We start from the raw sequence: 219,418 nt of genomic DNA on the forward strand, positions 1-219,418 counted from the left end.
GGCAGTTTCCCGGGTGCTGGCGATCGATTCGAAGGGCTTCACGGCACGTGCACAGAAAATAGGCTGTGGCGGATGGGCAGATCCTGGGCAGATGGTCGCCCCCGGGCGGGAGCCGGGCCGGGGCCGGGCGTCGGGGGAACCACGAGGAATACTCTGTCGAATTTGCAGGTCTGCTTTGTGATGGAAGTATAGGTCCATCCCTCAGCCATCGGTTCGGCGCTCGCCGGGCTGCGGCGCGCGTCGCTCGGCCAGGATGCACCCGCGGGGACCCGCCGGCGAATCTTGTCGTCGTCCCGTGCGCGACCTATCTGCCGCGTGCAGCGAAGTCCTCGGGACGGATGCAGTCCCGGGCAGCGGGCCTCGGCCAGACGCCGGTCTGAGGTTTTTGCGCATCGCCGGCCAGGACTCTTACAGAGAGGGCCGGGATTGTCGCTGTGCCGGCCGCCTGCGCAGGTCTCGCCGATTGCATCTGGCGTGAAGCTCTGATTAAGGGCTTTGCGATCTTCGAACAATGGTCCGACCCGAGCGTTCAGACGCAGGCGAACGCTCGGGTCGGACCATCGGTACAGCCGGTGGATCGGTGCGGTTCCGGGGCGCGGGGATGGCGTCGGAACCTGCAGACTCAGTACGTGCCCGGCCCCGCCGGATGTCCCCGCGACACGCGAGACGTACCCAACTGAGAAAGGTCAGATGAGCGCATTCGACTACAGGAATTTCGACGACCGTCGCCAGAACTCGCAGAACGCCAAGGCCGCCCTGCTGGCCAAGTTCAAGGCACGCCCCGCGGCCGATGACCCCGAGGTGATCGCCAAGGCCAAGGCCCGCGCCGAAGTGGCCAAGGCCCGCGAGGAGCGCTCCCGCGAGCGCGAGGCCGCCCGGATCGCCGCCGAGCGCAAGGCCGCCGAGGAGAAGCGTCAGCGGGAGGAGGCGGAACTCGCCGCCCAGCTCGCGCGCGAGGCCGCCGAGCTGGCCGCCGCGCAGGAGCGCAAGTCGGCCGACCTGGCCGCCAAGAAGGCCCAGCGCGACGCGCGCTACGCGGCCCGCAAGGCGAAGGTGAAGACCAAGCGCTGAGCGCCGGCCGTCGGCTCCCCCGAGCTTCGGACGCCCACGACGCCCGCCCGCAAGGCGGGCGTCGTCGCGTCCGGGGTCCGCTTCCGCCGCCGGCAACCAACGCGCGCGACGACGCGTTGAGGGCGTCCGAACCGCGACGCGCCCGTGCGGCGCGGGCAGCCGAGGCCGCGATGCGATCCCGATCCCCGCTGGCGCCCATCGCGGCGCTCGTCCTCCTCGCCCTCCCCCTCGGCCTCGCGCCCCGGAACGCCCGCGCCCAGGGGACCGACTCGGTGATCGCCTGCGAGACTCTGATCGCCGCCCGCCGGATCGACGCGGCCTCGGGCAGCGGTGGCCCCGCCCCATCGGAGGCCGGCTGCAGGCGGATCCCGCGCGGCGCGATCGGCACCGTGGAGCAGCGGGCCCTGATCGGCGGCGCGCCCTACGAATGCCTGACCGTGTCCGGCGGGGGTCCGTGCCTCTGGATCGTGCCCTGAGGCGCGCGCCGTCGATTTTTGCCGGAGCCGGCACTCTGACCAAGCTTCACGGGTGATCGAGACGCTCTATCTCGGTCCTGAGCGAGTGAGGTCCGAACGTCCGTATGCCGAGTACCCTGGCAAGCACACGAGTATCGATCATCGCAGCGACCTGGATCGTCTCGGCCCTGGCCTGCGGGGCCGCCCGCGCCGAGCCGCCGATCCGGAGCCCGGAGGACGCGGCCTGCCGCAATGAGGCCCGCGCGAAGGTGTTCTCGGCGCCCAACCCGCAGGGTCTCGAACTGGAGGAGATCGGACGCCGCATCTACTTCGCCTGCATGGACCGCGTCGCGAAGGCGGCCGCACCGGCGGCGAGGAGCGGTGGCCGGCGCCATCGGCACCGGCGGCATTGACCCGCGGCGCGGGCGTCAGGCGTCGAGCGGCGCGCCGATCCGGGCGCGGAGCCGCAGCCGCAGGGCCTCGTTGCCGCCTTCGGCATCGAGGGCGGCCATCAGGCGGAGCAGCTGGCTGAGCGGGGTCGACCGGCTCTCGACCGCGTCGGCGATCTGCTCCGGCAGCGACTTGGCGGCCGGTACGAAGCGCGGTGCCGGGCCGGCCTGGTGAGTCTGGGGCATGCGAGGCGCTCGTCCTTCGAAGGAGTCCAGATTGGCGGGCGGGTCGCTACGCCTTTCGATCGACCGACACCAGTCCCTTTCGCGTGAATACGTAGCCGGCATCGCTCCGCGTCACCGCGCGGCAACAGCGTGGCGGGAAAGTGTGGACGACGTCGGGCCGGTCGCGGAATCCGCTTGCCGGTCTGCCGCTCAGCTGTCCGCCAGCGGCGACTGCGCGAATCGGTTGAGCAGATCCTCGGGGTCCCGGTAGATCGCCACGCAGCCGGCGCTTCTCAGGTCCGCTTCCGGGAAGCCGCCGCAGAGGAGGCCGACGGTGCGCAGCCCCGCCTTCGCGGCCGCCTCGGCATCGTAGGGGGTATCGCCGATGACGATGATCGCGTCGCGGGGCGCGCCGTCGAGCTTCTCCAGCGCGGCTTCGAAGATGTCCGGATGCGGCTTCGACCGGTCCGCGTCGTCCGAGCTGGTGGCCACATCCACGAGGTCGCCGATCTCCAGGATCTCGGTGTAGTGCTCGACCTCGGAGCGCTTCCCCGACGAGGCGAGCGCGATTGTCAGGCCGGCGGCGCGGATGTGCTCGAACAGCGGCCGGACACCGGGGAAGGGTCGGACCTCGGACAGGTAGCGACGCTTGAACAGGTCCGAGCGGTAGGCTTCGATCGTCTCGCCATCCCGCGCGACCCGCTCCTCCGACAGGAAGACCGGCATCAGCTCGTCGCCGCCCTTGCCGATCTGCCGGCGGACGTCCGCGAAGTCGGTCGTCACGCCGAAATGCGCGAAGGCCTCCACCCAGGCGCGGGCATGCAGGTCGACGCTGTCGAGCAGGGTCCCGTCGATGTCGAAGATCACCGCGCGCATCGCAGCCCCGTCGCGGAGCCCGTTGCCCGCGTCAGGGCGGACAACCGATCGGCGCCGGGCCTGTTCCGTCCGTTCGCCGCGAACGCGGCTCCCTTCGACGACGGAAGCCCGCCCCTGCGCGAGGGACGGGCTTCGGAGAAGGTCCTGGCGGCGCCGGGGCGCCGGCCGTCAGTGCATCGAGGCCGGGGTCCGGGCGGGCTTCGCCTTGGCGGCGAGGCCGGCAGTCACCGCCGCCTTGGAGGCGCGGGCGGGCTTCGGGGCGGCCGGCTTCGCGGCGGCCTTCACGGTCGCGGGCTTCACGGTCGCGGGCTTGGCGACCGCGGTCTTTGCGGCCGCAGGCTTGGCGGCGGCCTTCGACGCGGCGGGCTTCGACGCGGCGGGCTTCGACGCGGCGGGCTTCGACGCGGCGGGCTTGGCGCTGGCAGGCTTGGCGCTGGCAGGCTTGGCGGCGGTCTTCGCCGGCGCGGCCTTCGGGGCGGCCTCGGCGACCACGACCGTCGCGGCGGCAGCGAGCATCGCGTTGGCGCGCAGCTCGGCCTCGGCGCGGATCCAGTGGGCGGCGGCCTGCCCGTGGATCCGGCCCTCGTTTTCCCAGATGTAGTAGGCGCACTCGCGCACGTGGTGCTCGCTGATCAGCATGCGATCGATCTCCTGTCCGTCCCGGGACGACGATGGGAGAGCCCGGTTAAGCGTCGGTTAACCCTGCCGCCCGCGACCGGTCGCGGCGCGTCGGAGCCGTCGGAGCGGGGGCTACTCGGCGATCCCCAGCACCCGCCGCGCCTCGGTCAGCAGCACCGCGTGCCGGGCCGCGCCCGGGCCCTGATCCGGCGCCTCGCGGCCGGCCCGGGCGATCAGGTCCTGGAACCGCCGCCGGTCGAGGGCCCGGTGCCCGATGCTCGCGAGCACCGCGCCGAGGACCGTCCGGACCGCCTCAGTGCGCTCGTCGGCCATCGCGGCGGCTTCGGACGAGGCCGCGCTCGCCTGGGCCTCCGCCCGCGCGACGGTCGCCGCCTCCGCGCGGGCCTGCGCATCCGCGAGCGCCGCGGCGAGGCGCTGTCCCTCCTGCCAGGCCTGGTCGTGCTGATGCGTGCGCAGCGCCAGCAGCACCTTGAGCGAGGCCGCTTCCGCCCGCGCCGCGTCCAGCTTGGTTTGGGCCTCGCGCAGATCCTTCAGCAAGTCCTGCGCGAGGGTCTGGTCCGCGGTCACGTCCACTGCCGGCTCCTCTGGCATTCGATGGCGTTCGTCCTGTCGCGCCGCCGTCCGAATGTCCACTCTCGCGGGCCGGCGGGACGGGACGACAGGTTGAGAAAATCCGCTCGCCGGTCCACATGGACAGCGGCGCCTCGGGCGCCTGTCCCGGCCGGCCTTGAACCGGCGCAGCGGAGTGTTGCCACCATGTTCATCCAGACCGAAGCCACGCCGAACCCGGCCACCCTGAAGTTCCTGCCCGGCCGCGTCGTGCTGGCGGAATCGACCTTCGAGGCGCGGGACGCCGAGGCGGCCGCCCGGTCGCCCCTCGCCGCGGCGCTGTTCACCGTCCCGGGCGTGGCGGGCGTCTATTTCGGGCACGATTTCATCTCGGTGACCAAGGCCGAGGACGGTTCGGAATGGGCGCAGGTCAAGCCGGCGGTGCTCGGCGCGATCATGGAGCACTTCCAGTCCGGCGCGCCCGTGATGGCCGAGGGCGGCCACGGCGAGATCGAGCCGGGCGACGAGTTCTACGACGAGGCGGACCACGACACCGTCGTGACCATCAAGGACCTGCTCGAGACCCGGGTCCGGCCGGCGGTGGCCGGCGACGGCGGCGACATCACCTTCCGCGGCTACAAGGAGGGTGTGGTCTACCTGGAGATGAAGGGGGCCTGCTCGGGCTGCCCGTCCTCCACCGCGACCCTGCGGCACGGCGTGCAGAACCTGTTCCGGCACTTCCTGCCGGAGATCCGCGAGGTCCAGGCGATCTGAGGGTCGACGCCCGCGCGGCGGCGTGAGCGGCCGAGCGGCCATGCCACGCGGCCTGTTCCGCGTCCCTGAGGTTCCGCGTCACTGAGGCGGTACGCCGACCGGTCGGACCGGTCGGCGGCCGCGTTCCGGTCCCTTTACCCGCGTCGGAGCTTCGGGCCGACGCGGCGGCCCTGTCCGGGGCCGCGGGCGCGCACCGGCGCAAGCCGGCAACACTCCGCCGGTGATCGGCGCGGCGCGGTCGCCCCGACGCTGACGAGGCGGCGGCTTTGTTCTAACACTGGAGGCTCTTGGCGCCCGTCGCGGCGCGGGGAGGCAGCGGCCGGTGCGGACCGGCTTGTGGGAGTGAGCGTGCGTATTCTGGCCATCGACACAGCGCTGGACACCTGCGCCGCCTGCGTCATGGCGGAGGAGGTCGAGGCGCCCCTCGCCGCCGAGTCGCTGCCGATGGCGCGCGGCCACGCGGAGTCGCTGCTGCCGCTGATCGAGCGGGTGATCGCCCGGGTCGAGGGCGGATTTGAGGCGATCGACCGGGTCGCCGTGACGGTCGGGCCGGGCAGCTATACCGGCCTGCGGGTCGGCCTGTCGGCGGCCCGCGCCATCGGCCTCTCGACCGGCAAGCCGGTCGTCGGCGTCGGCACCCTCTCGGCGCTCCTCGCGCCGCTCCTGGCCGAGACCGTCGAGGGGACGATCGCCGCGGTGATCGACGCCCGCCACGGCGCCGTCTACGTGCAGGCGCTGGGACCGGGCGACGGCCTCGCCCCCGCGCACCTCGCCGTCGAGGCCGCGGCCGAGCAGCTGGGCGCCGGCCCGGTGGTGCTGACCGGCTCGGGCGCGCCCATGCTGGCCGCCGCGCTCGCCGCGCGCGGCGTCGCGGCGCGCGTCGCCCATGTCGGCGGTCCCGATATCGCGTCGGTGGCCTCCCTCGGTCTCGTCGCCGACCCGGCGCAGGCGCTGGCCCGCCCCCTCTACCTGCGGGGACCGGATGCCCGGCCGCAGGACCACGCGCGGATCGCACGGCGATGACGCGCCCGCTGCCCTTCTGGCCCTTCGACTGGTGGTTCGCGTGGTGGGACGCGCTGACGCCGGAGCCCTACGTCGCCCCGCTCCGCGACGCCGCGCAGGCCCCCGCCCTCGCCCGTCTCCACGCGACCGCCTTCGCGCGGCCCTGGGACGCGCACGAGTTCGAGCGCATGCTCTGCGAGCGCTCGACCCACGCGCACGCCCTCTGGCGCGCGGGCGTGCTCCAGGGTTTCGTTCTCTCGCGCCGGGCCGCCGACGAGGCCGAGATCCTGACAGTCGTGCTGTCCCCGGCGCTGCGCGGCGGCGGCCACAGCCGCAAGCTGCTCCGCGAGCACCTGGCGAGCCTCGCCCTGGACGGCGTCGCCCGGGTTCATCTGGAGGTCGACGAGGGCAACGCCCCCGCCCTGCGGCTCTACGCCCGGCACGGCTTCCGGCAGGTGGGCTCGCGCACCGGCTACTATCTCAAGGCCGACGGCAGCCGGGCGACCGCGCTGACGATGAGCGCCGACCTGTGACGCCGTGAGCCGCCTCGGCATCGCCTGGCGGGTCGCGGCCCTCGCCCTCGCCTTCGCTGTGCTGGGACCGCCCCACTGGATCGCCCTGCGGCTCCTCGGCCGCCGCGCCACCCTGGCGCCGATCCTGTTCCACCGCGTCTTCCTGCGCCTGTTCGGCGTCCGCGTCACGCAGAGCGGCACGCCGCCGGCCCCCGGCGAGGCGGCGCTGGTGCTCGCCAACCACGTCTCGTGGCTCGACATCATCGCGGTCGGCTCGCTGCGGCCGCTCTCCTTCGTGGCGAAGTCCGAGATCGCCGGCTGGCCGCTGATCGGCGCTCTCGCGGGGCTGCAGCGGACGATCTACATCGACCGGCAGCGCCGCGGCGCGACCGCCGCGGTCAGCACCGCCATGGGCCACCGCCTCGCCGAAGGTGAGCTGGTCGTCCTGTTCGCGGAGGGGACGACCGGCGACGGCACCCGGCTCCTGCCGTTCCGCTCCTCCCTCGTCGGCGCGGCCCGCGCGGCGCTCCAGGCCGAGGCCGGGCGCGGCCGGGTGCGCCTCCAGCCCCTCGCCATCGCCTATCCCCGGCGCAATGGCCTGCCGGTGACGCGCGCCGAGCGCGCGGAGATCGCGTGGTACGGCGACATGGAGCTGGTGCCGCACCTCGCGGCCTTCGTGCAGGGCGGACCCATCGACGTGCACGTGGTCTGGGGGGCGCCGATCGCCTTCGAGGCGACCACCGACCGGAAGGCCGCCACGGCGGCCGCCGAGGCCGAGGTGCGCGCGGCCCTGCGGGGCGCCGGCAGCGGCGTCGGGACCCTGCCGGCGCCGGATCCCAGGCCGGCGGCCCCGGGGATCGGCCTCCAGGGGCCGGAGATCGCGACGGTCTGACCGGTCGGCGCCGCGGGAGCCGCGATCCCCGCCCTGCTCAAGGGCTAAGGTCCTGAGCCGGCGGGGAATCCGGTCTCAGGGCTTGGATGTAGGCTCGCGCTGGACGGGTCAGATCCGCTCTCACCCGGAGAGGCGCTGTTGCGCCGGGTGAATCCGGGGATCCGCGCAAGAGTAATGTGTAGAAATCACCGCCAGAATACATGATGCAACGCATTGAGCGGTCGGAACGCCTCTGCTAGCTAGGCCGCAACCCGGAACAGACGGGACTTTGTGGAGGACGCCCGGTGCAAACCTGGAACCAGGTTTATGATCCGTTCGGGAGCCCGTGGCTCTCGACGCTCGCCGCTTCAGTGCCGGTCATCGCACTGCTCGCCATGATCGCCAGCGGGCGCGTGAAGGCCCATATCGCGGCCGTCATCGCTCTCGGCCTCGCCATGCTGGTGGCCATCGTCGGCTTCGGCATGCCGACCGATCTCGCCACCCGCGCCGCCATCCTCGGGATGGTCACGGGCTTCTTCCCGATCGGCTGGATCATCCTCAACGTGATCTTCCTCTACCGGCTGACGGTGGAGAAGGGCTGGTTCGCGATCCTGCAGCAATCGGTGGCCGGCATCACCGCCGACCGGCGGTTGCAGCTGCTCCTGGTGGCCTTCGCGTTCGGCGCCTTCTTCGAGGGCGCGGGCGGCTTCGGCACGCCGGTGGCCGTCACGGGCGCGATCCTGATCGGCCTGGGCTTCTCGCCGCTCGCCGCCTCCGGCCTGTCGCTGATCGCCAACACCGCCCCGGTGGCCTTCGGGGCGCTCGGCGCGCCGATCCAGGGCCTCGCCTCGGTCACCGGCTACCCGCCGGAGATCCTCGGCGCGATGATCGGCCGGCAGCTGCCGCTGTTCTCGCTGATCGTGCCGTTCTGGCTGATCTGGGTCTTCGCGGGCTTCCGCGGCATGATCCGGGTGTGGCCGCCGATCCTGGTCTGCGGCGCCTCCTTCGCGGTCGCGCAGTTCCTGATCTCGAACTACGTCAACCCGTGGATCGTCGATATCGGCGCCTCGCTCGCCTCGATGCTGGCCCTCGTGCTGTTCCTGAAGGTCTGGCAGCCCAAGGAGATCTGGTCGTCGCCGGCCCTGCGCGGCCACGATCCGTCGCTCGCCGTCGCCGGCCCGCGGCCCGTGGCGCTCGGCGCCGGCGTGCCCGGCACGCCCCCCGTCCATGTCGGCGCCCGCACCGCCTCGCAGGGCGAGATCCTGATGGCCTGGGTGCCGTGGATCGTCCTCTCGGTCATCGTCGCGATCTGGGGGACCGGCTGGTTCAAGGGCATCGTCAACCCGCTCTTCACCTGGAAGTACGAGGTGCCGGGCCTGCACAACGTGATCATGAAGGTGCCGCCGGTGGTGGCCAAGCCCGTCCCGGAGGGCGCGGTCTTCCTGTTCACCTACATGTCGTACACCGGCACGGGCGTGCTGATCGCGGCGATCATCTCCGGCCTGATCATGCGGTTCTCGCCGCTGCGCCTCGTCACGGCCTACTTCGAGACCATCTGGGCCCTGCGCTACTCGCTGATCACCATCGCGGCGATGCTCGCGCTCGGCGTCCTCACCCGCTACGCGGGCGTCGACGCCACGCTCGGCCTCGCCTTCGCGGGCACCGGCATCCTCTACCCGTTCTTCGGGACGCTGCTCGGCTGGCTCGGCGTGGCGCTCACGGGTTCGGACACGGCCTCGAACGTGCTGTTCGGCGGCCTCCAGAGGATCACCTCCGAGCAGCTCGGCCTCTCGGGCGTGCTGATGGCTGCCGCGAACTCGTCGGGCGGCGTGATGGGCAAGATGGTCGACGCCCAGTCGATCGTCGTCGCCTCCACGGCGACCGGCTATTTCGGTCAGGAAGGCAAGATCCTGCGCTTCGTGTTCTGGCACTCGATCGCGCTCGCCTGCCTCGTCGGCCTGTTCGTGATGCTGCAGGCCTACGTGCCGTTCTTCCAGCAGATGGTCATCGACCTGCCCGCCGCGGCACCGGCGGCCCACTGAGGCGGACCGGGGAGCGCCCCTCCCCGGGAGCCGCGCGCCGGACCGGGCGCCAGACTATGCGCCAAGCCATGCGCCGGCCGCCTGCGGGCGGCCGGTCGCGTCTCGAGGGCGCCGCGACGGGGCGCGCGAAGCGTGCTACAGGCCTCCCGCCGGCCCCGTCCCCGCGGGCCCGGCGCGGAGTGGGGCGGATCGGTTCGGGACGGCGCGCGTTGAAGAAGGCTTTCGTCAAATCCTACGGTTGCCAGATGAACGCCTACGACGCGGCCCGCATGGCCGACGTCCTCGGCGCCGAGGGCTACACGGCGACCGACACGGTCGAGGACGCGGACGTCGTCGTCCTCAACACCTGCCACATCCGCGAGAAGGCCGCCGAGAAGGTCTATTCCGAACTCGGCCGCCTGCGCGTGCTCAAGGGTGAGCGGAAGGCGCAGGGCCTCGACACGCGCATCGTGGTCGCGGGCTGCGTCGCCCAGGCCGAGGGCGCCGAGATCCAGGCGCGCCAGCCCGCCGTCGACGTGGTCGTCGGCCCGCAGAGCTATCACCGGCTGCCGGACCTGCTGGCGCGCTCCCGCGAGCGCCGCGTCGTCGACACCGAGTTCCCGGTCGAGGACAAGTTCGACCACCTGCCCCGCCGGCGGACCCTCGGGGCGTCGGCCTTCCTGACCGTGCAGGAGGGCTGCGACAAGTTCTGCGCCTTCTGCGTGGTCCCCTACACGCGGGGCGCGGAGGTCTCGCGCTCCGTGGCGGCGGTGCTCGCCGAGGCCGAGAAGCTCGCCGACGGGGGCGTGCGCGAGATCACGCTCATCGGCCAGAACGTCAACGCCTATCACGGCGACGGCCCCGACGGCGCGCCCGCGGGCCTCGCCGATCTGGTGCGCGCAGTGGCGAAAATCCCCGGCATCGCGCGGATCCGCTACACGACGAGCCACCCGAACGATTTCGACGACGCCCTGATCCGGGCCCACGCGGAGGTGCCGGCGCTGATGCCCTACCTGCACCTGCCGGTGCAGTCGGGCTCCGACCGGATCCTCGCCGCGATGAACCGCAAGCACACCGGCGACGCGTACCGCCGGCTGATCGAGCGGATCCGGGCCGCCCGGCCCGACATCGCCCTCTCGTCCGACTTCATCGTCGGCTTCCCGGGCGAGACCGACGCGGACTTCGCCGAGACCCTGCGGCTGGTGCGCGACGTCGGGTTCGAGAGCGCCTTCTCGTTCAAGTACAGCACGCGCCCCGGCACGCCGGCCGCGGACCGCACCGATCAGGTGCCGGAGGCCGTCATGGCGGCGCGGCTCGCCGAGCTGCAGGCGCTCCTCGACAGCCAGCGCCACGCCTATCAGCGGGCGGCCGCGGGCCGGGTCTTCGACGTGCTGGTGGAGAAGCGCGGGCGCCATCCCGGCCAGGTCGCGGGCAAGACGCCGCACCTGCTGGCCGTCCAGTTCGACGCCGCGCCTCACCATATCGGGCAGGTCGTGCCGGTGCGGATCACCGAGGCGGGGTCCAACAGCCTGTTCGGGGAACTCGTCTCCGAGGCTGCGGCGGCGTGAGGATCGGAGCGGTGGGGATGATGGCGAGGATGACGGCTTGAGCGCATCGGACGGTGCGGGCGCGCGCGGCGCGCTCCGGGGTCGCGGCCCGGCGGCGCGGCCGACCGGATCGGACGAGGTGGTCGAGGTGCCGCTGACCTTCGACGACAACCGCCTCGCGAGCCTCGTCTTCGGACAGTACGACCAGAACGTCGCCCATATCGAGCGCCGGCTGGAAGTCACCGCCACCGCGCTCGGGAACCACCTCGTCATCAAGGGGCCGGCCGACGCCGCCGAGACGGCGCGGCGGGTCTTCCAGAAGCTCTACGCCCGGGTTCGGACCGGCGGCAGCACGCTGACCCTCGGCGAGGTGGACGGCGCCATCCGCGAGGCCACCGCGCAGGCGACCCTGTTCCCCGCCGAGGCGATCGCCGCCGAGGCCGACAGGCCGCATTTCGAGCAGATCGCCACCCGCAAGCGCGGGGCCGTGCGCGCGCGCAACCCGGCGCAGGACGCGTACATCAAGCTCCTGCGCACCAACGAGCTGGTCTTCGCCGAGGGCCCGGCCGGGACCGGCAAGACCTGGCTGGCCGTCGGTCACGCCGTCTCGCTCCTGGAACAGGGCCACGCCGAGCGGCTGATCCTGTCCCGGCCGGCGGTCGAGGCCGGCGAGCGCCTGGGCTTCCTGCCGGGCGACATGCGCGAGAAGGTCGACCCGTACCTGCGCCCGATCTACGACGCCCTCTACGACTTCATGGAGGCCCGCCACGTCGACCGCGGCCTGCAGACCGGCACGATCGAGATCGCGCCGCTCGCCTTCATGCGCGGCCGGACCCTCACCAACGCGGTGGTGCTCCTCGACGAGGCGCAGAACACGACCTCCATGCAGATGAAGATGTTCCTCACCCGCCTGGGCGAGGGCTCGCGCATGATCATCACCGGCGATCCCAGTCAGATCGACCTGCCGCCGGGTCAGAAATCCGGCCTCGTGGAAGCGGTCAGCGTGCTGGAGGGCGTCGAGGGGATCGGACACGTGCGGTTCAAGGACGTCGACGTGGTCCGCCACGACCTCGTGCGCCGGATCGTCACCGCCTACGAGCGCGCCGCCCACGGCAGCGAGGAGGCCGACCGCAATCCGAATCCCCGCCGCCGGCCCCTGGCGTGACCATGCCCCACGAGATCGACCTCGCCGTCGAGGACGCGCGCTGGGAGACGGCGGTCGCCGACCTCGAGGCCCTCGTCACCCGCGCCGTCGAGGCCGGGCTCGCCGTGGCTCCCGAGAAGCCGGACGGACCCGTCGAGGTCAGCGTCCTGCTGACGGACGACGCCGCCGTCCGGGAGCTCAACCGGACCTGGCGCGGCAAGGACAAGCCGACCAACGTCCTGTCCTTCCCGGCCGCCCCGCAGCCGCGGCATGCCGGCACCGCCGTGCCCCTCGGCGACGTGGTCCTTGCGTACGAGACCCTGGTGCGCGAGAGTGCGGAGCAGTCGAAGCCGCTCCAGAATCACCTCGCCCACCTCCTCGTCCATGGCACCCTGCATTGTCTCGGTCAGGACCACGAGATCGGCGAGACCGAGGCCGATGCCATGGAAGCCCTCGAGGTCGCGGCACTCGCGACCCTCGGCATCCCGGATCCCTATGCCTGAGCGCGCGACGTCCGAGCGACCCCAGACCCGAGAGACATGAGCAACGATCGAAGTCGCGGCGCGGCCCTGGCCGCGCCCAGTTCCGCCGAGGGCGAATCCCAGCACCGGGAGCCCTGGTACGACCGCCTGCTCCAGGCGCTCCACCTCAAGCCGCGCGATTCCCTGCGCGAGGGTCTTGAGGAGGCGCTGGCGGAGCCGGATGCCGGCGAGAGCGGCCTCACCCCGCTCGAGCGTGTCATGCTCAAGAACGTCCTCGGCCTGCACAAGGTGCGCGTCGACGACGTGATGGTCCCCCGGGCCGACATCGTCGCCGTCTCGAACGACACGAGCCTCGGCGACCTGCTCAAGCTGTTCCGCACGGCCGGCCATTCCCGGCTGCCGGTCTACGGCGAGACCCTCGACGATCCCCGCGGCATGGTCCACATCCGCGACCTCGTCGACCACATCGCCGCCAAGGCCGAGCCGGCCCGGCGCAGCGCGCCCGCCGTCGCGAAGCCGGTCGAGGTCGCGGTCGACGGCGCGGCGGACACGCCGGCCGCCCCGCGCCCGCGCCGGCCCGCGGCGCGCCTGCCGCGCGGGCTGGACCTCGGCAAGGTCGACCTGACGACGACGCTCGCGGCGGCCCGTATCCAGCGGCCGGTCCTGTTCGTGCCGCCTTCCATGCCGGCGATCGACCTGCTGGTGCGGATGCAGGCCACCCGCACCCACATGGCGCTGGTCATCGACGAGTACGGCGGCACAGACGGGCTGATCTCCATCGAGGATCTGATCGAGGTCGTGGTCGGCGACATCGAGGACGAGCACGACGTCGCCGAGGACAAGCACGTCCAGCGGGTCGAGGGCGAGGGCGAGGTCTTCGTGGCCGACGCGCGCACGCCGCTGGCCGAGGTCTCCGAGGTGACGGGCGTCGACCTCGTCGCGGCCGTCGGCGAGATGGCCGAGGAGATCGACACGCTGGGCGGCATGATCGTGACCCTGGCGGGCCGCGTTCCCTCGCGCGGCGAGCTGATCGCCGGCCCGGGCGACCTCGAGTTCGAGGTGCTCGACGCCGATCCGCGGCGCCTGAAGCGCCTCCGGTTCCACAAGGGCGCGGCGCGGATCGGCAACGTCGTGCCGCTCGCCCTGCCCCCGCCCGCGAACGCCCCGGTCGCCGAGACGCCGCACCCGTGACGGTCGCGGCGTGACGAGCTTGGCGGACGGTTTCGCCCGGTCGCCCGCGGCGGCCGGCGCGCCGATGCGCGGGCCGGTTCCGGGTCCGATGTCCGATCCGGAGCGGGCGCGCGTGCCCGGCGCGGTGCTGGCGATCGCGCGCCTGACCGGCTGGCGCCGCCTCGGTGTGGCGTGGCTCGCGGGCGCCCTCGGGGCGCTGGCCATGCCGCCCTACGGTCTCCTGCCGGCCCTCGCGGTCTCCCTGACGGTCGCGGTCTGGCTGCAGGACGGTGCCGCCGCCGACCGGACCACCCTCCGGCGGTTCTGGCCCTGCTTCCTGATCGGCTGGGCCTGGGGCTTCGGCTACCTCACGGCCGGGCTCTGGTGGCTGGGCCAGGCCTTCCTGGTGGAGGCCGACGAGTTTCTCTGGGCTCTGCCGCTCGGCGTGATCGGACTGCCCTTCGTCCTCGGCCTGTTCTACGGCGCCGGTTTCGGCGCCGCGGGCCTGCTGTGGGGCCGCGGCGCGGCGCGGATCGCCGCCCTCGCCTTCGGGCTCGGCGCGGCGGACTGGCTGCGCGGCCACCTGTTCACGGGGTTTCCCTGGAACACCCTCGGGATGGCTCTGGCCCAGAACCTCTGGCTGATGCAGTGGGCGGCCGCGATCGGGCTCTACGGCCTGGGCATCCTGGCCGCCCTGATCTGCGCGGCGCCCGCGACGATCGCCACCGGCGCGAACCCGCGCGCCCGGTTCGGGCCGAGCGCGGCCGCCGCGATCGCGCTCGTCGGCATGGCGCTCTACGGCGCCGAGCGGCTCGGGCCGCCCGACCCGGTGGTGGCCGGTGTCCGGCTGCGGCTCGTCCAGCCCAACCTGCCCCAGGACGCCAAGTTCAGGCCCGAGAACCGGGCCGACATCGTCGACCGCTACATCGAGCTGAGCCAGCGCCCGACGGAGGCCGGCGCGCCGGAGCCGACCCACATCGTCTGGCCGGAATCCGCCTTCCCGTTCCTGATCCAGCGCGATCCCGACGCCCTGGCCAAGGTGGCGGCGGGCCTGAAGCCCGGGCAGCAGCTGATCACGGGGGCGGCCCGCGCCGAGGAGCCGCTGCCGGGCGAGCGCCTGCGCTTCTACAACGCCGTCATGGTGATCGGCCCGGACGGCCGGATCTCCGACAGCTACGACAAGGTCCACCTCGTCCCGTTCGGGGAGTACCTGCCGGGTCCCCTGGACGCCGCCCTACGGGCCGTGGGCCTGCGCCAGTTCGTGGCAGTCCCCGGCGGGTTCTCGGCCGGGTCGCTCGCCGGCCAGCGGATCCTGACGGTGCCGGGCCTGCCGCCGGTGGCCGCGACGATCTGCTACGAGGCGATCTTCCCGGGCGCGATCCTGCCGGCCGGCCACGCCGCCCCGGCGCCGCGGCCGCCAGGGCTGATCCTGAACGTCACCAACGACGCGTGGTTCGGCGATACGCCGGGGCCGCGCCAGCACCTCGCCCAGGCGCGCCTGCGCGCCGTCGAGGAGGGGCTGCCGCTCGTGCGCGACGCCAATACCGGGATCTCCGCGGTGATCGACCCGCACGGCCGCGTCGTCGCCCGCACCGCGCTCGACACCGAGACCTGGCTCGACGCCGACCTGCCCGCCCGCATCGTCGGCGGCACGCTCTACGGCCAGTTCGGCGACGCCGCCTTCGCGCTGATGCTGGCCGCCTGCCTGGGCGGGGCCGTGATCGCGCGGCGGCGGCCGTGAGTTCGGACAGGGCGACCGCGAACCGGTTCCTGCTCGGCCTCGCGCTGATGCTGGTCGCGTTCAACCTGCGCCCGGCGCTCAGCACGGTCGGCCCCCTGCTGGCGACGATCCGGGACGGCACGGGCCTCGGTGCCGGCGGCGCCGCCATCCTAACGACGCTGCCGGTCCTGTGCCTCGGCATCGCCTGCGCGCTCGCCGCCCCGCTGATCCGCCGGATCGGGCCCGACCTCGCGGTGCTCGCCGGCTCGACGATCCTCGTCGCCGGCCTGACGCTCCGCGGTCTCGGCGGCCTCGTGCCGCTCTTCGCCGGGACGGCGCTGGCGGCGATCGGGATCGGGCTCGACAACGTCCTGCTGCCGGCGCTGGTGAAGCGCGATTTCGCCGGCAACGGCGGCCTGATGACCGGCCTCTACACGATGACCCTGTGCCTCGGCGCGGCCGCGGGCGCCGGCGCGTCGGTGCCGGTGGAGCACGCCCTCGGCGGCGGCTGGCCCTCCGCCCTGGCGGTCTGGTCGCTGCCCGCGCTGGTCGCGGCCTTCGTGTGGATCCCGTTCGCCCGCCGGACCGCCTCGACGGCCGCGCCCTCGGCCGGGCGGCTGCTCCGCAACCCGCTGGCATGGTGGGTGACGGGCTTCATGGGCCTGCAATCCTCGCTCGCCTACATCCTGTTCGGCTGGCTGCCGCTGCTGCTGCAGGGCCGCGGCCTGACGCCGCTCAACGCCGGGTTGTACGCCTCGCTGGCGACGCTGGTGCAGGCGCCGGGCGCGCTGCTGGTCGCCATGCTGGCGGCCCGAGCCCGCGACCAGCGCGCCTGGATCGTCGTGATTCCCGGCCTGACCGCCGCGGCCTTCGTCGTCCTCGCCTTCGGGGCGGACTCCCTCCGGATCCCCGCCGCCTGCGCGCTGGGCTTCGGGATCGGCGGCTGCTTCGGGCTCGGCCTGACCTTGATCGTGCTGCGCGCGGCGGACGCGGCCAGCGCCGCCGGCCTCTCGGCCATGGCGCAGGGCATCGGCTACACCTGCGCCGCGCTGGGGCCGCTGGTCTTCGGTCTGGCCCACGAGGCGACCGGCGGCTGGGCCGTCCCCGGGGCCCTGTTCGTCGGCATCACCGTGGCGGCGATCCTGATCGGCCTCGCCGCCGGGCGCGACCGGAAGGTCAGCGCGGCCGAGCCCGAGCCGCGGGATGCGGCCGCTCAGCCGCTGCTCAGCCGCTGACGGTGCTCCAGCCGGCGAAGCCGGCCAGCGGTTCCTGATCGTAGCGCGCCATCAGGTCGGTCATCGCGGCCGGATCGGCGAGGCGTCCCTCCGTGGCCAGCCGTGCCAGACCCTCGAAAAAGCCCTCGCGACCGAGAGCCGGCGCGAAGCTCAGCGTGAAGCGCACCGGCCGGTCGCCGGGGTTGGCGAAGGCGTGCGCGATGCCGGGCGGGATCAGCGCGAAGTCGCCCGGGCCGAGCTCGTGGTCCGCACCGTCGACGCGGAGCGCGAGCCGGCCCGCCTCGACCGAGAACGTCTCGGTCAGCCGGGCGTGGCGGTGCAGCCCGGCACCCGGTGTCCGGGGATCCATCGCGACCCGGTAGATGCCGAGGCCGTCGGCCGTCTCGTCGCTGCGCGCCAGGTAGGTGACCCGCATGCCGCCGATGACGGCGTTCGGGCCGGGCCCGCGGTGCACGACACTCGCCATCTTCGCCCCGTCCGTTCCCCAAACGAGAACCCCGCGCGGCCGGGTGACCGCGCGGGGCTGCATCGGTGAGCGCGCGCCCGAGGCTTACTCGGCGGCGACCCGGTGGGCCTGCGAGCCGTCCGTGTAGGTCTCGGACTGCAGGCGCTTGCCCGGGGCGGCGCGGCCCGGCAGCGGCGGCAGGGCCTTGGCCTTCTCCAGATCGATCCCGGCGCCCTCGGCGACGCGGCGGCCGTAATCCTCGTCGGCGTGCCAGAAGTGCCAGACCATCCGCAGCTGGATCGGCTCCGGGCACTGCTTCATGTCGGCCACGAGGTTGGCGATCAGGTCGTCGCGCTCCCAATCCGCGAAGGAGCGGTAGCGCACGCCGGCCTGGGTGTAGTCGTCCTCGGTGCGCGAGGTCTGGTAGCGGCCGAGATTGCCCTGGACCGGCTGGTGGTAGTCCTTCGCGGGCTTCGGCGCCTCGCGCAGGCCCTCGGCCAGCGTCGACGGCTCGTAGTTGATGTGCTTGTTCGGGCCGGTGCCGTCGACCGTGTAGGCCATCTGACCGTCGCGCTGGTTCGAGTAGACCTTCACGCCGGGCTGCGGCGCGTTGATCGGCAGCTGCAGGTAGTTGGCGCCGACGCGGTAGCGCTGCGTGTCCGAGTAGGACAGCGTCCGGCCCTGGAGCATCTTGTCGTCCGAGAAGTCGATGCCGTCGACCAGCACGCCGGTCCCGAAGGCCGACTGCTCGACCTCGGCGAAGAAGTTGTCCGGCACCCGGTCGAGGACCATCCGGCCGCAGGGCAGCAGCGGGAACTGGTCGACCGGCCACAGCTTCGTGTCGTCCAGCGGGTCGAACGACAGGTGGTCGTTCGGGCCGTCCGGCATGATCTGCACGGCGAACTCCCACTCGGGGAAATTGCCGGCCTTGATGTTGTCGTACAGGTCGCGGGTCGCGTGGCCGACATCCTTGGCCTGGATCTCGGAGGCCTGCTGCGAGGTCAGGTTCCGGACGCCCTGCTTGGGGATCCAGTGGAACTTGCAGAGCACCGCCTCGCCCTGGTCGTTGACCAGCTTGTAGGTGTTGACGCCCGAGCCCTCCATCTCGCGGTAATTGGCCGGGATGCCCCAGGGCGACTTCAGGTGCGTCACCATGTGGATCGACTCGGGGTGCTGGGCCACGAAGTCGAAGAAGCGCCACGCCTCCTGGCGGTTCGTGACCGGATCCGGCTTGAACGCGTGGATCATGTCGGGGAACTTGATCGCGTCGCGGATGAAGAAGACCTTGAGGTTGTTGCCCACGAGGTCCCAGTTGCCGTCGACGGTCTTGAACTTGACCGCGAAGCCGCGCGGGTCGCGCTCCGTCTCCGGGCTCTCCTTGGCGCCGGCCACGGTGGAGAAGCGCACGAACATCGGCGTCTTGACGCCGGTCTCGTTCAGCACGCGGGCGCGGGTGTACTTGGAGGCCGGCTCGTCGCCGATCTTGCCGTAGGCCTCGAACCAGCCGTGGGCGCCGGCGCCGCGGGCGTGGACGACGCGCTCGGGGATCCGCTCGCGGTCGAAATGCGTGATCTTCTCGATGAACTGGTAGTTCTCGAGCGTGGCCGGGCCCCGCTCACCGACCGTGCGGGTGCTCTGGTTGTCGCGGACCGGGTGGCCCTGGCGGGTGGTCAGGATCGGGCGTTGATCGCTCATGCGTACCGTCTCTCCGTTCTGCGAAGGCTCTCGGTGAACAGCGGGGTCAGCCTGGAACCGTTCTGGTGAAGGGTTATGACCGCGGCATGACCCCGAGGCAAATGCATCGTCACAAAGGTTCTGATAGACGCAGCCTATGAACCTGGCCGGTCTCTCGCTCCGCGATCTCGAATACGTCGTCGCCGTCGCCGACGAGGGGCATTTCGGCCGGGCCGCCGAGCGCTGCAACGTCAGCCAGCCGACGCTGAGCGTGCAGGTCCGTAAGCTGGAAACCGCGCTCGGCCTGACTTTGTTCGAGCGGTCGAACCGGCGGATCCTGCTGACCGAAGCGGGGCAGGCCATCGTCCGGCAGGCGCGGGTCGTCCTGGCGGAGGCGCAGCGTCTGCTGGCGCTGGCCAGCGAGGGCCGCGGCTCGCCGCTCACCGGGCGTCTCGTGCTGGCGGCGATCCAGACGCTCGGTCCCTACTTCTTCCCGCTGGTGCTGCGGCCCCTGCGCGAGCAGTACCCCTTGCTGATGCTCTCGCTGTCGGAATCCCGGACGGCCGACATCGTCGAGGGCCTGCGCGACGGCCGCATCGACGCGGCCCTGGTCTCGCTGCCGCTGCCGTCCCACGGGCTCGCGGTCTCGCCGCTGTTCGTCGAGCCGTTCTGGCTCGCCTGCCCGGCCGAGCACGCCCTCGCCCGGGGCGGCGCGCTCTCCGCGACCGAGATCGCCGGCCCGGATCTGCTGCTGCTCGACGAGGGCAACTGCCTGCGCGACCAGACGATCGCGGCCTGCGGCGCCGGCTCCTCGGTCGGCCGCCACGCCACCAGCCTGGAGACGCTCCGCTCGATGGTGGCGGCCGGCGCCGGCTACACGCTGCTCCCGGCCCTGGCGGTGCCGTCGAATCCCGATCCCAGCGGCCTGACGGTCACCCGCGCCTTCGACCTCGACGGTCCCGGGCGGACCATCGCGCTGGTCTGGCGCGCGAGCGACCCGCGGGCCGCCGGGCTCGCGAGCCTGGCCGCCTTCTTCCGCGCGCACGCGCCGGCGGGCACGGCCGCCTGCCGCGACGGCGAGACCGTCGCCTGAGCCGCCGCAAACGCCCGCATTATACAGTTGTGAATAGGAAGGCGGGCCGCGACGGGTCTATCAGGACCGAGACGGCAGGGAGCGGCTCGATGCGGCGCACGATGGTCTGGGTCGCACTGGCGCTGCTGGTGCCCGCGGGGGCCCGCGCCGAGCCGAAGGACAGCTTCGCCCGGATCGACCAGATCAACCGCGCCTCTCTGGTCATGACGGTGGAGACCGGCATCGTGCCGCGGGCGCTGGGCGCGACCATCGCCCGCGCCCTCGACCGGGTCGCCGCCGACGCCGCGAAGCCGGGTGCGGAGCGGCCGGACGACTACCTGCGGATCGAGCCGCTGATCACCGCCATCGCGGGCGCCGACGCGACCCGGATGCATTCCGGGCGCAGCCGCCAGGACATCATCCCGACGGTGCTGAAGCTCGAGCAGCGCGACCGCCTCCTGAACCTCGCCAAGGCGCTCGACGAGACCCGGGCGGCCCTGCTGACCGTGGCCGAGCGCGAGGCCGACACGATCGTCCCGGCCTACACCAACGGCGTCCAGGCCCAGCCGACGACGCTCGGCCACATCTATCTGGGCTACGCGGCCGTCCTCGCCCGCGACGCGGACCGTCTCCGGGAGACCTGGGCGCGGCTGAACCTGTCGCCCCTGGGCGCGGCCGCCCTGGGAACGTCGAGCTTCCCGGTGAACCGCGAGCGGCTGGCGGCGCTGCTCGGCTTCGACGCGCCGGTGGAGAACAGCTACGATTCCGGCCAGCTCGCGCCGATGGATATGGGGATCGAGCTGACCGGGCTCGCGGCGAACCTCGCCACCACGGCCGGCAGCTTCGCGCAGGACCTCTACGCGCAGTACCACCAGACCCGGCCCTGGATCCTGCTGCGGGAGGGCGCGCTGACCGGGCCCAGCAGCATCATGCCGCAGAAGCGCAACCCCGTCGCGCTCTACAGCCTGCGCATGAAGGCCAGCGACGTCGTGGGGGCCGCGCAGGCCTTCGTCATCATGGCGCACAACGTCGATTCCGGCATGCCGGACTACAAGCGCAACCAGGCCGAGCCGCCCGGGCGGACCCTGGCCGAGGCCGCCGAGATGTGCCGGCGCTGGACCCGCGTCCTCGACGGGCTGGTCGTCGACCGGGCGCGCGCCGCCGACGAGGTCGCGGCGGACTATTCCACCACCACCGAGCTCGCCGACACGCTCCAGCGCGAGGCCGACGTTCCGTTCCGGCTCGGCCACCACTTCGCGTCCGAGCTGGTGAGCTACGGCCGCAGCCACGACCTGCGCCCGGCCGACCTGCCCTTCCCGGAGGTGCGGCGCATCTACGCCGAGGCCGCGGCGGGGTCGGGGCTGACGCCGGACCTGCCCCTCGACGAGGCCCGCTTCCGGGCGGCTCTCTCGGCCCGCGGCATGATCGACGCCGCGAAGGGCCTCGGCGGTCCGCAGCCCGCGGAGGTCCGGCGGATGCTGGGCGCCGCGCAGACGCGGCTGCGGACCGACCGCGACTGGCTCGACGCCCGCCGCACGGGCCTGGCCGACGCCCGGGCGCGGCTCGACGCCGCCTTCGCGGCCCTGACGCGCGAGCCCTGAGCCCGGCGCGGGGGCGCCGTGCCGAAACTCTGCCGTGACAGGGCCAATATTGCGGTATAGCGCGCGCCTGACGCCTGCCGGCTGAAGCGGGCCTCTCCCGATCGGTCGCCTTGCCCCCTCTCCGCACTCTCGGCCTCTGGGCCGCCCTCGCCGCCGCGTCGGCGGCCGTGTCGTACGGCCTGATGCAGGCGCAGTTCCCGGCCGCGCTGCTGCTCGGGCCGATGATCGCGGCCATCGCCTTCGGTGTCGGCGGGTCGCGCCTGCGCGTCCCGCGGGCCGCCTTCCAGGCCTCCCAGGCGGCGATCGGTTGCCTCGTCGCGCACGCCGTCACCGGGCAGATCGCCCAGACCCTGCTGGAGGACGGGCCGCTCATCGTCGCCGTCGTGCTGGTCACCGTCGCGGTCAGCGGCCTCGTCGGCTGGATCCTGACCCGCCTGCGCGTGCTTCCCGGCACCACGGCGGCCTGGGGATCTTCCCCCGGCGGCGCCTCCGCCATGGTGGCGATGGCCGAGGATTTCGGCGCCGATCCGCGCCTCGTCGCCTTCATGCAGTACGTGCGCGTCGCCGCCGTGGTGTTTTCGGCCTCGCTGGCGGCCCGCTTCCTGATGGAGACGCCGGTCGCGGGCGCGTCGGCCGGCGTCGGCGAGGTCACTGGCCCGCTCTCGCTGCTCGCGACGCTCGCGGTCGCCGTCGTGGGCGCGGGCGCGGCGCTCGCCCTGCGGGTTCCGGCGGGCGCGCAGGTCGGGCCGATGGTGCTCGGCAGCCTGCTCCACGCCACCGGGCTCGTGCGCATGGCGCTGCCGGTGCCGCTCCTCGAACTCGCCTACGCCTGCATCGGCATCTACGTGGGCCTGCGCTTCACCCGGGAGACCCTGCGCCTGACCGTCACCGCCCTGCCGGGCATCCTGGCGGCGACCTCCTCGGTCATCGCCCTCTGCGCGGCCTGGGGCTGGGGGCTGACCCTGCTGCTGCCCATCGACCTGCTGACCGCGATCCTCGCCACGAGCCCGGGCGGGCTCGACTCGGTGGCGATCATCGCGGTCGGCTCGAAGGCGGACGTCTCCTTCGTGCTCGCCGTCCAGACCCTGCGCCTGTTCGTGGTGCTGCTCACCGGCCCGCTGCTCGCCAAGTGGATCAGCCGGTCCGTGCCGGAGGCCGCCATCCGATGAACGCCCTGGTCCTCGCCTTCCTCAACTCCTGGCGCGGCCTGCGCCACGGCGCGCGCACCGAGCGGGCCGTGCGCCAGGAACTCGTGCTCCTGGCCCTGGGCATCCCGGTCGCCCTGTTCCTCGGCGCGACGCTCTGGGTGCGCGTCGCCCTGATGGTCAGCCTCCTGCTGATGCTGGCCGCGGAGTTCCTGAACACCGCCGTCGAGAAGCTCTGCGACCACGTCCATCCGGGGCATCACCCGATGATCGGCACCGTGAAGGACCTCGCCTCCGCCGGCACCTTCATGGCGCAGATGGCGGCGCTGCTCGTCTGGGTGGCGGCGCTGGTGGAACGCCTCGGCTGACCTGCCGCGCGCGGGCCGCGCTCGCATCCGCGGGCCGGAGGGTCTATCTGGCCGGCATCGCCCCGCGCATCGGCCGAGACTCCACACCGTGACGGACTACATCCGCAAGATCCTCACCGCCCGCGTCTACGACGTGGCGATCGAGAGCCCCCTCGATCCGATGCCGCGCCTGACGCAGCGGCTCGGCCGGCCGGTCCTGCTCAAGCGCGAGGATCTCCAGCCGGTCTTCTCGTTCAAGCTGCGCGGTGCCTACAACAAGATGTCGGGCCTGCAGCCCGACCAGATCGCCCGCGGCGTCGTCTGCGCCTCCGCGGGCAACCACGCGCAGGGCGTCGCGCTCGCCGCCGCCAAGCTCGGCGCGCGGGCCGTGATCGTGATGCCGCGCACCACCCCCTCCATCAAGGTCGATGCCTGCCGGGCCCGCGGGGCCGAGGTCGTGCTGCACGGCGACGCCTTCGACGAGGCGCTGGCGCAGGCCAAGATCCTCGAGGCCGAGCAGGGCCTGACCTTCCTGCATCCCTTCGACGATCCGGACGTGATCGCCGGCCAGGGCACCATCGGCAAGGAGATCCTGGAGCAGCATACCGGCCCGATCGAGGCGATCTTCGTGCCGGTGGGCGGCGGCGGGCTCGCCGCCGGGATCGCCACCTTCGTGAAGTACCTGCGGCCCGGCACCAAGGTGATCGGCGTCGAGCCCGAGGACGCCGCCTGCATGGCCGCGGCGCTCGCGGCCGACACCCGGGTCAGCCTGCCCAGCGTCGGCCTGTTCGCCGACGGCGTCGCCGTGCGGCAGGCCGGCGAGGAGACCTTCCGGCTCTGCCGCGAGCACCTCGACGAGGTCATCACCGTGGACACCGACGCCATGTGCGCCGCGGTGAAGGACATCTTCGACGACACCCGCGCGGTCTCCGAGCCGTCCGGGGCGCTGAGCCTCGCCGGTGCCAAGCTCTACGCCGAGCGCGAGGGCGGCGACGGCACGCTGATCGCCATCTCGTCGGGGGCGAACCTGAACTTCGACCGCCTACGCCACATCGCCGAGCGCGCCGAGATCGGCGAGCAGCGCGAGGTCCTGATCGGCGTGACGATCCCGGAACGTCCGGGCGCCTATCGCGCCTTCATCCAGGCGCTCGGTCCGCGCGCCGTCACCGAGTTCAACTACCGCCACGCCCCGGGCTCCGAGGCGCAGATCTTCGTGGGCATCAACGTCGGCGGCGGCAAGCGCGAGAAGCAGGGGCTGATCGGCTCGCTGCGGGAGGCCGGCTACCGCGTCCTCGACATGAGCGACAACGAGATGGCGAAGGTCCACGTCCGCTACATGGTCGGCGGCCGGGCCGTCGGCGTGGCGCACGAGCGCCTGTTCCGCTTCCAGTTCCCGGAGCGGCCGGGCGCGCTGATGAAGTTCCTGGAAGCGCTGGGCCCGGACTTCGACATCACGCTGTTCCACTACCGCAACCACGGCGCCGATTACGGCCGTGTGCTCGCCGGGATCGCGGTGCCGCCGGCCGAGCGCGCCCGGTTCGACGCCGTCATCGAGGCGCTCGGCTACCCGGCCACCGACGAGACCGAGAACCCGGCGTACCGCCTGTTCCTCGACGGCGAGGGCGCCGGGGCGCGCTGAGCACCGCGTCGGACGCGGTCAGCTCTCCGCCACGTCGACGGAGGTGACGTCCGGCATCGCCCGCAGCTTCGCCGCGATCGTCTCGAAGCTCGTCCGCGACAGGCGCACGAAGGTGATGGTGACCTCGTCGTGGTCGGGGTCGGGGCCCGGACGGACCGTGAAGGTCCGGACGCGCGAGGCGCGCTCGCCCGTCGCCGCCTGCAGGGTGTCGATCGACATGGTGCCCCGACGGGCGGTCAGCCGCAGCGTCTGGGCGCGCATCCGGTCGCGCCAGCGCTCCTCGAAGGGCTTCACGCCGGCCAGGATGCCGACGATGAGCGCGGTCGCGGCCAGCGCCGGAACGTAGAGGCCGCTGCCGATCGCCAGCCCGATCGCCGCCACGCCCCACAGGCTCGCCGCCGTGGTGAGGCCCTTCACGACCTCGCCCCGCAGCAGGATCGTCCCCGCGCCGAGGAAGCCGATGCCGGAGACCACCTGCGCGGCGATGCGGGACGGGTCGAGCACGACGTGCTCGGCGCCCAGCACGTCGGCGAAGCCGAAGGCCGAGACCAGCATGATCAGGCAGGAACCGACGCAGACCAGCATGTGGGTCCGCAGGCCGGCCGCCCAGAGCAGCCGCTCCCGCTCCAGGCCGATCACGCTGCCGAACAGGGCCGCCATCGCCAGCCGGGCCACCATCTCGCCGTTGCCGATCAGGACCGCCTCCGTGCCTCCGCCCCGTGCGGATGGCCCGGATCCTTGCGGCTTAACCGCGGGCGGATCAAGCGATCCCGAGGGCCGCCTTCTCGACCTCGTAGGCGGCCCGCACGGCGGCGGCGCCGTAGGCGCGCTCCAGCCGCCGCACGGTGAAATGCGCCCGCGCGGTCGACTGGAAGTGATTCATGAAGGCGGTGTTGACCGCCGCCCCGCCGAAGGCGCCGAGGATCGGCACCGCCTGCGCGGCGACCTTCTGGGAGACCACCAGACCGAAGCGCGCCGCGATCTGGGCGGTGAAGCGGATCAGCGCCGGCGCCGACTGGTCGAGGAGCGTCTTGCTCCCGGCGTAGCGGGCGGCCTCCGACAGCGTCTTGGCCAGGGCGGCGCGGACCGCGAAGTAGCCGCTCTCGGTGAGCGCCGAGCCCGCCTCGGTCTCGGCCATGGCCCGGCCGCCGAGGGCGAAGACCTGCACGCAGGCGAGCGCGCCCTCGGGCGTCTCCAGATTCTCCCCCTCCTCCCGGGCGATCTCGGCGATCGAGCGCAGCATCAGCGTGGTCGAGACCGGAAGCTCGACCGCCAGCGTGGCGAGGCCGAACGCGCCGCCGACCGCGCCCGAGAGCGCCGCCATCGCCTTGTGCTTGGCGTCGCCCGAGCCGAGCAGCCGCGCGAGACGGCCCTCGGCCTTCGCGGCGACGGCGCCGAACCCCTCGCCCTCGGCCGGGACGAGCTCCTTGCGCGGCAGCGTCGCCAGGGCGACCCGCAGCGCCCCCCGCATGGCCACCTCGGTGCTGCGGCTGACCGCCTCGGTGACCGGGGCCGGCAGCGATCGGCCGATGATGTCGAGGGGCGCGCCGGCCGCCGCGGAGAGCCGCGCCGCGAGGCTCGGTCGCTCCAGCACCTGCACGGCACGGCGCAGGGCGGCGAGATCCGCGTCGCTCAGCACCGTCTCTGGCGTCTCCGCCGGCAGCGTCTCGCCGGCGAGGGTGAGGTCGCTCGTGCTCATCCGTCGATCCCTGGATCTGTCCCGCTCACGCGGCCCCCGGGGCGCGCGCCGTGGTAGGAAGCTCGGGCCCCGGGATGCGGTTCCCCGGCTCCTGGGCGTCCCGCGCCGGCGCCGCGGCCTCCGCCCGCCCGCTCCGCCGCCCGACCGCCAGGCAGAGCGCCAGGACGGGGATTCCCACCAGGGAGGTCATGACGAAGAAGGCCGGATAGCCGATCGCCGCGACCACGAAGCCCGACGAGCCGGCGATCAGCTTGCCCGGCAGCGCGTAGAGCGAGGAGAACAGCGCGTACTGCGTCGCCGCGTAGGCCGGGCTGGTGAGGCTCGACATGTAGGCGATCAGCACGATCCCCGCGAAGGAGCCGCAGAAATTCTCGATGGAGATGGCCACCGTCAGGCGCCAGATCTCGGGCGCGCCGGCCGCCAGCCACGCGAAGGCGAGGTGCGAGGCGGCGGCCAGGAAGGCGCCCAGCAGCAGCGTCGGGAACAGGCCGAGCCGGGCCAGCGCCCAGCCGCCCGCGAAGCCGCCCGCGATGCCGACCCAGATGCCGTAGAGCTTGGTGACGGTGGCGATCTCCTTCAGGTCGAAGCCCAGCGTCCGGTAGAGCGGGCTCGCCATCACGCCGGACAGGAAGTCGGGCAGCCGGAACAGGGCCACGAGCAGGAGGATGCCCCAGAGCGCGCCGCCGAACCGGCCGTGCAGCTCGGTCAGCGGCTCCAGGATGGCGCGGCGCATCGACCAGAACCGGGACCGGCCGGGCGTCTCGGCTCGCGCCGCGCGCGGCGCGTCGAAGGCCGGGGCCAGCAGGGCGGCGATCATCCCGACCAGCATGAGCGCCGCCATGATCAGGTAGGCCAGCGTCCAGCCCCCCGCCGAGGCGATGAACAGCGCCCCCGCGCCGGCGGTGATCAGGCCGATGCGGTAGCCGAGGTTCGAGGTCGCCGCCAGGATGCCCTGGAAGTCGCTGCCGGCGGCGTCGATGCGCCAGCCGTCGATCACGACGTCCTGGCTGGCCGCGCAGAACGCCACCAGGAAGGCCCCGAGGCCCAGGAGCGCGAGGTTCGTCTTCGGATCCGAGAAGGCCATCAGGATCAGGCACAGGGCGACCGCGGCCTGCGTCGTCACCATCCAGGCGCGGCGGCGCCCGAGGCGGGCGCTCAGCACCGGCACGTTCAGGCGGTCGATGGCTGGCGCCCAGAGGAACTTCAGCGAGTAGGGCAGCGCCACGTAGCTGAACAGGCCGATCGCCCGCACGTCGATGTCCGAGAAGGCGAGGCGGAGCGTGAAGGTCCCCAGCACCAGGAGCAGCGGCAGGCCGGACGAGAATCCGAGGGCCAGCATGAGCACGATCCGCCGGTCCTCGACGATGTCGCGGAGCCGGAAGCGACGCGTCGCCTGTGGCTGGTTCGCCATGGCATGGAACTCCTGAGCGTTCGTGGCCTTGATCCCGCGAAATCGTGGCAGCCTTACGCCGCACCTGTTCTCGCTGGATCGTGCTGTCTTGCGCCCCAATCTTGGTAGAAGCTTGCTTAACGCGGTGTCCACGTCCCGCGGTCGGAGCGCGATGGTGGCGCCGCCGGACGAACGGGATCACCGCCTGACTGTGGAATGATGCGTTGAGTGCCCGATCCGAGACCGGTCCGCCCCTCGCGACGCTCGTCGACGCGTTCGCGTCGAGCCCGTCGCCGATGGTCATCACCGATGCCCGCGCCCCCGACAACCCGATCGCCTGGGCCAACGACGCGTTCCTGACCGCCACCGGCTACGCCGCCGACGAGATCGTCGGGCGCAACTGCCGCATGCTGCAGGGCCCGGCCACCGACCGGTCGACGGTGCAGCGCATCCGCTCGGCCGTCGAGGCCGCCGAGCCGATCTCCGTGGAGCTGCTGAACTACCGCAAGGACGGGTCGTCGTTCTGGAACGCGATGACCATCACCCCGGTGCGCGACGCGGAGGGGCTCGCCTATTTCTACGCCGCCCAGGCCGACATGACCCACGTCCACCAGATGGAAGTGGCGATGCGCGGCACCAACGACGAGCTGGAGCGCCTCGTTGCGGCCCGGACCCAGGACCTGACAGCGGCCCTGGAGCAGAAGACCGCCCTGCTGCACGAGGTCGATCACCGGGTGAAGAACAATCTTCAGGTGATCTCCTCGCTGATGCTCCTGAAGGCGCGGCGCACGCCCGAGGGCGAGGCGCGGGACGCGCTCCAGGGCATGGCGGAGCGGATCGGCGCCCTCTCGACGGCGCACCGGATGCTCTACTCCGAGGGCGACTGCACGCACTTCAACCTCGGCGACTTCGCGGCCGAGTTCCTGGCCGACATGAATGCCGGCCTCGACCCGGAGCGGCGCCGGGTGGAGGCCGATGTCGAACCGATCGCGGTGGCCGCCGCGATGGCGGCCCCCCTCGCGCTGATGATCCACGAGCTGACGGCCAACGCCCTGCGCCACGCCTTCCCGGACGAGCGGGAGGGACGCGTGTCGATCGTCGCCCGCCGCACCGATGGCGGGATGCACATGACGATCCGCGACAACGGCGTCGGCGTCGCCGCGGCGGCGCCGAACCCGGCGGGTTTCGGTCGCAATCTCGTGGAGATGGTGGTCCGGCAGATGCGCGGGACGATCGCCTGGGCGGATGCCGGTCCGGGCACGACCGTCGAGATCGACATCCCGCTCAAGCAGCTGGCTTGAGAAATCGACGTGGAGGCATCAAGCTCGTCGGCCGCGGGGCCGGAGGACGAGGAGCGTATGGGGACCGGGAACGCCGCCGCGGACGCCGCGCTCCGCATCCTCGTCGTGGAAGACGAGGCCCTGATCGCCCTCGAGCTGGAATCCCTGCTGGACGATCTCGGGCACGTCACGGTCGGCGTCGCCGGCAACGCGACGGAGGCCATCGCGCTCGGCCGGTCCACGGCGCCCGACGTCGCCCTCGTGGATATCCACCTCGTCGACGGCCCGACCGGGATCGACGTGGCTCGGGCGCTGTCGGCCGACCGGCGCACCACGGTGGTGTTCATGACCGCCAACGCCAAGCGCATCCCGGCCGATTTCGCCGGCGCGATCGGGGTGATCGCCAAGCCCTATTCCGAGCGCGTCGTGGCCAGCACCCTCGACTACGTGGCCGATCGCCGGGCCGGCCGCGACGGGCCGGCCTGCCCGGACGGGTTCTCGCCCGCGCCGACCTGAGGATCTTCGGGCCGAGCCGCCGCGGCACGGCCGCCGGGTCTCAGCCCCGCGCCGCGCGCTCGCGCTTCAGGCGGTAGAGCGCGTCGAGCGCCTCGCGCGGCGTCAGCGCGTCCGGATCGATCGCGTCGAGCAGCGCGCCCAGCGGATCCTCCCGCGGAGGCTCCGGTGGCGGCGGAGGAGCGAGCGCGGCGAACAGCGGCAGGTCGTCGATCCGGGCGCGGGCCGGGCGGCCCCGCTCGGCTTTCTCGAGGCTCTTGAGGATCGCCCCGGCCCGGGTCACGACGCTGCCCGGGAGTCCGGCGAGCCGGGCCACCTGCAGCCCGTAGCTGCGCTCGGCGACCCCCGGCACGACCTCGTGCAGGAACACGACGCCGTCCCGGTGCTCGGCCACCTTCAGCGTCGCGTTCTCGAGGCGCGCCAGCCGGTCGCCGAGGGCCGTCAGCTCGTGAAAATGCGTGGCGAACAGCGCCCGGCAGGCGTTCACCTCGTGGAGATGTTCGAGGCAGGCCCAGGCGATCGACAGGCCGTCGAAGGTCGCGGTGCCGCGGCCGATCTCGTCCAGGATCACCAGGGAGCGCCGCGTCGCCTGATTGAGGATCGCCGCCGTCTCGACCATCTCGACCATGAAGGTCGACTGCCCCCGGGCGAGGTCGTCGGCGGCGCCGACGCGGGAGAACAGCCGGTCGACCCGGCCGATCCGCGCCTCCGCGGCCGGCACGAAGGCGCCCATCTGGGCGAGCACCGCGATCAGCGCGTTCTGGCGCAGGAAGGTCGATTTGCCGCCCATGTTCGGGCCGGTGATCAGGCGGATCCGGCCGCGCGTGTCGCCGGACAGGTCGCAATCGTTGGCGATGAACGGCTCGCCGGCCCGGCGCAGGGCCGCCTCGACCACCGGGTGGCGGCCGCCGACCACGACGAAGCTGAGCGATTCGTCGACCACGGGGCGCCGCCAGTCGAGCTCGACGGCGAGTTCCGCGTGGCTCGCCGCCACGTCGAGCCCGGCCAGCGCCTCGGCCACCTCGGCGATGGGCTCGGCCCGGGCCAGCACGCGGGCCGCGAGGTCGTCGAAGACGGCGGCCTCCAGGGCCAGCGCGCGGTCGGAGGCGCCCGAGATCTTCGACTCCAGCTCGCCCAGCTCGACGCTGGTGAAGCGCATGGCGTCCACCATGGTCTGGCGGTGGACGAACTCGCTCTGCAGGCCCTTCAGGCAGGCCTCGCCGACGGATTGCGGGACCTCGATGAAGTAGCCCAGCAGGTTGTTGTGCTTGATCCGCAGGGTCCGGCAGCCGGTCTGCTCGGCGTAGCGCGCCTGCAGGGCCGCGATCACCTTGCGGGAATCCTGGCCGAGGGTCCGCGCCTCGTCGATCTCCGGGTGGTAGCCCGCGCGCACGAAGCCGCCGTCGCGCCGGCTCAGGGGCAGCTCGTCGGCGAGCGCCGCCGCCAGCGTCGCGATGAGCTCCGGGTCGGCCTCGGCCAGGTGCTCGGCCAGCCGGGCGAGATCCACCGGGAGACCGGGGATGGCGGCGAGGCGGGCGCCGAGATCCGCCGCCACCGCGAGGCCGTCGCGGATGGCCGCGAGGTCGCGGGGACCCGCACGGCCGAGCCCGGTCCGCGAGAGCGCCCGGGCGAGGTCGGGGGCCCGCGCCAGGGCGTCGCGCAGGCCGCCGCGCAGGCGCGCGTCCTCCACCAGGTACGCCACCGCCGCGTGCCGCCGGGCGATGGCGTCGAGGTGGGTGAGCGGGCCCGCGAGGTGCTCGGCGAGCAGCCGCGCCCCGTTCGCCGTCACGGTCCGGTCGATCGTCGCGAGGAGGCTCCCGGCGCGCTCCCCCGACAGGGTGCGGGTGAGTTCGAGGTTGGCCCGCGTCGCCGCGTCGATCGCCAGAGTCGCGCCGCCATCCTCGCGGGTCGGGACGGCCAGGGGCGGACGGGCCGCGAGCTGCGTCCGGGCGATGTAGAGGAGCGCCGCCCCGGCCGCCGCGATCTCGGCCCGGGTGAACTGGCCGAACCCCTCCAGGGTCGAGACGCCGTACTGCTCGCGCAGGCGCCGTTCGGCGGCGGCGGGCTCGAGCTCGGCCTGTGCCAGGGGCACGACGGCGGCGCGGCTCTCCTGCCAGAGCCGCGCGAGGGCCGGATCGGCGTGGATCGCCTCCGACAGGACGATCTCCCGCGGGTCGTGCCGGGCGATGGCACCGGACAGGTCGCCGCCCGCGACCTCGCTCAGGGAGAAGCGGCCGGTGGAGATGTCCACCGCGGCGAGGCCGTAGGCGACTGCCCCCTCCCCGGTCTTCCGGCGGCCGATCGCCAGGAGGAGGTTGGCGCGGGCCGGGTCGAGGAGCCGGTCCTCCGTGATCGTGCCGGGGGTGACGAGCCGCACGACCTCGCGGCGGACCACGGATTTGGGCCCGCGCTTCTTGGCCTCGGCCGGATCCTCGGTCTGCTCACACACCGCCACCCGGTGGCCGAGGGCGATGAGACGGTTGAGGTAGTCGTCGGACCGTTCGACCGGCACGCCGCACATCGGGATCTCGCTGCCCACGTGCTTGCCGCGCTTCGTCAGGACGATGCCGAGCGCCCGGGACGCGGTCTCCGCATCCTCGAAGAACAGCTCGTAGAAGTCGCCCATCCGGTAGAACAGGAGGCAGTCCGGATTGGCGGCCTTGATCTCGATGTACTGCGCCATCATCGGCGTCGCGCCGGCCGGGTCCAGGCCGGGCGGGGGCGTCGTGTCGGCGGTGGGGCGGACGGCGGTTCGGGCCATGCCGCGTCTTAGCAGAGCGCCGCGGGCGAATCAGGCTGCGCGAACCGACGCGGCTGGGGAGAAGGCGCCCGGACGGCGCATCGCCGGTGGATGGCGCCCGGATCCGGCGCAGCCTGTGCGGGATCCGGACGCGGGTCGGATGTCAGTAGCGCGGGCCGCCCGTGGTGTTGCCGAGCTGCTGCTGGTAGCCCGGGCGCGACGGATTGCGGGCGTTCGGGTTGCCGTGCCGCATCGTGTTCATGCGCCGCATCCGGCGCTCGTGCCGGGTCGAGTGATGACGGTGCATCCGGTGATGATGCATGCGGTGGTGGCGATGCATCGCCACGGTCTCGACCATGTCGGATCCGGCGAGGCCGGGCTGCGCGATCGCGGGCGCGGCCTGCGACGCGACAGTTCCGGCCAGAAGGCCGCCGAAGACCACACCCGCGGTCAGGAAAGAACGAAAAGACATCGTGGAGTAGCTCCGATCAGCCCTCGTGGGCCACCACCAAGTGACAAGTGCTCGTCATGTTCCGGATTCGGAGGCGAAAAATGTTGCGGGGCTCCCGGAAGGCGCACGGATTACCGCTGCGGCCGGCGCGTGCTCGAACGCGCCGGCGCCGAGACTTCCGAGATCCGTCCGTGCACTGAATAGCGTTCTGCAACTTGCCCGCGTGAACCGGCCGGCGTTCCTGCGCGGGGCCCCGGCGGCTACCGGAGGAACGCGGCGAGATCGGCGTTGACCGCTTCGGGTTCCTCGTGGGCGAGCCAGTGGCTGGCCCGCTCGTACCAGCGGAGTTGGCCAGCGTCACAGTACGCGAGGCTCGCCTCCGCTAGGCCGGGTTGCAGCGCGGTGTCCCGCCGCCCCCAGAGGATCAGCACCGGCACCCGCACCCGCGGCGGCCGCGCCCGGGGCAGCTGCACCAGGGCCCGGTACCAGTTCAGCATGCCGGTCATCGCGCCGGGCTGGAGCCACGCCGCGACGTAGTGGTCGAGATCGGCCTCCGCGAAGGCGCCCGGACGGCTGGAGGTCGTCAGCGCGCGCCGTAGGGCACGGCAGCGATCCGCCGTGAGCAGCCGCTCGGGCAGGCGCGGCAGCTGGAAGAGGCCCACGTAGGTGCTGCGCAGCCACTGGCCCGGATGGTGCCGCATGTAGGCGCCGACGACGGCCGGATGCGGCGCGTTGAGGATCGCCAGCCGGTCGATCCGCTCGGGGTGGCGGCTCGCCACCCACCAGGCGACGAGGCCGCCCCAGTCGTGGCCGACCAGCCGCACCGCGGGCGCGCCGCAGGCGTCGGCCAGCGCCAGGACGTCGCCGGCCAGCCGGTCCAGGTGGTAGGCGGCGATCCCCGCAGGCTTGTCGCTGAGGCCGTAGCCCCGCTGGTCCGGCGCGATGATCCGCAGCCCCGTCTCGGCGAGGGGCCCGATCTGGTGGCGCCAGCCGTACCAGGATTCCGGGAAGCCGTGCAGCAGGATGGTCGGCGGACCCGTCTCGGGGCCCGCCTCGGCCACGTGCAGGGCGACCTCAGGCAGGGCGATCCGGCGAAACTTCACTCCCGCGACGGTCATCCTCGCGCGCTCCGTCATGCCCGGCATCCCTCGCGGCGGGGAACGCGCGCGGCTGCCGGTCCGATCCGCTCAGAAGCCGAGCGCGGCGCCGTCGCCGGCTTCCGGGGAGAGCTGGTCGCGCAGGCGCTCCGGCGCGGTCCGCGTCCAGAGGCACAGCAGCACGAAGGCGGCGCCGTGCAGCAGGGATTGCGGCGCGGAATGGTCGGTCGCGGTGCGCCGATCTTGCGCGGAACCGGGCACGGTGCCGGTCAGGGGCGTGGCGAGCTGGGTCATGGGTTCGGTCTCCGAACGACGCGTTGCAGCGGAGATCGTCGCCGGACGCTCCGGGTTACAGGGCCATGGGCGCCGCGCGTGCGCCTGCGCACGCGGACTTCTCAGCGCACCGGGTCGAGCCAGCGCGCGAGGGTGCCGGTCGCGATGCCCGCGCGGGTTTCCCGGTAGCCCAGCTCCGCCGATTCCCGGAAGCGCGACCACGCCCGCAGGTCGATGCCGGAGAGCTGCGGCTTGAGCACCGCGGTCGCGTGGGCGGCCGCCATCAGGCTCTGCGAGTCGCTCGACACGGTGGCGGCGCGCAGCAGCAGCGGTGCCAGTCCCGGCATCGCCAGCGGCGAGCCGATCAGCTTGCGCATGAGCCGGCCGCTCCAGCCGCGCCGCGGCATGTCCTGGAACGCCCGGTCGGTCCCGACATCGACGGCCAGGACCGGCCCGCGCTCCAGCCCGGCGGCGACGTCGGCCGGAAGGTTGTTCATCATGCCGCCGTCGACCAGGACGCCCTCGTCGCAGAGCACGGGCGGCAGGAGGCCGGGGATCGCGATGCTGGCGCGCAGGGCCTTCGGCAGGTCGCCCGAGCGGTGAACCATGGTGTTGCCGGTCGTCAGGTTCGACGAGACGCAGAAGAACGGCAGCCAGAGGTCCTCGATGCGCACGCCGCCGTAGCGCGCCGCGAGGCCGGCATCGACCTTGGCGCCGCGGGTCAGCGCGTGCAGCGGCAGCGTGTAGTCGTTGATCGGGTTGCTGGTGGCGAAGAACGCCTCGATCTGCGCCTGGATCTCCGCGACGCTCCAGCCCATGGCGAGGCTCGCCGCGATGATCGCCCCCATGCTGGTCCCGCCGACGAAGTCCGGCGCGCAGGAGACCTCGTCGAGGGCCTTGAGCACCCCGAGATGGGCGAGCCCCCGCGCGCCGCCGCCGCCGAGGACGAGGCCCCGCGCCGACCCGCTGGCGAGCCGCGCGAGGCGATGCAGATCCGCGCGGTCGCCGTCCCGGACCTGGATGCGCATCGCCGCCGGCAGCGCGGCGACTTCCGGATGGAGGGCCTTCGGGCGCCGGGCCCCGGGATCCTGGCGCACGACGAGATCCATGCGGATCCAGTCGGAGCGCACCCGGTCGAGATAGGCCGCCGCGCCCGGACGCGGCGGCGCGCCGGGCTCGGCCAGGAGCAGGACGTGGTCGCCCCGCCGCTGGCTCTGCCGGCACCAGGGGCAATCGATGTCGTGCGCCGCGAAGATCGTGCGCGCGTGGTCGCCCTCGAAGGCCTGGAACCACGCCTCGTCGGCGCCCTCCGGCCAGTCGGTCAGGCAGCCGGTCTCCCCGGGCAGCAGGACGTCGAAGGCGGCGGCGAGCTGCCGCGCCACCCGCGCCGGATCCGGCCCCTCGGTCACCGCCAGGATCGTGAAGATCCGCGGCGCGTGGTGGACGGAGTAGCCGTCGTAGATCGCCCGCAGGCGGTCGGCGAGCATCCGGGCGAAGTAGAGGAGCGTGTGCGGGTGCTCGGCGATCACCGCCTCGAACGCGTCCCTGGTGAGCTGCACGAGGTGCGAATCGCGCAGTGCCATCACGGTGGCCGCCCGCGGGGCGTCCGACAGCAGGGCCATCTCCCCGAACGTCTCGGGCGGCCGCAGGCGCGCGATCCGGGTCGGCCGCCCGGCATGGTCGCGGGCCGAGACGCCGACCGCCCCGGAGACCAGCGTGTACAGGGCGTCCCCGGTATCGCCCTGCTCGAACAGAGTGCGGCCGCCCGGCACCGCCACCGGCACCATCCGGGCCCGCACGGCCGCGACCGCCGGCGCGTCGAGCCCGGCCAGGAACGGGATCTCGGGTGCGCTCACGCCGGAACCGCCGCGTCGATCGTCCCGCGCAGGCCTGCCGACGAACCCAGCCCCATCGTTCCGTTCCCATCCCCGCGTCTTTCAGACCATCATAGCGCATGGCGCGCGCCGGTACGCCCCGTGACCGCGGCCCGCATCTGAAACGCCGACGCCTTCGCGCGGCGGCGGCCATCCGCTACAGGCGGTGCAACACCGGAACCGGAGGAACGCATGTCGGGGCTTGAGCGGATCGCGATCGTGACCGGGGCCGGGACGGGTGTCGGCAAGGCCGCCGCCCTGGCGCTCGCCGGGGCCGGATGGCGCGTCGTCCTCTCCGGGCGGCGTCAGGCCCCCCTCGACGAGGTCAGCGCGCAGATCGGCCACGGGGCCCTGGCGGTCCCCACCGACGTGACCGATCCCGACTCGATCGCCGCCCTGTTCGCGCGCACCAAGGCGGAGTTCGGCCGTCTCGACCTGCTGTTCAACAATGCCGGGATCGGCGCTCCGGCGGTCCCCCTCGAGGACCTGCCCCTCGAGACTTGGCGGCAGGTGGTCGACACCAACCTCACGGCGCTGTTCCTGTGCACGCAGCACGCCTTCCGGATCATGCGCGACCAGGATCCCCGGGGCGGCCGGATCATCAACAACGGCTCGATCTCGGCCCACGCGCCCCGCCCGAACTCCATCGCCTACACGGCGACCAAGCACGCCGTCACCGGGCTGACCAAAGCGACCTCCCTCGACGGGCGGGCCTACGACATCGCCTGCGGCCAGATCGATATCGGTAACGCCGACACGCCCATGGGCGGCAAGATGAAGGCCGGCGTCCCGCAGGCGGACGGGTCCCTGCGGGCCGAAGCGGTGATGGATCCGGACCATGTCGGTCAGGCCGTGCTCTCCATGGCGAGCCTGCCGCTGGAGGCCAACGTGCAGTTCATGACCATCATGGCCACCAAGATGCCGTTCGTCGGCCGCGGCTGACACGACGCGGTTCTCGGGTCCGCGCAGCGACGCGCGCCGACTCCGCCCGACGAGACAAGGCTCGACACAGCCCACCCCCGATCCGATCGCGCCGAGCGGCCGCGGCCGCCGCACCGATCGAGCGGCCGCGCGACCCCGACCGGCTGCCTGCCCCCGGGCCGTGCGCCCCGCCGCGCCCGAACGGAGCGCGCCAGCAGGCGATCGAACCGCGCCCGAGCCCGCTCCGCACCCACCCCTGCCCGAGCCCGCGCGGCGTGCCGGCACCCTGTCCGGGCCGATTGACGGCCCGTTTCATAACTCATACAAATTCCGAGGCCGGCGAGTCCGGGGTCGCGGCCCGGTCTCTCGGAGGGGACGTCGGCGGCGCCGGACTCTCGCTGCGCCTTGCCGATCCGGCGAAGTCATCCGGGCCGGCTGGCGCGACGTCGGACGGGCCGACATCAGCTGAGGATTGTCCATAGACCCGGTCAGTCAGAGAGCAATTCGCAGTAATAAGAGCAACGCGTCGATAAAAACAAAAGTACGGACTCGCTTCAGCTCAGAACGAAGTCCAGCTGTGAACATGAGGGGGGCTTATGAACGCCAGGCAGACCGTTCTCACATACTTCCTGGGCCTGTCGCTCCTGGGAGCGTCGGCCGTGACATCGGTGCAGGCGGCCGGCGGGGATCCGATCGGGGTCGCCATGCCGACCAAGTCGTCGCAGCGCTGGATCGACGACGGCAACAACATCGTCAGGCTTCTGAAGGCCAGGGGCTACAAGCCGGACCTGCAATACGCGGACGACGACATCCCGACGCAGCTCGCCCAGATCGAGAACATGCTCACCACGGGCGCGAAGATCCTGGTGATCGCTTCCATCGACGGTACGACCCTCAGCGATGTGCTGTCGAAGGCGGGCGAGCGCGGCGTCCGGGTGATCGCCTACGACCGGCTCATCAAAGGGACGCCGCACGTCGATTACTACGCCACCTTCGACAACTACAAGGTCGGCGTTCAGCAGGCGACATCCATCGTCGACGCCCTCGGCCTGAAGGACGGGAAGGGCCCCTTCAACATCGAGTTGTTCGGCGGCTCGCCCGACGACAATAACGCATACTTTTTCTACGACGGCGCCCTGTCGGTGCTGAAGCCCTACATCGACGCGAGGAAGCTCGTGGTGCGCTCGGGCCAGTTCGGCATGGACAAGGTGTCCACCCTGCGCTGGGACGCGGCGACCGCTCAGGCGCGGATGGATAACCTGCTCTCGGCCTATTACGGCACCGCCCATCTCGACGCCGTGCTCTCGCCCTACGACGGCATCTCCACGGCGATCCTCTCGTCGGTGAAGAGCGTCGGCTACGGTTCGGGCGACGTGAAGCTGCCGGTGATCAGCGGCCAGGACGCCGAGCTGCAATCGGTCAAGTCGATCATCGCCGGAGAGCAGACGGCGACCATCTTCAAGGACACCCGGGATCTGGCCAAGGTGGCGGTGGCGATGATCGACGCCATCGAGGCCGGCCGACAGCCCGAAGTCAACGATGTGAAGACCTACAGCAACGGCAAGAAGGTCGTCCCCTCCTACCTGCTCACGCCGGTGATCGTCACCCAGGCCAACTGGAAGCAGGCCCTGGTCGATACCGGGTACTACACGCTCGACCAGCTCAAGTGATCGCAGCCGGGATGGAGCCCGGCGGCTCCGCCCGATCCCATCCCCGCGCCGCGATGGCCGGCGCGGGGGCCGAACGTGCAGTCCGAGCTGGTAGGCGCCGCATGCAGCCCGTCCTCGAAATGCGGGGAATCTCCAAGACCTTCCCCGGTGTGAAGGCTCTCGACGACGTGAATCTCACCGTCGAGCCCGCCGAGATCCTCGCCCTGGTCGGCGAGAACGGGGCCGGCAAGTCGACGCTGATGAAGGTTCTGAGCGGCGTGTATCCCCACGGGTCCTACACGGGCGACATCACCTACGAGGGCCGGCCGGGCCACTTCCGGGACATCACGGACAGCGAGCGCCTCGGCATCGTGATCATCCACCAGGAATTGGCCCTGGTGCCGTACCTGTCGATCGCCGAGAACATCTTCCTCGGCAATGAGCCGGCCCGCTTCGGCATCATCGACCAGGACCGTGTCCACGCCCGCGCCCGCGCGCTGATGGCGACGGTGGGACTCGACGAGAGCCCCGACACCCTCGTCACCCATCTCGGTGTCGGCAAGCAGCAGCTCGTGGAGATCGCCAAGGCGCTCTCCAAGGAGGTCAAGCTGCTGATCCTCGACGAGCCGACCGCGTCGTTGAGCGAGACCGACAGCGCGGCGCTGCTGCAGCTGCTGCTGCGCTTCAAGGCGCAGGGCATCGCGTCGATCCTGATCTCCCACAAGCTCAGCGAGATCGCCAAGGTGGCCGATCGGATCACGGTCCTGCGCGACGGCACCACCGTCGAGACCCTCGACTGCCGCGGCGGCCCGATCGACGAGGACCGCATCATCCGGGCGATGGTCGGCCGCACGCTGGAGAACCGCTACCCCGTCCGCACGCCGCGGATCGGCGCGGTGCTGATGGAGGTGCGCGACTGGACGGTCCATCACCCGATCCACGCCGAGCGGGCGGTGGTGCGCGACGTCGGCCTGAGCCTGCGCAGGGGCGAGATCGTCGGGATCGCGGGCCTGATGGGCTCCGGTCGGACCGAGCTCGCCATGAGCCTCTTCGGCCGGTCCTACGGGCAGGACATCCGGGGCACCGTCCGGATCGACGGTGTCGAGGTCGACGTCTCGACGATCGACCGGGCGATCGCGGCCGGCCTCGCCTACGTCACCGAGGACCGCAAGCAGCTCGGGCTGGTGCTCGGCGAGAACATGACCCTCGCGAACCTGCCGGGCATCTCCACCGCCGCGGTGATCGACGAGGCGGCCGAGCACCGGGTCGCGACCGGCTACCGCACCAAGATGCGCATCCGCTCCCTCGGGGTGACGCAGCCGACCGTGCACCTGTCGGGCGGCAATCAGCAGAAGGTCGTGCTGAGCAAGTGGCTGTTCACGCAGCCCAAGGTGCTGATCCTCGACGAGCCGACGCGCGGCATCGATGTCGGCGCCAAGTACGAGATCTACAGCATCATCAACGAGCTGGCCGAGGACGGGCGCGGCGTCCTCATGATCTCGTCCGAGATGCCGGAACTGCTCGGCCTCTGCGACCGCATCTACGTGATGAACGAGGGGCGGTTCGTGGGCGCGTTCGATCGCGGCGAGGCCAGCCAGGAAGCGATCATGCGCGCGATCATGCGCTCCAGGGGCCTGAACGGATGACCGACATCACAGCGAGCAAATCCATGAGGCCCGGCAGCGACATCATCCCGGCCGCCGCGGCCGCGACGGGGGAGGTCCGGGCCCGGCGCGGCCGCCTGCCGGTGGCGCAGCTGCGCGCCTACGGGCTCGTCGTCGCACTGGCGGTGATCACGCTGTTCTTCGAGGTCGCGACGGGCGGCGTCCTGTTCCAGCCGCTGAACCTGACCAACCTGATTCTCCAGAACAGCTACGTCGTGGTGATGGCGCTCGGGATGCTGCTGGTCATCGTGGCCGGGCACATCGACCTGTCGATCGGCTCGGTGGTCGGATTCGTGGGGGCGCTCGCAGCCCTGCTGATGGTCCGCTTCCACGTCGACCCGGTCCCGGCCGCCCTCCTGTGCCTCGCGGTGGGGGCGGCCATCGGCGGTCTGCAGGGCTACTTCGTGGCCTACCTCGCCATACCGAGCTTCATCGTCACCCTGGCCGGCATGATGGTGTTCCGCGGCCTGACGCAGGTGCTGCTCCAGGGCACCTCCGTCGGGCCGTTCCCGGAGGTGTTCCAGCTCCTCGCCAAGGGCTTCCTCGTCAATGTCGCCGGACCCTGGACCTCCGTCCTGATCGCCCTCGCGCTGGTCGCGACGCTGATCGGGCTCGGCTGGCGAAGGCGGCAGGCGCGGCTGCGGAACGGGAGCCCGGCGGACTCCGTGGCGGCGTTCATCGGCCGCAACGGCGTGACCGCCATCCTGATCCTGGCCTTCGCCTGGCAGATGAGCGCCTACCGGGGCCTGCCCAACGTGCTCCTCGTGCTGCTGGCGCTGGTGACGCTCTACGGCTTCGTGACGACGCGGACGACGATCGGGCGCCGGATCTACGCGCTGGGCGGGAACATCAAGGCCGCGCGCCTCTCTGGCATCAAGACCGAGAGGCTGACCTTCCTGACCTTCGCCAACATGGGCGCGCTGGCGGGTCTCGCCGGCATGATCTTCGTCGCGCGGCTCAACACCGCGAATTCCAAGGCCGGCGTCGGCATGGAGCTCGACGTGATCGCCGCCTGCTTCATCGGCGGCGCCTCGGCGGCGGGCGGCATCGGCAAGGTCTCGGGTGTCGTGATCGGCGCCTTCATCATCGGCATCATGAACAACGGCATGTCGATCCTGGGGATCGGCGTCGACTGGCAGCAGGTGATCAAGGGCGTCGTCCTGCTCGCCGCCGTGTGCCTCGACGTCCACAACAAGAACAACCGGCTCTGACGGGCGCCGCGCGCTCCGCGGCCCCGCGTCCGGTTCGGATCGCCCCGATCGGGACGGCGCGGGTCCGCCCCGCGGAGCGCGTCGATCCGGCGGTGTCGCGACCGCCCGTGGCGCGCCGACCGCGGACGTGGCGCGGTGCTCGCGGTGGTCGGGCCCGGCCCGGCCGCCCGAGGCGGCCGGCGGGTTTCCCCGCCCGGCGCGATCAGGTCTTGCGGGCGACCGTGAAGCGGGCGGCGTCGCGCAGGACGCGGGCGCCCTCCCCCCAGGACGACACCGCGTCCTCGCAGACGCCGACGAGGCGGTCGCACTCGGCGCGGGCGCCGTCGATGCCGAGACGGTCGACGAGCGTCGCCTTGCCGGCATCCTTGTCCTTGCCGGTGGCCTTGCCCATGGCCTCGGGCGAAGCTTCCCGGTCGAGGATGTCGTCGGCGATCTGGAAGGCCTGCCCCAGGGCGAGGCCGTAACGCAGGAGGGCGGCCCGCTGGTCCTTGTCGGCGCCGCCGACGATCGCCCCGGCCTCGACCGAGAAGGCCAGGATCGCCCCGGTCTTCATCGCCTGCATCCGCAGGGTGTCGTCCACGTCCATGTTGGCCGCGCCGAACCGGCCCTCGGCGGTGAGGTCGAGGAGCTGGCCGCCGACCATGCCGCCCAGGCCCGAGGCGCGGGCGAGGCCGAGCACGAGATCGGCGCGGACGCGCGCATCCGGCTGCCAGGCCGGGTCGGCGACGATCTCGAAGGCCAGCGTCTGCAGGGCGTCACCGACCAGGATGGCGGTGGCCTCGTCGTAGGCCTTGTGGACCGTGGGCTTGCCGCGGCGCATGTCGTCGTCGTCCATCGCCGGCAGGTCGTCGTGGACGAGGCTGTAGCAATGGACCAGCTCGACGCCGGCGCCGGCCGCCAGCGCGGCGGCCTCGGAACCGCCGAGCATCCGGGCGGTCTCGATGGCCAGGAACGGCCGGAGGCGCTTGCCGCCGCCGAGCACCGCGTGGCGCATCGCCTCCATCAGGCGCGGCGGCCGGGCGATCTCGCCGGGTCCGACCGCGGGGCCGAGGCGCTCGACCAGGAAGGTCTCGACGGTGCCGGCGACCTCCGTCAACCTGTGGGTAAAATCGGCGGCCGGCGTGACTGCCTTGACCGAACCGGTCGGTGCCTGCGTTGAGGGGGTCGGGGTCATCGGGCTTACGTCCGGTCCTGGCCTTGCGGAAACCAATCGGGTGTCAGTTGGGCGGGGACGGACTCACGGTGGACGGGGCTCGACGCAGGCGGGAGACGGCAGGTCGCGACCTTCCGCTCGCGCGCCCGCGCCGTTCCCGCCGCGTCCGCCAGGCCGTGGGAGCGCTGCTGCTGCTCCCCGCCGTCGGGTTCGTCCTCGCGCTGACGTTGGCGCTCGTCTATAGCGCGGTGATGCCGCCGTCGACCCTGATGCTGGGACGGTGGTTGACGCTTCAGCCGGTGAGCCGCGATCCGGTCCCGCTCTCCGCCATCGCGCCGGCCCTGCCCCAGGCCGTGATCGCCTCGGAGGATCAGCGCTTCTGCCTGGATCACGGCGTCGATTTCGGCGCGATCCGCGACGTGGTCGAGGACGAGGACTCGCCGAGCCGCGGCGCCTCCACGATCGCCATGCAGACGGTCAAGAACGTCTTCCTCTGGCCCGGCCGCTCCTACATCCGCAAGGCCATCGAGATCCCGCTGGCGCTGGCGCTCGACACGCTCTGGGGCAAGCGCCGCATGATGGAGATCTACCTCAACGTCGCCGAGTGGGGAGACGGGATCTACGGTGCGCAGGCCGCGAGCCGGCACTGGTTCGGCAAGGACGCGAGCCGGCTGACCCGCAACGAGGCCGCCCTCCTCGCCGCCGTCCTGCCGAACCCGATCACCCGCAGCGCCGGCCGGCCCTCTCCCGGCGTGCGCCGACGGGCCGCGCGGATCCAGGCCATGATGGGGCAGATCGACGGGCTGACGGGCTGCCTGCGGCGGTAGCAGGGGGCGGTGCGCCTCTGTAAGACGGGCCTTCCAGCGTGAGACCCGGGACCGACCCACGATGAGCGATGCCGTTTACGACCTGAGCCTGGAGCGCATCGCCCTGATCCGCCGGATGGTCGTCGCCTGGGGCGGCGCCGCGCCGGGCGCACCGACCATCCACCCCGCGGCGCCCTACGGCAGCCTGGATCGCGACGGCGACATCGCCAACGTTACCGGCGACGACGAGGGCGCCGAGGAGGAGCACCGGGCGCTGGAGGACGGCCTCGCGGTCTTCGTCCAGAACGCGCACTTGAAGCCGGGCCGGTACCAGTACCACAACGGCCTGGCGAAGCTCGACCCGAGCGCGGTCGGCGACGTCTTCCGCGACGCGGCGACCGGCGAGACACCGGACGTCATCACCTTCGCGGTGACGCCCGAGCACCTCGCCCTGATCCCGCGGCTGCATATCGGGTGGAATGCCGAGCAGGGGGTGCCGCGCGTCGATCCGGAGCGGCCCTACGGCGCGGACGGCGCCTACACGGACGCGATGAAGCGCCATCTCGCCGGCGTGCCGGGCGCGGCCGCGAACGACGACGAGGACGCGGAGACGCGGCTCGTGCGCCTCCACCGCGAGCTGCAGCCCGCGCTGCAGATCTTCCTGCGCTACGCCGATCTTGGACCCGGTGACTTCCGTCGGGCGGCCGAGCGCTGGCTGCCCGCCTGACGGCCGAGGCCGGTCGCCGCCCGCGCGGCGGCGACCGGAAGCGGGCTCAGCCCTCGCGCTTCTTCCGCTGGGCCAGCGTGCGCAGCCGCAGGGCGTTGAGCTTGATGAACCCGGCCGCGTCGCGGTGATCGTAGGCGACAGCACCCTCCTCGAAGGTCACGAGATCCTGGTCGTAGAGCGAGTGCGGGCTCTCGCGGCCGACGACGTGGACGCCGCCCTTGTAGAGCTTCAGCCGCACCGTGCCGGTGACCTTCTCCTGGCTCTTGTCGATCAGGGCCTGGATCATCTCGCGCTCCGGCGAGAACCAGAAGCCGTTGTAGATCAGCTCGGCATATTGCGGCATGAGCTGGTCCTTGAGGTGCGCGGCGCCCCGGTCCAGCGTGATCGACTCGATGGCGCGGTGCGCCGGCAGCAGGATCGTGCCGCCGGGCGTCTCGTACATGCCGCGGCTCTTCATGCCGACGAAGCGGTTCTCCACGAGGTCGAGCCGGCCGATGCCGTTGGCGCGGCCGAGCTCGTTGAGCTTGGCCAGCAGGCTCGCGGGCGACAGGTTCTCGCCGTCGATCGAGACGGCGTCGCCGCGCTCGAACCCGATCGTGATGATCGTCGGCTGGTCGGGCGCCTCCTCGGGCGAGAGCGTGCGCGAGTAGACGTAGTCCGGCACCTCGACGGCCGGATCCTCCAGCACCTTGCCCTCGGAGGAGGCGTGCAGGAGGTTGGCGTCCACCGAGAACGGGCTCTCGCCGCGCTTGTCCTTGGCGATCGGGATCTGGTGCTGCTCGGCGAAGGCGATGAGCTGCTCGCGGGAGCGCAGGTCCCACTCGCGCCAGGGCGCGATCACCGTGACGTCGGGCTTGAGCGCGTAGTAGCCGAGCTCGAACCGGACCTGGTCGTTCCCCTTGCCGGTGGCGCCGTGGCAGACCGCGTCGGCGCCGACCTTCTCGGCGATCTCGATCTGCTTCTTGGCGATCAGCGGCCGGGCGATCGAGGTGCCGAGCAGGTAGACGCCCTCGTAGACGGCGTTCGCCCGGAACATCGGGAAGACGTAGTCGCGGACGAATTCCTCGCGCAGGTCCTCGATGTAGATGTTCTCGGGCTTGATGCCGAGCAGCTCCGCCTTGCGGCGGGCGGGCTCCAGCTCCTCGCCCTGGCCGAGATCGGCCGTGAAGGTCACGACCTCGCAGCCGTAGGTGGTCTGCAGCCACTTCAGGATGATCGATGTGTCGAGGCCGCCGGAATAGGCCAGCACGACCTTCTTCACGGGGCTCTTCGCGGGGACGGACATGCGGCTTCCGGAACTGGGACGGGGCGTCTGCGGCTTATCGCGGGTGTCACCGGCCTGCAACCGGCGCGCCATCTCGCGCGTAGGCCAAATGCCGGAGGATCGGCCGCGTTTCGCCTCACGGCGGCCTTGCGGCTGTGTCAGAAACGGCGCGGGCGTTGCCAGTCGTCATCGCCGCGAGAGTGCATCGGAGAAGCGAAGTCTATGGCGCGCCAGCCAATTCTGGAGTTCTGGTACGAATTCGCCTCCACCTACTCCTACCTCGCGGCCATGCGCGTCGAGGCCGCCGCCGCCGAGGCGGACGTGGCGATCCGGTGGCGCCCCTTCCTGGTCGGGCCGCTCTTCGCCGCGCAGGGCTGGACCACCTCGCCGTTCAACCTCTACGCGGCCAAGGGCAAGAACATGTGGCGCGACGTCGAGCGCGAGGCCGCCCGCCTCGGCCTGCCGCCGGTGACGCGCCCCGCCCAGTTTCCACAGAACAGCCTCAGCGCGGTGCGGGTCGCGATCCTCGGCCAGGACCAGGCGTGGCTGGTGCCGTTCTCGAAGGCGGTCTTCACCGCGAGCTTCGCCGAGGGCCGCTCGATCGCGGAGCCGGCGGCCGTGGCGGAGATTCTCGATTCGCTCGGGCTCGACGGCACGCAGACCGTGCGGGCCGCCGCCGCCGAGACCAACAAGACCAAGCTCCGGGTCAGCGTCGAGGAGGCGCGCTCCCGCGGGATCTACGGGGCGCCGACCTTCCTGGCCGACGACGGCGAGCTGTTCTGGGGCAACGACCGGCTGGAGCAGGCCCTGGCCTGGGCGACCGGCGACCGGCCGAAGGGGCTGCGCTAGGCCGCGCCGGCCACGCGGTAGGGCGACGTTCACGCCGCTCGGCCATCAAACCGACTCGACCCCCTGGTTCTGGTCCGGCTCCGCTTCGGCGCGGCCGGAGCGGGACAGCCACGCCCCGGCCGAGTCCATGCCTGTTTCGAAGCCTGTCTCGCGACGCCTCCTCCTCGCCGCGGCCGCCGCCCTCGGGGCCGGCCTGACCGGCGCCTCCGCGCAATCCTACGGCCAGCGCGTCGCGGTCACCGGTGACGACGGGCGCGCGGTGGCGAACTCGATCCTGCCGGGCGAGATCACCGGGCAGATCCCGGGCCTGCGCGGCGTGACCTATGTCGGGCCGCGGGATGCCGGCACCACGCTCTACGAGTTCTTCGACTTCAACTGCCCGTACTGCCGGAAGGCGGCCGCCGACGTGGTCGCCCTGCACGACAGCGACCCGGAATTGCGGATCGGTCTTGTCCACAACCCGATCCTGTCGCCGCAATCGGCGCAGGCCGCCAAGGTGATGCTGGCGGTGCAGCGCAAGCTCGGCTCCGAGGCGGCGTGGCGCTTCTACCAGACGCTGCTGGGCAAGCCCGGCCGCATCGACGGGCCGGGCGCGCTCACGGCCGCGGCCGCGCTCGGGATCCCGCAGGCAGAAGTGGAGGCGATCGCCGACAGCGAGGAGGTGCGCGCGGCGCTCAAGAGCCAGATGCGGATGGCCGCGGATCTCGGCCTCTACGCGACGCCGTCCTACGTCCTCGGCAACAGCGGCATCCTCGGCCATCCGGGCGCCGGCGCCATGGCCAAGATGATCGCGAGCGTGCGGCGCTGCGACCGGCTCGCCTGCTGACGCGTTCCCCGCGTCACACTTCCGCCGTCCTGACGCGCAGCGACGCGCGCCTGCCGTGTTGCGCGCGGCCATGCTGGCATGCTAGGCGGTCGCCGCGCCACGAGGACAGTTCTCGACCTGTCCGCTGTCGGCGCGATCCCACGTCCCGAACGGTCTCGCACCGCGCTCCAGCCGGAGCGCGCGGAGCGGGCGGGCAACCAGAGAAGAGAGCGACGGGTGGCGCAGAACGGTTCCGAGGCTGGTCCCCTGGTCGCAGGCGTGGCGGGCCGGTACGCTTCCGCCCTGTTCGAACTCGCGCGCGACGAGCGCCAGGTCGACGCGGTCGCCGAGTCCCTCAATCAGTTCGACGGGCTGCTGAAGGAGAGCGCGGATCTCCGCCGCCTCGTCCGCAGCCCGGTCTTCAGCGCCGAGGAGCAGGAGGCCGCGATCGGCGCCGTGCTCGACAAGGCCGGCATCGGCGGCCTGGCCGGAAACTTCATCCGCCTCGCGGCCTCGAACCGCCGGCTCTTCGCGCTCCCCGACATGATCGACGCGTTCCGGGCCCTGGTCCAGGACTCGAAGGGCATCGTCCGGGCCCAGGTGCGCGTGGCCGAGAGGCCGTCCGACGCGGTGATCGAGGAGATCAAGGCGTCGCTGCGCGACATCGCCAAGGCCGACGTCGACGTCGACCTCGTGGTCGACCCGAGCCTGATCGGCGGCCTCGTCGTGAAGATGGGCTCGCGCATGGTCGACGCCTCTCTCAAGACCAAGCTCAACGGTATCCGCCTCGCGATGCGGGCCGCGCGGTAAGCGCCCCCATCCGAACCGAACACGCATAGACGCATCAGCGACAGAGGCCCGAGTATGGACATCCGCGCCGCCGAGATCTCCGCGATCCTGAAAGACCAGATCAAGAACTTCGGCGAAGAGGCCGAGGTCTCCGAGGTCGGGCAGGTCCTGTCCGTCGGCGACGGCATCGCCCGCGCCTACGGCCTCGACAACGTCCAGGCCGGCGAGATGGTCGAGTTCGAGTCGGGCGTGCGCGGCATGGCCCTGAACCTCGAGCAGGACAACGTCGGCATCGTGATCTTCGGCTCCGACCGCGAGATCAAGGAAGGTCAGACCGTCAAGCGCACCGGCGCCATCGTGGACGTGCCGGTCGGCAAGGGTCTCCTCGGCCGCGTCGTCGACGCCCTCGGCAACCCGATCGACGGCAAGGGCCCGATCCAGTCCACCGAGCGTCGCCGCGTCGACGTGAAGGCCCCGGGCATCATCCCGCGCAAGTCGGTGCACGAGCCGATGGCCACGGGCCTCAAGGCGATCGACGCCCTGATCCCGGTGGGCCGGGGCCAGCGCGAGCTGATCATCGGCGATCGCCAGACCGGCAAGACCGCCATCGCCCTCGACACGATCCTCAACCAGAAGCCGGGCCACACCGCCGGCGGTGACGAGAAGGCCAAGCTCTACTGCATCTACGTCGCCATCGGCCAGAAGCGCTCGACGGTGGCCCAGTTCGTGAAGGTGCTGGAGGACCAGGGCGCCCTGGAATACTCCATCGTCATCGCCGCCACCGCGTCGGACGCCGCGCCGATGCAGTTCATCGCGCCCTTCGCCGGCTGCGCCATGGGCGAGTACTTCCGCGACAACGGCATGCACGCCGTGATCGTGTACGACGACCTGTCCAAGCAGGCCGTGGCCTACCGCCAGATGTCGCTCCTGCTGCGCCGCCCGCCGGGCCGCGAGGCCTATCCGGGCGACGTGTTCTACCTCCACAGCCGCCTGCTGGAGCGCGCCGCCAAGATGGGCGACGCCGCCGGCGCCGGCTCGCTGACGGCCCTGCCGGTCATCGAGACCCAGGCCAACGACGTCTCGGCCTACATTCCGACGAACGTGATCTCGATCACCGACGGCCAGATCTTCCTCGAGACCGACCTGTTCTACCAGGGCGTGCGCCCGGCGGTGAACGTCGGCCTCTCGGTGTCGCGGGTGGGCTCCTCGGCCCAGACCAAGGCGATGAAGAAGGTCGCCGGCAAGATCAAGGGCGAGCTCGCGCAGTACCGCGAGATGGCGGCCTTCGCGCAGTTCGGCTCGGATCTCGACGCCTCGACTCAGGCGCTGCTGAACCGCGGCTCCCGCCTCACCGAGCTCCTCAAGCAGCCGCAGTTCTCGCCGCTGAAGATGGAGGAGCAGGTCGCGGTGATCTACGCCGGCGTGAACGGCTACCTGGACAAGCTCCCGGTGACCAAGGTCCGCGCCTTCGAGGACTCGCTGCTGAGCACCCTGCGCTCCAAGCACAAGGACCTGCTCGACTCGATCGCCGCCTCCAAGGACTTGTCGGACGAGAACGCCGGCAAGCTCAAGAGCGTCGTCGAGAGCGTCGCCAAGTCGATCGGCTGATGTGAGGCCCCTCCCCGCGGGGAGGGATCTCGGGTGGTGCGGGGGGATCGCGGTCCCCGCTGCACCGCCCGCACTTCCGGCTCCTTCCCGCCGAGGGAAGGAGAGGCCCATAGAACGGACCTGGACCTCACCCGATGGCGAGTTTGAAGGACCTGCGCAACCGCATCACCTCGGTGAAGGCGACGCAGAAGATCACCAAGGCCATGCAGATGGTCGCCGCCGCCAAGCTGCGCCGGGCGCAGATGGCCGCCGAGGCCGGCCGTCCCTACGCCGAGAAGATGTCCGCGGTGCTCGGCAACCTCGCCGGCAACCTCGTCGGCGGCGTCGGCGCCCCGAAGCTTCTCTCCGGCACCGGCTCGGAGCAGACGCACCTGCTGGTGGTCTGCACCGGTGACCGCGGCCTCGCCGGCGCGTTCAACTCGTCGATCGTCCGCCTCGCGGTGCGCGAATACGCTCAGAAGCTCGCCGCCGAGGGCAAGACCGTCAAGATCATGACGGTGGGCAAGAAGGGCCTCGACGCGCTGCGCCGCCAGTACCGCGACCAGATCGTCGAGAGCATGGATATCCGCGGCAACCGGCCGGTGGATTACGAGTTCGCCGCCAGCATCGCCGACAAGATCCTGACGCGCTTCGAGGCCGGCGAGTTCGACGTCGCGACCCTGTTCTACTCCGAGTTCCGCTCGGTGATCTCGCAGATCCCGACCGCCCAGCGCCTGATCCCGGCGGAGCTGCCCGCTGCCGACACGACCGCGAAGGCGGCTGCCGGCAACGCCGCCCTGGAATTCGAGCCGTCCGAGGAGGCGATCCTGGAGACCCTGCTGCCGAAGAACCTGACGGTGCAGATCTACCGGGCGCTCCTGGAGAACGCCGCCTCCGAGCAGGGCGCCCGCATGAGCGCCATGGACTCGGCCACCCGCAACGCGGGCGAGATGATCAAGAAGCAGACGCTGGTCTACAACCGGACCCGTCAGGCCATGATCACCAAGGAACTCATCGAGATCATCTCGGGCGCGGAAGCCCTCTGAGGCACCGCGACCCGACCGCACAGCTTGAAGGGTAGGTTTACCATGGCGAACACCGCACTCCCCGGCACCGGCTCCAACAAGGTCGGCAAGATCACCCAGGTCATCGGCCCCGTGGTCGACGTGCAGTTCGAGGGCCACCTGCCCGAGATCCTGAACGCCCTGGAGACCAAGAACAACGGCGCCCGCCTCGTCCTCGAGGTCGCCCAGCAGCTCGGCGAGAACACCGTCCGCTGCATCGCCATGGACACGTCGGAGGGCCTGACCCGCGGCCAGGAGTGCACCGACACCGGCGAGCCGATCAAGGTTCCCGTCGGCATGAACACCCTCGGCCGCATCATGAACGTCATCGGCGAGCCGATCGACGAGGCCGGCCCGGTCCAGGCCACCACCTACCGCGCCATCCACCAGCCGGCCCCCTCCTACGCCGAGCAGTCGACCGAGGCGCAGATCCTCGTCACCGGCATCAAGGTGGTGGACCTGCTCGCCCCCTACGCGAAGGGCGGCAAGATCGGCCTGTTCGGCGGCGCCGGCGTCGGCAAGACCGTGCTGATCATGGAGCTGATCAACAACATCGCGAAGGTGCACTCGGGCTACTCGGTCTTCGCCGGCGTGGGTGAGCGCACCCGCGAGGGCAACGACCTCTACCACGAGATGATCGAGTCCAAGGTGAACGTCGACCCGAAGGAGCACGGCTCCGCCGAGGGCTCGAAGTGCGCCCTGGTCTACGGCCAGATGAACGAGTCGCCCGGCGCCCGCTCCCGCGTCGCCCTGACCGGCCTGACCATCGCCGAGCAGTTCCGCGACGACGGTCAGGACGTGCTGTTCTTCGTCGACAACATCTTCCGCTTCACGCAGGCGGGCTCCGAGGTGTCGGCGCTCCTCGGCCGCATCCCCTCGGCGGTGGGCTACCAGCCGACCCTCGCCACCGACATGGGCGCCCTCCAGGAGCGCATCACCACCACGACCAAGGGCTCGATCACCTCGGTGCAGGCCATCTACGTGCCGGCCGACGATCTGACCGACCCGGCGCCCGCCGCCTCGTTCGCCCACCTCGACGCCACGACCGTGCTGTCGCGCTCGATCGCCGAGAAGGGCATCTACCCGGCGGTGGATCCGCTGGACTCGACCTCGCGCATGCTGTCGCCGGCGATCCTCGGCGAGGAGCACTACGACGTCGCCCGCCGCGTCCAGCAGACCCTGCAGCGCTACAAGGCGCTCCAGGACATCATCGCGATCCTGGGCATGGACGAGCTGTCCGAGGAGGATAAGCTGACCGTCGCCCGCGCCCGCAAGATCGAGCGCTTCTTCTCGCAGCCCTTCTCGGTGGCCGAGGTGTTCACCGGCTCGCCGGGCAAGCAGGTCGCCCTCGAGGACACCATCAAGGGCTTCAAAGGCCTGGTGAACGGCGACTACGACGACCTCCCGGAGGCCGCCTTCTACATGGTCGGCACCATCGAGGAGGCCCAGGAGAAGGCCAAGAAGCTCAAGGCCGCGTAAGACGACATCCCCCCTTCCCCGCGCGGGAAGGGGGCAGAGGCTGCGCGGGCGACCCTCACCGGTGCCGTCCGCGCAGCCTTTTCCGAGACGCTCCGCCCGCGCGGCGGGGCGCGCGCCGCCGATCCGGGAACACGTCAGGCCATGGCCACCTTCCACTTCGATTTCGTCGGCCCCGAGCGGACGCTGTATTCCGGCGAGGTGACCGCCGTTCAGCTGCCCGGCACCGAGGGCGAGATGACCGTGATGCCGGGCCACGCGCCCGTGCTAACCTCCCTGCGCGTCGGCGTCATCGTGATCACCGAGAGCCAGGGCAGCGGCAAGCGGATCTACGTCCGCGGCGGCTTCGCCGATATCGGGCCGACGGCCGTGACCGTGCTGGCCGAGCGCGCCGCCCCGATCGAGGAGCTGACCCACGAATCCCTCGACCGGGACATCGAGGCGATCGAGATGCAGCGCGACGCCACCGAGGATCTGCAGAAGCGCGAGGAGCTGAACGGCCAGATCGTCCAGCTCCAGGAGACCAAGGCGCTCCTCAAGCTCTGATCCCGGTCAGCGGGCGCTCTCCAGCGCCCGCGCCAGCAGGTCGGCCCGCGCGGCGGCGTCCGTCGGGCAGCCCCGCTCCAGCCAGACTTTCCGCGCCGCGGCCAGCCCACGCCCGATGCCGGGGCCTGGCGCCACCCCGGCCGCCACCAGATCCGCACCCGCCAGGGGGAAGGCCGGCGACGCCCCCTCCCCCTCCAGGGCCCGCAGGGCCGCCCGCGCCGCCTCCGTCACCGCGGGCCGCGGCTCTCCGGCCAGGATCGCCAGCGTATCGGCCAGGCACGACAGCCCGTGCCGCGCCGCCAGGGCCCGCGCCGCGACCGCGTCCAGCACCGCGCATCCGTGGAGATCGGCCAGCACCTCGGCGTAGCCGAGGAGGTGTCCGTGCTCGCTCTTCGAGAGACGCAGCCGCTCGCGCAGCCGGTCGGCGTCGTGCCGGGCGCCGACGGCGAGAGCCGCGAGGCGCTTCACCGGGGGCAGGCCCGCCCCGGCGGCGCGCGCGAGCCGCCCGAGTTCCCCGACGCCGCCGGTGATCCGCGCCAGCAGGCCGGTCGCGCTCAGCGTCGTCACCAGGGCCGGGCCGCCGGGGGCCGCCAGCAGCTTCAGGAACTCCGCGCGCACGCGCTCGCGCGAGAGCCGGTCGAGGCTGTCCCGCGCGGCCACGCAGGCAGCCAGGGCCGCGGCGTCGGGCGCGCCGGCACCGAACCGGGCATGGAAGCGGAAGAAGCGCAGGATCCGCAGGGCGTCCTCGCGGATCCGTGTCGCCGGGTCACCGATGAAGCGCACCCGCCCGGCCGCGAGGTCGGGGCGGCCGCCCACCGGGTCGTGCAGGCTCCCGTCGGCGCCGAGGGAGAGCGCGTTGACGGTGAAGTCCCGGCGCTCGGCGTCGCGCAGGAAGTCGGTGCCGAAGCGGACGACCGCGTGCCGCCCGTCGGTCTCGACGTCCTCGCGCAGAGTCGTGACCTCGATCGGCCCCTCCTCGGTCACCAGGGTGACCGTGCCGTGCTCGATGCCGGTCGGCACCGCCTTGAGGCCGTGCGCCCGCTGCGCCGCCCGCATCACCGCCTCGGGCCGGTGCGTGGTCGCCATGTCGATGTCGGCGGTCTGCGCGCCGAGGAGCGCGTCGCGGACGCAGCCGCCGACCAGCCGGGTCTCCGCGCCCGGCGCGTCCAGGGCGGCGAGGACGCGGCGCACCCCCGGGCGTTCGAGCAGCGCGCTCAGGCCCGCCGGATCGAGGGCGCGGCTCACCGGAAGCCGCCGGGCACGAGGCGGCCGTTCTCCATGTGGGTCGGCACGTAGCCCCCCTGGCGGCGTTCGGAGAACAGCCCCTCGTAGACGAGGGTGCCGATCACCACCGCCAGCCCGGCCAGGACGAGGCGGAACAGGTGGGCGTCCCAGTGGACCCGCCGCAGGGGATTGCGGCCGGACAGCAGCAGGTAGACCAGGAACAGCGCGAAGGGGACGAGGAAGAGGCCGAACTCTTCGAGGACGCGGCGGAGCATGGGGCCAGCCTAACGCGCCGGGCGCCCGGCGTCGCCCGGCCCGGCCTCCGGGTAGAGCCGTTCGCGCAGATTATTCAGGATTCCGGCGGTGACGCCCCAGATCAGCCGCTCGCCGAAGGTCAGGGCGTAGAACCAGCGCTCGCGGCCCTGCCACGCGCGGGAGCGCAGGCGGTAGCGTTCCGGGTCCAAGAGGAACGGGAGCGGCACCTCGAAGACGTCGGCCACCTCGTTCGGGTTCGGCGTCAGGACCGCGCCGGGATCGACCAAGCCGATGACCGGGGTCACGAGGAAGCCGGTGCCCGAGAGGTACGGGTCGAGATAGCCGAGCAGCCGCACCGCCTCGGGCGGCAGCCCGATCTCCTCGAAGGCCTCGCGCAGGGCCGCGTCCGCGGGCCCGGGATCGGAGGGATCGATCTTGCCCCCCGGCAGCGCCACCTGCCCGGAATGGTCGCGCAGGTTGGCGGCCCGCATCGTCAGGATCAGGGTCGGACCGTCCGCGCGCGGCACGACCGGCACGAGGACGGCGGCCCGGCGGTGCGGCGGCGGCGGGATCACGGCCGTCCCGTCCGGATCGAGGCTGTGGTCGCCCCGCGGATTGGAGGTCGGATCGTCCGGCCCGGGCGGATCCGGCGACAGGCCGGCGGCGGCGCGGGCGAGGAAATCGGCGAGCGGGTCGCTCACGCGGCGGCGACCGGCGCGATCGTGTGGAAGGCGCCGCCGGCCCACAGGCCGAGCCAGGGCTTCCCGTCGACGACGCGCTCCTCGGCGAGATCCACGAGGTCGTAGGTGAGCGCCCGGGTCACGAGCGCCCAGAGCCCGCGGCGGACATGGAGGTAGGGCTTCAGCGCCCCGTCCGGTGCCGCCTCGAAGCGAAGGGCGTGCTCGGCATCGACGCTGACCAGATCGTCGACGTTGGTCCGGAAGGAGACGCGCCGCTCCGCCCCGCTCCCGTCCACCGCCATCTCGACGGCCACGAAGGCCGCGTCGTCCACGGTGATGCCGACGCTCTCCACCGGCGTGACCAGGACGGTGCGGCCGTCCGGCTCGCGCCGCAGGATGCTGGCGAACAGCCTGACCAGCTTGTCCCGGCGGATCGGCGAGCCGTTGTGGAACCACGTCCCGTCCGCCGCGATGCGGATGTCGATGGCGCCGCAATAGGGCGGGTCCCACCGCTCCACCGGCGGCAATCCGCGCTTCGGCAACTCCCCCAGGGCCGCGCTGAGGCGGCTCAAGGTCGGGTCGGGGGCGGGATCCTCGCTCATGCCCGTGACAGATAGCGTCCCGATGCCCGCTCAGCCATGGCCGATCGGAGGATCGGCGCCGCTCCCTTGCCGGATCGCAGGGGCGGGATCCTAGGCCGGACCGGCACCCTGGGTGTTCACCGTCACGGCGTAGAGCGACTGGCTCGCTGCCATGAACAGGCGGTTGCGCTTGGGACCGCCGAAGGTGAGATTCCCGCACACTTCCGGCAGGCGGATCCGCCCGATGAGCTTGCCCCGCGGTGTCCAGACGGTGACGCCGTTGTAGCCCACGGCACGACCGGCGTTGCTCGACACCCAGAGATTGCCGTCGACGTCGGCCCGCAGGCCGTCGGGCCCGCATTTCACCCCGTCCACGACGCAGTCCGAGAACAGGCGCTTGTTCGACAGCGCCGCCCCGGTCCCGACGTCGAAGGCGTAGATCTCGCCCTTGCCGCCGGGTCCGGTATCGCCGGGCCCCTTCCCGGTGGAGCAGACGTAGAGCGTCCGGTGATCGGGCGAGAAGCACAGGCCGTTGGGGTCGGGCACCTCGTCGTCGGTGAGAACCCGGTCGACCCGCCCGGACGGGTCGATCCGGTAGACCGCGTTCGGCAGCACGCGGCGCCGCGGGCCGGTCCCGGCCGGCTGGCCGAGCCGCGGATCGAGATGGCCGTGCGGGTTGCTCGGACCGCCCGCCGCGTCGGGGAGGCCCTCGTAGAGGAGCGCGCCGTAGGGCGGATCGGAGAACCAGTACGCGCCGTCCGGGTGCTGGACCACGTCGTTGGGGGAGTTGAGCGGCTTCCCGTCGAACGAATCGGCCAGGACCGTCGCCGAGCCGTCGAGCTCGTAGCGGACGACGCGCCCGGTGGCATGCTCGCAGGTGAGCTGCCGCCCCTGGCGATCGAAGCTGTTGCCGTTGGAATTGTTGCTCGGCATGCGGAAGGTCGAGACGTGCCCGTCCTCCTCCAGCCAGCGCATCTGTCGGTTGTTCGGGATGTCGCTCCAGACGAGGTAGCGGCCGACGGCGTTCCAGGCCGGTCCCTCCGCCCAGAGGGCGCCGGTCCAGAGCCGGCGGATGGCGCTGTTCGGCACGATGTAGGGCTCGAAGGCCGGGTCGACCGTGACGATGTCCGGATCGGTGAAGTAGGTGGTCGGCGGCGCTCCCGGGCGGAAGTCGCGCGGCGGGCTCGTCACCGTGCTGGGCGGCGCGGGCTGCGCCGCCGCGTCGCCGGCCGTGACGGCGAGTGTTCCCAGGGCCGCGAGGACCGTGCGCCGGGAGGGCGGGACACGGCCGCGCTCGGCCGCGATCCCGGATGCATCGGTCCGCGACGGTCGCATACGATCCTCCCCCGCGCATCCTGCAACGGGCCGCGGCGCGCGCCGGCAGGCTAGGACACCTGTCCTGAGCTGGTCAACTGGGCCGGCGCCGCAGGATCTTCCAGACGCCGTCCGCCGAGGCGAGGAGACGGGTGCCGTCGCGGACGTCGCCGCGCATGAACACGAGGGAGCCGGTGCGCTTGACGACCTGCGGCCGGATCTCGATCCAGTCGCCGAGGCGGCCGACATCGATGAACTTCATCTCCAGCTGGATCGTCACGCAGTTGGCGCCTTCGGCGGCGCGCATCGCGGTCTCGCCGAGAGCCCGGTCGGCGAAGCTCATCAGCATGCCGCCGTGGACCACGCCGATCAGGTTGGCGTGCTTCTGATCGGCCCGGAACGCGTAGGCGCCGTCCGCGCCGCGGACGTGCAGCGGCCCGACATGGGCGATGAAGCCCTTGTCCTCCACCAGCGCCCAGCCCTCGGCGGCGGGATCGTAGGCATCCTTATCCGTAGTCATCGCGTCGGGTCCGTTCGTGTCGAGGTTTCGGTGGGCGGATGTCAGGTTCCCCGGGGCTTGGCCCGCCGGGTCGGCGCCTCGCTGAGCGGATCCTCCGGCCAGGGATGGCGCGGGTAGCGCCCGCGCATCTCGGACCGCACCGCCGCCCAGGAGCCGCGCCAGAAGCCCGGCAGGTCCCGGGTGATCTGGATCGGCCGCTGCGCCGGCGACAGCAGGTGCAAGACCAGCGGCCGGCCACCGGCCCGCGGGTGCCGGTCGAGGCCGAACAGCTCCTGCACCCGGACCGCCAGCGCCGGTTCCTCGGCCGTGTAATCCACGGGGATGCGCGAGCCGGTCGGCACCTCGACATGGGTCGGCGCCTCCGCGTCGAGCCGAGCGCGCAGGTCCCAGGGCAGCAGCGCCTGGAGAGCGTCCGCCAGATCGCCCGCCGTGACCGACGCCAGGCCGGCGCGACCCACGAGGGACGGCGCCAGCCACGTCTCCGCCGTCCGGGCCAGCGCCTGGTCCGACAGGTCGGGCCAGGCAGCGCCCTCGGCGGCGCGGAGGAAGTTCACCCGGGCTCGCCACTGCGCCAGGGCCGGCGTCCACGGAAGCCGGTCGATCCCGAGATCGGCGATGCCGCGCGCCAGAATCGCGGCGCTGTCCATGTCTGACGGCACCGGCAACGGCCGTGATCCGAGACTGACTGCGCCGAGTCGCCGGACCGCCCGCGCCCGCAGGGCGGCTGCCGGCGGATCGAAGGCGATCTCGGTGCGCGACTCGATCCGGCCGGCGAACAGCCGTTCGATCGCCTCGGCGCCGATCGCCGCCGCGGCGAGGATCCGGGCGTTCCCGGCCGATCCGGCGAGGTCGGCGATCACCAGATGGGTCTCGCGGGCGAGCGGGCTCGCCGGGTCGAGGCGCCCGGCCCGGCCGCTCGCCATCACGAACTCGCCCTCGCGGCCGCGCGCCCGGGCCACGCGGTCCGGATAGGCGAGCGCCAGGAGCGGCCCGGCGCCGGAGGGGCCGGCGTCCGGGCTCGCGGGACCTCCCGCCCCGGCGATCCGGGCCCAGCTCTCGGCGAGCCGGCGCATGTCGGCGGCGCGCCCGCCCCGGTCGCGGCGGAACCGCTCGACCCGCTCGTCGAGGTCGACCCCGTCGCCCCCGAGGCCCCGCTCCACCAGCACGGCGGCGAGGTCGGCGGCGGCCCGGGCCTGACCGGTGCCGGCCGCCACCGTCACCATCCGGGCGAGCCGCGGCGGCAGCGGCAGCGCCCGCAGCCGCGCGCCGACCGGCGTCAGGCGGCCGTCGGCGTCGAGCGCGCCCAGCTCGCTCAGCAGGGCGCGGGCCTCCGCCAGGGCGGGCGCCGGGGGCGGGTCGAGGAAGGCGAGCGCGCCGGGGTCGGTCACGCCCCAGGCGGCGCAGTCGAGGAGCAGCCCGGCGAGGTCGGCCGACAGGATCTCGGGCCGCGTGAACGGCTCCAGGGCGTTCGTGCCGGCCTCGGACCAGAGCCGCCAGCAGAGGCCGGGCTCGGTGCGTCCGGCACGGCCCCGGCGCTGGTCCACGGAAGCGCGAGAGGCGCGGGCCGTGACCAGACGGGTCAGGCCGAGGCCCGGCTCGTAGACCGGGACCCGCGCCAGCCCCGAATCGACCACGATCCGGACGCCCTCGATGGTCAGGGAGGTCTCGGCGATGCTGGTCGCGAGGACGACCTTCCGCGTGCCGGCGGATGCCGGCGCGACGGCGCGGTCCTGCTCGGCGGGCGTCAGCGCGCCGTAGAGCGGCGCGAGCTGCACGTCGGGCCCGACCGTCTCGGCCAGCAGGTCGGTGGTCCGGCGGATCTCCGCCTGTCCGGGCAGGAACACCAGGATCGAGCCCGGATCCGCCCGCAGGGCGCGCAAGGTGACCTCGGCAACCGAGTCCTCGACCCGACGGTTCGGGTCGCGCTCCACGTACCGGGTCTCCACCGGGAAGGCGCGGCCCTCGGAGGCGACCACCGGGGCGTCGCCCATCAGCCGCGCGACCCGGGCGCCGTCGAGGGTCGCCGACATGACGAGGATCCGCAGGTCCTCCCGCAGGCCGCCCTGCGCGTCGAGCGCCAGCGCGAGGCCGAGATCGGCGTCGAGGGAACGCTCGTGGAACTCGTCGAACAGGACGGCGCCGATTCCGGACAGCTCCGGATCGTCCAGGATCATCCGGGTGAAGACGCCCTCGGTGACGACCTCGATCCGCGTGCGGCCCGAGATCTTCGAGCCGAGGCGGACGCGCAGGCCGACCGTGCCGCCGACCGGCTCGCCCAGCGTCTGGGCCATCCGCGCGGCGGCGGCCCGGGCCGCGAGGCGGCGCGGCTCCAGCAGGATGATCTTGCGCCCGTCGAGCCAGGGCGCCGCCAGGAGGTCGAGGGGCACGCGGGTCGTCTTGCCGGCGCCCGGGGGCGCCACCAGGACGGCGGCGTTCCGCGCGGCGAGCGCGCGGCGCAGATCGGGGAGCGCCGCCTCGATCGGCAGCACGGGTGCGGGACCGGCCATCGCGGCCGCTGATGGCGCGGCGCGGCGTCGAGTGCAACCGGCGCGAACCCGGGTCGGCGCCGCGTCCGGCGTTCCCGTGACGCCGGGCACGATTCGACACGGGGTCCCCGTCCCGAGCCCTGGCAACCGCGCGGCGCCGCCGCGATCGTGCGGCGCGACTGCACAGATCCGACGGGAGCGAAACGATGACCCTCCGCCGCCGCGCGCCTACCCTCGCCGCCCTCTCCGTGGTCCTGCCTCTGGCGGTCACGGCGGCGCCGGCGCAGGACCGGCTGCCGACCATCCCGCGCCGGGACTACTCTCCCGAGCAGAGACAGGCGGCTGAGGCCTTCGCGCAGGCGCGCGGCAAGCCGCCCTTCGGGCCGTTCGAGCCGCTCATGTACTCGCCGGAGGTGATGACGCTCGCCCGGTCGATGGGCGACTATCTCCGCTTCAAGCCGAAGATCGGCACTACGCTCTCGGAGCTGGTGATCCTGATGACCGCCCGCCGCTGGACGCAGGACTACGAGTGGTACGTCCACGCGCCGATAGCCGAGAAGGCCGGCATCTCCGCCGACATCATCGCGGCGATCCGCGACGGCCGCCGGCCGGCCAAGATGAGCGACGACGAGACCCTCGTGTACGATTTCACCGCCGAGCTCCAGGACACGAGGCGCGTCTCCGACGCGACCTTCGCGCGCGCCGAGGCCCGGTTCGGCAAGCCCGGCGTCGTCGATCTGGCGGCGATCTCGGGCTACTACACGTTCCTGGCGATGGAGCTGAACGCGGCCCGCTACCCGATTCCCGCCGACGGCAAGCCGCTGCCGCGCATGCCCGAGTAAGCCGGCTTATCCACAGCTGCCCGGCACCGGAAACGGCGTTGTCCACAGGGTTTGGCCGGTCGAGCGCGGCCGGCCCGGCCGCCGTTGACGGAACGTTAACCCTTATGGCTTGTTCTCTTTTCGTTCCCGGACGCGACGAAGGAGAACCCGATGCTGACCCAGGTCCTGGCCCAGCGCGACGATCACGTATGCCCCGTCGAGGCGATCAGCTCCGCCTATCTCGGCTTCGCGGGCGGCGATGCCGGGATCGCCCTGCGCTGCGCGATCGCCGACGCCCTGTCCGACCTGATGGAGGCGGAGCGGCGCACGCGCGAGCGCAGCCGCCTGATCTCCCGCGGCTACGTCCGGACCGCCCCCGATCCGGAGGCCGGGCCGACAAGCTGAACCGTGGCTGCAGGCCGGCTTCAGCTTCGGTGCAGCGCGGGCGCGGCATTGTCCCTCGTGTGATCCGGGGCGCCGCAGGCGCTCCCCGCACCCACCGGAGACAGGTCATGACACGCATCGCTCTGCTCTCGGCCGCCGCGCTGATCGGCGCGGGCACCCTGGCCTCCACCGCCGCCGAGGCCCGCGGCGGCGGCGCCATCGCGGCCGGCATCATCGGCGGCCTCGCGGCCGGCGCCCTGATCGGCGCCGCGACCCAGGCCCACGCGGCGCCCAGCTACGGTTACGGCGACGCGGATTACGGCTACGCCCCGGCCCCCGTGGTCGTGCGGCCGGCCCCAGTCTACCGCGTCTACGAGGAGGAGGCGCCGGTCTACGCCACCCGCCGGACCGTGACCTACGAGCGGGTCCCGGTCGGCTACGGCCCGGCCCGCCACTGGCGCGGCGAATACGAGGGTGGCTACGGCTATCGCGGCTGGTGAGCCGGGGGTTGCGCCGGGCGCCGTGACGGGGCCCGGGCGCGTGGCTTAAGACGGTGGCGGCGCCGGCCGAATCCGGCGGTCCGCACCCACCGACGGGTCATCGACGGGTCCATGCTGGTCCACGAAGGCGAGACGCGCACCCCGGAGGCCGACAGGGCGCTCGCCCTCTCCCTCGCCGGGGTGGCCGGCGCGTTGAACACCGCCGGCTTCTACGCCGTGGGCCTCTACGCCTCGAACATGACCGGGAACGTCTCGGCCATCTCCGACCGGACCGGCACGGGTGACCTTCTGCTGGCCTTGCAGGCGGGCCTGCTCGTCATCCTGTTCGTCCTCGGCGCCGCCACCGCGACGCTGCTGATCCGCCGCCGCCGCCGCGGGCGCCGTCCGGGCGCCTACGCCTACGGAGTCTGCGCGGAGGCGATCCTCCTCGTCGCCGTCGGCCTGCTCGTGCTGCCGCTCCACGAGCCGGCACGGAGCCACGCCCTCGTGCTCGGCCTGAGCTTCGTCCTCGGTCTCCAGAACGCGGCCGTGACCAAGATCTCCGAGTCGCGGGTCCGGACCACGCACGTGACCGGCATGATCACCGATATCGGCATCGAGCTCGCGCGCTGGCTCGATCGCGGCGCGCCGGGCGCCGACCCGCTGAAGGCCCACGATCCGGTGCGGCTGCGGCTGTACCTCTCGACCGTGGGCGCCTTCCTGGCGGGCGGCGTGGTGGGGGTCGTGGCCTACCGCCTCGTCGGCGTGACGCTGCTCTTCGCGGCGGCCGCGATCCTGGCCGGTCTCGCCCTCCCCGCCCTCAGGCGGTGACGTCGAGGAGCTGACCCATCATGCGGTCGGCGGAGCGCGCCACCGCGGCGTTCAGCGCGAAGGCCGACCTCGACCCGATCAGGTCCAGCGCGGCCCCCGACAGGTCCACCTGCGCGGCCGGCGGCAGGCCCGCGTCGCCGACGGGCGCGCCGCTCGCCGCGATGGTCTCGGCGGCCTTCCCGAGCCGATCGGTGGCCCGGGTCATGCCGGTCGCGGCGGTCTGAAGGGCGTCGATCATGCCGGAATCTCCCGGGCCTGACCCTGGCAGGGAGGCGCGAAGAGCCGGTTTCGGCGATCGCTCGAATGCGACCGATCCCGCGCATTCCGGACCGCCCGGCGCTCACCCCTTCGGCGCGCACACGGTGACCGGGGAGGCGCCGCCATAGGGCCGTTCGGCGTCCGCGATCTGCTTCGCGGCGGCCTCGCAGGCCTGCCGGGTGTTGAACTCCACGGACCCGATCGCCGAGCCCGAGCCGGCCAGCATGATGATGAGCACGTAGACCACGCCATTCCCCTCCGGAGCCCCGGTCCGGCGTCGCGATGCGTGCTGGTGCGGACGGCGGGACTCGAACCCGCACGGCCTCGCGGCCGCAAGATTTTAAGTCTCGTGCGTCTACCGGTTCCGCCACGTCCGCATGCGCCCTCGGTAGCGGGGGCGGCGGGTCCGATCAAGCGGGGGGCGTCCAGCCGTACAGCCACGCGTAGCGGTCCCGCATGCCGTCCGGGCCGAGGCGGGCCATCACGGCGTTGCGCACGAACGCCACCACGCCGCCGGCGTGGTAAGTCCGGCCGTTGCTCCGCGCCGCCTTCTGAACCCGTCGCACCCGGGCGGTCCGCGCGCCCGAGAACGCCGCGAGCGCGGCCGGCACGTCGGCGTGGTCCGCGAGGGCGCGGGTCAGGATCGCGGCGTCCTCGATCGCCAGGGCCGCGCCCTGTGCGAGGTAGGGCAGCACCGGGTGGGCAGCATCGCCGATCAGCGCGAGCCGGTCGCGGGCGAGCGGGCGCGCCACGGCCCGGTCGGCGAGCGACCAGACCAGCCAGGAATCCGGCAGGCTCAGGAGGTCGCGCAGCGGCGCGGCGCAGCCGCGCAGATGCCCGCGCAGCACGGCCGGCTCGCCGAGCCGGCCCCAGCCCTCGTCGCCCACCGCTTCGGGCACGACCGCCACCACGTTGAGGAACTGCCCGTCCCGCACCGGGTAATGCACCACGTGCCGGCCGCGGCCGAGCCACAGGCCGGTGGCGGCGCCGCGCAGCGCCTGCGGGGCCGCCTCCATGGGGATCAGCGCCCGCCACGCCGCGGCCTGTCCGGGCCGGAGCGGGGCCGGATCGAGATGCGCGCGCAGGCGCGACCGCAGCCCGTCCGCGCCGACCACGAGGTCGAAGGCGGCCGGCTGGGCCCCGCTCGCGCCCTCGACGGTGAGGACGGCCTCCGAGGCCGTCCGGGACACGGCCGTGACGGTGCGGCCCATCAGCAGGCGGATCGTCGAGCGACTCCGGAGCGCGTCGAGCAGCAGCGTCTGCAGGTCGGCGCGGTGGATCACGTAGTAGGGCGCGCCGAACCGGCTCAGCGCCTGCGCGCCGAGCGCCACGCCGCCGATGCGGCGGCCGCTGTCGAGGGCGCGCACCTCGACGGCGGGCGGCTCGCTCGCCGCCCGACGCAGGGCCGCAGAGAGCCCGAGCCCGGCCAGGATCCGGCTCGCGTTGGGCGAGATCTGGATCCCGGCCCCGACCTCGCTGAAGCCGGTCCGGCGCTCGATCACCGTGACGGCGTGGCCGGCATCCGACAGAGCCAGCGCCGCCGTCAGGCCGCCGATCCCGGCCCCGACGATCCCGATCCGCAGAGATGGACTGCCAGAGGGCACGGTCGGCGGCGCCTACTCCGCCGCGACCTTGGCGTCGTCCCGCCACACACAGGCCTGCGGCTCCGCCTGATCGGCCTTCAGACCGGCCCTGTACCGGTAGAGCGTCGAGCAGTACTGGCAGATGATCTCGCTGTCGGCGCCCATGTCGAGGAACACGTGCGGGTGGTCGAACGGCGGCAGCGCGCCGATGCACATGAACTCCTTCACGCCCACGGTGATCACCGGCACGCCCGGCTCGTTGTGGAAGTGCGGTACCGCCTTGCCTGCCATCCGGCCCTCGCCTGCCCCGCGACCGACCGCGCGGCGAATCTGCCTGCGCGCACCCGGGCGTCTCGCGGCCGCTTATGCCGCCAGCCCCGCGACCGGCGCAAGCCTCGCCCGACCGGTGACCGATGCGGCTTGGACTCCCGCGCCCCGCGCCGTACATAAGGCGGAGCCCGATTGACGCCGCCGCGAAAAAAGTCCCGATCATGCAGCAGGAACAGGCCAGTGCGCAGGGTGCGCGCCGCGCCCCGGAACCGCCGATCCACGGTTCCGAGGGATTCGAGGGCATGCGCCGCGCGGGGCGGCTCACCGCCGAGGCCCTCGACCTGCTGATGGAGGCGACGCAGCCCGGCGTCACTACCGAGGAGCTCGACAAGCTCGCCTACACCTTCGCGATGGATCACGGCGCCTATCCGGCCTCGCTCCTCTACCGCGGCTATCCGAAGTCGATCTGCACCTCGATCAACCACGTGGTCTGCCACGGCATCCCCAACGACAAACCGCTGCGCGAGGGCGACATCGTCAACCTCGACATCTGCCTGATCCTCGACGGCTGGCACGGCGATTCGAGCCGGATGGCCTATGTCGGCGAGGTGCCCCGCAAGGCCCAGCGCCTGTGCGAGATCACCTACGAGGCGCTGATGCGCGGCGTCGCCGCCGTGAAGCCCGGCGGCTCGACCAACGATATCGGCCGGGCGATCCAGTCTTACGCCGAGGGCGAGCGCTGCTCGGTGGTGCGCGACTTCTGCGGCCACGGCCTCGGGCGCACCTATCACGACGCGCCCACGATCCTGCACTACGTCGAGGCCAGCTACGACGTGCCGTTCAAGCCCGGACAGTTCTTCACGATCGAGCCGATGATCAATCTCGGCCGGCCCGCCGTGAAGGTCCTGGGCGACGGCTGGACCGCCGTGACCCGCGACCGCTCGCTCTCCGCCCAGTTCGAGCACACGGTCGGCGTCACCGAGACCGGCGTCGAGATCTTCACGATCTCGCCGAAGGGGCTGCATCAGCCCGTCAACCCGGCCGCCTGACCGGCCGTGTCGCCGCGGCCGGACGACGGTGAGGCGGGGCTGTTCGCCGACAGCGCCGCCCCGTCCCCGGTCGAGAAGGAGGCGCCGCACTACCACGGCCATCGCGACCGCCTGCGGGAGAAGTTCGCAACGGCGGGGGCCGACGCGCTGCCCGATTACGAGCTGCTGGAGCTGGTCCTGTTCCGGGCGATACCCCGGCGGGACGTCAAGCCCCTCGCCAAGGCGCTGGTCGCCCGGTTCGGCAGCTTCGCCGAGGTGGTCAGCGCCGAGCCGGCGCGGCTGATGGAAGTGGAGGGCGTGAGCGCCGGGGTCGCGTCCGACCTCAAGGTGATCGAGGCCGCGGCGCGGCGGCTCGCCCGGGGCGCGATCCGGGAGCGCGCGCTCCTGGGCTCGTGGAGCGCGCTGCACGAGTACCTGCGCGCCACCATGGCGTTCGCCCCGCGCGAGGAGTTCCGCGTCCTGTTCCTCGACAAGCGCAACCACCTCATCGCCGACGAGGTGCAGGGACGCGGCACCGTCGACCACACGCCTGTCTATCCGCGCGAAGTCGCCCGCCGGGCGCTCGAATTGTCGGCCACGGCCATCATCCTGGCCCACAACCACCCGTCCGGCGACCCGGCCCCCTCCGCGGCCGACGTGGCGATGACCCGCGAGATCGTGGCGGTCCTGGCGCCGCTCAAGATCGTCGTCCACGACCACGTGATCCTCGGCCGAAACGGTCACGCCAGCCTGAAAGGCCTCAAGCTGATCTGATCCTCCGGCCGCCTTGAGCGTTATCGCCCGCGGATATAGCCATGAACGGGTGGCGCGCCTCTTGCCTCAAGAGCGGGAGCGTACGGGAGGAGCGAGATGGCGGTGACGGCCTTCGACGAGATGAACGGACTCGGCACCGGCGCCGCCGATCCGGCCGCCGTTCGCGACGCCTACGGCCAGCTCAAGGCGTGGCTGGACTCGACGCCGCCGGAGCACTTCAACACCCGCCGCAGCCAGGCCGAGCTGCTGTTCCGCCGGATCGGCATCACCTTCGCGGTCTACGGCGACAACGAATCGACCGAGCGGCTGATCCCGTTCGACATCATCCCCCGGGTGATCACCAAGCCGGAATGGGCTTTCCTGGAGCGCGGGCTGACGCAGCGGGTCACGGCCATCAACCTGTTCCTGAAGGACATCTACGGCGCCCAGGAATGCATCAAGGCCGGCATCATCCCGGCCGACCTCGTCTACCGCAACGCCCATTACCGCATGGAGATGCGGTCCTTCCGCGTGCCGCACGACCTCTACGTCCACATCGCGGGCATCGACATCGTCCGGACCGGCGAGAACGACTTCTTCGTGCTGGAGGACAACGCCCGCATCCCCTCGGGAGTCTCCTACATGCTGGAGAACCGGGAGGTGATGCTGCGCCTGTTCCCGGACCTGTTCTCGAAGCACCGGGTCGCGCCGGTGGAGAACTACCCGGACGCCCTGCTCGCCACGCTGCGCAGCCTCGCGCCGGGCTCGGCGACCCGCGACCCGACCGTCGTGCTCCTGACCCCCGGGCGCTACAATTCCGCGTTCTACGAGCACTCGTTCCTGGCCGACAAGCTCGGCGTCGAGCTGGTGGAGGCGTCCGACCTCTTCACCAAGGACGACGTCGTCTACATGCGCACCACCGAGGGGCCGCGGAAGGTCGACGTGATCTACCGCCGCCTCGACGACGACTTCCTCGACCCGCTGGTCTTCCGCCCGGATTCGGTCCTCGGCGTGCCGGGGCTGATGAACGCCTACGAGCGCGGCTCGGTGACCCTCGCCAACGCGGTCGGGACCGGCATCTCGGACGATAAGGCGGTCTACAGCTACATGCCCGAGATCGTGAAGTTCTTCACCGGCGAGGAGCCGATCCTGCACAACGTGCCGACCTACCGCTGCCGCGAGAAGGACGCCTTCGCGTACGTGATGGACAACCTGTCCGACCTGGTGGTGAAGGAGGTCAACGGCTCGGGCGGCTACGGGATGCTGGTCGGGCCGCACGCCAGCAAGCGCGAGCTCGACGACTTCGCCAAGAAGCTCAAGCACGCCCCGGACGGGTTCATCGCCCAGCCGACCCTGTCGCTCTCCACCTGCCCGACCTTCGTGGCCTCGGGCGTCGCGCCCCGCCACGTCGACCTGAGGCCCTTCGTGCTGTGCGGGGCCGACAAGATCCGCATCGTCCCGGGCGGCCTGACCCGGGTGGCGCTGAAGGAAGGCTCCCTGGTGGTCAATTCCAGCCAGGGCGGTGGCACGAAGGACACCTGGGTGCTCGACGCCTGAGGTCCAGGCCGTCCCGACGTTCCGAGGCGCGGACATTGTGGTCCGCACGACTTGGCTGAAGACCGATGCTCTCCAGGACTGCCGACAACCTCTTCTGGCTCTCGCGCTACGTCGAGCGCGCCGATTTCGTCGCCCGCATCCTCGACGCGGCGCACCGCTTCGCGTCGCTGCCGACGAGCTACGGCGGCGGCGGGAGCAACGAGTGGGAATCGGCCCTCGCCTCGGCCGGCGACCCCGACGCGTTCAAGACGCACTACAGCGCGGTCAACGCCGACACGGTCTGCGACTTCCTGGCCTTCAGCCCGCACAACCCGTCCTCGATCCGCTCCTGCATCGAGGCGGCCCGCGAGAATGCCCGCTCGGTGCGCACCGCGCTGACCACCGAGATGTGGGACGCGATCAACGGCGCGTGGCTGGAGCTGCGCAACTATTCCGGCAAGGACCTCAACCGCGACGAGTTCGGCCGCTTCCTCGACTGGGTGAAGACGGTCTCGCTCACCTTCGACGGCTCGGCCTTCCGGACGATGCTGCGCAACGACGCCTTTTGGTTCACGCGGCTCGGCACGGCGATCGAGCGGGCCGACAACACCGCCCGGATCCTCGACGTCAAGTACCAGATCCTGCTGCCGCACGACGAGACGGTGGGCGGCAGCCTCGACTACTTCCAGTGGACCACGATCCTGCGCGAAGTGTCGGCCTTCAACGCCTACCACTGGGTCTACCGGGAGAGCATCAAGCCGCTGCTGGTGGCCGACCTCCTGATGCTCAACAAGCAGATGCCGCGCTCCTTCGCGAACTGCTACGGCGTGATCGTCGAGTATCTCGACCTGATCGCCGACGCCTACGGCCGCCGGGGACCGAGCCAGCGCCTCGCGGGCAACATGCTGGCGAAGCTGGAGGGCGAGGACATCGACCGGGTCTTCGCCACGGGGCTGCACGAGTTCGTCGAGGCGTTCATCGCCGAGAACAACAGGGTGGGCGAGGCGATCGCCAAGCAGTATCTGGTCGGCTGAACGAGACGGACGGGACGGCGCATGCGCATCCGCGTGGTTCACGAGACCATCTACACCTACGAGCAGCCGGCCCGCGGGCTCGTGCAGGTCCTACGGCTGACGCCGCGGGATCATGACGGGCAGTACGTCCGCGGGTGGCGAATCGATACCACTGTCGACGGGCGGCTGACTGCCCGCGAGGACGGGTTCGGCAACGTCGTCCACTGGTTCACCCCGGACGAGCCGGCCGACGCCCTGACCATCCGGGTCACCGGCGAGGTCGATACCGACGACACGCACGGCGTCGTCCGCGGAACGGTGGAGCGCCTGCCGGACGAGTTCTACCTCCGCGACACGGACCTGTGTGCCGCCAGCCCGGAGCTGCACGCCTTCGCGGAGCGCGTTGCCGCCGAGGGCGACGGCGCCGTCCTCGGCTTGCTCCACCGGCTGATGGGGGCAGTCCACGGCGCGGTGGCCTACGAGGCCGGACCTGCGAGCAACGCGGTGCCGGCCGCCAAGGCGTTCGCGGCCGGAAGCGGCGTCTGTCAGGACCTCGCGCACGTCTTCATCGCCGCCGCGCGTCACATCGGCGTCCCGGCCCGCTACGTCGCCGGCTACCGGGCCCGGGACGACGGGCAGGCGGATGTCGAGGCGCCCCACGGGTGGGTCGAGGCCCTGGTGCCGGATCTCGGTTGGGTGGCGTTCGACCCGTGCTACGACGTGAGCCCGGCGGACAATTACATCCGCGTCGCCACCGGCCTGGACTACCTCGGGGCCGCGCCGATTCGCGGCAGCCGCACCGGCGGTGGCACCGAGACACTGGACGTGAAGCTGCGGGTCGAGCAAGGCAGGGCCGCCGCTCAATCCTGATCGTTCCGACACCGGTCCGCCGACCGCACGAGAGCCCGAAGACGATGACCTACTGCGTCGGTGTCCTGGTGGAGGAAGGGTTGGTCATGGTCGCCGATACCCGCACCAATGCGGGGCTCGACGATATCTCGACCTACCGCAAGCTCCACCATTTCAACGTTCCCGGCGAGCGGGTGATGATGCTCGCCTCCGCGGGCAACCTCTCGATCACCCAGTCGGTCCTCAGCTTGCTCCAGGAGGGTGTCCCCGGCGAGGAGGAGGGCGAGCCGCTGCAGAAACTCGTCGAGGCGCCGACCATGTTCCAGGCGGCACAGCTGATCGGCCGCGCCATCCGGCGGGTGCGCGCCATCGAGAAGGACGGGTTCGAGGCGGCCAACATCCGCTTCTCGATCTCGCTGCTGTTCGGCGGCCAGATCGGGGACGGCGAGATGCGGCTGTACCTGATCTACTCGGCGGGCAACTTCATCGAGTGCAGCACTGACGCGCCGTTCCTCCAGATCGGTGAGCACAAGTACGGCAAGCCGATCCTCGACCGGGCGGTGAAGTACACGACCGACCTCTACGACGCCCTCAAGGTGAGCCTCGTCTCGATGGACTCGACCATGCGGTCGAACCTCGGTGTTGGCCTGCCGATCGACATCGCGGTCGCCCGCCGGAACGCGCTGACGCTCGAGGTGAATCACCGGATCGAGGCCGGCGAGGGCTATTTCCACGATCTGCGCGAGCGCTGGTCGGCGGCGCTCCGCGCAGCGCACCGGGCGATCCCGCGGCCGCCCTACGGGCCTACCAGCTCCTAGTGCTGCCCCAGCATCGGCCGTTCTAGCGCGGCGCGGGCGATCGAGGGCCGCGCGGCATCGCCGGACGTCGCGCGTCCCCGGATGGCTTCGCTGTGCTCGCAGAGCCGGCGGCTGACTTTCACGGTGTGGCGGAGATCTACGTGGCGGTCCGAGCCGCCGACGTCTCCGCGGCGCCCCAGACCTTCAGGAGCGCCCGTGTCGCTTCGATGGGATCCGCGGCTCGCATCAGGCCGCCCATGATAGCGAAACCCGCCGCCCCGGCCGCGCGACAGGGCCCGACCGCCCCGGGACCGAGACCGCCGAGCGCCACCACGGGCAGGCCGGCGCCGAGGCTATCCGTGAGTCCCTCGAGACCCAGCGCCGGCCCGTAGCCGGGTTTGCTCGCGGTCGCGTAGATCGGGCTGAGGGTGACGTAATCGGCCCCGGCCTGCGCGGCGGCCGCGGCCTCGCGCGGCGCGTGGACCGAGACGCCGATCAGCGCGCTCGGACCGAGCGCCGACCGCGCCGCGGCGATCGCCTCCGGCCCCGCGCCGCCGCCGAGATGCGCGCCGTCGGCCTCCAGCGCCCGCGCCAGCGCGACGTCGCCGCCGACCGTCAGGAAGCCCCCCAGGGCCCGCACGCGCGCGGCGACGCCCGCGCCGAGGCGCCGACGCGCTTCCGGCTCCAGGTCCTTGTCGCGGAACCAGATCCAGCGCCCGCCGCCGTCGAGGACCGCCTGCACGGTCTCGGCGAGGGGCCGCGGATGCCCGTGCCGATCCGTCACCGTGAGCAGCGGCGACGGCAGCGCCCTCACGAGCCGACGAGGCCCAGCTGCGGGCTCGACGGCTCCGCCCGGCCGCGGCGGGGGATCCGCCCGGCGCGGTGCGCGTCGCGCCCGGCCTCCACGGCCCGGCCCATGGCGCGGGCCATCCGCACCGGATCGTCGGCTTTGGCGACGGCGGTGTTGATCAGGCAGGCGGAGGCGCCGAGCTCCATGGCGATCACCGCGTCCGAGGCGGTGCCGATGCCGGCATCGACCACCACCGGCACCGTCGCCCGGCGGCAGATCAGCTCGAGGTTGGCCGGGTTGGCGACACCCATCCCGGAGCCGATCAGCGAGCCCATGGGCATCACGGCGGCGCAGCCGACATCCTCCAGGCGCTGGCACACGATCGGGTCGTCGTTGCAGTAGGGCAGCACCACGAAGCCGTCGTCCACGAGATGGCGGCAGGCCTCGATCAGCTCCATCACGTCCGGGTAGAGCGTCTCGCGGTCGCCGATCACCTCGACCTTGATCCAGTTGGTGTCGAGCGCCTCGCGGGCGAGTTCGGCGGTCATGATCGCGTCCCGGGCGGTCTCGCAGCCGGCCGTGTTCGGCAGGAAGCGCTTGCCCTTCAGGATCTTGACCGTGTCCGAGCCGTGGCCCTGGAGCGAGACCCGTCGGATCGAGGCCGTGACCACGTCGGCGCCGCTCGCCGCGACGGCGTCGCGCATGATCGCCTGCGTCGGGTAGCCGGCGGTGCCGATGAACAGCCGGGACGACAGCGTCACCCCGGCGATGGTCAGGCTGTCGTCCCCGCCCTCGGGGCGCGGTGGCGTGTGACTCTGGTCCATGCTCAACCTCCCTGCATGGCGCGGACGATCTCGACGCGGTCGCCCTCCGAGACCGGGGTCTCGACCCAGTCCCGGCGGCGCAGAACCCGGCCGTTCAGCGCGATGGCGACGCCCTGCGGGCTCTCGATGCCGCTCTCTTCCGCCTCGAGGCGGAACAGGGCGTCCACCGTCTCGACCGCGCACTCGCGCGGCTCACCGTTGACGAGCAGTTTCATGCCGAGGCCCTCAGCGCTTCCGGCTGGCCGAAGCGCGCGCGGGTGAAGGGACGCGCCACCGCCGGCAGCGCGCCGCGCAGCACCAGCGCGGCGACCGCGTCGGCGGTGACCGGGGCGAGCAGGTAGCCGTTGCGGTGATGCCCGGTGGCGGCGACGAGGCCCGGGGCGATCGCGTCCAGGATCGGCGCGTCGTCGTCGGAGGTCGGACGGTAGCCGCTCCACACCGCCTCCACCTCCATCTCCTCGATGCCGGGCAGCACCCGGCGGGCACCCTCGAGCAGGGCGTAGAGGCCGCCCGCGGTGACGCCGGGCCGGAAGCCGCAATCCTCGACCGTCGCGCCCACGATGAGTTGGCCGTCGCTCTTCGGCGCCATGTGGACCTGCTCGGTCCAGACCATCCGCGCCAGGGTACCGGTGCGGGCGGTCGTGCGCAGGGCCAGGGACTGGCCCTTCAGCGGGCGGACCGGCAGGGCGAGCGCGTCGGGCAGCAGGCCGCCCTCCCCGCTCCAGGCGCCGGAGGCGAGGATGACGGTCTCCGCCGCGACGACGCGGTCGCCGGCGCGGATCCCGGTCACGCGGCCGCCCGACCAGTCCAGGGCGGTGACGGGGGTCCGCTCCACCAGGATCACGCCGGCCCGGCGGCAGGCTTCGGTGAGGGCGTCCATCACCAGACGGGGGTCGACCTGATGGTCGAGCGGGCAGTGGATGCCGGCAGTGACGGAGGGGCGCAGGCCCGGCTCGAGGCGCCGCACCTCGCTGCCCGGCAGCCAGGTCGCCTCGAGCCCCGAGCGGCGCTGCAGGTCGTAGCGGAAGCGCAGCCGTTCGACCTCGTCGCGGCCGACCGCCAGCACCAGGGTGCCGTCGGCCCGGTAGTCGATCGCGCGGCCGGACTCCGCCTCCAGGGCGTCGCGGAACTCGGGCCAGAGCCGGAGCGAGTCCAGGGCGAGCGGGAGCAGCGGGTCGGAGCCCGGCTCGTGCTCGGCCGCCGGGGCCAGCATGCCGGTGGCCGCGAGGCTCGCGCCCGCCCCGATCGTGTCCCGCTCCAGCACTGTCACGGCGCTGCCGGCCTGGGCGAGGCGCCACGCGATCGACAGCCCGATCAGCCCGGCGCCGACCACGGCGACGTCGGTCCGCGCCGGAAGGGTTTCGGGCGCGACACAGCCGTCGGGGCTGCGGCGGCGGCCGATCGGTGAGGCGGGGCGGTCGAGGGGCACGGGCATCTCCGCGAATTGCCGTCGCGGGGACCGGGCCGTCTGCTTCTGTGAGAAGCTGTGGCCTGCCTTTCGGGCGGCCGCGGTCCAATCCCTACGCCGGTATGAGCCGGATCAGGTTCGAAGGATTTCCGCGCCGCAGGTCCTGACGGACGTGCCAGCGGTTTCTCAGCCCCTTGCCGGGGATCTCCCTGGAACAGATGCAGATGTGGCCTCCCGGCCGGTGCCGGTCAACCCCGCGCCGCGTCCAGGACGGCTCTCCCGCGACAATCGGCCGATCGCGGTGACGGACTGGACACCAAGCGGAGCGGAATCCGTCCGCCGGTCGCGGCCGCGCTCGCGATCGCGCACCATCCCTTCACGGGTCTGGCATCTCATCGCCGGGATCCGGGAACTCCGCGGATCGCCGCCACTCCACGTCACGGGCGAATTCGCGTGCGCACAATCCTCTTGATCTGCATGCTCGGCTTCCTCGGTGTCACGGCACTCTTGAAGCTGCGTGACGGCGCGCGGTCGGTGCCGGTAGCACTCGCCATCGCGCCGGCGCCGGAGCCGGATCTCGCGGGCGCTGCCGTCGCCGGCGTAGCCCTCCAGGCCGGCCGCAACGGCCACTTCTTCGTCAACGCCCTCGTGGACGGCCGTTCGCTACCGATGATGGTGGATACGGGGGCGAGCGCCTGCGCGTTCTCGGAGGAGGACGCCGCGCGGATCGGGATCCAAGTCGGACCGTCCGATTTCACGCGCGTCTGGAATACCGCCAACGGGACGGTCCGCGTCGCGCCGATCCGGATCGCGATCGTGCAGATCGGATCGATCACGGTGCGGGACATCGACGCGGTCGTGATCCCGCGCGGGCTCCTGTCGACCAGCCTGTTGGGCATGTCGTTCCTGAGGCGCCTGCGCGATTTCGGCGTCTCCGGCAGCACGATGACGCTCAGGGGCTGAAACGCGCGCGATGCGTGCAGATCTCCGGGCCGCGGCAGGACGGCCGGAAGGCCGCCCGGCTTGCCTTTCGAGATCGATCAGGGGAGCCGGTCGACCGCGCACTCCGTCCTGAGCCGGTGGAGTACCCGGCACCGGTCTCGCACTTCCGGCAAATCGAATCATCTCGATTCATGTATATAGGATCCGTATTTCGTCATAAATCCGTATCCGGCACGTACTTATTTCGACGATTGACCCGTTTAATCGAGGCTTTACCCACAATATCGATCGCTTTGTCAATGCATGTCGGCGGTGCTAGATGCATCGACGGCCGCGGATGCGAGTTCTGAGCGCGCGGTGGGGCAGAGTCAGGATGAAAAATCGCGGATCGACGATCTGTTTGTCCATGATCGTGAAGGACGAGGCCCACGTTATCCGTCGGTGCCTCGATTCTGTTCGACCGCTCATCGATCACTGGGTCATCGTCGATACCGGGTCGACGGACGGAACCCAGGATATCGTCCGCGCGGCGCTCGCGGACATTCCGGGGGCGCTGGTCGAGCGACCGTGGGTCGATTTCGCCTACAATCGAAACGAGGCCCTGAAACTCGCGCGGCGTCATGCGCAGTACACCCTGATCATCGACGCTGACGATGAGCTGATCATCCCCGCGGACTTCACGATGCCGAAGCTGCGCGCGCCCGGCTATCGGTTCGAGATCATCGACGAGCACACGCGATACTGGCGCAACCAGCTCGTCAGCAACCGGGAGAACTGGCGCTACCGGGGCGTCCTGCACGAATTCCTCAGCTGCCCCGGCGTGTCGGAGACTCCGATCCTCCCCCTCGCGATGCGCCGGGGCGACGACGGCGCCCGGCACCGCGACACGACTGCGGACGCGCGGGATATCGCCGTCCTCGAGAAGGCGCTGGCGGTCGAGACAGACCCCTTCATGATCGCCCGGTACACGATGTACCTCGGGACCACCTACGATGCCGCCGGCGAGTATCGGAAGGCCCTCGCATGCTTCCTGAAGCGCGCCGATCTCGGCGGATGGGACGAGGAGATCTATTTCAACCTGCTGATGGCCGCGGTGAACGCGGAGCGCCTCGATGAGCCGGAGGACAGGGTGCTGCAGCTCTACGAGCGCGCGACCTCCGTCCGTCCGGCGCGGGCGGAAGCGCGCCACGGGGCTAGTCGGTTCTGCAGGCTCAGGAAGCGGTTCGCGGACGGGTATCGATACGCGGAGGCGGGCCTTGCGCTCGCGCTTCCGAGCGAGGGGATCTCCCTGAATCCCTGGGTCTACGAGTACGGCTTGCTCGATGAATTCGCCCTCAACGCGTACCATCTCGGCCAGTACAGCGCCTGCGGACACGCCTGCCTGAAGATCCTCGAACGGACCCACGTCCCGAGGGAGGTCGCCATACGCGCCGGCGCCCTGGCACGGGACGTGATGGCGAAGATGATCGACCCGGTCTGGGGATGCCGGCACACCCCCTACGCGATGCCGTTCGTGCCGACGTGGTGAGGCGGCCGGCGCACAGGCACGCTGCGGGCTCGCGAGCGGATGTTGGCGGCCGCCGCGCGACGTCGGGACCGGGCCGGACCGCGATCGGAGACCTGGTCAGCTGGATCTGCGCGGGCGCAGGAACTTCGGCCGGAACACCGCCATCGGCTCGTCGAAGCCGTTGAGCCGGTGCTCGCCCAGCGGGATCGGGTCGCCCCAGAGGAAGTCCACGAACGGCTTCGACATCAGCAGCGGCTCGCCGAGGGCGCGGTTCAGCTGCGCGATGCGGCTCGCGAGATTCACGTCGCGCCCGATCACCGTGAAGTCGAGGCGGGAGCCGGACCCGACATTGCCGTAGGCGGCCTCGCCGTGGTGGAGCGCGATGCCCGCGGCCACCGGCACCGGGAACTGGTGCAGGGCGTTCGCCTCGTCGAGGGCCGCCAGGGCGTGCTGCGCCGCGGTGAGCGCGCCCTTGGCCGCGCCGCCGAGGTCGTCGCCGGACTCCCGGAAGATCGCCAGCAGGCCGTCGCCGAGATACTTCAGGACCTCGCCGCCCTCCCGCTCGATCGGCGGCACGAGGCAGTCGAAGAACACGTTGAGCAGGCCCACGGCCTCCTCGGGCGTCATGTCGGCGGTGGTGCGGGTGTAGTCGCGCATGTCTGCGAACAGGATCGCCGAGCGGATCCGGGTCACCTGCCCGCGGCGGATGTCCCCGGCCAGGATCGCCCGGTGCGGCTCGTCGCCGACGTAGAGCCGGAGCACGTGGTCGAGCTGCTTGTTGAGGACGCGCATCTCCATCACGGCCGCCAGCGCCGGCATGACGAAGCGCAGGATCGCGATGTCGTCGTCCCGGAACCCTTCGGGTGCGCGGGTGGCGAAGGTGATTCCGTTCTGCGTGCCGTTCGTGAAGAACAGGGGCGCCACCACGTAGTGGGTGTAGCCGCCGGCTTTCAGGTCCGGAACGATCGCGTAGGCGTCGTCCGGGGTCTTCGACAGGTCGAGGATCAGCCACTCGCCGGTCTCGTGGACCGTGTGGAACGGGCTGTTGAGATAGGCGTCCGTCGAGCGGGCGCCGTGCGGGAACAGCCGCACGGTGGTGCCGCCGTCCCGGGTCCAGATGCGGCCGACGCCGGCATATTCCGAGTGCAGGGTGTCGATGGCCGTGGAGGCCCGGTCCACCGGCACGCCGATCGCGATCAGGCGCTCGGCGAGCCCGGCCAGCATCTCCTCGGCGTTGGGCATCCGCGCGCCCTCGCCGAGCAGCCAGTCGCGGATGCCCACGGAGGGCTGGAGCGCGCCGAAGGGCACGTCGTCAGCCTCCGAGCCGTCCGCGAAGGCCGTCGGGGATCCGGGCGTTGGCGGGCGGCGTTCGAGCATGGCGCCAGACTGGATGCCGCGCGGCACCGGGGCAACGCGGGCGACGGGGAAGCGCCGCGCGATCCGCGGCGCAGGCTCAGTTGTCCAGGAAGCTCCTCAGCTTCCGGCTGCGCGACGGGTGCTTCAGCTTCCGCAGCGCCTTCGCCTCGATCTGGCGGATGCGCTCGCGGGTCACCGAGAACTGCTGGCCGACCTCCTCGAGGGTGTGGTCGGTGTTCATGCCGATGCCGAAGCGCATGCGCAGCACGCGCTCCTCGCGGGGCGTGAGCGAGGCCAGCACGCGCGTCGTGGTCTCGCGCAGGTTCGACTGGATCGCCGCGTCGATCGGCAGGACGACGTTCTTGTCCTCGATGAAGTCGCCGAGATGGCTGTCCTCCTCGTCGCCGATCGGCGTCTCGAGGGAGATCGGCTCCTTGGCGATCTTCAGGACCTTGCGGACCTTCTCCAGCGGCATGGCCAGCTTCTCGGCCAGCTCCTCCGGGGTCGGCTCGCGGCCGATCTCGTGCAGCATCTGGCGCGAAGTGCGGACGATCTTGTTGATCGTCTCGATCATGTGCACCGGGATGCGGATCGTGCGCGCTTGGTCGGCGATCGAGCGGGTGATCGCCTGCCGGATCCACCACGTGGCGTAGGTCGAGAACTTGTAGCCGCGCCGGTACTCGAACTTGTCGACCGCCTTCATCAGGCCGATGTTGCCCTCCTGGATCAGGTCGAGGAACTGCAGGCCGCGGTTCGTGTACTTCTTGGCGATCGAGATCACGAGGCGCAGGTTCGCCTCGATCATCTCCTTCTTCGCCTGCCGGGCCTCGCGCTCGCCCTTCTGAACCATGTTGACGATGCGGCGGTACTCGCCGATCTCCAGGCCCGTCTCGGAGGCGAGGTCGAGGATCTGCGCGCGCAGCTCCGCGACCTGCTTCGAGCCGCGCTCGACCAGGTTCTTCCAACCCTTGCCGCCCAGCGTCCCGACGCGCTCCATCCAGTTCGGGTCGAGCTCGTAGCCCTGGTAGTGGCGCAGGAACTCGTCGCGGGCCACGCCGTGGCTCTCGGCGAAGCGCATCAGCCGGCCTTCGTGGCCGATCAGCTGCTTGTTGATCGAGTAGAGCTGGCCGACCAGCGCCTCGATGCGGTTGTTGTTCAGCGAGAGGGACTTCACGTCGGCGACGACGATGTCCTTCAGCTCGGCCTGCTTCTGGTCCTGAGCGGGCGTGTTCTGCTCGCCGGCGGCCTTGCGCTCGGTGCCCTCGATCTGGAACTTGCGCAGCTTGCGGTAGTTCGCGGCGATCGCGTCGAAGGTCTCGAGGACCCGCGGCTTGATCTCCGCCTCCATCGCGGCGAGCGAGACGTTGTTCTCGAGGTCGTCCTCGTCGTCGCCGCCCTCCGGGGGCGCCGGCGGCTCGCCGTCCTCGGATTCCTCGCCCTCGGCGAGCTGCGGCGCGTTCTTGCCGTCCGGGCCCGCGTAGGTCGCCTCGAGGTCGATGATGTCGCGCAGGAGGACCTTGCCCTCCACGAGCTCGTCCCGCCAGATGATGATCGCCTGGAAGGTCAGCGGGCTCTCGCAGAGACCCGCGATCATCGCCTCGCGGCCGGCCTCGATGCGCTTGGCGATCGCGATCTCGCCCTCGCGGGACAGGAGCTCCACCGAACCCATCTCGCGCAGGTACATGCGCACCGGATCGTCGGTGCGGTCGGTCGGCTCCTTGGTGGTCGTGGCGACCGCGACGGCGCGCGCCGGAGCGACCTCGGCGACCTCGCCGCCCTCCGCCTCCTCCTCCTCGCCGTCCGCGGCCTTCTCGCCGGCGGCCTCGTCGGTCTCCTCGGCCTCGACGACGTTGATGCCCATCTCGGAGAGCTGCGACAGCACGTCCTCGAGCTGGTCCGGATCGGACTGGCCCTCGGGCAGAACCTCGTTGACCTCCTCGTAGGTCACGTAGCCGCGCTTCTTGGCGAGCTTGACCATCCGCTTGACCGAAGCATCCGTCAGGTCGAGGAGCGGCCCGTCGGTCTGCTGCTCGGGGGCAGCGTCCGTCTCGTCCCGTTCCGTTGCCTTCGTCGCCATGATCAGCCTATTGTTTCGCACGCGGCGCGTTGCGGAGGCCCTGATGAGGCCGGTCCACGCCGTCGGCGCCGCTGTATGAGGTCGGCGCCGGATCGCTCCAGTCGCCGTGAGTCGTCGGTTTCCGTATGCAAGCCCGAGGCTTGACCGATTGTTAACTATGGCGGGACCGGGTCCCCCGCCACCGCCATGACACAGGCATTACACGGCCGTCGAGTCGCTCGACACCGGTGTATCGGCCTCCGCCTCGGCGGCGATGACGGTCTCCAGCCTCGCCTTCACTTCGCAGAGCCATGCCCACCCGGCATCGGTCGGATCGTCCTCAAACGCCTGCCGTGCTTCGCGAAGTTCGCTATGTAGCGCTCCTGCCTGCCGGTGCAAGATCATCGCCTGTCGGAGCGCGTCTGCGCGGTGGGCCGGATCGGCGTGCGGAGCCAGGGTCGTGCGGTCCCGCGAGCGGGCCAGGGCGAGGATTCGGTCGGCCGCCCCTGTGAGTCCGGCGCGATTGATGCGGTTCTGCAACACCTCGGGCGCCGCGTGCTCGTCCTCGGCCGCGCAAGCCAGCAGGACCGACAGCAGCGCCCGCGCGTCCGGATCCTCGAAGTCGAGTTCGGCCGCCTCCTCGCCGAACTCCGCCATCATCTCGGGATGGGCCAGCAGGGTACCGACGATGACCGCCTCGCGGACCGAAGCGGCGCCCGTGAAGCCCGCTGAGGCCGTGACCGAGGGGCTCGGACTCCCGGTGATGCGCGGCGAGACGGGCTCGCCGGGGCGGGTGAAGCGCTGCCGCCCGCGCGGCCCCGCGCGGGCGGCGCGGTTGCCGCGGGGCGACAGGCCGCGCAGGCGCTCCTCGATATCGTCGCGGTAGTAGCGCCGCACGGTCTCGTCGCGAATCGTCGCGACGGTGGTGCGCAGGGTCTGCGTCAGGCCGGCGCGGCGCTCCGGCGTGTCGACCGGTCCCGCCTCGAGGGCGCGCCGCCACAGCAGTTCCGACAGGGGGAGCGCCGCCGTCAGCACCTGGTCGATGGCCGTCGGGCCGCCCGAGCGCAGCAGGTCGTCCGGGTCCTGGCCGCCCGGCAGCAGCGCGATCCGCAGCGAGCGGCCGGGTTCGAGGAGCGGCAGCGCGATGTCGAGGGCCCGGTAGGCCGCCCGTTGGCCGGCCTTGTCGCCGTCGAAGCAGAGAATCGGCTCGTCGGCGTGGCGCCAGAGCAGGGCGAGCTGGTCCTCCGTCAGGGCGGTGCCCAGCGGCGCCACCGTCTCGGGGTGGCCGGCGAGCGTCATGGCGATGACGTCGACGTAGCCCTCGACCGCGATGATCGATCCGCGCTCGTGGGCGGCCTTGCGGGCGCCGTGCAGGTTGTAGAGCGTCCGGCCCTTGTGGAAGAGCGGCGTCTCCGGCGAGTTGAGGTACTTGGCGCGCACCTCCTTGGCGAGCGCCCGACCACCGAAGGCCACGACCCGGCCGCGGGTGTCGGTGATCGGGAACATCACCCGGTCGCGGAAATAGTCGTAGGGGACCGAGACGCCCTCCCCGGCCGCGAGCAGGCCGAGTTCGACCATCAGCGCCTTCTCGACGCCCTGCCCGGCGAGGTGGTCGCGCAGGGCGTAGCGGTCGTTCGGAGCGTAGCCGAGGCGGAAGGCCCGCTGAGTCTCGTCCCGCAATCCGCGGCGCTCGAGGTAGGCACGGGCCTCGCTGCCCTGGCCCGACCGCAGGCGCTCCTCGAACCAGCGGGCGGCCATCTCCATGACCTCGATCGCCCCGGCGCGCTTCTGCTCGCTGGCGCGGTTGTCCTCGGTGGGCGCCGGCAGGCTGACGCCGGCCTCGCCCGCCAGCCGCTCGACCGCCTCGGGGAAGCTGAGGCCTTCCGTCTCCATGAGGAAGGTGAAGATGTCGCCGTGCTTCGAGGACGAGAAGCAGTGGTAGAACTGCTTCTGGTCGTTCACGTAGAAGGACGGCGTCTTCTCGGCGTTGAACGGCGAAAGGCCGCGCCACTCGCGGCCGGCCTTCTTCAACTGCACGCGGCGGCCGACCACCGACGAGGCCGGCAGCCGGGAGCGGATCTCTTCCAGGATGTGGGGCGGATAGCGCACGGGGCCTGGGACGGGTTGCGTGAACCCGCTCCTATAGCGCGAGAGGCGTGACCGAGTCCCTCACATCCCCGGAACTCGGCGGAGGATTGCGGGGAGAGGCTCGGCCCTAGAGGGTCAGCCCTTCGCCGCCAGCGCCGCCTTCACGAGCCCGCTCGCCTTGCCGAAATCCATGCGGCCCGCGAACGTGCCCTTCAGGGCGGCGATCACCTTGCCCATGTCCTTCGGCCCGGCCGCGCCGGTCTCGAGGATCGCCGCCTCGACCGCCGCCTTCATCTCGGTCTCGTCCATCTGCTTCGGCAGGAAGCTCTCGATGATGGCGATCTCGGCGCGCTCGTTGGCGGCGAGTTCCGGGCGACCGCCCTGCTCGTAGACCGAGGCCGATTCGGTGCGCTGCTTAACCATCTTCTGGAGAAGCGACAGGATCTCTTCGTCGGAGATCGGCTCCTTGCCGTTGCCGCGAGCCTCGATGTCCCGGTCCTTGAGGGCGGCCTGGATCATCCGGATCGTGGCGAGCCTGTCCTTGTCGCCGGCCTTCATGGCCTCCTTCATCTCGGTGGTGAAACGCGCGCGCAGCATCTCGGTGACCTTCCAACGATCGAAGCGGGGGGCTGGCCTGCGGTTTGCGGGTGTTGAGCCCTGCGGGAGGCGGAGCCACATTGACCCCATCGCGGGCCGCTCGCTAAGAGCGCCGCACACGATCATGCCGCAAGCCGAGAGCGCCGAAACCCGGCGCCCGCCTTCGGCCGGACATAAGCGAGACTCAGCCCATGCTGCAAGACGCCGCCGCGCATGCCCCCGAGCCTCAGGCTCCCGAGCCCTGGGCCGAGCCCGTCGCGACGGCTCTGCTGGTGCTGGCCGACGGCACCATCCTGGAGGGCTTCGGCATCGGCCAGACCGGCGTGGCCGACGGGGAGGTCTGCTTCAACACCGCGATGACCGGCTACCAGGAGATCCTGACGGACCCGTCCTATGCCGGTCAGATCGTCACCTTCACCTTCCCGCATATCGGCAATGTCGGCACCAACGACGAGGACCTCGAGAGCCTCGAGGCGGCGCCGGCCTCGGGCGTCCGCGGCACCGTCGTCGCCTCGGCGGTGACGAACCCGTCGAACTGGCGGTCCTCGTCGCATCTCGACGGGTGGCTCAGGGCCCGCGGCATCGTCGGCATCACGGGGGTCGACACCCGGGCACTCACGGCCCGCATCCGCGACCAGGGCATGCCGAACGCGGTAATCGCCAACGATCCCGAAGGCAAGTTCGACCGCGAGGCCCTCAAGGCCCGCGCGGCGGCCCTCGCGCCCATGGAGGGGCTCGACCTCGTGCCGCCGGTGACCAGCCGCGCGTCGTCGGAGTGGTCCGAGACCGTCTGGGCACTCGGCAACGGTTACGGCAAGCGCGCACCCGGCGAGGGCCTGAAGGTCGTGGCCATCGACTACGGCGTGAAGCGCAACATCCTGCGCCTCCTCGCCCAGGCCGGCTGCGACGTCACCGTGGTGCCGGCCACCACGACGGCCGACGCGATCCTGGCGCTGAAGCCGGACGGCGTGTTCCTGTCCAACGGTCCCGGCGACCCGGCCGCCACCGGCGCCTACGCGGTCCCGGTGATTCGCAAGCTGCTGGACGAGAAGGTGCCGACCTTCGGCATCTGCCTCGGCCACCAGCTCATGGGTCTGGCCCTCGGCGGCCGGACCGTGAAGATGGGCCAGGGCCATCACGGCGCGAACCACCCGGTGAAGGACAAGACCACCGGGAAGGTCGAGATCGTGTCGATGAACCACGGCTTCGCGGTGGACCCGGGCAGCCTCCCGGAGACGGCGGTGGAGACGCACGTGTCGCTGTTCGACGGCTCGAATTGCGGCCTGACCCTCACCGACCGCCCGGCCTTCTCGGTGCAGCACCACCCGGAGGCCTCCCCCGGCCCGCGCGACAGCCACTACCTGTTCGAGCGCTTCGTGACGCTGATGCGCTCCGGCGCGCCGGAGACCGCGAAGGGCGCCTGAGACCCGGGCGCCGGCATCGGCCCGCCGTCATCGCTCCGCAGCGCGGTGACGTCCGGGGACAGATAAGCCGGCGCCGCGATCCCAATCGGGCCGCGGCGGGGCCATAAAATCCGCCAGATCGGACGGCTTAAGAGAGCCCACGACGGTCCCTGAACGGCGGCGCATCCGCGCCCGGCGACGGCGGTCCGTTGCAGGGGATTGCCGGATGACCATCGACGAGGCGCGCGACGATTTCTCCCGCCTGCACCGCAGCTTCACCTTCCATCTCGGCGTCGCCGTGGGCCTGTCCTGGCTGACCGCCCTCTACGCCGCCTTCTACGCTCCGTGGGTGCGCAACATCCGGGCCCTGATCGATCCGACCGGCGGCTTCGACCGCGTCGAGAGCACGGTGTCCTACCTGTTCGCCATGCCCGCCGTCCTCGCCCTCGCCTGGGTCTCGGTCTATTTCGGCCGTGAGGCCCTGCGCCGCGCGCAGACGCTCTCGAACGTCGCCGTCGAGTTTGCCGCCGCCGCCGTGGTGGCCTTCGGTGTGTTCTACCTCTCGATCGACCGGGCGGTCGCGGCGCTCCACGCCGGATTCTGAGGCGGGACGGGGCGGTTCGCGCCGCCCCGACGGCCGACTTACTGGATCTTCTCGAATAGCGGCTCGAACCGCTTGGCGGCCAGCTTGTTCTGCGGCACCGCCTTGGCCGCCTCCAGATTGTCGGGTCTGTCGCCGACCTGGACGAGGCCGACCATCCCCATGATGTAGTGCGGCGAGCACTTGATGCCGTAGAGGCCGGGCTTCTCGAAGGCCACGGTCTCCTCCTTGCCGACCACCGTCTTGAACGGCGCCGCGCCGTCGGGCGCCATGCCCTTGATCAGTTCGGCATTGTGGCCCTTGTCGGTCGGCACGAACCGGACCGTGTCGCCGGGCTGGATTTTCACGAAGGCCGGGTCGAAGACCATCATCCCGCCCGGGCCGCTGTTCAGGGTCTTGATGGCAACTTCCGAAGCGTTCGCGCTCACGATCGTGCCGATCAGAAGCATCGCGGACAAGGGGGTTCGGCTGATCATCTTCTATCTCGAATAATTACGATATCGATCGGCGGGATGGCCGGTCGGCCGAGTCCTACGTTCGGCTCCGAAGTGCGCCAAGAACTTCGTGCAATCGTGCGCGCGTTTATAAATACTCCACTTCGACGGACTGCCGGCGCCTCCATGCGCCGGGCGCGCGTCCAATCTGCGCGGTCGTCCCGGCCTTCCAATGCGCCCGTGGCCCGTGTAAACGCGGGGCTCAACGACATTCCCGCCACGCGCGTCCGGGAGCAGGGCCTCAGTCGAGCCGTGCCCGATCGGGCGCGCTTGGCCTGAGAAGGCCCACGATGCCCAAACGCACCGACATCTCCTCGATCCTGATCATCGGTGCGGGTCCGATCATCATCGGACAGGCCTGCGAGTTCGATTATTCCGGCACGCAGGCGTGCAAGGCGCTCCGCGAGGAGGGCTACCGCATCGTCCTGGTGAACTCGAATCCCGCGACCATCATGACCGACCCGGACATGGCGGACGCGACCTACGTCGAGCCGATCACGCCGGAGATCGTCGCCAAGATCATCGAGAAGGAGCGCCCCGACGCGATCCTGCCCACGATGGGCGGCCAGACGGCGCTCAACTGCGCCCTGTCGCTGCAGAAGATGGGCGTGCTCGCCAAGTACGGCGTGCAGATGATCGGCGCCACCGCCGAGGCCATCGACAAGGCGGAGGACCGGAGCCTGTTCCGCGACGCCATGACCAAGATCGGGCTCGACACCCCGAAATCGGCGCTCGCCAACGCCTCGGCCGCGAAGAAGGCCGACCGCCAGGCCTACCTGGCCGAGATCGCCCGGATCGAGGCGGCCAACACCGATCCGGCGGCGCGCCAGGCGGCGCTGGCGGCCTACGAGAAGAGCTGGGCGGCGGGCGAGACCGAGCGGCGCAAGCGTTACGGCGAGCACGCCCTCGGGCAGGCGCTGATCGCGCTGGCCGAGGTCGGCCTGCCGGCCATCATCCGGCCGTCCTTCACCATGGGCGGCACCGGCGGCGGCATCGCGTACAACCGCGAGGAGTTCCTCGACATCGTCGAGCGCGGCATCGACGCGTCTCCGACCAACGAGGTGCTGATCGAGGAGAGCGTGCTCGGCTGGAAAGAGTACGAGATGGAGGTCGTCCGGGACCGGAACGACAACTGCATCATCGTCTGCTCCATCGAGAACATCGACCCGATGGGCGTGCACACGGGTGATTCGATCACCGTCGCACCCGCGCTGACGCTCACCGACAAGGAGTACCAAGTGATGCGCGACGCGTCGCTGGCAGTGCTCCGCGAGATCGGCGTCGAGACCGGCGGCTCGAACGTGCAGTTCGCGATCAACCCCGAGAACGGGCGCATGATCGTGATCGAGATGAACCCGCGCGTGTCGCGCTCCTCGGCGCTCGCCTCGAAGGCCACCGGCTTCCCGATCGCCAAGGTCGCGGCCAAGCTCGCGGTCGGCTACACCCTCGACGAGATCGCCAACGACATCACCGGCGGCGCGACCCCGGCCTCGTTCGAGCCGACGATCGACTATGTCGTCACCAAGATCCCGCGCTTCGCCTTCGAGAAGTTCCCGGGCGCCGAGCCGACGCTGACCACCGCCATGAAGTCGGTGGGCGAGGCCATGGCGATCGGCCGTTGCTTCGCCGAATCGCTGCAGAAGGCCCTCCGCTCGCTGGAGACCGGCCTGACCGGCCTCGACGACATCGAGATCGAGGGGCTGGGCAAGGGCGACGACCACAACGCCATCAAGGCGGCCATCGGCACGCCGACCCCGGACCGGCTGCTCAAGGTCGCGCAGGCGCTGCGGCTCGGCGTCAGCCACGAGCAGGTCTACGCCTCCTGCAAGATCGACCCGTGGTTCCTGGAGCAGCTCCAGGCGATCATCGACCTGGAGAACCGCGTGAAGGCCCACGGCCTGCCGAAGACGGCCGGCGCCTTCCGCCAGCTCAAGGCCGCCGGCTTCTCGGATGCCCGCCTCGCGGTGCTGGCCAAGATCGACGAGGCCGCCGTCCGCGCGGCCCGGCGCGCCCTGGCGGTGCGCCCGGTCTACAAGCGGATCGACACCTGCGCGGCCGAGTTCAAGTCGCCCACCGCCTACATGTACTCGACCTACGTGGCGCCGTTCGCGGGCGCGGTGGTGGACGAGGCGCAGCCCTCGGACCGCAAGAAGGTCGTGATCCTCGGCGGCGGCCCGAACCGGATCGGTCAGGGTATCGAGTTCGACTATTGCTGCTGCCACGCCTGCTTCGCGCTGTCGGACGCGGGCTACGAGACCATTATGGTCAACTGCAACCCGGAGACGGTCTCGACCGATTACGACACCTCGGACCGGCTCTACTTCGAGCCGCTGACCGCCGAGGACGTGCTGGAGATCATCGAGACCGAGCGGCAGGCCGGCACTCTGCACGGGGTGATCGTGCAGTTCGGTGGCCAGACTCCGCTGAAGCTCGCCCGCGCCCTGGAATCCGCCGGCGTGCCGATCCTCGGCACCTCGCCCGACGCCATCGACCTCGCCGAGGACCGCGACCAGTTCAAGCGGCTCCTCGACAAGCTCGCGATGAAGCAGCCGAAGAACGGCATCGCCTACTCGGTGGAGCAGAGCCGGCTGGTCGCCGCGGATCTCGGCCTGCCCTTCGTGGTCCGCCCGAGCTACGTGCTAGGCGGCCGCGCGATGGCGATCATCCGCGACGAGACGCAGTTCGCCGACTACCTCCTCGACACGCTGCCGAGCCTGATCCCCTCCGAGGTGAAGGCCCGCTACCCGAACGACAAGACCGGCCAGATCAACACGGTGCTGGGCAAGAACCCGCTCCTGTTCGACCGCTACCTGTCGGACGCGGTCGAGGTCGACGTCGACGCGGTCTGCGACGGCAAGGACGTGTTCATCGCCGGCATCATGGAGCACATCGAGGAGGCCGGCATCCATTCGGGTGATTCGGCCTGCTCCCTGCCGCCGCGCTCGCTCTCGACCGAGATCATGGACGAGCTGGAGCGGCAGACGAAGGCCATGGCGCTGGCGCTCAACGTCGTCGGCCTGATGAACGTGCAGTACGCCATCAAGGACGGCACCATCTACGTGCTGGAGGTGAACCCCCGCGCCTCGCGCACGGTGCCGTTCGTCGCCAAGGTCATCGGCGAGCCGATCGCCAAGATCGCCGCCCGGATCATGGCGGGCGAGCCGCTCGCGACCTTCGGCCTGCGGCCGAAGACCCTGCCGCACATCGCCGTGAAGGAGGCGGTCTTCCCCTTCGCCCGCTTCCCCGGCGTCGACGTGCTGCTCGGACCGGAGATGCGCAGCACCGGCGAGGTGATCGGGCTCGACGCAAGCTTCGGCGTGGCCTTCGCCAAGAGCCAGCTCGGCTCGGGCACGCAGGTGCCGAAGGCCGGCGCCGTGTTCGTCTCGGTGCGGGATGCCGACAAGGCGCGCATCCTGCCGACCATTAAGCTCCTGTCGGACCTCGGCTTCACCATCCTGGCGACCGGCGGCACGCAGCGCTATCTGGTGGAGAACGGCGTGCCGGCGGAGCGGATCAACAAGGTTCTCGAGGGCCGGCCGCACGTGGTCGACGCGATCAAGAACGGCGGGATCCACCTCGTCCTGAACACAACCGAGGGGGCCGGCGCCCTGTCGGACTCGCGCTCGCTCCGGCGCGCGGCCCTCTTGCATAAGGTGCCGTATTACACCACTCTAGCCGGCGCGATGGCCGCGGCCGAGGGGATCAAGGCCTATCTAGAAGGCGATCTCAAGGTCCGCGCGTTGCAGGAATACTTCGCGGCCTGAACCTCAGGGTTCCGCTGACTTCATTTCATGGCCCGGGGAGAGTGCTTCACTCTCGGCCGGGCCTCTTCATTGTGGCGCGAGACGATGGCGATAGACAAGGTTCCGATCACCGTGCGCGGGCTGGCAGCCCTCGAAGAGGAGCTGAAGCACCGCCAGCAGGTGGAGCGCCAGCGCATCATCCAGGCGATCGCGGAAGCCCGCGCGCTCGGCGACCTGTCGGAGAACGCCGAGTACCACGCCGCCAAGGAGGCGCAGTCCCACAACGAGGGCCGCGTCCTCGAGCTCGAGAGCATGATCGCGCGGGCCGAAGTGATCGACGTCACGAAGCTCTCGGGCGACAGGATCAAGTTCGGGGCCACCGTGAAGCTCGTCGACGAGGACACGGAGGAGGAGAAGACCTACCAGATCGTGGGCGAACCGGAGGCCGACGTGCGCTCGGGCCGCGTCTCGATCACCTCGCCGATCGCCCGCGCGCTGATCGGCAAAGGCGTCGGCGACACGGTCGAGGTCACGACCCCCGGTGGCGGCAAGTCCTACGAGGTCGTCGCCGTCCAGTACGGCGGCTGAGCCGATGCGCCCGCATTCCTGGGGCCGGCTCGCCGGCCTGATCCTCGGTGCCGTCGCGGGATCCGCGGCGGCGAGCGACTTCCCGCCGACTCCGGTCTTCTCCGACGTCCGGGTCGACGTGCGGCCGCTCCTCGACAAGGGCGCGGGGCTGCAGGCCGAGGCGCTGGCCGGCGACCTGACCGACGCCCTGCGGAAGAACTTCGCCGGCCGGATCGGCGGACGCGGGCCGCGCCTCGTCGTGGTCGTGACGAGCCTGTCGCTGCGGCCCTATGCCGGCAGCGGCGCCCTGCGCGGCTACGGCGGCAATTTCCAGACCGACTATATGGAGGGCGAGGCGCTGCTCGTCGGGCCCAAGGGGCAGGTGCTCGGGCGCTACCCGCAGATGACCGCGACGCCGTCGAGCTACGGCGGGGCGTGGTACGATCCGCAATTCGAGCAGCGCCGGCTCGCCGCCATCGCCGACATCTACGCCCAGTGGCTCGCCCGCGACCTGCCGCGGGACTAGAAGACGGCCGCCGGCCCCGGCCGGCGGCGTGGGGCGTATCCGGTGAGGAGCATGGCAAGCATCGACGTGTCGGAGGCGCAGACCGCGCCGGTCAGCAGTCCGGACCCGCGGCGTGCGCGCCTGCCCGAACTCGCCCGCGCCCGCGCCTGGATCGTCACGGACGGCAAGGCCGGCGACGAGAACCAGTGCGTCGGCATCGCCGAGACCCTGGGCCTCGACTTCGAGATCCGGCAGGTGCCGGCTTCCGGGCCGTTCGGCTGGATGGCGCCCTGGGGACCGATCGACCCGCGCGAGGGGCCGCGCCGCCGCGCCGGCGCCCTGTCGGGTCCCTACCCCGACATCCTGATCGCCTCCGGGCGCCGGTCGGTCCCGTACCTGCGGACGGTGCGGCGCGCGACCGGCGGCCGGACGTTCACGGCCTTCCTGAAAGATCCGCGGACCGGCGCGGACAGCGCCGACTTCATCTGGGTGCCGGATTACGACGACCTGCGCGGCCCCAACGTGTTCACGACGCTGACGGCGCCCCACCTCGTCACGGCGGCGCGCCTGGCCGCGGCCCGGGCGCGGCCGGATCCCCGGCTCGCGCGCCTCGACGGCCCCCGCGTGGCGGTGCTGGTCGGCGGCGACAGCCGTCACCTGAGCTATCGCAAGACCGACATGATCCGCCTCGTGGAGGATCTGCGCGGACTGGCCGAGCAGGGCTGCCGGCTGATGGTGACGATCTCTCGCCGGACCCCGAACCCGCTGCGCGAGGCCGTCAAGGCGCTCGCCGCCGAGACCGGCGGGTTCCTCTGGGACGGCAGCGGCGACAACCCCTACGTGGCCATGCTGGCGCTCGCCGAGGCGATCGTCGTGACCTCCGACTCGGCCAACATGGTCAGCGAGGCGGTGGCCACCGGCGCGCCGGTCCTGCTGTTCGATCTGCCCCGTACCTATATCCGGCACCGTCGCATGTTCGCCGGGTTGGCGATCGCCGGAGCGCTGCGGCCGTTCACCGGTCAGTTGGCAGATCTGACGTACAAGCCGATCGACGCGACGCCGGTGATCGCCCAGGCGCTCGCCGACGCCTATGCCGCGCGCCGCGCGGCCGGACCGGCCTGAGGAGACCGAGACAGATGGCCCACACCCACGCCAAGCTCGTGATCATCGGCTCGGGACCCGCCGGCTACACGGCGGCGATCTACGCGGCCCGCGCCATGGTCGAGCCGCTGCTGATCTCCGGCTTCCAGCCGGGCGGCCAGCTCATGATCACCACGGACGTCGAGAATTACCCGGGTTTCGCCGAGGCGATCCAGGGCCCGTGGCTGATGGAGCAGATGCGACTCCAGGCCGAGCATGTCGGCACTCGGATCGTCTCGGAATACATCACGAAGGTCGACCTCAAGCAGCGGCCCTTCCGCCTCGAGGCCGATTCCGGCGAGACCTACTCGTGCGACGCCCTCGTCATCGCCACCGGCGCCCAGGCCAAGTGGCTCGGCATCCCCTCCGAGGCGGCTTTCCAGGGCGGCGGCGTCTCGGCCTGCGCGACCTGCGACGGGTTCTTCTTCCGCGGCAAGGAGGTCGTGGTGGTCGGCGGCGGCAACACCGCGGTCGAGGAGGCCCTGTACCTCGCCAACATCGCCAGCAAGGTCACGGTGGTCCATCGCCGCGACAGCTTCCGCGCCGAGCGGATCCTGCAGGAGCGCCTGTTCAAGCACCCGAACGTCGAGGTGCTCTGGCACCGCGAGATCGCCGAGATCTGCGGAGTGCAGAAGCCGGCGCCGAACGTGACCCACGTCCGTCTCAAGGATCCGCGCTCGGGCGAGATCAGCGAGGTGAAAGCCGACGGCGTGTTCGTGGCGATAGGTCACCAGCCGGCCACCGCGATCTTCGAGGGGCAGCTGCCCATGCGCCACGGCGGCTACCTCACCGTGAAGCCGGGGACGACCGAGACCGAGATCCCGGGCGTCTTCGCCGCGGGCGACGTCACGGACGACGTCTACCGCCAGGCGATCACCGCCGCCGGCATGGGCTGCATGGCGGCGCTGGAGGCGGAGAAGTTCCTGGCCAACCTCGACATCGGCGAGAGCCCCGTTCAGGCCGCCGCGGCGGAATGACGGCCGCGGCGGCTCCGCGCCCCCCGCGCGGAGCCGCCGCGCCTAGCATTTCAACAAGTTCACGCTGCTCGCGCTTGCGCAGCACCATGCACCGTGTGCATAGGAGTGCTGACTGCGCCGGGATGCACGGATTGCATGCCCGCGCGGTGCCGCGAGCGGCCATCCGCGCGCGGCACCGCGCAGTTCGCCCGGTGATCTGCCCGCCGCTTCGCGCCCACTCCACCCCGGGCGCGTCCCGCGGGCGCGCGCTGGTAGGGGTTCTCGCCTTGGACTGGGACAAGATCCGGATCTTCCTCAACGTCGCGGAGGCGGGGAGCTTCACCAAGGCGGGTGACGATATCGGGCTCAGCCAATCGGCGGTGAGCCGCCAGATCAGCGCCCTGGAGCGCGAGCTGAAGGCGCCGCTGTTCCACCGCCATGCCCGCGGCCTGCTGCTGACCGAGCAGGGCGACCTGCTGTTCCGCGCCGCGCGAGATATGAAGCTGCGCCTGGAGAATACCCGGGCCCGGCTCGTGGAGACCTCCGAGCGGCCGACCGGCGATCTCAAGGTGACCACCACGGTCGGCCTCGGCACGTCCTGGCTGTCGCAGCGTGTGGGCGAGTTCCTCGACCTCTACCCGGACGTGCGCATCGAGCTGATCCTGACCAACGAGGAGCTCGATCTGGCCATGCGCGAGGCCGACGTGGCGATTCGCATGCGGCGCCCGGCGCAGCCGGACCTGATCCAGCGGCGGCTGTTCACCGTGCACTACCACGCCTTCGCGAGCCCGGATTACGTCAAGCGCTTCGGCGAGCCCAAGACCATCGAGGAGCTCGACGACCACCGCCTCGTCTCCTTCGGCGGCAACGAGCCCTCGTACCTGCTGGCCGCCCACTGGCTCGCCGATGCCGGCCGCGAGGGTCGCGAGCGTCGCCAGGTTCACCTGACGGTGAACAATATCGGCGCCCTGCAACGCGCGATGGAGGCCGGCGCCGGCATCGGCATCCTGCCCGACTACGCGGTGGATGGCGGGCAGCAACTCGTGCAGGTGTTGCGCGAGACCGAGATGCCGAGCCTCGAGAGTTACCTCGTCTACGCCGAGGAGATGCGCTCGGTCGCCCGCGTGCAGGCGTTCCGCGACTTCCTCGTCTCGAAGGCGCAGCGCTGGACCTACTGAGCATCCGATGGTTGATTCCGCCTCCTCACGGAGACGATTCGATGCGCGCTGCTCTCTACGCTCTGATCCTCGTCGCGGGACCGACCGGCGTGATGGCGGATGACTGCGCGGAAGCTTGGTACCAGCGCAACCTGATCTACAAGCAGGCGGGCTACTGCTTCAGCACGCCGCGGGCGATCCGAACCTTCGGCAACGCCGATTGCCGGTACGACGCCATGGATCGCGTGCCGCTCTCGCGGCAGGAGCAGGCGACCGTGGCGGATCTGCAGGCCTTCGAACGGGCCCACGCCTGCCCGCGCTAGTCCGCGGGCCGTCGAGGGGGACGGCTGGGCGGCGTCGGGGCCGCGTTGTCGAAACGGGAGCCGCCCCGGCGCCGACGCGGCTCCACCGGGTCCGCCTCAGACGAACAGGCGCTCGCCTTCGAGGCCCTTGTAGAGGCCGGCGACCTGCTCGCCGTAGCCGTTGTAGATCAGCGTCGGCACCCGCTGGTCGGTGCCGAGGACGCGCTCCGTCGCCTGGCTCCAGCGCGGGTGCGGCACGGCCGGGTTGACGTTGGCCCAGAAGCCGTACTCGGAGGCCTGCAGCCCCTCCCAGAAGGTCTTCGGCCGATCGGCGGTGAACGAGATCTTCACCAACGACTTGGCCGATTTGAACCCGTATTTCCACGGCACCGCGAGGCGGATCGGTGCGCCGAACTGGTTGGGCAGCGGCTTGCCGTAGATTCCCGTCACCATGAAGGCGAGGTCGTTGCCGGCCTCCGCCAGAGTCAGGCCTTCCGTGTAGGGCCAGGGATAGAAGAAGGCCCGCTGGCCGGGCGCCATCGCCTTGTCCAGGAAGGTCTCGAAGCGGATGTACTTCGCGCCGGAGGTGGGCTTGGCGAGCGCCACGAGCTTCGCCAGCGGGAAGCCGGTCCACGGCACCGCCATCGACCACGCCTCGACGCAGCGGTGGCGGTAGAGCCGCTCCTCCAGGCCGACCTTCCGGATCAGGTCGTCGACGCCGATCTCGAACGGCTTCTCCACGAGGCCGTCGATCTTCAGCGTCCAGGGTTGCGTCTTGAGGGCGTTGGCCGCCGGCAGCACGGTCTTCGACGTGCCGAACTCGTAGAAATTGTTGTAGTCGGCGCTGAAGCGCTCCGGAGTCAGCGGGCGATCGAGCGTGTAGGCGGAGTTCTGCGGCGCCGGGTAGAGCGCCTGGTCGCCCGCGGCCGCCCAGGCGGCGCGGCCGCCCAGGAGCGAGCCGGCCGCCAGACCGGCCGCGCCGCCGATCAGGGTCCGCCGATCGAGGAAGACGGCCTCCGGCGTCGCCAGATGGTCCGGTATCTCCCAGCCGCGCCTGCGCTTGATCAACATGGCCGTCTCCTCGGATCTCCTGCGCGCACAACCCACAGATCGGCCGCGGCCGACAGGGGCACAAGCGCCGCAGCCTCACCTTTCGGCGAACGGCCCGCAGGGGTTACACCGCCCGCGAGCGGCACGGGGCCGCAGGCGCCGAGCCGCCGCGCCGGCGCCTCTCAGGCCGGCGGCGTCTCGTCGCGTAGCATCCGCCGCAGCACCTTGCCGACATTGGTCTTCGGCAGGGTCTCGTGGAGCACCACGCGGCGGGGCACTTTGTAGCCGGTGAGTTGGGTGCGCGCGTGCGCCCGCAGGACATCGATGGAGACCGCCGGGTCCTTCAGGACCACGTGGGCCACCACCATCTCGCCGGTCTCCTCGCTCGGCGCGCCGACCACCGCGCATTCGAGCACGGCCGGATGAGCCGCCAGCACATCCTCGACCTCGTTCGGATAGACGTTGAAGCCGGAGACGAGGATCATGTCCTTCATCCGGTCGACGATCCGGACCTGCCCGTCCGCCTGCAGGATCGCGACGTCGCCGGTCCGGAAGAACCCGTCCGCGGTCATCGCCCGCGCGGTCTCCTCCGGCCGGTTCCAGTAGCCGCGCATCACCTGCGGGCCGCGCACGCAGATCTCGCCCGGCTGCCCGTTCGGGAGGGAGGCACCGGAGATGTCGCGGATCGAGACTTCTGTCGACGGTAGCGGGTAGCCGATCGTGCCGGAGAAGTCGCGCATGCCCCGCGGGTTGACGCACACGACCGGCGAGGTCTCGGACAGGCCGTAGCCTTCGATGATCGTGTTGCCGGTCAGGGCCTTCCAGCGCTCGGCCACGGCGCGCTGGACGGCCGTGCCGCCGCCGACCACGAAGTCGAGGTTGGCGAAATCCACCGTTCCGATCTTCGGGTGGTTGATCAGCACGTTGAACAGGGTGTTCACGCCCATCAGGTGGGTGAAGCGCGTGCGACTCAGCGTCTTGACCATGCCGTCGCAGTCGCGCGGATTGGGGATCAGCAGGCAGGAGCCGCCGCTGCGCATGAACTGGAAGAAGCACGCGGTGAGCGCGAAGATGTGGTAGAGCGGCAGGGCCGTGACCACGCAGCGCGTGACGCTCGGATCCTTCGAGTTGAACCAGAGCTGCGACTGCTCGACATTCGCCATGATGTTGCGGTGGCTCAGCATCGCCGCCTTGGCGATGCCCGTCGTGCCCCCGGTATACTGCAGGAAGGCGAGGTCCTCCGGCTCCACCGCTGCCGAGACGCGCGGCAGCGACCGGCCCCGGCGGAGCACCGTGGCGAAGGGGATCGCGAGGCCCTCGGGCAGGCGGAACGCCGGCACCGCCTTGCGGACGTGCCGGCTCGCGAGGTTGATCACCTGCCCCTTGAGCCCGAGCCCGTCGCCCGGGCCCACGAGGACGACCCGCTCCAGAGCCACGTCCGGCAGGGCCGCGGCGATCGTGGCGCCGAAATTCTCCAGGACGATCAGGATCCGCGCGCCGGAATCGCCGATCTGCTGGGCGCATTCGCGGGGCGTGTAGAGCGGGTTGGTGTTGACCACCGTACCGCCTGCCAGGAGCACGCCGAAGATCGCCACCGCGTAGGCGGGGACGTTCGGCAGCATGATCGCCACGCGGTCGCCCTTCGCCAGCCCCTGCCCGCGCAGCCAAGCAGCGAGGTCGCGCGCCTGCTGGCCGAGCGTCGCGTAGGTCATGGTCGAGCCGAAGCACAGCATCGCCGGCCGGCCCGCGAAGGCGGTCACGCTGGTCTCGAACAGGTCGACCAGGGTCCCGAGGCCCGCGACGTCGATCTCCGCCGGGACGCCGGGCGGATAGGCGGCCAGCCAGGGCCTGTCGGAGGCCCCGTTGCCCAGCGCGCCCGGCATCGCTCCGGCGGTGGCGGCTTGAGCGCCGTGCTCCATCACGTTCGCCTGATGCATCGCGATGCCTCCCGCGGGCCCGACTCTCGGGGGCCGAGTCCCGCAACGCCTGTCGCGCCGACTCTGCGGGAACGGAGGCCGGCCCGCAAGGCAGGCGGCTCAGAGGGCTGGACGATGCCGGAGCAATGTCGCCAGCGCGGCGTGCGGCAGAGCCGCGGCGACCAGCAGGCCGGCGGCGAGTGCGGCCTCCTCCGGCCGCATCGCGCGGCGGGGCCAGGGGCCGACACCGAGGTCGCCCGCGAGTCCGATCAGGATCGCGCCGAACCACAGGGCCAGGAAGGCGAGCGCCCCGTACACGATCCGGCGCAGGCGCGGCCGCAGGGGCCGGTTGGCCGCGATCGCGAACAGGCCGAGGACGCCGCCGAACATCAGGGCGCCGACGGCTGTGCCGAGCCCGTAGGCCAGCCACAGGGGCTGGTGGGTGAGGAAGGCCATGCCGCCGGTCGCGAAGGCACCGCGCAGGACGAGGCCGCCGAAGGTCGGGTAGAGCCCGGCGGCGAGGAGCGCGGCCGCGCCCGCGAGGCCGAACACGAGCCGGCGCGGTGCGGAGGCCGGGCCCGGGCCCGTCGCCACCCGCGCGAGGTGCCCGAGCCCGTAGACCAGCGCGAACGCGAAGAGCGGGTAGCGGCCGATGAAGTAGCCGAAGATCCAGGGCTCGAGCGCCTCCGGCACGGCGTCGCGCTGGCTCAGCCCGGTCGCCGCGACGAGCGCCAGGGCGGCCAGCATGGCGAGGATCGGCCCCGCCGCCGCCAGCGGGCCGCCGGCGCGGCCCCCGGACGTCCCGGCGACCGGGCCGGCCCGGTCGAGCGCGGCGTTGGCGTGTGCGGCCATGCTGGGATCGCCCGGACAGGCGCGCGGCGTCAGGAGCGCCGCGGCCGCCTCAGCGGGCCTCGTAATGGTCGCGGATCAGCCGGTCGAGGAGGCGCACGCCCCAGCCCGCGCCCCAGCTGCGGTTGATCTCGCTGGCGTTCGACGACATCGCGACGCCGGCGATGTCGAGATGCGCCCACGGCACGTCCTCGACGTAGCGCTTGATGAACGAGGCCGCGGTGGCGGCGCCGCCGTGGCGGCCACCGGTGTTCTTCATGTCGGCGAACTTGGAATCGATCGCCTTGTCGTAGGCAGGGATCAGCGGCATCCGCCACACCTTCTCGCCGGTCGCCTCGCCGGCGGCGTGAATGTTGCCCGCCAGCGTGTCGTCGTTCGAGAACATGCCGGCGATGTCCTGACCGAGGGCCACGATGATCGCGCCGGTCAGCGTCGCGAGGTCGACGATCGCCTTGGGCTTCGTGCTGCGGATGACGTGGGTGATCACGTCGGCCAGCACCAGACGGCCCTCGGCGTCGGTGTTGATCACCTCGATGGTCTGGCCGGACATGGAGGTCAGGATGTCGGACGGGCGGTACGCGCCACCGTCCGGCATGTTCTCCACGATGCCGATGGCGCCGACCACGTTGCAGCGCGCCTTGCGGGCCGCCAGCGCGTGGAGCGCCCCGACCACGGCGGCGGCGCCGCCCATGTCGCCCTTCATGTCCTCCATGCCGCCGCCCGGCTTGATCGAGACGCCGCCGGAATCGAACACGACGCCCTTGCCGATCAGGGCGACGGGCGCCTCGGCCGCGGGGCCGCCGTTCCAGCGCATGATCACGATCCGCGGCTCCCGGGCCGAGCCCTGCGCCACCGCGAGCAGCGCGCCCATGCCGAGCTCCCGCATCCGGGCCGGCTCCAGCACCTCGATCTCGACGCCGAGCTTGGCGAGTTCCGAGGCGCGGCGGGCGAATTCCGCCGGGAAGAGCACGTTCGGCGGCTCGTTCACGAGGTCGCGGGCCAGGATCACGCCGTCCGACAGGCTCCGGGCGCCCTCGCCCTCGCGGGCGGCCGCGCCGTGATCGGCGAGCAGCAGGGTCAGCGCGGTGACGGACTTGTCGTCGGCGTCGGGCTTCTTCTTTGTCTTGTAGCGGTCGAACGCGTAGGTCCGCAGGCGCGCGCCGAGGGCGAACTCGCCGGCCTGCGCCGCCGTGACCGTCGTGCCGGGCCAGTCGAGCACGACCCGGGCGGTCCGTCCCGCCACCTTGCTCGCGGTGAAGCCGCCGAGCGCCGGCCAGTCGGTCTTGGCCCGGTCCTTCTCGGAGCCGAGACCCACGACCACGAGGCGGTCGGCACCGACGCCCGCCGGCGCCGGCAGGGACAGGGCGCTGAGCGAGCGGCCCTTGAACTTCTCCGAAGCCGCCGCGCGGGCCACGAGATCGGCCCCTGAGGCGCCCAGCGCCTCGCGGGCCGCCGACCCGAGCGACAGGTCATCGCCGACGAAGACCACGAGATCGCCGGATCCGCCGGGGCCCTGGCCGCTCTGCTCCAGGGGACCGAAACCGATCTCGATACCGTCCGCCATACCCGTCGCCCTGCCCGTTATCCCGGAGCCGTACTACGCACCCGCGCGCCACGGCGCGGGCCATCCGCCCTGTGTAGCCGCTGAGACGGAGAACGCAACGCGGCGTGACAGCCCTGGAATCGCCCCTTTTGTCGGGTCCCTGCCGCCCCGAGGGCGCGAGAGGACGAGCGGGACTGCCGGGCCGATGAGGCAGATCGAGCGCTACATCTTTCGGATCGCCCTGGGCGCCACCCTCGCCTGCCTGATCGGGCTGACGGGCACCATCTGGCTGACGCAGGCCCTGCGCGAGCTCGATCTCGTGACCGCCAAGGGCCAGACGCTGCTGGTCTTCCTCTTCGTCACGGGCCTGTCGCTGCCGACCCTCGTCGTCGTCATCGCCCCCGTGGCGCTGTTCATCGGCACGATCTACGCGCTCAACAAGTTGAACGGCGATTCCGAGTTGATCGTTATGTCGGCGGCCGGGATGCCGCCGCGCTCGCTGCTGCGGCCCTTCCTCACCCTGGCGCTGTTCGTCAGCTTCCTGGTGGGGTTCCTGGTCGTGGTGGTGATGCCCGCGAGCTTCCAGGAGCTGCGCGACGTGATCACCCGGGTGCGCGGCGACTTCATCGCGAACGTCGTCAAGGAAGGGCAGTTCACCCAGCTCGACAACGGCATCACCTTCCACTTCCGCGAGCGCGGGCCGGGCGGCACCCTGAAGGGGCTGTTCATCCAGGACCGGCGCGAGGCCGGGAAGACCAAGGTCTACCTCGCCGAGCGCGGCAACGCGGTCGACGTCGACGGCCAGAGCTACCTGATCCTGGAGAACGGCAGCGTCCACCAGCAGCAGAGGGAGTCGCGCGATTCCTCGATCCTGACCTTCGAGCGCTACACGATCGACCTCGCGGCCTTCGCGCCCCCGGATTCCGACACGATCTACAAGCCGCGCGAGCGCTCGACGGCGCAGCTCCTGTTCCCCGACACGACGGAGGGCTACTACAAGCTGCAGAAGGGCCGGTTCCGTGCCGAGCTGCACGACCGCCTCTCGGCCTGCCTCTACCCGCTGGCCCTGGTCTTCATCGCCTTCGCGGCCCTGGGTGATCCCCGCACGACCCGGCAGGGGCGCGGCGTCGCGATCGCGGGCGCGATCGTCGCCGTCGTGGCGCTGCGCATCGGCGGCTTCGCGGCGGTCAGCGCCGCCGCGCGCAGCCCCGCGGCAGTCCTGGCGGTCTACGGCGTGCCGCTTGTCGCGATCCTCCTGTCGAGCCTTCTCATCTTCTACGGCCCCCGGGTGCGCGCGTTCAACGCCGCCCTGGCCCGCGCCGTTCGCGGGCGGTTCCGCGGTCCGCGCCTCGCGCCGGCGGCCTGATTCCGATGATGCTGATCGGCCCCACCCTCGGGCGGTACTTCGCCGCCCGCTTCCTCCGCACGGTGCTCGGCGTCTTCGTCACCGTGTTCGCGCTGGTCTACACCCTCGACTTCGTCGAGCTGCTCCGCCGCGCCGGCGAGGCCCAGGGCGCGTCCGCGGGCCTGATGGCGCAGCTCTCGCTCTACCGCACCCCCGCGGTGGCGGAGGGCGTGCTCCCCTTCGCGGTCCTGTTCGGCTCCATGGCGGCCCTGCTCCAGCTGTCGCGCAAGCTGGAGCTGGTGGTCGCCCGCGCGGCCGGGATCTCGGCCTGGCAGTTCCTGCAGCCCGGCCTCTTCGTGGCCCTCGCCCTCGGCGCCCTGGCGGTCGGCGTCTACAACCCGGTCTCGGCGATGCTGAAGCAGCGCTCCACCGAGATCGAGGCGAAGATCTTCGCCAAATCCACCAAGGCGAGTTCGGGCAAGGACCTGTGGATCCGCCAGAAGGGCCTCGACGGCGAGGCGATCCTCCGCGCCGAGACCGCCGTCGAAGGTACGACCACCCTGGCGGGAGTATCGGTCTTCACCTTCGACGCGGCCGGGAAGTTCGCCGAGCAGCTCGTCGCGGCCCGCGCCATGCTCCACGACGGCTACTGGGAGCTCTCCGATGTGCGCGTTCTCACACCGGACGCACCGCCCGAGTCGTTCGACACGTATCTGATCGCCTCGAACCTCGACCCCGGGCAGGTCCGGCAGCGCTTCACCCCCCCGGAATCTGTGCCTTTCTGGCAACTTCCCACAACCATCGCGCGGACCGAGCGGGCCGGTTTGGACGCCACCCGCTACCGTCTCCAGTACGACGTCCTGTGGGCGCGGCCGGTGCTGTTCGTGGCCATGGTCATCGTCGCCGCAACCGTTTCCTTACGGTTCTTCCGCTTTGGTGGGGTCGGTAAACTCGTCCTCGGTGGCGTCGCGGCCGGCTTCGCTCTCTACGTGGTCCGACAGGTCATGGAGGGGCTCGGAGCGTCCGGACTCGTCGCCGCACCGGTGGCGGCCTGGTTCCCGGCCGTGGTAGGCAGTCTTCTCGGTACGCTCACGCTTCTGTACCAGGAAGACGGCTGACTTCCGCGATCCTTCGCGGGACGGGAGACGGGTGTTGAGGTTGGTGGCGGCAGACGTCACAGGGGTTGGGACGCGCGTTGCGTAAGGTCGCCGACATCCTGCGGAAGGCTGGTTTCCGGGCCGCGCTGGCGCTCGCCGCGCCGCTGGCGGGTGGCCTGTCCGCCCATGCCCAGGGCCTGCCCGCCGTCGCGGCCGGCAAGCCCGGCGACAAGCTGCTCGTCGAGGCCGACGAGCTGATCTACGACAACGACCGCGGCACAGTGACGGCGCGGGGCAACGCCGAGCTGCATTACGGCCCGCGGACCCTGCAGGCCGACCGCGTGCGCTACGACCGGAATTCCGGCCGGGTCTTCGCCGAGGGCAATGTCCGCCTCACCGAGGCCGACGGCGGCGTCGTGACCGGCGCGCGCATGGAACTCACCGACGACTTCAAGACCGGCTTCGTCGACGCCTTCCGCGGCCAGCAGACCGTCCAGCGCAAGTTCGAGACCGTGCGCACCCGGTTCTCCGCGCCGCGGGCCGAGCGCCTGAACGGCGAGCAGACCAGCTTCGAGTCCGGCAGCTACACGGCCTGCGAGCCGTGCAAGGACAACCCTGAGACGCCGCCGCTGTGGCAGATCAAGGCGAAGAAGATCATCCACGACAACGAGACCCACACGGTCTACTTCGACGATTCGACGCTCGAGATCGCCGGCATCCCGGTGGCCTACCTGCCGTATTTCGAGGCGCCGGACCCGACGGTGAAGCGCAAGACCGGCTTCCTGACGCCGCGCTTCGTCACGACGACCGCGCTCGGCAACGGCGTGTCGCTCCCGTACTTCATCAACCTCGCGCCGAGCTACGACCTGACGCTGACGCCGACCCTGCTCAGCCGCCAGGGCCTGCTCGCGCAGGGCGAATTCCGCCAGCGGATCGACAACGGCTTCTACAACATCCGCCTGTCGGGCATCTCGCAGACGACGCCCTCGGCCTTCCTCCCGAGCCCGCTCGGCGCCGGCGAGCGGGACTTCCGCGGCTCGGTCGAATCGCAGGGCCGGTTCTACATCAACCCGCGCTGGCGCACGGGCTGGGACCTCGTCGGCGTGACCGACAAGTGGTTCCTCGACAATTACCGGATCCGCAACCAGAACATCACCACGGACTATTTCCGCGAGGCGACCTCGACCGCCTTCCTGATCGGCCAGGGCGACCGCTCGTGGTTCGAGGCCCGGGGCTACTACTTCAAGGGCCTGTCGAGCTTCGATTGGCAGAAGCAGCAGCCGATCGTCGCGCCGGTGATCGACTACGACAAGCGGGTCAACGGCCCTTCGGAGATCGGCGGCGAGGTGCGCTTCCAGGCGAACATCACCAGCCTGACCCGCGAGACGACCCAGTACCAGGGCCTGCCGCGGACCTCGAGCTACCTGTTCTCGCCGAGCGTCAACGGCGTCAGCTTCCCGCTTTACCAGACCTGCACGGTCTTCCAGCGCGGCCTGTGCGCCATCGACGGGCTTGCCGGCACCAACACCCGCGCCTCCGCGGAGCTGTCCTGGCGCCGCAGCTTCATCGACGACTGGGGCCAGAAGTTCACGCCGTTCGCGTACCTGCGCACCGACGCGTTCTTCACCAACCCGAGCTTCTCCGGGTACCAGAACGACCTCGCGCCGCAGGTGGCGAAGATCGACGACGGCTTCGCCGGCCGGGTCATGCCGGCGGTCGGCCTCGACTACCGCTACCCGTTCGTCGCCAATTTCGGCGCGCTCGGCGTCCACACCCTGGAGCCGATCGGCCAGATCATCGCGCGCCCGTCCGAGACCCGGATCGGCCGCCTGCCGAACGAGGACGCGCAGAGCCTCGTCTTCGACGACACCTCGCTGTTCGAGTGGGACAAGTTCTCGGGCTACGACCGGGTCGAGGGCGGCGTGCGCACCAACCTCGGCGGCCAGTACTCCGTCGTGACGCCGTCGGGCTGGTATGCGAACGTCCTGTTCGGCGAGTCCATCCAGCTCGCGGGCGTCAACTCGTTCCGCCGGGGCGACATCGCCAATGTCGGCCTGGATTCCGGGCTCGAGACGCAGCGGTCGGACTTCGTCGGCCGCTTCCAGGTCTCGCCGAACCAGAACATCACGTTCATCAGCCGGGCCCGGTTCAACCAGTCCGACTTCCACGTGGCGCGGTTCGAGACCGGCGCGACGGCGCGGTTCGCGCCGTTCCTGCCGCTCACCGTCTCGGCCTTCTACTCGTACTACGAGGCGCAGCCGCTGCTGGGCTACAGCCACTACCGCGAGGGCATCACCGCCACCGCGACCTACAACATCACGCCGAACTGGTTCGTGTCGGGCTCGCTGCTCGTCGACCTGACCCACTACCTCGACGTGCGCAACACCTACACGGACGCGCTGAGCTCCTACCTGGCGAACCCGATCGGGACCGTGCCGATCTACCAGAACCCGGGCCGCTTCTACCTGTCGGGCGCGAGCTTCGGCGGCGGCTACCAGGATGAGTGCACCACCGTCTCGCTGAACTACATCAACTCGCCGATCGCCACCGCGACGGGCGTGCGCGAGCGCAACCAGACGGTGCTGCTGCGGGTCGAGCTGAAGACGCTGGGTGAGGCCGACCTGCGCCAGAACGTCGGCACCGCCACCACCGCGGACGGCATCGCCTCGGTGCGGTGAGGAACCGGGACCGGCGGCGCTCCGTTTCGGCGCCGCGTCCGTCGCGGTCCCATCGCGCGCCGGGCGGCGGGATCCGGCTCCGCGCACGGCCGCGCTCTGCCGAGGATGCGCCCGCGCCGCGCGGGCGCTATAGAGCGCCCATGCCGCCCCTCGCCCTCACCCTCGGAGATCCCGCCGGCATCGGTCCGGAGCTGGCGCTCAGCGCGTGGCTCGGTCGGGGCGGCGCAGATCCGCTGCCGCCCTTCTTCCTGGTGGCCGACCCGGACTTCGTCGAGCGCCTCGCTCACCGCCTCGACCGCCCCGTGCCGGTGGCGGAGGTGGATCCCGAGACCGCCGCCGAGGTGTTCCCGCGCGCGCTCCCCGTGGTGCCCCTGCCGAGCGGCGCCCGCGTCGCCGCCGAGCCGGGCGTACCCGATTCGGTGAATGCCGGCGCGACCATCGAGTCGATCACCGCGGCGGTGGAGTTCGTGAAGGCCGGGCGCGCGGGCGCGGTGGTGACCAACCCGATCGCCAAGTTCGTGCTGACCCGGACGGGCTTCGCCCATCCCGGCCACACCGAGTTCCTGGCCGCCCTCGCGGTGCCGCCCGGCGTGACGCCGCCCCGGCCGGTGATGATGATCTGGAGCGCAGACCTCTCGGTGGTGCCGGTGACGATCCACGTCCCGCTGAAGGACGTGCCGGACCTGCTCACCCAGGAGCTCGTCGAGGAGACCGCCGCGATCGTCGCCCGCGACCTGCGAGAGCGGTTCGGCCTGCCCGAGCCGCGCCTCGTCCTCGCGGGTCTGAACCCGCACGCGGGCGAGGCCGGGACGATCGGCCACGAGGACCGCGACGTCCTCGCCCCCGCGGTGGCACGGCTGCGGGCGCGGGGCATCGACATCCGCGGGCCACTCCCCGCCGACACCCTGTTCCACGCCCGCGCCCGTGAGACCTACGACGTCGCCCTCGCACCGACGCACGACCAGGCCCTCATCCCGATCAAGACGATCGCGTTCGACGACGGCGTGAACGTCACCCTCGGCCTGCCGTTCGTGCGCACCTCCCCGGACCACGGCACGGCCTTTGACATCGCCGGTAAGGGCGTCGCCCGGCCCGACAGCCTCGTGGCGGCCCTGCGCCTCGCCGACCGGCTGGCCACCAACGCGGCGGCGCAGGACGAGGCCCCCGGCGGGGCCGAGATCATCCCGTTCAGCGTCTATGCCGGCCGGCCGCGCCCCGCGGGGGCCCGCCATTTCGATCCCGAGGACGAGCTGTGAGGGACCCAGCATGAGCGCCGGGGACGGGCTTCCGCCGCTGCGCGAGGTGGTCGCCCGCCACGGCCTGGAGCCGAAGAAGGCGCTCGGCCAGAACTTCCTCTACGACCTCAACCTGACCGGGCGGATCGCCCGGGCCGCCGGTCCCCTCGCGGGCGTGACGGTGGTGGAGGTCGGTCCGGGACCCGGCGGCCTCACGCGCGCGCTCCTCGCCGAGGGGGCCGCCCGCGTGGTGGCGATCGAGCGCGACCCGCGGGCGCTCCCGGCGCTCGCCGAGATCGCCGCCCACTATCCGGGACGCCTCGAGGTGGTCGACGCCGACGCCCTCGCCTTCGATCCGCGGCCGCTGGTGGGCGACGCCCCGGCGCGGATCGTCGCCAATCTGCCCTACAATGTCGGCACGGCCCTGCTCACCGGCTGGCTCGACGGGGAGGCCTGGCCGCCCTGGTGGGATCAGGCCGTGCTGATGTTCCAGCGGGAGGTGGCCGAGCGGATCGTCGCCGGCCCGGAGGAGCGGGCCGATTACGGCCGGCTCGGCGTCCTGTGCGGCTGGCGCACGGAGGCCGAGATCCTGTTCGACGTCAGCCCCTCGGCTTTCGTGCCGCCGCCGAAGGTCACGTCGAGCGTGGTTCGGCTGGTGCCCCGCGCCCAGCCCCTGCCGTGCCGCGCCGGCGCGCTCGAGGCCGTCACCCGCGCGGCCTTCGGCCAGCGCCGGAAGATGCTGCGCCAGAGCCTCAAGGCCTTGACCCCCGCGGCCGGCGACCTGCTGGCCGCCGCCGGCCTGTCCGAGACCGCGCGGGCCGAGGAGATCCCGGTGGCGGGCTTCGTCGATCTCGCCAATCGGTGGGACGCGCACAGAAAGGCCGGCGCCCCGGTGGGGACGCCGGCCTGAATGAGCATCGTGACTCCGGCCCGAAGGCCGGAGCGCGATCGGATCACCGGGTCTGCTGGATCGCCGAGAGCACCCAGCCGCGGCCGGGCTGGCGCAGGAACGTCCAGAGCTCCGTCGCCTCGGACGAGTCCGTGGAGACGACGCGGCCGCTCGACCGCTCGATCATCACGTCCTTGAGGGCGTAGCGCATGGCCACGGTCGCGTAGTCGGTGCGGTCCTCGCCCCAGGCCTCCGCGAGGTCGCCCTGCAGCAGCTTCACGTCCGAGATCTTGTTCACCACGCCGCGGGCCGCGTTGCCGCGCAGCTCCTCGTCGAAGTAGCCGACCATCTCGGGCGTCGACAGGTTACCCAGGGTCACCCGATCCTCGCGGGAATAGGCGTCCTGAATGTCGCCGAGCAGGCGCTCGAAGGCCTGGTAATCGGCCGGTCCGATCTGCACCGGGCGCGTCTGCGGCGGGCGCTGCCCACCGCGGAACATGCTGCCGGCGGCGGGGCCGCCCGGAGCGCCGCCCATCGGGCCGCGGGCGCCCGGCTGATCGTCGAGCGACGTGCGGGCGTAGGGCGCGCCGGCGCCGGCCGGCTCGTTCCGGCGGCGGAAGAACCGCAGGGCCAGCATCACCACCAGCACGACGAGCCCGACCTGGAACAGCAGGCCGATCATCGAGGCGAGGCCGCCGAGGCCGCCGAAGAAGCCGCCGCCGAGCAGCGCGCCGATCAGGCCGGCGCCGAGCAGGCCCGCGAAGAACCCGCCGCCGAAACGGCGACCCTGCGCGGCCGGAGCCTGCATGCCCGGGCTGCCCATGCCGGGCGACGGCGCGGTCTGGGAGCGCTGCATCGTCATGCCGCCGCCCGGAGCGGTCGGCGTGGCGGAGGGCGCCGTGTAGGTGCGCGATCCGCGGGACCCGAAGGACCCACCGCCGCCCGGACGGGCTTCCGCGACGGGCGCCGCGACGGTCAGCGCAGCGGCCAGCGCCAGGAGGGCGGCCACACGCCGGCGGCGCGAAATCTCAGTAAACATGTACACGCCTCAGAGGACGAGAACCGGATGGCGCGGAGCGCCAGTGACGATATGGGAACGGTCGGGCGGCGGTTTTAGTCCAGCCCGCCGTCGCTCGGACGAGGTTTTCCACCGGATCCTCGCGCCGCCCGGACGACGCTCTCGCCGAGGCCGCTCTCCGGGACGGGGCGGCTCTAGTGGAGCGTGCGCTCGGGCGCGGCCGGGAAGGACAAGCGGACCTGCGTCCCCTCCCCGCTCCGGCTGTCGAGGGTGATGGTCCCGTTCTGCCGCTTCATCAGCCCGTGCACGATCGCGAGACCCGCGCCGCGCCCCGCCTCGTGGCTGGTCTGGAACGGTGCGAGCGCCCGAGCCAGCATCTCGGGGGACATGCCCTGCCCGGTGTCGCCCACCGCGATCCCGACGCTGCCCTGGCCCGGCTGCTGCAGGGACCGGTCGCCGGGATCTACCCGGAAGGTCGACAGGGTCAGGGTCCCGCCCGACGGCATGGCCTCGCAGGCATTGGCGACGAGATGACGCAGGGCGAACTCGATCTGCGTCGGATTGCTGATCGCCCGCGGCAGGCCCGGCGTCGCCGCCACAGTGAGGCGGATGCCGGGCGGCAGGTCGGGTTCGAGGCGCCCGGCGAGGTCGGCCACGATGGCGTCGAGGTCGACCGACCGGACGTCGGGCGCGATGCGGCGGGAATAGGCGAGCAGGTGCCGGGTCAGGATCGCCGCGCGCTCGGTGGCGTCGGCCGAGCGGGCGATCGCCCGCTGGACGAACGGCTCCTGCCGGTCCCCGAGCCGCCGCTTGAGGCCGTCGATGTAGCCGATCAGGATCTGCAGGAAGTTGTTGAACTCGTGGGCGACGCTGTTGGTCAGGAGCCCCAGGGCCTCGCGCTGGCGGGAGAGCGCGAGCGCGCCCTCCGCCTCCCGCCGGGCCGTCTCGTCGCGGATCTGGCCGATCCGGAACGGGGTCCCGGGCAGGGGCGCGGTCTCCAGGCGGGCCCAGAAGCTCGTCCCGTCCGCGCGAGCCGCCAGGAAATCCTGAGGCTCGGCGCCGGCGGGATCGAGCGGCGCCGTGCGCTGCGCCAGGATCAGGTCGAGCCCCTGCGCCACGAGTCGCTCCGCCGAGTAGCCGGCGAGCTCCTCCAGGGCGGGATTGGCGTGGCGGACACGGCCCTGCGGATCGAGCAGGAGGCTGGGCGTCGGCAGCGCGTCCAGGAGCGTGCGGGCCTCGTCCGCGAGCGGCGCGGCTTCGGCCGCGCTGTGATCCGTCCCGGGCTGCGCCATGCTGCGTTCGCGCTCAGCGGATGCGGAAGGTCCGCGACGGGCCAGCGATAGCGATGAACGGCCTCACGGCCAAGCGCCGAACCACCGTGACCCGTCCGGGCACCGCCTACTGGCGCACCCACATCACCCGCGCCATCCAGGCCACCTCGCCGAGGTTCAGGACCCGGTCCTCGTGCTCGGGGTTCAGGGAGGCCAGTTCCACGGTCCGGGCGGTGCGCCGCCGCAGCTCCTTGGCCAGGACCTCGCCGCCGTGCAAACGGACAACGACGCGATCGCCCTTGCGGACGCTGGCCGTGGGCGACACGATCAGGACGTCGCCGTCCCGGAACAGCGGCAGCATGGAATCGCCCTGGATCTCCAGCGCGAAGGCCCGCTCCTCGCCGAGATCCGGAAACTCGATCTCCTCCCAGCCGGCGCCGCCGGTGGGCATGCCCTCGTCGGTGAACAGGCGGCCGGCCCCGGCCTGCGTCAGGCCGATCAGCGGGACCATCGTGCGAGCGGGGATCTCGCGCGCCTCGATGAGCCGCAGGAACTCGTCGAGGCTCGATCCGGTGGCGGCCAGGACCTTCGACACGGATTCGGTGGACGGCCAGCGCTTGCGGCCGTCGGCGCCCACGCGCTTCGACCGGTTGAAGCTGGTCGCGTCGAGGCCGGCACGGCGGGCGAGGCCCGAGGCCGAGTAGCCGTGGCGCTCGGCGAGCCGGTCGATGGCGTTCCAGATCTGCTCGTGCGACAGCATAGCGGGCTCGGAAGCTCACCCTGAGCGGGCCGGCACCCCCGTCTCACCAGCCGGAATCCGGCTGCCTCGGAGGCACGGAGACGGTTCGCCCGCCGGGTCCGTTCGACACCCGCCGGGTACGCGCGGAGATACTTGACAATTTGCTTTCCGGATCCGCTCTGCCGGTCCGGTCAGGGCAGTGTGACGTCCAGCCTAGTCGTAGGAAAGTAGAACTACGGGCGGCAGATTGCAATCGCTCCTCGAATCACGCGCGGCGCGGCGCGGTTGCCGCCGCGGCCGGGCGCCTCTATCGCAGCGTCGTTTCGGGGGAGCTTCGATGCCGCTCATCTACAAGATCTGTCCGCGCGCCCTGTGGCGCGAGGCCGAGGCCGCGGGCCGGTTCACGGGCGCGCCGGTCGATCACCAGGACGGCTTCATCCACTTCTCCACGGCCGCCCAGGTCGCCGAGACGGCGGCCCGTCACTTCGCCGGCCAGGACGACCTGCTCCTCGTCGCGGTCGAGGCCGACGCGCTGGGCGACGGCCTGCGCTACGAGCCGTCGCGCGGCGGCGACCTGTTCCCGCACCTCTACGGCCCGCTGCCGCTCTCCGCCGTGGTCGCGGTGGACGATATGCCGCTGGGCGCCGACGGCCGGCACGCCTTCCCGGCCGGGATCCTGCCGGCATGATCGCGGCCGCCTTCCCCCTCGTCCGACCGCTGCTGCACCGCCTCGACGCGGAGCGCGCGCACGACCTGACCCTCGCCGCCCTGGCGCTCCTGCCCGCGGGCCCGCGGCCGGCGGACGACCCGCGCCTCGCCGTCGACCTGCTGGGCCGCCGCTTCCCCAACCCGGTCGGCCTCGCGGCCGGATTCGACAAGGGCGCGCGCGTGCCCGACGCGCTGCTGGGCCTCGGCTTCGGCTTCGTCGAGGTGGGCGGGGTCGTCCCGCGGCCCCAGCCCGGCAACTCCCGACCGCGGGTGTTCCGCCTCGCCGCCGACCGCGCCGTGATCAACCGCTTCGGCCTCAACAGCGAGGGGCTGCAGGTGGTGGCCGACAGGCTCCGCGTCCGGAAGGGCCGGCCCGGGATCGTCGGTGTCAACATCGGTGCGAACAAGGACTCCGCCGACCGCCTCGCCGACTACGCCGCCTGCACCGCCACCCTGGCCCCGCTCGTCGACTTCGTCACGGTCAACGTCTCCTCGCCCAACACGCCGGGCCTGCGCGACCTCCAGGGTGAGGCCTTCCTCGACGAGCTGCTCGCCCGCACGGTCGAGGCCCGGGACGCGGCGGGTGCCGGCGCGGCGATCCTCCTCAAGATCGCCCCCGACATGGCGCTGGACGCCCTCGACGCGGTCTGCGCGACGGCGCAGCGGCGCGGGGTCCAGGCCCTCGTCGTCTCCAACACCACGGTGGCCCGGCCGGCGAGCCTGCGCGAGCAGGGTCTCGCGCGGGAGACCGGCGGCCTCTCGGGGCGGCCGCTCTTCGGCCCGGCGACGCGCATGCTCGCCCAGACGCGCCTGCGCGTCGGGGACGCGCTGCCGCTCATCGGGGTCGGCGGTGTGGATTCGGCCGAGGCGGCCTGGACCAAGATCCGGGCCGGCGCGAGCCTCGTGCAGCTCTACTCGGCCTTGGTCTACGAGGGGCCGGGCCTGGTCGGGCGCATCAAGGACGGGCTCCTGCGGCGCATGAGCGAGGCCGGTGTCGCCTCTCTCCGGCACGCCGTCGGGCGCGACGCCGCCGATCTGGCCCGCGGAGATTGAGCGGCCGCGGCGCGGTGCAGCCGGTCTCGCACCGCCGCGGATCGCATCGCCGGCCATGGCGCGCGTGAACGGGACCGGGCAGACAAATTTTTTGCGGGGGCAGTTTAGAAAGGCTTTGCACAGCGGGAGCTTAGCCTGTGCCCCGTGCATGAGGGGCCTGCGCCGGCACGCCGTTGTGAGAGACCTGGAGAGACGCTTATCTCGCGGTTGCGAGACACATCGCGTCAGCCAATCCAGGACGGTTCATGGCCCAGTCTGAAGGGTCCACCAAGCGCTCCTCCGCCGCCGGCGGCTGGGGTGCTCTGAAGAGCTGCGGCAAGCACCTGCTCGGCAGCCGCGCACCCCTCACCGGCGCCCGCGCGCTGCTGAAGGCGAACCAGCCCGACGGGTTCGACTGCCCCGGCTGCGCCTGGGGCGACCCGGAGCACGGCTCGTCCTTCGAGTTCTGCGAGAATGGCGTGAAGGCGGTCTCTTGGGAGGCGACCGACAAGCGCACGACGCCGTCCTTCTTCGCCAAGCACACCCTGACCGAGCTGCGCGGCTGGAGCGACTACGCCCTGGAGGGCCAGGGCCGCCTCACGCATCCGATGCGCTACGACGCGGCGAGCGATCGCTACCTGCCGGTTGGCTGGGACGAGGCTTTCGCGGAGATCGGCGCGACCCTGCGGGGGCTCGACCGTCCCGACCAGGCCGAGTTCTACACTTCGGGCCGGGCCTCCAACGAGGCGGCGTACCTGTACCAGCTCTTCGCCCGCGCCTACGGGACCAACAACTTCCCCGACTGCTCGAACATGTGCCACGAGGCGAGCGGCGTCGCGCTGATCGACGCGATCGGCATCGGCAAGGGCACGGTCCTGCTGGAGGATTTCGAGAAGGCGGACGCGATCTTCTGCGTCGGCCAGAATCCCGGCACCAACCATCCGCGGATGCTCGGCGACCTGCGCCGGGCAGCTGAGCGCGGCGCCAAGGTGGTGGTCCTGAACCCGGTCCGCGAGCGCGGCCTGGAGCGGTTCGCCGACCCGCAGAACACCGTCGAGATGCTGCGCGGCGCCAGCCGACCCATCGCCAGCCACTACCTGCAGCCGCGCTCGGGCGGCGACATGGCGGCCTTCCGGGGCATCGCCAAGGTCGTGTTCGCGCGCGACGCCGAGGCGCTGGCGGCCGGCCGGACCTCGCTCCTCGACCGCGCCTTCCTGGAGCACCACACCGCCGGGCTCGACGCGTATCGCGCCGCCGTCGAGGCGACGTCCTGGGACGCGATCCTCGATCAGTCGGGCCTGACCATGGACGAGATCGCCGCGATGGCGGACGTCTATCTCGGCGCCCAGCGGGTCATCGCCACCTGGGCCATGGGCGTGACCCAGCACCGGCACTCGGTGGCGACGATCCGGGAGATCGCCAACCTGCTGTTCCTGCGCGGCCATATCGGCCGGCCCGGCGCGGGCCTCTGCCCGGTGCGCGGCCATTCCAACGTGCAGGGCGACCGCACGGTCGGCATCAACGAGCGCCCCTCCGCCGCCTTCCTGGATTCCCTGGAGCGCCATTTCGGGCTCGCCATGCCGCGCCGGCACGGCCACAACGTCCTGGCGGCGATCCGCGCCATGCGGGACGGCACGTCGAAGGCCTTCATCGGGCTCGGCGGCAACTTCCTCCGGGCGACGCCCGACACGCCGGTCGTGGCGCAGGCGCTGGCCTCGTGCCGGCTCACCGTGCACATCGCCACCAAGCTCAACCACGCCCATCTCGTGCCCGGCGCGGTCGGCTACCTGCTCCCCTGCCTCGGCCGCACCGAGATCGACCGGGGCGCCGAGGGCAAGATCCAGATCGTGACCGTCGAGGATTCGATGAGCATGGTCCACGGGTCGGGCGGCATCAACAAGCCGGCCTCGAAGGAGCTGCGCTCCGAGATCGCCATCATCGCCGGCATGGCGCAGGCCACCGTCGGCTCCGCCGCCATCGACTGGGCCGGGTTCGCCGCCGATTACGACCGGATCCGCGAGGCGATCGCCGCCACGATCCCGGGCTTCACCGGCTACAACACCCGGGTGCGCAAGCCGCGCGGCTTCATGCTGCGCAACCTCGCCGCCGAGCGGGTGTTCGAGACGGCCACGGGCCGGGCCAACTTCTCGGCCGACGCCCTCCCGACCGAGACCGAGCATCAGGCCGCCCGGAAGACCCGCGACACCTACGTGTTGCAGACCTTCCGCAGCCACGACCAGTACAACACGACGATCTACGGCCTGGATGACCGCTACCGCGGCGTTTACGGCGAGCGCCGCGTGATCTTCGCCCACCCGGACGACCTCGCGGAGATCCGCGACCGGCTCGGCGATCGGGTCGACGTCGTCGGCACGCACGACGACGGCATCACCCGCCGGGCGGAGGATTTCCGCCTCGTGCCGTTCGACATGCCGCGGGGCGCCCTGGCTGGCTACTACCCGGAGCTGAACGTGCTGGTGCCGCTCTCGACCTTCGGCGAGAAGAGCGACACGCCGACCTCCAAGTCGGTTCTGGTCACCCTGCAGGCGCGCGCGGCGGCGTGAGCGGGGGGCCTGACGAGGCGGCGTTCGTCGCCGCCCTCGACCGGGTCTCGGCCGCCCGGCCGGATCTCGACCCGCTGGCGGCGGGCCTCGTGGCGGCGCTGGACCTCGGCCTTCCGGGCGACAGCCGCGCCTTCGCCCGCACCTTCGGGGTGGAGCACGCCCTCGTGCTGCGCGCCCTCTCGGGCCTGGAGGAGGCCGGGCTCGTCGCCGTCACGGCGCGCGACGGGCGCACGCAGCGGACGCGCTACACGACCTCCGGTTCACGAGCTTCGGTGCCGTCGCCTCCGGCGTCATCGCGCGCGTAGCGCAGTGACCTGGGCAGCGCGATGCCGCAGAGCGTGGCGCTGCTGGATGGCCTCGTCCCGCTCGCAGGGTCGGATGTTAACCGACATCGGACGGAGCCGCGCTCAGAACCCCTTCGCCCTGATGGCCTCGGCCCAGGTGACCGCCCGGCGGTTCACGCCGAGATGCTGCCGCTCGTAGAGCCGGCCCTCCAGCTTGATCGCGCCGCGCTTGGCGTATTCCGGGCGCTCGAACGCCTCGATCACCAGCTTGGCGCGGCGCACCTCCTCCTCGGTGGGGGCGAAGGACGTGTTGGCCGGCTCCAGCTGCGTCGGGTGGATCAGGGTCTTGCCGTCGAAGCCGAGGTCGCGCGCCTGCCGGCACTCGTCGCGGCAGCCCTCGGTGTCGGCAATGTCGTTGTAGACGCCGTCGAGGATCGCGAGCCCCTCCGCCCGGGCTGCGGCCAGCGCCATCATCATCCAGGGCAGCATCGGCACGCGGCCGGGGACGATCTTGGCCCAGGTGTCCTTGGCGAGGTCGTTGGTGCCGAGGACGAGGCAGGTCAGGCGGTTGCGCGGGTCGCGCTTCGCCCGGGCAATCTCCTGGATGTTGAGGATCGAGGCCGGGGTCTCGATCATCGCCCAGATCGCGATGCCGTCCGGCGCGTCGAGGGATTCGAGCCGGTCGGCGATGCTCTCCAGCACGGCCGGGGACGAGACCTTCGGCATCAGGATCGCGTCGGGCTTGGCCTCGATGGCGGCGTGGAGATCCGCCTCGCCCCACGGGGTCTGTGGGGCGTTGACCCGGATGACCAGCTCGCGGCTGCCATAAGCGCCGCTCTTCACCGCGGCGCAGACCTGCTCGCGGGCGATGTCCTTCTCCTCCGGGCCGACGGCGTCCTCGAGGTCGAGGATGATGCTGTCCACCGGCAGGGTCTTGGCCTTGTCGAGCGCCCGCTGGTTCGAGCCGGGCATGTACAGCACACTCCGGCGCAGGCGCAGATCGGTCGTCGTGGCCATCGGCTTCTCCCTCCTGGGCCGTCGCGCGGCCTCCCGTCGTTGCGCTGCACCCTAAAGCACGAACCCGGCCGCGCCACACCCTAAAGGTCGGGGCGGGTGAGTCCCCGCGCGGTTTGATACCGCGCCGTCTCTCCGCAGATCGAAGCCCCGGTTTGGTCATGTTCCGCCGCTTAAAGGCCGACCGAAACCAATTCTCGGAGTCCGGGATCTCTACGATGCGCAAAGTCTTGGTCACCCTCGCCTTGCTCGGGACATTGGCTGCACCCGAGGCGGCCCGGGCCCAGAGCCGGACCACCCTCGGCGTCGGCTCCGGCGCGGTCGCCGGGGCGCTGGTCGGCGGGCCGATCGGCGCCGTCGCGGGGGCCGTGGTCGGCGGCTTCGTCGGGAACTCGACGGAGCGCGGGCGCCGCCACGTCCGCCGGGGCCGCCGCTACGGCTACGCAGCGCCGCGCCGCTCCTATCCGCGGCGCGCGGAGGCGGTCGTGCCGCGGACGACGGGCTCCGTGGCCCGCGCCGCGCCGCCGGCCCAGCCCACCACCTGGAAGGACCCGCGCTAGCAGGCCTCAGTGCGCGCGCGGCTGCCGCCTAGGCTGCCGGTTCGAGGGCGGCCGGGGCGGGCGTCCGGAACGTGTCCCGGGCGAGGCGCGGGAAGGCGATCGCCTGCCCGAGACCGCGGGCGCCCAGGAAGCTCACGAAGGCGAGCCACAGCCCGGTATTGCCGAAGCCCAGGCTCTCGACCAGCGCGAGGATCGCGCAGTAGGCGGCGAGCGCGCACACCATGAGGTTGCGCATCGCCCGCGTCCAGGTCGCGCCGATATAGATCCCGTCATACGCGAAGGGCGCCGCGGCGGCGAGCGGCGCCAGGGCGGCGAGGACGAGGTAGGACCGGGCCGCCTCGCGGACCGGACCGTTCGTGGTCACGGCATCGATGAAGGCCGGGCCGCCCGCCAGAGACACTAGGCTGACCGCGAGGCCGAAGCCGAGGCACCAGCGCAGGCTCAGGGCGGCGGCCGCGTCGAACGCCTCCCGGTCCCGGGCGCCGACGGCCTGGCCGCACAGGGTCTCGGCCGCCGTGGCGAAGCCGTCGAGGAAGAAGCCGCCGATCAGGAAGAGATTCCACAGGACCGAGTTCGCGGCCAGGACCACGTCGCCCTGCCGGGCGCCGAGCGCCGAGAACAGCACGATGCCGGTGATCAGCGCGAGCGTCCGCAGGATGACGTCGCCGTTGACGCTGAGCGTCCGGCGCAGCGCCGCGGCGTCGCGGAGGTCGCGCAGCGGCACTCGGAAGGGCCGGGAGCCGAGCCGCGCCAGGAGGGTCAGCCCGAGGCCGAGTCCGAGCGCCTCGGCGCCGAGGGTCGCCAGCGCCGCGCCGGCGAGGCCCAGGCCGAAGCCCAGGACCAGGGTGAGCGTCAGCGCGACGTTGGTCAGGTTGATGGCGATCTGCAGCAGCAGGCCGAGATCGGTGCGCCCGCGCCCCAGGACCGAGCCGAGCACGCCGTAGCTCGCCAGCACGAAGGGCGCTGACAGGATGCGAATGTGGAAGTAAGTCGCGAGACCGGCGATGACTGCCGCGCTCGCCCCGCTGATCGCGAAGGCGAGCTGCGCGAGAGGGCCTTGCAGGGCCACCAGGACGAGGCCGATCAGGGCGCCCGCCGCCAGCGCCCGCGCCAGGATGCGGTCGACCTCGGCGTCGTCCCGTCCGCCGACCGCCTGCGCGGTCAGGCCGGCGGTCGCCATGCGGAGCGCCCCGAACGACCAGAAGATCGCGTCGAAGATCACGGCGCCGAGGGCGATGGCGCCGAGCAGCGCCGCGTCGCCGAGCCGCCCGATCACCGCCGCGCCGACGAAGCCGAGCATCGGCGTCGTGACGTTGGCGATCGTCATGGGCAGCGCCAGGGCCAGGACGCGGCGGTTCGTCGGGCGGGCCGAGCTGGCGACGGTGTGCATCATGCCGCACGCTAAGAAGCCGAGCCCTCCGCGCAAAGCGGGGTGATCGCATCGGCGGGTTGCGATGGCGGGCGGCCGATCTGCCCGAACCCACGGCGCGCCGGGCCGTCGGGGCGCGACCGTGTCGGATCGGCCCCCGACTCCGTCAGCGGGAGACGGCGAAGAGGCGCGCGATCAGCCAGAGCGGTACGACCACGATCGCCCCGGCGACGATCCAGCCGCCGAAATCGTGGAGCGAGGCGAGCCCGACCTCCACCAGCGCCCGCGCCGAATCGTAGACGTGCCAGAACAGCCGCCCCGGCGTCAGGCCGAGCATCGACATGAAGGCGCCGACCAGCACCGACAGGAACAGCAGCCGCAGGAACACGCCGGCGGGCGAGCCGCCGAGGAACCGCCGCAGCGCGGAGGGATGGGACCGGTAGCCCTCCGCGCCGTAGGGGGCGTTCGGCGGGGCGCCCTGCTGATAGCCTTGCCGGCGCCGGTCGTGATCGACGAGCATTGCGTCCTCGTGAAGCCTCAGGGCCCTCGGATCGGCGACGAAGCGGGCGGAACCGTGGCCGGCACACCACACCGCTTCGAAACCCGAGCGCGGATCAGGCGTTGGCGGGTTTCTCGCGCGCCGTGCACATGGCAAGCGGCGTCGCGCGCGCCAAGATGCGGGACGGGGTGGATTGCGACGCGCGACTCGCGCGGCGCGGCCTCGACCAAAGGGAGAACTCCCGGGAACCGGGATTGGTGTGAGAGGCTCTGAGTGCCGACGGGACCATACGCACGATGATCGACCACGCCCTGTTCGACCCGGCGACGATCGATCCCGAGACGCTCCGGCTCAATGCCGAGATCGTCGCGGCGCACGCCGCGCTGCCCGATCCCTGGTCGCTGCCGATCGCCGAGGTTCGCGAGCGCCGCCGTCTGGGCACCAAGGCGGCCCCCGCCATGCCGCACAGCGCCCGGGCGGAGTGGCTGACGATCGACGGGCCGGGCGGTCCGCTCAAGCTCCGCGTGGTCCGGCCCAAGCCCGGCGTGAAGCTGCGCGGCGCCTACCTGCACATTCACCGCGGCGGCTGGGTCTGGGGCTCCGCCGACGAGCAGGATCCCTGGCTGGAGCGCATCGCCGACACCTGCGGCTTCGTCGCCCTGTCGGTCGAGTATCGCCTCGCCCCCGAGCATCCCTATCCGGCGGCCCTGCTCGACTGCGAGGCCGCGGCCCTTTGGCTCGCCGGTCCGGGGAAGACCGAGTTCGGCATCCACGCCCTGACCATCGGCGGCGAGTCGGTGGGCGCGCACCTCGCCGTGATGGTGCTGCTGCGGCTGCGCGACAAACACAACCTCCCGCGGGCCTTCCGGGGCGCCAACCTCAACGCCGGCTTCTTCGATCTCGGCCTCACCCCGTCGGTGCGGAACTGGGGCGAGGAGCGGCTGGTCGTGAACACCCGCGACCTGACCAAGTTCGCCGACGGCTACGTCCGCGAGGGCATCGACCGGCGCCGGCCGGACGTGTCGCCGATCTACGCCGACCTGAAGGGCCTGCCGCCCGCCCTGTTCACCATCGGCACCGCCGATCCCCTCCTCGACGACACGCTGTACATGTCGGCGCGCTGGGCCGCGGCCGGCAATGGCGGACACACGGCGATCTATCCCGGCGGCTGCCATGTCTTCGCCCGCTACCCGAGCCCGATGAGCGAGCGGGCGCTGGAGCTGATCGACCGCTTCCTGATGGCGCTCGCCTGAGCGTCCCGTCCGAGATCCTGCCGGAAGGATTCCGCGCCTGGTTCGCGGGCCGCGGCTGGGCGCCCCGGTCGCACCAGCTCGATCTCCTGCGGATCGCCGGCGCCGGCCGCTCGGCGCTGCTGGTGGCGCCGACCGGGGCCGGCAAGACGCTGGCCGGCTTCCTGCCGAGTCTCGTCGACCTCGCCGAGCGCGGGCCGCAGAAGAAGGCGGCGGGCCTCCACACCCTCTACGTATCGCCCCTGAAGGCGCTGGCGGTGGACATTGCCCGCAACCTCGACGCGCCGATCGCCGAGATGGCGCTGCCGGTGCGCGTCGAGACCCGCACCGGTGACACGCCGGCCCACAAGCGCACCCGCCAGATCAGCCGGCCGCCGGACATCCTTCTGACCACGCCCGAGCAGCTGGCCCTGCTGATCGCCCACCGCGAGGCGGCTGAGTTTTTTGCCGGACTGCGCTGCGTGGTGCTCGACGAGCTGCACGCGCTGGTCACCTCGAAGCGCGGCGACCTGCTGGCGCTGGCGCTGGCGCGGTTGCACCGGCTGAGCCCGGGACTGGCGGCGATCGGGCTTTCCGCGACGGTGCGGGAGCCGGACGAGCTGCGGAAGTATCTGGTGCCGCAGGGGCCGCTCCCCCCTCCTCCCTCTGCGAGCGGGCAACCGGGATCGCATCGCGACGAGGGTCATACGGCTGCGGAACATGACGGGGACCCCCTTGCCGGTGCAGGAGTGGGAAAGGGTGAGGGTCGGAGCCTTCCGGGAGGAGGCTCGGCCTCCTCGCGACTTTCTCCCGCGGGGGAGAGGGCCCCCGTCGAGACGCCCATGGCCGACCTCGTCACGGTGGCCGGCGGCGCGAAGGCGGATCTTCGCATGCTCGACCTCGGCCGGGCGCTGCCGATCTCCGGCCACACGGCCTGGCACTCGATGCCGGCAATCTACGAGCTCATCAAGGAACACCGGACCACGCTTGTCTTCGTGAACACCCGGCTCCAGGCCGAGTACACGTTCCAGGAGCTGTGGCGGCTCAACGAGGACGCGCTGCCGATCGCGATCCACCACGGCTCGCTCGATGCCCAGCAGCGCCGCCGGGTCGAGGCCGCCATGGCGGCAGGGCAGCTCCGCGCGATCGTCTGCACCGCAACCCTCGACCTCGGCATCGACTGGGGCGACGTCGACCTCGTGGTCAATGTCGGCGCGCCGAAGGGGGCGAGCCGGATCATGCAGCGGATCGGCCGCGCCAACCACCGCATGGACGAGCCCTCGAAGGCCTACCTCGTCCCGGGCAACCGCTTCGAGATGCTGGAGTGCCAGGCGGCGCTGGACGCCGTCGAGGAGGCCGCGCAGGACACGCCCGACGCCCGCCAGGGCGCCCTCGACGTCCTCGCCCAGCACGTGCTCGGCATGGCCTGCGCCGACGCCTTCGACCCGCTCGAGCTTTACGACGAGATCGTCTCGGCCGCGCCCTACGCCGGTCTCTCCTGGGAAGCGTTCGAGCAGGTCGTCGACTACGTCGCGACCGGCGGCTACGCGCTGCGCGCCTACGAGCGGTTCGCGAAGATCCTGCGCGGGCCGGACGGGCTCTGGCGCGTCCGCGACGCCCGCACCGCGCAGGCCTACCGGATGAATGTCGGCACCATCGTGGAGGCGGCGCGGGTGAAGGTCCGGCTCGGCCGGACCCTGCGCGGCAAGCCCGGCACGGTGTTGCCGAAGACCGGCCGCGTGCTCGGCGAGATCGAGGACGAGTTCGCCGAGACGCTCACCGTCGGCGACACGTTCCTGTTCGCGGGCGAGACCCTGCGGTTCGAGGGGCTCTCCGAGGACGAGTGCCTCGTCACCCGCGCGCCGGCCGGCACCGATCCGGCGATCCCGTCCTACGCGGGCGCAAAGTTCCCGCTCTCGACCTTCCTGGCCGCGCGGGTCCGGGCGCTCATCGCCGACCCGTTCGCGTGGGACCGGCTGCCGAAGCAGATCGGCGAGTACCTGCTGCAGCAGCGCCGACGCTCGGTCCTGCCGGGCGAGCGCGACCTCCTCGTGGAGACGTTCCCGCGGGGCAAGCGCTTCTACCTGACCGCCTTCCCGTTCGAGGGCCGCCTCGCCCACCAGACGCTGGGCATGCTGCTGACCCGGCGCCTGGAGCGCGCCGGCCTGCGGCCACTCGGCTTCGCGGCCAACGATTACGGCATCGCCATCTGGTCGACCCGCGACGTCTCGGAGCGCGCCGCGATCGATCCGGACTTCATCGGCGACCTGTTCGCGGTCGACATGCTGGGCGACGACCTCGAGGCGTGGCTCGACGAATCCGCCATGATGAAGCGCACGTTCCGCCAGTGCGCGGTGATCGCCGGCCTGATCGAGCGCCACCATCCGGGTCAGAAGAAGTCCGGCCGGCAGGTCACGATCTCGACCGACCTGATCTACGACGTGCTGCGCAAGCACCAGCCCGACCACCTCCTGCTGCGGGCGGCGCGGCAGGATGCGGCAACCGGACTCCTCGACGTGAGGCGCCTCGGCATGATGCTAGAGCGCATCCAGGGGCGAATCATCCACAGGTCTCTCGACCGGGTCTCGCCGCTCTCCGTGTCCGTGATGCTCGAGATCGGGCGCGAGCGGGTCTACGGCGAGGGCGCCGACGAGATCCTGGCCGAGGCCGAGGCGGAGCTTCTCCAAGAGGCTCTGTCCTGACCGCCGATCCGCCCTTCCCCGACGACACCGAGGATGCGATCTTGGCGGCCGGCCTGAGACTCGAGAAGACTCACAAGCACCCCACCCTGCTTCTCGCGGGCGAGACCTTGGTGCTCGACCTCTGCGGCGGCCTCTGGCTGCCGGAGCACCGGACGCTGATCGTGTCCGATCTCCACCTGGAGAAGGGCTCGTCCTACGCGGCCCGCTCCGGCCAGTTCCTGCCGCCCTACGACACCCGCGAGACGCTCGCCTGCCTGCACGAGGCGGTGGTGCGCCACGATCCCGCCCGCGTGGTCGCGCTGGGCGATTCCTTCCACGACGCCCGCGGTCCCGAGCGCATGGAGCCCGGCGACCGCGCCCTGGTGGCGGCCCTGCAGGAGGGGCGGGACTGGGTCTGGATCGCCGGCAACCATGACGCGGCCGTGAACGAGGGCGTGGGCGGCCGCTACGCCGACGCGCTCACGCTGGGCGGCCTCGTCCTGCGCCACGAGCCGAGCCCGGAGCCCGTCCCCGGCGAGATCGCGGGCCATCTCCATCCCTGCGGGAAGGTGGCGATGCGCGGGCGGGCGGTGCGCCGCCGCTGCTTCGTCACGGACGGCACCCGCCTCGTCATGCCGGCCTTCGGAGCCTACGCGGGCGGCCTGAACGTCCGCGACAGGGCGATCGAGAGCCTGTTCCCCGACGGGTTCACCGCCCATCTCCTCGGCGACGGGCGGGTCTTCGCCATCGGCCGGGCGCAGCTCGCCCGGGATTGAGCCGCGCGGATCAGGCCGTCTTCATGAAGCGGATCACGCTCTCCGACAGGCTCGTCGAGTGGCCGGCGAGGCTCTCGGCGATGCCCTGGACCGTCTGCGCCAGCTGACCGGTGGCGTTGGCGGCCTCGGAAACGCCGCCGATATTGCCCGCCATCTCGTGGGTCGAGACCGCCTGCTCCTCGACGGCGCTCGCCATCGCCAGGGTAAGCTTGGACAGTTCGTCCACCGCCGCGGTGATCATCTCGATGGCGCCGACGGCGTCGCCGGTGGCGCTCTGGATCGCCGAGACCTGCTGGGTGATCTCGCCGGTCGCCTTGGCCGTCTGCTCGGCGAGCGCCTTCACCTCGGAGGCGACGACCGCGAAGCCGCGTCCGGCGGCGCCGGCCCGCGCCGCCTCGATCGTGGCGTTCAGCGCCAGCAGGTTGGTCTGGTCGGCGATCGACTTGATCATGCTCACCACCGCGTCGACCTTGCGGGCGTTCTCGGCGAGCTGGCGCATGGTCGCGTCGGTCGTCCCCGCCTGGGCGGCGATCTGCTGCGCGCGCTCCGAGACCCGCCCGACCTGGCCGGAAATCTCCTGGATCGCGCCGTTCATCTGCTCGGAACTCGACGCGACCGACGAGGCCTTGTGGCGCGCGGATTCGGCTGACTGCATCAGGCCCTCGGCCGAGCTCTGCATCTCCTGGATGGCGGAGCCGACGGCCTTCACGACGCGCTTGACGTCGGTCTCCATGTTCACCTGCGCGGTGACCACCGCCCAGGTCAGCATCGGGCCGAGGTACTGCCCCTTCTCGTCGTTCACCGCCGTGACCCGCAGGTTGAGGGTCTCGGGCCCGACCCTGATCTTGGTGCTGTGCGGCAGCCGGCTCGCGTCCGCCAGCATGGTGCGCTGGTGGCTCGGGTTCTTGTGGAAGATATCGAAGGAGCGGCCGAGCATGTCGTCGACTCTGACCGGCAGGTGCTGGTCGATCGTGCCGAGCGTCTTGCGCGACGTGGCGTTCATGTAGTCGATCTTGAAGTTGTCCTTCAGGTCGGCCGTCATGACGGCCACCGGTACGTTGTCGATCATCGTCAGGAGCCGGTTGATCTCCTTCTTCTTCGCGGAGATGTCCGCGGCGAACTTTACGACCTTGATCGGCTTGCCCCGCGCGTCGAGGACGGGATTGTACGTCGCCTCGAGCCAGACCGAGTCGCCCTCCTTGTCGAGGCGCAGGAACTCGCCCGTGACGTACTGACCGTCCTTGAGCTTGTCCCAGAACGCGGCGTACTCCGCGGTCTCGGCATAGCTCTTGTCCACGAAGATGCGGTGATGCCGGCTCTGGACGTCGCTGAGGCTGTACTTCATCAGCCGCAGGAAGTTCTGGTTCGCGTGGAGGACGGTCCCGTCCATCGAGAATTCGATGATCGCGAGTGAGCGGTCCAGGGCGTCGATCTTGGCCTGGGCCTCGTTGAAGACAGTACGATTGAACATGGTCCCGCTCGCGTTCCCCCGCGCCGGGTCTAGCGCCGCATCGTTAATGAATTGCTTATTTCGGAATTCGTTCAGGTTAAGCGCGGGCGAAGATCGAACGAATGCTTGCGACGCCGTGTCCGCTCTGTGCTCGTGTCCGGACCGGCGCCGCCCTCGGCGGCTGAGATGCGATGTGGTGTTTCCAATGCTATAATTTTTCGGTCAATATTAGAACCAGCCCCGCATGCGGAAGTATATGATCGGCGCGACCGCGCTCAAAAGGATCAGGCCGAGCGCGTAGGGATATCCGAGAGCCCAATCCAGCTCGGGCATGTGCTTGAAGTTCATGCCGTAGATCGACGCGATCAGCGTCGGCGGGACGCCGACCACCGAGACCACGGTGAGGACCCGGAAGACGTTGTTCTGCTCGATCGTGATGAGGCCGAGGGCGGCGTCGAGCAGGAACTGGACGTTCTCGGCGAGCCGCGTCTCGAACTCGTCGAGGGACTCGATGTCCCGCTTGATCGTCTCGAAGCGGGAATCCTCCGGCAGGCCGAGGCCGTCGCAGGCCGCGGCGACGAACGGGATGATCCGTTCGAGGCCGAGCAGGCTCGACCGGATCTTTCCCAGAACCTTCCCGCGGTTGCTGATGCCGCGCAGGATCCGGCGCAGGGCGAGATCGCGGCGCCGGGGCGGGGGGCGCTCCAGGCGCCGCCGCTCGGCACCGCGGACGTCGAAGTCGAAGATGCGGGTGGAGAGCGTGTCGAGCTCGGATCCCATGTCTTCCAGGGCGTCGGCGAGGCTGTCGACCAGCTCTTCCAGGACGACGAGGAAGATCTCGCTGGGTGTCGTGCTGCCGTCGCCGTCCGCGATGCGCTTCGCGGAGGTCTCGAAGGCGCGCAGCTCGTGGAAGCGGATCGTGACGAGGTGATCCTTGGTCAGCAGGAAGCCCAGCGGCTTCAGCTGCGACGCGCTCTGCTCGAAGGTGATCATCGGCGTCGAGAGCGAGAGCCCGCCCTTCACCCGGCGCAGGCGGCTCGACGTCTCCACTTCCGAGAGCGCCGCCCGGGACGGCACGCGCAGACCGGTCGCGGCCTCGACCGCCGCGGCCTCTTCCGGCGTGGGATCGTTCAGGTCGAGCCACACGGTGTCGCGCGCGACCGGCCTGCCGGGTTGCAGCGCCACCGGGCCTTCGGGTCCGTGCAGGCTCAGCATGAGAGCGCGTTATCCATGAGGGGGAAAGGAGCCGCCGGCGCGTCATCGCACCGTCGCGCGGGGGTGCGACAGCCTTGACTCGGAACCCGCCCGCGCCTATCTCGCGGCCGTCTTTGGCACTCGCCGAGACAGAGTGCTAACAGTCGAGTTCGCGAGCGGTCCCGCCGGCCGCATCAACGCCAACTCCAGACCTGAAGCAAGAGGGCAGCTCATGAAGTTCCGTCCGCTGCACGACCGCGTGGTCGTCCGTCGCATCGAGAGCGAAGAGAAGACCAAGGGCGGCATCATCATCCCGGACACCGCCAAGGAGAAGCCGCAGGAGGGCGAAGTCGTCGCCGTCGGCCCCGGCGCCCGCGACGAGCAGGGCCGCGTCAACGCGCTCGACGTGAAGGCCGGCGACCGCGTCCTGTTCGGCAAGTGGTCCGGCACCGAGGTCAAGATCGACGGTCAGGACCTCCTGATCATGAAGGAATCCGACATCATGGGCGTCGTCGCCCTCTGATCGGATCACCCGTCATCGCCCTTTGAGGCCGTCCCGGCCTTGGGGTTCAACCAGTAGCTAAGAGGCACACAATGGCAGCGAAAGACGTTCGTTTCTCCGCCGACGCCCGCGATAAGATGCTGCGCGGCGTCGACATCCTCGCGGATGCGGTGAAGGTGACGCTGGGCCCGAAGGGCCGCAACGTCGTGATCGAGAAGAGCTTCGGCGCCCCGCGCATCACCAAGGACGGTGTGACGGTCGCCAAGGAGATCGAGCTCGCCGACAAGTTCGAGAACATGGGCGCCCAGATGGTGCGCGAAGTGGCCTCGAAGACCAACGACATCGCGGGTGACGGCACCACCACCGCGACCGTGCTGGCCCAGGCCATCGTCCGCGAGGGCGCCAAGTACGTCGCCGCCGGCATCAACCCGATGGACCTGAAGCGCGGCATCGACCTCGCCACCCAGGCGGCCGTCAAGGACATCACCTCGCGCGCCAAGAAGGTCTCGACCTCCGACGAGGTCGCCCAGGTCGGCACGATCTCCGCCAACGGCGACAAGGAGATCGGCGAGATGATCGCCCACGCCATGCAGAAGGTGGGCAACGAGGGCGTGATCACGGTCGAGGAGGCCAAGACGGCCGAGACCGAGCTCGACGTCGTCGAGGGCATGCAGTTCGACCGCGGCTACCTCTCCCCGTACTTCATCACGAACGCGGAGAAGATGGTCGCCGAGCTCGAGGACCCCTACATCCTCATCCACGAGAAGAAGCTCTCCTCGCTCCAGGCCATGCTGCCGGTGCTCGAGGCCGTTGTTCAGACCGGCAAGCCGCTCCTGATCATCGCCGAGGACATCGAGGGCGAGGCGCTCGCCACGCTCGTCGTCAACAAGCTCCGCGGCGGCCTGAAGGTCGCGGCCGTCAAGGCGCCGGGCTTCGGTGATCGCCGCAAGGCGATGCTCGAGGACATCGCGATCCTGACCAAGGGCCAGATGATCGCCGAGGACCTCGGCATCAAGCTCGAGAACGTGACGCTCCCCATGCTCGGCCGCGCCAAGCGCGTGCGCATCGAGAAGGAAAACACCACGATCATCGACGGCGTCGGCGAGAAGTCCGACATCGAGGGCCGCATCTCGCAGATCAAGGCGCAGATCGAGGAGACCACCTCGGACTACGACCGTGAGAAGCTGCAGGAGCGTCTGGCCAAGCTCGCGGGCGGCGTCGCGGTGATCCGCGTCGGCGGCGCGACCGAGGTCGAGGTGAAGGAGAAGAAGGACCGCGTCGACGACGCCCTCAACGCCACCCGCGCGGCGGTCGAGGAAGGCATCGTCCCGGGCGGCGGCACCGCGCTGCTGCGCGCCAAGAAGGCGGTCGCCGAGCTGAAGTCCGAGATCCCGGACGTCCAGGCCGGCATCAAGATCGTCCTCAAGGCTCTCGAGGCCCCGCTCCGCCAGATCGCCCAGAACGCGGGCGTGGAAGGGTCGATCGTGGTCGGCAAGATCACCGACAACACCTCCTCGGAGACCTTCGGCTTCAACGCCCAGACCGAAGAGTACGTCGACATGATCCAGGCCGGCATCGTCGACCCGGCCAAGGTGGTGCGCACCGCTCTGCAGGACGCGGCTTCGGTCGCCGGCCTGCTGGTCACCACCGAGGCGATGGTCGCCGACGCGCCGAAGAAGGACAGCCCCGCTCCGGCCATGCCGGGCGGCGGCATGGGCGGCATGGACTTCTAAGTCCGCGCCACCGCGCATGACGGGGGAAAGGGGTCGCCGTGAGGCGGCCCCTTTTCTTTTGATGGCGGCACGCTCCAGCGGCGCGCGAGGCGCAGTCCGGTCAGCCTCATCGGCCGTGACGCGGCGAAGCCCGCGCCGCGAGGCGCGCCCACACAGTAGCGATCAAGGATTGCCGGACGCGGCCGGTCGCCCGGACCGGAATTTCGAAGTTCAGGCTGTGGTCGATCAGGTCTCGGATCCCGTCCTGATCGGGGCCTTCCCCGCCGACCTCGATGAACTCCAGGATCCAGGCATGGATTGCCGCGTGATCCGATGGATCGGGATCCGCAGCGAGAATAAGCCGGCCACCGTGTATCCAGTCATCGCGGAGGGCAGCCGAATCCCTGGCGGATGAAGTCATGGCCTGACCTCGCGGTCGCGCTCGACGCCGCCGCTCCATCCTCGCGTCCGCAGGCGGTACTTGGGGCGCCGATCACGCTTGGCGGAGGCTCGACGCGGGCGAGGACGCCGCGTCCGCGGGGAGATCAAGCCTGCTCCCGCCGCGTGATCGCGCGGAGGTCGAGGGAGGGGGCAGCAGCGCGGATCGCGTCCGCGCAGCGGGCTCGCCGACCGTTTCGGATCCGGGGAGCCGAGGCCCGGCGCCGCCCCGCGGCGGGTCGGGCGGCCGGCCCAAACGAGAAACGGGACGGCTCGCGCCGTCCCGTTCAGGGGCCTACCTATCGGCCAAGGAAGATCGAAGCCAGTCGCTGGAGCAGGCCCCGCGGTGCGGGCGGAGGCTCGCTCTGCCCAGGACCGTCCCCGATCTAAGCGTTGGCGGCGAAGGGGTGCTGCGCGGAGTTGCGCTGCTCGGTGACCGTCGAGGCCTTCGGCTCGCCGTTGACGGCGCGCTGGATCGACAGCTTGGTGGCCTCGTAGTTGTACTTCTGGATCTTGGCGTCGTCGGCCGCCTCCCAGTGGATGAACACGCCGACCAGGATGTACAGGTCGTCGGCCTCGTCCGCCGGGATGATGCCCTCGGCCACCGCGTCCTGCACAGCCTTGGCAACGCCGTGCTGGGCCGGGCCGAACATCTGGACGGCCTGACGGGCGTCGTTGATGGTGACCTTGTTGAACATCAGGGTGTTCGGCTTGCACGGCAGGTTCGGCGCGATGACCGCGAGCAGGCTGGTGAAGCCGTGCTTGTTGTTCACGAGGCCGTTGCAGAAGGCCGTCTCAGCCGGCGAACCGCGCGGTCCGATGATGAGGTCGATGTGGGCGACCTCGTTGCCGTCGCCGACGAGGGCCTCGCCGACCTGAACCTTGGTGATCTTCGCCATTCGGTGTCTCTCCCTGGATTCCGAAATAGAGCCGCGCGCCGGGCGGTGCCGCGGCCGGGAAGCCATCCTTGTTATCGGCGCCCGACCATGCCGGCCGAGCCGGATGGGCCGAGCCGGTTGGGCCGGACAGCGCGGCGGACCCTACAGCGGGGCCCTGCGGCTCACAACCCGCGCAAGGCTCTGACACGGAGGAATTTCCATCCGTCCGGCGCTATGAACACCGGATCGTGCACGCGGCTCAGGCCAGCCGGGCACCGGCGCCCGCGAGCGCGTCCCAGAACAGCGTCGCGACGGTGAAATCCGCGCTCGTACCGGGATTGATCGACCGCCCTTTCAGCGACGCGTCGAGGGCCAGCAGCGCGTCCACCGGCCGCGCGGCGAGGTCGATCCCGGCGAGCGTCGCTTCTACCTCCCGGCGGACGCCCTCGGCCGCGGCCGCGCCGTGCTTGCGGGCGACGTGGCTGTCCGGGACGGCGCGCAGGAAGGCGAGGTGGATCGCAGTCGTGCACCAAGTCGGGTCGAGCCCGGCGGTGCGGGCCTCGCGCAGGGCCGCGAGCCCGATCGCCGGCACGTCCGCGAAACCCGTGACGTAGGCGCGGGCGATCCGGTCCCGGTCGGCGGCCTCCGCCATGGCGTCTCGCAGCGATCCGGGCGCCGGTTCGGCAACGTCGTGCCGGGCGGCCTCGCCGAGGCCGCCCGGATTGGCGCGCCGGATGCCCGCGAAGACGGCCTCCGCATCCGCGCCGTCCAGGGTGTCGAGCACCGAGGCGACGGTCCGCCCGCGCTCGGCCGCGACCGCGAGCGGCGCGCAGAGCAGCAGGATGCCGAGATTGGTGTTCTGGCCCACCGCCGCCATGGTGGCGGCGACGCCGTCGCGGACCCGCGTCCCGACGCCCGCGCCCGCCCTGGCCAGGGGCCGCGCCGAGACGTCGGCACTCGTGACGAAATCCGCCAGCACCATGCGGTGGCCGGGCGCGTGGGCGTGGACGTTGCCGGGCTTGAGGGCGTCGAGCTCCGCGAGGCAGGCCGCTCGGTACAGCGTGCCGATCAGGGCCGAGTCGAGGCCGATCTCGCTCATGCCACCACGAGCCGAGGACGGCTGGCACCGCGGGCTGCGGCGAGGAAGCCGCGCACCACCGCGGCGGCGATGTCGGTCTCGCACACGGTCTGCAGGCCCGACCAGGCCGGCATCGAGTTGACCTCGAGGACCGAGAACCCGCCCTCCCCGTCCTCAACGAGGTCGACGCCGGAATAGTCGACGCCGACCGCGGTCGCCGCCGCCTCGGCCAGCTCGGCGGCGCCGCGCGGCATCGCCCAGGGGAGCGGCCGGCCGCCCCGGTGGACGTTGGTGATCCAGCCGTCGCCCTCGCGGATCATGCCGGCGATGGCCCGGCCGTCGCAGACGAACACCCGGTAGTCGCGCCACAGGCCGTCCCGGCGCGGCACGTAGCGCTGGAGGTAGTAGACCCGCGCCACCGACTCCTCGTCGGGCAGGTCCTCCGGGTGCTCGATCAGGGCGAGCCCCTCCCCTTGCGAGCCGAACAGCGGCTTCAGGACCAGCGGCGCGCCCGGACGCGCCTCGGCGGCGACCAAGGCCGCGGCCGCCTCGCGCTTCGAGAACACCCAGGTGGCCGGCGTGGGCAGCCCGGCGCGATCGATGAGCAGCGAGGTCGCCGCCTTGTCCACCGAGCGCTCGATCGCGGTCGGCGCGTTCCAGACGGTGACACCCGCCGCGACCAGCGCGTGCAGTACGCCGAGCCGCATCGTCGTCGCCTCGAAGGTCCCGCCCGCGATGGTTCGCATCAGGACGCCGTCCGGCAGCGCGTCCGGGAAGCCCGGAACGCGGAGAGGTTCGGCGCCGCCCGTCACGACGGCCACGTCGGCGAGCGAGAACAGCACCGGCTCGACGCCGTTCGCGCGCAGGGCGGCGAGCAGGCGGCTCTTGTGCCAGGTGCCGTTATCGGCCGCGAGCCCGATGCGCATGGGTGTCCTGATCGTCACGGCGCCGCCCGCCTCCGGGGCGGCCCAGGGAGATGTCACTGCGCGGGTCCGGACTCCCCGTCCCGTGCGGGAGAGCGAGCCCGGCTCGCCTCTCAGGCGAAGGACGCGTCCACCAGCGTCGGCTCCAGGCGGCCGCCGCGATAGGTCGCGCCGGAGCGCACCGACGTGACGATCGCCTCGGCCGGCGAGAACAGGGCGCCGTCGATCTTGTAGAAGTCGCCATTCACCCGCGCGAAGATCTCGGCGAAGGGCGCGCCGTGGTCGCTCGACGTCGTCGAGGGCAGCTGCTCGGCGAGCTGCTTGGCGTCGGCATCGTCGGCATCCACGAAGAGCTGGACCCGCCCGCCGTAGATGATCGCGTCGTTGGTGCGGCCCATCGCCTTGATGAAGTCCGGGTGCGGCGGCGACAGCGGCGCCGAGCCGATCCCGTCCACGATGGCGTGCAGGTCGAAGCCGACCGTGTGAGCCTTGTGGAGGGCGACCTCGAGGACGCGGGCGACGACCTGGGTGGAGCCCGCGAGGCTCTGCGTCGGCGCGTAGATGAAGGTCAGGTCCTCGGGCTTGAGGCCAGAGGCCTCGGCGACCTTGGCGACGACGCTCTCCGGCGGGCCGCCCGCCGCCTCCAGAACGAGGGCGGTCTTGGTGGCGGAATCGCGGAAGCCGAGCTCCTGGTAGAGATCCTCGACGGCCGCCACGGCGCGGCCCGGGCCCGAGCCGAGGGCGAAGAAGCCGGAATCACCGGTCTCGTCCGCGAGGCTCCAGCCGGCGTACTGGCTGCCCAGGCAGGCGAGCACCGGGTCGGCGGAATGCACCGTCACCGAGTAGGGCCAGGACGCAATCGGCCCGCTCGGCGCGATGGTGACGGTGCCGAGGCCGCCGAGGCAGATCTCGGCGATGCGCCGCCCGGCCTCGATCGAGCCCCGCGCCTGCGCGCCGGCATCGACCATGCGGGCGCCGCCGGCGGCCTGCGACACGGACAGCCGCAGCGTCGGCGCATCGGCTATGAGCCGCTCGACCAGGGGGCCTGAGAGCGCGTTGATGCTGGGATAGGACTGGCTGGCACTCATGACGGGGCTTCCTCGGGGTGTGTTTTCTTCGCCGCGCAGCCGGCCCGCAGGTGTGCCGTCCGCGTTTCCAACAGGGCGAGCACCTCCGCCCGGTCCGCGCCTTCGGCCAGCACCGTGCAGAGCGGCGCGTCGCGGCGGACCGCCGAGCCGGGGCACGGGCGGTCGCGCACACAGTCCGGCCAGTCGATGTCCGGCACAGGCGCAAGCTCACGGTCCGCGTAACAGATCTGCGCGGCCGCCGCACCCGCCGGATGCGGTTCGGGATCCGGCATCGTGCCCAGGCAGGCGGCGATGTGGGCCGCGAGCAGCGGCGTCCCGCGCCGGTCCAGGACGTCGAGGGTCGCGCCGGGCCGCGGGTTGATCTCGGTGAGCCACCAGTCGGTCCCGTCGACCAGCAGGTCGGCGCTGGCGAGGCCGCGCAGGCCCGTCGCGGCGACGATCCGCTCGGTCCCGGCGGCGGCGGCCTGCACGACGCGGGCGGGGAGCGCCGGGGCTTCCGCGGCGCCGCGGGCGAGCGCCCCGGCGTAGCGGAACGGGCGGATCGGCGACGGCGCGCACCACTGCTCGGTGACCGCGAGGACGCGGATCGCGCGGCCGTCGGCGAGGACGTTCAGGGCGTGGGGCCGCCCCGGCACGCGCGCCTGGAAATAGTGGCCCGCCGGCGCGGGCGACCGGGTGGCCGGCCGGATGTGGCTGCCGCCGGAGCCCCCGATCCGCTTGACCAGCCAGCCCGCGGGGTCCGCCGGCGGCGCGGCCGCCACGGCCGGATGCGGCACGCCGAGGCGCGCGCACAGGGCCGCGAAGGCCACGGGATCCTTCAGGGCGGCGACGGTCCCGGCCGAGGCGCCGATGAGCCGGTGCCGCGCGGCGAGGCGCGCGATCAGGTCGGGCGCGTCCTCGAAGCCGCTGCCCAGGATCAGGCCGACCGGGCTCCCGGCCCGCGCCGCGAGGTCGTCGAGGACCGCCAGGGTGACGTCAGCGGCGGGGGCGGTCCCGAACCGGCCGGGCAGCGGCCGGTAGGCCTCGGCCAGCGCGCGGGTGTCGGAATCGCCGAACAGGTCGGCGACGTAGGGCCGAAGCCCCGCGCGCCGCGCCGCCTCGGCCAGGGCGCGCCCGGCCTGCGCGGCGATCAGGACCGCGTCCGCCATCGGCATCCGGTCCGGGAGCGGCCTAGCCGGCGATCTCCACGGCGAGCTCGTAGGCGTCGCGGAAGTCGAGGCACAGCGGCGTGTCGGAGGCGAGCATCCGGTCGAACAGGCGCCGCTGCGTCTTGTACTTCACGTCGCCGACGGCCAGCGCGCCGATGCCGACCCCCTTGCCGGTGGGCAGCGCGACGTCCACCGCGTTGACGTCGATCCCCGCGATGCCGGCGGGCGGCACGGCGTTGACGTCGGACGCCACGAGCAGCTTTGGCGCGGATTTCAGATCCTCCGCGGTGAGGATCGGGATGCCCGCCGGGCCGGCCGAGAGGATGACGTCGGCGTCGCGGATGGCCGCGCGCCGGTCGTCGGGCGTCGTGCCGTCGACGGCGCCGACCTCGATGCCGAAGCGCCACTTCATCGTGAAGGCGATCTTCGAGACGCGCTCCTCGCCGTCGTGGCCGACCAGGACGGTGGTCGCGCCCTGCAGGGCGCCGATCACCGCGGCCACGTAGGCGACGACGCCGGCGCCGCCGAAGATCACGATGCGCTTGCCCGTGAGGTCGGTGCTGAATTTCTGCCGCAGGGCGCGGGAGACCTGCGCCACCATGGCGGCGCCGGTGGTGAACGAGCCTGCCGGGTCGGCGAACACGTGGTTCACGAAGGGCGGCACGAAGGCCTTCTTGGCGCGGTCGACCATGTCGAGGGCGTCCTCGGCGTTCTTGCCGCCGATGAAGATGCCCGTCCGCGTCCCGTCGGCCGGCGACCGCGAGAAGATCGAGTCCTGGGTCAGCGACACGACGTCGGCGAGGCTGACCTCCGTGTAGGTCACCACCGTCTCGAAGCCGGCATCCACGGCCATGTTCACGTCGAACGGGCTCATGTGCCGGAGCGGCGTCAGCATGTGGAGGATCGAGCGGGCCATAGAATCCTCGTGCGGCGCGCGAGAGAGGCGCCTTCCCTCCGTCCAAACCCGGAGCGGCGCCCCGGGTCAAGCCCGGGGCGACCGGCTCACGCCGGACCGGTTACCGAAGCGCCACCGTTGCGGCCGCGGGCGATGACGAACCGGAGAGGGCCGCCCCGGTCGAGGCTGGCCACAAGGGCGCGGGCCTCGGCCTCGGACGGGACCAGCGCGAAGCCGGTCGGCCCCCAGGAGGACTGGCCGTAGCCCGCGATGCCCTGCGCGGCGACGCTGGCGAGCGCCTCCGCCACCGCGGCGCTGGCGTAGCGGCCGCCCTGATGAGGCGCGAAGTGGTCGCCGATCAGCGTCTGGATCCGGGTGATGCCGGCGCCGAAGCCCTGCGGCTCCGCCAGGGCGACGGCGGGCATCACCTGCATCAGCGCGATCCGGCAGATCTCGGCGGCCTGCGCCTCGGGGAAGCGCGGCAGGTCGCGGAACGCCTCGACCTCGCGCGTCCCGTGCACGCCCGCCATGCTCGGATCGAGGATCAGGACGATCCGCCAGGCCTCCGGATAGGGCAGACGCGCGATGACCGGCGGCGGCCCGCCATCCGCGCCGCGGCCGCCGTCGACGATCAGGCCGCCCTCCGTGAAGGCGCACAGGCCGACGCCGGACCGGTTGCCCCGGTCCAGGGTCGCCGCGAAGGATTCCGCCGCGAAGGGCTCGCCGTTCAGGCGGGCCATCGCGGCCGCCACCGCGAGGGCGAGCTGCGTGCCCGAGCCGAACCCGGCATGGGCCGGGATCACCCGCTCGACCGCGATGGCGACGTCGCCGCCGCGCCCGAGATGGGCGGCGGCGGCCCCGACGTAGCCGCGGACGCGGTCGGCCTCGGGACCCGTGACGTCGGGCCGGGGCGCCCGGCGGGCGGTCAGGACCAGCGACGGCGCGTCGATGGCCAGCCCGATGCTGCCGAAGCGGCGGCCGAGCCCGCCGTGCAGGTCCAGGAACCCGAAATGCAGCCGCGCCGGCGCCTCGACCCGCACGGCACCGTCCGCCGCCGCCTCGTTCCGTTCGGGGACCTCGCCCAACGCACTTCCCTCGAATCCCGCAGGTCCGGCGCCCGCGCGGCGCGCTTTTCACACGCGTCCCCGGACCGGGCAACGTGGGCGCGCGCGGATCGTGCCCGCCGGCGGCGCAGAATAGACCGCCCGGAGCGACCGCAAGGCCGTCCCGCAGCGCCGATGCCCCGCGATCCGGGGCCCGGTCGCGGCGCCGCGCGCGGCGGCGAACCGATACCCGCGATTCACTTCCCGACGCGCAACGCCGCCGGACCCCCTTGCCGCGGTGCGCGGATGAATGCAAACCTAAGGCCGCGACGGCGCGCCGAGTTTGCCGCCTGCCCGGACACGCCGGGCGGATGAGCCATTCCGATTCGGTGGGGAACCCTCGGGCTCGAGGGGCACCCGCTTCGTCCGGTCTTACGGCCGTCGCCCGCTCCGAAACCAAGCAAGAACGTTGCGAGAGGGAGCATGGCAGCCTGGGTGAAGGGTGGCGCGACGGACGCTGGCACCGCCATCGAGGCGGCCGCGTCCCTGCTCGCCAAGGCGCGCGCGCCGGTGATCGCCGGCCTCAGCGCCGACGTGGCCGCGATCCGCGCGGCCTACGATCTCGCGGGCCGCATCGGCGCCTCCGTCGACACCGCCGGCTCGGCCGGCACCTACGCGGAACTCGGATCGCTGAGCCGGGTCGGGGCGCTGACCTCGACGCCCGCCGAGGCTGTCGGCCGCGCCGACGTGGTGCTGGTGGTGGGCGCCGCCCCCTGGCAGGCGCCGCTCCTGAAGCGCCTCGTCGACGGCAAGCCGAGCCGCGGTCGCGCCGCCGGGTCGGATCGCACCCTTCTGGCTGTCGGCGCCAACGCCACCGCGTCGCTGTCCTGGCCGGCCGAGGGCGGGCTGACCGAGGCGGTCGGCGTGCTGCGCGCCCACGCCCGCGGCCACCTGGCCGGCGACGATCTGCCCGGCCGGATCGCCGCCCGGCTCGCCGCCGCGCAGTACGGCGTGCTCCTCTACGACGCGGCCGAACTCGGCGAGGTCGGCATCGAGATGCTCCAGGGCCTCGCCATGGAGCTCAGCGAGACGACGCGCTGCTTCACCCTCGCGGTCGGCGGCACCGGTCAGGACCGGGCGGTGGTGCCGGTCTCGGCCTGGCTCACCGGGCAGGCGCCGCGCAGCGGCTTCGGGCGCCGCGTGCCCGAGCACGATCCCTGGCGCTTCGACGCCGCCCGGCAGGTCGCCGCCGGCGAGGTCGACGCGGTCCTCTGGCTCGGCGCCGTCCCGGTGTCGCGCCCGGACTGGTTGTCGAACATCCCCTCCGTCGCGCTGGTCGCGGACGGTGAGGCCAAGGCCGCCGAGGTGGTGATCTCGGTCGGCCAGCCCGGCCGCGACCACGGCGGCGTGTTGTGGAACGAGCAGCGCGCCGCGCTGACTTTCTGGCCGGCCTCGGCGCCGTCGGATCTGCCGTCGGCCGCGTCGGTGCTGGGCGCCCTCAGGGAGCGCCTGGTCACGGGCCCGGCCGCGTCGAGGAGTGAATCCGCATGCTGAGCGTGATCCGGGGCGGGCGCGTCGTCGATCCGACCGCGTCCCGCGATTCCGTGGGCGACGTCTGGATCGAGGACGGCCGCATCGTCGATCCGCCGGGCCGCGAGCCCGACGCGGTGATCGACGCCGCCGGCTGCGTGGTGATGGCCGGCGGCGTCGAGGTGCACTCGCACATCGCCGGCGGCAACGTGATCACCTCGCGGCTGCTGTTGCCGGACCTCTACGTCAGCGAGGCGGCGCCCGACGGCCATCCCTTCGCCCACGCGGGCGGCGCGGCGGCCTGGATCGGCTCGACCTACGCGCGGATGGGCTACACGACGGCCGTCGAGCCGGCGATGCCGCCGACCCACGCGCTGGGCACGCAGCTCGAACTCGCCGACATCCCGCTGCTCGACCGCGGCGCCCTGACCGTGATGGGCAACGACGACCAGCTCCTGCAGCTCCTGCGCGAGCGTCAGGGCGGCAACGCCGTGCGCGACCTCGTCGCCCTGTCGGTCGCCCAGTCGCGCGGCCTCGGAGTGAAGTGCATCAACGCGGGCGGCGCGTCCGCCTTCAAGGACGGGGCCCTGCGCCTGTCGCTCGACGACGAGATCCCCTGCTACGGTCTCTCGACCCGGCAGATCATGGGCTCGCTCCTCGACGCGGTCGAGGAGATCGGCGTCCCGCACCCGCTGCACGTCCACTGCAACAACCTGGGCCTGCCCGGGGCCGACGACAGCTTCATGGCGACGCTCGACGCGGCGGAGGGGCGGCGCATCCACTTCGCCCACGCGCAGTTCTACGCCTACGGCGCGGTCGACCCGGCCAATCCCGGCACCGGCGGCTTCCGCTCGGCCGCCGAGCGGATCGCCCAGGCGATCACCGACAACCCGAACGCCACCCTCGATATCGGGCAGGTCGTGTTCGGCCAGACCGTGACGGTGTCCCTCGACATCCTCCGCCAGTTCGCCGGCCGCAAGGGCGCCAAGCCGAAGAAGTGGGTCCTGAACGCGGGCGACGCCGAGGGCGGCGGCGTGGTGCCGTTCCTGTACCGGCCCCGGGGCCCGACCAGCTCGCTGCAATGGGCGATCGGCCTGGAGATCATGCTGCTCTCCACCGACCCGGAGCGGACGATCCTGACCACCGACCACCCGAACGGCGGCCCGTTCACGCAGTACCCGCGCATCATCCACCTGCTGATGGACAAGTCGGAGCGCGACCGCGAGATCGCGACGCTGCCGAGCGTCGTGGGGGAGCGCTCGAGCCTGCCGGGACTGGAGCGCGAGTACACGCTCTCGGAGATCGCGCAGCTGACCCGGTCCGGACCGGCGAAGCTCCTCGGCCTCGCCGACCGCGGCCACCTGCGGGCCGGCGCCCGGGCCGACGTCGCGGTCTACCGCGACGACGCGAACCGCACCGCGATGTTCACCGCGGCCAAGCTCGTCCTGAAGGACGGCGTGCCGATCGTCGAGGACGGCGAGGTCGTGGAGTGGCGCGCCGGTCGCACGCTGTCGCTGACCGTCGATTCTGACAAGGCCATGGCGAAGCGCGCCGACACCTACCTCACGGAGCGGTTCGGCGAGGGTCTCGACAGCTTCGCCGTGCCCGACGCGGCCTTCGGCGAGGGCCGGGAGACTTTCGAGGCGGTGCCATGCCGGGCGTGATCAGCGGGGCGAGCCGCGGGAAGTACGATGTCTGACCTCACCCTCAACGGCATCCCGGTCGTCGACACCTTCGCGGAGGCGTTCGACGTGGCCGGCACGGCCATCATCGTCACGAACGACACCGACAAGTGGGCGATGATCGCCGCGACCACGATGACGGGCTTCGCCACCTCGGTCATCGGCTGCGGCGCCGAGGCCGGCATCGACGCCGAGCTGTCGCCGGAGGAGACTCCGGACGGGCGGCCCGGCGTGCGCATCCTGCTGTTCGGCTTCGAGCCGAACGGCCTGAAGGACCAGCTGATCAAGCGGGTCGGCCAGTGCATCCTCACCTGCCCGGGCACCGCCTGCTTCGCGGGCGTCGACGGGCCGACCAAGATCAAGCTCGGCGGCGCGATCCGGTACTTCGGCGACGGCTTCGCGGTGGCCAAGCGCCTGCACGACGCCACCGGCAAGGCCCGGCGCTACTGGCGCATCCCGGTGATGGACGGCGAGTTCCTCTGCGGGGACGCGGTCCGGGCCGTCGACGGCGCGGTCGGCGGCGGCAACCTGCTGTTCCTCGGCCGCACCCACGCCGAGACACTCAAGGTCGCCGAGATCGCCGTCGAGGCCGCCAAGGCGGTGCCGGGCGCGATCCTCCCGTTCCCCGGCGGCATCGTCCGCTCCGGCTCCAAGGTCGGCGGCCGGACCAAGGGCATGATGGCCTCGACCAACGACGCCTACTGCCCGACCCTGAAGGGCCGCGCCGGCTCGGCGCTGCCGGCCGAGTGCGGCGTGGTCTTGGAGATCGTGATCGACGCCCTCACCTCGCAGGGCGTGTCCGACTCGATGCGCGCCGGCCTGCACGCCGCCACCGAGATCGGCGGCAAGCACGGCCTGATCGCCGTCACGGCCGGCAATTACGGCGGCAATCTCGGCCGCCACCACTACCACCTGCGCGACCTGATCGCGCGCGACGACGCCAAGCCGGAGGGCTGAGCCGTGAGCACCCTCACCCTGCGCGCGGCCCCGCCCGAGCGGCTGGACCTCCTGAACATCAACCCGCTCGCCCTGAGCCGCCTGTCCCAGGGCGAGGTCGAGCGCCTCGAGATCGGCACGACCCGCACCGGCGTGCGCCTCGGCGACTGCTTCGCGGTCGCGCTGGACGGTTCCGACACCCTGACCATCGAGGGCGGCCACGAGCGCCTCGACCGTGTCGGCGCGTCGCTGGCCGAGGGCACGATCCGGGTCACCGGCGATGTCGGCCAGCGCCTCGGGGCCGGCATGGCGGGCGGCAGCCTGATCGTCACCGGCAATACCGGGCCCTACGCGGCGTCCGGCGCCACGGGCGGCACGATCACCGTCGAGGGCGACGCCGGTGACTATGCCGGGGGCGCGGTCTACGCCGCGAAGGCGGGCCTCGACGGCGCGACGCTGATCATCCGCGGTGCGGCCGGCGCGCATCTCGGCGACCGGATGCGGCGCGGGACGATCGTGGCCGGGCGCGCGGGGGCGTACGCGGGCTCGCGCATGATCGCCGGCACGCTGGCGGCGCTCGTGGTCGGCGACCACCCCGGCTTCGGCATGCGCCGCGGGACGCTCCTCGTCGGCGCCCACGGCCGGATGTCGCCGACCTTCGTGGAGACCGGGACGCACGACCTCGTGTTCCTGCGTCTGCTGGCCAAGGCCCTGCGCGGCCTGAGCGCCGAGCACGCCGACCTTCTCGGCAAGCCGCTGCGCCGCTATTCCGGCGACCTCGCGACGATCGCCAAGGGCGAGATCTGGGTCGCGGCCTGACGTCGCCTGGGCAATGGGCGTGGGCGCGTCCTATTCTCCCGTCCAAGCCGGCCCGCTCGAGGCCGGCAGCCCGGGGAGGCGCCCATGCTGCTGCTGCTGTCGATCTGTCTCGTCGCCCAACCCTCGACCTGCCGCGAGGACCGGATCGAGATGTCCTTCGAGAAATCGAGCCCTTTCGTGTGCCTGCGCAACTCGCAGAGCGCGCTCGCGACCTGGCAGGCCGCGCATCCGGAATGGCACGTGGAGCGGTGGCGCTGCGCCGCCAAGGGCAGCCTGCCGAAGGACCTGTGACGACGCCCTCGACGGCACCTTGGTTCGGCGCCCCGGCGGTGCCATGCTCGGGCTCGCCCGCGGAGCGGGATTGAGGGCGGGACGGGGACGATGCGCTCGCTGAAGGTCCGCTTCGCGCTGCTGCTCGGCGGCACCGCCATCGTGGTGGTGCTGGCCGCCGCGGCCGCGCTGGCGGCGATCGGGGCGGCGGAGCGGACCGTCGACCGGACCCTCGAGGCTCAGCGGCGCCTGGAGCTGCTGGCCGAGCTGTCCGGCCGCCTCACCCAGTTCGGTCTCGCGGCCGTGGAGACCGTCGGCAACCCCGACGGCCAGCCCGAGGCGATGGCGATCGCCCGCGACAACGCCGATCGGGCCCTGACCACCGTGGACGAGGCGCTCGCCAAGAGCTTCCCGCCGAGCGACGACCCGGCCGACCGGATGCAGTACGCCGCGCGCACCCGCCCGATGGCGCAGCTGCGCGCGGCCCGCGCGGTGCTGGACCGGCAGGTCTCGCTGATCAGCCGCCAGACCGATCAGGAGCGGCGTCAGGACGCGATCAAGGGCGCGCTCAACGGCTTCGGCGCCATGACCGGCCAGCCCCTCTCCTTCCTCATCGAGGCCGAGCGGCGCAGCATGGCGCTCGGCTCCGAGCAGGCCCGGGCGCTGTCCGAGCGCCTGCGGGTGGCCGCCGCGGCCGCGGTGGCGGCGGCCCTGGTGCTGCTGGCGATCCTGTACCGGGGCGTCACCCGGCCGACCCTGGCGCGCATCGAGGAGGTCCGCCGCGCCGCGAGCGCCATCGGCCACGGCGCCCTCGACACGCGCCTCTCCGTCGCCACGCGGGACGAGCTCGGCCTGCTGATGACCAACGTCAACCGCATGGCCGCCCGGCTGGCACGGCGGGAATCGCGGGTCGCGGCCGACCGGGCGGCGCTGGAGGACACGGTGGCGGCGCGCACCGCCGACCTGCGCGCCGCCAACGCCCGGCTGGAGGCGGTCGATCAGTCCCGCCGCCGCTTCTTCGCCGATGTCAGCCACGAGCTGCGCACGCCCCTGACGGTGATCCTGGGCGAGTGCGACCTCGCCCTGCGCGGCGCGTCCCGGGGCGCCGATCCGGGGCCGGTCTTCGCCACAATCAAGAAGCGGGCGCAGCGCCTCAAGCTGCGCGTCGAGGACCTTCTCCGCGTCGCCCGCTCGGAGTCCGGCGAGATCGCGTTCGACAAGCGCCGTCTGGGGCTCGCCCAAGTCCTCGCGGAGGCCGTGGACAACATGAGCTCCGAGGCGGCGCGCCGCCGGGTCGGTCTCACCCTCGATCCGGGCAGCCGGGACGTCGAGAGCTTCGCCGACCGCGAGTGGATGCGCCAGACGGTCGAGAGCCTCGTCGACAACGCGCTCCGCCACGCCGCCGGCCTCACCCGGGTCGAGGTCGCCCTGGCGGCAGGTCCGGGACCGGTCGGGCGGATCACCATCACGGATGATGGTCCCGGCTTCGGTGCCCCGGAGGAGGCGCTGTTCGAGCGCTTCAAGCGCGGCACGGGCGCCGGGCCGGACGAGACCGGGTTCGGCATCGGGCTCGCCCTGGCGCGCTGGATCGTCGAGCAGCACGGCGGCACGATCCGACTCGGGCCCGGGCCGGACGGACGCGGGGCCCGGGTCACCCTGGACATCCCGGCCTGCGATCCGGCATGGGAAACGGGCGCGGCCGACGGCGCTGCTGTCGGTGCCCGAGTGGGCGCGCAGGTGAAGGAGTCGGCCGCATGACGCGGATCCTGATCGTCGAGGACGATATCGACATTCGCGGCCTCCTCGCCCGGGGTCTCGAAGCCGAGGGATTCGAGGTCGGGACGGCGGCCTGCGTCGACGAAGCGCTGAAGGCCGCCCACGATCCGGCCCCGGGCGCCGTGCTCCTCGACATCAACCTCCCGGACGGATCGGGCCACGACGTCTGCCGGTCCCTGCGGGAGGGCGGCTTCCCCGGAGCGATCCTGTTCCTCTCTGCCCGGGACGAGATCCGCGACCGCGCCGAAGGCCTGGCGCTCGGCGCCGACGACTACATCGTCAAGCCGTTCGAGTTCGACGAATTGGTCGCCCGCCTGCGGACCCATCTGATGCGGCGCGAGCAGGCGGAGGCGCCGCGCTCGCGCATCACCGCCGGCAAGCTGATGCTCGACCTCGAGACCCGGCAAGCGAGCTGCGGCGAGGCCAGCGCCCGCCTCACGCCCCGCGAGGCCGACCTGCTCGCCATGCTGATGGAGAATATCGGCAAGCCGGTCTCCCGCGCCGACATCTTCGACCGGCTCTGGGCCAGCCAGGGCGGGCTCTCCCTCAACGTGGTCGACGTCTATATCGGCTACCTGCGCTCCAAGATGGCCGATTTCGTGCGCTACGGCGGGCCGGGCCTCGTCACCGTGCGCGGCAAAGGATTCATGCTCGAACTGCGCGGTCCCGACTTCCGCCAGTGAGCCACTGTACTTTAGTCGCAGGGTCGCCTGTTTCGTGATGGTTTCCGGACGCTTAGGAAGTCTCTCACGAAAAATTTGGGAGGATCCGGCAACTTAGTGCTTGAAGCCCGCGCGTGAATCGTCGATACCTCTCTCGCGCCGGAAATGAGAGCGCCATCAGTGTCTTAGGGTCCTCTTAGGATCCGCACGACACGCGGTGATGATATCGCCTGAGGAGAAACACCATGAAGTGGGCTGCCCCGATCGTGTCCGAGATCTGCGTCGGCATGGAAGTGACGAGCTACGAGTCGGCCGAGATCGACACCTTCAACTGAGTTTTACGGGCCGGGGATCTCGGGAGCCGCACCATGCGCGTCGTGATCCTCGGTTCCGCGGCCGGCGGCGGCCTTCCCCAGTGGAATTGCCGCTGCCCCATCTGCACGCTGGCGCGGTCCGAACCGGACCGGGTGCGGCCCCGAACCCAGTCGAGCATCGCGGTCTCTGCGGACGGGTCGGATTGGCTGCTGATCAACGCCTCGCCGGATATCCGGCAACAGCTCTTCGACAATCCGCAGATGCATCCGCGCGAGGGCCTGCGCCACTCGCCGATCCGCGCGGTTCTCCTGACCAACGGCGACGTCGACCATGTCGCGGGTCTCCTGACCCTGCGCGAAGGTCAGCCCTACACGCTCTACGGCACGCGCGGGATCCTCGACTCCGTCAATGCCAACCGCGTCTTCGACGTGATGGCCGAGGGCGTCGTCGCCCGGCAGCCGATCGGCATGGACCAACGCTTCGAGCCCCTGCCCGGCCTGTCGGTCACCCTCTTCCCGGTGCCCGGCAAGGTGCCGCTCTGGCTGGAGGACGAGACGATGGAGATCGGTGGCGAGACCGAGACCACCGTCGGGGCCTTGATCGAGGCCGGCGGCCGCCGCCTCGCCTACATTCCCGGTTGTGCCCGGGTGACGGACGGTCTGCGCGCGCGGATCGCGGGCGTCGACGCTCTGCTGTTCGACGGAACCGTCCTGCACGATGACGACATGATCCGGGCCGGCGTCGGTACCAAGACCGGGTGGCGCATGGGTCACGTGCCGATGCGCGGCGCGAACGGCTCGATCGACGCCTTGGCGGCGGTCGAGATCGGCCGGCGCGTCTTCGTGCACATCAACAACACCAACCCGGTGCTGGTCGAAGGATCGCCGGAGCGGGCGGATGTCGAGGCGGCCGGCTGGACCGTGGCGCACGACGGGCTGAGTCTGTCGCTGTAGGCGGTGCGCGGTCGGGATCCCCGACCCGGACCCCACCGGGAAGGGCCCGCGCGGGCGAGCCTCGAACGAGGGCTGAGGTCGAAGTCCGGTCGCACCCGAGGCTCGATGATCGGCACTTCCTGGTCAGGTCGGCACGACGACGATCAGGGCCCTGTGCCGCAGGCATCGGCGCCGCGAACGGGCGGTCCGCAGGCGACCGACGGTTGGGCCCGTCGGTTGCCGGCACTATATCGTCCCTGAGCCCGGACATTCGCCCCACAGACGAGGGCGGGATCAGGATACAGGAAACGCAGGTCGAGAACGGACGCCGGACACGCCATGAACGCCATCTTCCCGACCCCGGACACCGCCGACAGTCAGCGTCTCCTGAGTCCCGAGGAGCTGGAGGCGGCCCTGCGCGACATCGGCGCGCGCCGCTACCACAACCTGCACCCGTTCCACCGGCTGCTGCACGACGGCAAGCTGTCGAAGGACCAGGTCCGGGCCTGGGCCCTGAATCGCTACTACTACCAGGCGATGATCCCGGTGAAGGACGCGGCCGTGCTGGCCCGCATGACCGACGCGTCGCTGCGGCGGATCTGGCGCCAGCGCATCGTCGACCACGACGGCGACCACGAGGGTGACGGCGGCATCGAGCGCTGGCTCAAGCTGGCGGAGGGCGTCGGCTTCGACCGCGACTACGTCCTGTCCACCCGCGGCATCCTCTCGGCCACGAAGTTCTCGGTGGAGGCCTACGTCCACTTCGTCTCCGAGCGGACGCTCCTGGAGGCGATCGCCTCGTCGCTGACCGAGATGTTCTCGCCGACGATCATCTCCGAGCGCGTGGCCGGGATGCTGAAGAACTACGACTTCATCACCAAGGACACGCTGGCCTACTTCGACAAGCGCCTGACCCAGGCGCCGCGGGATGCGGACTTCGCCCTGGACTACGTCAAGCAGCACGCCACGACCCCGGAGCTGCAGCGGCAGGCGATGGCGGCGCTGACGTTCAAGTGCACCGTGCTCTGGACGCAGCTCGACGCCCTGTACTTCGCCTATGTCGCCCCCGGCATGGTCCCCCCGGACGCCTGGCAGCCCGGCGAGGGTCTCGTGGCCGAGGCGTCCCAGGCCAAGCCGGGCGCGTCCGGCGGTAAGATGGCGGCCGGCGATCGCCCGCGGCTGCCGCGCGGCGTTCGGCTGCGCAACGACGAGACCCGTGGGAAGTGGGTCCTGCTCGCCCCCGAGCGCACCTTCGATCTCGACGACAACGCCGTCGCGGTCCTCAAGCTGGTGGACGGCGCGCGCAGCGTGTCCGACATCGCGGACGAGCTGGGCAAGACCTACGCGGCCGATCCGCGCGCCATCGAGGCCGACATCCTGGTGATGCTCGACGGCCTCGCGGAGAAACGGGTTCTCGAGCGATGAACGCGCTGACGCCGAACCGCCCCGATGCGCCGGCACCGGTCGGTCTGCTCGCCGAGCTGACCCACCGCTGCCCGCTGCGCTGCCCGTACTGCTCGAACCCGCTGGAGCTCGACCGCCGGTCGGGCGAGCTCGACACGCAGACATGGCAGCGCGTCCTCGGGGAGGCCGCGGCGCTCGGCGTCCTGCACGTGCACCTGTCCGGCGGAGAGCCGACCGCCCGCAACGACATCGTCGAGATCACCAAGATCTGCGCCGATCTCGGCCTGTACTCCAACCTGATCACCTCCGGCGTCGGCGGGGCGCTGGCGAAGCTCCAGGCGCTCTACGACGTCGGGCTCGATCACGTGCAGCTGTCGGTGCAGGGCGTCGACGCGCAGAACGCCGAGAAGATCGGCGGCCTGAAGAACGCGCAGCCGCAGAAGTTCGAGTTCGCCGCCAAGGTGGTCGAACTCGGCCTGCCCCTCACGCTGAATTCGGTGATTCACCGCGGCAACATCCACGAGGTGGCGGGCTTCATCGATCTCGCGGTGAAGATGGGCGCCAAGCGGCTCGAGGTGGCGCACACGCAGTATTACGGCTGGGCCTACGTCAACCGCGCCGCCCTGATGCCCGACAAGGCGCAGGTCGACGAGTCGATCCGGATCGTCGAGGCGGCCCGCGAGCGCCTGAAGGGCCAGCTCGTCATCGACCTCGTCGTGCCCGACTACTACGCGAAGTACCCGAAGGCCTGCGCGGGCGGCTGGGGCCGCAAGCTCATGAACGTCACGCCGCAGGGCAAGGTTCTGCCGTGCCACGCGGCTGAGACGATCCCGGGGCTGGAGTTCTGGAACGTCAACGACCACGCCCTCGGCGAGATCTGGCGCGACTCCCCCGCCTTCACGGCCTATCGCGGCACGGACTGGATGAAGGAGCCCTGCCGATCCTGCGACCGGCGCGAGAAGGACTGGGGCGGCTGCCGCTGCCAAGCGCTCGCGCTCGCGGGCGACGCGGCCGCCACGGATCCGGCCTGCTCGCTCTCGCCGCTCCACGCCAAGGTGCGGGCGCTGGCCACCGAGGAGGCGGCCGAGAACCCGCCCGACTACGTCTACCGGACGATCGGCAGCAACGTCCGGTCGCCGCTCAAGGAGGAAGTGAACTCGTGAGAAGTCTTGTCGTGAGGAGCCTCGCGGCGACGTCGGTCGCGCTGGTTCTGGCCGCGCTGCCGGCCCTCGCCGAGGACGCGCCGAAGCCCGCCACCGTCACCCAGGCGAACGCCGCCGCCCCGCCCTCCGCGGCGGACCTGCTGTTCGACCAGCCGCACATGAAGAACACGGCGCCGGGCTCGACGCTGACCTACGATTACCTGCGTCGCTCTGGGATCTCGAAGGGCCCGTTCGGGGCGCCGCTGGAGGACACGGTTCAGCTCAAGGTGACGCCCGGGAAGAGCGCCGAGGGCCGCGACATCAGCGTCGTGATGTTCTCCGGGCTGAACCGGATGCCGGCCGGCCCGTTCGAGGACATGTCGGGTAATCCGGTCGTCTCGCTGTTCCTGGAGAACCACCTGCGCGCCGTCGCGAAGGTGCTGGAGGCGAACCCGCGCTACCTCAAGCTCGCGATCCGCAAGGGCCTGCGCGAGAAGGCGACCGTGACGCCGACCAAAGTGGATATCGGCGGCCGCGAGGTCGACGGCTGGCGCGTGGTCACGAAGCCGTTCGCGGGCGACGCGATGGCGCAGCGCATGCGCGGCATGGACGACATGACCTATACCTTCGTCACCGCCCCCTCGGTCCCGGGCGAGATCGTCTCGATCGAGGCGTCGTCGAAGAGCCCGGACGGGGGCGAACTGCTCGAGGAGAAGCTGAGCTATGATCAGAAGGCTGGCTGAACGGGGCGCGCTGGCCGCCCTCGCCCTGACGCTTTCGGGCCTGGCCGGCTGGGCCGCCGAGGAGAACGACTACCCGACCGACGCGCGGGTCGACTACGTGTTCGGCTGCATGGCCGCCAACGGCCAGACCCGCGAGAGCCTGCAGAAATGCTCGTGCTCGCTGGATCAGCTCGCCGCGATCCTGCCGTACGACAAGTACGTCCAGGCGAGCACGGTGCTCTCGATGCGACAGGGGATCGGCAACCGGGCGAACGAGTTCAAGTCGACCAAGATCTTCGACGACAAGGTCGCGGAGCTGCGCCGCGCCCAGGCCGAGGCCGAGATCCGCTGCTATCGCGGCTGAGTCGAACGGCGAGGCCGGCGTTGCGCCGGCCTCCCGATTCGCGCACACCGGCTCCCGAACCGCGCTCGTGAACGGGACCCGCCTGTGACCCCCTCCTCCCGCCTGTCCGACCTGCTGCCCGCCCTCGGCGGCCGCACGCTCGTCATGGGCATCCTCAACGTCACGCCCGATTCCTTCTCGGATGGCGGCCTCTTCGCCGGGGAGGCCGAGGCGGTGACCCAGGCCGAACGGCTGGTCGCCGAGGGTGCGGCGATCCTCGACGTCGGGGGGGAATCGACGCGGCCCGGCCACGTTCCTGTCCCCGCCGAGGAGGAGCAGGCCCGCGTCGTGCCGGTCATCCGGGCGGTGGCGCCGCGGCTGCCGGTGCCGATCTCCATCGACACCTACAAGGCCTCGACCGCGCGCGTCGCGCTGGAGGCGGGCGCGCGGATCGTCAACGACGTCTGGGGCCTCCAGCGCGAGCCCGACATCGCCACCGTGGCGGCCGCGCACGGCGCACCGGTCATCATCATGCACAACCGCGAGACGATCGAGCCGGATCTCGACATCGTCGCCGACATGCTGGCCTTCTTCGAGCGGTCGCTGGCGATCGCCCACCGCGCGGGTCTCGCCGATTCGGAGATCGTGCTCGACCCGGGGGTCGGCTTCGGCAAGACCTGGAACCAGCATCTCGAGGCGCTGCGGCGGCTGCCCGAGATCCGCGCCCTCGGATTCCCGGTCCTGGTCGGCGTGTCCCGCAAGTCGCTCCTCGGACGCCTGCACGACCGTGAGACCCGTCCGGCGGATCGCCTGCACGGATCCATCGCCGCCCACGCCGTCGCGGCCACCCTCGGGGCCGACATCGTGCGCGTGCACGACGTCGCGGCGCATATCGACGCGATGCGCGTCGTCGACGCCGTGATGCGGCCGGAGGCGCGCTGAGCATGGCGGGCGACCTGATCCGCGTGACCCGGATCGCCGTGTTCGGCCGGCACGGGGTGCTGGCCGAGGAGGCGGTGCTCGGCCAGCGCTTCTACATCTCCCTGGAGGCCGAACTCGATCTCGGCCCGGCGGGCCGCTCCGACGACGTGGCCGGCACGGTGAGCTACGCGGATCTGACGGCGCTGGCCGTCGAGATCGCCACCGCGCGCCGGTTCAACCTGATCGAGGCCCTGGCCGAGACGGTCGCGGCGGAGATCCTCGCGCGCTTCGCGCGCGTCGCGGCGATCACCGTGCAGGTCGACAAGCCGAGCGCGCCCGTCCCCGCCATCCTGGACAGCGTCGGCGTCGCGATCACGCGCCGCCGCGGGGCGGGCCGATGAGGGCGTATCTCGGCATCGGCAGCAATGTCGGCGACATGGCCGCGATGCTCGACCGCGCGGTCACCGGCCTCGCGGCGATCCCGGGCATCGACGTCGTGGCGCGCTCGGCCGACTATCGGACGCCGCCCTGGGGCAAGACCGATCAGCCGTGGTTCCTCAACGGCGCCGTGGCGGTGGAGACGGAGCTGGATCCACACGGCCTGCTCGACGCCTGTCTGCGGGTGGAGCACGACCTCGGCCGGATCCGCGAGGAGCGCTGGGGGCCGCGGGTGATCGACATCGATGTCCTGGCCTACGAGGGTGCGAGCATCGACGACGCGCGCCTCGTGCTGCCGCACCGCTACGTGCGCGAGCGGGCCTTCGTGCTGGTTCCCCTGGCCGAGATCGCGCCGGACCTCGTCATCGGCGGCGAGCGCGTGGTGGATGCCCTGGCGAAGCTCGACCGGACCGGCATCGCGCGCGCCTGACCGCGGCCCGCGGCGGCGCGTCAGCGCTCGCCGGGGGCGACGAGCTTGTTCTCTTCCTCGTCGAGGAGCGGCACGTCGTAGTCGCGCAGGACCTTGTCGATGTCGGCCTTGCGCTTGCGCAGGATGGTGTTCAGCGAGCGCTTCCAGTCGTTCTCGCCGATCCGGACGCCCATGGCGATCCGGTACGCCATCGGCGGGCGCTCCGGCTCCTTCAGCAGCGGCACCACGTTCATGGGCGTGCCGGACTGCTTGGCGAGCCAGCCGGCAGCCGGTCCCCAGAGTACCGCCGCGTCGATCTCCTTGGCGGCCAGCGCCGCGATGATCTCCGCGCTGACCGTCTGGTACTTCCGCGACGGATCGAGCTGGTAGGGCGCGTAGGCCTTCATGGCCGAGACGAGGCCGACTTCGCCCATCCGGTTGACGGGCGGCGTCCCGGCGATCACGCCGATGCTCTTGCCCTTCAAGCGCGGGTCGTCGAGGGCCGTCACGCCGTCGAGCTCACCGGCGCGGGTGACCAGCGTGTAGGCGGAGCGGTAGTAGGGATTGGTGGTCTGGACGAGGTCGCTGCCGAAGGCCTGGCCCATGATGACGTCGCAGAGGCCGGTTCCGAGCGTGTTGCGCACGAAGCCGGGTCCCTGGGTCAACCAGTAATAGCGGACCTTGATCTTCAGTTCGTCGGCGATGATCGCCGCGATCTTGTTCTCGAAGCCGTCCTCCTTGCGTTCGGAGAACGGCATGTTGCCCGGATCACCGCAGACGCGCAGCACGTCCGTGGTGACGGTATCCGGCAGATGCTGGGCGAGAGCCCCCTGCGCCCCGGTCAGTGTCAGGGCGCAGAGAATGGCGATCCGGGCAAGAGACGACATCAGCCGCCCATGCATTCCTTCTCCGCCTTCTTGGCGGTGTCAGGCTTGTCCTCGTGCTCCGAGGGACGGATACGCCCGATCGCTCCGGCGGCGCGCGCCTTGAGGTAGACGTAGAGGTCGTCCGAGTAGCACATGACGTTCTTGTTGTCGCCGAAGGCCGGCATGACCTTCTGTTCGGCGGCGTTCACGTCCTGCTTGCCGCCCGCCAGGATGCCGATGAACTCCTCGTAGGAGAGGTGCTTCAGCGAGTCCTTGAGCGCCGGCGCGTAGGTCGAGCCCATGCCGTCCGGACCGTGGCAGACGTGGCACTCGGCGTGATACCGGCGGTAGCCCGAGTACGTGTACCAGTCGAGCATCTTGCCGTCCTGGGTCACGTGGAACGTCGGGTGGCCTTCGGCATCGAAATACTTGCCGTCGTCGACCTTCACGGCAGCATCCTGCTTCAGCAGCTTGGGATCCTGCTCGGCGGTCTTGTCGTTCGCGTTCAGCGAATTGGCGAGCTTGGGGTCGGCAGGCTTGGCATCCTCAGCATGTACGGCAACCGTCGAGACGGTCGCTAGGGCGAGGGCGGCGATAACCGGCCGCGTTACGATCTTGCTGAGGTTGAGCAACGCATGTGTCTCCCTGGATCGAGGCTCTTCGTCTCCCTCCGAGCCGCAGCCTCTTGCGAGAAAGTCTAATCACAAGGGTGCCGGCGCGGGAACCCGCGCCGGCACCGTTTTTCACGTCAAACCCTGCGGCCGATTAGTTCGGCAGGGCGAAGACCGTCAGCTGACCGCCGAGGTTGGTGTACTGCGACAGAGCCGCGTAGCCACCCACCGCGCCGAGACCGGCATTCGGGTCGGTCAGGCCGGCCGCGAGGCCGATGCCGGCCCAGCCGCCGACGCCCGACAGGACGCCCACGTACTGCTTGCCCTTGTGCTGGTAGGTCATCACGTTGCCGATGATGCCCGACGGGGTCTTGAACTTGAACAGCTCCTTGCCGGTCTTGTCGTCGACCGCCTTCAGGTAGCCCTCAAGCGTGCCGTAGAACACGACGTCGCCAGCGGTGGCCAGAGCACCGGACCACACCGAGAACTGCTCGGGGTTGGACCACTTGATCTTGCCGTTGACGCCGTCCCACGCGATGAAGTTGCCCATGCCGCCGTGCGAGTTCGGGGCCGGGTACATCGAGAGGGTCGCACCGACGTAGGGCTGGCCCGGGGTGTAGGTCACCCGGAACGGCTCGTAGTCCATGCAGACGTGGTTGGTGGGCACGTAGAACAGGTTGGTCTTCGGCGAGAAGGCCGCAGGCTGCTGATCCTTGGTGCCCAGCGCCGCCGGGCAGATGCCCTTGGAGTTGGTGTCCTCACCGTTCTGCTCGGTCGAGTACTTCGACACGACCAGCGGACGGCCGTAGTTCTTCGAGCCCTTGTCCATGTCGACCTTGGTCGCCCAGTTGACGGCCGGGTCGAACTTCTCGGCGACCAGCAGCTCGCCCGTGGCGCGGTTCAGCGTGTAGCCGAAGCCGTTACGGTCGAAGTGCGTCAGGAGCGGCTGCTCCTTGCCGTCGATCTTCTGATCCGTGAGGATCATCTCGTTGATGCCGTCATAGTCCCACTCGTCGTGGGGGGTCATCTGGTAGACCCACTTGGCCATGCCGGTGTCCGGGTTACGCGCCCAGATGGTCATGGACCACTTGTTGTCGCCCGGACGCTGCTTGGGGTTCCAGGTCGAGGGGTTGCCCGAGCCGTAGTACATCAGGTCGAGCTTGGGGTCGTACGAGAACCAGCCCCAGGTGCAGCCGCCGCCAGTCTTCCACTGATCGCCTTCCCAGGTCTTCAGCGAGGAGTCCTTGCCGATCGGCTTGCCGAGCGAGGTGGTCTTCTCCGGGTCGACGATCAGCTGATCGTCCGGGCCCTCGGAGTAGCCGCGCCACACCTTCTTGCCGGTCTTCAGGTCGTAGGCGGTGACGTGGCACTGCACGCCGAACTCGCCGCCCGAGATGCCGACGATGACCTTGTCCTTGACCGGCAGAACCGTCGCGGTGTTGGTCTCGCCCTTCTTCGGGTCGCCGTTCACGACCGACCAGTTGACCTTGCCGGTCTTGGCGTCGAGCGACACGAGGGTGGTGTCGGCCTGATGCAGGAGGATGGCGCCGTCGGCGTAGGCCAGGCCACGATTGACCGTGTCACAGCACATGACCGGGATCACGGACGGATCCTGCTTCGGCTCGTACTTCCAGAGGATCTTCGCCTCGTGGTCGAGGTCGAGGGCGTACACGATGTTCGGGAACGGCGTGTGCACGTACATCACGTTGCCAACGACGAGCGGCGAGCCCTCGTGGCCGCGCAGCACGCCGGTCGAGAACGTCCAGGCGACCTGCAGGTCCTTGACGTTCTTGGCGTTGATCTGGTCGAGCTTCGAGTAACGCGTATTCGCGTAGTCCACCGTCTGAAGAACCTGTTCCGCCGGGTTGGCGATGCCCTTCATGACGCTTTCATTGGCCAGCGCCGGCGCGGCGACGGCCGCGACACCTGCGCCGAGCGCAAGGAGATGTACCGCTCTCATGGGTTCCTCCGACAAGTCTTGAGAGTTCTCGCGGCGCGCGACGAGAGTGGCGTCGCTCGGACTCCGACCTGACTGTTTGCGACAGGGATGGACGCCTCGGTAGCGGGCATAGTGGACTTCGAGGAGATCTACTGATCCCCTAGCCAGGAACCGCCATCCCTGAGGCGGCTCCCTCGAAACCGAGGCTTGCCCGGACCTTAAGAGATTTTTGAGCGCCGTCAACTCGCTGTTCCGCGCCTGTGGGCACACGGTGAAAGCTTCTTTTAGGGTGACACGGGCCCCGCCGATGTCATGCTTTTGCGAAAAGAAATGTTGCGACGCACAAGCGTTCTTCGGTCGTCTCGCCCCGATCTCACGGGCACGTGTGCGTGTCCCATGCAGACCTTGCACACGAACGAGCTTTGCTGGGCCTGAGCATGCGTCGTCCGCGCGGACGAGGGTCGCAGGGGCATCGGGCGCCCGCGGCGGAGGCCCCCCCGCTTGACCGCACTGCGAGACGCTTCGGTGGCTATTCGTTGCCGAATTTTCCCAAAACCCGGCCGTGCGCCCAGTCGCCGCATCCGATTTTTTTGAGGATCCCCTCCCGTTCGGTGGGGTTCGCGCGCGACAAATTGCCGAATCGTCCCGTTCTCAAGAATCGCTGCCGGGACGCGCGCATTGATCCGTGACGCCGTCCGGGATTCCGCAGAAGGTCCCCGGCGGCGTCAGAGCGCCCCGACCGGCCCGGTGCTCTCGAAGTCGGCGACGTCGCCGATCAGATCGGTCACGGAGATGTTGAGGCGACGGCCGCTGGACAGACGGAGTTGGGCATCCGGCTCGAGCCAGACCGGTCGCAGGCCCGCGTAGCTGCCGTAGAGGTTGCCGTAGGCGACGACGCCGCCCTCGCGCCGCTCGATGACAACCCGGTAGCGGACGCGCACGGACTCGCACCCTTCAGCCGATACGAGACCGCGCCCGGTCAGCGTCTTCAAAATCTCGTTCGGCTCGAACATACGCGGGACGCAGGGGCGGGATTAAGCGGCAATCCAATTGCCATTTAATCCCGGACCTGCGGCGAGTCACGCCCGACCGCGGAGTTTGTGCCGTCAGCGTCGCCCCGGCGTCATCCGTTCACGTCGGCGCCGGCGGCCGCGGGCTCGGCCTCGAGAGGGCGGACCACGATCCGGCCCGACTCGACCGACAGCGCCAGCCGGCCCTGCTTCAGCGCCAGCGCCTTCTCCCCGAACAGCGTCCGACGCCACCCCTGCAGCGCCGGTACCTCGGCGGCATCGTCGTCAGCGACGGCTTCCAGGTCGTCGACCGTGGCGATGATCTTGGGCGCGACGCCCTCGGCCTCGCAGACCGCCTTCAGCAGGACCTTCAGCAGCTCGACGATCGCGCCGTTGCCGCCGCTCCGCCGCACGCGCTCGGGCATCCGGACGGCGCTGGTGTCGCGGGCGAGGCCGCGCTCGACGGCGGCGACGATGTCGGCCCCCGTCCGGGACCGCTCGAAGCCCGCCGGGATCGTCCGCAGGCGCCCGAGCGCCTCGGCGCTCCGCGGCGCTGCCGACGCGATGTCGATGACCGCCTCATCCTTCAGGACGCGCCCGCGCGGGACGTTGCGCGTCTGCGCCTCGCTCTCGCGCCAAGCCGCCACCTCCATCAGCACGGCGATCTCGCGCGGCTTGCGCATCCGGCCGGAGAGGCGGCGCCACGCCTGGGCGGGATCGGCGCGGTAGGTCTCCGGCGAGGTCAGCACCGCCATCTCCTCGTCGAGCCAGGCGCCGCGGTCTGTCCGCAGCAACTCGGCGACGAGGACCTCGTAGATCTTCACCAAGTGGGTGACGTCGGACAGCGCGTAGGTCAGCTGCGCCTCCGACAGCGGCCGCCGCGACCAGTCGGTGAAGCGGGACGACTTGTCGATCTTGGCCTTGGCGACGTCGTTGACGAGCTGCTCGTACGAGACGGAGTCGCCGTAGCCGCAGACCATGGCGGCGACCTGCGTGTCGAAGAACGGGTGCGGCAGGATCCCGCCGATCAGCCAGATGATCTCCAGGTCCTGACGGGCGGAATGGAACACCTTGACGGTGCGCTCGTCGGCCATGAGCGCGATGAACGGATCCAGGTCGATCCCGGGCGCCAGCGGGTCGACCAGGACGGCGGTCCCGTCCGGTGCCGCCATCTGGATCAGGCACAGTTTCGGATAATACGTCGTCTCACGCATGAACTCCGTGTCGACGGTCACGAAGGGCTGCTCGGCGAGACGTGTGCAGATCTGGCGCAGCGCGTCAGTGGTGGTGATCAGGTCCATGCACCGGCTATACGCAACCGCGGCGGACATGGGGAGACGCGGCTTCGCAGGTCCCCATCTTTCGCGCTTTCACGCGCGGCTCGGCGACCGCGGTCACGCCACGGCCGCGACCGCCGCCTTCCGGCGCGCCCGGGCCTGCCGGCGGATCCGCAGCGCGTCGGCACGGCGCTGCGCCTCGGCGCGGCCCAGCAGGCGGTCGAGGATGCCGGTCTCGATGCGCTCGCCGGTGGCCCGGTCGACGAGACGCCGGATCCGGTCGACCCGGAACCCGCGATAGCCGCCGCGCCGGGCGTCGATGCCGCCGAGCAGCGTCCGGCCGGGACCGAGCCTCAGCTCGCGCGCCTCGAGGGACCGGTTGCTCCAGGCCCCGGTCGCGTCCTCGTAGACGAGGTCGAAACGGCCCTCGAGGGGCAGCGTCCGCCACCCGGCTGGGACGCGTTCGGGCGCCGGCTTAGCGGGCCGCTTCAGATCGAAAAAGACGTTGTCGTTCATGGAGTTCATATGGGGATCGGGAGCCTCTTCCGGTAGGCCGGCGGGCGAGTCGCGCGCGGCTTTCGGCGCCGTTCTGCGCGCCCCGCGCTTGACTTGGGGGGCCTCGCGTGAATGGTGCCGGCCTTCCCACAGAAGAAGCCCGTCATGCACCGTTACCGTTCCCACACCTGCGGGGCGCTCCGCCCGTCCGACGTCGGGCAGAGTGTCCGCCTCTCCGGCTGGTGCCACCGCATCCGCGACCACGGGGGCGTGCTGTTCGTGGATCTGCGGGACCATTACGGCCTGACGCAGTGCGTGATCGATTCCGATTCCCCGGCCTTCAAGGCCGCCGAGACCGTCCGCTCGGAATGGGTCGTGCGGATCGACGGCCGCGTCCGCACGCGACCGGCCGGTACCGAGAATGCCGAGCTGCCGACCGGCGCGGTCGAGGTCTACATCGACGACCTCGAGGTGCTGGGTCCGGCCGGCGAGCTGCCGCTGCCGGTCTTCGGCGACCTCGAGTACCCGGAGGAGACGCGGCTCCGGTACCGCTTCCTCGACCTGCGCCGGGAGAAGCTGCACGCCAACATCATGAAGCGCGGCGCGATCATCGACTCGCTCCGCCGCCGGATGCGCGAGGGCGGCTTCTTCGAGTTCCAGACGCCGATCCTGACCGCGTCGAGCCCGGAAGGCGCGCGCGACTACCTCGTGCCGTCGCGGGTCCATCCCGGCAAGTTCTACGCGCTCCCGCAGGCGCCGCAGCAGTTCAAGCAGCTGACGATGATCGCGGGCTTCGACCGCTACTTCCAGATCGCGCCCTGCTTCCGCGACGAGGATGCCCGCGCCGACCGCTCGCCGGGCGAGTTCTACCAGCTCGACATCGAGATGAGCTTCGTCACCCAGGAGGACGTGTTCCAGGCGGTCGAGCCGGTCCTGCGCGGCGTGTTCGAGGAGTTCGCCGAGGGCAAGCGCGTCACCAAGGAATTCCCGCGGATCACCTACGCGGACTCGATGCTCAAATACGGCGTCGACAAGCCGGACCTGCGCAATCCGCTGATCATCGCCGACGTCACCGACCTGTTCGCCCGCGAGGACGTGGCCTTCAAGGCGTTCAAGGGCGTGATCGCTTCCGGCGGCGTGGTCCGGGCGATCCCGGCGACCGGTGCGGCGGCGCAGTCGCGCTCGTTCTTCGACAAGCTCAACGACTGGGCCCGTTCGGAGGGCGCGCCGGGGCTCGGCTATGTCGTGTTCGAGGAGGAGAACGGGCAGCTCACCGGCAAGGGGCCGATCGCCAAGTTCATTCCGGCCGAGGTCCAGGCGCTGATCGCCGAGCGGGCCGGTGCCAAGGCGGGCGACGCGGTGTTCTTCTCGGCCGGCGCTGAGGGCAAGGCGGCCGGCCTCGCCGGCAAGGCGCGCATCCGCATCGGCGACGAGCTAGGCCTCTGCGACAAGGACCAGTACGCCTTCTGCTGGATCACCGACTTCCCGATGTACGAGTGGAGCGAGGAAGAGAAGCGGATCGACTTCTCCCACAACCCGTTCTCGATGCCGAACATCGACCGCGAGGCGTTCCTGGCGCTCGACCTCGACGCGCTCTCCAGCGAGGACGAGAACGGCGCGAACACCAAGCGGATCCTGGACATCAAGGCGTTCCAGTACGACATCGTCTGCAACGGCGTGGAGCTGTCGTCGGGCGCGATCCGCAACCACCGTCCGGACGTGATGGAGAAGGCCTTCGCGATCGCCGGCTACGGCCACGAGGTCCTGGAGCAGAAGTTCGGCGGCATGCTGAACGCCCTGCGCATGGGCGCTCCGCCGCACGGCGGCATCGCGCCGGGTGTGGACCGCATCGTCATGCTCCTGTGCAACGAGCCGAACATCCGCGAGGTGGTGCTGTTCCCGATGAACCAGCGCGCCGAGGACCTGATGATGGGCGCGCCCTCCGAGGCGACGCCCAAGCAGCTGCGCGAGCTGCACATCCGGCTCAACCTGCCCGAGAAGAAGGCCTGAGGCGGCGCGAACCGCCGCCCGGTGCCGAGTCTCGTCGCGATCGTCGTCGCGCATGACAGCGCCGACGTGCTGCCCGGCTGCCTCGCGGCGCTGGCCGGGCAGCATGTGCCGGCGATCGTGGTCGACAATGCCAGCCGGGACGCCTCCGCGTCCGTCGCGGAGGCCGCGGGCGCCCAGGTGATCCGCAACGCCCGCAACGAGGGCTACGGTCGCGCCAACAACCGGGGCGTCCGCGCGGCCGAGACGGCGGAGCACGTCCTCATCGTCAACCCGGACGTCGTGCTGCGGCCGGGCGCCGTTGACGCCCTGCTGGAGGCGGCCCGATCCTGGCCGGACGCGGGCCTGCTCGCCCCGCGCCTCGTCGAGCCCGACGGGCGCTTCTTCTTCCAGGCGCGGTCGCTGCTCGCGCCCTACCTGACCAATCCCGCCGGCCGGCTCGCGCTCCCGCAGGGCGATGCCTGCGCGCCGTTTCTCTCCGGGGCCTGCTTGCTGATGCCGCGCGCCCTGTTCCTCGACCTCGGCGGCTTCGACGAGAACATCTTCCTGTTCTACGAGGACGACGACCTGTGCCGGCGCGTGGCCGATCGCGGTCGTGCGCTGATCCATGTCCACCGCGCCGAAGCGCTGCACGGGCGCGGCCGGTCGTCGGCGCCCGAGCCGGGACGGGTGTTTCGCGCGCGCTGGCATCAGGCGTGGTCGCGCGCCTATGTCAGCCGGAAATACGGCCTCGCGGACCCGAGCCTCGCCGCGCTGGCGGCCAATGTGCCGAAGGCGCTGCTGTCCGGGCTGGTGCTGCGTCGGGCGGGACTGGAGCGCTACGGCGGCTCGGCCGCCGGCGCCCTCGCCTTCCTGCGGGGCCGGACCGCGCTGGCCCGCGAGGGGCTGACCGGATGAGCGCGCCGACGATCGCGACCGCGCTGGAACGCGGGCGCAACGGCTTCACCGGCTTGCGGCTGCTGCTGGCTCTCGCCGTCGTGGTGTCCCACGCGTTCAGCGTCGCGACCGGCGCGGCCGGCGACGAGCCCCTCGCCCGGCTCACCGGCTACACGCTGGGCGAGCACGCGGTGAACGGCTTCTTCGCCGTGTCGGGATTCCTGGTCACGATGAGCTGCGACCGCCGCGGCATCCGGGACTACGCCCTCGCCCGGACCTTGCGGATCCTGCCCGGACTGGTCGCCGCGACCCTCGTTGTGTCGCTGGGTCTCGGGGCGGCGCTGACGCGCCTGCCGGTCGCCGAGTACCTGCGCGATCCGGCCCTATGGTCGTTCATCCGCGGGACGCTGACGACCTTCAAGAGCAACGCCGCCCTCCCCGGCGTCTTCGAAGCCAATCCCTACCGGGCGCCGCTCGGCACGGTCTGGACGCTGAAATACGAGGTGCTGTGCTACCTCGGCGTTCTCGCGGCCGCCCTGTCCGGCCTGCTCCGGCGCCGGTGGTCGGCCCCCCTGATCGTGGCCGGACTGGCACTCGCCCTGTCGATCGCCTGCGGCCTCCGCGGTCCCGACCTACCCAAGGGCACCGAGACGGCGCTGCGCCTGCCGCTGATCTTCGCGGCCGGCGCGTGCCTCTACCTGTGGCGCGACCGCCTGCGGGTCTCGGCCGCCGCCCTCGCCTGTCTGGTCTTCGGCGCCTTCGCCCTCGCGCGAACGCCGGCCTACCCGGCCCTGCTGTTCCTCGCCGAGGCCTACGGCGTGGTCTGGCTAGCCCTCGGCCCCCTCGCGCGCGGCCTGTGCGACCCGTCGGCCGATCTCTCCTACGGGATCTATCTCTACGGCTGGCCGATCCAGCAGAGCTTGAACGCGCTGTGGCCCGCTGCCTCCGGGCCCGCGCTCCTGGCGCCGGCCCTCGCCCTCACCCTGCCGGTCGCGGCCCTGTCCTGGTACGGGGTCGAGCGGCCGGCCCTGGCGCTCAAGGCGCGGGCGCTCGGGCGGCGCCGCCTCGGCACGATCGAGCCGGCCGGCCCATGACCGCCGACAGCTCGCTCCCGCCGCTCGAGGCGCTGGGTCTCGCGGCGCGGATGCTGGAGGCGCAGGGCTTCGCGATCGTCGCCCGGAACGAGCGCGGCGACAGCCTGTACCTGCGGCGACCGGACTGCGCCTGGCACCTGCGCGTCTCGAACCACGCGCGCACCGCCAAGCAGCGTGCCCGCCGCTCCGACATCCTCGCGAGCCTCGTCATCGACGGGCCGCGCTCGCCGGATCGGGTCGGGAAGCTCGTCCGGGAGGCCGTCCGGAACTTCGAGGCCGCGCTGGCGCGGGTGGCGGATCAGGCGTCCGCGGCGGGGTCGCGGAAATAGGGCTCCACGGTGCCCTTCAGCTTCACCGTCATCGGATTGCCGGCCCGGTCGAGAGCCTTGCCGGCCGAGAGCCGGACCCAGCCCTCGCTCACGCAGTATTCCTCGACGTTGGTCTTCTCGACGCCCTTGAACCGGACACCGACCCCGCGCTCCAGCACCTTCTCGTCGTAGAACGGGCTGTTCGGGTTGGAGGCGAGGCGGTCAGGGGGGGTGTCGGTCATCGTCCGGATCTCGGATGGTCTTCGTGATGGGCCCCGCCGGTACGGGAAACCGCGCCGGCGCGCAACGCCGCGAGCAGGTCCGTGATCCGCCCGCTCTGGAGCAGCGGCACGAGCCGCGTCACCGCATCGTGCGGCAGGTCCCACCACGCCGACCCCACGAGCGCCTCTGCGGTCGCCGCGTCGAAGCGGCGGCGCACGACCCGGGCCGGGTTGCCGGCTACGACGGTGTAGGCCGGCACGTCGCGGGTCACCACGGCGCGGGCGGCCACCACGGCGCCGTGGCCGACCGTCACGCCCGACAGGATCATGCAGCCTGATCCCAGCCAGACATCGTTGCCGATCACCACGTCACCCCGGGAGGCGTGGTAATCCTCCGGCGCATCGGCGTCCGGGAACAGGCCGCGCATCGCCGCGAACGGGTAGGTCGACGCCCAGTCGAGGCGATGATCGCCGCCGAGCAGGATCTCGACCTTGTCGGCGATGGAACAATAGCGGCCGATCGTCAGCCGCCGTCCGCTCTCCGGGAAGCGGACTTTTGGACGCCCGTACGAATAAGCGCCTATGGAGAAGCCGTAGGTCCTCGCCAGCTTGGCAAGGTGGATCCGGGTCTCGTTGTGCGGGTTGCGCCCCCTGCGCAGCCGGTGCAACAGACCGGTCATGACGCGAGCCTGCGCGATGCGCGGCCGCGTCGTCCTCGGTGAAGAAGGTGAGCGGGAGCGTGGGCGATGGCCGATAACATGTCCGAGGACCTCAAGGCCGGGGCGCTCGTCTACCACCGCCTGCCCAAGCCCGGGAAGCTGGAGATCCAGGCGACCAAGCCGCTCGGCAACCAGCGCGACCTCGCCCTGGCCTACTCGCCCGGCGTCGCCGCCGCCTGCATGGCGATCCACGACGACCCGCAGCAGGCCGCCGAGCTCACGATCCGCCAGAACCTCGTGGCGGTGCTCTCCAACGGCACGGCCGTGCTGGGCCTGGGCGATATCGGCCCGCTGGCCTCGAAGCCCGTGATGGAGGGCAAGGCCGTCCTGTTCAAGAAATTCGCCGGCATCGACGTCTTCGACATCGAGGTCGACCAGAAGGACGTGTCCAAGCTCGTCGACGTGGTCTGCGCCCTCGAGCCGACCTTCGGCGGCATCAACCTGGAGGACATCAAGGCGCCCGAGTGCTTCGAGGTCGAGGAGCAGTGCCGGGCCCGGATGAACATCCCGGTCTTCCACGACGATCAGCACGGCACAGCGATCATCGTGGCGGCGGCCGTCCTCAACGGCCTGGAACTCGCCGGCAAGAACCTGTCCGACGTCCGGATCGTCACGTCCGGTGCCGGCGCGGCGGCCCTCGCCTGCCTCAACCTGCTCGTGTCGCTCGGCGCGACCCGCGAGAACATCACGGTCACCGACATCAAGGGCGTCGTCTACAAGGGCCGCCCCGAGCTGATGGACCGCTGGAAGGACGTCTACGCGCAGGAGACCGACAAGCGGACGCTCGCCGAGGTGATCCCGGGGGCGGACGTGTTCATCGGCCTGTCGGCCGGCGGCGTGCTCAAGCCCGAGTACCTGAAGGAGATGGCCGAGAAGCCGCTGATCATGGCGCTCGCCAACCCCTATCCGGAGATCATGCCGGACCTGGCCGAGAAGGAGCGGCCGGACGCGATGATCTGCACCGGCCGGTCGGACTTCCCGAACCAGGTCAACAACGTCCTGTGCTTCCCCTACATCTTCCGCGGCGCGCTCGATGTCGGCGCCCACAAGATCAACGAGGAGATGAAGAAGGCGGCCGTGAAGGCGATCGCGGGCCTGGCCCACGAGACCACCTCCGACGTGGTCGCCCGCGCCTACGGCGGCGAGGCCCGGCCGTTCGGGCCGAAATCCCTGATCCCGAGCCCGTTCGACCCGCGCCTGATCCTGCGCATCGCCCCGGCCGTGGCCAAGGCCGCGATGGATTCGGGCGTCGCCGGCCGGCCGCTCCCGGATCTCGACGCCTACGTCGAGAGCCTCGACCGGTTCGTGCACCGGTCCGGCCTGATCATGAAGCCCCTGTTCTCGAAGGCGAAGGCCGAGCCCAAGCGCGTGATCTACGCCGAGGGCGAGGACGAGCGCGTGCTCCGCGCCGTCCAGGCGATCGTCGAGGACAAGGTCGCCTTCCCGATCCTGGTCGGCCGGCCGCGGGTCGTGGAGACCCGGCTGAAGCGCTTCGGCCTGTCGATCGAGCACGGCCGCGACTTCGAGCTGATCGATCCCGAGGACGATCCCCGCTACCGCGCCTACGTGCAGACCTATCTGGAGGTGGCGGGTCGCCGGGGCATCACCCCCGACGCGGCGCGCACCCTGGTGCGCACCAACAGCACGGTGATCGGCGCCATCGCGGTCCGCCGCGGCGAGGCCGACGCGCTGATCTGCGGCCTCGAGGGCCGGTTCGAGACGCGGCTGCGCATCATCCGCGACGTGATCGGGCTCGCCCCCGGCGTGGAGCAGTGCGCCGCGATGAGCCTCGTCGTGACGCATAACGGCGCCTACTTCCTGGCCGACACCCACGTCCGCCAGAACCCGACCGCCGAGGAGATCGCCGACGTGGCGCAGGCCTGCGCCAGCCATGTCAGCCGCTTCGGGATGACGCCGAAGATCGCGCTGCTCAGCCACTCGGATTTCGGCCAGTCGGATTCGCCCTCCGCGATGAAGATGCGCGACGCCCTCGCGCTCCTGCACGCGCGGGATCCCGAGCTGCAGGTCGACGGCGAGATGCAGGCGGATTCGGCCCTCAACGAGATGGTGCGCGAGCGCGTGCTGCCCGGCTCCCGCCTCAAGGGCGCGGCCAACGTCCTGATCTTCCCGAACCTCGACGCGGCCAACATCGCCTTCCAGTTCGCGAAGGTGCTGGCGGACGCCCTGCCGGTCGGCCCACTCCTGATCGGTCCGGCCAAGCCCGCCCACATCCTGACGCCGTCGGTGACGGCGCGCGGCATCGTCAATGTCACGGCCGCCGCCGTGGTCGAGGCCCAGGCGGACGAGGCCGCCCCGCGAGCCGAGGAGCGCGGTGTCGGCATGATCTCGGAATGAGGCGTGCCCGTCGGCGGCCGCGAGCGTGGCCGTCGATTTGCTTTCCGGTCCCGGTGCCACGAAATCACCGGGAGACGACGCGATGTGCGCGGGCGACGATCCAACCTGCCACGCCTTCGAGGAGCACCGCCGCCGGTTCCGGCGGGATCTGGAGCCTGAGCGGCGCGCCTTCCTGAAGAGCGGCTTCGCGGCGACCGGCGCCGCCGCTGCGGCCCTCGCGGCCGGCGGCCCGTCGCTGGTGAGCCCGGCCCTGGCCCAGGCGAGCGGGGCCAAGATCGCCGCCACGGCGCATTACCACCTGCCGGCGAATGCCGAGACCGTCCACTGGGGCTTCTTCAGCCGCAGCCTCAAGCCCAAGGTCGAGATCGGTTCGGGCGATTTCGTCACGATCGAGACGCTCACGCATCAGGCGAGCGACGACGCCGAGCGGATGATCCAGGGCGATCCGGGCGCCGAGAGTGTCTATCTCTGGACGAAGGACAAGATGGGCGTCTCGCCCCGCGGTGCCGGCGCCATGGACGCCAAGATCGGCCCCGGCGGCGGCCTCGGCGTGCATATCTGCACCGGCCCGGTGGCGATCCGCGGCGCCGAGCCCGGCGATGTCCTGGAGGTGCGCATCCTCGACGTCGCTCCCCGCCCCTGCGCCAATCCCAAGTACAAGGGACTGGCCTTCGGCAGCAACGCGGCGGCGTGGTGGGGCTACCACTACAACGACCTGATCACCGGCGATAAGCCCCGGGAGGTCGTGACCATCTACGAGGTCGACGCCACCGGCGAGCGCGACTGGGCCCGGGCGGTCTACAGTTTCCGCTGGCCGGGCGTCACCGACCCGTTCGGCGTCTCTCACCCGACCATCGACTATCCCGGCCTGCCGGTCGATCATTCCAAGACGCAGAAGACCTTCGAGGTCCTCAAGGGCATCCGTGTGCCGATCCGGCCGCATTTCGGCACGATGGGCGTCGCGCCCGCCGAGGCCGACCGGGTCAACACGATCCCGCCGAGCTACACCGGCGGCAACATCGACAACTGGCGGATCGGCAAGGGCGCGACGCTGTACTACCCGGTGGCGGTGCCGGGCGCCCTGTTCTCGGTGGGCGACCCCCACGCCAGCCAGGGCGATTCCGAGTTGTGCGGCACCGCGATCGAGTGCTCGCTCACCGGAACCTTCCAGTTCATCCTGCACAAGAAGGCCGACCTGCCCGGCACGCCGCTGGAGGCCCTCGACTTCCCGATGATCGAGACCCGGGACGACTGGGTGCTGTCCGGCTTCAGCTACCCGAACTACCTGCGCGACCTCGGTCCGGACGCCCAGAGCGCGATCTTCCAGAAGTCCTCCATCGACCTCGCCATGCGCGACGCCTTCCGGAAGATGCGCCAGTTCCTGATGCACGCGAAGGGCCTCACCGAGGACGAGGCCATCTCGCTGATGTCGGTGGCGGTCGATTTCGGGATCACGCAGGTCGTGGACGGCAACTGGGGCGTCCACGCCGTGGTCAGGAAGGCGATCTTCTCGGATCGCGTCGCCTGACGTCGGGCCGGATCACGCGGCCTTCGCGGTTCCGGCCATCGTCATCAGGCCGGTGATGACCCGGTAGGTCTCGACCCAGGCCTCCCGGAGTTCCGGCGTGAAGTCCGGGCCGAGCTCCTGTTCCAGCGTCCAGATCAGGGCCGCGCCGACCGGCTCGTAGTGCGCCTGCAGCGCGCCGTAGCCGGCGTGCCGGTCCCCGAGATCGCGCACGGTCGCGACCAGGGCCTCGGGCTTGTCGAGGTTGGACACCGCCAGCGCCAGCATGGCGACGAGCTTCCGCTTCTGCGCGGTCATGTCGTCCGGGAAGAGCGACCGGACCTGCGGCGCGATGTCGAACAGGCGTCCGTAGAACAGGTCCGCCACGGCATCGCCCAGCGTCTGCACCGTCTCGAAACTGTCCCGGACCAGCGCGACCTGCGCGGCGGAGACCGCGTAGGAAACGCGGACGCTCGCCAGAAACCGCCCGACCTCCGCGGTCAGGCGGTCGGACTGGTCCGACAGGGCGGAGGCCGCGTCGAGAACCTGGCCGGCGGCCAGACCGGTGCTCTCGGCCGCCTGCGCGACCCCGGTGATGGTGGTGGTGACCTCGCCGGTGCCTACAGCCGCCTCCCCGACATTGCGGACGATCTCCTGGGTTGCCGCACCCTGTTCCTCGACGGCCGCCGCGATCGAGGCCGCCACGCCGTTGATCTCGCGGATCCGCGCGGTGATCGCCGCGATGGCCTCCACCGCTTGACCGGTGGAGGCCTGCACCTGCGCGATCTGTCCGGAGATCTCGTCGGTGGCCTTGGCGGTCTGCTCGGCCAGCGCCTTCACCTCGGAAGCCACGACCGCGAAGCCGCGGCCGGCGACGCCCGCGCGCGCTGCCTCGATGGTCGCGTTGAGCGCCAGCAGATTGGTCTGCTCGGCGATCGATGAGATGAGCCCCACGACGGCGCCGATCTTGTTTACGGCGCTGTTCAGGTCCTGCACGCGCGCGGCGGTCCGATCGGCCTCGGCCGCGGCCTGCCGTGCGAGAGCCGCCGAGCCGTCGGCCTGCCGCCCGATCTCCTGCACGGAGGTGCCGAGCTCCTCGGCGGCCGCCGCCACGGTGTTGACGTTGCTGGAGGCTCGTTCGGCGGCGGTCGCGACCGTCGTCGACTGTCCCGCCGTCCTTGTGGCCGTCGCCGTCATCGTCCGCGCCGTGACCTGCAGCGCGGTGGCCGAGGCCGCGACCTGGCCGATCATGCCCCCGACCGCCTGCTCGAACCGTTGCGCCATCTGGCGCAGGCTGTCCCGCCGCTGGTCGTCGGCGTCCAAACGCGCCCGCTCGGCCTCGCCTTCGAGCTCGCGTGTGCGGATCAGATTGTCGCGGAACGCCTGCACGGCCACCATGATCGGCGCGAACTCGTTCCGGTAGGCCTGCACCGGGAGTGCGACGGCGGTCTCACCCCCGGTCAGCGCGCGCATCGCCGTGGCGATGGTCCGGATCGGCCGCAACACGCCCCCGAACAGGGCGACGAGACCGAGGCCGACGAGCAGCAGGACGGCCAGCAGCGCCGCGGCGTTGTGCAGGAGAACCCGGACCGCTGCCGCAGCGAGGGTCTCGGCCCGTCCCACCATCTCGTCGAGGGCGGCATCGGCCAGATCGACGATCGTCATCTGCTCGAGGGTGTTCCGTTTGCGGATGTCTTGGAACGTGTAGGGGGACGCCCGCTGCTGACTCAGGGCATCGAAGACCGCCCTCGCCGCTTCCGCCGCCTCGCCCTCGAAATTGCTGCGCTTGGCTCTCTCGAACGCCGCGCGCGTGGCGTCCGAGAGTTGGGCTGCGGCCTCGCTGGTGCTCGACCAAGCCGACTGGAGCCGCGCCCGCTCCTCGGCGGCAGCCACGGTCTCGGGCAGCGACCACGACGTTCCGGCGGCCAGCGACGTCTGGACGCGCAGGGCAACGTTGCCGATCGCGACGCGGGTCGACCAGGCTGACCGCTTGAGGACGAGGTAGCGCTGCAGGATCGCGTCGGAGCGCGGAATGGCCGAATCCACGGCATCCGTGGTCGCCGTCAGCGCGTCGAGGAGATCTTGGAAAGCCGCCAGCACGGCGGGTAACAGCGCCGGGTCCCGCTTCGGCTTCGCGACGCGCAGAGCCTCGTCGATGCGGGGGCGGAGCCGGTTCGCCGCGTCCTGCGCCGCGTTCAGCCTCGCCAACGTCGCCGACACGGCGGGCAGATCCTGGTTCTGCAACAGGTCCTGAAGGCTCTTGAAGCCCGCGATCATCGCCTCCCGGTTCACCGCGTAGGCTCTCAGGCCCTCCGCGTCGGCGGCCGCGTCTCCGCCCAAGGCGAGGGCTGCCCCCCGCTCGAGACGCGCTGGGAGGATCGTCTTGAGGAGTTGGCGGCTCGCGCGGGTCAACGTGACCGCAGACTGGGCCTGCTGCGTCTGGTGCCGCGCATCGATCAGAGAATTTCCCGCATATCCCAGTAACATCAGCGCCATTGCGAATATCGTCGTGCACATAGCGGCACGAATTGAGAGATAGCTAAGCAATCTCATTGCGCGAACGCTCCAGCGTGCGAGTTCAGTTAGTTGTCCGGTCGCATCATAGGGCGAAGTTCGCGCGCAATCACGCTGTGTGCTGACAAAATTTTAAAGTACGCTGAACTTGATTACTTTGGAAATGGCGTTGCTCTTCTTGGAAACTGTATAATACCATCATTAACAATCAGAAAAATTACTTGAGAAATTAAATAGGTGTTACGGCGCCTTTATCTATCCGCCGGTGGGCGGACGACACTGGGGACGCGCAGTGTCCACCTTCGCGACTGTCACGATGCCGTCGTCGGCCCCTGCGGGCACGGCGCGCGCTCGGCAAGCCGGCTCTCGAACGCGAGAGCGGAACGCGGCGTCGAGCGAGATCATCCCTGCACCGGCGGCCATGGGCCGCCGTGCAACGCCGAATCCACGTCTCACTGCTCTCGGGGCGCCGGGGCCGCGAGGCGCGGTTCGGCGGCGGCGCCCGTGATCTCGACACGCCCATCGAGGCCGACAACGCGCCCGAGGCCGCGAACACGGTTCAACAGGCGATCCCCGTTCAGGGCCTCCCACTCCTGCGGCAGACGCAGCACCACGCGGCCATCCTCGACGGTGAGCGGCGCCCGTCCGAGCGCGCCGTCCATGCCGGCCGAGATCGGGAAGGCGATCCGGAGTAGCGCGCCCAGGAGGCGCGCGCGCTCGAACAGGCGCGGACCGGCCACGCTGCGGAGCATCGCGTTCGCCTTCTCGGGCGCCAAGCCGATGTGTTTCAGGGACACCGCCAGGGCGAGATAGGCCCGCCCGGGATGATCCACGCCCACGAAGGCGGCGTTCTGGATCACCGCGATGCTCTGCTCGCCGCGGTAATCCGGATGCGCCCGCCAGCCGACATCCGACAGCAGGCAGCCCGCGTGGCGCAGGCGGCGCTCGTCGGCGGTCTCGTGACCGTCCAGGGTCGCGACGAACCGATCCGTCCAGGCGATCAACTCCTCGCCGTGGCGCGGCGAGCGCGCGCGCAGGACGTTGAATTCCGACGCCGAGGCCAGCAGCGGATCGACCAGCCTTGTGTCCCGGTCGAGCTGCTCGAACAGCAGGCCCTCGCGGACGCCCGATGCCGAGATCGCCACCTCGCGCGGGCGCCCGACCCGGATGATCTCCTCCAGCACGACGGCTCCGTAGGCGAGCAGCGGGCGCCGCGCCTCCGAGATCGCGTCGACGTCCTGCAGCAGCGCCACGTCGGTCTGCTCGACGACCTGCAGGAAGCTGAGCTCGTCGGTGGGCTCCACCGCGTAGCCGTGCATCACGTGGACGGGGTAGCCGCGGGCCGCCTGGTGGAGCCGCGCGATCGCCCGCCACGTGCCGCCGACCGCGTAGAAGGTCCGCCCGCGCAGGGTCTCCAGCTGCGGGGCGGCCTTGCGCATGTACTCGCGGACGATCTTGGCGGCCTTCTTGACCGAGCCGCCGGACAGGTCCTGCAGGGCGAGACCGCCGAGGGGCATGGTCACCCCCTGGCCGACGACGGCCCCGCGGACGTCCACGAGTTCGAGGGAGCCGCCGCCCATGTCGCCCACCACGCCGTTCGGCGCGTGGAAGCCCGAGACCACGCCGAGCGCGGACAGCTCCGCCTCCCGCCGTCCGGAGAGCAGCTGGATCTCCTGACCGCAGGCCGCCTCGGCGGCGCGGAGGAAGTCGGGACCGTTCTCGGCGTCCCGCGCCGCCGCGGTGGCGAGCACGAAGACCTGCCTGACGCGCATCGTCTGGCACAGCACCCGGAAACGACCCAGGGCGGCGAGTGCGCGGGCCACCGCCTCCTCGTTCAGCCGGCCGGTCGTCAGGACATTGCGGCCCAGGCCGCAGAGCACTTTCTCGTTGTAGAGCGGCGTCGGCGCCCGGGTCAGTCCGTCATACGCGACGAGGCGGACCGAGTTGGAGCCGATATCGATGATCGCCACCGGATGGTGCGCGGCGCGGTCGATCGCCTCCGCGTCCCGCGCGAGGGTGAGATTGGCAAGAGGGCTGCCCAAACGTCCGAGTCCTTCATCAGCCCGGCGCACCTGCCGGCGCGCCGTGCGGGAGGTTTAACCCAGCGACGGCGCGCGGCGAAACTCAGCTGCGTTGCGCGCGTCGGCTGAGGGCCCGCGGGCTCGACTTCTTCGAGGCCTTGCCGCGTCCCGAGAGGCTGGGATTGGTCATGAAATACTTGTGGGCATTGAACGGCTCCTCGCCCTCGGCGGGCTGGATCCGTTCGCAGCCGCCCGAAGCGAGGAGCCGCCAGCTCTGACGGTTGTCGAGAAGGTTGGCCAGCATGATCTGGTCGAGCACCTGCTGATGCACCGTCGGGTTCGTGATCGGCAGCAGCGCCTCGACACGGCGGTCGAGGTTCCGGCTCATCAGGTCGGCCGAGGAGATGTAGACCGTGGCCTTGGGGTGCGGCAGCCCGACGCCGTTGCCGAAGGCGTAGATGCGCCCGTGCTCGAGGAAGCGCCCGACGATCGACTTCACCCGGATCGTCTCCGACAGGCCGGGGATGCCCGGGCGCAGGCAGCAGATGCCCCGGACCACGCAGTCGATCTGAACGCCGGCTCCCGAGGCGTCGTAGAGCGCGTCGATGATCTGGCCGTCGACTAGGGAGTTGCACTTGATCCAGATCGCGGCCGGGCGCCCGGCCTTCGCGTGGGCCACCTCCGCCTCGATATGCTCCAGGAGGCGGTTCTTCAGGGTCAGCGGCGAGACCGCCATGCGCTCCAGCTCGGCCGGCTCGGCGTAGCCGGTGATGAAGTTGAAGATGCGCGACACGTCCCGCGCGATCGCGGGATCCGCCGTGAAGAACGACAGGTCCGTGTAGATGCGCGCGGTGATCGGGTGGTAGTTGCCGGTGCCGACGTGGCAGTAGGTGACGAGCTTGTCGCCCTCCCGTCGGACCACCAGCGACAGCTTGGCGTGCGTCTTGAGCTCGACGAAGCCGAACACGACCTGCGCGCCCGCCTTCTCGAGGTTGCGCGCCCAGCGGATGTTGGCCTCCTCGTCGAACCGCGCCTTCAGCTCCACGAGGGCGGTCACGGACTTGCCGAGCTCGGCGGCCTCGGCGAGGGCCGCGACGATCGGAGAGTTCGACGAGGTGCGGTAGAGCGTCTGCTTGATCGCGACGACGTTCGGGTCGCGCGCGGCCTGGGCCAGGAACTGCACCACCGAGTCGAAGGATTCGTAGGGGTGGTGGACGATGAAGTCCTTCTGGCGGATCGCCGCGAAGACGTCGCCGCCGCTCTCGCGGATGCGCTCGGGGAAGCGCGGGTTGTAGGGCTTGAACTTCAGGTCGGGCCTGTCGATGCCGACGACCTGGGACAGCTCGTTCAGGGCCAGCATGCCCTCCACGAGGAAGATCGCGTCCGCGGCGATCTCGAGCTCGTCGGCGACGAAGCTGCGCAGATCTTCCGACATGCCCGCCTCCACCTCGAGGCGGATCACGACGCCGCGGCGGCGCTGCTTTAGCGCGGTCTCGAAATGCAGGACGAGGTCTTCGGCCTCCTCCTCGATCTCCAGGTCGGAGTCGCGGACCACGCGGAACGCGCCGCTGCCCTTCACGAGGTAGCCTGGGAAGAGCCGGCCGGTGAACATCCCGATCACCTGCTCGATCGGCATCAACCGCGCCGCGGTCTCGCTCTCGGTCACCGGCAGGCGCACGAAGCGGTCGATGACGCCGGGCAGGCGGATGAGCGCGCGCAGCAGCCTTCCGTCCTTCGGCCGAACCAGCATCAGCGCGATGGTGGTGCCGAGATTCGGGATGAACGGGAACGGGTGGGCCGGATCGATCGCCAGCGGCGTCAGGACCGGGAAGACGTGGTTGAGGAAGTACTCCTCCAGCCACGCCGCCTGCTCGGCCGTGAGGGCGGCGGGCTCGACGATGTCGATGTCGGCCGCGTGCAGCTCCTCGCGCAGCTCCCGCCAGCGGGCCTGCTGGTCGGCGGCGAGGCGCGAGACCTCGGCGCCGATCCGGACCAGCTGCTCCGACGGCGACAGGCCGTCCTGCGACGGCACCGTGATCCCGGCCCGGACCTGATCGATCAGGCCGGCGACGCGGACCATGAAGAATTCGTCGAGGTTGTTGGCCGAGATCGACAGGAAGCGGAGGCGCTCCAGGAGCGGGTGGTTCGGATTCGACGCCTCCTCCAGCACGCGCCGATTGAACTGAAGCCAGGACAGCTCGCGGTTCACGAACCGCTCCGGCGTGTGACGCAGGGACCGCCCCGCTTCCAGAACCGACTCACGGGCCGCCCCGACCGACGGCTCCGCCGGGGCCGCGGCGGCCGGCCACTCGTCGTTGGCGTCGGCCGCCGGCGCGGCCGCCGTGCCGGCCGGGTCGACCGGCACGCGCCGGGCCACCGGCGCGCGCCGCGTCGCCGGATTGGCCGCCGCGCGCCGACGGGGCTCGGCGGCCTCGTCGGCGGCGTCGCGGTCCACGGGCTTCTGCGTCGATTCCATCCCGGATCCCTGTCTCTGCTCCTCGCGGCGGCGGAGCGTGTATCACCCTAGACGGGCGGCCTTCACGACGGTTTCGTGACGACTGCCGCATTCCGCGCTCAGCCGGTCGGGTCGGGCTCGTCCTCCAGCCCCATGCGCCGCAGGACGGCCAGCGCGAGCGGCCGGCTGATCCGCCGACCGCGCCCGAGGGCGTCGCGGTCGAGCTCGGCGACGACGTCCCGGGCGCGACCCAGCGACCGGTCGATCCGCAGGGCCAGCGCGTCGATGACGCCGAGATCGACGACCAGCTGCCGGTCCACGAACAGCTTGACCAGCACGGCGCGTAGCAGGGCGTCGTCCGGCGCCTCGATGGCGCTGCGCGGGGCGAGGCGAAGCCGCGAGCGCAGGTCCGGCGTCGCGAGTCCCAAGGCGTCGATGCCCGTGGCGCTGGTCAGCAGGACCGGGCAGCGTCGCTCGCGCGCCCGGTTGAGCAGGTGGAACAGCGCCGCCTCGTCGAGCCGCTCCGCCCGGTCGATGTCCTCGACGACCAGCGCCCCGTTGGAGACGAGGTGCTGGACCGCGTCGCCGCCCAGCTCGGCGGCCGGGAGGGTCCAGGCGTGGGCGCGCTCGGCCCAGATCGCCGCGAGGTGGCTCTTGCCGCTGCCCGAGGGTCCGGTGAGGACCAGGACGCTGTCCGGCCAGTCCGGCCACGCCTCGATCAGCGCGTAGGCCGCCTCGTTGGCCGGTCCCACGAGGAAATCCTCCCGCCCGAAGCGAGGGTCGAGCGGCAGGTCGAAGGCCAGCTGCCGGGGTGGGGCGTTCTCGCGCATGTGCCGCTCAGGATCATCCCGCACCCGCGGAGGTCAAGGCCGAAGGGGTCTTGCCGTCGTGCTCGATCAGGATCGGCTGGCCCGCGTGGTAGAGGCGGCTCTCCAGGTAGCGGGCCAGGGCGAACCGGACCAGAACGCCGATCGAGGCCGCGATCGGGACGGCGAGCAGCAGCCCGACGAAGCCGAACAGCGTCCCGAAGGCCAGCAGCGCGAACATCAACCAGACCGGGTGCAGCCCGGTGGAATCACCGACGAGCTTCGGCGAGATGACGTTCCCCTCCAGGAACTGGCCGACGAGGAACACGCCGACGGTCAGGCCGAGGTGCAGCCAGTCGGCGGAGGGCCAGAACTGAACCAGCGCGACGCCCACCGAGAGCAGGAAGCCGGTGAGCGTGCCGACGTAGGGGATGAAGGTGAGGAACCCCGCGATCAGGCCGATCAGCACGCCGAAGTTGAGGCCGACGAGCCAGAGGCCGATGGCGTAGAAGCTGCCCAGGATGAGGCAGACCAGCGTCTGTCCGCGCACGTATCCGGTGACCGCCCCGTCGATCTGGCGCGCCAGCTCGCGCACCGTCGCCCGGTGCCGGGGCGGTACCCAGCCGTCGATCGCAGCGACCATCCGGTCCCAGTCGACGAGGATGTAGAAGGCGACGACCGGCGTCACGACGAGCAGCGAAGCGATCGAGATCAGCGCCTGGCTGCCCGACCAGAGCGACTTCAGGAAGGCCAGGAGCCACGTCCCGGCCTGGGTGGCGAGCGTGCCGACGGAGGATTGCAGCTCGTTGAGGACGTTCGCGCCGCCGACGCGCTCGAGCAGGGTCCCGGACCGCTCGGCGATGATCGCCTGGAGCCGCGACACCATCCCGGGCAGCGCGTTGACGAGCGCCACGACCTGGTTGGCCGTGAGCGGGATCAGGATCAGCAGCGTCACGACGAGGGCGACGACGAACAGCGCCAGGATCAGCAGGCTCGCCGCCAGACGCCCGAGGCCGAGCCGCTCCAGCCGGTCGGCCAGGGGGTCGAGGAGATAGGCGAGCGTGATGCCGGCCACGAAGGGCAGCATCACCTCCCGGAGGAGGTAGACGATCAACCCGAGGGCGACGACAGCGGCCAGCCCGATCACAGCCCGTGCGCGCACGATGACGCTCCCCCCGCAGCACACCACGCCAGCGGGCAGAGTGGGTATGCGAGGCGCGCCGATCAAGGCGCCGCCGTGCCGACTCGCGCGCCGCGCGCGAAGTCGCTAGAGCGGGGCCTGGATAGAACGAGGTGGCGCGGGCATGACGGCCAAGGACGGCAACGAGCCGAAGACGGGGCTGACCTACGCGGCGGCGGGCGTCGATATCGATGCCGGCAACGCCATGGTCGAGACGATCAAGCCGCTGGTGCGGTCGACCCGGCGGCCGGGTGCCGACGCCGAGATCGGCGGTTTCGGCGGCCTGTTCGACCTGAAGGCCGCGGGCTTCCGCGACCCGATCCTGGTCGCGGCCAACGACGGCGTCGGCACCAAGGTCAAGATCGCCATCGAGACCGGCCGGCACGACACGATCGGCATCGACCTCGTGGCCATGTGCGTGAACGACATCATCGTCCAGGGCGCCGAGCCGCTGTTCTTCCTCGACTACTACGCCACCGGCAAGCTGGTGCCGGGCGTCGGCGCCGACATCGTGCGCGGCATCGCCGAGGGCTGCCGGCAGGCCGGCTGCGCGCTGATCGGCGGCGAGACCGCCGAGATGCCGGGCCTCTACGACGGGTCCGACTACGATCTTGCGGGCTTCTCGGTCGGCGCCGCCGAGCGCGGCGCGCTGCTGCCGCGGCCCGGCATCCGGCCCGGCGACGTCGTGCTCGGCCTGCCCTCCTCCGGCGTCCATTCCAACGGCTTCTCGCTGGTGCGCCGGATCGTCGCGAAGACCGGCCTCGGCTGGGACGCGCCGGCGCCGTTCGCCCCGGGCCGGAATCTCGGCGAGGCGCTGCTGGAGCCGACCCGGATCTACGTGAAGCCGCTCCTCGCGGCTCTGGGGGCCACCGACGGGATCCGGGCGCTCGCCCACATCACGGGCGGCGGCTTCCCCGACAATCTCCCGCGGGTCCTGCCGGACGATGTCGGCATCGCCGTCGACCTCGACGCCGTGACTCCGCCGCCGGTCTTCGGCTGGCTCGCCCGCGAGGGCGGCGTCGCCGAGGCCGAGATGCTGCGCACCTTCAACTGCGGGATCGGCATGGTGGTGATCGCCGCCGCTGACGCGGTCGACGACGTCGACGAGGCGTTGACCCGGGCCGGCGAGACCCCGGTCCGCCTCGGGCGGATCACGGCGCGCGGGCCCGAGCCGGTCACCTTCGCCGGCCGCCTCGCCCTCTGATGGCGGCCGCCCGCAAGACCCGCGTCGCCGTCCTGATCTCGGGGCGCGGTTCGAACATGGTCGCGCTGCTCGAGGCCGCGAAGGATCCCGCCTTCCCGGCCGAGATCGTGCTGGTCCTGTCGAACCGCCCGGAGGCCGCCGGCCTCGCCCGGGCGGCCGCGGCTGGCATCCCGACGCAGGCGATCGATCACCGGGCCTTCGCCGACCGGGCCGGCTTCGACGCCGCCCTCGACGCGGCGCTGCGGGCGGCCGAGATCGACCTCGTCTGCCTCGCGGGTTTCATGCGGATCCTCACGACGGAGTTCGTGGCGTCCTGGGCCGGCCGGATGCTCAACATCCACCCGTCGCTCCTGCCCCTGTTCAAGGGCACGCACACCCACCGGCAGGCGCTGGACGCGGGCGTGCGCCTGCACGGCTGCACGGTCCACTTCGTCGTGCCGGAGCTCGATGCCGGCCCGATCGTCGCCCAGGCCGCGATCCCCGTCCGCCAGGACGACGATCCCGACAGCCTCGCCGACCGGGTGATCGTGCAGGAGCGCCGCCTCTACCCGGCGGTGCTCGCCCTCGTGGCGGGCGGCCGCGCCCGCCTGGAGGGCGAGCGCGTGGTCATCGCCGACTCGGCGCCGGACGGCGCGCTGTTCAGCGTCTAGCGGGCGGCAGCACGGGCGTTTCCGTCCTGGCGCGCGGGGCGAAGCTATCCGGTAACGCCACGCTCGCCGACGTCTTGCTCAACGGGTTGCTGCGCTCCGCGCGCCAGGACGGTGCGCGGAGCCGGGAGCCTTCGGGCGCTCAGACCGGGCGCTGCAGCTTGCAGCTGTCCAGGGCCGAGAGCGCCTTGGCGCGGGCGGTGTCGTTGAAGTAGCCGGTGGTCCGGTAGGCCTCGATCTCGGAGGCGTCGAGGCTGCGCAGGGTCTGACGGGCGTAGCAGCCGCAGGGGCGCTCGAGGGACGCCTCGGTGGCGCTGGTCATGCGCGCCTGGACGACGGTGCAGGCGTGGCGCACGCGGCCTTCGAGATTGGTCTTGCTGGCGGTCTTGAGGGCCGGGTCGGGCTCGTACTGCTGGAACGGGGCCGAGGATCCGCCCGCGAGGGCGGCGGTCGCGCCGAGGGCGATCAGGCCGGTCGCGATCAGCAGGGGCAGGCGGCGCATCGTCATGGTCGGGGTCGTCCGGGGGCTGAGATTGGCTAAGCTCGGCCGTTGGACGCTTCCGGGCTCTGTCCCGTCAAGGACGACCCGGTCACACAGGGCGGCATTCCCGGCGGCACCGGGTCCGGGGCGCGCGAATGGCGGGCCGGTGTGCCCAACCCGCCACCGCGCCGCGCCTCAGGCGGCGATGTCGGAATCCTTGAAGAACTGCGCGATCTCGAGCTTGGCGTTCTCGGCGCTGTCCGAACCGTGGACGGTGTTCTCACCGACGGACTCGGCGAACTTCTTGCGGATCGTGCCCTCGGCGGCCTGGGCCGGGTTCGTGGCGCCCATGACCTCACGGTACTTGGCGACCGCGTTCTCGCCCTCGAGGACCTGAACCACCACCGGGCCGGAGGTCATGAAGGTCACGAGCTCGCCGAAGAACGGGCGCTCCTTGTGCACCTCGTAGAACTTCTCGGCCTGCTCCTTGGTCATGCGGATGCGGCGCTGGCCGACGATGCGCAGGCCGGCCTCCTCGATGACCGCGTTGACCGCGCCGGTCAGGTTCCGCCGCGTCGCGTCGGGCTTCAGGATCGAGAAGGTGCGCTCGGTGGCCATGGTGCGTCCGGTCTGTCTGTGGAAAAGATCTGCGGCGCGCCGGCGATCCGGACACGCCGCGGCAGCGAGAATTTCGCTTCGGCGCCGGGCTTATAGCGGGCGCCCCCCGGTGTCTCAAGCCGCGCGGCGGGACCGGGCGGGACAAGCGCGGCCGTGGCTCTGCCGCAACACCGCCGAAAAATCGCCCGAATGCGACGGCTCAGTCGCGCACCAACCGACTTCGTCCACCCCTCGGGCGTCCGCGGACGCCCCAACACCGGAGACGAACCATGCGCCTCGCTCTCAGCGCCAGCCTGCTTCTCGCCGGCCTCTCCGCCGCCGCCGCCGACACCGCCAAGGACCCGTCCGGCACGTGGCTCACCGGCGACGGTCGCGCCAAGATCCGGATCGATCGCTGCGGCCCCGGCCAGAAGCTGGTCTGCGGCAAGGTCGTCTGGCTCAAGACGCCGACCTTCGACAACGGCGCCCCGCGCACCGACCTCAAGAATCCCGATCCGAAGAAGCGTGCCCGTCCGGTGATCGGTCTGCAGCTGATCGATGGTCTGAAGCCGGACGACGCGAAGTTCACCGGCGAACTCTACAATATCGAGGAAGGCAAGATCTACACGGTCAGCCTGGAGCGCGAGAACGAGGCCGAGCTCAACGTCTCGGGCTGCATGCTCAAGATCCTGTGCGGGTCGCAGACCTGGACCCGCGTCCCGGACGTGAACCAGCAGGCCGCCAACAAGAACTGATTGCCCGTCAGATCGCCGCGAGGCCGCGCTGCACCGCCGGCCTCGCCAAGATGCTCTCGAGCCAGCGGGCGACGTTCGGCAGGGTGTCGATGGCGACGCCCTGCTTGAAGTTGAGCTTGGCCCAGGTGAACGTCGCGATGTCGGCGATGGAGTACTCGTCGGCCAGGAAGGCGCGGCCCTCGAGCCGCCGCTCCAGCACGCCGTACAGGCGTTTGGCCTCGGCGGTGAACCGGTCGATCGCGTACGGCACCTTCTCGGGCGCGTAGATCTTGAAGTGGTGCGTCTGCCCGAGCATCGGCCCGAATCCCGCCACCTGCCAGAACAGCCACTCGTCGACCTGCACGCGGGCGCGCTCGTCGGCCGGGTAGAATTGTCCGGTCTTCCGGCCGAGATACTGCAGGATCGCGCCCGATTCGAAGACGGAGATCGGCTGTCCGCCGGGCCCGTCCGGGTCGACGATGGCCGGGATCTTGTTGTTGGGCGAGATCGCCAGGAAATCGGGCGCGAACTGCTCGTTCTTGGCGATGTCCACGGGAACGATGCGGTAGGGCAGCCCGCACTCCTCCAGCATGATCGGGATCTTCCAGCCGTTCGGCGTGCTCCATGTGTGGACGTCGATCGGCCGCCCGGACACCGCTGCCATGCTCTGCCTGCTCCTGGACCCGATCGTCGGCGGCGCGGTGGTCCTCCGCCATTTCCAAACAACCCCGGCAGTGAAGACGATTTCCCGGCCGCGCTCAAGGGCAGCGGCCCGGGAGCCCGACGATTCGGCGAAGCTGCGCCGGAGCTGTCGTCGGCCGCCGGGGCGGGCTTGCCGGCCCCGCGCGAGAGCGGCGAGATTGCGGCTCGGGCGTGGTACGTCGCCCGAGGGGGAACATCCGATGATCGATCGTCTCGTCAGGATCGCGGTCCTGTCCGTGCCGCTGCTCGCCGCCTGTCCGGTCCTCGCCAAGGACCCGCCCGCCAAGGACCCGCCCGCCAAGGATACGCCGGCCCGGGACGCGGCGGCCAGGGAGGCACCCGCGAAGGCGCCCGCCGCCGAGGCGCCGGCCGCCAGGACGCCGAGTCCGGGCCAGTCCGCCACTCGCGAACGGCAGAAGACCTGCGGCGCCGAGTGGCGCGCCCTCACCGACGCGCAGAAGGCCGCGCAGGGGCCGAAATGGCCGCAGTTCTGGAGCAAGTGCAACAAGCGCCTGAAAGGTGGCGACAAGGCCTGACCGGCTAGAACCGCGGGGCGCCCCGTTCGTTCAGACATCCGCGGCGCGTTGGCGGGAGACACGAGGCGATGACGGACCCTTCTCCGTCCGGACGGGCGGTGGACAGCGCGCCGCGCCCGGTCCGGCATGGCTGAGGCCCCCGCCGCATCCGCCGCGGATCGCCGCGCCGCACCGTTCGTCGACCGCGTCGTGGCGTTCCTCGATGCCTGGGTGCCGAAGCCGGCCGCCTGGGCCTTCGCGCTGCGGATCTGGATCGCCATGATGCTGGCACTGGCCGCCGCCTTCTGGCTCCAGCTCGACAGCGCCTCGTCCGCCGCCACCTGCGTGGCGATCCTCGCCCAGCCCAAGCGCGGGCAGGCGATCTCGAAGGCGGTCTACCGCCTCCTCGGCACGCTGATCGGCGCCGTGGTGGCGCTCGTCTTCATGGCCCTGTTCGGCCAGGACCGGGTGCTGCTGCTCCTCAGCTTCACCGTGTGGCTCGGCCTCTGCGTCTTCGTCGCCCAGTTCCTGCAAGACACGCGGGCCTACGGCGCGATGCTGTCCGGCTACACCGTGGCGATCATCGCGCTGGGTCAGATCGACGAGCCGCAGGGCACCTTCGACGCCGCCGTGTCCCGCGTCGCCGTGATCGTGCTCGGCATCGTCGTGATCACCTTCATCAACGACGCCCTCGCCTCGCCGAGCACGTGGCGGGCCCTGCTGCCGCAATTGCGCGAAGCCTGGGACGAGACGCGCGGCTACGCCCGCGAGACGCTGGCGGTGGGCGACCTCGGCGCCACGCGCACCGCCGCGCTGATCCGCGCCATCGCGCCGATGCGGGCCGATGCCAGCGCCATCGCGGGCGAACTGGACGACGGCCGGTACCGCGCGGCCGGCGCGCGCAGCTGCATCGCCGCGCTCTACGTGATGGCGGCCGCGATCCGCAGCCTCGGGGCCGCGGCGGCCGGCCTGCGCAACCCGAGCCCGGCCGTCGCGGAGGCGATGGCGATCTGCCGGCGGGTGGCCGACGCACCGGATCCCGACGCCCTCGACCGCGACGACGAGCGCCTGCGCGACCTGATCGACGCGGCCATCCGCGACGGGACCCGCCCCCTCGACGAGGTGGTGGTGCTTCAGCGCGCCCTCGACTTCGTCTGCGCCGCGACCTTCGCGCAGGACGGCATTCGTGCCGTCGCCGACGGCCACCGGCCGCTGCGCGACGCCGCGCTGCCGACCCATCGCGACTTCCCGGTCGCCGTGCGCGGTGCCCTGCGGGTGGCCCTGAGCTTCGCGGTGACCGCCGCCACCTTCGTGGCGCTCGGCCTGCCGCAGGCCTCCTTCGCGCTGGTCCAAGTGGCCGCCACCGCGGCGCTCTCGTCGGTCACGCCGGATCCGAAGAAGTTCGCCAACGGGGTCGTCATCGGGATGACCCTCGCCGCCACCTTCGCGGGCATCGCCCGGTTCGCGCTCCTCAACGGTGTCCAGGGCTTCCCGATGCTGGCCATGGTGATGGCCCCCGTTATCTTCTTCGGCTGCTTCCTGTCGCTGAACCCGAAGACCTTCGGCATCGGCTTCATCGTGATCGTCTTCTTCCCCGTGCTGCTTGGGCCCTCGAATCCCCAGTCGTACGATGCGCTGACCTTCCTCCTGAACGCCTTCCTGGTGGTCGTCGCGGCCGTGATCCTGTCGATCGTCGTCCGCCTCATCCTGCCGATCACGCCCGCCCAGCAGCGGGTCTTCGCCCTGGATTCGGCGCGGCGCGCGCTCGCCGACGCCCTCGTCGGCCAGGGGGGCGACGCCACCACCCGCACCAGCCTGAACGCCGACCGGCTGTTCCAGTTCGCGAATTACAGCTCGGGGAGCGGCGCCGTACGGCGGGCGAACCTGCACCACGCCTTCGCCCTCGCCCGGCTGGAGGCCGCCGCCGCCCGCGCCCACGCGGAGCTGCGCCGCCTCTGGTCGATCGGGGCCCTGCGCGGCGCGATCCCGCGGGCGCGGGACGCCCTGGCGGCCGGCGACGATCGCGGCCTCGAGACGGCGGCGCGCGAGCTGATCCGCGCCGCGTCCGGCCAGGACCGGGCGGTGCGGCTGACGACGGCCCGCGCCGCCAGCGACCTCGTCACAGCGTCGCGAACCATCACCCGCCACCGGCGATTCCTCCATCGCCTCGACGTCGCGCTATTCTGACGGCCGCTTCTTCCGGAATCACCATGCACGAGGACATCCATGTCGGCGGAGTGCTGGTCACGGCCTTCGTCGCTTACGCGCTGGCCGCCTTCGTGATCCTGGTCGTCCTGCGCCTCGTCTTCGCCCGCATCCACTTCAGCCGCTACGTCGCCAACGCCCCGCTCGCCGAGGCCGGCCTCTACGTCTGTGTCCTCGCCCTCCTGATCGCGTTCATCTGATGCCCGACACGACCGCCGACGAGGACGATCCGAAGTCCGCCTCCCGTGACAGCGCCCCCGGGCGGAGCGACCCGCTGCCCGCGGTGCCGCGCCGGGGCCGCGCCGCCAAGGTGTTCCGCCTCGCGGCCACGGGCGCGATCCTGCTGGCGGCGATCGTCGCGGCGGCCTTCGTGTGGGAATTCTACGTGGCGGCGCCCTGGACGCGCGACGGCACGGTCCGGGTGCAGGTCGCCAACATCGCGCCCCAGGTCGCCGGGCAGATCGTCGAGGTCCGGGTTCAGGACAACCAGACCGTCCGCAAGGGCGACGTCCTCTACGTCATCGATCCGGTCGACTTCGAGGTCGCGGTCACCTCGGCGGACGCCGAGGTGAAGAACCGCGAGGCCGACCTGCAGGTGAAGAACGCCCAGTCGGCCCGCCGGCAGGCGCTCACGACCGTGTCGACCTCGATCGAGGAGAAGCAGCAATTCGCCGGCGCCGCGAAGATCGCCGAGGCGTCGCTGGAGAGTGCCCAGGCGCAATTGCGGCAGGCCAAGGTGAACCTCGAGCGCACCCAGGTGAAGTCCACCGTCAACGGCCGGGTGACCAACCTGCTGATGCGCGTCGGCGACTACGCCCGGACCGGCACCTCGAACATCAGCGTAATCGACACCGATTCCTTCTGGATCGACGGCTATTTCGAGGAGACGAAGATGCCCAACATTCATGTCGGCGATCACGCCGACGTGAAGCTGATGGGCTTCGACCCGCATCTGACCGGCACGGTCCACAGCATCACGCTCGGCATCTCCACGGCGAACGCCGCCGCCAGCACGCAGGGTTTGCCGGACGTTAACCCGGTCTACACCTGGGTCCGCCTCGCTCAGCGGGTGCCGGTCCGCATCCGCATCGACCATGTCCCGGCGGGCGTCCCGCTCATCGCCGGCATGACCGCGACGGTGTTCGTCAATGGTGGCCGCGGCCCGGCGCCGAACTGGTTCATGGACTTGCGCGACCGCGTCTCCGCTCTGACCACGCCGGCGGCCGGGCCGGCCCAGGAGGCCGAGCGGCGCTGAACCGTCGCCCGAGCGACCGCGCCCGCAGGCGCGGCGCCGGCGTGGTCGGCCAGGCAACACGTCCGATACGGCCGGCGGCGACGACCTGCGCGGCGGCACGGAAGAGGCCGTCGACCGCAGGATCCGCCGTCCCATCGAGGACGATATGGGCGCCGACAAGTCGCTCGCGCGCGACACAATATTTCGCAGTGCCGCAGGATCGATCCAAGTCCTTGAGCCGGCACGCGCTGCGGCGCGGCGGCGCCGCGAAGTGAAGCAAAAAGGTCCGTTGCCGAGAAAATAGCTATTGACCGACCCGGATGACGGGCGCAGTCTCTCACTGTGCTTGGCGAGAGCGGGCACGGGCCGGCACGAAACCTTGATGAGATCAGGTTTCGCAGCGGTGTCGGTCGCTGGAAGCTGGAGGAGACAGGGATGACTCCACCGCAGCGGAATGCCGCCTAGACGGTCCAGGGACAGGTTCGGCCCGAGACCTAGCGGCGCAACACGGACAGCCGGACGGACGCGGCTCCAGGGGCGCAGAAGCGGCCACGCATGGCACGCCTTCGAATGCGCGAAAGGCCCCACTTCGAGCCGTTCCGCCGCGGTTTCTCGCCCAAGGATCCGAATGCCCCACCTGCCCGGCAGCGCCGCGGCGGGATCTCGTCGTGGCTGCTGCGATGACAGGACCCGTCGAGCCCGCCGGATCCGCCGACTTCGACGTGAGCGCCGTCCGATCGCGCCCGCGCGGCGAGGTGCGAGCGCGGCGAGCCGAGACGGAGTCCTCTAGCTGGTCGCGCCGTCCCTGTAGCTCCTCCTCGAGGCCCGCTGATGCGGGTGCCTCAGGATGAGGCCGCGCGCGGGATGGCCGGTCGCCGGGGAGCGCTCACTCGATCCCGAGCTTCGCCTTGAGCAGCGCGTTCACCGCCGCGGGGTTCGCCTTGCCGCCGGTGGCTTTCATGGTCTGACCGACGAACCACCCGAGCAGGGTCGGCTTCTCCTTGGCCTGCGCGACCTTGTCGGGATTGGCCGCGATGATCTGATCCACCGCCGCCTCGATGGCACCCGTGTCGGTCACCTGCTTCATGCCGCGGCTCTCGACGACGGCGCGCGGGTCGCCGCCCTCGGTCCAGACGATCTCGAACAGGTCCTTGGCGATCTTGCCGGAGATCACGCCCTCGCCGATCAGGTCGATGATCGTGCCGAGCTGATCCGCCGAGACCGGGGTCGCTTCGATGGACAGGCCCTCCTTGTTGAGGCGCCCGAACAGCTCGTTGATCACCCAGTTGGCCGCGGCCTTGCCGTCCCGGCCCTTGGCCACCGCCTCGTAGTAGTCGGCGGAGGCGCGCTCGGCGACCAGCACGCCGGCATCGTAGGGCGAGAGGCCGAACGCCGAGACGAACCGCGCCTTCTTGGCGTCCGGCAGTTCGGGCAGCCCCTCGGCGAGGGCGTCGACGTAGGCCTGGTCGAATTCGAGCGGCAGCAGATCCGGATCGGGGAAGTAGCGGTAGTCGTGCGCCTCCTCCTTGGAGCGCATCGAGCGCGTCTCGCCCTTGGTAGGGTCGAACAGGCGCGTCTCCTGGTCGATCGTGCCGCCGTCCTCGAGGATGGCGATCTGGCGCCGCGCCTCGGTCTCGATCGCCTGCCCGATGAAGCGGATCGAGTTGACGTTCTTGATCTCGCAGCGCGTACCCAGCGGCTCGCCGGGGCGGCGCACCGACACGTTCACGTCGGCGCGGAGCGAGCCCTTTTCCATGTCACCGTCGCAGGTGCCGAGATACCGCAGGATCGTGCGCAGCTTGGTGACGTAGGCCTTCGCCTCCTCGGAGGAGCGCAGGTCGGGCCGGGAAACGATCTCCATCAGCGCCACGCCCGACCGGTTGAGGTCGACGAAGCTCCGGGTCGGATCCTGGTCGTGCAGCGACTTGCCGGCATCCTGCTCGAGGTGCAGGCGCTCGATGCCCACGGTGATCGACGCGCCGTCGGCCAAGTCGACCAGGACCTCGCCCTCGCCGACGATCGGGTCCTTGTACTGCGAGATCTGGTAGCCCTGCGGCAGGTCCGGGTAGAAGTAGTTCTTCCGGTCGAACACGGAGCGCAGGTTGATCTTGGCCTTCAGGCCGAGGCCGGTGCGCACCGCCTGGGCGACGCACTCGGCGTTGATCACCGGCAGCATCCCGGGCATCGCGGCATCGACCAGCGAGACGTGGTCGTTCGGCTCGGCCCCGAACTCCGTCGAGGCGCCGGAGAACAGCTTCGCCCGGCTGGACACCTGGGCGTGGATCTCCATGCCGACGATCACCTCCCAGTCGTGGAGGCCGCCCTTGATCAGCTTCTTGGGGTCGACGGGTGCGTTCATGGTCGGTCCGAAAGGCGGCTGGCATTCGAGGCGTCGCCGTCTCGGCGAGCGGAGCGAAGCGATCCGGGGAAGCGCACGGTTCTCGCACGCGGCGCCGCTGGATCGCTTCGCTCCGCTCGCCGAGACGGTGGCGTCGTCGGGTGCGTCGAGCGAGAGATTTTCTAGGAGGCCCCTGCCCGCAGGGTCAAGCGCGGCGTCCGACCGCCTGCCGGGCGCCGTAGCCCAGGATTGCCCAGAGCAGGGCCGCGACGGCGCGCACCGGGAAGAAGGTCGGGCCGTCGTGGGTGATCGGCGCCGGCCAGGGGATGCCGGCGGCGCTGACCGCGTAGGAGAACAGCACCGAGAAACCGAGCGCCGCGATCGCCGCGATGAAGACCTTGCCGAACTGGCTGGCGGTCCAGCCGAGATAGACCGCCACCACGATCAGCGCCGGATCGAAGCCGGCCCAGATCCAGACCGTCCAGGGATAGTACGGGACGGTCATGACCACCACGGCTCAGGAAGGACCGTCCGGCCGGCGGAGTCCTCGATCACCTGCGCGACCGCGAACAGCGTCTCCTCATCGAAGGGCCGGCCGATGAGTTGCAGGCCCAGCGGCAGGCCCTGTCCGTCGAGACCGGCCGGCACGGCGATGCCGGGAAGCCCGGCCATGTTCACCGTCACGGTGAACACGTCGTTGAGGTACATCTCCACCGGGTCGGCCGAGGCCTTCTCGCCGATGCCGAAAGCGGCCGACGGCGTCGCCGGCGTCAGGATCGCGTCGACGCCGGACGCGTAGGCGGCCTCGAAGTCGCGCTTGATCAGCGTGCGGATCTTCTGCGCGCGGACATAGTAGGCGTCGTAGTAGCCGGCCGAGAGCACGTAGGTACCGATCATGATCCGCCGCTTCACCTCGCGGCCGAAGCCGGCAGCGCGGGTGTTCTCGTACATCCCGGCGATGTCCTTGCCGGGCACGCGCAGGCCGTAGCGGACGCCGTCGTAGCGGGCGAGGTTCGAGGAGGCCTCGGCCGGGGCCACGATGTAGTAGGCCGGCAGCGCGTAGGAGGTGTGCGGCAGCGAGATCTCCTTGATCGTCGCGCCGGCCGCCTTCAGCCACGCGGCCCCCTCGTCCCAGAGCTTCTGGATCTCGGCGGGCATCCCGTCGACCCGGTATTCCTTGGGGATGCCGATGGTCAGGCCCTTCACGCCCCGCGACACCGCGGCCTCGAAATCGGGTACCGCGAGGTCGGCGCACGTCGTGTCCCGGGCATCGGAGCCCGCCATGGATCCGAGGAGGATGGCGCAGTCGCGCACCGTCCGGGCGATCGGGCCCGCTTGGTCGAGGGAGGAGGCGAAGGCCACCGTGCCCCAGCGCGAGCAGCGCCCGTAGGTCGGCTTGATCCCCACAGTGCCCGTGAAGGCGGCGGGCTGCCGGATGGAGCCACCGGTATCGGTCGCGGTGGCGCCGAGGCAGAGCCGCGCGGCGACCGCCGCGGCGGAGCCGCCGGAGGAGCCGCCGGGCACGATCGGTGCGTCCGATCCCGCGCGCCGCCAGGGCGAGATCACGTTGCCGTAGGCGCTGGTCTCGTTGGACGAGCCCATGGCGAACTCGTCGAGGTTCAGTTTGCCGAGCATCACGGCGCCGTCGCGCCACAGATTGGCGGACACGGCCGATTCGTAGTGCGGCTCGAAGGTCTCGAGGATCTTGGACCCCGCCGTGGTCGTCACGCCGTGCGTGCAGAACAGGTCCTTGATGCCGAGGGGAATGCCCTCGAGCGGCCGCGCCTCGCCGGACGCGATCTTCCGGTCGGAGGCCTCGGCCATCGTCAGGGCCCGGTCCGGGGTCTCCCGGATATACGCGTTCAGGACCCGGGCCTTCGCCATGGCGTCGAGATGCGCCTGGGTCAGCTCGCGGGCCGAGATCCGCTTCGCCTTGAGGGCGTCGCGCGCTTCGGCCAGGGTAAGTTCGTTCGGATCCACGCTGTTCACGTCCTCGCGCGCGCCGCGCGCCTGCCCGCCAGAAATCCGGTCCGCAAGGTCCGGGCCGCGCTCGGCCTACTCGACCACCTTCGGGACCAGGAAGTAATTGTCCTCGGTCTCGGGCGCGTTGGCGACGACGTCGGCGGCGCGGCCGCCCTCCGTGACGACGTCCTCGCGCTTCTTCATCGCCATCGGCGTCACCGAGGTCATCGGCTCGACGCCCGCGACGTCGACCGTGCCGAGCTGCTCGACGAAGGCCAGGATGGCGTTCAGCTCGCCCTGCAGGGGCCCGACTTCGTCGTCGGTGACCGCGATCCGCGCCAGATGCGCGATGCGCCGAACCGTCTTCTCGTCGACCGACATGCCGTCCCGTTCGTCCCTTGCCGGGAGCACTTTCCCGAAGTCGGTCGGGCTATAGCATCGGCTCTCGACGCGCCGCAACGCGGGTGGACACCGCCACACGCTCGGGGCCGACGGGCGGCGCGCCGCCCGAGGGCATCGGGTCGAGCCGAGCGGGGCGGCGTGATGCGGGGCGGGTCAGGTCACGACGTGGTGGGGCGTCACCGACATCTCGATGGTGATTCCCGGTTGCCGGACCGGCTGGATCATGGCTTGGGTGAAGCCCGCGACCAGGACCTCGAAGGCGAGGAGCAGCATCCAGCGGTGCTTGCGCGGCATCGCCCGCCGGCGCCCGTGCGGTGCGGAACAGGAGAGCTGGCCGTTCGTCGACAAGGCGGGCCCCTACAGCGTGGTTTAACGGAACATTAACCTACCTAGACGCGAACGGCTCCGCGCGCACCGGGGGCGATCTGCGGAGGAGCCGAAGCCTGTGGACGGTGGAGCGGGAGCGATGTGGGACAAGGTTTTCGAGGAGCTCGCGCCGGGCTTCGTACCGGACGCGGCCGCCCTCGACCGCGCGGCCGAGGCGCTGGGCTTCGCCCTCCCGGCCTCCTATCGCGACTTCTGCCGGAGCTGCGGCGTCGGCCTCGCGGGGGGACAGTTCCGCGTCGCCGTGCCGGCGCCGTTCGAGGCCTGCGATCTGGTGAGCCAAGCGGCCCTCATCGCCCACAGCGTCGGCGCCGCGGTCGCCATGCTCGAGGACGGCGCGGAGCCGCATCGCTTCGACGTCGAGGGCGGCGATGCCGGTATCGTCGAGCGCGCCTGCTTCTTCGGCACCGGCGAGGATGGCAGCTTCCTGTTCTGGGACGTCACCGGGACCGACGGGGAATACGACGTCTGGCTGCTCGCGCCCGACCTGGAGACGGTGCGGTTCGGCGGCGAGAGCCTCGACGACTTCTTCACCCGGGTCACGGCACCGTCCGCGGCGCTGGTCCTGGGACCGGGTTCGGAGCCCCTCCCCGCCCGCTTCGAGGGCGTCACCGAGGCCACCCTCGCGCGCGCCGCGCAGGCGGAGTCATGAACTTCGACGCGATCCGCGCCTTCGCGGCCAAATCCCGCGGCGGCGCCCGCCTGATCGGCATCGATCTCGGCACCAAAACGATCGGGCTGGCCCTGTCGGATCTCGGCCGCCAGATCGCGACACCGCTGGAGACCATCCGCCGGGTGAAGTTCACCCCCGACGCGCAGCGGCTCGCCGCCCTGTGCCGGCAGCACGCGGTCGGCGGCCTCGTGGTCGGACTGCCGCTCAACATGGACGGCAGCGAGGGGCCGCGGGTGCAGTCGACCCGCGCCTTCATGCGCAACCTCGCGCCGATCCTCCCCCTGCCCCACGTCTTCTTCGACGAGCGCCTCTCGACCGCCGTGGTCACCCGCGCGCTGATCGAGGCCGACGCCTCGCGGGCGCGGCGCGGCCAGCTCGTCGACAAGCTCGCCGCCGCCTACATCCTCCAGGGCTGCCTCGACGTCATGCGCAACCTCGCGGACGCCGACGCGGACGACGACACCGAGGACGGGTCCCTCAGCCGCTGATCAGAGAGACGGTGCCGCTGCCGTGGCGCTCGATCCGTCCGTCGAGCTCCAATTCCAGCAGCACGCTCTGCACGATCCGGGCACCGACCCCGGCGCTCCGCGCCAGCTCGTCGGTGCCGACCGGACTCGGGCCGAGCAGCGCGACGATCCGCGCCCGGTCGTCCTGCGGCTCCGGTGGCCGGTCGTCCCGGGCGGGGCTCGGGGCGGACGCGCCGGCGTGCCGCTGCGGGAGCGGGTGAAGCGGCGCGTCGTCCGCGTCGAGGGCGATCTCGTCCCAGAAGTCCGGCTGCTCGGCGAGGTCCGGCCGCGCGCGCGCCGGCGTCGCCTCGGCGTCCGGGCCGCGCTCGATGATCGGGCCCAGCACCTCGAGGACGTGGGACACCTCGGCGACCAGGGTGGCGCCCTGGCGGATCAGGTCGTTGGTGCCCTCGGCGCGCGGGTCGAGCGGCGAGCCCGGGACGGCGAAGACCTCCCGATTCTGTTCGAGGGCGTACCGCGCCGTGATCAGCGAGCCGGAGCACCGGGCGGCTTCCACCACCACGGTCCCGTAGGACAAGCCGGAGATGATCCGGTTGCGCCGGGGAAAGTCGCGCCCGCGGGGCTCCCAGCCCATCGGCATCTCGGCGAGGACGGCGCCGCCCTCCGCCAGGATCGCCTCGACCAGGGCCGCGTGGCTCGCCGGGTAGATCCGGTCCTGACCACCGGCCATGACGGCGACCGTGCCGGTCCGCAGGCTGGCCTTGTGGGCGCGAGCGTCGATACCGCGAGCGAGGCCGGAGACCACCGTCAGGCCGCCTTCGCCGAGACCGCGGGCGAGCCGCTCGGTGAAGGCGAGCCCCGCCGATGAGGCGTTCCGCGAGCCGACGAGGGCGGTGGCGGGCCGGTTGAGGATCGGTGCGCCGCGCAGGGCCAGGAGGGGCGGCGCGGCGTCGACCTGGGCGAGGAGCCGCGGGTATTCCGCCTCGCCGGTGGCGACCAGCCGGCCGCCGAGTCGCGTCAAGGCCGCGACTTCGGCCTCGGCTTCGCCGCGGGTGGGTGGCACGACCCGCCGTCCCTGGCGGCCGGTGAGCTCCGGCAGGGCCTCGAGGGCGGCGGCCGCGCCGCCGAACCGGTTCACGAGCCTCCGGAAGGTGCGGGGGCCGACGCCCTCGGTCCGGATCAGTCGCAGCCAGTCGAGCCGCTGGGCCTCGGTGAGCTGCATCCACCACCCCCACCCCTGCCCGAAGGTCGGCGCGGCGCGCCGGCACTCAGCCCTTCTGGCCGATGCGCCCCTCGGTGCCGGACGCGAGTCGGCGGATGTTGGGCGCGTGCTTCCACCATAGCAGCAGGCCGAGGAGCAGGAACAGCAAGGCCTGTGTCGGGGCACCGAGCGCCCAGAGGACGAGGGGCGTAGCCGCCGAGGCGGCGAGCGCCGCCAGCGACGAGTACTTGAGCGCGAAGGCGAGCCCGAGCCAGATCGCCGCGAACGCCGCGAGGGCAAGCGGGCTGAAGGCGAGCAGTACCCCGATGAAGGTCGCGACGCCCTTGCCGCCCTTGAAGCCCAGCCAGACCGGGAAGAGGTGGCCGAGGAAGGCGCCGAGCCCCGCGGCGAGCGCCGGGCCCTCGCCCAGCTGGCGCGCGATGAGGACGGCCGCCGTGCCCTTGAGGGCGTCGCCCAGCAGCGTCGCCGCGGCGAGGCCCTTGCGGCCGGTGCGCAGCACGTTGGTGGCGCCGATATTGCCGGAGCCGATCGCCCGCACGTCGCCGAGGCCGGCGAACTTCGTGAGAATCAGCCCGAACGGGATCGAGCCCAGGGCGTAGCCGAGGGCGAGACCGCCGAGGGCGGCCGGGGTCGCCAGATCCGGCGGCATCATGCGGCCGCCGCGAGGTCGTCGACCGCGTGGACGATCCGGCCGCCGACCAGCGTCAGCACCGCCGCGCCCTGGAGGCGCGCCTCGTCGAAGGGAGAGTTCTTGGAGCGCGACTTCAGCCGGCGCTTGTCGAGGACGTAGGGGAGGTCGGGATCGATCAGCACCAGGTCGGCGGGGGCGCCCACCGCCAGCCGGCCGGCCTCGCGGCCGAGGATCCGTGCCGGATTGACGGTGAGCGCGGCGACGAGCTTGGGCAACGCGAGGTCGCCGGTGTGGACGAGGCGCATCGCGGCGCCGAGCAGGGTCTCGATGCCGAGCGCCCCGTCCGCCGCCTCGGCGAAGGGCAAGCGCTTGGTCTCCACGTCCTGCGGGTTGTGGTCGGACACGACCACGTCGATCACGCCCTCGCCGAGGGCGCCCACCACCGCCTGCCGGTCGGTCTCGTGGCGCAGGGGCGGCGAGAGCCGGCAGAAGGTGCGGTAATGGCCGATGTCGTTCTCGTTGAGGACGAGGTTGTTCACCGAGACGCCGCAGGTCACCGGCAGGCCGTCCTGCTTGGCCCGGCGGACGATCTCCACCGAATCCGCGCAGGAGATCATCGCCGCGTGGTAGCGGGCGCCGGTCAGCCGCACGAGGCGGATGTCGCGCTCCAGCATCACGGTCTCGGCCTCGCGGGGGATGCCCATCAGCCCGAGGCGCGAGGCGAGCTCGCCCTCGTTCATCACGCCCTCGGCTACGAGGGCGGATTCCTCCACGTGCTGCACGATCAGCGCGTCGAAATCCCGGGCATACGTCAGGGCGCGACGCAGCACCTGGGCATTGGCCACGGCCCGGAGCCCGTCCGTGAAGGCGACCGCGCCGGCCTCCTTGAGCAGGCCGAACTCGGTCATTTCCCGGCCGGCCAGCCCCTTGGTGATGGCGGCCGCCGGCAGGACGTTGACGCTCGCCGTGTCGCGGGCTCGCCGGAGCACGAAGTCGACGATGGCCGGCTCGTCGATCACCGGGTTGGTGTCGGGCATGCAGACGAGCGTCGTGACGCCGCCCGCCGCCGCCGCGGCGCTCGCCGAGGCCAGGGTCTCGCGGTGCTCGGCTCCCGGCTCACCCACGAAGGCGCGCATGTCGATCAGCCCGGGGGTCAGCACGCGGCCGGCACAGTCGACGCGCTTCGCGTCGGCCGGGGCGCCCGGCGCCGCGCCGGCGGCGATGTCGGCGATGCGGCCGTCCCGCACCAGCACCGCGCCGGCGGTCTCGCGGCCGGTCGCGGGATCGAGGAGGTTGGCGTTCGCCAGAAGGTAGCTGCTCACTGGGGCGCCCTCGCGGAAGAGGCCGGACCGTCGAGGCGCATGGCGAGACCGGCCGCCGCCATGTGCGCCTTCGCCTCGGCGACGCTCGCCTGCCCGAAATGGAAGATGGAGGCCGCCAGCACGGCGCTGGCGCCGCCCTCGGCCACGCCGGCCACGAGGTCGTCGAGGCCGCCGACGCCGCCCGAGGCTATCACCGGCACGGTGACGGCGTCGCTGATCGCGCGCGTGAGGGCGAGGTCGTAGCCGGAGCGGGTCCCGTCCTTGTCCATGGAGGTGACGAGCAGCTCGCCCGCGCCCTTCTCGGCGACGAGGCGCGCGAAGGCCACGGCGTCGATCTCGGTCGGGTCGCGGCCGCCGTGGGTGAAGATCTCCCAGGCGGCCGGCGCGCCGGGGGGCGAGACGCGCTTGGCGTCGATCGCCACCACGATGCACTGCGCGCCGAACTTCTCGGCGGCCCGGGCCACGAGGTCGGGATCCTTCACGGCCGCGGTGTTGATCGCGACCTTGTCGGCGCCGGCGAGCAGCAGCGCGCGCACGTCCTCGACGGTGCGCACGCCGCCGCCGACCGTGAGCGGCATGAAGCAGGCCTCGGCGGTCCGGCTGACGATGTCGAGCAGCGTGCCGCGGGCCTCGCGGCTCGCGGTAATATCGAGGAAGCACAGCTCGTCGGCGCCGGCCGCGTCGTAGACCTTGGCGGCCTCGACGGGATCGCCGGCGTCGCGCAGGCCCTCGAAGCGCACGCCCTTCACGACGCGCCCGTCCTTCACGTCGAGGCAGGGGATGATGCGGGTCTTCAGCACGGGCGGCGTCTCATGTCGCGAGTCTCTGGATATCACGCCACCGGGCCGCGCGCCGCAGCGATCGCGGCCAGGGCCGCCTCCGGATCGATGCGGCCGTCGTAGAGCGCCCGGCCGGTGATCGCGCCCGCGATCAGGGCGCAATCCGGCTTCAGCAGGCGGTGGACGTCGTCGATCGACGCGAGGCCGCCCGAGGCGATCACCGGGATGCGCACGGCCTGGGCGAGCGCCAGGGTCATCTCGACGTTGAGGCCCTTCAGGATCCCGTCGCGGGCGATGTCGGTGTAGATGATGGCCGCGACGCCCGCGTCCTCGAACCGGCGCCCCAGCTCCTCCGCGGTCATGCTGGAGGTCTGCGCCCAGCCCTCGACCGCGACGCGGCCGTCCTTGGCGTCGATGCCGACCGCGATCTTCCCGGGATACTTGCGGGCGGCCTCCCGGACGAAGCCGGGATCGCGCACCGCCGCGGTGCCGATGATCGCCCGGGCGACGCCCTTGCTCAGCCAGCCCTCCAGGGTCTTCATCTCGCGGATCCCGCCGCCGAGCTGGACCGGGATCTTCACCCGCGCGAGGATCGCGTCGACCGCCTCCGCGTTCCGCGGCGCCCCCGCGAAGGCGCCGTCGAGATCGACCACGTGGAGCCAGGAGAAGCCCTGCGCCTCGAAGATCGCGGCCTGCGCGGCCGGATCGTCGCCGAAGACCTTGGCCTGCGCCATGTCCCCCTGGATGAGGCGGACGCAACGCCCCTCTTTCAGGTCGATCGCCGGGTACAGGATCACGGGCGCTTCCGTCCTTCTTGCCTGGGCCGAACGGCGCTCACGGGCGCCAGTTCAGGAAGTTGGCGATGAGCGCGAGGCCCAGCCGCTGGCTCTTCTCGGGGTGGAACTGCGTGCCGGCGACGTTGTCGCGTGCGACGAGGGCGGTGACCGGGCCGCCGTACTCGGCGCGCGCCACCACGTCGTCCGGGCGCTCGGCCTTCAGCGCGTAGCTGTGCACGAAGTACGCGTGCAGCCCGTCCTCGCCGGTGGGAATGCCGGCGAGCAGCGGGTGGTCGCGCTCGGTCCGCAGGGTGTTCCAGCCCATATGGGGGACCTTCAGCGCCGGGTCCGACGGCCGGATCGGACCGACGTCGCCGGGGATCCAGCCGAGCCCCGGCGTGGTCGTGTACTCGAGCCCGCGGCTCGCCAGCAGCTGCATCCCGACGCAGATCCCGAGGAACGGGCGGCCGGCCCCGTGGGCGACCTGCGTCATCGCCTCGACCATGCCGGGGACGGCGTCGAGACCGCCGCGGCAATCCGCGAAGGCGCCAACACCGGGCAGCACCACGCGGTCGGCCGCAGCCACCACGTCGGGGTCCGAGGTCAGGCAGATCCGCGCGTCGCGCCCGCTCTCGCGAGCGGCGCGCTCGAAGGCCTTAGCGGCGGAGTGGAGGTTGCCCGACCCGTAATCGATGATCGCGACGGTCTCGGTGCTCATGCGCGTCTCGCCCGGGAACTCACCGGGCGCCTTCCTGGGCGGGGAACAGCCCGATCACCGGCTCGGCCCGCCGGCTGGGGCCGCTCGGGAACGGGGCCCGCGGCGCGGCCGGGCTCGCCTCGAGCCAGCGGTTCAGAGCCCGGGCTTCGGCCTCCTCGGGCGTCGCGGCGACCACCGCGTCGCGCGCCGGCCAGCCGCGCCGCGCCAGCGTCCAGCGGCGCAGGCTCGAAGCCTCGAGGCCGATCAGCCAGCCGGCCAGCAGGGTGACGATCAGGCCGGCGCCGGCCGGCAGCCCGAGGGCGATACCGGCGGCGGCCAGCGCCACGAGCCCGACGAGCACGAGCAGGGCGGCGAGCCAGAGCCGGTGGAACAGGAACCACAGCACCGTGAAGGCGAAGGCCGGCCAGGAGAAGCCGTCCCGCACCAGCAGCGCCCGGTCGAGCCCGAGCGATTCGCCCGGCCGCGCGTCGGCTGGCAGGTGGAGCGTGTAGCTGCGCATCCGCATCGCGAAACTCCGACAGCGTGCGCCGCGACGGCCGCGTGGCCGATCCGGGCGCCCGGCGACAACAGGTCTACAGGGAGCCCTTGGTGGAGGGAACGCGCCCCTCCTCCCGCGGATCGATCGCCACGGCCTTCCGCAAGGCGCGGGCCAGCCCCTTGTAGCAGCTCTCCGCGATGTGGTGAGCGTTGTCGCCGTAGAGGGTCTCCACGTGCAGGGTCAGGCCGGCATTCATCGCGAAGGCCTGGAACCACTCGCGCACCAGCTCGGTGTCGAAGGTCCCGATCTTCTCCACTCGGAAGGTCGTGCGGAACACCAGGAAGGGCCGGCCCGAGATGTCGACGCAGACCCGGGTCAGCGCCTCGTCCATCGGCAGGTGGATGTCGGCGTAGCGCGTGACCCCGCGCTTGTCGCCGAGCGCCTTGGCGAACGCCTGTCCCAGGGCGATGCCGCAATCCTCGGCCGAGTGGTGCTGGTCGATATGCAGGTCGCCGTCGACCTTCACGTCCAGGTCGAACAGGGCGTGCCGCGCCAGCAGATCCAGCATGTGGTCGAGGAAGCCGATCCCGGTGGCGATGTTCGACCGCCCGGTCCCGTCGAGATTGACGGAGACCGCAATGTCGGTCTCCGCGGTCTTCCGGCTGATGGAGGCGCTGCGCATTTCGGTCTGGACTTCGCGTCGGGGGCGGCCAGGGCCGCCCGCGCCTTCTAGAGGGACTCGTCGCCGAATGGAAAGGGCGGCCGGCTAGCCGTTGAGGACCCGCCCCGCCACGGCGTCGAGCTTGGCGAGCAGTGCCGGGTCCCGGACGGCGGGCGCCGTCATGATCGCGCCGGCGAGCGCCCGGTGCGAGCCCGCCGGGCACGGCTCGCGCTCGGCCGGGAAGTCGCGGGCGAGGCGGGCCACGAGGCGCGCCGCCTTGTCGGCGTTGGCGCGGGCGACCGCGATCACCGAGGCGACGTCGACCGCGTCGTGGCCGGGGTGCCAGCAATCGTAGTCGGTCACCATCGCGATCGTCGCGTAGGTGATCTCCGCCTCGCGGGCGAGCTTGGCCTCGGGCATGTTGGTCATGCCGATCACGTCGAAGCCCTGGGCCTTGTAGGCGCGGGACTCGGCGAGGGAGGAGAATTGCGGCCCCTCCATGCAGACATATGTGCCGCCGCGATGGACCGCGATGTCCTCGGCCTTCGCGGCCTGGGCGATCCGCGCCTGCAGGCCGGGGCCGACCGGATGGGCCAGGGACACGTGGGCGACGCAGCCGTCGCCGAAGAACGACGAGGCGCGCCCGTGCGTGCGGTCGACGAACTGGTCGACGAGCACGAAGAGGCCCGGGGGCAGGTCCTCGCGGAACGAGCCGCAGGCCGAGAGGGCGACGAGGTCGGTCACCCCAGCCCGTTTCAGGGCGTCGATATTGGCGCGGTAGTTGATGCCCGACGGCGAGAGCCGGTGGCCGCGCCCGTGGCGGGCCAGGAACACGACCTTGGTGTCGCCGATCCGCCCGACGCGGAGGGCGTCCGAGGGCTCGCCCCAGGGCGACGCCACGCGCTCCTCGCGCACGTCCTCGAGACCCGGCAGGTCGTAGACGCCGGAGCCACCCATGACACCCAGTACCGCTGCGCTCATGCCGGAATCCCTCAACGCGCGACGCCTCGGCAGCGCGGCTTATCCCACCCGGCACCTCATCCTGAGGTGCCGGAGCAATGCGGAGGCCGCGAAGGAGACCTCCCGAAGCCGCTCTGATCCCTGGAGCCCGCCTTCGAGGCCCGATGACGCGATCACCTCAGGATGAGGTGGTGCAGGGGACGGGCAGTGTCGGAAGGAGGACCGTCGCGGCGGGCGAGCGGTAGCATGGAGAGCCGACCAAAAAAAGATGGACCTCCCGAGGGAGGCCCATCCGAACAGCGGACTGATCTGGCCGGCCTCAGTAGGTCTTGTGCAGCTCCGGCTGGAGGCCGTGGACCTCGCCGCCGACATCGGCCCAGATCTTCTTCTTCACGTAGTAGAGCAGCCCCGACAGGATGATCAGGAACAGGATCACCCGAAAGCCCAGGGCCTTGCGGTCCATCATGTGCGGCTCGGCCGCCCACATCAGGAAGGCCGAAACGTCCTTGCCGTACTGGTCGACCGTCTCGGGCACGACCGGCTGGCCCTGATCGTTCTTCGGGTACGAGACCTGCCCGTCGGTGATCGGCGGTGGCATCGCGATGATGTGGCCGGGATAGTACTTGTTGTAGTGGCCGCCCTCCGGCAGCGCGAAGTCCTTCGGCGGATCCTCGTAGCCGTTGATCAGGGCATGGATATAGTCCGGCCCCTGCTCCGAGTAGCCGACGAAGGGCAGCCAGTCGGTCAGGAAGTAGAGCGAGCCGCGGGAGAAGGTCCGCGCCTTGGCGATGACCGAGAAGTCCGGCGGTGCCTTGCCGCCGTTGGCGGCGGCGGCCGCCTGGTCGTTCGGGAACGGCGGCGGGAACGTGTCGGCCGGCCGGCCCGGACGGTCGAACATGTCGCCGGCATCGTTCGGCCCGTCCTTCACTTGGTAGGTCGCGGCCAGCGCCTTGACCTGCCCGGCCGAGAAATGCGGCCCGCCCTCCTGCGCGAGGTTGCGGAAGGAGACCAGCTTCATCGAGTGACAGGCGGAGCAGACTTCCTTGTAGACTTGGAAGCCGCGCTGCAGCTGCGCGGTGTCGAAGCGGCCGAACACGCCGGCAAAGCTCCAGTTCACGCGGGCCGGGATCGGCCCGCCATGCCCTTCCTGGGCAGAGACCGGCACGGCGCCGATCAGCAGGGCCGCCAGGGCGGCCGCGGCGGTCGTCGAGAGGACGCGGGTCATCATCATGGTCCTGTCGTCAGCCCGTCAGCCTTTGGTGGTCGGAGCGGCGGCGGCGCCGGCCGGCATGCCGGACCCGCTCACCTGCTTGCCCGGCCCGGTCACGCTCTCGAGGATCGAGCCCGGCAGCTTCTTCGGCGTCTCGAATAGGCCGCAGAGCGGCATGACGATCAGGAAGTGCGCGAAGTAGTAGGCGGTGCAGACCTGCGCGGCGAGCACGTAGCCGCCCTCCGGGGGCTGCGAGCCGAGCCAGCCGAGGAGCAGCGTGGCGCCGACGAAGACCCAGAAGAACTGGCGGTAGAGCGGCCGGTAGTTGCACGAGCGGATCCGCGACGTGTCGAGCCAGGGCGCGAAGGCCAGGATGATCACCGCCGAGAACATCAGGATCACGCCGCCGAGCTTGCTCGGGACCGCGCGCAGGATCGCGTAGAACGGCAGGAAGTACCATTCCGGCACGATGTGCGCGGGCGTCACCGCCGGGTTCGCCTGGATGTAGTTGTCGGCGTGGCCGAGATAGTTCGGCTGGTAGAACAGGAACCAAGAGAACAGGATCATGAACACGCAGACGGCGAACACGTCCTTGATCGTCGCGTAGGGCGTGAACGGGACCGCGTCCTTGCCCGACTTGATCGGGATGCCGACCGGGTTGTTCTGGCCGGTGACGTGCAGCGCCCAGACGTGCAGCACGACGACCCCGGCGATCATCCACGGCAGCAGGTAGTGCAGCGAGAAGAAGCGGTTGACCGTCGGATTGCCGACCGAGTAGCCGCCCCAGAGCAGGGTCTGGATCGTGTCGCCGACCACCGGGATCGCCGCCAGGATGTTGGTGATGACGGTGGCGCCCCAGAAGCTCATCTGGCCCCAGGGCAGCGTGTAGCCGAGGAAGGCCGTCGCCATCATCAGCAGGTAGATCACGACGCCGAGGATGTAGAGCACCTCGCGCGGGGCTTTGTAGGACCCGTAGTAGAGGTTGCGGAACATGTGCAGGTACACGGCGACGAAGAACATCGACGCGCCGTTGGCGTGCGCGTAGCGCAGCAGCCAACCGTAATTCACGTCGCGCATGATCTTCTCGACGGAGGTGAAGGCACCCGTCGCCGAAGGCTCGTAGTGCATCGCCAGCCAGACGCCGGTGACGATCTGGATGCCGAGGAAGGCGATCAGGATCGCCCCGAAGGTCCAGAAGTAGTTCAGGTTGCGGGGAACCGGGAAGGCCACGAACGAGGAGTGCACCAGCCCGACGATGGGCAGGCGCGCCTCGAACCATTTGGCCACGCGGCTCTTGGGGACGTAGGTGCTGGCTGTCGCGCTCATGCTTCCGTCCTCCTCAGGCCGCTTCCTTGCCGCCCTCGCCGATCCGGATCTTGGAATCCGTCTCGAAGGCGTAGGGCGGGATCGGCAGGTTGATGGGCGCCGGTCCGTGGCGCACGCGGCCCACCGCGTCGAACTGCGAGCCGTGGCACGGGCAGGCCCAGCCCTCGAAATTGCCCTGGTGGCCGATCGGCACGCAGCCGAGATGCGTGCAATTGCCGTAGACGACGAGCCACTGGTCGTGGCCGCTCTTGACCCGCGTCGGGAAGGCGGCCGGATCGATCATCGCCGAGAGCGGGACCGCCTTCATGTCGGCCACTTCCTTGGCGGTCAGCTTGCGCACGAAGATCAGCTTGCCGCGCCAGAAGACGTTGACGATCTGGCCGTCCTGGATCGGCGTGAGATCGACCTCGATCGGCGCGCCCGCGGCGATCGTGTCGGCGTCGGGCGCCATGGAAGAGATCAGCGGCCATACGGCGGCCCCCGCCCCGACCGCCAGCCCGGCGCCGGTCGCCAGGAACAGGAAGTCACGGCGGCTGCCGTCATGACCAGAGACCGCGGGAGCGGCGGCTGATGTGTTCGCCAAGGTTCGGAACTCCATGCGTCGGCGTCAGGGCCGCAGGTGCCCTCGTCCCGGCTCGGTCCGGGAACAAAGCATTATGGTTCTAATCTGAGCAATGAGACCGTCTGCCGCCCCCGAGTCAAGCCGCTGTGTGCGGCGCGGCGATAAGGTCGTCCCTCGATCGTAGCGGTATGTTGCCGGCAATCGCGCCAGCGCACCGCTCAGGCGACCACGCTGTCGTACCGCGGCGTCCCGTCGTCGAGGAAACCGCCCGACTGGCGCGACCAGAGGCCGGCGTAGACGCCGCCGGCGGCGACCAGCTCGGCATGCGTCCCCTCCTCGATGATCCGGCCGCGGTCGATCACGACCAGTCGGTCGAGGGCCGCGATGGTCGACAGGCGGTGCGCGATCGCCAGCACGGTCTTGCCGGCCATCAGCGTGTCGAGGGAGTCCTGGATCGCCGCCTCGACCTGGCTGTCCAGGGCCGAGGTCGCCTCGTCGAGGATGAGGATCGGCGCGTCCTTCAGCATGACCCGGGCTATGGCGATGCGCTGGCGCTGCCCGCCGGATAGCTTGACGCCGCGCTCGCCGACCTGGGCGTCGTAGCCGCGCCGGCCCTTGTGGTCGACGAGGTCGGCGATGAACGCGTCCGCGTGGGCGAGGCGGGCCGCCCGCTCGATCTCCGCCTGGGTCGCGCCGGGGCGGCCGTAGGCGATGTTGTCGCGGATGGAGCGGTGCAGCAGGGACGTGTCCTGGCTGACCATCGCGATCGCTTCGCGCAGGGATTGCTGCGTCACCGTCGCGATGTCCTGGCCGTCCACCAGGATGCGCCCGCTCTCCACGTCGTAGAGCCGCAGGAGCAGCCCCGCCAGGGTCGACTTGCCCGCGCCGCTGACGCCGACCAGCCCGACCTTCTCGCCCGGACGGATCGTCAGGGAGAAATCCTCGATGACGGTGGCGTCGCCGCGCCCGTAGTGGAAGCCGACCTCCTCGAACCGGATCTCGCCGCCGGTGACGGTCAGCGTCCGCGCGTCCGGCGCGTCGACGAGGCCGTGCGGCCGGGCCATCGTCTGCATGCTCTCCTGGACCACGCCGACGTTCTCGAAGACGCCGCGCACGGTCTGCATGACCCAGCCCGACATGGCGATGAGGCGCAGGACCAGGGCGAGCCCCGCCGAAGCCTCGCCGGTACTCATGCCGCCGTCGCGCCACAGGACGAGGCAGGCGGCGCCGGTGGCGATCAGCAGCGCGCTGTTGAGCAGCCCGAGAAGGCTCGTGGTCAGGGTCACCAGCCGGAACTGGTGGAGGTAGGCGGCGGTGTGGACCTCCACGGCGTCCTGGACGGCGGCCCGCTCCTCGCGATCGCGGGCGAAGAGCTTCACCGTCAGGATATTGGTGTAGCTGTCGACGATGCGGCCGATGAGGGTCGAGCGGGTGTCGGCGGTCTTGTGCGAGCGCGCCCGGGCCCGGGGCACGAACCACGCGGTCAGGGCCGCGTAGGCGGCGATCCAGAGCAGCACCGGGACCGCGAGCCATGGCGAGATCGCGCTGAACAGCCCGACCGCGGTGATCGCGTAGATCGCCACGTACAGCAGCGTGTCGATGAAGACGACGGCGAGTTCCCGCACCGCCGGGCCCACTTGGACGACGCGGTTGGCCAGACGGCCCGAGAAGTCGCCCTGGAAATACGAGAGCGCGTGCCCGAGGGTGTAGAGATGCGCCCGCCAGCGGATCTGGCTGGTGGATTGCGGCACGACGAGCTGGTTGGACAGCACCTCGTGGGCCCAGATCGACAGCGGTCGCACCACGGCGATCAGCAGGACCACCAGCCCGAGCTCGACTGCGTGGTCCGACAGCACCGTCGCCCGGTCGGCCGAGCCGAGCAGGTCGATGAACCAGCGCATCACGAGGTAGAGGGAGGCCTCGACCGTGCCGGCGACCACCGCGATGACGAACAGCGCCGCCAGGGCGGCGCGGATCGGGCGCAGGTAGAACCAGGCGAAACCGAGAACCGACCGCGGCGGCATCCGCGCCTCGTCGAAGGGCGCGAAGGGGTCGACGCGGCGTTCAAGCCAATCGAGGAACATGTTTACGGAGGCGTGACGCGGCGGGAGCCCCTCATGTAAGCGCCTCCCGCCGCGCGCCAACCGCGCGGCGTGGTCGCGCCGCGCGGCCTCAGCGGTTGAGGGCGAGCGCCGCGCCGGACTTGGTCAGGGCGCCTTCCAGGCCGCCGCCGCCCTGGCGAAGCCGCGCCGCCACCGAGCCGCCCGGCTGGTAGAGGTAGACCTCGCCGTCGCGGAAGTCCCAGGCCGAGACCCGCGCCAGATCCTTGTTGGCGCAGCCCGAGGCCGTCGCCCGGTAGAGGTCGAGGGCCGGCGTGCTCGAGAGCGTGACCTTGCAGTTCGCCCCGGTCGCGTCCCGGGCATCCCAGCTACCGACCACCGCGGAGCGGCCGCCCGTGGCGACCGGTGGCGGCGGCGGCGGCGGCGCGACCGGCTCGGCGATCACGGTCGGACCACCGGGCGGCGTCGCGGCCGCCTGGGCGCCGGGTGGGGGCGGCGCGTCGGGGCTCGCGGCGACGCCGGGCGGCGGCGCCAGCGGGGCCGCCGTCACGGTGCCCGACGGCATGGCCGGCACGGTGTCGAGGGACGCCTGGGGCGACGGACCCCGGGTGCGCGGACCGTCGAGGCGGCTCGAGGCGCAGGCGCCGAGGCTGGCGCTCAGACAGAGAACGGCGAACGTCGACAGGCTCGGGCGCAGCATCGGTCCACTTCGGATCAGGCTTCAGAGCGCGGAGGCGCTTCGACCCTGACTCCGTGCCAATTGCGCTGACCGCAAGGCAGCGCTCCCAGCCCGGGCCGACTCCGCTGCGGAGAGCCGGCCTTTTCGGCCGAGTGTGGCCCTCAAGCCTCACGCCCGGCCGGACTCTGCAATCAGAGCGTGCGCTCGACCATCATCTTCTTGATCTCGGCGATGGCCTTCGCCGGGTTCAGGCTCTTCGGGCAGGTATTGGCGCAGTTCATGATGGTGTGGCAGCGATACAGCCGGAAGGGATCGTGCAGCCCGTCGAGGCGGTGGCCTGTGTTCTCGTCGCGCGAGTCGATCAGCCAGCGATAAGCCTGGAGCAGGGCCGCGGGGCCGAGGAACTTGTCGCCGTTCCACCAGTAGCTCGGGCACGACGTGGTGCAGCACGCGCACAGGATGCACTCGTAGAGGCCGTCGAGGCGGGACCGGTCCTCCGGCGTCTGGCGCCACTCCTTCTCGGGCGCGGGCGTCTCCGTCTGGAGCCAGGGCTCGATGGCGGCGTGCTGGGCGTAGAAATTCGTCAGGTCCGGCACGAGGTCCTTCAGGACCGGCATGTGCGGCAGCGGGTAGATGCGGATCGCCCCGTCCTTGTCCTTGCGGGTCATGACCGGCAGGGCGTTGTCGGGGCTCTTGCACTCGTCGATGCCCATCGTGCAGGCGAGCGCGTTCTGCCCCTCGATGTTCATCGCGCAGGAGCCGCAGATGCCCTCGCGGCAGGAGCGGCGGAAGACCAGCGTCGAGTCGACCTTGTTCTTGATCCACAGGAGCGCGTCCAGGACCATCGGGCCGCAATCCTCACGGTCGACCTGGTAGGTGTCGATCCGCGGATTGGCCCCGTCATCCGGGTTCCACCGGTAGATCTTGAAGGTCTGCAGGTTCCTGGCGCCGGTCGGGGCCGGCCAGGACTTGCCCTGCGTGATCTGGGAGTTCTTCGGAAGGTTGAACTGAGCCATGGTTCTCGACGGCTTCCGCTAGAGCAGGACGCGGCGGCCGGAGGGGCAAGGCCCCGCCGCCGCAGTCGTGGTGCAGAGTTTCAGATCAGTACACGCGCGCTTTCGGCTCGATGTACTGGATCTCGTTCGACATCGTGTAGGTGTGGACCGGCCGGTAATCAATGTTCACCTGATGCCGGCTTTCGTCGAGCCAGGACAGCGTGTGCTTCATCCAGTCCTTGTCGTCGCGGTCCGGGAAGTCCTCGCGCGCGTGGGCGCCGCGGGATTCGGTGCGGTTGGCGGCCGATTCCATCGTTACCACCGCCTGACCGATCAGGTTGTCGAACTCCAGAGTCTCGAGGAGATCGGTGTTCCAGACCAGCGACCGGTCGGTGACCTTCACGTCGGCGGCGGCGTTCCAGACCTTGTGGATCAGGCCCTTGCCCTCTTCCAGCACCTCGCCGGTGCGGAACACGGCGCAGTTGTTCTGCATCGTCTTCTGCATCTCGGCGCGGAGCTCGGCTGTCGGCGTCGAGCCGTTGGCGTAGCGGAACCGGTCCAGGCGCTCGAGCGCCTTGTCGGTCGCGCCCTTCGGCAGCTCCATGGCCCGGCCGTTCGGCTCGACGATCTCGGCGCAGCGCTTGCCGGCGGCGCGGCCGAAGACCACGAGGTCGATCAGCGAGTTCGAGCCGAGGCGGTTGGCGCCGTGGACCGAGACGCAGGCCGCCTCGCCGATCGCCATCAGGCCCGGAACCACCGTGTCGGGGTTGCCGTCGCGCAGCGTCAGCACCTCGCCGTGATAGTTCGTGGGGATGCCGCCCATGTTGTAGTGGACGGTCGGGATGACCGGGATCGGTTCCTTGGTCACGTCGACGCCCGCGAAGATCCGCGCGGATTCCGAGATGCCCGGCAGGCGCTCGTGCAGGATCTTCGGGTCCAGGTGGTCGAGGTGCAGGTAGATGTGGTCCTTGTTCTTGCCGACGCCGCGGCCGTCGCGGATCTCCATGGTCATGGAGCGCGAGACGACGTCGCGCGAGGCGAGGTCCTTCGCCGACGGCGCGTAGCGCTCCATGAAGCGCTCGCCCTCGGAATTGGTGAGGTAGCCGCCCTCGCCACGGGAGCCTTCCGTGATCAGGCAGCCCGCGCCGTAGATGCCGGTCGGGTGGAACTGCACGAACTCCATGTCCTGCAGCGGCAGGCCGGCGCGCAGCACCATGGCGTTGCCGTCGCCCGTGCAGGTATGGGCGGAGGTCGCCGAGAAGTAGGCGCGGCCGTAGCCGCCGGTCGCCAGGATGGTCATCTGGGCGCGGAAGCGGTGGATCTCGCCGGTGGCCTGATCGAGCGCGATCACGCCGCGGCAGCGGCCCTCGTCGTCCATGATCAGGTCGAGGGCGAAGTACTCGATGAAGAAGTCGGTCTGGTTCTTCACCGCCTGCCCGTAGAGGGTGTGCAGCATGGCGTGACCGGTGCGGTCGGCCGCCGCGCAGGTGCGCTGGGCGGTGCCCTTGCCGTAGTCCGTGGTCATGCCGCCGAACGGGCGCTGGTAGATCTTGCCTTCCTCCGTGCGGGAGAAGGGCACGCCCCAGTGCTCCAACTCGTAGACGGCGGCGGGCGCGTTGCGCACGAGATACTCGATGGCGTCCTGGTCGCCGAGCCAGTCCGACCCCTTCACGGTGTCGTACATGTGCCAGCGCCAGTCGTCCGGGCCCATGTTGCCGAGGGAGGCCGAGATGCCGCCCTGCGCTGCCACCGTGTGGGAGCGGGTCGGGAACACCTTGGTGATGCAGGCGGTGCGCAGGCCCGCCTCCGAGCAGCCGACCGTGGCGCGCAGGCCGGCGCCGCCCGCGCCGACGATCACGACGTCGAAGGCGTGATCGTGGATGGTGTAGGCAGGCCCGCTGCCGTTGGTGCCGTTGGCGGCCATGTTCGGCTCCTCGAGATCGTTGTTGGCGGGGTCAGGCCGGCTGTCCGAAGCCGATGCGCAGGACCGCGTAGAGGCAGGCGACGGCCACGACGACCGCGTAAGCGTTGTTGGCGAACACCGCCGCTATCTTCGTCGACGGCGCGTGCACGTAGTCCTCGATGATCACCTGCATGCCGAGGCGCATGTGGACCGTCACCGACAGCAGCGCCAGGATCAGGAGGATCGAGACCAGGGGGGTCGCGACGAGGAGCCGCGCCTCCGCGTAGCCGCGGCCCGCCATCTTGGCGATGATCACCACGAAGCTCAGCATCAGCACGACGTTGGCGACGGCGGTAAGCCGCTGCAGCCACCAGTGGTCGGCGCCGTGATGGGAGACGCCGAGGCCGCGCACCCGTGCGCGCGGGGTGCGGATCGAGACGCGCGTGTCCTGCCGGACCTCTTCCTTAGCCATGTCGGCCTCCTCAGCGGACCAGAAGGGCGACCGCCCAGATGACGAGGGTGAGGGCCACCGAGCCGATCAGCGTCAGCCGGGCCATCGAGAGACGCTTGTCGCGGTCGAACCCGACGCCGGTATCCCAGATCAGGTGCCGGATGCCGCCGAGCATGTGGTGCATCAGGATCCACGTGTAGACGAACAGGATCAGGCGCCCGAAGATCGAGCCGAAGAAGCCGGCCACGTAAGAGTAGCCGACCGGGCCCGAAGCCAGAGCCACGAGCCAGATCGCGACCAGAGCAGTCCCGCCATAGAGCGCGGTTCCGGTGATGCGGTGGAACACCGACATCGCCATCGTCCAGGTCCAGCGATAGATCTGGAGATGCGGCGACATCGGCTGTGCCACTGTCGGGCGGGCGGTGGGTGCCATCGGGTTGAAGCCTCGCAGCTGCGAACTGGACCGTCTCTAATCTGGTAGCGCTAGTGGCTGAGCGGGCAACCCGCAATCCGCCATGGTGCGGCGCAATGTGCCGTCCTGGGCGACACTTTGCCGATTCTGTCACTTTAGCTGTCCCAGGATGCGCCACCACGCGTAGTCGAGCGGCGCCGCCACCAGCAGCGACAGCACCCCGAAGCTCAGGGTCAGTCGCGTCGCGTCCCGGAGGCGGACCCGCCCGAGTTCGCTCGCGAACACGATCGGGGGCGCCTGATAGGGGAAGAACACGGTTGAGTAGCCGATCACCTGCAGCGAGACGACCGCCAAGGGTGACAGGCCGCTCGCCTCCGTCATCTCGCCCGCCAGAGCCGTGTAGAGGGCTGGGGCGCCGTTGGCAGTGACGAGGAGGGTCAGCACCGTGGCGATGCCTGTGAGCACCGCGAAGTTCTGCGTCGGCGCGTCGTGCGCCAGCGGCGCCACCGTCAGAAGCAGATGGCCGAGGCGCTCGCCCAGCCCGGTCTCGTTGACCAGAGCGACGAGGCCGAGGAGCGCCGCGATGTAGAAGCAGGTCCGCAGATTCACCTGCTGGAACGCCTCCGGCGGAAGCACGCCGATCCGGGGCAGCAGGCAGACCACCGCGGCGGCGAGGCCGACCCAGGCGGGCGCGAGGCCGTGCAGGCTGTCGGTCATCCAGAGGATCAAGGTGCAGGCGAGGATCACCGCGAGGCGCCGCTCGGGCGCCGAGAGCGGCGGCCGCTCGGCCAGCGACGGAGCGGCCGAGGCGAGGTCGTCGGGGAATAACCGGACGATCAGCGCGACCAGCAGCACGCCCTTCACCAGGGCCAGGACCGGGGCGTGCAGGAGGAAGTAGGAGAGGTAGGAGAGATGCAGGCCGAGCAGGTGCTCCGCCGAGCCGGCCATGACGAGGTTCGGGACGTTGGCGGGAAGGATCGCCGCCGACAGGATCGGCGTGGCGAGGCCGACGGCCAGGACCGCGCCGGTACGCCCAGGGCGCCCGGCCGCGAGCCCGAAGGCGTCGCAGAGTGCCAGGGTCACCGGGATCATCAGGGCGATGCGGCCCAGATTCGACGGCATGACGAAGGCGATGAGGAAGCTCAGCGTCACCAGCCCGGCGATGAAGCGCCCGTAGGAACCCGAGAGCCGCAGCGCGAGCGTCCGCGCCATCCGGGCGCCGAGGCCGGTTCGGGTCATGCCCTGCCCGACCACCATGCCGGACAGGACGAGCCAGAAGGCGGAGGACGAGAAGCCCGAGAACACCGTGGCGGCAGAGCCGAGCCGCAGCAGCATCGCCATCCCGAAGAAGGCGAGCGCCGTGACGATCTCGGGCAGCAGCGCGGTCGACCAGAGGCCCATGCACAGCACGAGCAGCGCCGCCGTCGCCGCAACCAATCCCTCGCCGCTCACCGCGATCGTCCCCGCACCACGCTACACCGGAGGCGGCATCGTCATCGGATTGCAACGGTTCGCAATTCGGGAGATGTTGAGCAAGCCTTCGTGGACGGCGAAGGCTGTGGGCGCAACCGCTTCCTCGGTCGGCAGGGAGGGGTTTGCTCGGCACGGCTCTATCGGCGGGCGAACGCGGCCCGCTTCACATCGCGGCCGCGCAGCGGGATCCGGGCGCCTCGGAAGCCGGCGGAGACACGTGCGGCATCGACAGGGGTTCTCGGATCTGCGTCCCGCAGTCGACGCTCCGGGATGCCGGCGCGGAGCGTACCGTCACCCGCGGCATGACGGGCACGGGTGTCCCCGAACGGTATCGCCCGGCCTCGAGGGCCGGGCGCGGACGCGTCGCTAAGCCGGAGCGCGGGCACCGCGCCCGCGCGGCGGACTCAGTAGCCGTAGCCGTAATAGCTGTCGCAGGCGGCCGGATCGTAGGCGCCGTAGCCGTAATTGTAGGCGCAGTTGTCGTAGCCGTAGTCGAGACCGCCCAGGCCGTAACCGACGCCGAGGCCGAGCCCGAGGCCGGCGAGTCCGTAGCCGACACCGCGGCCGTAGCGGTGGCCGTAATAGCCGCGGTTGACGAAGCCGCGACCGGCGAGGCCGCGGTTTCCGACCCCGCCGAACCGGCCGGCCTGATTGTATCCGCCGGTCCGGACGCCACCAACGCCGGCCGCGCCGAGCCCCGCACCGCGGAAGCCGCCGCCCAATCCACCGACCCGCGCCCCGCCGACGCCGCCGTTATGGAAGGCGCCGCCGCCGAAGCCGCCGTTCCGGATGGCTCCGCCGCCGACCCCGGCCCCGCGGAAGCCGCCGCCGAAACCGCCGCCGTGGAATCCGCCCCCGCCGAAGCCGCCGCCGTGGAATCCACCCCCGCCGAGGCCGCGGGCCTCGGCGCCGGACGGCGCGAGAGCCACGGCCGCCAGGAGGGCGGTGGAAACGAGTGCCATACGGGTCATGGGAAATCTCAGCTTGGTGTGTGGTGTCTTTACCTCTCAACACCGCTCACAGAGGCTGTATCCAAGCTTGAGTATTGTTGACGGCGTGGCGGTCGGTCGCTGAGACGGGGCCGTGCACGCCGCGACCCTGCGCTCCTCTCCGGTTTTCGCGAGACTTTAACGGAAGGGCGGTTCGTCGAAGCTTCGCAGCTTGCGCGAGTGGAGACCTTGCCGGTCGGCCCGCAGCACGTCGAGGGCCGCCAGCCCCACCTGGAGATGCTCCGAGACCGCCCGATCGTAGAAGGCGTTGGCGGCGCCTGGCAGCTTGATCTCGCCGTGGAGCGGCTTGTCGGAGACGCAGAGCAGCGCGCCGTAGGGCACGCGCAGGCGGAAGCCCTGGGCGGCGACCGTGCCGCTCTCCATGTCCACCGCGACCGCGCGCGACTGGTTGATCCGACGCCGCTCCTGGCTGAAGCGCAGTTCCCAGTTGCGGTCGTCGTAGGTCACCACCGTGCCGGTGCGCAGGCGCCGCTTGAGCGCGTCGGCCTGCTCGCCCGTCACCGCGGCGGCGGCATCCTGGAGGGCGACCTGCACCTCGGCGAGGGCCGGCACCGGGACGTCCGGCGGCACGAGCTCGTCGAGGATCCGGTCGCGGCGGAGGTAGGCGTGCGCCAGCACGTAGTCGCCGATGGTCTGCGACTGCCGCAGGCCGCCGCAATGGCCGACCATCAGCCAGCAATCCGGGCGTAGGACGGCGAGATGGTCGGTGATCGTCTTCGCGTTCGACGGCCCGACGCCGATATTGACCAGCGTCGTGCCCTGCTGGGTCCCGTCGGCGTCGCGCGCCACCAGGTGGTAGGCCGGCATCTGGTGCCGGTGCCAGGGCGAGGCGGCAATGACCGCCGCGGGGTCGGCATCGGCCGCCTCGGCGCGGGTCACGGACACGCCGCCCGGCAGGACCAGCCGCTCGAACCCCTCTGCGCCCGAGGCGAGCCGCTCCAGCCCGTGGCGGACGAACTGGTCGACGTAGCGGTGATAGTTCGTGAGCAGGATCCAGGGCTGGACGTCGCGCCAGTCGCAGCCGGTGTAATGGACCAGACGCCGAAGCGAGTAATCGACCCGCACCGCGTCGAACAGCGCCAGCGGCAGCGGCTCGCCGGCGATCTGGTCGAATGTCCCGTCGGCGATCTCGTCGCCCACGAGAGACAGGAGCGGGACCGGGAAGTAGGTAGCGAGGTCGGCGCCGTCGACGGTCCGCCCGCGTGCGTCCAGCCCCGCCTCCAGCACGTAGGGGTAGGGAATCTCCTGCGCGCTCAGGCCGACCTCGATGGCGATGCCGTAGTCGGCGATCAGCGGCTCCAGCTGGCGGGTCAGATAGGTCCGGAAAAAGCCCGGATGCGTGACCGTGGTGGCGTAGGTGCCGGCGGCCTGGAGCTTGGCGGTGGCGCGCCTGACCCGCGGCAGCGGTCCGTCCGGGCGGTAGCTGATCCGCAGCTCCGGGTAGCGGAAGGCGAGCCGCTCCGTGGCGTCAGGCGGCGGCCCGCCGGCGAGGTATCGCTCCAGCGCGGTCCGCAGGGCTCCGGCCGCGTCGTCGTAGAGCTCGACGAGCCGGTCGATGGCGGTCCCGGCGTCGGCCACCGCCTGCATCGGCCGCAATTCCCGCTCGATCATGTCGCCTCCGTTCCTGCTGCCGGATCTACACCCCGCGCCATCCGGGGGCGAGATGCGGGGTTGCGGGCCGCGAACACATGGCCGACAAGCCGGCCGGCGCGGAGCGAGGCGGCATGGACGCGGATGAGTTCGGGACCCGTCCCGGTGAAGTGAGGGCCGCGCTGCCCGCGGCCTTCGACGCGGGCATCCTTTTCATCGGTCGGCTGCGGACGCCCTGGCTGACGCGGTCCGACTGTCCCAAGAACGGGCTCCAGACGGACACGGTCTGCACCGTGGAGGTCGATCCGGCCTACGCCCCCGCCCTGCGCAATGTCACGGGCTGCACGCACCTGATCCTGCTCTACTGGATGGACCGGGCGACGCGCGGCCTCGTGGTCCAGCGTCCGCGCCACGCCGACGGCCCTCGCGGCACCTTCTCGTTGCGCTCGCCCGCGCGTCCCAACCCGATCGCCCTGTCCGTCGTGGAACTGCTCGGCCGCGACGGCGACGCGCTCCGCGTGCGCGGGCTCGACTGCCTCGACGGCACGCCGCTCCTCGACATCAAGCCCTACTACGCCACCACGGACGCGCGGCCGGACGCCCAGGTCGACCGAGCCGGGGCCGAGCCGTGAAGCGCGCCGTCCTCCTCGGTCTCGGCGGGCTCGCCCTGCTGGCGATCGGCGGGTTCGCCGGGTGGCGCCTGCATCGGCCAGGGGCCGACGCGCGGGCCTACGCGGAGATGCGCCTGATCGCCGTGCAGGTCAGCCTCGACGAGGCGCCGCCGGACTACGTGTTCTGGGCCGGCGATTCGCAGGTGGAACTGCAGCCCGGGAGCCAGCGGCCCTGCGGCCTCGAGTTCCTCAACGGCGGCATCAGCGGCGCGACCGCGGCCAGCTACGCGGACTACCTCGCGCGCCTGTCCTTCAAGGTGAGTCCCCGGCTCGCCGTCCTGACCATCGGGACCAACGACATCCTGGTGAAGAACAACCCGCAACTGCACAAGCCGACGGAACAGTTCGAGGCCGCCGCCGAGACCATCGTCAGGCGGCTCCAGACCTTGAGCCCGCGCGTCGTGGTGACCGCCCTCCCCCCGGTCGGTCGCGAGATCGGCAAGCTGGTCGACGCGGGAGCGGTCGCGGATTACTCGCGTCGATTGCAGAACCTCTGTGGGCGGCTCGGGTGCATCTTCACGGACCCGTTCGCGGCCCTGCGCGACGGCGACACCGGCTACGCGAAGCCCGGCGCGCTCCGCGACGGGCTGCATCTCGCGGCGTTCCGGCCGGCGATGAAGGCGGTCGAACCGGCGCTCTGCAATCCGTGACGACCGAGCTGGTCGCGCTCCGCCGCGCCTGTGCCGACCGCTCGGCGGCCGCTCACTCCCACTCGATCGTGCCGGGCGGCTTGGAGGTGATGTCGTAGGTCACCCGGTTGATGCCCTTCACCTCGTTGATGATACGAGTCGCGACCCGGCCCAGGAAGGCCATGTCGAACGGGTAGAAGTCGGCGGTCATGCCATCGACCGAGGTGACGGCGCGCAGCGCGCAGACATGGTCATAGGTGCGGCCGTCGCCCATCACGCCGACAGTCTTCACCGGCAGGATCACCGCGAAGGCCTGCCAGATCGTGTCGTAGAGGCCGGCCTGCCGGATCTCGTCGAGGTAGATCGCGTCGGCCTTGCGCAGGGCTTCCAGCTTCTCACCCGTGATGGTGCCGGGGCAGCGGATCGCCAGGCCCGGGCCCGGGAACGGGTGGCGGCCGACGAAGCCCTCGGGCAGGCCGAGCTCCTTGCCGAGCACCCGGACCTCGTCCTTGAACAGCTCGCGCAGCGGCTCGACGAGCTTCATGTTCATGCGCTCGGGCAGGCCGCCGACATTGTGGTGGCTCTTGATCGTCACCGACGGGCCGCCCGTGAACGACACGCTCTCGATCACGTCGGGGTAGAGCGTGCCCTGAGCGAGGAACTTCGCCCCGCCGATCTTCTTCGATTCGGCCTCGAACACGTCGATGAACAGGCGGCCGATCGTCTTGCGCTTGATTTCCGGGTCGCTGACGCCCTCCAGAGCCGCGAGGAACATCCCCGACGCCTCCACGTGGACCAGCGGGATGTTGTAGTGGTCGCGGAACAAAGCCACGACCTGCTCGGCCTCGCCGAGGCGCAGGAGCCCGTGGTCGACGAACACGCAGGTCAGCTGATCGCCGATCGCCTCGTGGATCAGCACCGCCGCTACGGCCGAATCGACGCCGCCAGACAGACCGCAGATCACCTTCTCGGAGCCGACCTGCTCGCGGATCTTGGCGATGGCCTCCTCGCGGTAGGCGCCCATGGTCCAGTCGCCCGAGCAGCCCGCGACATCGCGCACGAAGTTGCGGATCAGCAGGGCGCCGTGGGGCGTGTGCGCCACCTCCGGGTGGAACTGGACCGCGTAGTAGTTGCGGGCCTCGTCGGCCACCGCCGCGAAGGGGGCGTTCCGAGAGATCGCCACGGTGGTGAAGCCGTCCGGCAGCTTGGTGACGCGGTCACCGTGGCTCATCCAGACCGGGTACTTCTCGCCCTTGTGCCACACGCCCTTGAACAGCGGGCAATCGGCCAGGATCTCGACCTCGGCGCGGCCGAACTCCGCGTGGTGACCGCCCTCGACGGCACCGCCGAGCTGGGCCGCCATAGTCTGCTGGCCGTAGCAGATGCCGAAGACCGGGACGCCAGAATCGAACACGAGCTGCGGCGCGCGGGGCGATGCCTCCACGGTCACCGATTCGGGGCCGCCGGAGAGGATCACGCCCTTGGGCTTCTGCTCGCGGAACGCCGCCTCGGCCTTCGTGAAGGGGACGATCTCACAGTAGACGCCCTCCTCGCGCACCCGGCGGGCGATGAGCTGCGTCACCTGAGAGCCGAAATCGACGATCAGGATCTTGTCGTGGTCGGTGTTCATCGCGGGCGATTATCCGAAGGCCGCGGCGCGTGCAACGCACAAGTCCGGGTTGTCCGACCTTCCGACGTGCCGTCACCGAAGGAATGCCGGACGCCGGTACTCAATCGTGCGCATTTCTGCCGGTCCGGCGCTGCGCGGCGCGGCCAGCCGCGCGCGGCGGTCTCGGCTGGCCAAATGCGTCGGCTCTCAGTCGAAGTTGCGGACCTTGGCCGAGCCGCCGAGGCTGATCGCGGGCTTCGCGGCGGCACCGGCGAGGCTCACCTTCTTCTGGCCGGGCGGAGTCTTGGCGCGCAGCTGCGGGGCCGCCTCGGGCGCCGGCCGCGACGGCTTGAGGTGTGCCTGCCCGTGGATCACCGAGCCGATCTCGCCGGCCACGCGGATCAGGTCGTCGCGCTCGCAGGAGCGGGCAACCTTCAGCCCGAGCTTGTGCATGTGGCTCTTGCCGTAGAGGTAGGCGGCGAGCTGCGCGCGCTTGAGCGGCGGAATCTGCTCCAGAATCAGCGGTAGGTCGAAGTCGTCGGCCCGGTACACGGAGCCCAGAACCTCGAGGGTCACCGGGCAATCGACTTCGGGCTCGGCGCCGCTGGTCGGATGCGCTTGCGTCATGGATGCCTCTCGGAGGTCGATGAATCGGGATGGGGCCCGGATGCCCCGGAGCCGGGGTCGAGTTCAACCCCTAACGAAACGGTGAGGTTCGCAATCCTGTCGTCGGCCGGCGCGGGAGTCGGGGCCGGCGCCGGCTCGGGCTTCCAGGCGCCGAGGCAACCGGTGCACACGGACTCGATCACCGCGCGGGCATGGGCCTGCCTGCGGGCCCAGAGCATCTCCCGGGCGACGCGTGCCGCCTCGGCGTCCGCCAGCGGGCGGATGCGGATGTAGAGCGGCTCCTGCGCGGCGGCCGGCGCCGGCGACAGGGCGAGGAGCCCGAGGACGGCCATCGCGGGAGCGGCGGCGCGCCACCCGCGCCGCGGCGCCGACCATGCGGGTCCCGCCATGTCTCTCTCTCGCGCCCGGACCGAGCGCGATACGTCGCCCGTCAGGGTAAACCGCGTCTTAACGGGGCGCCGCGGCCGAACGGAACTTCACCCGGCCACACCGGTAGAACCAGGGGAGCGAGCGGGAGACGGCTTGATGCCTCAGATGTTCGACTGGATCTTCTTCGCGATCATGCTGCCGTTCCCGGCCTATCTGGTCTGGGACTTCATGCGGCACCGGTAGGCGGGGGACAGCGGTCCTCACCCGCTGGACGAGGCCGCGGCGCGGACGATAGGCGGGGTCCGCTCGGGCTCACTGCCCGACAGCGCCGCCTGCTCGGCCCGGCGACGCTCCTGCGCGCGCCCGAGCCAGACGCTGTTCACGAGCCATGCCATCGACAGCGGAATCGCGGCGCCGGCCACGCTGGCGCTTCCGAGCCCTATTCCCTGGATGCCGGTGAACGACCAGGCGCCGACCTGATCACCCAGCCGGTAGACCACCGTGTCGATGAAGCTCTTGGCCTTGTAGCGATCCTCCCGCGGGACGACGGTGAACAGGACCTCCCTGACCGGCCGGGCTATGGCGAAGTTGCCGGCCCGACGCAGCACTTGGAACGCCACGATCACGCCGATCGTCGGCCAGAGGGCGAGTGCCGCGAAGCCGAGGATGCTGAAGGCCGGGAGGATCGCCAGAGTCAGGGCGACGCCGATTCGGTTCACGATCCGGCCGGTGAGGAACAGCTGGATCCCTAGGGTGAGGACGTTCACCGCGAGGTCGACGCTGGCGAAGAACGCCGTCTGCGCGCCGCGATCCGGGAAGCTCCGCTTCGCGATGCCCGCCTGCTCGAAATAGAGGAAGGTCGATGTCACCGAGAACAGCAGCAGGAACAGCGAGATGTTGATCAGATAGGGCGACGCGAGGGTCCGGGTGACGCCGGCAAGCACGCTCCCGCCGATCGTCCGATCCTGCCCGTCCGCGACGCCCCCGTGGCTGCCGGGCACCTCGTGCAGCTGCGTCGACAGCGCGGAGAGCCCGCGCATGCAGAACACCGCGACCTCGAGAAGTACCACCGCGCAGAGCATCAGGCCCCAGGTCGGGACATTCTTGGCCAGGATCGCGGTGGTGGCCGAGCCCGCGATGGCGCCGAGCGTCGCGCCGGCCGCGATGAAGCCGAACAGCCGCTTGCCCTGGGCGTTCGAGAACACGTCGACGATCGTCGCCCAAAAGATCGACACCACGAACAGGTTGAAGATCGACAGCCAGACGAAGAACACCCGGCCGATCCACACGCCCCACTCGGGGGGCGCGAGATAGAGCGTCAGCGCGAAGGCGAGGATGTTGGCCGCGAAGAACCGGTAGGTGATCGGCACGAACCGCGCCCGCGGCATCCGCTTCACCAGGTAGGCGAAGGGCAGGTTCAGGGCGAGCATCCCGACCAGGGTAGCGGTGAACAGCCAGGGCAGGTTCTCGATGCCGCCAGCGACGCCCATCTGATCCCGGATGGGGCGCAGGACGTAGTAGGCGGCGAGGATCGAGAAGATGTAGGCCCAGGACCATGCCAGCGCCCGACCCTCCCCGGGCTGAACGTCGATCAGGCGCGCGAGGGTGCCGCGGGCGGGGGCGGTTTCGGGCATGGGCCGATCTCACCGAGACGAGCTTCTTCCCCGGACAAGTCTCCCTCGGGGAGACGCGGTCGCACCCCTCGCCGCCGCAGGGCGCGGCGAGGGGTCGGGCGAAGCGCCTATTTCGCCAGTCCGAGTTTCCCGCGCATCTCAGGCGCGGTGACGTCGTGGCCGAAGCCCGGGCTGCCCATGGCGAACTTGTCGGCGTCCTTGAGCGGGCCGACCACCACCGGATCGAATCCGGCGTCGCGGACAAGACCCTCGGCGACCTTCAGCGCCTCCGGGTCGTCCCCGGCGATCGGGATCGCCATCCGACCGCCCGCGCGCCCCTTGCCGCCGTCCGCGCCCTCTTTGGCGAAGACCTTGTAGTTGGCCGCGTTGAAGGCGCGCACGAGCTTGGCGCCGGCGAAGTACTTGGCCGAGGTGGCGCCGATCCCGCTGGCCCGGACCTCGTCGTAGAGCGCGCCGTCGCGCTTCTGCGTGGCATTGCCGGCGTCGAGGACGACCTTGCCCTTGAGGGACGGGCCGATCTCCTTCGCGAGGTCCGGATAGGCCTTGTAGGGGACGGCGATGAAGACCGCGTCCCCGAACGTAATCGCCTCCTCGGGCGTGCCGGCCTTCGCCTTCGGCCCGAGCTCCGAGACCATGGCGGCGAGCTGCTCCGGGTGGCGGGAGGCGAACATCACCTCGTGGCCGTCCCTGACCCAGAGCGTCCCGATCGTGCCACCGATATTCCCGGCCCCGATGACGCCGATCCGGATCTTTTTCGGGCCGTCCTGGGCCAGGGCGGGCACGGCCGCCGGGAGAGCCGCGGCCACGGCCAGTCCGCCCGCGAGGGCGAGCGCCGCGCGGCGCGAGGTGAGATCAGACCGCATCGATGAACGTCTCCATCTGCTTGCGCTGCGCCGCATCCGGGAGCTTGCCCCGCGCGGCGCCGAGGTTGTCCTCGACGTAGGCAGCCTTCGCCATGCCGGGGATCGGGCAGGTCACGGCGGGGTTGCCGAGGACGTATTTCAGGAAGAATTGCGGCCAGCTCGCGCAGCCGAGATCCTTGGCGACCGCCGGCAGCTCCTTGCCCTGGACCGCCTTGAACAGGCGGTCGCGGCCGAAGGGCACGTTGGTCATCACCGCCGTGCCACGATCCGCGGCCAGCGGGAGCACGCGCTCGGCGGCGGCGCGGTTGTCGATGGCGTAGTTGACCTGGATGAAGTCGAGACTCTCGCGCCTCATGACGGCTTCCAGCGCGTCGAGCTGGTTGTCGCGCCAGACCGTGACGCCGACGTATCGGATGCGCTTCTGCGCCTTCAGGTCGCGCAGGGCCGCCAGATTCTCGGTCACGTCGATCAGGTTGTGGACCGCTACCAGATCGAGAGTGTCGACCTTCATTCGCTTGAGCGACCGGTCGAATTCCGCGAGCGTCGCGTCGCGGCCGGTCGTGTCCACCTTGCTGGCGAGGAAGATCTTCCGACGCAGGCCGGGCTCCGCCAGGATCAGGCCGAGGACGTCCTCGGCGGTGCCGTAGCTCGGGGCCGTGTCGATCACCGATCCGCCGAGATCGACGAAGGTTCTCACGGCCTCCCTCAAAGGCGCCACTGCCTCGGGCGCCGGTTCGACCTCGTAACGCCGGGACGTACCGATCCCGATGGCCGGGAGCATCTCGCCGGTCGATGGAATCGGCCGACGGATCAGAGGCTCCGCCGCCGCGGCGAGGCGGCCGGCGAGCGGAGCGAGGGCGGCTGCGGCGATGACGGCGCGACGGGATACGGGCATGGCCGGCCTCCGACGAATTGAGGACCCGCCGGGAGATAGGGCGCGCCCGGGATGTGTGTATTCTAAATTCTCACGCTTCCATGAGCGCGGTGAACCGTGCCGATGAGGTGAGGTTAATCTTCCTCGGGAGGGTGTTCGAATTCCGCACCCTCGGTGTCGGGGGCGATGCGGAACCGGTACTCGTCGATCGCCAGGAAGGCCCGGTGGGCGACCTGGGGATCGATCCCGTCGCGGACGACCACGGTCTGGAAGTCGATGAAGAGGCGCGCGATGCGCGCTTCCTCCGACAGGGTGGCCAGGGCGGACGAGCTGGCGCCGGCGCGCATCATGTAGCGCTTGGCCTCTCCGGCGGTATCGGGCGCGGGCAGGATGACGACCTGCCCGGCGGTTTCCGGCTTCAGCTCCGCCCAGCGGACGGGTGTCCAGGCGATGATGGCGTCGGTGTGCTTCATCGAAGGCTCCGGCAGGTGGACGGGATCCGCCTACCGGGCGCGGCCCGGATCGTCGAGGCTTCCGCTGTTCCGGATCAGGGTGCGCGCTCCAGCTGGCCGCGGATTTCGCCCTTCGGGTTCGCGGCGGTGTGGAGGTTGAAGTACAGCTTGCCGGCCGCGAGATCGGCGGCCTTGGCGTCGTCGAGGGTCGCCTCGCCGGTGAAGGGACTGCTCGCCGCCGTCACCGGAACAAGCACGCCGGCGTTCTCGCCCGCCTTGGCCGGCCCGTGGAAATGGGCGGCCGTGACCGGACCGGTGAGGCCGCTGTATCGGCCTGACCAGCTCAGGCGCTTGGTGGCGGGATCGAAGGTCGCGGTGACCTCGCCCTCGCCATGGGACGCGGTCGCCGGGACCTCGCTGCCGCCGTTGAGGGCGGCGCGGTAGGTGACGTCCTTGCCCGCCGCGACGGCCGGACCGGCGGCGAGCGGCAGCCCGAGGACGAGAAGGACGGCGATGCTGGTCGTCCTGCGATGGCTCATGCGCGCTGTCATCGAACGCTCCGTGATCTCACGGGCCGTCGCGCGGCCCGCGCGGCAACCTAGCGGCCTCGGGCGAGTCGGACATGGCCGCCGCGTCGGCGACCGTCGGCTTCGGGTGACAGCCGAGCATTTCCTTCCGCGATCCGTGCGGCGCGGAACGCGACAGTCCCCCGTCCGCGATTTGCGCACGGAGAACCGTTGACACCGAGCGCCCGCTCTCCCTATACCGCCGCCACTGCACGCATCGTCCTCGCGGACGATCGCGGCTCGTGGCGGGGTAGCTCAGCTGGTTAGAGCAGAGGAATCATAATCCTTGTGTCGGGGGTTCAAATCCCTCCCTCGCTACCAAAAATACTCTCAAAATCGCAGGAATTTACGTTCTAGGCCCTGGACCCATCGTCCGGGGCTTTCTCGTTCTCGGGCGGATCTCGGGCGGACTTTTTTGCACGCTTGCCGGGCGATCCGCCCGATTCCGAGCGTTCGGGCGGACCATCGGGCAGCCTCGCACCGCCCCTGTGTCCCGTTCCAGGGCACGGCCCAGCCGAACACCTCCAAAAACCTCGCGGTTTGAGGGGTTTCGTGGTGTGATGGCGTCGGCGGTCGGTGAGGTGCTGCGATGCGCGGTCAGCCCGGTTTTTCGACGTCGATGAGCGTCAGAAGGATCTCTCGGCCAAGGGCGACGCGCGGGAGCGGTTGAGCCGCATCGTCGATTTCGAGCTGTTCCGGGACGACCTCGCCCGTTCCGTGTCTCGTTCAGACGGATCGAAGGGCGGTCGCCCACCGTTCGACCTCGTCTTCATGTTCAAGGTGCTGATCCTCCAGGCCAGCCACTCGCTGTCGGACGAGCGCACGGAGTTCCTGATCACGGACAGGCTCTCCTTCATGCGCTTCCTTTTCATGCGCTTCTTTGGGCTCGGGCTGTCCGACCCGGTGCCCGACGCCAACACGATCTTGACCTTCCGCGAGGCGCTCACCCGGGCAGAAATTGCGGGAAAGCCGGCCATCGCAGTGCTGTTCTCGGTCTACGAGGCGGCCCCGCGGCACGCCGGTTTCCTGGCGATGGGTGGGCAGATCGTCGACGCGACCGTGATGGCCGCGCCCAAGCAGCGCAACACCGAGGCCGAGAAGGCGGATCTGAAGGCCAGCCGTGTGCCCGACGCCTGGAAGGCCAAGCCGGCCAAGCTCGCTCAGAAGGACCGCGACGCGCGCTGGACGATCAAATGGTCGAAGGCCACGCCGGCCGAGGACGGGGCGAAGCGCGTGGACATTGCCGTGCCGGCCTTCGGCTACAAGAACCACGTCGGCATCGACTGCCGTCATGGGCTGATCCGGGCCTGGACCGCCACCGACGCGGCTCGCCACGACGGGGCGCAGTTGCCCAACCTGGTGTCGAAAGCCAACACCGCCGGCGACGTCTGGGCTGACACCGCCTACCGCTTGAAGGCTAACGAGGCACACTTGGCGGGCAACGGCTTCCGCTCCCGCATCCATCGCAAGAAGCCGCCGGGCAAGCCGATGGCCAGGAACGTCGCCCGGGCCAACGGCGAGAAGTCGAAGGTCCGCGCGGCCGTCGAGCATGTCTTTGCCCGGCAGAAGGGGCCGATGAGGCTCGTGGTGCGGCCCATCGGCTTGGCGAGAGCTCGGACGAAGATCGGCTTGGCCAACCTGTTCTACAACATGACCCGTGCGGTGTGGCTCATCGGCTACCACGCGAGGACTGCCTGAGGGTCGGGATCGAGGGCTTATCGCCCCGCCTGGGACCAGCGTGAGGACAGCATCAGATCGCCAAAGCGCTCAGCGTCCCGCTGAACCCTCCCAGGGACCGCCGTCATCACGGTAATTGGAGGTCCCCAGCCGGTTGCCGGCGACGATCTGCGGTCACTCAGTCCAAGTGAGGCCGAGGCCGAAGGCGCGCCCGTCCAGATGCGCCTCCACCCACCGGGCGTCCGGATGCCGGTCGTAGACGTCGGCCGCGAACGTGGCCGCCTCCGCCGACTCGAACAGGTAGTATGCCACGGGGAGGTGCTCGGCCTGGCCCCGCTCCAAGATACGCTGGAGGTGCGCGACACCCCTGACGACAAGATAGCCGATCCCGCCGCGCTTCTTGCGGTACACGCCGATGACGACGGGGGCGCCGAAGAGATCGTTCATGTACGCGGCTGGGTCGCCGCCGGACCTCCTTAGCTCAGCGACGCGGCCCACGTGTTCGGCCCCCGTCGAGAACATGTCCGTCAGTTGCTGTTGGGTGAAGGGCATATCTGTCAGCCTCTTTAGACCGGCGGCGCCGGCGAGGCCTGCTGATATAAACACATCCCCTTTCACGAAGCTTAGCGAGAAAATGGATTTATTTGCGATAAATTGTAGTGATCTTGTCAGTTCATAGTATTTGGTCAAATTTGAGCGATGCTTCTAAATATTCGTTCATTTTCGCGGGCGCACAGGGGGCACACAGACCGGTGGCGTGATCCCTTTTTAAGGCAACCTCCGGATTTGACTTAAACAGGCTTCACCCCGCCGGTGACCTCAGCCACGATGGAGTCCAGCGTCGAGAGCCTGGACGGCACGACGATCCGGGCCTCCGGATCCCCGGCGAGCGACAGGCCAAGCTGGCCGCCCCCGGGGGCGTAGATTACCACCGGGTCGAGCTCAGATACCCATGCCCCCAGCATCCGGATGACCTCCGCCGCGAGGGCGGCGACCAGGCGCGCCTTGACGACCTCGAAGTCCGCGGGCCGGGTGACCGGTGGCGTCGGGCGGTCCCAGTCGGGATGGATAACTACGGCCTGGGGCAGCGTGATCCGCACGGGCGTCTCGGGGTAGATCCGCATCGCCATACCTCTGCCTGGAACCGTGCCCTTCGGCATCTTGCTGAACTTGGCTCACTCCACAATCCGCATCATCCCCTCCCCTCAGCTTTAGGCCGACCAGACGGCGGGCAGGGCGGCCCCCGTCCGGATTCGAGCGCCCCGGACCGCCAGGCGCTCCAGCGCGAGTTCGGTGTGCCCGCCCCGCGGGGTCGGGGATCTCGCCTCGCCGTCTACGTGCTCTGGCACGTGCCGTGGCACGTGCCGGGCTTGCTTCTCCGAGGGGGCGGGCCGAGAATCCGTGGCATGCCCGACGACGAGTATCCACCCGAGTCTATCCGCGTCCTCGCCGGCTTGGAGCCCCCGGTCCAGGACCCGAATGACCCCCGAGTGCGCTGGTGCCGGGAGTTCCTGGAGGACCCCCGCGAGCCCCTCCTTCCGGTCACCTCGCCCCGGGTTCGGGCTGCCCTGGAGAGCATCATGCGCGACATCGGGTTCTCGGAGGACATGATCCGGGGGCGGTTCCCCACCGCCCCCGGCGAGCGTGTCGCCCGGCCGATCGGGCCCGACTACAGCCTCGACGACATCCCCGACGACCCGCGCGCGCCAGGCGGCGTGAACGGGGGATCCCGGAAACCTGCGGGCAAGCCGATCGAGTAGGTCGGCGGAGGGTGCGGGGCGGCTCATGGGCAGGCCTCCCCCGCGGGAGTGGTCGCCCCGCTCGAATCCGAGCGGTCCAGCGCCGAGAGGATCCCCGTCGCGAGGACGCCCATCAGAAGGACGGCCGAACCGGCCGAGC

Annotated in this window: 212 protein-coding genes, 2 tRNA genes, 1 pseudogene and 1 riboswitch; of the genes and pseudogenes, 106 read left to right on the top strand and 109 right to left on the bottom strand. The window is 71.2% G+C overall.

Going from position 1 to position 219,418, the window contains the following annotated elements; all coding sequences use genetic code 11:
- Positions 1 to 690 precede the first annotated feature (690 nt).
- The 3 genes from ME121_RS04850 (at position 691) to ME121_RS04860 (ending at position 1,939) form a co-directional block, all read left to right on the top strand.
- Complete coding sequence (locus ME121_RS04850) at positions 691 to 1,071, top strand: DUF6481 family protein (protein WP_012317658.1); 381 nt, start codon at positions 691 to 693, stop codon at positions 1,069 to 1,071.
- A gap of 170 nt (positions 1,072 to 1,241) precedes the next feature.
- Positions 1,242 to 1,547 (top strand): hypothetical protein, encoded by a 306-nt coding sequence (locus tag ME121_RS04855; protein WP_012317657.1) that lies wholly within the window; start codon positions 1,242 to 1,244, stop codon positions 1,545 to 1,547.
- 104 nt (positions 1,548 to 1,651) lie between these two features.
- On the top strand, positions 1,652 to 1,939 hold the full coding sequence (locus ME121_RS04860; protein ID WP_012317656.1) for a hypothetical protein: 288 nt from the start codon (positions 1,652 to 1,654) through the stop codon (positions 1,937 to 1,939).
- A gap of 15 nt (positions 1,940 to 1,954) precedes the next feature.
- On the opposite strand, the gene ME121_RS04865 is transcribed toward ME121_RS04860, so the two are convergent.
- The 4 genes from ME121_RS04865 to ME121_RS04880 all read right to left on the bottom strand — a co-directional run bounded on the left by ME121_RS04865 (position 1,955) and on the right by ME121_RS04880 (position 4,228).
- A complete protein-coding gene (locus ME121_RS04865) occupies positions 1,955 to 2,161 on the bottom strand; it encodes a hypothetical protein (protein WP_012317655.1) in 207 nt (68 codons plus the stop codon).
- Between the two features lie 189 nt (positions 2,162 to 2,350).
- The gene (locus ME121_RS04870) at positions 2,351 to 3,016 is read right to left on the bottom strand and encodes an HAD family hydrolase (RefSeq protein ID WP_012317654.1); all 666 of its coding nucleotides are present in this window, start codon (positions 3,014 to 3,016) and stop codon (positions 2,351 to 2,353) included.
- Between the two features lie 168 nt (positions 3,017 to 3,184).
- Positions 3,185 to 3,655, bottom strand: coding sequence for a DUF2934 domain-containing protein (locus tag ME121_RS04875; RefSeq protein WP_059408433.1), 471 nt, complete (start codon positions 3,653 to 3,655; stop codon positions 3,185 to 3,187).
- A 111-nt stretch (positions 3,656 to 3,766) separates the two neighbouring features.
- A complete protein-coding gene (locus tag ME121_RS04880) occupies positions 3,767 to 4,228 on the bottom strand; it encodes an atp-dependent helicase (protein ID WP_106427809.1) in 462 nt (153 codons plus the stop codon).
- 183 nt (positions 4,229 to 4,411) lie between these two features.
- On the opposite strand from ME121_RS04880, the gene ME121_RS04885 reads away from it, so the two are divergent.
- The 11 genes from ME121_RS04885 to ME121_RS04935 all read left to right on the top strand — a co-directional run bounded on the left by ME121_RS04885 (position 4,412) and on the right by ME121_RS04935 (position 16,682).
- Positions 4,412 to 4,978: a NifU family protein gene (locus ME121_RS04885; RefSeq protein WP_012317651.1), complete on the top strand. Its 567-nt coding sequence runs from the start codon at positions 4,412 to 4,414 to the stop codon at positions 4,976 to 4,978.
- A 348-nt stretch (positions 4,979 to 5,326) separates the two neighbouring features.
- Positions 5,327 to 6,001 (top strand): tRNA (adenosine(37)-N6)-threonylcarbamoyltransferase complex dimerization subunit type 1 TsaB, encoded by a 675-nt coding sequence (gene tsaB / locus ME121_RS04890; protein WP_012317650.1) that lies wholly within the window; start codon positions 5,327 to 5,329, stop codon positions 5,999 to 6,001.
- Positions 5,998 to 6,513, top strand: a complete 516-nt coding sequence (locus tag ME121_RS04895) for a GNAT family N-acetyltransferase (RefSeq protein WP_012317649.1) — start codon at positions 5,998 to 6,000, stop codon at positions 6,511 to 6,513. The genes tsaB and ME121_RS04895 overlap by 4 nt, the downstream gene beginning before the upstream one ends.
- A gap of 4 nt (positions 6,514 to 6,517) precedes the next feature.
- On the top strand, positions 6,518 to 7,384 hold the full coding sequence (locus ME121_RS04900) for a lysophospholipid acyltransferase family protein (RefSeq protein ID WP_012317648.1): 867 nt from the start codon (positions 6,518 to 6,520) through the stop codon (positions 7,382 to 7,384).
- Positions 7,385 to 7,668: 284 nt separating this feature from the next.
- The gene (locus tag ME121_RS04905; protein ID WP_012317647.1) at positions 7,669 to 9,405 is read left to right on the top strand and encodes an L-lactate permease; all 1,737 of its coding nucleotides are present in this window, start codon (positions 7,669 to 7,671) and stop codon (positions 9,403 to 9,405) included.
- 209 nt (positions 9,406 to 9,614) lie between these two features.
- Positions 9,615 to 10,952 (top strand): tRNA (N6-isopentenyl adenosine(37)-C2)-methylthiotransferase MiaB, encoded by a 1,338-nt coding sequence (gene miaB, locus ME121_RS04910; RefSeq protein ID WP_058607330.1) that lies wholly within the window; start codon positions 9,615 to 9,617, stop codon positions 10,950 to 10,952.
- Between the two features lie 37 nt (positions 10,953 to 10,989).
- Entirely contained in the window at positions 10,990 to 12,096 is a 1,107-nt protein-coding gene (locus ME121_RS04915) for a PhoH family protein (protein ID WP_024831035.1), read from the top strand.
- Positions 12,097 to 12,098: 2 nt separating this feature from the next.
- Positions 12,099 to 12,578 carry an rRNA maturation RNase YbeY gene (gene ybeY, locus ME121_RS04920; RefSeq protein WP_012317644.1) on the top strand — a complete coding sequence of 160 codons (480 nt, stop codon included), beginning with the start codon at positions 12,099 to 12,101 and terminating at the stop codon, positions 12,576 to 12,578.
- Between the two features lie 36 nt (positions 12,579 to 12,614).
- The gene (locus ME121_RS04925) at positions 12,615 to 13,748 is read left to right on the top strand and encodes a hemolysin family protein (protein ID WP_012317643.1); all 1,134 of its coding nucleotides are present in this window, start codon (positions 12,615 to 12,617) and stop codon (positions 13,746 to 13,748) included.
- 88 nt (positions 13,749 to 13,836) lie between these two features.
- Positions 13,837 to 15,468 (top strand): apolipoprotein N-acyltransferase, encoded by a 1,632-nt coding sequence (gene lnt, locus ME121_RS04930; RefSeq protein ID WP_245337894.1) that lies wholly within the window; start codon positions 13,837 to 13,839, stop codon positions 15,466 to 15,468.
- Positions 15,465 to 16,682, top strand: a complete 1,218-nt coding sequence (locus tag ME121_RS04935; protein WP_012317641.1) for an MFS transporter — start codon at positions 15,465 to 15,467, stop codon at positions 16,680 to 16,682. The genes lnt and ME121_RS04935 overlap by 4 nt, the downstream gene beginning before the upstream one ends.
- Here the strand turns inward: ME121_RS04935 and ME121_RS04940 are convergent.
- Together ME121_RS04940 and ME121_RS04945 are read right to left on the bottom strand one after the other, a co-directional pair.
- A complete protein-coding gene (locus ME121_RS04940; RefSeq protein WP_059408434.1) occupies positions 16,672 to 17,148 on the bottom strand; it encodes a cupin domain-containing protein in 477 nt (158 codons plus the stop codon). The genes ME121_RS04935 and ME121_RS04940 overlap by 11 nt on opposite strands.
- Positions 17,149 to 17,232: 84 nt before the next feature.
- Positions 17,233 to 18,822, bottom strand: a complete 1,590-nt coding sequence (locus ME121_RS04945) for a catalase (protein WP_024831040.1) — start codon at positions 18,820 to 18,822, stop codon at positions 17,233 to 17,235.
- Between the two features lie 136 nt (positions 18,823 to 18,958).
- On the opposite strand from ME121_RS04945, the gene ME121_RS04950 reads away from it, so the two are divergent.
- The 5 genes from ME121_RS04950 (at position 18,959) to ilvA (ending at position 24,605) form a co-directional block, all read left to right on the top strand.
- Entirely contained in the window at positions 18,959 to 19,894 is a 936-nt protein-coding gene (locus tag ME121_RS04950; protein ID WP_012317638.1) for a LysR substrate-binding domain-containing protein, read from the top strand.
- 89 nt (positions 19,895 to 19,983) lie between these two features.
- The gene (locus ME121_RS04955; protein ID WP_053620232.1) at positions 19,984 to 21,474 is read left to right on the top strand and encodes an argininosuccinate lyase; all 1,491 of its coding nucleotides are present in this window, start codon (positions 19,984 to 19,986) and stop codon (positions 21,472 to 21,474) included.
- A 110-nt stretch (positions 21,475 to 21,584) separates the two neighbouring features.
- Positions 21,585 to 22,643, top strand: coding sequence for an AbrB family transcriptional regulator (locus tag ME121_RS04960; protein ID WP_012317636.1), 1,059 nt, complete (start codon positions 21,585 to 21,587; stop codon positions 22,641 to 22,643).
- Complete coding sequence (locus ME121_RS04965) at positions 22,640 to 22,987, top strand: diacylglycerol kinase (protein WP_012317635.1); 348 nt, start codon at positions 22,640 to 22,642, stop codon at positions 22,985 to 22,987. Before ME121_RS04960 ends, ME121_RS04965 begins: the two co-directional genes overlap by 4 nt.
- Before the next feature lies 1 nt (position 22,988).
- On the top strand, positions 22,989 to 24,605 hold the full coding sequence (gene ilvA / locus ME121_RS04970) for a threonine ammonia-lyase, biosynthetic (RefSeq protein WP_281436145.1): 1,617 nt from the start codon (positions 22,989 to 22,991) through the stop codon (positions 24,603 to 24,605).
- An 18-nt stretch (positions 24,606 to 24,623) separates the two neighbouring features.
- On the opposite strand, the gene ME121_RS04975 is transcribed toward ilvA, so the two are convergent.
- The 3 genes from ME121_RS04975 to ME121_RS04985 all read right to left on the bottom strand — a co-directional run bounded on the left by ME121_RS04975 (position 24,624) and on the right by ME121_RS04985 (position 27,715).
- The gene (locus tag ME121_RS04975; RefSeq protein WP_012317633.1) at positions 24,624 to 25,283 is read right to left on the bottom strand and encodes an MgtC/SapB family protein; all 660 of its coding nucleotides are present in this window, start codon (positions 25,281 to 25,283) and stop codon (positions 24,624 to 24,626) included.
- An 82-nt stretch (positions 25,284 to 25,365) separates the two neighbouring features.
- The gene (locus ME121_RS04980; protein ID WP_012317632.1) at positions 25,366 to 26,304 is read right to left on the bottom strand and encodes an EcsC family protein; all 939 of its coding nucleotides are present in this window, start codon (positions 26,302 to 26,304) and stop codon (positions 25,366 to 25,368) included.
- Between the two features lie 25 nt (positions 26,305 to 26,329).
- Entirely contained in the window at positions 26,330 to 27,715 is a 1,386-nt protein-coding gene (locus tag ME121_RS04985; RefSeq protein ID WP_024831043.1) for an AmpG family muropeptide MFS transporter, read from the bottom strand.
- Between the two features lie 203 nt (positions 27,716 to 27,918).
- Between ME121_RS04985 and ME121_RS04990 the strand changes: the two genes are divergently transcribed.
- Both ME121_RS04990 and ME121_RS04995 read left to right on the top strand, forming a co-directional pair.
- Complete coding sequence (locus ME121_RS04990) at positions 27,919 to 28,995, top strand: histidine kinase dimerization/phosphoacceptor domain -containing protein (protein ID WP_046154842.1); 1,077 nt, start codon at positions 27,919 to 27,921, stop codon at positions 28,993 to 28,995.
- 57 nt (positions 28,996 to 29,052) lie between these two features.
- Complete coding sequence (locus ME121_RS04995) at positions 29,053 to 29,490, top strand: response regulator (protein WP_012317629.1); 438 nt, start codon at positions 29,053 to 29,055, stop codon at positions 29,488 to 29,490.
- 40 nt (positions 29,491 to 29,530) lie between these two features.
- On the opposite strand, the gene mutS is transcribed toward ME121_RS04995, so the two are convergent.
- The 5 genes from mutS to ME121_RS05020 form a co-directional block, all read right to left on the bottom strand.
- The gene (gene mutS / locus ME121_RS05000; RefSeq protein WP_059408436.1) at positions 29,531 to 32,248 is read right to left on the bottom strand and encodes a DNA mismatch repair protein MutS; all 2,718 of its coding nucleotides are present in this window, start codon (positions 32,246 to 32,248) and stop codon (positions 29,531 to 29,533) included.
- A gap of 142 nt (positions 32,249 to 32,390) precedes the next feature.
- Complete coding sequence (locus ME121_RS05005; protein WP_012317627.1) at positions 32,391 to 32,699, bottom strand: hypothetical protein; 309 nt, start codon at positions 32,697 to 32,699, stop codon at positions 32,391 to 32,393.
- Between the two features lie 239 nt (positions 32,700 to 32,938).
- Entirely contained in the window at positions 32,939 to 33,796 is an 858-nt protein-coding gene (locus tag ME121_RS05010) for an alpha/beta fold hydrolase (protein WP_058607352.1), read from the bottom strand.
- A gap of 69 nt (positions 33,797 to 33,865) precedes the next feature.
- Complete coding sequence (locus tag ME121_RS05015) at positions 33,866 to 34,069, bottom strand: hypothetical protein (protein ID WP_029359879.1); 204 nt, start codon at positions 34,067 to 34,069, stop codon at positions 33,866 to 33,868.
- 101 nt (positions 34,070 to 34,170) lie between these two features.
- Positions 34,171 to 35,904, bottom strand: a complete 1,734-nt coding sequence (locus ME121_RS05020) for a patatin-like phospholipase family protein (protein ID WP_059408437.1) — start codon at positions 35,902 to 35,904, stop codon at positions 34,171 to 34,173.
- 210 nt (positions 35,905 to 36,114) lie between these two features.
- Here ME121_RS05020 and ME121_RS05025 point away from each other — a divergent pair, with 210 nt between their 5' ends.
- The 4 genes from ME121_RS05025 (at position 36,115) to mmsB (ending at position 41,367) form a co-directional block, all read left to right on the top strand.
- Positions 36,115 to 36,864: an SDR family oxidoreductase gene (locus ME121_RS05025; RefSeq protein ID WP_012317623.1), complete on the top strand. Its 750-nt coding sequence runs from the start codon at positions 36,115 to 36,117 to the stop codon at positions 36,862 to 36,864.
- 575 nt (positions 36,865 to 37,439) lie between these two features.
- Positions 37,440 to 38,513, top strand: coding sequence for a multiple monosaccharide ABC transporter substrate-binding protein (gene chvE, locus ME121_RS05030; protein WP_024831047.1), 1,074 nt, complete (start codon positions 37,440 to 37,442; stop codon positions 38,511 to 38,513).
- A gap of 101 nt (positions 38,514 to 38,614) precedes the next feature.
- Positions 38,615 to 40,138: a multiple monosaccharide ABC transporter ATP-binding protein gene (gene mmsA, locus ME121_RS05035; protein ID WP_059408438.1), complete on the top strand. Its 1,524-nt coding sequence runs from the start codon at positions 38,615 to 38,617 to the stop codon at positions 40,136 to 40,138.
- Positions 40,135 to 41,367, top strand: coding sequence for a multiple monosaccharide ABC transporter permease (mmsB, locus tag ME121_RS05040; RefSeq protein WP_053620236.1), 1,233 nt, complete (start codon positions 40,135 to 40,137; stop codon positions 41,365 to 41,367). The genes mmsA and mmsB overlap by 4 nt, the downstream gene beginning before the upstream one ends.
- A 202-nt stretch (positions 41,368 to 41,569) precedes the next feature.
- Here mmsB and ME121_RS05045 read toward each other — a convergent pair whose 3' ends face one another.
- Positions 41,570 to 42,541: a polyprenyl synthetase family protein gene (locus tag ME121_RS05045; protein ID WP_012317619.1), complete on the bottom strand. Its 972-nt coding sequence runs from the start codon at positions 42,539 to 42,541 to the stop codon at positions 41,570 to 41,572.
- 35 nt (positions 42,542 to 42,576) lie between these two features.
- On the opposite strand from ME121_RS05045, the gene mtgA reads away from it, so the two are divergent.
- Positions 42,577 to 43,347 carry a monofunctional biosynthetic peptidoglycan transglycosylase gene (gene mtgA / locus ME121_RS05050; protein ID WP_373866300.1) on the top strand — a complete coding sequence of 257 codons (771 nt, stop codon included), beginning with the start codon at positions 42,577 to 42,579 and terminating at the stop codon, positions 43,345 to 43,347.
- 61 nt (positions 43,348 to 43,408) lie between these two features.
- Positions 43,409 to 44,053 carry a hypothetical protein gene (locus tag ME121_RS05055; RefSeq protein ID WP_012317617.1) on the top strand — a complete coding sequence of 215 codons (645 nt, stop codon included), beginning with the start codon at positions 43,409 to 43,411 and terminating at the stop codon, positions 44,051 to 44,053.
- A 46-nt stretch (positions 44,054 to 44,099) separates the two neighbouring features.
- Here ME121_RS05055 and ME121_RS05060 read toward each other — a convergent pair whose 3' ends face one another.
- Complete coding sequence (locus tag ME121_RS05060; protein ID WP_012317616.1) at positions 44,100 to 45,338, bottom strand: argininosuccinate synthase; 1,239 nt, start codon at positions 45,336 to 45,338, stop codon at positions 44,100 to 44,102.
- A gap of 201 nt (positions 45,339 to 45,539) precedes the next feature.
- On the opposite strand from ME121_RS05060, the gene ME121_RS05065 reads away from it, so the two are divergent.
- The 7 genes from ME121_RS05065 to ME121_RS05095 all read left to right on the top strand — a co-directional run bounded on the left by ME121_RS05065 (position 45,540) and on the right by ME121_RS05095 (position 52,433).
- The gene (locus tag ME121_RS05065; RefSeq protein ID WP_029359885.1) at positions 45,540 to 46,166 is read left to right on the top strand and encodes a 2-hydroxychromene-2-carboxylate isomerase; all 627 of its coding nucleotides are present in this window, start codon (positions 45,540 to 45,542) and stop codon (positions 46,164 to 46,166) included.
- Positions 46,167 to 46,293: 127 nt separating this feature from the next.
- Entirely contained in the window at positions 46,294 to 46,992 is a 699-nt protein-coding gene (locus ME121_RS05070) for a DsbA family protein (RefSeq protein ID WP_012317614.1), read from the top strand.
- Positions 46,993 to 47,208: 216 nt separating this feature from the next.
- Positions 47,209 to 47,781 (top strand): F0F1 ATP synthase subunit delta, encoded by a 573-nt coding sequence (locus ME121_RS05075; protein ID WP_012317613.1) that lies wholly within the window; start codon positions 47,209 to 47,211, stop codon positions 47,779 to 47,781.
- 54 nt (positions 47,782 to 47,835) lie between these two features.
- Positions 47,836 to 49,368, top strand: a complete 1,533-nt coding sequence (atpA, locus tag ME121_RS05080; protein ID WP_012317612.1) for a F0F1 ATP synthase subunit alpha — start codon at positions 47,836 to 47,838, stop codon at positions 49,366 to 49,368.
- 134 nt (positions 49,369 to 49,502) lie between these two features.
- Positions 49,503 to 50,393 carry a F0F1 ATP synthase subunit gamma gene (locus ME121_RS05085; protein ID WP_012317611.1) on the top strand — a complete coding sequence of 297 codons (891 nt, stop codon included), beginning with the start codon at positions 49,503 to 49,505 and terminating at the stop codon, positions 50,391 to 50,393.
- Positions 50,394 to 50,435: 42 nt separating this feature from the next.
- Positions 50,436 to 51,890 carry a F0F1 ATP synthase subunit beta gene (gene atpD / locus ME121_RS05090; protein WP_012317610.1) on the top strand — a complete coding sequence of 485 codons (1,455 nt, stop codon included), beginning with the start codon at positions 50,436 to 50,438 and terminating at the stop codon, positions 51,888 to 51,890.
- A gap of 141 nt (positions 51,891 to 52,031) precedes the next feature.
- The gene (locus tag ME121_RS05095) at positions 52,032 to 52,433 is read left to right on the top strand and encodes a F0F1 ATP synthase subunit epsilon (RefSeq protein WP_020093503.1); all 402 of its coding nucleotides are present in this window, start codon (positions 52,032 to 52,034) and stop codon (positions 52,431 to 52,433) included.
- A 6-nt stretch (positions 52,434 to 52,439) separates the two neighbouring features.
- Here the strand turns inward: ME121_RS05095 and ME121_RS05100 are convergent, their stop codons facing one another.
- From ME121_RS05100 to hrpB, 7 genes are all read right to left on the bottom strand, one after another.
- Entirely contained in the window at positions 52,440 to 53,678 is a 1,239-nt protein-coding gene (locus ME121_RS05100; RefSeq protein WP_059408439.1) for a CCA tRNA nucleotidyltransferase, read from the bottom strand.
- The gene (locus ME121_RS05105; RefSeq protein ID WP_012317607.1) at positions 53,675 to 53,932 is read right to left on the bottom strand and encodes a DUF6111 family protein; all 258 of its coding nucleotides are present in this window, start codon (positions 53,930 to 53,932) and stop codon (positions 53,675 to 53,677) included. Before ME121_RS05105 ends, ME121_RS05100 begins: the two co-directional genes overlap by 4 nt.
- Before the next feature lie 9 nt (positions 53,933 to 53,941).
- Positions 53,942 to 54,613 carry a CoA pyrophosphatase gene (locus ME121_RS05110; RefSeq protein WP_059408440.1) on the bottom strand — a complete coding sequence of 224 codons (672 nt, stop codon included), beginning with the start codon at positions 54,611 to 54,613 and terminating at the stop codon, positions 53,942 to 53,944.
- On the bottom strand, positions 54,610 to 55,194 hold the full coding sequence (locus tag ME121_RS05115) for a DUF1285 domain-containing protein (protein WP_012317605.1): 585 nt from the start codon (positions 55,192 to 55,194) through the stop codon (positions 54,610 to 54,612). Before ME121_RS05115 ends, ME121_RS05110 begins: the two co-directional genes overlap by 4 nt.
- 90 nt (positions 55,195 to 55,284) lie before the next feature.
- Positions 55,285 to 56,508: an SMP-30/gluconolactonase/LRE family protein gene (locus tag ME121_RS05120; RefSeq protein ID WP_058607320.1), complete on the bottom strand. Its 1,224-nt coding sequence runs from the start codon at positions 56,506 to 56,508 to the stop codon at positions 55,285 to 55,287.
- A 73-nt stretch (positions 56,509 to 56,581) separates the two neighbouring features.
- Positions 56,582 to 57,007, bottom strand: coding sequence for a PaaI family thioesterase (locus ME121_RS05125; protein ID WP_012317603.1), 426 nt, complete (start codon positions 57,005 to 57,007; stop codon positions 56,582 to 56,584).
- A 41-nt stretch (positions 57,008 to 57,048) separates the two neighbouring features.
- Positions 57,049 to 59,514 (bottom strand): ATP-dependent helicase HrpB, encoded by a 2,466-nt coding sequence (gene hrpB / locus ME121_RS05130; protein ID WP_059408441.1) that lies wholly within the window; start codon positions 59,512 to 59,514, stop codon positions 57,049 to 57,051.
- A 185-nt stretch (positions 59,515 to 59,699) separates the two neighbouring features.
- Here hrpB and ME121_RS05135 point away from each other — a divergent pair, with 185 nt between their 5' ends.
- The 4 genes from ME121_RS05135 to ME121_RS05150 all read left to right on the top strand — a co-directional run bounded on the left by ME121_RS05135 (position 59,700) and on the right by ME121_RS05150 (position 62,008).
- Positions 59,700 to 60,335, top strand: coding sequence for a carboxymuconolactone decarboxylase family protein (locus ME121_RS05135; protein WP_059408442.1), 636 nt, complete (start codon positions 59,700 to 59,702; stop codon positions 60,333 to 60,335).
- 150 nt (positions 60,336 to 60,485) lie between these two features.
- Entirely contained in the window at positions 60,486 to 60,719 is a 234-nt protein-coding gene (locus ME121_RS05140) for a hypothetical protein (protein WP_012317600.1), read from the top strand.
- A 107-nt stretch (positions 60,720 to 60,826) separates the two neighbouring features.
- A complete protein-coding gene (locus ME121_RS05145; RefSeq protein ID WP_029361406.1) occupies positions 60,827 to 61,198 on the top strand; it encodes a hypothetical protein in 372 nt (123 codons plus the stop codon).
- Positions 61,199 to 61,309: 111 nt separating this feature from the next.
- Positions 61,310 to 62,008: a YoaK family protein gene (locus tag ME121_RS05150; RefSeq protein ID WP_012317598.1), complete on the top strand. Its 699-nt coding sequence runs from the start codon at positions 61,310 to 61,312 to the stop codon at positions 62,006 to 62,008.
- Here ME121_RS05150 and ME121_RS05155 read toward each other — a convergent pair.
- The 5 genes from ME121_RS05155 to ME121_RS05170 all read right to left on the bottom strand — a co-directional run bounded on the left by ME121_RS05155 (position 61,998) and on the right by ME121_RS05170 (position 64,140).
- Positions 61,998 to 62,246, bottom strand: coding sequence for a hypothetical protein (locus tag ME121_RS05155; protein WP_012317597.1), 249 nt, complete (start codon positions 62,244 to 62,246; stop codon positions 61,998 to 62,000). The two genes, ME121_RS05150 and ME121_RS05155, sit on opposite strands and share 11 nt — an antisense overlap.
- Positions 62,247 to 62,348: 102 nt before the next feature.
- Positions 62,349 to 62,513: a hypothetical protein gene (locus tag ME121_RS33300; protein WP_012317596.1), complete on the bottom strand. Its 165-nt coding sequence runs from the start codon at positions 62,511 to 62,513 to the stop codon at positions 62,349 to 62,351.
- A gap of 43 nt (positions 62,514 to 62,556) precedes the next feature.
- Positions 62,557 to 62,643 (bottom strand) — tRNA-Leu (locus ME121_RS05160).
- Between the two features lie 33 nt (positions 62,644 to 62,676).
- Positions 62,677 to 63,870, bottom strand: coding sequence for an FAD-dependent monooxygenase (locus tag ME121_RS05165; protein ID WP_059408443.1), 1,194 nt, complete (start codon positions 63,868 to 63,870; stop codon positions 62,677 to 62,679).
- Between the two features lie 12 nt (positions 63,871 to 63,882).
- Positions 63,883 to 64,140 (bottom strand): zinc-finger domain-containing protein, encoded by a 258-nt coding sequence (locus ME121_RS05170; protein WP_024831057.1) that lies wholly within the window; start codon positions 64,138 to 64,140, stop codon positions 63,883 to 63,885.
- 200 nt (positions 64,141 to 64,340) lie between these two features.
- Here ME121_RS05170 and map point away from each other — a divergent pair, with 200 nt between their 5' ends.
- From map to ME121_RS05200, 6 genes are all read left to right on the top strand, one after another.
- The gene (map, locus tag ME121_RS05175; protein ID WP_059408444.1) at positions 64,341 to 65,168 is read left to right on the top strand and encodes a type I methionyl aminopeptidase; all 828 of its coding nucleotides are present in this window, start codon (positions 64,341 to 64,343) and stop codon (positions 65,166 to 65,168) included.
- 6 nt (positions 65,169 to 65,174) lie between these two features.
- The gene (gene radC, locus ME121_RS05180) at positions 65,175 to 65,921 is read left to right on the top strand and encodes a RadC family protein (protein ID WP_012317592.1); all 747 of its coding nucleotides are present in this window, start codon (positions 65,175 to 65,177) and stop codon (positions 65,919 to 65,921) included.
- 96 nt (positions 65,922 to 66,017) lie between these two features.
- Positions 66,018 to 67,457 carry a circularly permuted type 2 ATP-grasp protein gene (locus tag ME121_RS05185; RefSeq protein WP_024831059.1) on the top strand — a complete coding sequence of 480 codons (1,440 nt, stop codon included), beginning with the start codon at positions 66,018 to 66,020 and terminating at the stop codon, positions 67,455 to 67,457.
- A gap of 65 nt (positions 67,458 to 67,522) precedes the next feature.
- Entirely contained in the window at positions 67,523 to 68,470 is a 948-nt protein-coding gene (locus tag ME121_RS05190; protein ID WP_012317590.1) for an alpha-E domain-containing protein, read from the top strand.
- Positions 68,471 to 68,491: 21 nt separating this feature from the next.
- Positions 68,492 to 69,319: a transglutaminase family protein gene (locus tag ME121_RS05195; protein WP_012317589.1), complete on the top strand. Its 828-nt coding sequence runs from the start codon at positions 68,492 to 68,494 to the stop codon at positions 69,317 to 69,319.
- A 44-nt stretch (positions 69,320 to 69,363) separates the two neighbouring features.
- Complete coding sequence (locus ME121_RS05200) at positions 69,364 to 70,116, top strand: proteasome-type protease (protein WP_012317588.1); 753 nt, start codon at positions 69,364 to 69,366, stop codon at positions 70,114 to 70,116.
- 136 nt (positions 70,117 to 70,252) lie between these two features.
- Here ME121_RS05200 and ME121_RS05205 read toward each other — a convergent pair whose 3' ends face one another.
- The 4 genes from ME121_RS05205 to thiO are packed head-to-tail and all read right to left on the bottom strand — an operon-like array spanning position 70,253 to position 73,144.
- Positions 70,253 to 70,909, bottom strand: coding sequence for a thiamine phosphate synthase (locus tag ME121_RS05205; RefSeq protein ID WP_059408445.1), 657 nt, complete (start codon positions 70,907 to 70,909; stop codon positions 70,253 to 70,255).
- Positions 70,906 to 71,709: a thiazole synthase gene (locus ME121_RS05210; RefSeq protein WP_012317586.1), complete on the bottom strand. Its 804-nt coding sequence runs from the start codon at positions 71,707 to 71,709 to the stop codon at positions 70,906 to 70,908. Before ME121_RS05210 ends, ME121_RS05205 begins: the two co-directional genes overlap by 4 nt.
- 2 nt (positions 71,710 to 71,711) lie before the next feature.
- Positions 71,712 to 71,924, bottom strand: a complete 213-nt coding sequence (thiS, locus tag ME121_RS05215) for a sulfur carrier protein ThiS (RefSeq protein ID WP_012317585.1) — start codon at positions 71,922 to 71,924, stop codon at positions 71,712 to 71,714.
- A complete protein-coding gene (thiO, locus tag ME121_RS05220; protein ID WP_059408446.1) occupies positions 71,921 to 73,144 on the bottom strand; it encodes a glycine oxidase ThiO in 1,224 nt (407 codons plus the stop codon). Before thiO ends, thiS begins: the two co-directional genes overlap by 4 nt.
- Positions 73,145 to 73,208: 64 nt before the next feature.
- Positions 73,209 to 73,337: riboswitch (TPP riboswitch) on the bottom strand.
- Positions 73,338 to 73,570: 233 nt separating this feature from the next.
- Between thiO and ME121_RS05225 the strand changes: the two genes are divergently transcribed.
- Positions 73,571 to 74,080, top strand: coding sequence for a TIGR02281 family clan AA aspartic protease (locus tag ME121_RS05225; RefSeq protein ID WP_245337785.1), 510 nt, complete (start codon positions 73,571 to 73,573; stop codon positions 74,078 to 74,080).
- A 385-nt stretch (positions 74,081 to 74,465) separates the two neighbouring features.
- Positions 74,466 to 75,587, top strand: a complete 1,122-nt coding sequence (locus ME121_RS05230) for a glycosyltransferase (protein ID WP_106427808.1) — start codon at positions 74,466 to 74,468, stop codon at positions 75,585 to 75,587.
- A gap of 96 nt (positions 75,588 to 75,683) precedes the next feature.
- Here ME121_RS05230 and ME121_RS05235 read toward each other — a convergent pair whose 3' ends face one another.
- The 4 genes from ME121_RS05235 to ME121_RS05250 all read right to left on the bottom strand — a co-directional run bounded on the left by ME121_RS05235 (position 75,684) and on the right by ME121_RS05250 (position 81,663).
- On the bottom strand, positions 75,684 to 76,943 hold the full coding sequence (locus tag ME121_RS05235) for an adenylate/guanylate cyclase domain-containing protein (protein WP_024831064.1): 1,260 nt from the start codon (positions 76,941 to 76,943) through the stop codon (positions 75,684 to 75,686).
- 76 nt (positions 76,944 to 77,019) lie between these two features.
- Positions 77,020 to 78,999, bottom strand: coding sequence for an RNA polymerase sigma factor RpoD (gene rpoD / locus ME121_RS05240; protein WP_012317580.1), 1,980 nt, complete (start codon positions 78,997 to 78,999; stop codon positions 77,020 to 77,022).
- Positions 79,000 to 79,197: 198 nt separating this feature from the next.
- Entirely contained in the window at positions 79,198 to 81,087 is a 1,890-nt protein-coding gene (gene dnaG, locus ME121_RS05245; protein WP_059408447.1) for a DNA primase, read from the bottom strand.
- 114 nt (positions 81,088 to 81,201) lie between these two features.
- Positions 81,202 to 81,663 carry a GatB/YqeY domain-containing protein gene (locus tag ME121_RS05250; protein WP_012317578.1) on the bottom strand — a complete coding sequence of 154 codons (462 nt, stop codon included), beginning with the start codon at positions 81,661 to 81,663 and terminating at the stop codon, positions 81,202 to 81,204.
- A 191-nt stretch (positions 81,664 to 81,854) separates the two neighbouring features.
- On the opposite strand from ME121_RS05250, the gene carA reads away from it, so the two are divergent.
- Together carA and ME121_RS05260 are read left to right on the top strand one after the other, a co-directional pair.
- Positions 81,855 to 83,087, top strand: coding sequence for a glutamine-hydrolyzing carbamoyl-phosphate synthase small subunit (gene carA, locus ME121_RS05255; protein WP_059408448.1), 1,233 nt, complete (start codon positions 81,855 to 81,857; stop codon positions 83,085 to 83,087).
- Between the two features lie 205 nt (positions 83,088 to 83,292).
- Positions 83,293 to 83,670, top strand: a complete 378-nt coding sequence (locus ME121_RS05260) for a hypothetical protein (RefSeq protein WP_012317576.1) — start codon at positions 83,293 to 83,295, stop codon at positions 83,668 to 83,670.
- 38 nt (positions 83,671 to 83,708) lie between these two features.
- Here ME121_RS05260 and ME121_RS05265 read toward each other — a convergent pair whose 3' ends face one another.
- Positions 83,709 to 84,143 carry a pseudoazurin gene (locus ME121_RS05265; RefSeq protein ID WP_024831066.1) on the bottom strand — a complete coding sequence of 145 codons (435 nt, stop codon included), beginning with the start codon at positions 84,141 to 84,143 and terminating at the stop codon, positions 83,709 to 83,711.
- A 308-nt stretch (positions 84,144 to 84,451) separates the two neighbouring features.
- Between ME121_RS05265 and carB the strand changes: the two genes are divergently transcribed.
- From carB to ME121_RS05300, 7 genes are all read left to right on the top strand, one after another.
- Entirely contained in the window at positions 84,452 to 87,925 is a 3,474-nt protein-coding gene (gene carB / locus ME121_RS05270; RefSeq protein ID WP_059408449.1) for a carbamoyl-phosphate synthase large subunit, read from the top strand.
- Between the two features lie 90 nt (positions 87,926 to 88,015).
- Complete coding sequence (gene greA / locus ME121_RS05275) at positions 88,016 to 88,492, top strand: transcription elongation factor GreA (RefSeq protein ID WP_170855149.1); 477 nt, start codon at positions 88,016 to 88,018, stop codon at positions 88,490 to 88,492.
- 4 nt (positions 88,493 to 88,496) lie between these two features.
- On the top strand, positions 88,497 to 88,997 hold the full coding sequence (locus tag ME121_RS05280; RefSeq protein WP_059408450.1) for a hypothetical protein: 501 nt from the start codon (positions 88,497 to 88,499) through the stop codon (positions 88,995 to 88,997).
- Positions 88,998 to 89,048: 51 nt separating this feature from the next.
- Positions 89,049 to 90,098: a mitochondrial fission ELM1 family protein gene (locus ME121_RS05285; protein ID WP_012317571.1), complete on the top strand. Its 1,050-nt coding sequence runs from the start codon at positions 89,049 to 89,051 to the stop codon at positions 90,096 to 90,098.
- 14 nt (positions 90,099 to 90,112) lie between these two features.
- A complete protein-coding gene (gene trxB, locus ME121_RS05290) occupies positions 90,113 to 91,093 on the top strand; it encodes a thioredoxin-disulfide reductase (RefSeq protein WP_012317570.1) in 981 nt (326 codons plus the stop codon).
- Positions 91,094 to 91,359: 266 nt separating this feature from the next.
- Positions 91,360 to 92,250, top strand: a complete 891-nt coding sequence (locus ME121_RS05295) for a LysR family transcriptional regulator (RefSeq protein WP_012317569.1) — start codon at positions 91,360 to 91,362, stop codon at positions 92,248 to 92,250.
- A 41-nt stretch (positions 92,251 to 92,291) separates the two neighbouring features.
- Complete coding sequence (locus ME121_RS05300; RefSeq protein WP_012317568.1) at positions 92,292 to 92,552, top strand: YARHG domain-containing protein; 261 nt, start codon at positions 92,292 to 92,294, stop codon at positions 92,550 to 92,552.
- Between the two features lie 96 nt (positions 92,553 to 92,648).
- On the opposite strand, the gene msrP is transcribed toward ME121_RS05300, so the two are convergent.
- From msrP to ME121_RS05320, 4 genes are all read right to left on the bottom strand, one after another.
- Positions 92,649 to 93,602, bottom strand: coding sequence for a protein-methionine-sulfoxide reductase catalytic subunit MsrP (gene msrP / locus ME121_RS05305; RefSeq protein WP_059408451.1), 954 nt, complete (start codon positions 93,600 to 93,602; stop codon positions 92,649 to 92,651).
- A gap of 161 nt (positions 93,603 to 93,763) precedes the next feature.
- Positions 93,764 to 95,518 (bottom strand): AMP-binding protein, encoded by a 1,755-nt coding sequence (locus ME121_RS05310; RefSeq protein WP_408902552.1) that lies wholly within the window; start codon positions 95,516 to 95,518, stop codon positions 93,764 to 93,766.
- A 99-nt stretch (positions 95,519 to 95,617) separates the two neighbouring features.
- Positions 95,618 to 96,349, bottom strand: a complete 732-nt coding sequence (locus ME121_RS05315) for a hypothetical protein (protein ID WP_059408452.1) — start codon at positions 96,347 to 96,349, stop codon at positions 95,618 to 95,620.
- A 49-nt stretch (positions 96,350 to 96,398) separates the two neighbouring features.
- Positions 96,399 to 97,910 carry a leucyl aminopeptidase gene (locus ME121_RS05320; protein ID WP_043073116.1) on the bottom strand — a complete coding sequence of 504 codons (1,512 nt, stop codon included), beginning with the start codon at positions 97,908 to 97,910 and terminating at the stop codon, positions 96,399 to 96,401.
- Between the two features lie 184 nt (positions 97,911 to 98,094).
- On the opposite strand from ME121_RS05320, the gene lptF reads away from it, so the two are divergent.
- From lptF to rsmA, 5 genes are all read left to right on the top strand, one after another.
- Positions 98,095 to 99,255 (top strand): LPS export ABC transporter permease LptF, encoded by a 1,161-nt coding sequence (lptF, locus tag ME121_RS05325; protein ID WP_059408453.1) that lies wholly within the window; start codon positions 98,095 to 98,097, stop codon positions 99,253 to 99,255.
- An 8-nt stretch (positions 99,256 to 99,263) separates the two neighbouring features.
- Positions 99,264 to 100,352, top strand: coding sequence for an LPS export ABC transporter permease LptG (lptG, locus tag ME121_RS05330; protein WP_024831071.1), 1,089 nt, complete (start codon positions 99,264 to 99,266; stop codon positions 100,350 to 100,352).
- A 77-nt stretch (positions 100,353 to 100,429) separates the two neighbouring features.
- Entirely contained in the window at positions 100,430 to 103,009 is a 2,580-nt protein-coding gene (locus tag ME121_RS05335) for an LPS-assembly protein LptD (RefSeq protein ID WP_012317561.1), read from the top strand.
- A gap of 140 nt (positions 103,010 to 103,149) precedes the next feature.
- The gene (pdxA, locus tag ME121_RS05340; RefSeq protein ID WP_059408454.1) at positions 103,150 to 104,265 is read left to right on the top strand and encodes a 4-hydroxythreonine-4-phosphate dehydrogenase PdxA; all 1,116 of its coding nucleotides are present in this window, start codon (positions 103,150 to 103,152) and stop codon (positions 104,263 to 104,265) included.
- Between the two features lie 10 nt (positions 104,266 to 104,275).
- Positions 104,276 to 105,154, top strand: a complete 879-nt coding sequence (gene rsmA / locus ME121_RS05345) for a 16S rRNA (adenine(1518)-N(6)/adenine(1519)-N(6))-dimethyltransferase RsmA (protein WP_012317559.1) — start codon at positions 104,276 to 104,278, stop codon at positions 105,152 to 105,154.
- Positions 105,155 to 105,197: 43 nt separating this feature from the next.
- Here rsmA and ME121_RS05350 read toward each other — a convergent pair whose 3' ends face one another.
- From ME121_RS05350 to ME121_RS05360, 3 genes are all read right to left on the bottom strand, one after another.
- Positions 105,198 to 106,172 carry a TIM44-like domain-containing protein gene (locus ME121_RS05350; protein WP_059408455.1) on the bottom strand — a complete coding sequence of 325 codons (975 nt, stop codon included), beginning with the start codon at positions 106,170 to 106,172 and terminating at the stop codon, positions 105,198 to 105,200.
- 173 nt (positions 106,173 to 106,345) lie between these two features.
- Complete coding sequence (locus ME121_RS05355; RefSeq protein ID WP_024831073.1) at positions 106,346 to 107,443, bottom strand: two-component system sensor histidine kinase NtrB; 1,098 nt, start codon at positions 107,441 to 107,443, stop codon at positions 106,346 to 106,348.
- A gap of 106 nt (positions 107,444 to 107,549) precedes the next feature.
- Complete coding sequence (locus ME121_RS05360) at positions 107,550 to 108,182, bottom strand: S24 family peptidase (protein WP_012317556.1); 633 nt, start codon at positions 108,180 to 108,182, stop codon at positions 107,550 to 107,552.
- A 316-nt stretch (positions 108,183 to 108,498) separates the two neighbouring features.
- On the opposite strand from ME121_RS05360, the gene ME121_RS05365 reads away from it, so the two are divergent.
- From ME121_RS05365 to ME121_RS05380, 4 genes are all read left to right on the top strand, one after another.
- The gene (locus tag ME121_RS05365) at positions 108,499 to 108,849 is read left to right on the top strand and encodes a DUF952 domain-containing protein (protein WP_059408456.1); all 351 of its coding nucleotides are present in this window, start codon (positions 108,499 to 108,501) and stop codon (positions 108,847 to 108,849) included.
- Positions 108,846 to 109,922 carry a quinone-dependent dihydroorotate dehydrogenase gene (locus ME121_RS05370; RefSeq protein ID WP_059408457.1) on the top strand — a complete coding sequence of 359 codons (1,077 nt, stop codon included), beginning with the start codon at positions 108,846 to 108,848 and terminating at the stop codon, positions 109,920 to 109,922. The genes ME121_RS05365 and ME121_RS05370 overlap by 4 nt, the downstream gene beginning before the upstream one ends.
- Positions 109,923 to 110,167: 245 nt before the next feature.
- On the top strand, positions 110,168 to 112,465 hold the full coding sequence (locus tag ME121_RS05375) for an FdhF/YdeP family oxidoreductase (protein WP_059408458.1): 2,298 nt from the start codon (positions 110,168 to 110,170) through the stop codon (positions 112,463 to 112,465).
- Positions 112,462 to 112,770 (top strand): MarR family transcriptional regulator, encoded by a 309-nt coding sequence (locus tag ME121_RS05380; protein WP_059408459.1) that lies wholly within the window; start codon positions 112,462 to 112,464, stop codon positions 112,768 to 112,770. The genes ME121_RS05375 and ME121_RS05380 overlap by 4 nt, the downstream gene beginning before the upstream one ends.
- A gap of 102 nt (positions 112,771 to 112,872) precedes the next feature.
- Here the strand turns inward: ME121_RS05380 and ME121_RS05385 are convergent, their stop codons facing one another.
- Positions 112,873 to 113,766: an HpcH/HpaI aldolase/citrate lyase family protein gene (locus ME121_RS05385; protein ID WP_012317551.1), complete on the bottom strand. Its 894-nt coding sequence runs from the start codon at positions 113,764 to 113,766 to the stop codon at positions 112,873 to 112,875.
- Between the two features lie 215 nt (positions 113,767 to 113,981).
- Between ME121_RS05385 and ME121_RS05390 the strand changes: the two genes are divergently transcribed.
- On the top strand, positions 113,982 to 114,323 hold the full coding sequence (locus tag ME121_RS05390; RefSeq protein ID WP_012317550.1) for a YMGG-like glycine zipper-containing protein: 342 nt from the start codon (positions 113,982 to 113,984) through the stop codon (positions 114,321 to 114,323).
- A 28-nt stretch (positions 114,324 to 114,351) separates the two neighbouring features.
- On the opposite strand, the gene ME121_RS05395 is transcribed toward ME121_RS05390, so the two are convergent.
- Entirely contained in the window at positions 114,352 to 115,716 is a 1,365-nt protein-coding gene (locus tag ME121_RS05395; RefSeq protein ID WP_024831079.1) for an MATE family efflux transporter, read from the bottom strand.
- Between the two features lie 142 nt (positions 115,717 to 115,858).
- Positions 115,859 to 116,212, bottom strand: a complete 354-nt coding sequence (locus ME121_RS05400; protein ID WP_012317548.1) for a DUF6460 domain-containing protein — start codon at positions 116,210 to 116,212, stop codon at positions 115,859 to 115,861.
- A gap of 275 nt (positions 116,213 to 116,487) precedes the next feature.
- On the opposite strand from ME121_RS05400, the gene ME121_RS05405 reads away from it, so the two are divergent.
- From ME121_RS05405 to pdeM, 3 genes are read left to right on the top strand one after another with little or no spacing between them, the layout of a single operon-like run.
- Complete coding sequence (locus ME121_RS05405) at positions 116,488 to 117,444, top strand: alpha/beta hydrolase (protein WP_012317547.1); 957 nt, start codon at positions 116,488 to 116,490, stop codon at positions 117,442 to 117,444.
- Positions 117,441 to 120,122 (top strand): ligase-associated DNA damage response DEXH box helicase, encoded by a 2,682-nt coding sequence (locus ME121_RS05410; RefSeq protein WP_059408491.1) that lies wholly within the window; start codon positions 117,441 to 117,443, stop codon positions 120,120 to 120,122. The genes ME121_RS05405 and ME121_RS05410 overlap by 4 nt, the downstream gene beginning before the upstream one ends.
- Positions 120,123 to 120,163: 41 nt before the next feature.
- Entirely contained in the window at positions 120,164 to 120,877 is a 714-nt protein-coding gene (gene pdeM, locus ME121_RS05415) for a ligase-associated DNA damage response endonuclease PdeM (RefSeq protein WP_024831082.1), read from the top strand.
- A 10-nt stretch (positions 120,878 to 120,887) separates the two neighbouring features.
- On the opposite strand, the gene ME121_RS05420 is transcribed toward pdeM, so the two are convergent.
- Both ME121_RS05420 and ME121_RS05425 read right to left on the bottom strand, forming a co-directional pair.
- Positions 120,888 to 122,348: a methyl-accepting chemotaxis protein gene (locus tag ME121_RS05420; RefSeq protein ID WP_059408460.1), complete on the bottom strand. Its 1,461-nt coding sequence runs from the start codon at positions 122,346 to 122,348 to the stop codon at positions 120,888 to 120,890.
- A 207-nt stretch (positions 122,349 to 122,555) separates the two neighbouring features.
- Positions 122,556 to 123,542, bottom strand: coding sequence for a CorA family divalent cation transporter (locus ME121_RS05425; protein ID WP_029358410.1), 987 nt, complete (start codon positions 123,540 to 123,542; stop codon positions 122,556 to 122,558).
- Positions 123,543 to 123,753: 211 nt separating this feature from the next.
- Between ME121_RS05425 and groES the strand changes: the two genes are divergently transcribed.
- Both groES and groL read left to right on the top strand, forming a co-directional pair.
- A complete protein-coding gene (groES, locus tag ME121_RS05430; RefSeq protein WP_012317542.1) occupies positions 123,754 to 124,044 on the top strand; it encodes a co-chaperone GroES in 291 nt (96 codons plus the stop codon).
- Between the two features lie 71 nt (positions 124,045 to 124,115).
- Entirely contained in the window at positions 124,116 to 125,756 is a 1,641-nt protein-coding gene (gene groL / locus ME121_RS05435) for a chaperonin GroEL (protein ID WP_059408461.1), read from the top strand.
- A 106-nt stretch (positions 125,757 to 125,862) separates the two neighbouring features.
- On the opposite strand, the gene ME121_RS33305 is transcribed toward groL, so the two are convergent.
- From ME121_RS33305 to ME121_RS05475, 8 genes are all read right to left on the bottom strand, one after another.
- Positions 125,863 to 126,156, bottom strand: a complete 294-nt coding sequence (locus tag ME121_RS33305) for a hypothetical protein (protein ID WP_046154841.1) — start codon at positions 126,154 to 126,156, stop codon at positions 125,863 to 125,865.
- 403 nt (positions 126,157 to 126,559) lie between these two features.
- Positions 126,560 to 127,072, bottom strand: a complete 513-nt coding sequence (gene fae / locus ME121_RS05445) for a 5,6,7,8-tetrahydromethanopterin hydro-lyase (RefSeq protein WP_012317540.1) — start codon at positions 127,070 to 127,072, stop codon at positions 126,560 to 126,562.
- A gap of 238 nt (positions 127,073 to 127,310) precedes the next feature.
- Positions 127,311 to 128,150 (bottom strand): triphosphoribosyl-dephospho-CoA synthase, encoded by an 840-nt coding sequence (locus tag ME121_RS05450; protein WP_059408463.1) that lies wholly within the window; start codon positions 128,148 to 128,150, stop codon positions 127,311 to 127,313.
- The gene (locus ME121_RS05455) at positions 128,147 to 129,055 is read right to left on the bottom strand and encodes an ATP-grasp domain-containing protein (protein ID WP_059408464.1); all 909 of its coding nucleotides are present in this window, start codon (positions 129,053 to 129,055) and stop codon (positions 128,147 to 128,149) included. Before ME121_RS05455 ends, ME121_RS05450 begins: the two co-directional genes overlap by 4 nt.
- 110 nt (positions 129,056 to 129,165) lie before the next feature.
- Entirely contained in the window at positions 129,166 to 130,140 is a 975-nt protein-coding gene (gene mch / locus ME121_RS05460) for a methenyltetrahydromethanopterin cyclohydrolase (protein WP_059408465.1), read from the bottom strand.
- Entirely contained in the window at positions 130,137 to 131,288 is a 1,152-nt protein-coding gene (locus ME121_RS05465; RefSeq protein ID WP_059408466.1) for an ATP-grasp domain-containing protein, read from the bottom strand. Before ME121_RS05465 ends, mch begins: the two co-directional genes overlap by 4 nt.
- A gap of 22 nt (positions 131,289 to 131,310) precedes the next feature.
- Complete coding sequence (locus tag ME121_RS05470) at positions 131,311 to 132,204, bottom strand: NAD(P)-dependent methylenetetrahydromethanopterin dehydrogenase (RefSeq protein WP_043073102.1); 894 nt, start codon at positions 132,202 to 132,204, stop codon at positions 131,311 to 131,313.
- Between the two features lie 86 nt (positions 132,205 to 132,290).
- Positions 132,291 to 133,268, bottom strand: coding sequence for a beta-ribofuranosylaminobenzene 5'-phosphate synthase family protein (locus tag ME121_RS05475; RefSeq protein WP_024831088.1), 978 nt, complete (start codon positions 133,266 to 133,268; stop codon positions 132,291 to 132,293).
- A gap of 441 nt (positions 133,269 to 133,709) precedes the next feature.
- Between ME121_RS05475 and ME121_RS05480 the strand changes: the two genes are divergently transcribed.
- From ME121_RS05480 to folK, 16 genes are all read left to right on the top strand, one after another.
- A complete protein-coding gene (locus tag ME121_RS05480; protein ID WP_059408467.1) occupies positions 133,710 to 134,780 on the top strand; it encodes a molybdopterin-binding domain-containing protein in 1,071 nt (356 codons plus the stop codon).
- A complete protein-coding gene (locus ME121_RS05485; RefSeq protein WP_059408468.1) occupies positions 134,774 to 136,420 on the top strand; it encodes a formylmethanofuran dehydrogenase subunit A in 1,647 nt (548 codons plus the stop codon). Before ME121_RS05480 ends, ME121_RS05485 begins: the two co-directional genes overlap by 7 nt.
- 27 nt (positions 136,421 to 136,447) lie before the next feature.
- Positions 136,448 to 137,395, top strand: coding sequence for a formylmethanofuran--tetrahydromethanopterin N-formyltransferase (gene fhcD, locus ME121_RS05490; protein WP_059408469.1), 948 nt, complete (start codon positions 136,448 to 136,450; stop codon positions 137,393 to 137,395).
- A 3-nt stretch (positions 137,396 to 137,398) separates the two neighbouring features.
- A complete protein-coding gene (locus ME121_RS05495; RefSeq protein WP_059408470.1) occupies positions 137,399 to 138,193 on the top strand; it encodes a formylmethanofuran dehydrogenase subunit C in 795 nt (264 codons plus the stop codon).
- Between the two features lie 84 nt (positions 138,194 to 138,277).
- On the top strand, positions 138,278 to 138,484 hold the full coding sequence (locus ME121_RS05500) for a hypothetical protein (RefSeq protein WP_012317529.1): 207 nt from the start codon (positions 138,278 to 138,280) through the stop codon (positions 138,482 to 138,484).
- Between the two features lie 90 nt (positions 138,485 to 138,574).
- Positions 138,575 to 140,221, top strand: coding sequence for a sensor histidine kinase (locus tag ME121_RS05505; RefSeq protein WP_043073100.1), 1,647 nt, complete (start codon positions 138,575 to 138,577; stop codon positions 140,219 to 140,221).
- Entirely contained in the window at positions 140,218 to 140,922 is a 705-nt protein-coding gene (locus tag ME121_RS05510) for a response regulator transcription factor (protein WP_012317527.1), read from the top strand. Before ME121_RS05505 ends, ME121_RS05510 begins: the two co-directional genes overlap by 4 nt.
- Positions 140,923 to 141,146: 224 nt before the next feature.
- Complete coding sequence (gene pqqA, locus ME121_RS05515; RefSeq protein ID WP_012317526.1) at positions 141,147 to 141,236, top strand: pyrroloquinoline quinone precursor peptide PqqA; 90 nt, start codon at positions 141,147 to 141,149, stop codon at positions 141,234 to 141,236.
- Between the two features lie 33 nt (positions 141,237 to 141,269).
- Positions 141,270 to 142,169, top strand: coding sequence for a pyrroloquinoline quinone biosynthesis protein PqqB (gene pqqB, locus ME121_RS05520; RefSeq protein WP_059408471.1), 900 nt, complete (start codon positions 141,270 to 141,272; stop codon positions 142,167 to 142,169).
- A gap of 318 nt (positions 142,170 to 142,487) precedes the next feature.
- Positions 142,488 to 143,573 carry a pyrroloquinoline-quinone synthase PqqC gene (gene pqqC / locus ME121_RS05525; RefSeq protein WP_029358395.1) on the top strand — a complete coding sequence of 362 codons (1,086 nt, stop codon included), beginning with the start codon at positions 142,488 to 142,490 and terminating at the stop codon, positions 143,571 to 143,573.
- Positions 143,570 to 144,715 (top strand): pyrroloquinoline quinone biosynthesis protein PqqE, encoded by a 1,146-nt coding sequence (gene pqqE, locus ME121_RS05530; protein ID WP_059408472.1) that lies wholly within the window; start codon positions 143,570 to 143,572, stop codon positions 144,713 to 144,715. Before pqqC ends, pqqE begins: the two co-directional genes overlap by 4 nt.
- On the top strand, positions 144,712 to 145,437 hold the full coding sequence (locus ME121_RS05535) for a hypothetical protein (RefSeq protein WP_012317522.1): 726 nt from the start codon (positions 144,712 to 144,714) through the stop codon (positions 145,435 to 145,437). Before pqqE ends, ME121_RS05535 begins: the two co-directional genes overlap by 4 nt.
- Positions 145,418 to 145,780, top strand: coding sequence for a hypothetical protein (locus ME121_RS05540; RefSeq protein WP_012317521.1), 363 nt, complete (start codon positions 145,418 to 145,420; stop codon positions 145,778 to 145,780). Before ME121_RS05535 ends, ME121_RS05540 begins: the two co-directional genes overlap by 20 nt.
- 84 nt (positions 145,781 to 145,864) lie before the next feature.
- Positions 145,865 to 146,701 carry a dihydropteroate synthase gene (gene folP, locus ME121_RS05545; RefSeq protein ID WP_059408473.1) on the top strand — a complete coding sequence of 279 codons (837 nt, stop codon included), beginning with the start codon at positions 145,865 to 145,867 and terminating at the stop codon, positions 146,699 to 146,701.
- A gap of 2 nt (positions 146,702 to 146,703) precedes the next feature.
- On the top strand, positions 146,704 to 147,081 hold the full coding sequence (gene folB, locus ME121_RS05550) for a dihydroneopterin aldolase (protein WP_059408474.1): 378 nt from the start codon (positions 146,704 to 146,706) through the stop codon (positions 147,079 to 147,081).
- Positions 147,078 to 147,548: a 2-amino-4-hydroxy-6-hydroxymethyldihydropteridine diphosphokinase gene (folK, locus tag ME121_RS05555; protein ID WP_012317518.1), complete on the top strand. Its 471-nt coding sequence runs from the start codon at positions 147,078 to 147,080 to the stop codon at positions 147,546 to 147,548. Before folB ends, folK begins: the two co-directional genes overlap by 4 nt.
- Before the next feature lie 20 nt (positions 147,549 to 147,568).
- Here the strand turns inward: folK and xoxJ are convergent, their stop codons facing one another.
- The 6 genes from xoxJ to ME121_RS05585 all read right to left on the bottom strand — a co-directional run bounded on the left by xoxJ (position 147,569) and on the right by ME121_RS05585 (position 153,746).
- The gene (gene xoxJ / locus ME121_RS05560; RefSeq protein WP_012317517.1) at positions 147,569 to 148,429 is read right to left on the bottom strand and encodes a rare earth element methanol dehydrogenase accessory protein XoxJ; all 861 of its coding nucleotides are present in this window, start codon (positions 148,427 to 148,429) and stop codon (positions 147,569 to 147,571) included.
- The gene (locus tag ME121_RS05565) at positions 148,414 to 149,025 is read right to left on the bottom strand and encodes a c-type cytochrome, methanol metabolism-related (RefSeq protein WP_012317516.1); all 612 of its coding nucleotides are present in this window, start codon (positions 149,023 to 149,025) and stop codon (positions 148,414 to 148,416) included. Before ME121_RS05565 ends, xoxJ begins: the two co-directional genes overlap by 16 nt.
- A 133-nt stretch (positions 149,026 to 149,158) precedes the next feature.
- On the bottom strand, positions 149,159 to 150,964 hold the full coding sequence (xoxF1, locus tag ME121_RS05570; protein WP_012317515.1) for a lanthanide-dependent methanol dehydrogenase XoxF1: 1,806 nt from the start codon (positions 150,962 to 150,964) through the stop codon (positions 149,159 to 149,161).
- A gap of 704 nt (positions 150,965 to 151,668) precedes the next feature.
- Positions 151,669 to 151,884, bottom strand: coding sequence for a hypothetical protein (locus ME121_RS05575; protein ID WP_234741295.1), 216 nt, complete (start codon positions 151,882 to 151,884; stop codon positions 151,669 to 151,671).
- 182 nt (positions 151,885 to 152,066) lie between these two features.
- Positions 152,067 to 153,254, bottom strand: coding sequence for a ribonuclease D (rnd, locus tag ME121_RS05580; RefSeq protein WP_029358378.1), 1,188 nt, complete (start codon positions 153,252 to 153,254; stop codon positions 152,067 to 152,069).
- A 93-nt stretch (positions 153,255 to 153,347) separates the two neighbouring features.
- Positions 153,348 to 153,746: a hypothetical protein gene (locus ME121_RS05585; RefSeq protein WP_029358377.1), complete on the bottom strand. Its 399-nt coding sequence runs from the start codon at positions 153,744 to 153,746 to the stop codon at positions 153,348 to 153,350.
- 144 nt (positions 153,747 to 153,890) lie between these two features.
- Here ME121_RS05585 and aspS point away from each other — a divergent pair, with 144 nt between their 5' ends.
- Genes aspS through ME121_RS05605 form a run of 4 tightly spaced genes read left to right on the top strand, consistent with a single transcriptional unit; the run spans position 153,891 to position 158,031 of the window.
- Positions 153,891 to 155,735 (top strand): aspartate--tRNA ligase, encoded by a 1,845-nt coding sequence (aspS, locus tag ME121_RS05590; RefSeq protein ID WP_029358375.1) that lies wholly within the window; start codon positions 153,891 to 153,893, stop codon positions 155,733 to 155,735.
- Positions 155,736 to 155,756: 21 nt separating this feature from the next.
- Complete coding sequence (locus ME121_RS05595) at positions 155,757 to 156,629, top strand: glycosyltransferase family 2 protein (RefSeq protein WP_024831098.1); 873 nt, start codon at positions 155,757 to 155,759, stop codon at positions 156,627 to 156,629.
- Positions 156,626 to 157,702 (top strand): acyltransferase family protein, encoded by a 1,077-nt coding sequence (locus ME121_RS05600; RefSeq protein WP_024831099.1) that lies wholly within the window; start codon positions 156,626 to 156,628, stop codon positions 157,700 to 157,702. The genes ME121_RS05595 and ME121_RS05600 overlap by 4 nt, the downstream gene beginning before the upstream one ends.
- Positions 157,699 to 158,031, top strand: a complete 333-nt coding sequence (locus ME121_RS05605; protein WP_012317508.1) for a hypothetical protein — start codon at positions 157,699 to 157,701, stop codon at positions 158,029 to 158,031. Before ME121_RS05600 ends, ME121_RS05605 begins: the two co-directional genes overlap by 4 nt.
- On the opposite strand, the gene ME121_RS05610 is transcribed toward ME121_RS05605, so the two are convergent.
- The gene (locus ME121_RS05610) at positions 158,001 to 158,252 is read right to left on the bottom strand and encodes a DUF3297 family protein (protein ID WP_020091812.1); all 252 of its coding nucleotides are present in this window, start codon (positions 158,250 to 158,252) and stop codon (positions 158,001 to 158,003) included. The genes ME121_RS05605 and ME121_RS05610 overlap by 31 nt on opposite strands.
- Complete coding sequence (locus tag ME121_RS05615; RefSeq protein ID WP_179239954.1) at positions 158,249 to 158,911, bottom strand: CatB-related O-acetyltransferase; 663 nt, start codon at positions 158,909 to 158,911, stop codon at positions 158,249 to 158,251. The genes ME121_RS05610 and ME121_RS05615 overlap by 4 nt, the downstream gene beginning before the upstream one ends.
- Before the next feature lie 66 nt (positions 158,912 to 158,977).
- On the opposite strand from ME121_RS05615, the gene ME121_RS05620 reads away from it, so the two are divergent.
- Positions 158,978 to 161,305: an NADP-dependent malic enzyme gene (locus ME121_RS05620; protein ID WP_012317505.1), complete on the top strand. Its 2,328-nt coding sequence runs from the start codon at positions 158,978 to 158,980 to the stop codon at positions 161,303 to 161,305.
- Positions 161,306 to 161,387: 82 nt separating this feature from the next.
- Positions 161,388 to 162,833, top strand: coding sequence for an acetamidase/formamidase family protein (locus ME121_RS05625; protein ID WP_012317504.1), 1,446 nt, complete (start codon positions 161,388 to 161,390; stop codon positions 162,831 to 162,833).
- Between the two features lie 12 nt (positions 162,834 to 162,845).
- Here the strand turns inward: ME121_RS05625 and ME121_RS05630 are convergent, their stop codons facing one another.
- The 5 genes from ME121_RS05630 to ME121_RS05650 all read right to left on the bottom strand — a co-directional run bounded on the left by ME121_RS05630 (position 162,846) and on the right by ME121_RS05650 (position 171,767).
- Entirely contained in the window at positions 162,846 to 165,362 is a 2,517-nt protein-coding gene (locus tag ME121_RS05630; RefSeq protein WP_059408475.1) for a methyl-accepting chemotaxis protein, read from the bottom strand.
- A gap of 413 nt (positions 165,363 to 165,775) precedes the next feature.
- Entirely contained in the window at positions 165,776 to 167,365 is a 1,590-nt protein-coding gene (gene ppx / locus ME121_RS05635; protein ID WP_089231175.1) for an exopolyphosphatase, read from the bottom strand.
- Positions 167,366 to 167,447: 82 nt separating this feature from the next.
- Positions 167,448 to 169,820 (bottom strand): RNA degradosome polyphosphate kinase, encoded by a 2,373-nt coding sequence (locus ME121_RS05640; RefSeq protein WP_024831104.1) that lies wholly within the window; start codon positions 169,818 to 169,820, stop codon positions 167,448 to 167,450.
- A gap of 98 nt (positions 169,821 to 169,918) precedes the next feature.
- Positions 169,919 to 170,629, bottom strand: coding sequence for a P-loop NTPase family protein (locus tag ME121_RS05645; protein ID WP_043073094.1), 711 nt, complete (start codon positions 170,627 to 170,629; stop codon positions 169,919 to 169,921).
- A 13-nt stretch (positions 170,630 to 170,642) separates the two neighbouring features.
- A complete protein-coding gene (locus ME121_RS05650) occupies positions 170,643 to 171,767 on the bottom strand; it encodes an AI-2E family transporter (RefSeq protein ID WP_012317499.1) in 1,125 nt (374 codons plus the stop codon).
- 142 nt (positions 171,768 to 171,909) lie between these two features.
- Between ME121_RS05650 and purM the strand changes: the two genes are divergently transcribed.
- A complete protein-coding gene (purM, locus tag ME121_RS05655) occupies positions 171,910 to 172,989 on the top strand; it encodes a phosphoribosylformylglycinamidine cyclo-ligase (protein WP_059408476.1) in 1,080 nt (359 codons plus the stop codon).
- Complete coding sequence (gene purN, locus ME121_RS05660) at positions 172,989 to 173,639, top strand: phosphoribosylglycinamide formyltransferase (protein ID WP_053620277.1); 651 nt, start codon at positions 172,989 to 172,991, stop codon at positions 173,637 to 173,639. The genes purM and purN overlap by 1 nt, the downstream gene beginning before the upstream one ends.
- 139 nt (positions 173,640 to 173,778) lie before the next feature.
- On the opposite strand, the gene ME121_RS05665 is transcribed toward purN, so the two are convergent.
- Positions 173,779 to 174,144, bottom strand: a complete 366-nt coding sequence (locus ME121_RS05665; RefSeq protein WP_012317496.1) for a hypothetical protein — start codon at positions 174,142 to 174,144, stop codon at positions 173,779 to 173,781.
- A 168-nt stretch (positions 174,145 to 174,312) separates the two neighbouring features.
- Positions 174,313 to 174,735, bottom strand: a complete 423-nt coding sequence (gene ndk, locus ME121_RS05670) for a nucleoside-diphosphate kinase (RefSeq protein ID WP_012317495.1) — start codon at positions 174,733 to 174,735, stop codon at positions 174,313 to 174,315.
- A gap of 269 nt (positions 174,736 to 175,004) precedes the next feature.
- On the opposite strand from ndk, the gene ME121_RS05675 reads away from it, so the two are divergent.
- Positions 175,005 to 175,469, top strand: a complete 465-nt coding sequence (locus ME121_RS05675; protein ID WP_012317494.1) for a DUF2147 domain-containing protein — start codon at positions 175,005 to 175,007, stop codon at positions 175,467 to 175,469.
- 7 nt (positions 175,470 to 175,476) lie between these two features.
- Here ME121_RS05675 and ME121_RS05680 read toward each other — a convergent pair whose 3' ends face one another.
- Positions 175,477 to 176,112 (bottom strand): glutathione S-transferase N-terminal domain-containing protein, encoded by a 636-nt coding sequence (locus ME121_RS05680; protein ID WP_012317493.1) that lies wholly within the window; start codon positions 176,110 to 176,112, stop codon positions 175,477 to 175,479.
- 238 nt (positions 176,113 to 176,350) lie between these two features.
- On the opposite strand from ME121_RS05680, the gene ME121_RS05685 reads away from it, so the two are divergent.
- From ME121_RS05685 to ME121_RS05700, 4 genes are all read left to right on the top strand, one after another.
- Complete coding sequence (locus ME121_RS05685; RefSeq protein ID WP_058606304.1) at positions 176,351 to 176,686, top strand: hypothetical protein; 336 nt, start codon at positions 176,351 to 176,353, stop codon at positions 176,684 to 176,686.
- A gap of 126 nt (positions 176,687 to 176,812) precedes the next feature.
- A complete protein-coding gene (locus tag ME121_RS05690) occupies positions 176,813 to 178,852 on the top strand; it encodes an FUSC family protein (RefSeq protein WP_059408477.1) in 2,040 nt (679 codons plus the stop codon).
- A gap of 23 nt (positions 178,853 to 178,875) precedes the next feature.
- Positions 178,876 to 179,070: a DUF1656 domain-containing protein gene (locus ME121_RS05695; protein WP_012317490.1), complete on the top strand. Its 195-nt coding sequence runs from the start codon at positions 178,876 to 178,878 to the stop codon at positions 179,068 to 179,070.
- The gene (locus ME121_RS05700) at positions 179,070 to 180,125 is read left to right on the top strand and encodes an efflux RND transporter periplasmic adaptor subunit (protein ID WP_024831110.1); all 1,056 of its coding nucleotides are present in this window, start codon (positions 179,070 to 179,072) and stop codon (positions 180,123 to 180,125) included. Before ME121_RS05695 ends, ME121_RS05700 begins: the two co-directional genes overlap by 1 nt.
- Positions 180,126 to 180,990: 865 nt before the next feature.
- Here the strand turns inward: ME121_RS05700 and gatB are convergent.
- The 5 genes from gatB to ME121_RS05725 all read right to left on the bottom strand — a co-directional run bounded on the left by gatB (position 180,991) and on the right by ME121_RS05725 (position 185,100).
- Positions 180,991 to 182,463 (bottom strand): Asp-tRNA(Asn)/Glu-tRNA(Gln) amidotransferase subunit GatB, encoded by a 1,473-nt coding sequence (gatB, locus tag ME121_RS05705; RefSeq protein WP_024831111.1) that lies wholly within the window; start codon positions 182,461 to 182,463, stop codon positions 180,991 to 180,993.
- Between the two features lie 184 nt (positions 182,464 to 182,647).
- On the bottom strand, positions 182,648 to 182,947 hold the full coding sequence (locus tag ME121_RS05710; protein ID WP_012317487.1) for a hypothetical protein: 300 nt from the start codon (positions 182,945 to 182,947) through the stop codon (positions 182,648 to 182,650).
- Positions 182,944 to 184,422 (bottom strand): Asp-tRNA(Asn)/Glu-tRNA(Gln) amidotransferase subunit GatA, encoded by a 1,479-nt coding sequence (gatA, locus tag ME121_RS05715; protein WP_024831112.1) that lies wholly within the window; start codon positions 184,420 to 184,422, stop codon positions 182,944 to 182,946. Before gatA ends, ME121_RS05710 begins: the two co-directional genes overlap by 4 nt.
- A 75-nt stretch (positions 184,423 to 184,497) precedes the next feature.
- Positions 184,498 to 184,785 carry an Asp-tRNA(Asn)/Glu-tRNA(Gln) amidotransferase subunit GatC gene (gene gatC, locus ME121_RS05720; RefSeq protein WP_012317485.1) on the bottom strand — a complete coding sequence of 96 codons (288 nt, stop codon included), beginning with the start codon at positions 184,783 to 184,785 and terminating at the stop codon, positions 184,498 to 184,500.
- A 174-nt stretch (positions 184,786 to 184,959) separates the two neighbouring features.
- Positions 184,960 to 185,100 carry a hypothetical protein gene (locus tag ME121_RS05725; protein ID WP_012317484.1) on the bottom strand — a complete coding sequence of 47 codons (141 nt, stop codon included), beginning with the start codon at positions 185,098 to 185,100 and terminating at the stop codon, positions 184,960 to 184,962.
- 172 nt (positions 185,101 to 185,272) lie between these two features.
- On the opposite strand from ME121_RS05725, the gene ME121_RS05730 reads away from it, so the two are divergent.
- Positions 185,273 to 185,842, top strand: coding sequence for an SMI1/KNR4 family protein (locus ME121_RS05730; protein WP_029360480.1), 570 nt, complete (start codon positions 185,273 to 185,275; stop codon positions 185,840 to 185,842).
- Positions 185,839 to 186,351, top strand: a complete 513-nt coding sequence (gene ruvX, locus ME121_RS05735) for a Holliday junction resolvase RuvX (RefSeq protein WP_059408478.1) — start codon at positions 185,839 to 185,841, stop codon at positions 186,349 to 186,351. Before ME121_RS05730 ends, ruvX begins: the two co-directional genes overlap by 4 nt.
- Here ruvX and dprA read toward each other — a convergent pair.
- The 21 genes from dprA to ME121_RS05840 all read right to left on the bottom strand — a co-directional run bounded on the left by dprA (position 186,341) and on the right by ME121_RS05840 (position 207,569).
- Entirely contained in the window at positions 186,341 to 187,552 is a 1,212-nt protein-coding gene (dprA, locus tag ME121_RS05740; protein WP_059408479.1) for a DNA-processing protein DprA, read from the bottom strand. The two genes, ruvX and dprA, sit on opposite strands and share 11 nt — an antisense overlap.
- 46 nt (positions 187,553 to 187,598) lie before the next feature.
- Complete coding sequence (plsY, locus tag ME121_RS05745) at positions 187,599 to 188,201, bottom strand: glycerol-3-phosphate 1-O-acyltransferase PlsY (protein WP_024831116.1); 603 nt, start codon at positions 188,199 to 188,201, stop codon at positions 187,599 to 187,601.
- On the bottom strand, positions 188,201 to 189,505 hold the full coding sequence (locus ME121_RS05750; protein ID WP_029360477.1) for a dihydroorotase: 1,305 nt from the start codon (positions 189,503 to 189,505) through the stop codon (positions 188,201 to 188,203). Before ME121_RS05750 ends, plsY begins: the two co-directional genes overlap by 1 nt.
- On the bottom strand, positions 189,502 to 190,305 hold the full coding sequence (gene hisF, locus ME121_RS05755) for an imidazole glycerol phosphate synthase subunit HisF (protein ID WP_059408480.1): 804 nt from the start codon (positions 190,303 to 190,305) through the stop codon (positions 189,502 to 189,504). The genes ME121_RS05750 and hisF overlap by 4 nt, the downstream gene beginning before the upstream one ends.
- 32 nt (positions 190,306 to 190,337) lie before the next feature.
- Positions 190,338 to 191,081, bottom strand: a complete 744-nt coding sequence (hisA, locus tag ME121_RS05760; protein ID WP_012317477.1) for a 1-(5-phosphoribosyl)-5-[(5-phosphoribosylamino)methylideneamino]imidazole-4-carboxamide isomerase — start codon at positions 191,079 to 191,081, stop codon at positions 190,338 to 190,340.
- 37 nt (positions 191,082 to 191,118) lie between these two features.
- Complete coding sequence (gene hisH / locus ME121_RS05765; protein WP_059408481.1) at positions 191,119 to 191,778, bottom strand: imidazole glycerol phosphate synthase subunit HisH; 660 nt, start codon at positions 191,776 to 191,778, stop codon at positions 191,119 to 191,121.
- A gap of 19 nt (positions 191,779 to 191,797) precedes the next feature.
- Complete coding sequence (locus ME121_RS05770) at positions 191,798 to 192,277, bottom strand: DUF2628 domain-containing protein (protein ID WP_024831118.1); 480 nt, start codon at positions 192,275 to 192,277, stop codon at positions 191,798 to 191,800.
- Positions 192,278 to 192,350: 73 nt separating this feature from the next.
- Complete coding sequence (gene hisB / locus ME121_RS05775) at positions 192,351 to 192,938, bottom strand: imidazoleglycerol-phosphate dehydratase HisB (RefSeq protein ID WP_012317474.1); 588 nt, start codon at positions 192,936 to 192,938, stop codon at positions 192,351 to 192,353.
- Positions 192,939 to 193,022: 84 nt separating this feature from the next.
- Positions 193,023 to 193,898, bottom strand: a complete 876-nt coding sequence (locus ME121_RS05780) for an S-methyl-5'-thioadenosine phosphorylase (protein WP_029360473.1) — start codon at positions 193,896 to 193,898, stop codon at positions 193,023 to 193,025.
- Positions 193,899 to 194,196: 298 nt separating this feature from the next.
- Complete coding sequence (locus ME121_RS05785) at positions 194,197 to 195,108, bottom strand: cytochrome c1 (protein ID WP_024831119.1); 912 nt, start codon at positions 195,106 to 195,108, stop codon at positions 194,197 to 194,199.
- Positions 195,109 to 195,126: 18 nt separating this feature from the next.
- A complete protein-coding gene (locus tag ME121_RS05790) occupies positions 195,127 to 196,413 on the bottom strand; it encodes a cytochrome b (protein ID WP_012317471.1) in 1,287 nt (428 codons plus the stop codon).
- Positions 196,414 to 196,426: 13 nt separating this feature from the next.
- On the bottom strand, positions 196,427 to 196,996 hold the full coding sequence (petA, locus tag ME121_RS05795; protein WP_012317470.1) for a ubiquinol-cytochrome c reductase iron-sulfur subunit: 570 nt from the start codon (positions 196,994 to 196,996) through the stop codon (positions 196,427 to 196,429).
- A gap of 197 nt (positions 196,997 to 197,193) precedes the next feature.
- A complete protein-coding gene (locus tag ME121_RS05800; RefSeq protein ID WP_012317469.1) occupies positions 197,194 to 199,059 on the bottom strand; it encodes an ABC transporter ATP-binding protein in 1,866 nt (621 codons plus the stop codon).
- Positions 199,060 to 199,147: 88 nt separating this feature from the next.
- Positions 199,148 to 199,735, bottom strand: coding sequence for an AprI/Inh family metalloprotease inhibitor (locus tag ME121_RS05805; RefSeq protein ID WP_012317468.1), 588 nt, complete (start codon positions 199,733 to 199,735; stop codon positions 199,148 to 199,150).
- A 170-nt stretch (positions 199,736 to 199,905) separates the two neighbouring features.
- Positions 199,906 to 200,730, bottom strand: a complete 825-nt coding sequence (locus ME121_RS05810; RefSeq protein ID WP_059408482.1) for a succinate dehydrogenase iron-sulfur subunit — start codon at positions 200,728 to 200,730, stop codon at positions 199,906 to 199,908.
- Between the two features lie 85 nt (positions 200,731 to 200,815).
- Positions 200,816 to 202,633 (bottom strand): succinate dehydrogenase flavoprotein subunit, encoded by a 1,818-nt coding sequence (gene sdhA / locus ME121_RS05815; RefSeq protein WP_012317466.1) that lies wholly within the window; start codon positions 202,631 to 202,633, stop codon positions 200,816 to 200,818.
- 31 nt (positions 202,634 to 202,664) lie between these two features.
- Complete coding sequence (gene sdhD / locus ME121_RS05820; RefSeq protein WP_012317465.1) at positions 202,665 to 203,084, bottom strand: succinate dehydrogenase, hydrophobic membrane anchor protein; 420 nt, start codon at positions 203,082 to 203,084, stop codon at positions 202,665 to 202,667.
- 10 nt (positions 203,085 to 203,094) lie between these two features.
- Complete coding sequence (gene sdhC / locus ME121_RS05825; protein ID WP_012317464.1) at positions 203,095 to 203,496, bottom strand: succinate dehydrogenase, cytochrome b556 subunit; 402 nt, start codon at positions 203,494 to 203,496, stop codon at positions 203,095 to 203,097.
- A 129-nt stretch (positions 203,497 to 203,625) separates the two neighbouring features.
- Positions 203,626 to 204,876, bottom strand: a complete 1,251-nt coding sequence (locus ME121_RS05830) for an SLC13 family permease (protein WP_246753113.1) — start codon at positions 204,874 to 204,876, stop codon at positions 203,626 to 203,628.
- Between the two features lie 476 nt (positions 204,877 to 205,352).
- Positions 205,353 to 205,919 (bottom strand): hypothetical protein, encoded by a 567-nt coding sequence (locus ME121_RS05835; RefSeq protein WP_059408483.1) that lies wholly within the window; start codon positions 205,917 to 205,919, stop codon positions 205,353 to 205,355.
- Positions 205,920 to 206,075: 156 nt separating this feature from the next.
- Positions 206,076 to 207,569: an AMP nucleosidase gene (locus ME121_RS05840; RefSeq protein ID WP_012317461.1), complete on the bottom strand. Its 1,494-nt coding sequence runs from the start codon at positions 207,567 to 207,569 to the stop codon at positions 206,076 to 206,078.
- A 113-nt stretch (positions 207,570 to 207,682) separates the two neighbouring features.
- Between ME121_RS05840 and tsaA the strand changes: the two genes are divergently transcribed.
- Complete coding sequence (gene tsaA / locus ME121_RS05845) at positions 207,683 to 208,180, top strand: tRNA (N6-threonylcarbamoyladenosine(37)-N6)-methyltransferase TrmO (protein ID WP_059408493.1); 498 nt, start codon at positions 207,683 to 207,685, stop codon at positions 208,178 to 208,180.
- Positions 208,177 to 208,869, top strand: a complete 693-nt coding sequence (locus tag ME121_RS05850; RefSeq protein WP_053620287.1) for an SGNH/GDSL hydrolase family protein — start codon at positions 208,177 to 208,179, stop codon at positions 208,867 to 208,869. Before tsaA ends, ME121_RS05850 begins: the two co-directional genes overlap by 4 nt.
- 52 nt (positions 208,870 to 208,921) lie before the next feature.
- On the opposite strand, the gene guaA is transcribed toward ME121_RS05850, so the two are convergent.
- From guaA to ME121_RS05890, 8 genes are all read right to left on the bottom strand, one after another.
- Positions 208,922 to 210,478, bottom strand: coding sequence for a glutamine-hydrolyzing GMP synthase (gene guaA, locus ME121_RS05855; RefSeq protein ID WP_012317458.1), 1,557 nt, complete (start codon positions 210,476 to 210,478; stop codon positions 208,922 to 208,924).
- Positions 210,479 to 210,664: 186 nt separating this feature from the next.
- Complete coding sequence (locus ME121_RS05860) at positions 210,665 to 211,084, bottom strand: hypothetical protein (protein WP_012317457.1); 420 nt, start codon at positions 211,082 to 211,084, stop codon at positions 210,665 to 210,667.
- A complete protein-coding gene (locus ME121_RS05865) occupies positions 211,081 to 211,473 on the bottom strand; it encodes a hypothetical protein (RefSeq protein ID WP_024831127.1) in 393 nt (130 codons plus the stop codon). The genes ME121_RS05860 and ME121_RS05865 overlap by 4 nt, the downstream gene beginning before the upstream one ends.
- A 240-nt stretch (positions 211,474 to 211,713) precedes the next feature.
- Positions 211,714 to 213,087, bottom strand: a complete 1,374-nt coding sequence (locus tag ME121_RS05870) for an NTP/NDP exchange transporter (RefSeq protein WP_024831128.1) — start codon at positions 213,085 to 213,087, stop codon at positions 211,714 to 211,716.
- Between the two features lie 107 nt (positions 213,088 to 213,194).
- Positions 213,195 to 213,950 (bottom strand): NADPH-dependent F420 reductase, encoded by a 756-nt coding sequence (locus ME121_RS05875; protein WP_059408484.1) that lies wholly within the window; start codon positions 213,948 to 213,950, stop codon positions 213,195 to 213,197.
- Complete coding sequence (locus ME121_RS05880; protein ID WP_012317453.1) at positions 213,940 to 214,845, bottom strand: aldo/keto reductase; 906 nt, start codon at positions 214,843 to 214,845, stop codon at positions 213,940 to 213,942. Before ME121_RS05880 ends, ME121_RS05875 begins: the two co-directional genes overlap by 11 nt.
- Before the next feature lie 113 nt (positions 214,846 to 214,958).
- A complete protein-coding gene (locus ME121_RS05885) occupies positions 214,959 to 215,297 on the bottom strand; it encodes a hypothetical protein (protein WP_043073080.1) in 339 nt (112 codons plus the stop codon).
- 74 nt (positions 215,298 to 215,371) lie between these two features.
- The gene (locus ME121_RS05890; protein ID WP_043373976.1) at positions 215,372 to 215,827 is read right to left on the bottom strand and encodes a CHRD domain-containing protein; all 456 of its coding nucleotides are present in this window, start codon (positions 215,825 to 215,827) and stop codon (positions 215,372 to 215,374) included.
- Positions 215,828 to 216,086: 259 nt separating this feature from the next.
- Between ME121_RS05890 and ME121_RS05895 the strand changes: the two genes are divergently transcribed.
- Positions 216,087 to 216,163 (top strand) — tRNA-Met (locus ME121_RS05895).
- A gap of 268 nt (positions 216,164 to 216,431) precedes the next feature.
- Positions 216,432 to 217,540: pseudogene (locus ME121_RS05900) on the top strand (IS5 family transposase).
- A gap of 153 nt (positions 217,541 to 217,693) precedes the next feature.
- Here ME121_RS05900 and ME121_RS05905 read toward each other — a convergent pair.
- Both ME121_RS05905 and ME121_RS05910 read right to left on the bottom strand, forming a co-directional pair.
- Complete coding sequence (locus ME121_RS05905) at positions 217,694 to 218,209, bottom strand: hypothetical protein (RefSeq protein WP_142585087.1); 516 nt, start codon at positions 218,207 to 218,209, stop codon at positions 217,694 to 217,696.
- Positions 218,210 to 218,310: 101 nt separating this feature from the next.
- Positions 218,311 to 218,643, bottom strand: a complete 333-nt coding sequence (locus ME121_RS05910) for a hypothetical protein (RefSeq protein WP_142585088.1) — start codon at positions 218,641 to 218,643, stop codon at positions 218,311 to 218,313.
- A 282-nt stretch (positions 218,644 to 218,925) separates the two neighbouring features.
- On the opposite strand from ME121_RS05910, the gene ME121_RS05915 reads away from it, so the two are divergent.
- Positions 218,926 to 219,279, top strand: a complete 354-nt coding sequence (locus ME121_RS05915) for a hypothetical protein (protein WP_059408488.1) — start codon at positions 218,926 to 218,928, stop codon at positions 219,277 to 219,279.
- The last annotated feature ends 139 nt before the right edge of the window (positions 219,280 to 219,418 follow it).

The sequence above is a fragment of the Methylobacterium sp. ME121 genome (assembly GCF_000974725.1).
GTDB classification, from domain to species: Bacteria; Pseudomonadota; Alphaproteobacteria; order Rhizobiales; family Beijerinckiaceae; genus Methylobacterium; species Methylobacterium radiotolerans.

What these genes read in the sequence shown, in the direction of transcription:
- ME121_RS04850 (WP_012317658.1), top strand. Translation starts at nt 691, where the DNA reads ATGAGCGCATTCGACTACAGGAATTTCGACGACCGTCGCCAGAACTCG.
- ME121_RS04855 (WP_012317657.1), top strand. Translation starts at nt 1,242, where the DNA reads ATGCGATCCCGATCCCCGCTGGCGCCCATCGCGGCGCTCGTCCTCCTC.
- ME121_RS04860 (WP_012317656.1), top strand. Translation starts at nt 1,652, where the DNA reads ATGCCGAGTACCCTGGCAAGCACACGAGTATCGATCATCGCAGCGACC.
- ME121_RS04865 (WP_012317655.1), bottom strand. Translation starts at nt 2,161, where the DNA reads ATGCCCCAGACTCACCAGGCCGGCCCGGCACCGCGCTTCGTACCGGCC.
- ME121_RS04870 (WP_012317654.1), bottom strand. Translation starts at nt 3,016, where the DNA reads ATGCGCGCGGTGATCTTCGACATCGACGGGACCCTGCTCGACAGCGTC.
- ME121_RS04875 (WP_059408433.1), bottom strand. Translation starts at nt 3,655, where the DNA reads ATGCTGATCAGCGAGCACCACGTGCGCGAGTGCGCCTACTACATCTGG.
- ME121_RS04885 (WP_012317651.1), top strand. Translation starts at nt 4,412, where the DNA reads ATGTTCATCCAGACCGAAGCCACGCCGAACCCGGCCACCCTGAAGTTC.
- ME121_RS04895 (WP_012317649.1), top strand. Translation starts at nt 5,998, where the DNA reads ATGACGCGCCCGCTGCCCTTCTGGCCCTTCGACTGGTGGTTCGCGTGG.
- ybeY (WP_012317644.1), top strand. Translation starts at nt 12,099, where the DNA reads ATGCCCCACGAGATCGACCTCGCCGTCGAGGACGCGCGCTGGGAGACG.
- ME121_RS04925 (WP_012317643.1), top strand. Translation starts at nt 12,615, where the DNA reads ATGAGCAACGATCGAAGTCGCGGCGCGGCCCTGGCCGCGCCCAGTTCC.
- lnt (WP_245337894.1), top strand. Translation starts at nt 13,837, where the DNA reads ATGTCCGATCCGGAGCGGGCGCGCGTGCCCGGCGCGGTGCTGGCGATC.
- ME121_RS04940 (WP_059408434.1), bottom strand. Translation starts at nt 17,148, where the DNA reads ATGGCGAGTGTCGTGCACCGCGGGCCCGGCCCGAACGCCGTCATCGGC.
- ME121_RS04945 (WP_024831040.1), bottom strand. Translation starts at nt 18,822, where the DNA reads ATGAGCGATCAACGCCCGATCCTGACCACCCGCCAGGGCCACCCGGTC.
- ME121_RS04950 (WP_012317638.1), top strand. Translation starts at nt 18,959, where the DNA reads ATGAACCTGGCCGGTCTCTCGCTCCGCGATCTCGAATACGTCGTCGCC.
- ME121_RS04955 (WP_053620232.1), top strand. Translation starts at nt 19,984, where the DNA reads ATGCGGCGCACGATGGTCTGGGTCGCACTGGCGCTGCTGGTGCCCGCG.
- ME121_RS04965 (WP_012317635.1), top strand. Translation starts at nt 22,640, where the DNA reads ATGAACGCCCTGGTCCTCGCCTTCCTCAACTCCTGGCGCGGCCTGCGC.
- ME121_RS04975 (WP_012317633.1), bottom strand. Translation starts at nt 25,283, where the DNA reads ATGGTGGCCCGGCTGGCGATGGCGGCCCTGTTCGGCAGCGTGATCGGC.
- ME121_RS04980 (WP_012317632.1), bottom strand. Translation starts at nt 26,304, where the DNA reads ATGAGCACGAGCGACCTCACCCTCGCCGGCGAGACGCTGCCGGCGGAG.
- ME121_RS04985 (WP_024831043.1), bottom strand. Translation starts at nt 27,715, where the DNA reads ATGGCGAACCAGCCACAGGCGACGCGTCGCTTCCGGCTCCGCGACATC.
- ME121_RS04995 (WP_012317629.1), top strand. Translation starts at nt 29,053, where the DNA reads ATGGGGACCGGGAACGCCGCCGCGGACGCCGCGCTCCGCATCCTCGTC.
- mutS (WP_059408436.1), bottom strand. Translation starts at nt 32,248, where the DNA reads ATGGCCCGAACCGCCGTCCGCCCCACCGCCGACACGACGCCCCCGCCC.
- ME121_RS05005 (WP_012317627.1), bottom strand. Translation starts at nt 32,699, where the DNA reads ATGTCTTTTCGTTCTTTCCTGACCGCGGGTGTGGTCTTCGGCGGCCTT.
- ME121_RS05010 (WP_058607352.1), bottom strand. Translation starts at nt 33,796, where the DNA reads ATGACCGTCGCGGGAGTGAAGTTTCGCCGGATCGCCCTGCCTGAGGTC.
- ME121_RS05015 (WP_029359879.1), bottom strand. Translation starts at nt 34,069, where the DNA reads ATGACCCAGCTCGCCACGCCCCTGACCGGCACCGTGCCCGGTTCCGCG.
- ME121_RS05025 (WP_012317623.1), top strand. Translation starts at nt 36,115, where the DNA reads ATGTCGGGGCTTGAGCGGATCGCGATCGTGACCGGGGCCGGGACGGGT.
- chvE (WP_024831047.1), top strand. Translation starts at nt 37,440, where the DNA reads ATGAACGCCAGGCAGACCGTTCTCACATACTTCCTGGGCCTGTCGCTC.
- mmsA (WP_059408438.1), top strand. Translation starts at nt 38,615, where the DNA reads ATGCAGCCCGTCCTCGAAATGCGGGGAATCTCCAAGACCTTCCCCGGT.
- mmsB (WP_053620236.1), top strand. Translation starts at nt 40,135, where the DNA reads ATGACCGACATCACAGCGAGCAAATCCATGAGGCCCGGCAGCGACATC.
- ME121_RS05045 (WP_012317619.1), bottom strand. Translation starts at nt 42,541, where the DNA reads ATGACCCCGACCCCCTCAACGCAGGCACCGACCGGTTCGGTCAAGGCA.
- ME121_RS05055 (WP_012317617.1), top strand. Translation starts at nt 43,409, where the DNA reads ATGAGCGATGCCGTTTACGACCTGAGCCTGGAGCGCATCGCCCTGATC.
- ME121_RS05060 (WP_012317616.1), bottom strand. Translation starts at nt 45,338, where the DNA reads ATGTCCGTCCCCGCGAAGAGCCCCGTGAAGAAGGTCGTGCTGGCCTAT.
- ME121_RS05065 (WP_029359885.1), top strand. Translation starts at nt 45,540, where the DNA reads ATGGCGCGCCAGCCAATTCTGGAGTTCTGGTACGAATTCGCCTCCACC.
- ME121_RS05070 (WP_012317614.1), top strand. Translation starts at nt 46,294, where the DNA reads ATGCCTGTTTCGAAGCCTGTCTCGCGACGCCTCCTCCTCGCCGCGGCC.
- atpA (WP_012317612.1), top strand. Translation starts at nt 47,836, where the DNA reads ATGGACATCCGCGCCGCCGAGATCTCCGCGATCCTGAAAGACCAGATC.
- ME121_RS05085 (WP_012317611.1), top strand. Translation starts at nt 49,503, where the DNA reads ATGGCGAGTTTGAAGGACCTGCGCAACCGCATCACCTCGGTGAAGGCG.
- atpD (WP_012317610.1), top strand. Translation starts at nt 50,436, where the DNA reads ATGGCGAACACCGCACTCCCCGGCACCGGCTCCAACAAGGTCGGCAAG.
- ME121_RS05095 (WP_020093503.1), top strand. Translation starts at nt 52,032, where the DNA reads ATGGCCACCTTCCACTTCGATTTCGTCGGCCCCGAGCGGACGCTGTAT.
- ME121_RS05105 (WP_012317607.1), bottom strand. Translation starts at nt 53,932, where the DNA reads ATGCTCCGCCGCGTCCTCGAAGAGTTCGGCCTCTTCCTCGTCCCCTTC.
- ME121_RS05115 (WP_012317605.1), bottom strand. Translation starts at nt 55,194, where the DNA reads ATGAGCGAGGATCCCGCCCCCGACCCGACCTTGAGCCGCCTCAGCGCG.
- ME121_RS05120 (WP_058607320.1), bottom strand. Translation starts at nt 56,508, where the DNA reads ATGCGACCGTCGCGGACCGATGCATCCGGGATCGCGGCCGAGCGCGGC.
- ME121_RS05125 (WP_012317603.1), bottom strand. Translation starts at nt 57,007, where the DNA reads ATGACTACGGATAAGGATGCCTACGATCCCGCCGCCGAGGGCTGGGCG.
- hrpB (WP_059408441.1), bottom strand. Translation starts at nt 59,514, where the DNA reads ATGGCCGGTCCCGCACCCGTGCTGCCGATCGAGGCGGCGCTCCCCGAT.
- ME121_RS05135 (WP_059408442.1), top strand. Translation starts at nt 59,700, where the DNA reads ATGACCCTCCGCCGCCGCGCGCCTACCCTCGCCGCCCTCTCCGTGGTC.
- ME121_RS05140 (WP_012317600.1), top strand. Translation starts at nt 60,486, where the DNA reads ATGCTGACCCAGGTCCTGGCCCAGCGCGACGATCACGTATGCCCCGTC.
- ME121_RS05145 (WP_029361406.1), top strand. Translation starts at nt 60,827, where the DNA reads ATGACACGCATCGCTCTGCTCTCGGCCGCCGCGCTGATCGGCGCGGGC.
- ME121_RS05150 (WP_012317598.1), top strand. Translation starts at nt 61,310, where the DNA reads ATGCTGGTCCACGAAGGCGAGACGCGCACCCCGGAGGCCGACAGGGCG.
- ME121_RS05155 (WP_012317597.1), bottom strand. Translation starts at nt 62,246, where the DNA reads ATGATCGACGCCCTTCAGACCGCCGCGACCGGCATGACCCGGGCCACC.
- ME121_RS05170 (WP_024831057.1), bottom strand. Translation starts at nt 64,140, where the DNA reads ATGGCAGGCAAGGCGGTACCGCACTTCCACAACGAGCCGGGCGTGCCG.
- map (WP_059408444.1), top strand. Translation starts at nt 64,341, where the DNA reads ATGCAGCAGGAACAGGCCAGTGCGCAGGGTGCGCGCCGCGCCCCGGAA.
- ME121_RS05185 (WP_024831059.1), top strand. Translation starts at nt 66,018, where the DNA reads ATGGCGGTGACGGCCTTCGACGAGATGAACGGACTCGGCACCGGCGCC.
- ME121_RS05190 (WP_012317590.1), top strand. Translation starts at nt 67,523, where the DNA reads ATGCTCTCCAGGACTGCCGACAACCTCTTCTGGCTCTCGCGCTACGTC.
- ME121_RS05195 (WP_012317589.1), top strand. Translation starts at nt 68,492, where the DNA reads ATGCGCATCCGCGTGGTTCACGAGACCATCTACACCTACGAGCAGCCG.
- ME121_RS05200 (WP_012317588.1), top strand. Translation starts at nt 69,364, where the DNA reads ATGACCTACTGCGTCGGTGTCCTGGTGGAGGAAGGGTTGGTCATGGTC.
- ME121_RS05210 (WP_012317586.1), bottom strand. Translation starts at nt 71,709, where the DNA reads ATGGACCAGAGTCACACGCCACCGCGCCCCGAGGGCGGGGACGACAGC.
- thiS (WP_012317585.1), bottom strand. Translation starts at nt 71,924, where the DNA reads ATGAAACTGCTCGTCAACGGTGAGCCGCGCGAGTGCGCGGTCGAGACG.
- thiO (WP_059408446.1), bottom strand. Translation starts at nt 73,144, where the DNA reads ATGCCCGTGCCCCTCGACCGCCCCGCCTCACCGATCGGCCGCCGCCGC.
- ME121_RS05230 (WP_106427808.1), top strand. Translation starts at nt 74,466, where the DNA reads ATGATCGTGAAGGACGAGGCCCACGTTATCCGTCGGTGCCTCGATTCT.
- ME121_RS05235 (WP_024831064.1), bottom strand. Translation starts at nt 76,943, where the DNA reads ATGCTCGAACGCCGCCCGCCAACGCCCGGATCCCCGACGGCCTTCGCG.
- rpoD (WP_012317580.1), bottom strand. Translation starts at nt 78,999, where the DNA reads ATGGCGACGAAGGCAACGGAACGGGACGAGACGGACGCTGCCCCCGAG.
- ME121_RS05250 (WP_012317578.1), bottom strand. Translation starts at nt 81,663, where the DNA reads ATGCTGCGCGCGCGTTTCACCACCGAGATGAAGGAGGCCATGAAGGCC.
- carA (WP_059408448.1), top strand. Translation starts at nt 81,855, where the DNA reads ATGCTGCAAGACGCCGCCGCGCATGCCCCCGAGCCTCAGGCTCCCGAG.
- ME121_RS05260 (WP_012317576.1), top strand. Translation starts at nt 83,293, where the DNA reads ATGACCATCGACGAGGCGCGCGACGATTTCTCCCGCCTGCACCGCAGC.
- ME121_RS05265 (WP_024831066.1), bottom strand. Translation starts at nt 84,143, where the DNA reads ATGATCAGCCGAACCCCCTTGTCCGCGATGCTTCTGATCGGCACGATC.
- carB (WP_059408449.1), top strand. Translation starts at nt 84,452, where the DNA reads ATGCCCAAACGCACCGACATCTCCTCGATCCTGATCATCGGTGCGGGT.
- ME121_RS05280 (WP_059408450.1), top strand. Translation starts at nt 88,497, where the DNA reads ATGCGCCCGCATTCCTGGGGCCGGCTCGCCGGCCTGATCCTCGGTGCC.
- ME121_RS05285 (WP_012317571.1), top strand. Translation starts at nt 89,049, where the DNA reads ATGGCAAGCATCGACGTGTCGGAGGCGCAGACCGCGCCGGTCAGCAGT.
- trxB (WP_012317570.1), top strand. Translation starts at nt 90,113, where the DNA reads ATGGCCCACACCCACGCCAAGCTCGTGATCATCGGCTCGGGACCCGCC.
- ME121_RS05300 (WP_012317568.1), top strand. Translation starts at nt 92,292, where the DNA reads ATGCGCGCTGCTCTCTACGCTCTGATCCTCGTCGCGGGACCGACCGGC.
- msrP (WP_059408451.1), bottom strand. Translation starts at nt 93,602, where the DNA reads ATGTTGATCAAGCGCAGGCGCGGCTGGGAGATACCGGACCATCTGGCG.
- ME121_RS05310 (WP_408902552.1), bottom strand. Translation starts at nt 95,518, where the DNA reads ATGCATCAGGCGAACGTGATGGAGCACGGCGCTCAAGCCGCCACCGCC.
- ME121_RS05315 (WP_059408452.1), bottom strand. Translation starts at nt 96,349, where the DNA reads ATGGCCGCACACGCCAACGCCGCGCTCGACCGGGCCGGCCCGGTCGCC.
- ME121_RS05320 (WP_043073116.1), bottom strand. Translation starts at nt 97,910, where the DNA reads ATGGCGGACGGTATCGAGATCGGTTTCGGTCCCCTGGAGCAGAGCGGC.
- lptF (WP_059408453.1), top strand. Translation starts at nt 98,095, where the DNA reads ATGAGGCAGATCGAGCGCTACATCTTTCGGATCGCCCTGGGCGCCACC.
- lptG (WP_024831071.1), top strand. Translation starts at nt 99,264, where the DNA reads ATGCTGATCGGCCCCACCCTCGGGCGGTACTTCGCCGCCCGCTTCCTC.
- pdxA (WP_059408454.1), top strand. Translation starts at nt 103,150, where the DNA reads ATGCCGCCCCTCGCCCTCACCCTCGGAGATCCCGCCGGCATCGGTCCG.
- rsmA (WP_012317559.1), top strand. Translation starts at nt 104,276, where the DNA reads ATGAGCGCCGGGGACGGGCTTCCGCCGCTGCGCGAGGTGGTCGCCCGC.
- ME121_RS05350 (WP_059408455.1), bottom strand. Translation starts at nt 106,172, where the DNA reads ATGTTTACTGAGATTTCGCGCCGCCGGCGTGTGGCCGCCCTCCTGGCG.
- ME121_RS05355 (WP_024831073.1), bottom strand. Translation starts at nt 107,443, where the DNA reads ATGGCGCAGCCCGGGACGGATCACAGCGCGGCCGAAGCCGCGCCGCTC.
- ME121_RS05360 (WP_012317556.1), bottom strand. Translation starts at nt 108,182, where the DNA reads ATGCTGTCGCACGAGCAGATCTGGAACGCCATCGACCGGCTCGCCGAG.
- ME121_RS05365 (WP_059408456.1), top strand. Translation starts at nt 108,499, where the DNA reads ATGCCGCTCATCTACAAGATCTGTCCGCGCGCCCTGTGGCGCGAGGCC.
- ME121_RS05370 (WP_059408457.1), top strand. Translation starts at nt 108,846, where the DNA reads ATGATCGCGGCCGCCTTCCCCCTCGTCCGACCGCTGCTGCACCGCCTC.
- ME121_RS05375 (WP_059408458.1), top strand. Translation starts at nt 110,168, where the DNA reads ATGGCCCAGTCTGAAGGGTCCACCAAGCGCTCCTCCGCCGCCGGCGGC.
- ME121_RS05385 (WP_012317551.1), bottom strand. Translation starts at nt 113,766, where the DNA reads ATGGCCACGACGACCGATCTGCGCCTGCGCCGGAGTGTGCTGTACATG.
- ME121_RS05390 (WP_012317550.1), top strand. Translation starts at nt 113,982, where the DNA reads ATGCGCAAAGTCTTGGTCACCCTCGCCTTGCTCGGGACATTGGCTGCA.
- ME121_RS05395 (WP_024831079.1), bottom strand. Translation starts at nt 115,716, where the DNA reads ATGATGCACACCGTCGCCAGCTCGGCCCGCCCGACGAACCGCCGCGTC.
- ME121_RS05400 (WP_012317548.1), bottom strand. Translation starts at nt 116,212, where the DNA reads ATGCTCGTCGATCACGACCGGCGCCGGCAAGGCTATCAGCAGGGCGCC.
- ME121_RS05405 (WP_012317547.1), top strand. Translation starts at nt 116,488, where the DNA reads ATGATCGACCACGCCCTGTTCGACCCGGCGACGATCGATCCCGAGACG.
- ME121_RS05420 (WP_059408460.1), bottom strand. Translation starts at nt 122,348, where the DNA reads ATGTTCAATCGTACTGTCTTCAACGAGGCCCAGGCCAAGATCGACGCC.
- ME121_RS05425 (WP_029358410.1), bottom strand. Translation starts at nt 123,542, where the DNA reads ATGCTGAGCCTGCACGGACCCGAAGGCCCGGTGGCGCTGCAACCCGGC.
- groES (WP_012317542.1), top strand. Translation starts at nt 123,754, where the DNA reads ATGAAGTTCCGTCCGCTGCACGACCGCGTGGTCGTCCGTCGCATCGAG.
- groL (WP_059408461.1), top strand. Translation starts at nt 124,116, where the DNA reads ATGGCAGCGAAAGACGTTCGTTTCTCCGCCGACGCCCGCGATAAGATG.
- ME121_RS33305 (WP_046154841.1), bottom strand. Translation starts at nt 126,156, where the DNA reads ATGACTTCATCCGCCAGGGATTCGGCTGCCCTCCGCGATGACTGGATA.
- fae (WP_012317540.1), bottom strand. Translation starts at nt 127,072, where the DNA reads ATGGCGAAGATCACCAAGGTTCAGGTCGGCGAGGCCCTCGTCGGCGAC.
- ME121_RS05450 (WP_059408463.1), bottom strand. Translation starts at nt 128,150, where the DNA reads ATGAGCGAGATCGGCCTCGACTCGGCCCTGATCGGCACGCTGTACCGA.
- ME121_RS05455 (WP_059408464.1), bottom strand. Translation starts at nt 129,055, where the DNA reads ATGCGCATCGGGCTCGCGGCCGATAACGGCACCTGGCACAAGAGCCGC.
- mch (WP_059408465.1), bottom strand. Translation starts at nt 130,140, where the DNA reads ATGAGTGCCAGCCAGTCCTATCCCAGCATCAACGCGCTCTCAGGCCCC.
- ME121_RS05465 (WP_059408466.1), bottom strand. Translation starts at nt 131,288, where the DNA reads ATGGCGGACGCGGTCCTGATCGCCGCGCAGGCCGGGCGCGCCCTGGCC.
- ME121_RS05470 (WP_043073102.1), bottom strand. Translation starts at nt 132,204, where the DNA reads ATGGCCCGCTCGATCCTCCACATGCTGACGCCGCTCCGGCACATGAGC.
- ME121_RS05480 (WP_059408467.1), top strand. Translation starts at nt 133,710, where the DNA reads ATGGCAGCCTGGGTGAAGGGTGGCGCGACGGACGCTGGCACCGCCATC.
- ME121_RS05485 (WP_059408468.1), top strand. Translation starts at nt 134,774, where the DNA reads ATGCTGAGCGTGATCCGGGGCGGGCGCGTCGTCGATCCGACCGCGTCC.
- fhcD (WP_059408469.1), top strand. Translation starts at nt 136,448, where the DNA reads ATGTCTGACCTCACCCTCAACGGCATCCCGGTCGTCGACACCTTCGCG.
- ME121_RS05500 (WP_012317529.1), top strand. Translation starts at nt 138,278, where the DNA reads ATGCTGCTGCTGCTGTCGATCTGTCTCGTCGCCCAACCCTCGACCTGC.
- ME121_RS05505 (WP_043073100.1), top strand. Translation starts at nt 138,575, where the DNA reads ATGCGCTCGCTGAAGGTCCGCTTCGCGCTGCTGCTCGGCGGCACCGCC.
- ME121_RS05510 (WP_012317527.1), top strand. Translation starts at nt 140,218, where the DNA reads ATGACGCGGATCCTGATCGTCGAGGACGATATCGACATTCGCGGCCTC.
- pqqA (WP_012317526.1), top strand. Translation starts at nt 141,147, where the DNA reads ATGAAGTGGGCTGCCCCGATCGTGTCCGAGATCTGCGTCGGCATGGAA.
- pqqB (WP_059408471.1), top strand. Translation starts at nt 141,270, where the DNA reads ATGCGCGTCGTGATCCTCGGTTCCGCGGCCGGCGGCGGCCTTCCCCAG.
- pqqC (WP_029358395.1), top strand. Translation starts at nt 142,488, where the DNA reads ATGAACGCCATCTTCCCGACCCCGGACACCGCCGACAGTCAGCGTCTC.
- pqqE (WP_059408472.1), top strand. Translation starts at nt 143,570, where the DNA reads ATGAACGCGCTGACGCCGAACCGCCCCGATGCGCCGGCACCGGTCGGT.
- ME121_RS05540 (WP_012317521.1), top strand. Translation starts at nt 145,418, where the DNA reads ATGATCAGAAGGCTGGCTGAACGGGGCGCGCTGGCCGCCCTCGCCCTG.
- folB (WP_059408474.1), top strand. Translation starts at nt 146,704, where the DNA reads ATGGCGGGCGACCTGATCCGCGTGACCCGGATCGCCGTGTTCGGCCGG.
- folK (WP_012317518.1), top strand. Translation starts at nt 147,078, where the DNA reads ATGAGGGCGTATCTCGGCATCGGCAGCAATGTCGGCGACATGGCCGCG.
- xoxJ (WP_012317517.1), bottom strand. Translation starts at nt 148,429, where the DNA reads ATGCATGGGCGGCTGATGTCGTCTCTTGCCCGGATCGCCATTCTCTGC.
- xoxF1 (WP_012317515.1), bottom strand. Translation starts at nt 150,964, where the DNA reads ATGAGAGCGGTACATCTCCTTGCGCTCGGCGCAGGTGTCGCGGCCGTC.
- rnd (WP_029358378.1), bottom strand. Translation starts at nt 153,254, where the DNA reads ATGGACCTGATCACCACCACTGACGCGCTGCGCCAGATCTGCACACGT.
- ME121_RS05585 (WP_029358377.1), bottom strand. Translation starts at nt 153,746, where the DNA reads ATGAACGACAACGTCTTTTTCGATCTGAAGCGGCCCGCTAAGCCGGCG.
- aspS (WP_029358375.1), top strand. Translation starts at nt 153,891, where the DNA reads ATGCACCGTTACCGTTCCCACACCTGCGGGGCGCTCCGCCCGTCCGAC.
- ME121_RS05600 (WP_024831099.1), top strand. Translation starts at nt 156,626, where the DNA reads ATGAGCGCGCCGACGATCGCGACCGCGCTGGAACGCGGGCGCAACGGC.
- ME121_RS05605 (WP_012317508.1), top strand. Translation starts at nt 157,699, where the DNA reads ATGACCGCCGACAGCTCGCTCCCGCCGCTCGAGGCGCTGGGTCTCGCG.
- ME121_RS05610 (WP_020091812.1), bottom strand. Translation starts at nt 158,252, where the DNA reads ATGACCGACACCCCCCCTGACCGCCTCGCCTCCAACCCGAACAGCCCG.
- ME121_RS05615 (WP_179239954.1), bottom strand. Translation starts at nt 158,911, where the DNA reads ATGACCGGTCTGTTGCACCGGCTGCGCAGGGGGCGCAACCCGCACAAC.
- ME121_RS05620 (WP_012317505.1), top strand. Translation starts at nt 158,978, where the DNA reads ATGGCCGATAACATGTCCGAGGACCTCAAGGCCGGGGCGCTCGTCTAC.
- ME121_RS05625 (WP_012317504.1), top strand. Translation starts at nt 161,388, where the DNA reads ATGTGCGCGGGCGACGATCCAACCTGCCACGCCTTCGAGGAGCACCGC.
- ME121_RS05630 (WP_059408475.1), bottom strand. Translation starts at nt 165,362, where the DNA reads ATGAGATTGCTTAGCTATCTCTCAATTCGTGCCGCTATGTGCACGACG.
- ME121_RS05640 (WP_024831104.1), bottom strand. Translation starts at nt 169,820, where the DNA reads ATGGAATCGACGCAGAAGCCCGTGGACCGCGACGCCGCCGACGAGGCC.
- ME121_RS05645 (WP_043073094.1), bottom strand. Translation starts at nt 170,629, where the DNA reads ATGCGCGAGAACGCCCCACCCCGGCAGCTGGCCTTCGACCTGCCGCTC.
- purM (WP_059408476.1), top strand. Translation starts at nt 171,910, where the DNA reads ATGACGGCCAAGGACGGCAACGAGCCGAAGACGGGGCTGACCTACGCG.
- purN (WP_053620277.1), top strand. Translation starts at nt 172,989, where the DNA reads ATGGCGGCCGCCCGCAAGACCCGCGTCGCCGTCCTGATCTCGGGGCGC.
- ME121_RS05665 (WP_012317496.1), bottom strand. Translation starts at nt 174,144, where the DNA reads ATGACGATGCGCCGCCTGCCCCTGCTGATCGCGACCGGCCTGATCGCC.
- ndk (WP_012317495.1), bottom strand. Translation starts at nt 174,735, where the DNA reads ATGGCCACCGAGCGCACCTTCTCGATCCTGAAGCCCGACGCGACGCGG.
- ME121_RS05675 (WP_012317494.1), top strand. Translation starts at nt 175,005, where the DNA reads ATGCGCCTCGCTCTCAGCGCCAGCCTGCTTCTCGCCGGCCTCTCCGCC.
- ME121_RS05680 (WP_012317493.1), bottom strand. Translation starts at nt 176,112, where the DNA reads ATGGCAGCGGTGTCCGGGCGGCCGATCGACGTCCACACATGGAGCACG.
- ME121_RS05685 (WP_058606304.1), top strand. Translation starts at nt 176,351, where the DNA reads ATGATCGATCGTCTCGTCAGGATCGCGGTCCTGTCCGTGCCGCTGCTC.
- ME121_RS05690 (WP_059408477.1), top strand. Translation starts at nt 176,813, where the DNA reads ATGGCTGAGGCCCCCGCCGCATCCGCCGCGGATCGCCGCGCCGCACCG.
- ME121_RS05695 (WP_012317490.1), top strand. Translation starts at nt 178,876, where the DNA reads ATGCACGAGGACATCCATGTCGGCGGAGTGCTGGTCACGGCCTTCGTC.
- ME121_RS05700 (WP_024831110.1), top strand. Translation starts at nt 179,070, where the DNA reads ATGCCCGACACGACCGCCGACGAGGACGATCCGAAGTCCGCCTCCCGT.
- gatB (WP_024831111.1), bottom strand. Translation starts at nt 182,463, where the DNA reads ATGAACGCACCCGTCGACCCCAAGAAGCTGATCAAGGGCGGCCTCCAC.
- ME121_RS05710 (WP_012317487.1), bottom strand. Translation starts at nt 182,947, where the DNA reads ATGACCGTCCCGTACTATCCCTGGACGGTCTGGATCTGGGCCGGCTTC.
- gatC (WP_012317485.1), bottom strand. Translation starts at nt 184,785, where the DNA reads ATGTCGGTCGACGAGAAGACGGTTCGGCGCATCGCGCATCTGGCGCGG.
- ME121_RS05725 (WP_012317484.1), bottom strand. Translation starts at nt 185,100, where the DNA reads ATGCCGCGCAAGCACCGCTGGATGCTGCTCCTCGCCTTCGAGGTCCTG.
- ME121_RS05730 (WP_029360480.1), top strand. Translation starts at nt 185,273, where the DNA reads ATGTGGGACAAGGTTTTCGAGGAGCTCGCGCCGGGCTTCGTACCGGAC.
- ruvX (WP_059408478.1), top strand. Translation starts at nt 185,839, where the DNA reads ATGAACTTCGACGCGATCCGCGCCTTCGCGGCCAAATCCCGCGGCGGC.
- dprA (WP_059408479.1), bottom strand. Translation starts at nt 187,552, where the DNA reads ATGCAGCTCACCGAGGCCCAGCGGCTCGACTGGCTGCGACTGATCCGG.
- plsY (WP_024831116.1), bottom strand. Translation starts at nt 188,201, where the DNA reads ATGCCGCCGGATCTGGCGACCCCGGCCGCCCTCGGCGGTCTCGCCCTC.
- hisH (WP_059408481.1), bottom strand. Translation starts at nt 191,778, where the DNA reads ATGAGCACCGAGACCGTCGCGATCATCGATTACGGGTCGGGCAACCTC.
- ME121_RS05770 (WP_024831118.1), bottom strand. Translation starts at nt 192,277, where the DNA reads ATGCGCAGCTACACGCTCCACCTGCCAGCCGACGCGCGGCCGGGCGAA.
- hisB (WP_012317474.1), bottom strand. Translation starts at nt 192,938, where the DNA reads ATGCGCAGCGCCTCCATCAGCCGGAAGACCGCGGAGACCGACATTGCG.
- ME121_RS05780 (WP_029360473.1), bottom strand. Translation starts at nt 193,898, where the DNA reads ATGAGCGCAGCGGTACTGGGTGTCATGGGTGGCTCCGGCGTCTACGAC.
- ME121_RS05785 (WP_024831119.1), bottom strand. Translation starts at nt 195,108, where the DNA reads ATGATGATGACCCGCGTCCTCTCGACGACCGCCGCGGCCGCCCTGGCG.
- ME121_RS05790 (WP_012317471.1), bottom strand. Translation starts at nt 196,413, where the DNA reads ATGAGCGCGACAGCCAGCACCTACGTCCCCAAGAGCCGCGTGGCCAAA.
- ME121_RS05800 (WP_012317469.1), bottom strand. Translation starts at nt 199,059, where the DNA reads ATGTTCCTCGATTGGCTTGAACGCCGCGTCGACCCCTTCGCGCCCTTC.
- ME121_RS05805 (WP_012317468.1), bottom strand. Translation starts at nt 199,735, where the DNA reads ATGCTGCGCCCGAGCCTGTCGACGTTCGCCGTTCTCTGTCTGAGCGCC.
- ME121_RS05810 (WP_059408482.1), bottom strand. Translation starts at nt 200,730, where the DNA reads ATGGCTCAGTTCAACCTTCCGAAGAACTCCCAGATCACGCAGGGCAAG.
- sdhA (WP_012317466.1), bottom strand. Translation starts at nt 202,633, where the DNA reads ATGGCCGCCAACGGCACCAACGGCAGCGGGCCTGCCTACACCATCCAC.
- sdhD (WP_012317465.1), bottom strand. Translation starts at nt 203,084, where the DNA reads ATGGCTAAGGAAGAGGTCCGGCAGGACACGCGCGTCTCGATCCGCACC.
- sdhC (WP_012317464.1), bottom strand. Translation starts at nt 203,496, where the DNA reads ATGGCACCCACCGCCCGCCCGACAGTGGCACAGCCGATGTCGCCGCAT.
- ME121_RS05830 (WP_246753113.1), bottom strand. Translation starts at nt 204,876, where the DNA reads ATGGGCCTCTGGTCGACCGCGCTGCTGCCCGAGATCGTCACGGCGCTC.
- ME121_RS05835 (WP_059408483.1), bottom strand. Translation starts at nt 205,919, where the DNA reads ATGACCCGTATGGCACTCGTTTCCACCGCCCTCCTGGCGGCCGTGGCT.
- ME121_RS05840 (WP_012317461.1), bottom strand. Translation starts at nt 207,569, where the DNA reads ATGATCGAGCGGGAATTGCGGCCGATGCAGGCGGTGGCCGACGCCGGG.
- tsaA (WP_059408493.1), top strand. Translation starts at nt 207,683, where the DNA reads ATGGACGCGGATGAGTTCGGGACCCGTCCCGGTGAAGTGAGGGCCGCG.
- guaA (WP_012317458.1), bottom strand. Translation starts at nt 210,478, where the DNA reads ATGAACACCGACCACGACAAGATCCTGATCGTCGATTTCGGCTCTCAG.
- ME121_RS05860 (WP_012317457.1), bottom strand. Translation starts at nt 211,084, where the DNA reads ATGACGCAAGCGCATCCGACCAGCGGCGCCGAGCCCGAAGTCGATTGC.
- ME121_RS05865 (WP_024831127.1), bottom strand. Translation starts at nt 211,473, where the DNA reads ATGGCGGGACCCGCATGGTCGGCGCCGCGGCGCGGGTGGCGCGCCGCC.
- ME121_RS05870 (WP_024831128.1), bottom strand. Translation starts at nt 213,087, where the DNA reads ATGCCCGAAACCGCCCCCGCCCGCGGCACCCTCGCGCGCCTGATCGAC.
- ME121_RS05875 (WP_059408484.1), bottom strand. Translation starts at nt 213,950, where the DNA reads ATGCGGTCTGATCTCACCTCGCGCCGCGCGGCGCTCGCCCTCGCGGGC.
- ME121_RS05880 (WP_012317453.1), bottom strand. Translation starts at nt 214,845, where the DNA reads ATGCCCGTATCCCGTCGCGCCGTCATCGCCGCAGCCGCCCTCGCTCCG.
- ME121_RS05885 (WP_043073080.1), bottom strand. Translation starts at nt 215,297, where the DNA reads ATGAAGCACACCGACGCCATCATCGCCTGGACACCCGTCCGCTGGGCG.
- ME121_RS05890 (WP_043373976.1), bottom strand. Translation starts at nt 215,827, where the DNA reads ATGACAGCGCGCATGAGCCATCGCAGGACGACCAGCATCGCCGTCCTT.
- ME121_RS05910 (WP_142585088.1), bottom strand. Translation starts at nt 218,643, where the DNA reads ATGCGGATCTACCCCGAGACGCCCGTGCGGATCACGCTGCCCCAGGCC.
- ME121_RS05915 (WP_059408488.1), top strand. Translation starts at nt 218,926, where the DNA reads ATGCCCGACGACGAGTATCCACCCGAGTCTATCCGCGTCCTCGCCGGC.